The sequence below is a fragment of the Jiangella muralis genome (assembly GCF_001270745.1).
Lineage (GTDB): Bacteria > Actinomycetota > Actinomycetes > Jiangellales > Jiangellaceae > Jiangella > Jiangella muralis.
Genome location: NZ_KQ434751.1, coordinates 455,539 through 654,221 on the forward strand (window position 1 = coordinate 455,539; position 198,683 = coordinate 654,221).

Here is a 198,683-nt window from a genome sequence, read left to right on the forward strand (position 1 = left end):
CGCGACGGCGGCACCATCGCGTTCGTCTCGACGCCCGGCCCGTACGCGTTCGCCGACGCGATGGACGCGCTGCAGCACGGCCTGCACGTCGTCGTGTTCTCCGACAACGTGCCGGTGGAGCAGGAGGTGCTGCTCAAGCGGGCGGCGCGCGAGCTCGGCCTGCTGGTCATGGGCCCGGACTGCGGGACGGCGGTGGTCGGCGGCGTCGGCTTCGGGTTCGCCAACGTGGTGCGGCCGGGGCCGGTCGGCATCGTGGCGGCGTCCGGCACCGGCGCGCAGCAGCTGCTCAGCCTGCTCGACGGCGCCGGCGTCGGCATCAGCCACTGCCTGGGCGTCGGCGGGCGCGACCTGTCCGCCGAGGTCGGCGGCGCGTCGACGCTCGCGGCGCTGGACCTGCTGGCCGGCGACGACGCGACCGAGGTGGTCGTCGTGGTCAGCAAGCCGCCCGCGGCGGAGGTCGCCGACGCCGTCCGCGAGCGGGCCGAGAAGCTCGGCAAACCGGTCGTGCTCGCGCTGCTCGGGCCCGGGCGGCCCGACCTCACCGCCGTCGCCGAGACCGTCGTGACCACGGCCGGGGCGCAGTGGCTGCCGCCGCGCTCGTGGCCGTCCACGGCCACCGCGACCGGGCCGCACATCCGCGGCCTGTACGCCGGCGGCACGCTGTGCGAGGAGGCGCGGCTGCTGGCCGACGCGGCGCTCGCCCCCGGCGGGCACACGTTCGTCGACTTCGGCGACGACACGTTCACGCTCGGCCGGCCGCACCCGATGATCGACAACTCGCTGCGGATCGAGCGGCTGCTGGCCGAGGCGCGCGACCCGTCCTGCGGTGTCGTCCTGCTCGACGTCGTGCTGGGCCACGGCGCGCACCCGGACCCGGCCGCGGAGCTGGCGCCGGCGATCGTCCGGGCCCGCAACCTCGCCGGGGGGCGTGGCCGCGACCTCGCCGTCGTCGTGGCGCTGGTCGGGACCGCCGACGACCCGCAGGGGCTGGAGGAGCAGGCGCGGACGCTGCGCGACGCGGGCGCGTCGGTGCACCTGTCGAATGCGGCAGCGGCCCGGGCGGCGATCACGCTGGTCAGCGGGGGTGCGGAGTGAACGATCTGCTGCGCGACGAGCCGCGCGTCGTCAGCGCCGGCGTCGACCTGTTCGCGGCCGCGCTGGCCGCCCAGGCGGTGCCGGTGACGACGGTCGCCTGGCGGCCGCCGGTCGCCGGGACGGAGCACGACCTCGCCCGCCTGCTGGCCGACCCGCGGCGTCCCGGCGCCAACGCGTCGGCGGTGTCGCGCATGCTGGCCGCGGGCGCCGACCTCGTCGACGTCCGCCCGGCCAGCGAGGTGCTCGGGCTGCGGCCGGGCCAGTTCCTGCACGCCGGGCCGCCGATCACGTGGGAGCGGGCGTCCGGGCCGCTGCGCGGCGCGCTGATCGGCGCGATGCTGGTCGAGGGCCTGGCGGCGACGCCGTCCGCGGCCGAGACCCTGCTGGCCGCGGGCTCCGGCGTCGAGTGGTCGCCGTGTCACGACCACGGCGGCGTCGGCCCGATGGCGGGGGTCGTGTCGCCGTCGATGTGGCTGTTCGAGCTGCGCGACGGCGAGCGGACGGCGTGGTGCTCGCTGAACGAGGGGCTCGGGACGGTGCTGCGCTACGGCGCGTACGGGCCGGAGGTCATCGAGCGGCTGCGGTGGATGTCGTCGGTGCTGGGTCCGTTGCTGCAGGCCGCTGTGCGGCGGGGCGGGCCGGTGGACGTCAAGGCGATCGTCGCGCAGATGGTCCAGATGGGCGACGAGGGGCACAACCGCAACCGCGCCGGCACGCTCATGCTGCTGCGCGACCTGCTGCCCGCGCTGGCCGCCGGCGGGGCGCCGGCGACGGACGTCGCGGACGTGGCGGCGTTCATCGGCGGGAACGACCACTTCTTCCTCAACCTCGTCATGCCGGCCGGGAAGCTGCAGACGGCGGCCGCCGCGGACCTCCCGGGCTGCACCGTCGTCACCACCATGGCCCGCAACGGCACCGACTTCGGCATCCAGGTGTCCGGGACGGGGTCGCGGTGGTTCACCGCGCCGGCCAACACGCCGTCCGGGCTCTACCTCGGCGCGTACGGCCCGGACGACGCGAACCCCGACATCGGCGACTCCGCGATCACCGAGACGATGGGGCTCGGCGGGTTCGCGATGGCCGCCGCGCCGGCGATCGTCCGCTTCGTCGGCGGCTCGGTGCCGGACGCGCTGGCGACCAGCCGGCTGATGTACGAGATCACGCTCGGCGAGAACCCGGCGTACGCGATCCCGATCCTGGAGTTCCGCGGCGCACCCACCGGCATCGACGTCACGCTGGTGACCCGCACGGGGGTGCTGCCGCAGATCAACACCGGCATCGCCGGCCGGGTCGCCGGCACCGGCCAGGTCGGCGCCGGCCTCGTCCAGCCGCCGATGGACTGCTTCACCGCGGCGCTGGCCGCGCTGGCGGCCGCCGCTCCCCCGCTCTGACGCCGCTCGGTAGCATGGTCGGTCGACCGATCGGGAGGCACTGTGGCGGACGCCGCGTCTGGGCAGCTCACCTTCGACCCAGAGGAGGAAGAGTCGCTCGGCGGACTCTTTCTCGGGGTCGGCGCGACCACGACCATGCGCGAGGACCGAACGCGAGACGGCATCCCCATGCCGCCGGCGCCGGCGCCACTGCTGACGACCAGGATCATGCTGCCCGGCCGTCCGGTGAAGCCCTCGCGGTTCGCAGGCGGCGGCACCGTGCTCGGCCAGACGTTCGACCAGATCCTGGAACGCGCCCGCGACAACACCCTGGGGCTCGAGATCGGGTTCGAGCAGCACCGCCGTTTCGCCCGCGGCGTCCAGGTGACGGGGTCGCGACTCTCGGGCCTGCTGGCGGTTCCCGAGGTCTTCGAGCCCCATCGAGCGAAGGTCGACGGCGAACTGCTCGTCTTCGCGCCCACGTCGCGAGACATCGCGCTCGTCGGGTCGGAGGAGCCCGAGCTGTGGGTCGCGTGGAGCTACGCGGTGATCGAGTACGCGGCAGCGCTGCCACCTGGGCTCAGCCCGCTTCTCTACCGGGTCGTGCCGGCCGACGATGCCGGCTCGGCCCGTCTCGAGGCGTGGGTTCCGGCGGCCGACGCGGAGTCGCGCAAGCTCTACGAGCGGGCCAGGCTGACGCAACTGGAGAACACCTACGGTCCGATGATGCAGGACGCGCTCGCCGATCAGTACAGCTATCGCGATGGGCCGGCCACCGTCGCGCGGCCGTTGGCCGCCTACAACGCCGATCTCGATGCCGTGCTCTCGTATGCCGTCTGGAACGTCCAGGATCCGCTGCCGTGCCTCGTCGCGCCCACCGACTCGATCGCGATCGACGTCTCGGGCACCGGCGAGGCGCCGCAGCTCTGGATCTCGCCAGCTGACCTGAGCAGGGTGCCGGGGGTGCGGCTGACCGAGACTCGCGAGTTCGGGCCACCGATCCGGGTGGCCGAGTTCACCGATCGAACCGCGTCCGGCGAGCTCGGCGGCTTGGTCGAAAGGCTCATCGAACACGGTGCCCGCACCGCCGCCGAACTCGGCGGCCTCGGCGAACCGGCGTCGATCCTCGACTGGGTGCCGAGCAAGAACGGCTGGTACGGCAAGCGCGCGAAGACGGCCACCACCTTCCCCACGCTGCAGTGGCCCGCCGCTTGACGTCAGGGGTGGCGGCCGCCCTCCGGGGTCAGGACCGAGCCGGCTGATCGAGGTCGGCGGGGGTGTCGACGTCGGCGGGCGAGCCGGTGCCGGTGCAGTCGACGAGCGTGACGAGGTCGGGGTGCGCCTGCATGAACGGGCGGGCCCCGACGTCGCCGTCGGCGAGCGCCGCGACCTCCGGCCAGACCGGCCGGGCCAGCAGGACGGGGTTGCCGCGGCGGCCGTCGTAGGTCGCCACCGCCACCGGCACGTCACCCGCCGCCCACGCCGTCCGCAGCCGCGTCACCGCCTCGACGCCGACCCACGGCTGGTCGACCAGCGCGACCACCACGGCATCGGTCGGCGCCCAGCTCAGCGCGCGCAGCCCGGCCCGCAGCGACGACCCCATGCCGGTGGCCCAGTCGGGGTTGTGGACGACCACCGCGCCCGGCACCGTCAGCGGCACCGCGCCGGAGACCACGACCACCGGCGCGCACCCGCCGCCCCTGAGCAGCGACACCGCGCGGTCGACCAGCCGCGATCCCTCGTACTCGACCAGCGCCTTCGGCCCGCCGTACCGGGAGCCCGACCCGGCGGCGAGGACCAGCCCGGCGACGTCAGACGGCATCGGCGCCCAGCGGTTCGCGGTGGATCGGCCCGGCGGTGTCACGCAGCCGCCGGCCGGAACCGCCCCAGCGTGCCGCGATGATCTCCGCGGCGATCGACACGGCGGTTTCCTCCGGCGTGCGGGCGCCAATGTCCAGGCCCAGCGGCGACGCCAGCCGGCCCAGCTCGTCCTCGGACAGCCCCTCCGCACGCAGCCGGGCCAGCCGGTCGTCGTGGGTGCGCCGCGACCCCATGACCCCGATGTACGCGGCCGGCGTGCGGACCGCGGCGGCCAGCAGCGGCACGTCGAACTTGGGGTCGTGGGTGAGCACGCAGATGACGGTGCGGGCATCGACGGTCGTCGATGCGAGGTAGTCGTGCGGCCACTTGACCACGACCTCGTCGGCGTCCGGGAAGCGTCGCGGCGTCGCGAACACCGGCCGCGCGTCGCACACCGTGACGTGGTAGCCGAGGAACCGGCCGACCCGGACCAGCGCGGCGGCGAAGTCGATGGCGCCGAACACCAGCATGCGCGGCCGCGGCGCGAACGACTGGACGAACACCTGCAGGTCGTCGAGCCGGCGCTCCCCCGAGGCGCCGTAGCGGCGGATGCCGGTCTGGCCCTGGTCGAGCATGCCGCGGGCGTCGTCGGCGACGGCGTCGTCGAGCCGCTGCCCGCCCAGCGACCCCGCGACGCGGTCCGGCCAGACGACGAGGTGCGCGCCGGTCTCCCCCGGCCCGGCGACGACGGTGGCGACGGCGACCGGCTCGGCGTCGTCGATGCTCGCCGCGACGTCGGCCAGTGCCGGGAACGTCGACCGGTCCACCGCCTCGACGAACACGTCGATGATCCCGCCGCAGGTCAGCCCGACCGCGAACGCGTCGTCGTCGCTGACGCCGTAGCGCTGCAGGACCGGCGGCCGGCCGGCCATGACCTCCTGCGCCAGCTCATACACGGCGCCCTCGATGCAGCCGCCGGAGACACTGCCGACCGCCTCGCCGGCCTGCGTGACGGCCATCGACGCGCCGGGCTGGCGCGGTGCGGACTGGAACGTGCTGACGACGGTCACCAGCCCGGCCCGCTCGCCGTCGCCGGCCGCCGTCACCAGCTCACGCATCACTTCGCGCACGCGCACCACCCCTCCGCGCCGGTTCACGTCCGGCTAGCAGCCCGGCCAACTCCTCCATCGCGCCCAGCGAATGGCCGGCGACGAGCCGGTCGACGTACGGAAGCGCCGCGCGCATCCCGCCGGTACTAGGACTGTATCCTTGATATCCCCGGTGCGGGTTGACCCACACGATGCGCCGGGCCAGCCGCGACAGCCGGGCCATCTGGGCCGCCAGCAGCGCCGGGTCGCCGCGTTCCCAGCCGTCGCTGCCGATGACGACGACGGCGCCGCGAGCGGTGCCACGCTGCCCCCACCGGTCCAGGAACTCCTTCAGCTCGTCGCCCAGCCGGGTGCCGCCGCTCCAGTCGTCGATGGCCACCGACGCCGCCGCCAGCGCCGCGGCCGGGTCGCGTCGCCGCAGCTCACGGGTCACGCGGGTGAGCCGGGTGCCGACGGTGAACACCTCGGTGCCGGGGCGCACGCGGCAGGCGGCGTGGGCGAAGCGCAGCAGCGTCTCGGCGTACGGCGCCATCGACCCGCTGACGTCGACGAGGAAGACCAGCCGCCGCTGCCGCCGTCCGTGCCGGTGCCGCCGCAGGTCGACCGGCTCCCCCCCGTGGCGCAACATGCTCCGCACGGTGCGGCGGGCGTCGACCGGGCCGGACGGCGACGGGCGCAGCCGGCGGGTGGCGCGGTCGGGCGCGGCCGGGAGCAGGGTGCTGACGTAGCGGTCGACCTCGGCGCGGTCGGCCCGGCTCAGCGTGGACACGTCGCGGTGTCGGAGTACCTCGACCCGGCTGGCGGTGGCGATGCGCTGCCGCTCCTGGTCGCGATCGTCGTCGGCACCGTCGCGCGCGCCGTCGCCGGAGTCGTCGGGCAGCGCGATCATCCGAGTGACCGGCGGGACGGTGACCCGCTGCGGCGGGCGGTCCGGGCGGCGGCCGAAGTGCGCCGCGAACACCCGGTCGTACCGTTCGACGTCCTCCGGCGACGCGCACAGGGTCACCCGGCCGGCCCAGTACACCGACCGCAGCGAACCGGCGCCGAGCACGTCCAGCGCCTCGAGCATGGCGTGCACCCGCGTCGGCGCGACGTCGACACCGGCCGCGGCCAGCCGCCGGGCGAACCCGACCACCTCGGCGTCGACGGCGATGCTCATGGCCGGCCGGCCAGTTCCGCGACCTCGCCCATGATGCGCTCGGTGTCCTCCTGGTACTTGAGCACCGCGCCCAGCGTCCGGGCCGCGAGGTCGGCCGACAGCTCGGTGGCGCCGAGCGCCGTCAGCGCCGTCACCCAGTCGATCGACTCGGCCAGCCCGGGCGGTTTCAGCAGGCCGGCGGCGCGCAGCCGCTGCACCGCGCGGGCGACGTCGTCGGCCAGCCGCGCGCTGACGTCCGGGAGGTGCCGGCGGATGACCGCGACCTCGCGCTCGAACGTCGGGTGCGCGAGCCAGTGGTAGAGGCAGCGCCGCTTCAGCGCGTCGTGCACCTCGCGGGTGCGGTTGCTGGTGACGACGACGACCGGCGGCGTCTCGGCGCGGACGGTGCCCAGTTCCGGGATGGAGATGGTGAAGTCGGACAGCACCTCCAGCAGGAACGCCTCGAACTCGTCGTCGGCGCGGTCGATCTCATCGACCAGCAGCACCGACGGCGTCGTCTCCAGCGCCCGCAGCAGCGGCCGGGCCAGCAGGAAGCGGCGGTCGTACAGCTCGTGCTCCAGCCGGTCGACGTCGGTGACGCCGGCCGCCTCGGCGGCGCGCAGGTGCAGCAGCTGGCGCGGGAAGTCCCAGTCGTACAGCGCCTGGGCGGCGTCGACGCCCTCGTAGCACTGCAGCCGGATCAGCGGCGCGTCGAGCACCCCGGCCAGCGCCTGCGCGAGCGACGTCTTGCCGACGCCGGCCTCGCCCTCGAGGAACAACGGCCGGCCCATGCGCAGGGCCAGGAACGCCGCCGTCGCCAGCCCTTCGTCAGCCAGATACCCCGCGGCGTCGAGCCGCCCGGCCAGTTCGCCGGGCGTGGTCGCGGCGCTGTCGATGTCCGCCATGACCCAACGCTACGCCGACGCGGCCACCGCGCGCTGCCGGGCCGGATCGGTCAGGAATCGAGAAGCGGCCGGACCACGCTCGCTTCTAGCGTCTCACCATGGACAACGAGACCTCTGACCAGACCCGCAAGAAGGGCGCCCCCGGCCGGTTGTCGCTGTGGTTCCAGCGACGGATGAACACGAAGACGGTCGGCAAGATCCGCCGGAAGGGCACGGCCCGGATGATGGGCATGGACATGCTCATCCTGCACACCGCCGGGCGCCGGTCCGGGCAGCCGTTCGAGACGCCCATCGCCTGGTACGCCGACGACCACGGCGGGCGGCTGGTCGTCGCGTCCGGCGGCGGCAGCGGCGACCCGAACTGGTACCTCAACCTGACGGCGCACCCGGACCGCGCCGCGGTCGAACTGCCCGGTGCGGAGAAGCTCCCGGTCACCCCGCACACGCTGGACGGGGCCGACCGCGACGAGGCGTGGCAGCAGATCGTCGCCGCCAACCCGCGGACCGCGAAGTACCAGAAGAAGAGCGACCGCCAGTACCCGGTCGTCCGGCTCAGCGAGCGCTGACAGTACGGCCCGGGCGGTGTCAGACTCGGGGCCATGAAATACGTGCTGCTGATCAGCGACGACGAGACGCGGTCGCCGAGCAACGAGGAGATGGACGCCGACCCGGTGCACCAGGCGTGGGAGGCCGACCTGAAGCGCCGTGGCGCCGAACGGCTCGGCGTGCGGCTGCGGCCGGTCGCGTCCGCCACGACGGTGCGGGTCCGCGACGGCGAGACGCTGGTGTCGGACGGACCGTTCGCCGAGACCAAGGACTTCGTCGGCGGCGTCGTGCTCATCGAGTGTGCCGACCTCGACGAGGCCATCGCCATCGCGGCCGGCCACTCGTATGCCCGGTGGGGCGGCGTCGAGATCCGCCCGGTCTGGGAATGACGGCGGACGCCGCCACGGTGCGGGCCGCGGTCGACGCGGCCTACCGGGACGAGTGGGGCCAGGTCGTCGCGGTGCTGATCGGGCTGACCCGCGACTGGGACCTCGCCGAGGACTGCGCGCAGGAGGCGTTCGCGACGGCGCTGACGGCGTGGCGGCGCGACGGCGTCCCGGACCGGCCGGGAGCCTGGCTCACCACGACGGCCCGGCGGCGCGCGACCGACCGGCTGCGCCGCGACGCCGCCGGACGGGCCAAGCTGCGCCAGCTGGCCGTGCTGGCGCGGGAGCCGGACGAGTCGGCCGCCGAGGAGATCCCGGACGAACGGCTGCGGCTGATCTTCACCTGCTGCCACCCGGCGCTGCCGTTCGAGGCCAGGGTCGCGCTGACGCTGCGGACGCTGGCCGGGCTGAGCACCGCCGAGATCGCCCGGGCGTTCCTCACCGCCGAGACCACGATGGCGCAGCGGATCGTCCGGGCCAAGCGCAAGATCGCCGACGCCGGCATCCCGTACCGCGTCCCGCCGGCCGAGCTGCTGCCCGAGCGGCTGGCGTCGGTGCTGGCCGTGCTCTACCTGATCTTCAACGAGGGCTACGGCGAGCACGACGCCAGCCGTGCGCTGACCGCGGAGGCGATCCACCTCGCCCGCGTGCTGGCCCGGCTCTTGCCCGACGAGCCGGAGCCGCGCGGGCTGCTCGCGCTCATGCTGCTGCACGAGGCCCGCCGGGCGACCCGCGTCGACGACGGCGTCCTCGTCCCGCTGGAGCGGCAGGACCGGTCCCGGTGGGACCGCGCGCTGATCGACGAGGGGGTCGCCGTCCTCGACGACGCGCTGGCGCTGCGCCGCGGCGGGCCGTACCAGGTGCAGGCCGCCATCGCCGCCTGCCATGCGACCGCGCCCGGCCCAGAGGGCACCGACTGGCCGCAGATCGCCGCCCTCTACGCCGAGCTGGCCCGGCTGGCGCCGTCGCCGGTGGTGGAGCTGAACCGGGCCGTGGCGGTCGCGATGGCCGACGGCATCCCGGCCGGTCTCGCGCTGGTCGACGAGCTGACGGCGTCCGGCCGGCTGGACGGGTACCACCTGCTGCCCGCGACCCGTGCCGACCTGCTGCGCCGTGACGGCCACACCGCCGAGGCGCGGGCCGCGTACGAGGAGGCGCTGCGGCTGGCGCCGTCGGAGCCCGACCGCCGGTACCTGACCGGCCGGTTGAACGCGCTCTGAAGTTTTTCGGCCCGGATGTCGATCCGCGGCCGGTTCCTTCGTCGGTGGGGCGACCGACTCCCCTGACGAAGGACCGACGATGTCGCACACCACAACGCTCTCCCCGGCCGCCACCCGGCCGCGGCTGGTGCTGACGCTCACCTGCGCCACCACGGCGATGGTGGGCCTGGACACCGCGATCGTGAACGTGGCGCTGCCGTCCATCCAGCGCGACATCGGCGGCGGCTACGCCGCCCTGCAGTGGGTGGTCGTCGCCTATGGCCTGCTACTCGGCGGATTCCTGCTGCTCGGCGGCCGGCTGGCCGACCGGCTGGGACGCCGGCGCGTCCTCGTCGCCGGACTGGCCGTGTTCACCGTCGCGTCGCTGGCCGCCGGCGCCGCCCATGGCCCCGGCCTGCTGATCGCGGCCCGCGGCGCGCAGGGGTTCGGCGCCGCGCTCCTCGTGCCGGCCGCCCTCTCGCTGCTGGCCGTCACGTTCCCCGAGGGCCGCGACCGGCATCGCGCGCTCGCCGTGGTCGGCGCCGTCGACGGTGCGGCCGGGGCGGCCGGCGTGGTGCTGAGCGGCCTGCTGACCGGCGGCCCCGGCTGGCGCTGGGCGTTTCTGATCAACGTCCCGGTCGGTCTGCTGCTCATCGCGCTGGCGACGGTGTTCCTCGTGGCCGATCGGCCCGAGGAGCGCACCGGCCGGTTCGACGTCGCCGGCGCGATCACGGCGACGGCCGCCCTGCTGCTGCTCGCCTACACCCTGCACCACGCCACCGGCCACGGCTGGCTGGCCGGGACGACGCTGGCGCTGTTCGCGGCCGCCGCCGCGCTGCTGGCGGTCTTCGTGCGGATCGAGCGCCGCAGCGCCGACCCGCTGCTGCCGCTCTCGATGCTGCGCAACCGGCCGCTGGTCGCCGCCAACGTCACCGGCTTCCTGGCCTTCGGCGCGCTCATGGCCTTCATCTTCGTCGGCTCGCTGCTGATGCAGCAGGTCCTCGGCTACTCCCCGGTCACGACGGGGCTGGCCTGGCTGGCCACGACGGTGACCATCGTCGTCGTCGCGATGGCCGGCGGACGGCTGGTCACCCGGGCCGGCGTGCGGACGTCGCTGGTCATCGGCCTGACGCTGCTCACCGTCGGGGCGTTGTGGCTGGCCCGGGTCCCCGCGGACGCCGCTTACGCGACGGACCTGCTGCCCGCCTTCCTGCTGGCAGGCGTCGGGTTCGGGTTGTGCGGGCCGGCGGTGCAGATCGGGGCGCTGACCGGGGTGTCGCAGCCGGCCGCAGGGCTGGCGTCCGGGCTGGTCGAGACGGCGCGCGAGCTGGGCGGCGCCGCCGGGGTCGCCGTCGTGGCGGCGGTGCTGGTGTCCGGGTCCGGGCTGGACGGGTTCCGCGCGGCGTTCGGGTTCGTCGCCGTCCTGGCCGTGCTCGGGGTGATCACCGCGGCCGCCGGGTTCGGCCGCAAATCCGGTTGCGCCGCGGCGCCCGATGCCTGACGCTCATCCTCGTGGCCGGCCCGTTACGCCGCGACCCCGCGTTCCGGTCCTTGTTCGCGGCGCGGACCATCTCCTTCCTCGGCGACTCGCTCAGCCTGGTCGCGCTGATGCTGCACGTGGCCGACACCGCCGGCCAGGCGCTCGCGGTCGCGCTGCTGCTGCTCGTCGGCGACCTCGCGCCGGCGCTGTTCAGCCCGCTGGCCGGCGCGGTCGCCGACCGGTGGGACCGGCGCCGGGTGATGATCGGCTGCGAGCTGGCGCAGGCCGGGCTGCTCGTCGCGATCGCGGTGGCGCTGCCGCCGCTGCCGCTGCTGCTGGTCCTGGCCGGAGTCCGGGCGGTGGCCGGGCAGGTGTTCCTGCCGGCGTCGCGGGCCGCGGTGGCCACGCTGGTGCCGCCGCGCGAGCAGGCCGCGGCGAACTCGGCGCTCGGGCTGGCGACCAACGGCGGCGAGGCGGCCGGGCCGCTGGTCGCGGCGGCGCTGTTCCCGCTGGTCGGGGTGCGCGGTGTGCTGCTGGTGGACGCGGCGACGTTCCTGCTGTCGGCGCTGCTGCTGCTCCGGCTGCCCGCGCTGCCGCCGTCGGGGCCGGCCGCGGCGCGGGGCGGACTGCTCGACGACGCCCGCGCGGGACTCGGGTACCTGTGGCGCGAGCCGGCGCTGCGGATCATCGGCCTCGGCTTCTGCGCCGTCGTCGCGTTCAACGGCATCGACGACGTCGCGCTGATCGTGCTGGCCAAGGACACCTTCGACGCCGGCTCCTCCGCCGCCGCCGTGCTGCTGGCCGCCGTCGGGCTCGGGCTGTTCGCCGGGTACGCGCTGCTGGCGCGCTGGTCGTCACGGGCGTCGCTGCCGTGGCTGCTGATCGCCGGGTTCGCCGTCAGCAGCGTCGGGAACCTGTTCACCGGGCTGGCGTGGGCGGTCGGGGCGGCGTTCGCGCTGCAGGCCGTGCGCGGCCTCGGCATCGCCGCCATGGACGTCGCCACGAACACCCTGCTGCCACGGCTGGTGCCGGACGCGCTGCTCGGGCGGGTGTTCGGCAACCTCTACGGGGCGATCGGGCTGGCCGCCGGCCTGTCGTACGTGGCCGGCGGCCTGCTGCTGGACGCGACGTCGGCGCCGGTCACGTTCCTCATCGCGGGCGCGGGCGGCACCCTGGCCACCGTCGCCGTCGCCGTCGCACTCCCCCGCGCGCTGCGCCGTCGCTGAGCTCGTCAGCCCTGGGCCAGCAGCCCGGCCAGGCGCTCGTACTGCTCGACGATGCCCTTGGCCATGCCCGTGAACACGGCGAAGTCGAGTACGTCCGGCGACGGGAACGTGGTCAGCCAGTGCACCCGGGTGCCACCGTCGACCTCCTCGAACGTGATGGTCTCGATGGCGGGCGGGCCGGGTGGCCCCTGCTCCGGCGCGGTCGTGCGGACCAGCCGCTTCGGCGGGTCGACCTCGAGGTACTCCCCGACGAAGGCGACGGCGCCGTTGATCCACTTCCAGCGGCCGCCGGGGCGCAGGTCCAGCTCGGCCACCTCGGTGGTGGTGCCGTGCGGGCCGATCCAGCGGGCCAGGTGCTCCGCCGTCGTCATGGCGGTCCACACCAGCTCGCGTGGCGCGGCGAACACCCGCTCGATGAGCAGGTCCGATCCCTCGGCGACGACGGTGGTGGCCGCGTCGCCCAGCTCGCGTCGGGTCATGGCCGTTCTCCCTTCTGCAGGTCGGTGAGGTACTGGTCCAGCCGGTCGAAGCTGTCGCCCAGGAACTCGCGGTACTGCCCCATCCAGGTGACGATGTCGCGCAGCGGTTCCGCGCGCAGCCGGCAGGACCGCCACTGCGCCCGCCGGGTCTGCTCGATCAGCCCGGCCCTCTGCAGCACCTTCACGTGCTTCGAGATGGCCGGCAGCGAGACGTCGAACGGCTCGGCCAGCTGGCCGACGGTGGCCTCGCCGCGGGTCAGCCGGGCCAGGATGGCGCGCCGCGTCGGGTCGGCCAGAGCGGTGAACGTCGCCGTGAGCGCCTCGGCCTCGACCGTCATTTTCCCCTCCAGTTAATTAACTACACAGGAAAGTATGAAATCGGCCAAGAAAAGTCAAGTGATCGTGTGAACCGGATCGCACCCTCGCACGTCTTACGTGCACGGGCCGGATCGGCGGCGGGTAGTTGATCCATGCGGGGTCCGTGACCGTGACGATGCTCCCGACGTTGGGCGGCTGCGGGCTCAGCGATCGTTGGCAGCACTTTGTGACCGCCTGTGCGGCGCCGGTCACCACGGTCACGCCGCCGCCGATCCGTCCCGTGCCAGGCCCATGGAGGCCGGCACCCCCGGGCGCACGAGAAGGCCGCTCCGCCAGTTGGGGGGCAAGAGGCGGAGCGGCCCCCGTTGAATCCATGGTAGCCCAGCGTGACCGTCTTGTCGCACTAAGTAACGGTCCGTCCGCTGACCTGCGCCGATACTGCGGCCGATTCGGCGAGAAACTCCCCCGACCCATGCAACCCGCGGGCACGCTGAGGAGTGATTGATGGTGAGAGAGCCGATACCCGGTCGCACCGTCCGGGACGGCAGTCAGGAGGTCCATCATGATCATCCGGCAACGGCTCCGGCGCACCGCGATCGCGCTCGCCACGGCCACGATCGTTCCGCTCGGCCTGCTCGCGACCAGCACGGCCGCGGACGCGGCGACGACCACCTACAAGGGCCGCATCACCGAGGGCGTGAACGCGCGCAGCGCCCCGACGTCGGCGTCGACCAAGGTGGGGTCGTACGCGAAGGGCGCGACCATCACCATCCAGTGCAAGGTGTACGGCCCGGCGGTCAGCGGCAACAGCCTCTGGTACAAGGTGGCGAACGGCCGCTGGGTGAGCGCCCGCTACGTCGCCAACATCGGGGCGGCGCCGCGCTTCTGCGGCGACGGCAAGGAGTACACCGGCCGGGTGGCCTCGTCCACGGCCCTGGCGGTGCGCAGCGGGCCCTCGACGGCCAACGCGAAGGTCAGCTCGATCCCGCGCGGCGCGCAGATGTCCATCGTCTGCAAGGTCGACGCGCAGAACGTCGACGGCAACCGGCGCTGGTACCAGCTGACGGGTGACGGCGGCGGCCAGTGGGTGTCGGCCCGCTACGTGACGAACGTCGGCGCGGCCCCGCCGTACTGCTGAGCCCTCCCAAGGAAGTCGACGGCGCCGCCCTCACACAACCGGGGCGGCGCCGTCGACTTTCACCCGCGCGTCGTCCGGTCCCTGGTTGGACAGAGGACCCCGCGAGTTTGGTATGGTTACGCAGCCGCTGGCGCTGCACGAAGGCGCCGCAAAGTCCGGGTGGCGGAATAGGCAGACGCGCTAGCTTGAGGTGCTAGTCCCCGTCAAGGGGGTGGGGGTTCAAGTCCCCCCTCGGACACGCCCACTTAGCCTCACCCCTGGCACCAGCTCCGCTCGGAGCTGATGTGCCAGGGGTTCGTAGGTCAGATCCAGACCCAACTCCTCGTAGAGCTCGCCCTTCTCGTCATCCGTCGCGTCGGCAAGAGCCGACGCCAGGCCGCCCACGTAGTCGATTGCCGCGCGGCGACCTGGTGTTCTCGCTCTTCAGGCGATCCCGTTCGAGCGAGCGGGCGGACAGCTCCGAGATCGGGATCTCTGGCGCGTCACCCGCCCCTCGACTGCCGACACGAGATTGGCGATCTTGCGTTCGAGAGCGGCGTGCTTCCCCCGCAGAGCCTCGATCCGCGCTGCATCTGCCTCGTCTGGCCCGCTCGCTGCCGCGATGGGCAGTGAGCCTCGGCCGAGGACGATCTCGTCCATCGGCCGAGGCCACACGTCTGTACCGGTGAAGCGGGCCGAGTGCTGTCGTCCGCGGAGTTCACGGCGGTCTCGGTGCGCACCGCCCGCGGGGATCGTCAGCGCCTGACGCGGTATTTGAGGTGGGTGACCGCGGGACTCGAGCTCGACTCGACCTGGTCGAAGGTGAGCGCCCCGAGGCCGTCCAGGAGCCGTTCACCGTCGCCGAGGGTGAACGGTGCGAGGTGCAGCACCAGCTCGTCGAGCAGGCCCGCGGCCAGGTACTGCCGCAGGGTGTTCGCGCCGCCGGCGATCTGAACGTCCAGGTCCCCGGCGGCCTCGCGGGCCCGTTCCAGGGCCGACTCGATGCCGGCGGTGACGAAGTGGAAGGTGGTCCCGCCCTTCATCGTCACAGGGTCACGCGGATGGTGGGTGAGCACGTACACCGGCGCGTGGTAGGGCGGCTCGTCGTCCCAACCAGTCCAGGACAGGTCCCACTGGCCGCGAACCGGGCCGAACATGTTGCGGCCCATGACGAACGCGCCGGTCGGTCCCTCCTGGAATCCCGGCGAGTTCGCTTGGTCGTCCTCCCACTCGAAGAGGCGCAAGCCGCCTCGGCCGAACGGGTCCTCCAGGCTCTGGTCGGGTCCGGAGAGGTAGCCGTCGGCAGAGACGGTGATGTCGGCCTTCACGATTCCCACCGTTTACTCCTTTCGTTGGTGCCAGCCGGGTCGTGGCCGGCAGTTGTGGTGGTCACTGCCGATGAGCAGTGAGTCGTGGCGGTGGTTGGGCGGCGACTCGGGGCCGACGTCGTCGAGGTGGATCGTGGGCGGGCGCACTCGGAGGTGGCCCACCGGTGACGCTCGTCGGCACGAGAAGCACGCCGACGGTGACCAGGAGCGTCCCGAGGAGGTGCCATGCCGTGAGGTCTTCCGACAGCAGCAGGAACGCGCTGAGCACGCCGACCACGGGAACGAGGTTCAGGATGGCGCCGGCGAGGCTTGCGGCCACACTCCGGATCGCGTGGTTGTAGAGGACGAAGCTGCCCGCGTAGAAGACGCCGCCGACGATTACCGCGACCGCCCAGTAGCGAAGGGGAACCGCGTCCGGAACCCGTGCGCGACCTGTTGCCCACATGCTCGCCGTGACGGCGAGGGTGAGCATGCCGGCGAAGCTGAACTGGACGGTCGTCATCATCAACGGGTCCTGCACCCTGACCGTCCGCGCCGCCAGGACGACGTACACGGCCGCCGACGCCGACGAGGCGAGGATGAGGACGTCGCCGAGGTTGAAGCCGTCCGCGACGTCGAACCTGCCCAGCGCCAGCACGCCGCAGACCGCGACGGCGACTCCGAGCAGCCCCCTGGCCTGGAGCCGTTCGCCGAGGACGATCCAGGCGAGCGTGAGGACGAAGCACGACTCGGTCACCGAGATGACCGAGGCGTTCGACGCCGACGTGAACAGCAGCCCCACCGTGAGGCCGCCATAGGCCAGCGCCGGCTCGAACAGTCCGAGTGTCGCCGCTCGCCACACGCCGGTGCTCGACAGGCCGCCTCGGACCAGCACCATCGCCCAGAGAACCATGGAGGCCGCGAGCAGCTTGATCGTCAGCATCGTCATCGGGTCGAAGCCGTTGAGTGCATACTTCGTGCCTGTCGTCGCCAGGCCCCAGCCCACCGCGGCGGCGACCAGGATCAAGCGACCGCTCGCGCCGCCGAGACTGCGGCCGGCCGGCTGGTCTCCGGGCACGGCCGCGAGGCGCCTCTGGGCGTCCATGGTGTCTCCTCACACGTTCGCGGGATCGGTCCGACACCTTCAGCCTGCTGGGCCTTCTCGATGGCGTCTACGACGACTCCCCCACGTATCGCGCCATCGCCGGGATTCACCCCGGGCGATGGCGCGATATGTGGGCTGCATGTCGTAGACGACACGCAGGAACCGAGGCATGTTGGATGCCATGACCCCGGCAGGCACGGCTCTCGACGACAGGCCGGTTCCGTCTCGTCAGCGTCTCGTCGCGGTGCTGGCGCATGGCCGGTCAGCCCGGCTCGCCGGTCTCGGGCTCCTGGTGATCGCTAGCTCGCTCGTCCCGCTGGCGGGTCCGCAACTGCTTCGCAGGTTCATCGATCACGCGGTGCTCGGCCGGCCGTTGTCCGTACTGGCGTCCATCGCCGGCGGCTATCTCGCGGTCTCGCTGATCCAACAGGCACTCGCCGTCGCCGTGTCCTACGCCAGCGCTCAGCTGGTCTGGGGTGCCACCAACGACCTTCGCGAACAGGTCGCACGCCACACGCTCGAGCTCGACCTGTCGTTCCACGACGGGCACTCGCCCGGCGAGCTGATCGAGCGGACCGACGGCGACGTCACGGCGTTGTCGTCGTTCGTCTCGTCGTTCGTCATCCAGGTCGTGGGCGGCACGCTGACACTGCTCGGAGTTCTTGTGGTGGTCCTGCTCGAGGACTGGCGGATCGGTCTGGGCATGGTCGGCTTCGCCCTCGTGGGCGCGGTCACGATCTTCCGGTTGCGCAACGTCGCGGTGCCACGCGCGATCGAACGCCGAGCCGCCTCGGCACGCTTGTTCGGCGAGATCGAGGAGCGTCTCAACAGCGCCGACGACCTGCGCGCGAACGGCGGCGGCGCCCACGCGGTGCGGAAGTTCCAGCGGACCCTGGCGTCGTTCATCCATACCTCGGTCCGGGCGTCACGAGCGATGCGCACGACGTGGGCCATCACGGGCGCCGTCTTCGCCGCGGGCGGCGTGCTGAGCCTGTTGGCCGGGGCGGTCCTCTTCGAGACCGGCGTCATCAGCCTGGGCACGGTCTACCTGTTGTTCCGATACACCAGCCTGCTGCGTGAGCCGCTCGACCTGATCGCCGAGCAGCAACAGGTCGCACAGGAGGCGATCGCGGGTTTCGCTCGTGTCCAGGAACTGCTCGACGAACGGCCGACGATTCGCGACACCGGCCGCCGTTCGCTGCCGCCTGGGCCGCTGGGCGTCGAACTCGACGGTGTCAGCTTCGCCTACCCGAACGGCGCGAAGATCCTGCACGGGGTCGACCTCGACCTGCGACCCGGCAGCGTCCTCGGCGTCGTCGGACCCACCGGGAGCGGCAAGACCACGCTGTCCCGGCTGTTGCTGCGGTTGCTCGACCCGACCGACGGCACCGTGCGTATCGGCGGCGCCGACGTACGTGACGTACCGCTGGGCGACCTGCGCCGCCGGGTCGCCATCGTGACACAGAACGTTCAGCTCTTGGAGGCGACCGTGCGGGACAACCTCACCCTGTTCGGGGCCTACGAGCACGACGAGCGCGAGCTGGTCGGCTTGCTGGCGGACCTGGGCCTCGGACCCTGGTACGCGGCGCTGCCGGATGGACTGGACAGCATGCTCGGCCCCGGCGGCGAAGGCCCGTCGGCGGGAGAGGCACAGCTGGTCGCGTTCGCCAGGGTGTTCCTACGCGATCCTGGGCTCGTGGTCCTGGACGAGGCGACGTCGCGGCTGGACCCGCACAGCGAGGAACGGATCGAGCGGGCGGTGGACAGGCTGCTGACCGGTCGGACGGCGATCCTGATCGCGCATCGCCTCGGCACCCTCGACCGGGCGGACGAGATCCTGCTGCTCGACCGCGGCCGCGTCGTGGAGCACGCTGCTCGACAGGCTCTGGTCGACGACACCGAGTCGCGGTTCGCCGGCCTGATCGCGACGGCATCGACGGGTGCGCCGCGATGAGTGACCAGCGGTTGTCGCCGTGGCGTGCGGCCGGGCGGATCTCCCGCTACCGGATCGGCCTGTTCTCGTTGGAGTTCGCGCGGCTGGTCGCCTGGAACGGCTCGATGCTCGTCATCGGCTGGTTGCTGCAGCAGCTGTTCGATGCGCTCGCCGGCTCCGCTCCGGCCGAGTTCGGCGCCTACGAGCTCCTCGCCGTGCTGGCTGCGGCGGAAGCCGCCAGGCTCACCATGATCTGGAGCGGCGTGGTGGGCGACAAGTGCTGGCAGCACATGCGCGGCCTCATGCGGCTCAACCTGCTGCGCGCCCTGCTGCGAAGCGGCGGGCCCGACGCCGGTACGTCGGCGACATCCTCCGGCGAGGCGGTGAGCCGGTTCCGCGACGACGTCGAGGACTTCCTCGCCTTCCTCCAGTCCGTGACCCTTGCGGCCGGGAAGGTCGTCCTGCTGGCCGGGTCGATGGTGATCATGCTGTCCGTGGAGCCGGTCGTCGCGGTGGCGGTCGTCCTGCCACTTGTCGCGGTCGTCGTCGTCACCCGGTTGGCCAGTACGCGGATCCGCACGTACCGGGCCGCCTATCGGCAGTCCTCGGCGGCGGTGACGGGCCTGATCGCGGAGATGTTCGGCTCGGTGCTGGCGGTGAAGTCCGCCAACGCGGGCAACCACCTCGTCCAGCACCTGGCGGGCTTGAACGAGCGCCGCCGCCGCACCGGGCTGAAGGATCACCTGGTCACGCAGCTGCTGTGGAAGTTCAACCGCGCGACCGTGGACCTGAGCGTCGGCGTGGTCCTGCTGCTGGCCGCTCCCGCCTTGCACGGCGGCAGCTTCACCGTCGGCGACCTCGCCCTGTTCGTCAACTACACCAGCATCCTCGTCTGGGTGCCGTACTACATCGGGCAGATGCTGACCCGGCATGGTCAGGCCGGCGTCGCGATCGACCGGATGGCGGCGCTCCTTCCCGCGGGAGAGCCGGAAGCACTCGTCGCCCATCGCCCGCTCGACGCTCCTGAGCAGCCGCCCGGACCGACCGCCTCAGACGGCCACGCCGCGCTGGAGCGGCTCACCGTGTGCGCTCTCACGGCCACGCACGCCGCGTCCGGCCGTGGCGTCTTCACCGTGAGCTTCACCTTGGAGCGCGGCAGGTTCACGGTCGTCACCGGTCCGGCGGGTGCGGGCAAGACGACGCTGCTGCGGGCGGTGCTCGGGCTCCTTCCGGCCGAGGGCGGAGCCGTCTACTGGAACGGCGACGTCGTCCGGGACCGGGCGGCGTTCCTGGTACCGCCGCGATCGGCGTACGTGCCGCAGGTGCCGGGACTGTTCAGTGAGTCGCTTCGGGAGAACCTCCTGCTCGGGCACGAGGATGCGTCAGCCCTGCGATCTGCGGTGCACGCCGCCGTCCTCGATCGGGATGTGGTGACGATGCCGTCCGGGATCGACACGCAGGTCGGCGCGCGGGGCGTCCGGCTGTCCGGCGGGCAGGTGCAGCGCGCCGCGATTGCACGGGCGCTGGTGCGTCGCACCGATCTGCTGGTCCTGGATGACGTGTCGAGCGCGCTCGACGTCGAAACCGAGCGCCGGCTGTGGGACCGGCTGCTCGCCGACGCCGACCGCACGCTGCTGGTCGTCTCGAACCGGCCGGCCACCATCGCGCGGGCCGACCAGGTCATCCGCCTCGACCAGGGCCGGGTCCCCGTCCGGATCGATGCGCCGGACCGTACCGGCCGGTGTCGCCGCACGATGTCGCAATCTGTGGGCAGTATGTCGTAGACGCCATCGGTCGTCAGTGGGCAGACTGATCGTATGAAGCCCGGGACGGTCACCTTCGTCATCTTCGACGGCTACGAGTCACTCGACCTCGCCGGTCCGTTCGAGGTGTTCGGCGAGGCCGGATACGACCTCACGGTCGTCGGGCCGAAGGCCGGTCACGTCCGGTCGAGCAAGGGCCTGTCGGTCAACCCGGACCTCTCGGTGGGAACCGCCGATCCACGCCGAACCGAGACGCTGGTCGCCGTGGGCGGCGACGGCGTGTTCGCGGCGAGGTCCAACCGCCGGATCATCGACTGGATCGCCGCCGCGGCCACCTCGGCCCGGCGGGTGACGTCGGTGTGCAGCGGCACGTTCCTGCTCGCGGAGGCGGGCCTGCTGCGCGATCGCCGGGTGACGACGCACTGGAGAGCCGCGGACCGGTTGGCGCGGGAGTACCCGGAGGTTCACGTCGACGCCGACCCGATCTTCATCCAGGACGGACCGTTCTGGACCTCCGCCGGCATCACGGCTGGCATGGACCTGGCACTCGCGCTCGTCGAGGAAGACCTCGGACCACAGGCCGCCCTCAACGTCGCCCGGGAACTGAACCTCTTCCTCCGTCGCCCCGGTAGCCAGTCGCAGTTCAGCGTCCCGCTGTGGGCCACACCGCCGGAGAGCGACGTGCTGCGCCGGGTCGTCGACGCCATCCACGCCGACCCCGGTGGTCAGCACGGCATCTCCGACCTAGCGGAGGTGGCCGGCCTCAGCCCACGACACCTGCAGCGACGGTTCACCAACGAGATCGGCCAGCCGCCCTCGGCCTACGTCGAGCGGGTCCGCATCGAGGCCGCCCAGCGGGACCTGTCCGAACGCGACGACCCCGTCGAGGCGATCGCCCGCCGCTACGGATTCGGAACCGCGGAGACGCTGCGCCGGACGTTCCACCGGATCGTCGGCATCGCGCCCTCGGACTACCGGGCCCGATTCCGCACCGCGAACGCATGAGCTCTGACGGGAGAACACCATGACCACCTACGGACTACTGATCTTCGACAAGGTAGAAGCACTGGACTTCGTCGGCCCCTGGCAGGTCTTCGCCTCATCCGCGGCGGTGCGGGCCCGCGACGGAGCCGGCGTCGACACGGTGGTGACGATCGCCGAGCGGCCCGATCCCGTCCGCTGCAACAAGGGGCCGCTGCGAGTCGTGCCCGACCACACTCTCGACGACCACCCACCCTTGGACGTCCTCCTCGTCCCCGGCGGCACCGGCACCCGGCACGAGATGACCAACCCAGCCGTGCTCGAATGGATCCAGCGGATGACCGCCCGCGTGGACTGGCTCGCCAGCGTGTGCACAGGCGCCGAGCTCCTCCACGCCGCCGGCCCCGCCCGAGGTCGCCGCGTCGCCACCGACTGGGAACTCGAGGACGAGCTCGAGGCCCGCGGCGACATCACCATCGTCCGCGACGCTCGCTACGTCGTCGACGGCAACCTGGTCACCAGCCAAGGCGTCTCAGCCGGGATCGACATGGCACTCTGGCTCATCGGCCGGCTCCACGGCCGGGCCCACTCCCGATTCGTCCGCCGCAAGATCCAGTACGAACCGGCCCCGCCCTTCATGGCCGACGAACCACTCGTCTCCTGAGAACTCGTTCCAAAGCGCCGGTGGGAGTTGCCGCCGTGATGTCGACCCCAGTGAGTTGGGGTCGTCGTCGTGAGGCGCTTCAGCTACGCGCCGCCGGATGACGACCGCGAGCCGGCCAGGCAATGTGCCTCGTGCACGCTGTGCCCCGGTACCGGAGGTGCGTCGATTTCGTCACGACGCCGCCGTTCCAGGTGGGCATCAGCAGCAACCGGTGTCCCAGCAGTCCTCGCAACAGTCCATGGTGGTCGTCTCCCCTCGCTGTGGACGTCTGCCGATCTCGGAGCGGTTCTCTGACCGTGACCGAAGTCCCCGTACGCGGTCGGACGCTCAGGTGCGAGCGAGGTGAGTGTGCACGAAGCGGATCGCCATCGCGCCGTCGCCGACGGCTGCGGCGATCCTCTTCACCGACCCGCTGCGGACGTCGCCGGCTGCGAACACGCCGGGCAGGCTGGTCTCCAGCGGCAGCGGCGCCCGGTTGACGTAGCGCCATGCGTCGCCGTCGCGGTTCACTGCTCGTTCGCCGACCCTGACGTACCCGTCGTCGTCGCGGTCGACGGCCTCGGCCAGCCAGGTGGTGCAAGGCTCGGCCCCGATGAACACGAACATCGAGGTCGCCTTCACAACTCGCCGCTCTCGCGTTTCGCGGTCGCGGACGACGACCTCCTCGAGAGTCCGGTCGCCGATCAGCTCGATCACCTCACAGCCGAGCAGGACATCGATGTTCGTGTCCGCCAGCACCCGCTCCACCAGGTAACGCGACATGCTCTCGTGCAGTGACGGCTCCCGGACCACCAGGTGCACCTCCGGGACCACCCGGGCGAGGAACGTCGCGGCCTGGCCGGCGGAGTTGCCGCCGCCTACCACGATCACCGGCTCGCCGGCGCACCTGGCCGCCTCGAGCGGCGTGGCCGCATAGTGCACACAGATCGGCTCGAACTCATCGACACGGGGCACGGGCAGCCGTCGGTACTGGACGCCGCTCGCTACGACCACCGCGCGCGCGACGACCGCTGTCCCGTCGTCGAGTCGGACGACGTAGCAGCCGCCGCGCCGCTCCAGCGCGATCGCACTGGCGGACACGCTGATCCGGGCACCGAACCTGTCCGCCTGCAGGCGCGCGCGCTCGGCCAGTTCTGCACCGGAGATGCCCGCCGGGAAGCCCACATAGTTTTCGATGTACGACGACGTCCCCGCTTGGCCACCGGTGGCGGAACTCTCGACGACGTGGGTGTCCAGACCTTCCGACGCCGCATAGACGGCGGCGGCCAGGCCGGCCGGTCCGGCACCGACGATGACCACGTCAGTCGTCATGGTCGACGGGCCGGTCTGACGCAGTCCGATGAGCTCGGCAACCTCCTTGTCGGCTGGCCGGCGCAGCAACGTCTGGCCGCGCCAGATCACGACCGGCGTCTCCTGGGGCGGCACGCCCCGCTCACGCAGCAATGCCTCGGCATCGATGTCTTCCTCGAGGTCGACGAACCGATGTGGCACGCGGTTGCGACAGACGAATTCCAGCAGCCGCATCGTCTCCCTCGAGTATCGCGACCCGATAATCCACAGCACGCTCGCCAGCTCACCGGGTAGTGAACGCCGCAGCAGGTATGCCCGTAGGACGAGGTCGCCGAAGACGGGATCGGCGGCAACCGCATCACGCAGCCGGCCCCGCGACAGCGCCAGCAATTCGCCGTCCTCGACGGCGACCGCCGTGAAGAACGCCACTTGGCCCGCCAGCAGGCTCAGCTCGCCGAGGAACCGGCCGGGGCCGTGCACCCTGACGATGCGCCGCTCGTCGTCGTCGCCATCGAGCACCGCGACCCGGCCACGAACGATGACCAACAAGTCGTTGCCGGGTTGCCCCTCGCGGAACAGCACATCGCCGGTTGTCATCGCCCGCCGCTCGCCGATGCTGGACAGCCGCCGCAACTGCTCCTCTGTGAGCCGCGGGAACGCGCCGTAGAGGTCCGGGGTTTCCGGGTAGGTGCCCACCGCAACGCCCACCGTGATCTCCAGCCCGCTCAGACGAACGCCTCGTGGGCGAAGCACCAGCGCCAGTTCTCCCCGGGCTCCAGCGACCGCACGATCGGATGCCCGCTCTGCTGGGCGTGCTTGCGGGCGTGCTTGTTCGGCGACGTATCGCAGCAGCCGACCTTGCCGCACGTGAGGCAGAGCCGCAGGTGCACCCAGGCCGAACCGGTGCGTAGGCAGTCCTCGCACCCCTTCGTACGCGGCAGTACCGGCCGGATGAACGCCAGATGCGGGTCATACGGGAGCGTGTTCATGTCCGCCCCGCTCGCTGCGCTGATCCGCCGAACTGTCGCCGGTGGCCGGATCTCCGTGTGGCGGCCGGTCGAAGTCGATGACCAAGTCACCGTCGCGCAACTCGACGCGGACGACAGAGTCCGTCGGCACGTCGCCGGCCAGCAGCGCCCGGCCGATGCGGGTCTCGACCTCGTGGGCGAGGTAGCGGCGCAGCGGCCGCGCCCCGTACACCGGGTCGTAGCCCTGCTCGGCGATGAACTCCCGCGCCGCATCAGTGACCTCCAGGTCGAGGCCGCGGTCGGCGAGACGCGCGCGCAGCTCCTGGAATTGCAGCGCGACGATGCGCTGGAGCTGACGTAACGTCAGCGGCTTGAACAGCACGATGTCATCGATGCGGTTGAGGAACTCGGGCCGGAAGTGCCGACGCAGCTCGTCCATGACCAAGTCGCGGGCCTCGGTCTTGAGATCGCCGTCGGGGGTGACGCCGTCGAGCAGGTATTGGCTGCCGATGTTCGACGTCATGATGACGACGGTGTTCCTGAAGTCGACCGTGCGGCCCTGCGCGTCGGTGATGCGGCCGTTGTCGAGTACCTGGAGCAGCGTGTTGAAGACGTCCGGGTGCGCCTTCTCGATCTCGTCGAAAAGCACGACGGAGTACGGCTTGCGGCGTGCAGCCTCAGTGAGCTGGCCGCCCTCCTCGTAGCCCACGTAGCCCGGCGGCGCACCGACCAGCCGGCTCACCGTGTGCCGTTCCTGGTACTCGCTCATGTCCAGACGCGTGATCGCGTCCTCGGTGTCGAACAGCGCCTCTGCCAGTGCCTTGGCCAGTTCGGTCTTGCCGACGCCGGTGGGGCCGAGGAAGATGAACGAGCCGATCGGGCGGCGCGGGTCCTTGATGCCGGACCGCGCCCTGATGATCGCGTCGGAGACCAGCTGGACCGCTTCGTCCTGCCCGATGATCCGCTGGTGCAGGATCTCGTCGAGTTGCAGCAGCTTCGCGCGCTCGCCCTCCTTGAGCCGGGCCACCGGGATGCCGGTCCATGCGGACACGATCTCGGCGATCTCGTCTGGCGTGACGACCTCGTTGAGCAGAGGCCGCGCCCCCTGCTTGGCGGTCAGCCGTTCGTCCTCGTCGGCCAGCTTCCGTTCCAGTTCGGCAAGGCGCCCGTAGCGCAGCTCGGCTGCGCCCTCGAGGTCGTAGCGGCGCTCGGCCTCCTCGGCCTGGCGGCGCACCTGTTCCAGCTCCTGGCGGAGCTCTTGGACCCGGCGGATCGCCTCGCGCTCGGCATTCCACTGCGCGTTCATCGCCATGGCCTCGGCGCGCAGGTCGGACAGCTCGCGGCGCAGCTCCTCGAGCCGGGTCTCGCTGACGGCGTCGGACTCCTTCGCCAGCGCGGCCTCCTCGATCTCCAGCCGCGTGACGCGGCGGGTGAGGTCGTCGAGCTCGGCCGGCATCGAGTCGATCTCCGTCCGCAGACGGGCGCAGGCCTCGTCGACCAGATCGATCGCCTTGTCCGGCAGGAACCGGTCGGTGATGTAGCGGTGGCTCAGCGTCACGGCGGCCACCAGCGCGGCGTCCTGGATGCGCACGCCGTGGAAGACCTCGAACCGCTCCCTCAGCCCGCGCAGGATCGAAATCGCATCCTCGACACTCGGCTCGTCGATGAGGACCGGCTGGAACCGCCGCTCCAGCGCCGCGTCCGGCTCGACATGCTTCCGGTATTCGTCGACGGTGGTGGCGCCGATCATGTGCAGCTCGCCACGGGCCAGCATCGGCTTGAGCATGTTGCCCGCATCCATGGCGCCTTCAGAGGCACCTGCGCCGACGACGGTGTGCATCTCGTCGACGAACAGTAGGATCCGGCCCTCACCGGCCTTGATCTCGGCCAGCACCGCCTGCAGCCGCTCCTCGAACTCGCCGCGGTACTTCGCGCCGGCGATCAGCAGTCCCAGGTCGAGGGCGAAGACGGTCCGGTCGCGTAGCCCGTCGGGCACGTCGCCGTTGACGATCCGCTGCGCCAGACCCTCCACGATCGCGGTCTTGCCGACGCCGGGGTCGCCGATGAGGACAGGGTTGTTCTTCGTCTTGCGAGACAGGATCTGCATGACCCTGCGGATCTCGGCGTCGCGGCCGATGACGGGGTCCATGCGTCCCGCGTGTGCCTCGGCCACCAGGTCGCGGCCGTACTTCTCCAGCGCCTCATAGGTCGCCTCCGGCGTCGCCGACGTCACCCGCTGGCTGCCACGAATACGGGTCAGCGCGTTGAGCACCGCCTCGCGCCTGGCGCCGTGCTCGTTGAGCCGCCGGCCGGCCGCCGTCGAGGAGCCCTCGTCGGCCAGCGCGAGCAGCAGATGCTCGACGGACATGTACTCGTCCTTGAGCCGCTGCGCCTCGCGGCTGGCCGAGTCCAGCAGCCGCGACAGCCTCTGGGTGACGAATACCTGGCCGGGGGGCGCGCCTGGACCGGTCAGCTTCGGTTTGCGGCGCAGGTCCGCCTCGGCCTCGGCGTGCAGGGTCTCGACGTCGACGCCGATCGTGCGCAGTAGCTGCGGAACCAGCCCGTCCTGCTGGTCGAGCAGCGCGAACAGCAGGTGCTCGCCGTCGACCTCGGTATGCCCGTGCGCGGTGGCCACGCTCTGCGCGTGTTGCAGGGTCTCCTGCGACTTCTGAGTCAGCTTGTTCATGTCCACGACCGCACACTCCTTGACCGGACGACGGTGGTGGACGGGGCGAGCCGCGCCGTCGTCTGCGCGGTCGTGAGCGCGGACTCCAGCCGGTCGATGCGGTCGAGCAGGTCCAGCACGAGCCCGATGGCGGCGTAGTTCAGGGACAGTCCGGCCCGCAGCCGTTGGATCCGGCCGACGGTGGTCAGCTGGTCCGGCTGGAACCGCAGGTCGTCGCCCTGCCGGGTGGCGTCGAGCAGGCCCAGGGCCACGAACCGACGCACGAGCTCCGGGTGCAGGCCGGCGTGCCAGGAGAAGTCGGACAGGCCGAGCGTCGTCCCGTGCGCCGGGCCGGCGACAGGGCGCCAGACCGTCATGCGCCGGTGCGGCAGCGGATCGTGAGCGGTCACGGGTCACCTCCGGGGATCGAAGTGGGATTCGCGTGCGAGCGCCTCGAACAGCTCACGCTCGCGCGGGGTCAGGGTGGGCGGGACGACGATCTTCACGTGGGCGTACAGGTCGCCGGCTGGGCCGCCTCCGGATGCGGGCAGGCCCTGACCGCGCAGCCGCAGCCCTCGACCCGATGACGTGCCAGGCGGCACCTTGACCTTGACGTCGCCTCCCGGTGTCTCGAGGACGACGGTCGCGCCCAATGCCGCGTCCCATGGCGCCACCGGCAGGTCCACATGCAGGTCGCGCCCCTCGACCCGGTAGCGCGGATGCGGAGCGATGCGCACCACCAGGTACAGGTCGCCCGAGGGGCCGCCACCGCCACCGCCGCCGCCCTCACCTGCCAGGCGAATGCGGGTGCCGTCGGTGGCACCTGGCGGAACGTCGACGGTGTAGGTGCGGCTGCCGCCGGGCCCGCTCAGCGCGACCTCGTGGCGGCCACCGCGGTAGGCCTCCTCCAGGCTCAGGTCGAGCACGGCCTCCTGGTCCGCGCCCGGGATCGGGCCGGCGGCCCCGCGGGCGCCGAACATGCTGCCGAACAGGTCGTCGAGGTCGATCCCGCCGAAGTCGCCCGGCGCGCCGCTCACGTGCACTCGGGTTCCGCCCCAGCGGCCGCCACCCGGCGGAGGTCGACCGCCGCCGCGTGCCCAGGTTTCCTGCCCGGGTCCCGCGCCCGCGCCGGCCTCGGCGTACTGCCGGAAGTCCGGGCCGAAGCGGTCGTAGCGGCGGCGTTGGTCCGGATCGGAGAGCACCTGGTAGGCCTCGTTGATCTCCTTGAACCTGTCCTCCGCGCCCGGGTCCTTGTTCACGTCCGGGTGGTGCGCGCGCGCCAGCCTCCGGAACGACTGCTGGATCTCCTCGGCGCTCGCGTTCCGCGGCACTCCGAGGGCCGCGTAGTAGTCACGCGCCATCGGGTGACTCCCGCCGCGACACGACGACAGCGGCTGGGCGCAACTGGCGGTCCGCGGTGCCGTAGCCGGGGTGGAGGATTCTCACGACGGTGCCGGGTTCGGCCCGCGCGTCGTCGACGACGCCGACGACCTCGTGGCGGGCCGGGTCGAAAGGCACACCGACCTCGGCGTCGCGGGGGTACCCGAGGCTCGCCAGGACCGCCACGGCCTGATCGTGCACCGCGAACAGCCCTGTGATCAGCGCGTCCTGGCCGCCGTCGGCGTCGGCGTGTGCGAGAGCCCGCTCGAGATTGTCCACGACGGGCACGAAGGCGGCGGCGACTCGAGCGCGTTCCGACTCACGCGCCTGCTCGAGTTCGCGGACGTGCCGCTTGCGCAGGTTGTCCGCGTCGGCCAGTGCGCGGTGCCAGCGGTCCTCCAGCTCTTCGGCCGTGGGGCCGGTCCGGGTATCGGTGGCGGTGTGGCTCTTCGACGGCGGCACCTGCTCGCCGCCCTCCGCGGCCGGCTCGCGGGCGGCGTCCGTCGTGGGCCGCACAGGCTGCTGGGCGGCGCCGCTCGGGTTCTCGGTCACCATGGCCCGCCCTCAGGCCTGGTCGAACTCAGCGTCGACGACGTCGTCGTCGGCTCGAGCACCCGCGCCGCCGGCCGGACCATCGCCCCCGTCGGTGGGACGTGTCTGCATCAGGCTCTGCGTCACCTGCTGGAGGTCGGCCGTCAGCGAGCGGAGTCGCTCCAGGGCGGACTCCTCCTTCACGGCCTGCCGGGCGTCGGTGACGAGCAGGTTCGCCCGCGCCCGCTCGTGCTCAGGCACGGTGTCGCCGAGCTCGGTCAGCCGCCGCTCGACGTTGTACGCCGCCGAGTCCAGCTCGTTGCGGGCGTCGATCAGCTCCCGCAGTTGCTGGTCCGAGGACCGGTTCCGCTCGGCCTCCTCGATCATCCGCTCGACCTCGGAGGGGTCGAGGTTCGAGGTCTCGGTGATCGTGACGCTCTGCTCGGCGCCGGTGTCGCGGTCGCGGGCCGTGACGGACAGAATGCCGTTGGCGTCGACGTCGAACGTGACTTCGATCTGTGGCTCGCCACGCGGTGCCGACCGGATGTTCTCCAGCCGGAAGCGGCCCAGGACGCGGTTGTCGGCCGCCCGCTCGCGCTCACCCTGCAGGACGACGATGTCGACGGCGCTCTGCTGGTCCTCAGCGGTGGAGAACACCTCAGTGCGCCGAGCCGGGATGGTCGTGTTCCGATCGATGATCTTCGTCATGCGGCCGCCCTGCGTCTCCACGCCCAGCGACAACGGCGTCACGTCGAGCAGCAGCACGTCCTGCACATCACCCTTGAGCACGCCGGCCTGGACCGCGGCGCCAAGCGCGACGACCTCGTCCGGGTTGACGCTCATGTTCGGGTCCTTGCCGCCGGTGAGCCGGCGGACCAGGTTCTGCACGGCCGGGATCCGAGTCGAGCCGCCGACCAGGATGACCTCGTCGATGTCGTCGGCGGTCACCTTCGCGTCGGACATCGCCTGCTGCACCGGGCCCAGGCAGCGCTCGACCAGGTCCGCCGTCAGCTGTTCGAACGTCGAGCGCATCAACGTCGTCGTCAGGTGCTTGGGACCGGAGGCGTCCGCCGTCACGAACGGCAAGTTGATCTGCGCCTGGGTGACCGAGCTGAGCTCGGTCTTGGCCTTCTCCGCGGCCTCGAACAGCCGCTGCAGCGCCTGTGCGTCCGTGCGCAGGTCGATCCCGTTGTCCCGCTGGAACTCGTCGGCCAGGTGGTCCACGACGCGGCGGTCGAAGTCGTCGCCGCCCAGGTGCGAGTCTCCTGCTGTCGCCCGCACCTCGACGACGCCGTCACCGACGTCGAGGAGGCTGACGTCGAATGTCCCGCCCCCGAGGTCGAACACAAGGACCGTCTCATGGCCCTTCTTGTCCAGACCATAGGCCAGCGCCGCGGCGGTCGGCTCGTTGATGATCCGCAGGACCTCGAGGCCGGCGATGCGGCCGGCGTCCTTGGTGGCGGTGCGCTGTGCGTCGTTGAAGTACGCCGGGACCGTGATGACGGCTTCGGTGACCCGCTCGCCCAGCGCCTTGCCGGCGTCGTCGGCGAGCTTACGCAGAACGAGTGCGCTGATCTCTTCCGGAGAGTACTGCTTGTCGCGCACCCGGAAGCGGGCGGCGCCGTCGGCTCCCTCGACGACGTCGAAGCCCACCGCCTTCGCCTCCTCGGACACCTCGTCGAACCTGCGGCCGATGAACCGCTTGGCCGAGTAGATGGTGCCCTTGGGATTGAGGATCGCCTGCCGGCGCGCGAGCTGCCCAACGAGCCGCTCGCCGCTGTCGGTGAAGGCCACCACGGACGGGGTGGTGCGGTTGCCCTCTGCATTCGGAATGACAACCGGTTCGCCGCCTTCCCACGCGGAGATGACGGAGTTGGTCGTGCCCAGGTCGATGCCGACTGCCTTGGCCATCGGGCTGTCCTTTCGCTCGTACGTGCGGCGGACTAGTGCGGGCGGCTCTCCGATGGCCGGTTCTGCCGCTCGGCGAGCAACAGCCCCGTGATCAGCGGGTCGATCCAGTCGAACAGCCCGACGACCCAGCCGAACAGGGCTCCGATGACCGCGCCCGACGCCGCTCCGCGTAGTGCCGAACCGGCGTACGTGAGGCGCCCGGTGACCTCCTCGATCATGACCAGGTCGTGGCCGACCACCGCGACTCGCTCGACCGGGAACCGGCGGTCAGACAGGTAGTCGACCGCCCGCTCCGCCTCGGCGTAGGTCTCGAACGCCGCTATGGTGCGGCGTCCCTGCCGAGCGCGCAGCCGCTCCTCGGGTGGGTTGGTCATCGGTCATCCTCAGGCATGGGCCGGCTGAGCGCCGGTCTGTTGCGGCTCAGCAGCGGTCGCCGCGCCACCACCGATCCGGACCCTGCGCGGCTTGGACTCCTCGGCCACGGGAATGGTGAGTGTGAGCACTCCACGGTCGTAGGAGGCAGTCAGTCGCGCAGGGTCGAGGTTCTCGCCCAGGAAGAGCTGGCGGGTGAACTCGCCGTGGGGCCGCTCGTCCACCAGAAGCTCGTCGCCGTCCTGCCGGGGCGATCCCCGGTGCGCTCGGACGCTGACGACGTTGCGCTCGATCGTGAGGTCGACGTCCTCCTCACTCACGCCCGGCAGATCGAGGTGGACGAAGAACTGGTCGCCCCGCCGGTAGGCCTCCATCGGAACCACCCGGGGCATGACGCGGTTACCGGCGAACACCTGCTCGGCGACGCGGTCGAACTCACGGAACGGGTCGAAGCGCATCAGAGTCATGGTCTAGTTCCTCCATCGACAGAGGCACCAGCGATCAGGACGGCACGAGGTTCACGGCCAGCGCCCTGCGACGATCACTCGCCTCCGCGCACGATTCCGACGGAAGGTGCCTCACCTGCCAGGGGTCCAGGGCCCGACCACTGCTCACCCTCGACCACCCTCGGCCGGTGCACATCGCTTGAACACGTGAGATCCCCGATCTGGCGCAGCTGTCGTGATGATCTTGGGTTCGTTAGCCCGCCTGCACAGGCACCGGAATCCATGCCCTCAGATGGCTTGAACCTGCCACGTGCGGTCAGATCAGCGACGATCACGACGGTCCGCGTCAGTTGGCTCCGTCAGGGCCCTTCCGGTCGCTCGTGGAGTGCCGGCCAGCGACGATGACCGCCAGCTCGACCCGCGAGTTGATGGTCAGCTTCCGGAACACCGACCGCAGATGCGAATTGATCGTGTGCGCGCTGAGGAACATCTGCGTGGCGACCTGACGGTCGGTGAGTCCTTGCGAGACCAACTCCACGACGGCCCGTTCGGTGTCGGTCAGGCTGTCCCAGCCCATGACCGGCCGATCGGCTCTCTTCCAATGCCGGCGGTGCACCCCCAGCCGGCGGAGCCGGCGTCGCGTCCGAGCGATGTCTCGCACGGCTCCCGTCTGTTCATAGGCGGCTACCGCGTGTTCGAGACTCTTGATAGCCCCATCGCGGTTGCCCGAGCCGGTGTCCTCCAGGACGCCGAGGTCCTCGGCGGCGGAGGACGCGGCCCACATGTCGGGCTGCTCCGAGACGGCGATCCGTAGCGACCCGAGGTCACGATCGAGCAGCCCTCGTGCGTGTGCGGCCGACGCGACGGCGGTGGGGAAGCCTTCGTTTGCGGTGGCGATCCGCTCAGCCTCGGCGACGACGGCCTCAGCCTTGTCACGGTGCCCCTCGGCCAGTGCCAGCCGCGTCAGCCACGCCGCTGCCGCCGGTTGCTGCACCATGAGCCATACGTAGGCATGCGGCCGCTCATACACGCCGTCCAGCAGCCGCACCGCGCGGGGGCGGTCCCCTCGTGCCGCAGCGAGCTGAGCATCGAGCCAGAGCAACCGACGGGCGTCCGCGACCACCACGCCATGCGCGCGTTCCTGCCTCAACCGGTCCACGAGCTTCTCGACGGCGTTGAGGTTCCCGCGGCGCAGTTCGACGGCCGCCAGTACGCCCAGAGCCTCCGGGATGTACAGGTGCGTGCCGAGTTCGGCAGCGATCGTCTGGCTGTTCTCCGCCTCCAGTAGTGCGTCGTCGAGGTGCCCGGTGGCGAGGTGGATCCGCGCGCCCAAGAGGCTGGGTATGGCGGCATACACCGTGTCGCCCAGCCTCACGATCTCCCCTTGGACCTCGTGTGCGACGGTCTCGGCCTCGTCGAGCCTGGCAAGGGCCTGGAGCATGAGTGCGAGCGTGATCCGCGGGCGCGTCCGGTGGCCGTTCGCAGTCCCCGCGTCCGCGTGCCGCACCGCTTCCCGGATGTGGGTCACGGCATCAGCGAGTCTTGCGTCCTCCCACGCCACCTGAGCGAGCCCTGCCCTAGCCGCGGCCAGGGTGGATCTGTCGCTTCTTCCTTCGGCGACGAGGCGCTCGGACATGAGACGTACCTGGCCGAGATCGCCGATGGTCATCCAAGCAACCAGCCGCTCCGCCTCAGCAGCGCCGAGGATCTCCGGCGGTAGGTCAGTGTCGGTGAGGACCTCGTCCGCCTCCTTGACGGCCTCCTCCGGTCGACCGTCATGGATGAGGATCCAGCACAGAGAGCACCGAAGCTGGGCTCCGGCCGGCGTGCGCGGGTCGCCGGCAAGACTTCCCCGGGCGAGCTCAGCAGCCTGCGGGAGCCGTCGGGCCGCGACCAGAGCATTCACCGCGACCACCGCGCGCTGGAACCGGCCGGGATCGGTCGGTGCGCTCAAATCGAGCGCGCGCAGGGCGAGATCGACAGCGACCTGCGGTGACGCCCGCAGCGTCTCTCGCGCCGCGCGATCCAGTCCGGCCAGGGCGCGATGGTCGCCCGATCGCGCGCCCTTCAAGAGGTGTCCGGCCGCCTCAGTCGCGGAGCCGCCGCGCGCGAGCATCATGTCACCGGCCTGCCGATGGAGTGCGGTGCGCAGGGTGTCCGGAATCGTCTGCCTCACCACTTGCCACACCAGCCCTTGCCGGAATGACAACGTCTCCGGGCCGGAGTCCAGGACACCTGCGGCCAGCGCCTCATCAAGCGCGGACAACAGCCTGCTGGGCGGTTCGCCGAGCAACTCGGCGACGTCATCGACGAGGAACGATTTCCCGAGAACTGCGGCGACACCCAGCAGATCTCGGGTAGGCGGCTTGAGCCGGAGCAGCCGCAGCCGCACCACCGCATGGACCCGTTGCGGCAGTCCACGATGGATCAAAGTCGCTTGCCGGTCTCGGATCTCCAAGGCACCTTCGTCACGCAGGCCGGCGACCAGTTCGGTGATCAACAACGGATTCCCGCCCGCGTCGGCCGCGAGCGATACCAAGGCCGGTTCTGGGGCCGCACCCAGCACATCTGCAATGAGCTCGACCACGGACGCATCAGGCAGTGGACCGAGTGTCATCGTCGTGATCTGGCCTGACACCAGCGGCGGGTGGAAATCCTCCGGCCTCTCGACCTCGTCGCCGGTTCGACGGGCGATGATCCAAGCCAGTGGATGGGAATCCAATTGCGGCGGCAGGGCTCGTAGCGCGAACAGCGTGGTGGGATCCGCCCACTGGACGTCGTCGACGGTCACCAGGACTTGCCCCTTGCCCGCTCGCTGCTCGAGGACGGCACGCACCTCCTCGAGCAGCCACAGCCGCATGTCCAAGGACTGGCCGGGGGCCTTGCGCAGCGTGTCTACGGCGTTCCCGAGCATCGGCAGCAACGCGCCAAGTGGAATCAGCTGGGCCATCTCGTCTCCGCCACCGGACAAGTGCTGAAACCCAGCCGACAGTGCGAACTCAGCCGCCGACGCCAGGATGGCGGTCTTCCCTGACCCTTGCGGACCCTCGACCAGCAGCATGCCACCGCGACCGGACCGTGCCATCTCCAGTAAGGCGACGATCTTCGCCCATTCCCGGTCTCGATCTCTGAGGCCGTTGACAGGCAGGATGAGGTCGGCCGCTCGGCGAGTCCGCCCTCCGCCGCCAGACACCACCCTCGGTCCCATGCACACCCCCGGGCTAGTGCCCAACACCGGGCGTTGACCAGCTCTGGTCACGCTTGACAGGTACCGCCACTCCCGTCACGGTCCCGCCGCTGGCCGATAACGAGACGGTATCAGCTAGCTCACGGCGAAATCTGGGGTTTGATGCGACAAGAGTGAGTTCGCCCGATCAAGGGATGCATCTCGTCAGGCACTCGTAGATGCTGTTGATCAGGTCCCCTTCGCAATTGCGCTCGTGATGAATCCGCATTCCGTCGACGGGACCATCACAAGAGCAGGAGAGTGATCATGCAAGCCGAGATCGGTGACCACATCCTCATTCACGGATGACAGGTCGGCGCCGCCACCCGGTCGGGCACGATCGTCGGCGTTCGAGGTTCCAACGGGACTCCTCCCTATTCCGTTCGCTGGGACGACTCAGACGCCCAGAGCCTCGTCTATCCCGGCGCTGACGCCGAGATCGGGCAACCGGACCTGCCCGGGTCGTACCCGATGTCGTGATGGAGCCGACTCACGGCGAGCCTGACGTCCGACCGGCGCCGACGGCAACGCCGGCCTGCTACCTGCGTCCCACCCGCGCCCAGTCCGGCGAGATCTATCGGTACGTTCCGGTATAGCTAGCTCAAGTACGCAACCGTGGCGCCGTCGACGTGGTGATCGACCTCTCGGAGGCAGATCGATTTGATATTGCCGGCTTCGCAGCGTTCGTGAGGTTGCTCGTTCGCGAGGGCAGGCGGCCGGCGATTCACCACGTTCCGGCGCATATCGCCGTGGGTCTCGAAGAACTGGACCTCTTTGATCGTTCCTTCGCCGTCGAGCCGGCCCGGCCACCGGGCCGACCGATTCGGCCGCCTGAATCGCGGATGGTGTCGCTTCGCGTTCCATGGCTGCTGCACCGGCAATTGCAGATGAAGGCCGCGCGCGAGTCGACGACCGTTGACGACCTGATCCTCGACGCGATTCGCGTTCAACTATCGTCCGCGGCTCCTGAACCCTGCGGGCCTCCGCACGACTGACGCCGGAGGCGCCACCGAAGCAGGGGCTGGGCATGGATGACGGACCACTGTGACGCCAGCTCGGGCTCATCGGGGCCGCTGCCGCGTTCTTCCCCGCAGGTCGACGCGAAGGAGCGTCCCCGATGGCTCGAGACCGTATCTCGGCATTGCCGCTGCTCAGGATGAACGAACGCCATCGCCAATCGTCGGCGGCAACAGTCGGGATCAGCGGTCGTGGTGGTCGGTCGTGGCGGCGATGCGTCGGTTCTGGGCGGCGGTGGTGAGGGTGTCGATGTGGTCGGCGATGTCAGGGTGGCTTTCGCGGACGTGCTCGCTGGCGGTTTCGAGCAGCGGCAGAAGGGTCGCGGGGTCGTCGCCGCCGAGCGCGTCGCCGAGTTCGGCGGCGTGGCTCTGTGCGGCGTCGGTGAGGCCGCTGGTGGTGCTGACCTGGCCGGCGAGGCGGCGTAGTTCGGCGGCGTTGGAGTGCGCCCAGGCGGTCACGGCGCGTTGGCCGGCCCGTCTGCCTCGCACAGCCCGCACGCGACCCTCGGCGGTGGTGCCGCCCGGGGTCGGGTCGAGACGCAGGTAGCGCCGCTCGGCGGCTTGGCGGCTGGTGACGCCGAGCGCGGGCGCCAGTTGCGCCCAGCTGGCACCGGCGTCGCGAGCGGCGGCGATCAAAGGCGCCTCGATGCCGGCGACCCGCTCGCGGATGTCACGGAGGACTTCGAGCGCGCCGACCAGCTGGACGCTGTCGGCACCGGACTCGGCGGCGCGGCTCAGGTCGTCGAGTCGGGCCACGACGCCGGCGATCGCCGCGTCGACGGATGTGTCGTCCACTCCCCACCTTCAGTCGTCATCTCAATGACCATCCTACTTGTCATCGTTGTGACGACATACTATCCTGAGTTCTGCGCGTTGACATCCATAGTCGAGAGCTTCGGGAGGTGTTGACGTATGTTGATGCGCACTGATCCGTTCCGTGAGTTCGACCGGCTGGCCCAGCAGGTGTTCGGCGCCGCCTCACCCGGGACGTGGTCTCGTCCGGCGGTGATGCCGATGGACGCCCACCGCTCGGGCGAGGAGTTCGTGGTCGAGTTCGACCTGCCCGGCGTGTCGCCGGACTCGATCGACCTCGACGTCGAGCGCAACGTCCTCACGGTCAAGGCCGAGCGTCGACCACACAGGGCCGACGAGGTCGAGATGCAGGTCTCCGAACGTCCGCTGGGCGTGTTCTCCCGGCAGCTGTTCCTGGGCGACACCCTCGACTCCGAGCACATCCAGGCCGGCTACGACGCCGGCGTCCTGACGCTGCGCATTCCGATCAGTGAAGCCGCGAAGCCGCGCAAGATCGCGATCGACGCAGCACAGGACCGCAAGGAGATCAACGCCTGACCCCCGGGATCCGGGGTCGGCGGCCAGCCGGGGTGACCAACCATGACGCTGCCGTTGACACGTGACTGGGACAGCGAGTTCGCCGCCATCGTCTACGCCGAGCACGCGTGGCTACGCGCGGAGTTCGACGCGCTTGTCCACGCAAGCCTCGACGACGATGCCGGCGACGGCTCCCCCGGCGGAGTCGGCACCGCCGCGGCGCCCACCCCGCAGGCAGGGATTCGTGCGCCGCGCCCCGGCCGGGCGCCGAACCGTGACGTTCCGCGGCGGCGACATCCCGGCCCGCGGCCACGGCCTCCGCCCGGGAGCCGACCCGTCAGTTCTCGCCCCTGACCAGAGAAGGGAGGGATGAACCAGCCACGCTGCTCACCTAGACAACCCATGACGTCGGGACGGTCGTCGCCGTCGACGAAGCATGCCGATCGGACTGGCGGCCGATCGTCCCCGTGGTCGGCCGCACGCGCCTCGTGGCGTCACGGCCCATCAGGTCGACCGCGACGACCGCACCCGACACCACCTCAAGAACCTCCCGCACGCCAGTCGACCCTGTCGACCATGGCGCAAGAAGTGGCTCGCCACCCAGCCGACCCAACCCACCAAGCGAACTGAACGGACGCTCGATCTGGGGTTCCATCGGATCGCTGCGAATAGCTCGACCTCTGCTTCGGCGCAGACGCCGTGCCCAGTCTGACCGCGCAATCCGTCAGCGCCGCCGCAGCGCCCACCCGAAGGGCGGCGGATATGATCATCTTCCCAGGTCGAGGGTGGTGTAGAGGGTGAGTCCAGGTGGGCAAGTCCCCCTCGGACACATCCCCCCGCTTGGTCAACATCTACTCTGACCAAGCGCGGAGCTGGTTCATAGGTCAGTCTCAGGCCGAGAGCTTCGTAGATCTCGGCACGTTCGTCGGCGGTCGCACGCTTCAGCGCCTTCACGACGCCGCCGAGTTGGTCGATCAGGGCCGTGATGTCGGCCCCCGTGAGTTGGGTCGTCGTGAGGCGTCAGGCGCATGGTCGTACTGCGGAGCAGCACGACCATGTGGCAAAAGCAGTGGACTACTCGGGTGGCTCAGACCGTCCGTCCAAGAACGTGATCGGTCCGGAGTTCTCGGTGCGGATGGTGGCAGTGGCGCCGGACTCGAGCTGGATGGTCGCGGGGAGGTTCGCGGCGACCTCGGGGGCCTCGACGCCGATGGTGACGGAGACGTCCACCGGGTCCGGATAGGCCGAGTAGACGCCACGTGGATCGGTCGCCCAGTCCGCGCGGGTCTGGAACAGCCGCACCGAGACAGCGTCCAGTTCATCAGCGCCCGCCGCAGGTCAACCCCGGCGATCGGCGCGGCGTCGCGCTGCTCCGCCGGGGCCGGCTCGCCGCCGATCAGGACGTCGCGGCGTGCCTTGAAACGCTGGAGACGCCCTCCAAGCGACAGATGACGATTGATGAGGACGCGCCGTGCGTAGCCGTCGCGGTTCTCCATATCGCGGACCCGCCGCCACTTCGCGAACACCCGCACCAGCGCATCCTGCACGAGGTCGTCCGCGTCGTGGATGTTCCCAGTGAGCAGCAACGCGGCCCGCCTCAGTTGCGGGGCGCTCGCACGTGCCCACGCCTCAAAGCTCGGCGGCTCCGCATCGCTCACCAGGCACCTCCTACCCAGGAGAACACTCGGCCCGGCTCCAGCGTGGCATGCGATCTTTGGGATTGGGGCACACCGGATTCGCCTACAAGCCCAGGCATTCGTCGTCGCCGCGCTCCCCTATGCCGGGCCGTCTGACGGCCCGACGTCACGGATCGATGCCCTGCGCCTTCAGCGCACGTGCCTGGTAGTAGTACCAAGCCTGCAGCTCGATGAGGTGCTGGACCTGCGGCTGGGTCAGACGCTCGCGCTGAGTCCTGAGCACGGCGTTGACCACCGCGAGTTTGGTCGCCGGCGACATCTGCGCGGCAGGCTCCGCGACGGGCTCGGATCGCAGCACCCATCGCAGAAACTGCTCCAGGATCTCATCGTCATCCGGAAGGAAGATGTCGCCTTCCGCGCCAGTCGGCCAGCGCCCGACGCCACCCTGGCCGCCTCGACCACCTGCGCCGCCGGTTCCCCCGGTACCGCCCGCGCCGCCGCGGCCACCCTCGATCGGTCGGGCCGGAAGTTGCCGGACCTGCCAAGGGCCTTGCCGCCGCGCTGGGTCGGCGGCGCGCTCGACGATGTCGGCGGCGGCTCGGACTTCGTCGGACGTCAGGGGTGGACGGTTGTCAGCTGTCCACGTTCGGGCCGCGATCACCTCGGCGGCAGTGGGCATAGGAACCGGTGGCGTCAGCGCGATGCTCTCGTTGATCCGCTGGATCCGCTGCTCGTTGAGGTACGCCAATGCGGCGGTGATCTCTGGATCGGCCACCTCGGTCCTCCTTCCACGAGCCCGCCGCAGAGCGAACACCGCGGCTCAGTTCCGTGCCATGGCCTGACTGCGCGTCCACCCGGCTCAGCATCTCAGCAGGGTCGGACAGATGGCGCGCTCATCGCCTGGACCGGCCGCGAGCCCGCAGGACGGTGCGTGACCGGAGCCTCCCGGTCACGCACCGCATGCTCATGCCGTCTCGAGCAGGTTCACAGCTCGGCGCATTGGCCGCTGCGCGCCCCGGCCGCCGAGTTCGGGTGCCCATCGTTGACCGGTGAAGGGGTGTTCCCGGCGCACGCCAGCGGCCCCGTGACCTCATTCGCCGCGACGACCGCCGCGGTGGTCCCGGAGTTGCCGGCGACGTACACCGACCCGTTCACCGTGTTGCCCACGATCCGGATCAGCGCGTTCGAGTCCTGTACGGCAACCGGCCCACGCAGGGTGTTCGGTGCGCACGCGACACCGCCCAGCACCACCGTCTCCGCGACGTCCTGGATGGCCAGCGGCCCGGTGACCTCGGAGGCGCACAGCACGACCTGCCGGGCGCCCGTGACCCGGACCGGGCCGTCGACCCTGGAGTCGGTGACCAGCAGAGCGCCGCCGGTCACCATGACCGGGCCCTTGACGGATGCCCCGTCGAGACAGAGCACGCCGGTGGCAGCGAGTGGCCCATGGTGCGTCCCGGTCACCGTCTCGTCGCACGCGGGCGGTGGTGGCGGCGGGTCGAACCGGGTCAGGCTCACGTAGTCCAGGCCGATGGCGAGGCCGGTGGACTCCGGTCCCTGGCCGGTGACGGAGAGCCGGATGGTGTGGGTGCCGGCGGCGAGCGCGACGTCGTCCAGGCTCGCCTCGGAGTAGATCCGCTTCTCGGTGCTGGCGTCGATCGGGTCGCCGAGGTCATGGCCGTCGACTGAGACCTGGACGCTGGCCCTGTCGGCCTGGTTGAGCAGGCGGAAATTGAGGTCGTAGGTGCCCGCGTCGGGAACCTCGATCTCCAGGTCCAGGTGGTCGCCGATCTCTGCGGCGGCGAACTCCAGCCGCTGCCCGCCACTGGAGTTGCGGTCGTCGACGACGGACGGTGCCGGCGACGCTGCGGCGTCGGCGTTCTCGGCCTCGAACAGGTGCCGGGTCAACCCCGGCCCGGCGACGAGCGAGTCCCGGCTGTCGGTCAGCCATTCCACGTTGAGCCGCGCGACGATGATCTCGGGAACCACCTCGTACAGCACCAGAACGGTGCCGTCGTCGAGGACCGCGATGTCGGAGTACCCCACGCGGCCCGTCTGGACGACCTTCTCCCGCGGGAACGTGTAGCCGTCGTCGTAGGACAGGGCCAGGCTCAGGTCACGGCGCGAGGCCGTGCTGGGCCGGCTGAACACGACCCGGGAGACGTCAGCGCTGCCCGGCCCACCGGACAGGCGGTCCAGCCCGGCGTCGGCACCTGCCGCAGGCGGGAAAGACCCATGCAGGTACGGCTCGGACCAGGTCGCGCCCCGGTCATCGCTGATCGAAACGATCCGGCGGTTCGGCGAGCCGACCGCATACCGGCCGTACAGCGCGAGGGTGCCGTCCGCTCTCTCCAGGAGCCGGGTCTCGCCGTTCGGATAGGCCGGGTCGATCGGGATGGCGCCGCCATTGTGCCAGGTCGCACCCAGGTCGTCGCTGTAGATGACCGACGTGCTGTAGCCGCGCTCCGCTGCCGGCAGCTCGACGCTCTTGCGATGCCAGACCTGGAGTATCAGCCGGCCGTCGGAGAGCTGCAGCCCGTGCCCCGGGCCGGGCGAATGGTTGGTCCAGCCTTGTGGCAGCTCACGGAACATCGACGTGATCTCGGTCCGCTCGGACCAGGTGCGGCCGTCGTCGTCGCTGTAGCGGTAGAAGACGTCGCCCGTGACGCCCTGGTAGTTGAGGTTGTAGAAGAGGAAGATCCGGCCGGTCCGCTGGTCCACGAGGAGCGTCGGATTGACCCAGGACTCGCGGTTCGGGCTGGCCTCGATGGTTCCCGCTGACGGCCAGGTCCGGCCGCCGTCGAGACTGCGCTTGTAGACCAGCTCATGGGTGGCCGTGTCGGTGATTCCGTGTCGCGCCTCGCTGACGGCGAGCACGGTGCCCTCGTTGGTGACGGCGATGCCGGGGATGCGGTGCGCCTCAGTGCCGGATTCTCCGTCTTCCCACACCGTCACCTTCTCGATCAACTCGGAGGTGGCCCAGGTGGGCGTGGCCGGCTCGATGTCGGTTGCCGTGGCCGGTGCCCCTCCCGTGACGGTGCCGGCGACCGCACAAGCCGTCACCGCCACCGCTGCGAGGGCTCGGCGCATCCGGCTTGCTGCCGTGATGCGCGAACGTGGCTCCCCGTCTGGGGAATGGGTGTCCGATCGACGGTTCACTGCCATGACCGTGTCTCCTTGTGATGGGTTCCGCCCGTGCAGGTCACAGCCCGGCGCACTGGCCTTGGCTCGGCCCGGTCACGGAGTTCGGATGACCGTCGTTGCCGGGCGCGGGCGCGTTGCCGGAACAGGCCAGCGGCCCGTGGATCCGGTTGGCGGCGAGCACCGGCGCGGTGCGGGCGGTGCTGCCGGACACCCGTAGCGGCCCCCAGACCTCGTTGTCCACGATGCGGATGAGCGCGGCCGACTCCTGCACCGCGACCGGGCCACGCAGGACGTTCGGCGCGCAGGCGACACCGCCCAGGATCACCGTCTCGGTCGCGCCCGTGATCGACAGCGGCCCGGTGAGGTCGGTGCCGCAGATGCTCACGTGCTCGGTTCCGGTCACGCGGACCGGGCCGTGGACGGCCGAGCCGGTGATGCGGAGGCCGCCGCCGCCCGTCACCGTCACCGGGCCGGTGACCGTGGCCCCGTCGAGGCAGAGCATGCGGCCGGTCGCGGTGAGCGGGCCGGTGTGCGTCCCCGACACCGTCTGCTCGCAGGCCGGACGCGGCGCCGGCGGGTCGAACCTGGTCAGGCTGACGTAGTCGAGGCCCACGCCGAAGCCGGTCGACAGCGGGCCCTGGCCCACGACGGTGAGCCGGACGACGTGCCGGCCGGCGGACAGGCTGACGCCGGGGAGGGTGATCTCCGGGTAGCCGCGGCGATCGGTCGCCGCGTCCACGACGTCGCCGAGGTCGACGCCGTCGAGGGAGACCTGGACGGTGCCACGGTCGGGCTGGGTGGGCATCCGCAGGTTCACGTCGTAGGCGCCGGCGTCGGGGACGTCCAGCGTCAGGTCCAGGTGGTCACCCGCTCCCCCGGCGGCGAGCTCCACGCGCCGGCCGCCATGGGCGTTGGGGTCCTCGACCACGGAGACCGGCGCCGAGCCGGCGACGTCGGCGTCTTCGGCCTCGACCAGGTGACGGGTGAGGCCGGGGCCGGCGTCGAGCGAGTCCTGCCCGCCGGTCAGCCACGCCACGTCGAACCGGGCGACGACGATCTCCGGGACCACTTCATACAGCACCAGGACCGTGCCGTCGCCCAGGACGGTGATGTCGGAGTAGCCGGCGCTGCCGGCCTGGATCACCTTCTCGCGCGGGAAGCTGTAGCCGTCGTCGTACGACAGCGCCACCGTCAGGTCTCGCCGGGCCCGGTTGTCCAGCCGGCTGAACAGGACGCGAGAGATGTCGGCACTGCCGGGACCGCCGGAGAGCCGGGCCATCCCGGCGTCGGCGGCGACGGCGGGACGGAACGAGCCGTGCAGGTAGAACGGCGACCACGTCATGCCCCGGTCATGGCTCACCGACACGATGCGGCTCAACGGCGTCCCGGTGGCGAAGCGGCCGATCACCACGATCGATCCGTCGGAGCGTTCCAGCAGCCGCGACTCGTTGATCGGGTAGGCCGGGTCCGGTGTGATGGCGCCGCCGTTGTGCCAGGTCGCGCCCTGATCGTCGCTGTAGATCGTGGAGATCCCGTAGTCGCGTTCCCCGACCGGCAGTTCGACACTCTTGCGATGCCACACCTGGAGCAGCAGCCGCCCGTCGGCGAGCTGAATCGCGTGGCCGGGTCCGGGCGAGTGGCTGGTCCAGCCGTGCGGCAACTCGTCGAACATCGGCGTGACGTTCACCCGATCCGACCAGCTCACGCCGTCGTCGTCGCTGGAGCGGTAGAACACCTCGGAGGTGACGCCGTCGCTGATGTTGTAGAACAGGAAGATCCGGCCGGTCTCGCGCTCCACCAGGATGGTCGGGTTGAGCCAGGACTCGCCGTTCGGGGCCGGCTCGATCATGCCCGTCGACAGCCAGGTGCGCCCGCCGTCGAGGCTGCGCTTGTAGACCAGCTCGTGGCTGGCACGGTCGCCGATGCCGATGCGGGCCTCGCTGACCGCCAGCACGGTTCCCTGAGTGGTGACGGCGATGCCTGGAATGCGGTGCGCCTCCATGCCGTTCTCGCCGGCCGCCCAGACGGTGACCTTCTCGAAGAGTTCGGGGGCGAGCTCGGCGCCGGCGCGGGCCGGCAACCCGGCCGCGGACACCCCCGCGATGGCCATGAGCAACACGATCGCCGTCGCCAAGGCGCGCCGGCTGTACGCAACGATCACGATGACCTCCTGTAGATGGGTCAGCTGTGCAGATCCAAGGCCGCCCCGAGCAGTTCCCGGGTGTACGGCTGGTCGGGCGCGGCGAAGACGTCGTCCACCGGCCCCTGTTCGACGATCACGCCGTGTTGCATGACGACCACCCGGTCCGCCACCTGGCGCACGACGCCGAGGTCGTGGGTGATGAAGACCATGCACAGGCCGTGTCGTTCACGCAGGTCCACCAGCAGGCGCAGGATCTGGGCCTGCACCGAGACGTCCAGGGCCGAGACCGCCTCGTCGCAGACCAGCATCGACGGCCGGGCCGCGAGCGCCCGCGCGATGCTGACCCGCTGGCATTGGCCGCCGGACAACTGCGCCGGATACCGGCCGGCGACGTCGGGGTCGAGCCCGACGTCGGCCAGCAGGTCCGCCGTCGCCTGCCGCCGGTCCGCCGACCCCGGCACCGGGAACGACGTCCACGCCTCCCCGACGCACTGGGCGACGGTCCGTCGCGGGTTCAGCGACGAGCGCGGATCCTGGAACACCATCTGGATGGCCCGCAGCAGCTGCGGCGGCCGCGCGCTCACCGGCCCGAGCGGCACGTCGTCGAAGCTGATCGTGCCCTCGGCGTACCGCTGCAGCCCGGCCACGCAGCGAGCCACCGTCGTCTTGCCCGAGCCCGACTCGCCGACCACGCCCAGGATCTCCCCGTCGCGGACGTGGAAGCTGACGTCGTCGACGGCGCGCAGCGGGTCCGCCCGGCCCACCAGGCGTCGGCGCGCGCCGAACGCGACGGCGAGGTTCTCCACCCGCAGTCTCGTGCCGGTCACGCGCCGACCTCCTCGGCCCGGTGACAGGCGACCCAGCGCCCCGGCGGCACGGGCCTCCACGCCGGCTGCTCGACGGCGCACCGGTCGATCGCCAGCGGGCAGCGCGGGTGGAAGGCGCACCCGGCCGGCCGGTTCGCCGGGCCGACCGGTGTTCCCGGCAGCGGGCGCGTCAGCGCCGACCTCGAGTGCACGGCCGGGACGCTCTGGATCAGCGCCTGGGTGTACGGATGCCGCGGGTGACGCAGGACGTCGCGGGTCGGCCCGTACTCGGCCAGCCGCCCGGCGTACATCACCGCCACCTCGTCGGTCACGTGCGACACCACGCGCAGGTCGTGACTCACCAGGATCATCGCGAGGCCGGCCTCGGCCCGGATGCTGCCGAGCAGCCCGAGGATGCGCGCTTGCACGGTGACGTCGAGAGCGGTCGTCGGCTCGTCGGCCAGTAGCAGCGACGGTTCGCCCGCCAGCGCCATCGCGATGACGACCCGCTGGCGCAGTCCGCCGGAGAGCTGGTGCGGGTAGGCGCGGCGCCGGCTCGTCGGGTCGGGGATGCCGGCCATGGTCATCAGCTCGACGACGCGCTCGCCGACCTGTGCCCGGCGCATGCCGCCCCGCCGCAGGATCTCGCCGATCTGGCGCCCGACGGGCCGGGTCGGATTGAGCGCCGCGAGGGGGTCCTGAAAGACCATGGCGATCTCCCGGCCGCGGATCCGGCGGCGTCGGGCCGCGGAGGCACGGACGAGGTCCTCGCCGCGCCACCGGATCTCCCCGCCGATGTGGGCGGATTCCGGGAGAAGATCCAGCAGCGCCAGCGCGGTGACGCTCTTGCCGCTGCCGGATTCGCCGATGATGCCGAGGGTGCCGCGCGGCGCGACGGCGAAGGTGATGCCGTCGACGACCCGCCGGAGCCGGCCGTCGACCCGCAGGTCGACGGTCAGCTCACGGACCCGCAGACCGGCGTCCGGGGACGACTCCCCCGGGTCGGCGGACGCGCCGGCGACCCGGGGTGCGGTCGAGTTCGGCGCCATGCTCAGCCGGCGATCTCGATGGTGGAGAAGTTCGGGAAACCGCTCGGATCCGGCGTCACGCCCTCCAGGTCGCTCCGCCACGCGTAGGCGAGCTTGACCTGCATCGGGTACATGCCCACCGCCTCCGACCAGATGATCTCGGTGGCCCGCCGGTAGGCGTCCTGGCGGACCTCGGGGTCGTTGCTGGTGTTGCCCTCGAGCAGCGCGGCGTCCAGGTCCTCGTTGCAGTAGCCGTTGCGGCCGGCCGCGCAGGGGTAGAGACGGCCGAGGTTGGTGGCGGCGTCGTAGGTCGCGGCGCCGACCTGCTGGAAGTTGACGTCCCAGTTCAGCGCCAGCAGATCCTCGGTGAAGACCGCCTGCTCCTTCTCCAGCAGCTCGACCGGCACCCCGATCTCGGTCAGGTCGGAGACCACCGCCTGCAGGAACGGCCGGAACTGGGCGCCGGAGAAGTGCAGCCGCAACGGCGTGCCGGCGAAGTCGAAGCCGGCCGCCTCGAGTTCCGCCCGCGCCGCTTCGGGGTCGTAGGCGACCGGTTCCTGCGGCGCGTAGCCGAACACCACCGGCGCGACCGGCGACTTGGCCGGCTCGCCGGTCTCCGGGTTGAGGGTGGCGATGATCGTCTCGAAGTCCACCGCCTTCCACAGCGCCCGCCGCACGGCGGTATCGGCCAGCGCGGGCGTCGACGAGTTGAACCACATCGTGTAGACGAGCGTGCTCGGCACCGTCTCGACGACGAGGTCGTCCGCCGTCATCAGCGGCTCCAGCTGGTCGTCCGGCACACCCCAGGTGAGATCGACCTCGCCGGTGCGCAGCGCGGTCAGCCGGGCGGCCATCTCGGGGATGTCGCTGATCCGCACCGACGCCACCCGCGCGTGGTCGCCCCAGTAGTTCTCGTTGCGGGCCAGCTCGAGCGCCTCGCCGGGGACGAAGGTCTCGACGGTGAACGGCCCCGAGCCCACCGGGTCGGCGAAGAAGGCCGCCGGGTCGGCGGCGGCGCTCGCCGGCAGCACGAAGAACTGGGTGAGCTTCCCGGCCAGCGCCGGGTCGGGCGCGGCCGCGGTGAGGACGACCGTGGCGTCGCCGTCGGCGGTGGCGACGATGTTCGCGAACGACGGCGCGAGCGGGCTGTCCCCCGCGGCCAGGCGTTCGAACGAGGCGACGACGTCGGCGCTGGTCACGGGCGTACCGTCGGAGAAGACGAGGTCGTCGCGGAGGGTGAACACCCACTCGGTGGCGTCGTCGTTGACGGTCCAGTCGGCGGCCAGGTCGGCCACGATGGTGCCGTCCGGGTCCGGCTGCACCAGCCGGCTGAAGATCGCCTTGCTGGACAATCCGGTGGCCGCCGAGGCGCCCTGGACACCGTGCGGGTCCAGGTCTTCGATCGGGTACTGGCCGGCCACCTCGATGGTGCGCTCGGCCGCCCCGCCGGTGTCGGCGGTGTCGCCCGAGGTGGTGGTCGAGCAGGCGGTCAGGGCAAGCAGCGCGCCGAGCGCCAGCGCCGCCGTTCGGGTTCCTCGTTCGGACATTCTCAACGCTCCTCTTGTGTGGGGACGGGTGGCCGGACCGGGCGTACCGGTCAGCGGCTGAATCCGCGTCCGTATCGCTGGGTGAAGGCGTCGCCGATCAGGCCGACGCTGACGACGAGCCCTGCGAGGGCCACGCCGGCGAACGCGGAGATCCACCACGCCGACGCGAGATACTCCTTGCCGTTCGCGATGGTCTGGCCCCAGGAGACCGTCGAGGCCGGCAGACCCACGCCGAGAAAGCTCAACCCGGCCTCGGCCAGCACCACCAGGGCGAATTCGACGGTGGCCAGTGCCACCACCGGGCCGGCGGCGAACGGGAGGACGTGCCGGACGATCATCCTGGCCGGCCGGACGCCGAGCATCCGCGCCGCATCCGTCCACGGCCGGGACCGCACCGACACCGCCACGCCGCGCGCCACCCGGGCGATGCCGATCCACCCGGACACCGCCAGCGCGGCCACCACGACGACGGCGCCGCCGTCCAGCACGCCGGCGATGACGATGGCCAGCAGAATGCCCGGGAAGGCCAGGGTGATGTCCATGATCCTGGCCAGGACGGTGTCGACCAGGCCGCCGCTGTAGCCGGCGATCACGCCGACGCAGCACCCGACCACGCTCGCCACGACCACCGTCGCCACGCCGATCAGCACCGACGTCCGGGCGCCGTAGACGACCTGCGCGAGTACGTCGCGCCCGAGGTGGTCCGTGCCCAGGACGGCGAGCTCCCCTGCCGACGTCCGGCTGCCCGGCGCCAGGAGCCGATCCACCAGCGGGGTGTCGACCGGGTCGTAGTCGATCAGCAGTGGCCCGACGACGGCGGCGACCAGGTAGCAGCCCAGGATCACGAACGGAACGGCGGCGAACACGCGGGCCAGCAGGTGTCGCGGCCGGCTCGGACGGGCGGGTGGGAGCGTGGCCGCCGCGGTCGCGGCCTCGAGGGTCTCCGGGAGCGGGTTCATGCGCGGTCTCCCGTCCGGATCCGCGGGTCGATGGCGCGGTAGGCGAGGTCGACGAGCAGGTTCAGCGCGACGACGATGGTGGCGATGACGAGGGTGGCCGCCTGCACGACGGCGTAGTCGCGGTTGCCGATCGCGTCGACGATCAGTGACCCGAGACCGGGCCAGGCGAAGACGTTCTCGACCACGACGGCGCCGCCCATGAGCGCCCCCATCTGCAGGGCGACGATCGTGACGACCGGCACCAGCGAGTTGCGCAGCACATGCCCCGTGAGCACCTGACGCTCGGTGAGGCCCTTGGCCCGGGCGGTGAGGATGTACGACTCGGTCAGGGTGTCCGCCATGCTGCTGCGGGTCAGCCGGGCGACGATCGCCGTGAACGGCAGCGCCAGCGTCACCGCGGGCAGCACCAGGTGCGCCGGTGTCCCGGCGCCCGCGCTGGGCAGCACGCCCAGGGTCAGCGCGAAGAGCAGGATGAACATGATGCCCACCCAGAACGTCGGGAAGGACTGCAGGCCGATGGTCGCGGTCGACACCAGGCGGTCCCAGACACTGCCCGCCCGCCGTCCGGCCAGCGCCCCCAGCACCAGCCCGGCGACCACCGCGATCAGCGTCGCGGCGAGGGTCAGCTCGACCGTCGCGGGGAGCCGCTCGGCCACCGCGTCGATCGCCGGCCGGCCCAGCCGGTGCGAACTGCCCAGGTCAAGGGTGACCAGGTCGCCGAGGTAGGCGGCGTACTGGCCCACGAGCGGGCGGTTCAGTCCCATCGACTCACGCAGCGCGGCCACCTGCCCGGCGTCGGCGTCCGGGCCGAGCAGGGCCGTCGCGGGATCGCCGGGGGCGGCGCGGACGATGAAGAAGACGACGGTGGCCACGCCCCACAGCACGACCAGGGCGACGAGGACGCGGCGGACGACGGCGATCACGGCCGGCCTCCGCCGGGCTCGACCGGCTGCGCGTCGCCGCCGAGCCGGTCGCCGTCGATCAGGTGCCGGCGGTGCTCCCACAGGTGGGCGCGGATCGCCGCACGGTCGGCGTCGTCGCAGGGCAGGAACGGGGCGGCGGCATGCGGCGGGATCAGGCCGAGAAGGTCGAGCACCGCCTTGGTGGTCGGCACGCCGGGGCGGATCCGATGGATCCCGGCGAGCTCGGCGGCGAGGCGCTGCAGGCCGGCGGCCTGATCGCTCTGGCTCTGGCGCACCGCCGCCACGGTCGCGACGGCGACGGCCGGCGCGAAGTTGGCGATGCCCGGTGTGACGCCGTGGGCGCCGGCCAGCAGGCCATCGACCATGGCGCGCTCGTTGCCCTGGCTCAGGCCGAAGTCCTCGCGTGCCGCGACCACGCCTACGAACCGCGACAGGGTGGCGAGGTCGCCGGAGGACTCCTTGACGCCGACGACGTGCTCCAGCTCCAACAACCTGGCCAGCATCTCGGGGGTGATGGGATTGCCGGTGTAGCGGGGGTTGTTGTAGGCGATCACCGGGACTCGGAGCACCTTCAGCGCGTCGTAGTGCGCGACGATCTCATCGGGCCGGTGCGCGAAGAACAGGGGCGGGCACGCCACCACCGCGTCCACCCCGGTGCTCGCGAGCACACGTCCGCGGGTGATCGCCTCGTCGGTGCCGACGCCGGAGATCGCGGCCGTGATCCTGCCGTCCGCGCCGGTGAGCTCCCGCCACCGGGCCACCACCGGTGTCGCGAACGCGGCGGCCGCGTCCAGCGGCAGCACCGGGCCCTCGCCGTTGCTGCCGAACAGCATCAGCGCGTCGACCCCGGTGGCGGCGAGCCGCTCGAGCAGCCGGTCCATCAGGCCGGCGTCCGGCCGGCCCGGCGCGGACATTGCCGTCACCAGCGGAACCACGACGCCGTCCAGCAGGTCGCGACCGCTGCGGAACTCTCCCGCGGTGCTCATCAGTACGCACCCACCTGGGGCCAGGCCAGCTCGACACCGTGCCGCTCCAGCTCCGCCTGCAGGTCCGCCGTCAACGCGGCGGACTCGCCGACCGCGTGCGGGCCGACACCACGTGCGACGCACATCGCGGCCAGCGCGCCGGCGGCCTCGCCGATGTTCCACTCCACCGGGTGCAGCCGGTAGCAGCCATTGGTGATGTGGGTCGTCCCGATGTTCTTCGCGGCCGGCAGCAGGTTGGCGACCCGGAGCGGGAGCAGCGCACCCAGCGGGATCTGGAAGGGGCACGAGGCGATGTCGATGAAGTTGTCCCCGCCGGTGCTCGGGTGCAGGTCGATCCGGTAGGCGCCGATGCCGACGGAGTCCTTGTAGGAGACGGCGCCGTGCTCGCCGCGCTCGGCGTGCGACAGGTCCTGTTCGGTGACGGTGCACTGGGCGCGGATCCGGCGCGACTCGCGGATGTAGGCCGCCATCGCGAAGCCGTCGGGCGTGCCGACGACGTCGCCGCGCAGCCGCAGCCCGGGCCAGCCGGTGCCGCCGTCCGGGCGCGGCGCCTCGGTCTGCAGCCAGTACAGCAGGCTCTGGCTCAACTCCCGGGCGGACTGGGCGTGACGGTCGTTCTCCTCGGGCGTGCCGCCGAAGACCGGGCCGTCGATGTAGTCCGTCATCGGCCAGTTGACCAGGACGATGTCACTGGCCGCGGCGCCCGGGCCGAGCTGGTGGCGCCAGAGCGCCCGGCGGTACACCCACAGGTTCGACCCGCTCGTCACCCGGCTCTGGTCGGCGATGATGACGTCGTCCGCGGTGTCGTTGTTCGGGTCCAGGTAGGTCGTCCGTGGCTCCAGGGTCCGCGGCTCGGGGTAGGTGAAGCTCAGGTACCTGTCCGGCCAGAAGTCCGGCCGGAACTCCCGCCACCGCGCGTACCCGGCGGGCCGGTCGATCGTGTGGTCCTCGCCGGCGCGGTGGTCGAGGGCGAAGCACCACGAGACGGCCTGCATGTTCGCGGGGTCGGCGACTGCCGGGGCGTGCGGCTCTCCCGTCTCCGCCTGCGACTCCGCCCCCGTCACGTGCTCGACGCCGGCCAGGGCGAGCAGCTCGCCGGTCTCGGTGGCGTCGAGCACGTACGGCGCGTCGACCGCGAAGGTGCCGCCGTCCACCAGATCGTCGAAGGTCACCGGCCCCACCGCGTCGCCGTCGACCTGGACCGAGCGGACCCGGGCCAGGGTGACCACGGTGATCAGGCCGCGCGCCTGCCAGGGCGACAGCATCGCGCGCAGCACCAGGTGCGACACCGCCGGCTCGTGGCAGATCCGGCTGACGGTCGCGTTGCCGATGTTCAGCGCCGGGTCGCGCAGCGCCCGCTCGGTCAGCGGGTAGAAGGATCGGTAGTGATCCCGGACGGCGGTGCGGAACGCACGGTACGAGGCGGTGCAGCCGAACTGCTCGATCCACGGATGCTCGTCGGGCGGCACCGCCTGGCTGGTGAGCTGCCCACCGACCCACGGGCTCTCCTCGACCAGCGAGACGGTCGCCCCGCGGCGGGCGGCGGCCAGCGCGGCTGCCACGCCGCCGACCCCGCCGCCGACCACCAGGACGTCGCAGCGGTGGTCCGCGATGCGGCTCACCGGCGATCCCGGCCCGGTCGCGGCGCGGGCGCCACCGTGCAGCCGTCGTGCGGGAGGCAGGGCACGACGACGCGTCGCGCCGGTCCGCCGGGGTCCTCCATCAGGCGGACGAGCAGCTTCACTGCCTGCATTCCCATCTCCCATCGGGGCAATCGGTAGCCCGACCAGTCGTCTGGCCGGACGCTGTGTCCGTGAACGTCGCCCAGCAGCGCCACGCTGACGTCAGCGGGCACTCGATAACCGGCGCGTTCGATCACCGCGGTCAGCTCGTCGATGCCCACCGGCGGCTCCACGAGCAGGGCGGTGGCGCCCGCCTCGACCGCTTGCCGGACCGCCGCGTAGTCGCCGTGGCCGGCCGGGACCGGCCGGTCCACCGGCAGACCGGCGTCGCGCAGGGTGTCGACGAACGCGCGGCGGCGATCGATGCTGGCCGACGCGTCGGCACCGGTGCCGACGTAGCAGAGCCGCTCGTGCCCGACGGCGACCAGCCGCTCGACGAGGTCGGCCGTGGCCGCGGCGTAGTCGGCCGACACGTAGGAGATCTCGCCGTTGGGGATCTCGCGGCGGCCGATGTACACGAACGGGAAGCCGTCCTCGTGCAGCCGCGCCAGCTCCATCTTCGGCTCGCCGTTGCCGAGGAGGATCGCGCCGTCGGTGAGCCGGAGCCGGTTCTCGTTGCGCCGGTAGATGTGGTTGTCCGGCTCATCGAGCACCGTGCTGGTGAACAGCAGCAGGTCCTTCCGGGCCGCCTCACCGGCAGCCTCGATGCCGCCGAGGAACTCGGTGTAGAAGCCGCCCGCCTCCGCCGTGAACATCGGTTCGAACGCGAAGACGCCGAACATGCCGGTGCGATGGCCGGCCAATGATTGTGCGATCGGATTGGCCACGTAGCCGGTTTTCTTGATCGCCGAGAGAACTCTCTCCCTGGTGTCTTCGGAGATCCGGGCACTGCCGCCGGTCCGCTCATTCAAGACCATCGATACCGTCGTCTGACTGACCCCGGCCACCCGAGCGACATCGATTTGGCGCACAACGACCATCGCTGAACCCGCCTTTTTGTTTTGGCTTCCGGTCCGCACAGTCTGGGACCGGAAATGCTCGCCCGCAAGGTGCCAATGCGGATTATTAGCGGCTGTACGCCACGCCTGGCCCAGCCCTAGCATCGACGCGACGGCGATGACCCACCGGCGGAAGGAGGCGCGATGCCGACGGCTGGACTGGACCTCGGCGGATCGGGAATCCGCCTTCGCATTTCCAGCCCGGAAGGACGGGTCCTCGACGAGACAACCGGCCCGAGCGTCAATTCGACCGCTGCCGGAGATCCGTTGCGATATGCCACCGCGTTCCTTTTGAATCGATGCCGCGACCTGCGGATCAGCGCATTGTCCACGGTCGCTTTCGGCCTATCCGGCCTGCATGGATCGCTTCCACCGGCCGATTCCGCACTCCGCCTGTTGCACGCCGAGTTGGGCACCCGGCGGCTGGTGCTCGCCGATGACTGCGTGACGTCCTACGTCGGCGCGCTCGGCGAGCGGCCGGGGGTGGTCTGCGCGGCGGGGACCGGCGTCGTCACGCTGGCCAGCGACGGCGTGAACCGGTCCGCGAAGGTCGACGGCTGGGGCGCCATGGCCGGCGACCTCGGCAGCGGTTACTGGATCGGCCGCGCGGGACTGGCGGCGGCGTTGTGCGCCCATGACGGACGGATCGAGCGCGGCTCGGCGGCGCTGCTGGCCGCGATGATCGAACGACACGGCGATCCCGCCCGGTTCGCCCACGAGGTCACGACGTCCGAGGACGCCAAGGCGATCGTGTCGGGCTTCGCCCCGGTCGTGCTCGATGCGGCCACCGCCGGCGACGAGGCCAGCTCGGACATCGTCGGCGCGGCGGCCGCGCACCTCGCGACCGCGATCGCCGCCGCCCTCGACCGAGCCGGCGCTCCCCCGCGGATCGCGGGCACGGGCCGGCTGCTCACCCGGACCGGTGTACTCGCCGGCCGGCTCGTGGACCTGCTGACGCGCCGGATGCCGGACGCGTCATGGGTCGAGCCGGCCGGTTCCAGCCTCGACGGTGCCTGCCGGCTGGCCGCGGCGGCACCGGTGCCGGCGCCGCCGTTCGGAACGCTGGTCACCGTCACGACGATCTCGGAGGTCGAAGAACAGTGAGCGTCATCTCCAGGCTGGCCGGCGGACTGATCGTGTCCTGCCAGGCGCCGGTCGGCAGCCCGCTGCGCCAGCCGGCGGTGATGGCCGCGATGGCGTGCGCCGCCGAGCTGGCCGGCGCCGTCGGCATCCGTGCGGAGGGCGCGGCGGACATCGCGGCCATCAAGAACGCTTGCGCGTTGCCGGTGATCGGCATCCGGAAGCGTCAGGTGCCCGGGACCGACGTCAGGATCACCCCGACGCTCGCGGACGCCCTCCCCCTGCTCGACGCCGGCGCCGACCTCGTCGCGCTCGATGCCTCGGACCGGCCGCGGCCGGGCGACGAACGCGTCGCCGACCTCATCGCCGCCCTCGCCGCGCGCGGTGTGCCGGTGATGGCCGACGTCGGCGACCACCGCTGCGGGGTGGCCGCCGCCGGCGCCGGGGCCGCGCTGGTGGCGACCACTCTCGCGCCGAGCCCCGATCCGTCCGACCCGGACGCGCCGGATGTCGGCCTCGTGCGGCGGCTGGCGGAGGGCGGCATCGACGCCCCGATCGTCGCCGAGGGCCGGTACGCCACGCCCGAGGCGGTGGCGGCGGCCTTCGCCGCAGGCGCCTACGCCATCGTCGTCGGCACCGCGATCACCGACACGCTGGCCCTGGCCCGGCGCCTGTGCGCCGCGACCCCCGCTGTCATCGGTAGCCGAGCGGGTCGGGCGTGATCATCGCCGGAGCGTCCCTCGTCGCGCCGGACGGCGTCGTGAGCGACGGATGGATCGAGGTCGGTGGCGAGCGCATCACCGCGCTCGGCGCCCTCCCGCCGCCGGGCCGCGTCGACCTGGCCGTCGGCGGCGGCTGGATCGTGCCGGGGTTCGTCGATCTGCACGCCCACGGCGGCGGCGGCGCGACCGTGGCCGGTGCCGACCCGGAGCAGGTCGCGGCCTTCGCCGCCACCCACCTCCGGCACGGGACCACGTCGATCCTCGCGAGCCTGTCCAGCGCCGGCGAGGCCGCGCTCGACCACGACCTGCGCGCGCTCGCCGAGCTGGCCGAGGACGGCGTCGTGGCGGGCATCCACCTCGAAGGTCCCTGGCTCTCGCCGCGGCGGAAGGGTGCACACCCGGCCAGTGCCCTGCGCGTCCCCGAACCCGGGATGGTGGCGCGGCTGCTGAGCGCGGGCCGCGGTGCGATCCGCATGGTGACCCTGGCGCCGGAACTCGAGCACGGGCTCGACGCCGTCCGCGCCGTCACCTACGCGGGAGCGCTCGCCGCGGTCGGGCACACCGACGCGGACGCCGGCACCACCCGCGCCGCGATCGAGGCCGGTGCCACCGTCGCGACGCACCTGTTCAACGCCATGGCGCCGATCCACCACCGCGAACCCGGGCCGATCGTCGCGCTGCTCGCCGACGACCGTGTGACGGTGGAACTCGTCCTCGACGGTGTCCACCTCGATCCGGCCATCGCACGGCACGCCTGTGTCAGCGCGGGCCCGGACCGGGTCGTGCTGGTCACCGACGCGATGCAGGCGGCCGGCCGCGGCGACGGCCGCTACCCGCGCGGCGACATCAGCGTCACGGTCCACGACGGCGCCACCCGGCTCCCCGACGGCACGCTCGCGGGCAGCGCTCTGACCATGGACGCCGCGTTCCGGTTCGCGATCACCCGCGCCGGCTTCACCATCCAGGACGCCGTCCGCGCCACCTCGACGACGCCCGCACGGCTCCTCGGCATCTCCAGCCGCACCGGCGCGCTGCGGCCCGGGCTCGCCGCCGACCTCGTCGTCCTCGATGCCGACCACCAGGTGGTGGCGGTCATGCGCGAGGGCGCCTGGGTGAGCACGGGGTGAGCCTGTTCGACGTCGTTGCGATCGTGGCGGCCGGGTTCGCGGCGGGTGCGGTCAACGTCGTCGTCGGGTCCGGGACGATGATCACGTTCCCGACGTTGCTGGCGCTGGGCTACCCGCCGGTGGTGGCCAACGTGTCCAACACCGTCGGGCTGGTCCCGGGCTCGGTCATGGGGGCCTGGGGGTATCGCGAGGAACTGCGCGGCCAGCGCGCCCGGGTGTTCCGGTTCGGGCTGGCCGCGGTCGTCGGGGGCGCCGGTGGTGCGGTGTTGCTGCTGGCGTTGCCGCCCGGCGCGTTCGAGGCGATCGTGCCGGTGCTGATCGTGGCGGCCTGTGTGCTGGTCGCGGCGCAGCCGTGGATCTCGCGGCGGCTGAAGGACCGGCCGTCCGGGCGTGAGCACGGCGGGCCGGTGCTGTGGCTGCTGGTGCTGCTGACCGCGGTGTACGGCGGCTACTTCGGGGCCGCGCAGGGTGTGCTGCTGCTCGCCGTGCTGGGGCTGGGGGTGTCGGACACGCTGCAGCGGTTGAACGCGGTCAAGAACGTGCAGGCCGGGCTGGTGAACCTGGTCGACGGGCTGGTGTTCACGGTGGTGGCCGACGTCGACTGGGCGGTGGCCGGGCTGATCGCGGCCGGCTCCGCGGCCGGCGGGCTGCTCGGCGCCCGGATCGGGCGCCGGTTGTCACCGCTGCTGCTGCGCATCGTGATCGTCCTGGTCGGCGCCGCCGCCATCGTCGTTCTCGGTATCGGTTGACCGCCTCATGGTCGGTCCGCGGCACCCACCGCACGCGCGAGTATCTCCTTCAGGGGACGGCCGGTGGCTGCGGCGACCTCGGCCAGGTCGTCGTACTCCGGTTGGGCGTTGACGACGGCTCCGCCGAGCCACGCGTACTTGACCCGCACTCGATGGCCATCCAGCTCGACGGTGCCCTCGGTACGCGCCAGGGCGTGCTTCGTCGCCGCTGTCTCGCGCACGCCGATCGTCGAGGTCTCGCGGAAGAGGACGTCGCGCACGGCCGTCGCCAGCTCGGGTGCGGCCAGCGCTGACACGGTGTGGGCCGGGCGGCCCTTCTTCATGAGCACCGGAGTCAGCCAGGCATCGTCCGCCCCGACGGCGATCAGCCGGTCGATGACGGCCGGCCACAGCCGTGGGTCCAGGTCGTCGACGTTCGCCTCGAGCAGGACGGAGCCGGCGGACGCCGTGTCGTCGTCGCCCGTGAGGCGATCACCGAGGAGGACGCGCAGCACGTTCGGCGCCTCGGCGAAGTCCGCCGTCCCGGCACCCGTGCCCATCCGCTCGACTCGCATGGCCGGCATCGGGCCCCAGTGGTCGACGAGGGTGGTGAGCAGCGCCGCCCCGGTAGGCGTACACAGTTCCCGGGCGGCGGGTCCTGCGGTGATGGTCACTCCGGTCCCGCTCAGCAGCGCCACGACCGCCGGCGGCGGCACGGCCAGCAGACCGTGCTGCGTGCGGACGGTGCCCGACCCCACGCCCACGGTGTCCGCACCGATGTGGCGCAGGCCGAGGTCCTCGACCGCCGCGCACACGCCGACGATGTCGGCGATGGCGTCGAGCGCACCCACCTCGTGGAAGTGGACGTCCTCGGGCGGGACGCCGTGGACGAGGCCCTCGGCCACCGCCAGCCGTTCGAAGACGGCAACGGCGCGGTCGCGGACCTCGTCGGCCAGCGGCGCGTCCACCAGCAGCCGCCGGATCTGTGCCCACCGCCGGTGATGGTGCGTCTCGGCCACGATGACCTGCGCCTTGATCGCCACCATCCCAGCCCGACGTACCGGCTGGCGAGTGATGTCGACCTTCTCGACCCCGATGGCCGCGACGGACGCCCGCACGGCGGCGAGCGACGCACCCGCGTCCAGGAGCGCGCCGAGGAGCATGTCGCCGCTGGCGCCACTCGCGCACTGCAACCACGCGTCGACCACGGCTCAGGCCCGCCGCAGCGGGGCGTCGGCGAGGACGGCGACCGAGTATCCGGCGGCTCGAACGGCGTCGAGCACCCGCTCGACCAGTCCACGCGCCCGCACGTGGGCGAGGTCGTCGGCGCCGAGCTCCACCCGTGCCGACTCGCGCAGGTGCCGCACGCGCAAGTCGCGAAGGCCGAGATCCCGCAGGGCGGCCTCCGCCCGTTCGACGCGCGCGAGGACGTCCACGGTGACCGGCAGGTTGACGGCGACCCGGCTGGCCAGGCACGGTGCGGCCGGTTTGTCCCAGACCGGCAGCCCGAGCGCCCGGGCCAGCGATCGGACCCGGTGCTTGCCGATGCCCGCGGCCGCCAAGGGCGACCGGACGCCCAGTTCCTCCGCCGCCCGCCGTCCTGGCCGGTCGCCGGCGAGTGCGTCGTCGGCGGTGTCGCCGTTGAGCAGCACCTGGCTGCCCGTCGCCTGCACGGCCTCCGCGAACGCGCGGATGTACAGCTCGTGCTTGCAGAAGTAGCAGCGATCGCCGCTGTTGGCGACGTAGCGGGCATCGTCCAGCTCGTGGGTCTCCACCTCGACCAGCGCCACCCCGATCGCGGCGGAGGTCTCACATGCCTGGCGCCGCTCCGACTCCGCCAGGCTCGCACTCACGCCCAGCACGGCGACGACGGCGTCCGGGCCGAGGTGACGGGCGGCCAGCGCCGTGACGACGGACGAGTCGACTCCCCCCGAGAACGCCACCGCGGCGCTGCGGACGGGGCCCAGCTGCGCCGTGAACGCGGCTGTCGCGTCGCGGTCAGGGCCAGAGAGCACGGCGTGCAGCTCGACCACGGTCATGATGCGGTACTCCGGTGACAGCACCGTAGTATGTGACATTCCTCAGAGCGACGGGAGGTCGCCCGGATGCCAGACGCGCCGGACCATCCGGAGGTGGTCGACCTGGGCTGGGCCCGGCTCGACGTCGACCGGGCTTCGCGCACCGGCGATCCCGAGGTGGTGTACGGCCCGGGGAAGACGCCCGGCCAGGTCGTCGGCGCACTTGCCGCGCTGCACACCCGCCATCCGGACCGCGCCGTCCTGGCCACCCGTCTGACCGACGATGCGCGCGCAGCAGTGCGCACGGAGCTTCCCGCCGCCGCGGTCGACGACATCGCGCGCACCGCCGTCCTCGGTGTCGCCCCGCCGGCTCGCGGGCTGGTCCTCGTGGTCGCCGCGGGCACCTCCGACGGGCCGGTCGCCGCCGAGGCCGCGGTGACGGCACACGTGCACGGCGCCGGCGTCGAGCGCATCGACGACGTCGGCGTGGCCGGTGTGCACCGGCTGCTCGCGGTCCGCGATCGGCTCGCGCAGGCCGACTGCCTGATCGTCGTCGCCGGGATGGAGGGCGCCCTTCCGTCCGTTGTCGCCGGGCTGGTCGGCACCCCGCTGGTGGGGGTGCCGACGAGCACCGGGTACGGGGTGGCCGCCGGCGGGGTGACTGCTCTGCACGCCATGCTCAGCTCCTGTGCTCCGGGTGTCGTGGTGACGAACATCGACAACGGGTACGGCGCGGGCGTGCACGCGGCGCGGGTGGCGCGATCGGTCGCGGGCCGCGGGCCGGCCTGATCATCGGGGCCACCCCCCGGGCGACCTCGTGGGCGAGGTCGGCCGGCAGGAAGTGCGCCGTGACCCGATCGCCAGGCGCGTGACGCCGCCAGTCGGCCGCGATCGCCGCGCTAGAACGGGACCTCCTGCCCGACGGAGAACAGCGTCTGCCCCTTCGTCGTCACGGCCGGGTAGTGCAGCATCAGGACCACGCCGTCGCGCGGCGCGTGGATCGGCAGCGGCGACGACACCTGGCTGGAGAAGTCGTGCAGCCGGCCGACGACCTGGCCGGCGCGCACGTCGTCGCCGGGGTCGATGAGCGGCTCCCACACGCCGTCCCGGGGCGCGGGCAGGTAGCCGTCGAGCGTCGCCGCCTCGATGAACCTGGCCGGCGCCGCCCGTTCCGGATCGATCCTGACCACGGGCTCGGCGAGCAGCCGGTAGTGACGCAGGACGTTTCGTACGCCCTCGTAGCCGTGCTGGACCCCGCGGCGGTCGACGGACTCGCCGTAGCCGAACTCCGTCCCGATGGTGATCTTGCCGGCCGCCTCGGCCTCGTCGGTGAGCAGGCCGGACGCCATGTCGCTGGAGTAGATCATCACGAACGCGGTGTCGAACAGCGTCGCCACCTCGGCCATCTCACGGCGCTGCGGGAGGTCGGCGACCGGATGGAACGAGGCCACGTGCGGGAACCGGGTGTCGCGCCCGCCTGAATGGATGTCGACGACGACGCGCACGACCGGGAAGACGCTCGACGTCACGAAGTGAGCGATCCGGTACGAGACGGACCCCGCCGGCTCGCCGGGGAAGGCCCGGTTCATGTTGACGCCGTCCAGCGGCGACCAGCGCGAGTTGGCCGCACAGGCCGACTCGCTGAGCCGCGGGATCAGCACGACCCGGCCGGCGAGCTGGTCGGGGTCGAGATCCCGGCACAGGCCCGCGACCGCGACCTGGCCCTCCCACTCGTTGCCGTGCGTGCCGCCGACGACGAGGACGTTGTCGGCGCTCCTCCCCCGCCGGCCGTTGATCACGGTGAGCGGGACCAGCGAGTAGCCCCAGCTGCCGTCGAGCGGGAAGGCGACCTGGTAGTGGTGCTTCCCCGGCCGGTCCCAGTCGATCTCGGCCGGCTCATGGACGATGGCCGGCTGCTGCTCAGACGACATCGGCGCCGGCCCCCGGTTCCAGCAGGACCTTGCTCGCCGGGTGGCCGGCGAGCAGCCGCTCGTACCAGGCCTGACCGTCCGCGAGCGGGGCCCGCACGACCTCGCCGCGGAACTCGAGGTCGCCCCGTCCGAGCGCGTCGACGGCCGCGGCGAAGTCCGCCGGCGTGTACGCGAAGCTGCCGACGCAGGTCACCTCCCGGCGGATCAGGTCGCGCCACGGCAGCACTGCGTCCGCGTCGTGCAGGCCGACGAAGCACGCGTCGCCGCCGGGCCGCGTTAGCGTGGCGGCGAGCAGCCGCATCGCGCTCGACCCGACGGCGTCGAAGACCGCGTCGACCCCGAGCCCGTCGGTGCGCTCGTGCACGCGGGCGGCCAGTTCCGTAGACGCGTGGCTGAGCCGGACCGCCCCGGTGGCCTCGGCCGCGGCCGCTCGCGCGTCGTTGCGCTCGGTGAACCAGAGCGACCCGACGCCGCGGGCGCGCAGCACCTCGAGGATCAGCAGCCCGATGGGGCCGGCGCCCAGCACCAGGGCCGAGCAGCCCGGCTCGATCCGGGTCAGCCCGACGGCGTGCAGGGCGCACGCGGTGGGCTCGGCGAACACCGTCGCGGCCGGGTCGGCGAGGTGGTCGGCCACGTGCAGCGCGGCGGCTGGGACGACGACGTACTCGGCGTTGCAGCCGTCGACGTGCCCGCCGAGCAGCCGCCGGGACGGGCACAGCTGCGGCGACCCGAGCCGGCAGAGCCGGCACCTCCCGCACGAGAGCAGCGGGTTGGCCGTCACCGTGGCGCCGACGGCGAGGCCACCGCCGGTGGGGACATCCGCGCCGATCGCGGCGACCGAGCCGAGGAACTCGTGACCGAACACCAGACCCGGCCGCCGCAGGCCGTCGGTCCCGGTGAAGCCGGCCAGCTCGGAGCCGCAGATGCCGGCCGCGGTGACGCGGACCAGCACCTCGTCCGGACCCGGGTCGGGCGTCGGCAGCTCCTTGAGGTCGAACCGGTGCACCCGGTCCAGGACCAGCGCTCTCACCTGCACTCCTGTCGTTCGTAGGTTGGCTAGAAGTACACGCGGGCCTGGACGCCGCCGCCGGCGTCAGGCTCCAGCGTCAGGGTCTCGGTGACCGCGTCGTAGTGGCCGGACGACACCGAGCGTGCGCGGCGGCCCGACGGGTGCGGGACGCGCACCTGGACCTCGCGCGGCGCGCGCCGCGGGTCCAGCCGGACCGAGACGTCGACGACGTCGCCGCCCGGGGCGGCGTGGACCGTCACGTCCAGTGGGCCGAAGTAGCTGCGGACGCCGTCGAGCCTGATCCGCTCGCCCGGCGCGAGCCAGGCTCGCGGCACTCCGGGGAGCAGCCGCAGCCGGTCGCCGTCCTCGAGGTAGAGCATCCACCGCGTCTGCATGAGGAACCACGCCTCCTCGTGAGTCTTGTGCGGGCTGGCGTGGAAGTAGTGCTCCCAGAACGAGTAGGTGTCCGGGTCGGCGAGGGTCGCGAAGGTCGTGTAGTAGGACCGCAGGAACGCGTTGACCTCGCCGCGACGCAGGTGGATCAGCGGATGCGGGCTGTAGTACGGCTGGCTCAACGCGGTGTTGTCCTGGTGCAGGATCTCCGCGGCGTACTCCAGCAGCTCGGTGGTGAGCTGCTCCGACGGGTCGAGAACCTCCTGCGCGACCAGCCAGAGCGGGCCGTTCAGCGAGTCCCGGGCGAAGAAGGTGCCGTGGGTGTACCACTTCGAGGCGTCGCGGCGAAGGGCGACCGGGCCGCCGTCGCCGTGCCAGGGCGGTGCGGTGCGCGCCCAGGTCCCGTCGCCGAGCGGAACCAGTGGGGACCGCGCCACCGCGTCGGCGAACGCCGCTCGCACGTCCGTGCGCAACTCGTCGCTCGCGGCCCGCCACGCGCCGCCGCGGCCCGGGTCGACGGCGTCGGCGAGCTCGGCCGCGCGCGACAGTCCGAGAACGGCGTAGCCGTTCAGCATGAACGACGCGAACGGGTCCTCGGGGTCCGAGGTCTTGCCGACCAGCAGACCGAATGGCACGCCGGTCGAGCGCGACCGCTCCCGGTTGCGCAGGATGTAGCCGACGGCCCGGTCGACCTGCGGCAGGACGGTGGCGGCCCAGCCGGCGTCGCGGGTGTAGCGGAAGTGTTCGCCCAGCGACCACAGGGCGGCCTCGGTCTCCAGCATGTAGCCGCCGAAGTTCTGCATGAAGCCGTCGTCGTGCTGCTTGTCCAGGAAGTAGCGCAGCGACCGCTCCGCCAGGTCGGGGCGGCCGGCGGACTCGAAGTACTGGATGATCGGCGCGCTCTCGGAGCCGATCGGGGCGTAGATCCCGATGGTCGGGGCCAGTGTTCTGTCCGGGTCCTCGCCGTAGGTGACGAGGTCGAGGTGCAGCAGGCCCGCGGCGACCATCTCGGTGATCCGGCGCTCGGGCACCTCGATCGTGGCCGCCGCCGAGAGCTTGTCCAGCCAGAACGCCTCGGCGTCGGCCAGCACGGCGTCGAACCCACGGTCACGCAGTGCCGCCGCCCGGTCGGACGAGATCGGCCGGTGCGGCAGCCGGACGTCGAGCATGGTCGAGGCGCCCGGCTGCAGCAGCTCGGCGACCTCTTCGGCCGGAAGCGGCCGGTCGTCCAGCAGTGCCGTGTAGGCGACCCGGCCCGAGCCGAAGACCAGCCCACCCGCGGGATCCAGCGCGCTGTCCAGTGATGCGTCGATCGGCGTCTCGGCGCCGGCCCGATGCGGCTCGGGCGCCTTCAGGAAGGCGTACCGCGGTGCCGCGGTGACGTTGGTGGCGCTCATCCGGACGAACAGCACGAGCTCCTCGTCCGGCGCGTACTCCGCTTCGAGCCGGTCGAACTCACGTTGCTGGGCGTCGGTGAACATGTGCCCCGCGCTGTGACCGTCAGCCAGCAGGAACGGCGTGCCGAGCCCGGTCTCGCCGGCGAGCGGAGTCCGTTCGGGCGCCACGAACGCCGTGAGGTCGTAGCGGATCCCGCCGTCATGCCGGGTGACCTCGAGGACGGGCAGGGTACCGCGGCGCAGCCGGCGCCTCGTCGAGTCGAGCGGGCCGAGCCCGCGCCCCATCATGTAGAGGTAGCGGACCGGCGCCTCGCCGGACTCCGGCAGCGACACCGGCTCGCCGTGCCACTGTGGGGCGATCCAGTCCCAGATCCGTTCCGACGCGTTGCTCGCCCCGATGCCGTTGTACCCCAGGGCGAACAGGCGCTGATCGCGGCCGAGCCCGAGCCACGTCGGCGAGTACAGGCGGCGGCCACGCGCGGCCGCGGCGTCATAGGAGTCCTCGCCCTCGGCCGCGATGGTCTGGAGGGCCGAGCGGCCGGACCGGGCGGCCACGTCCGCGACGATCGCCGCGTAGTCACGATCGTCCCCTGCGGACGTGATCGCGACGGCGAGGACCGGCAGCAGGACCGGATGCTCGCGAGTGACGTGATCGGCCCACACGGCGACGTCGGTGTCGTCGATCCGGAGCCGGACCAGCTCCGTGGGCCGCTCGGCCCAGGACAGCACGGCCCGCGTGCCGTCGAACGACGTCCCGGCAGGTGCGTCCGGTTCCGGGCCGCGGACGTGCCCGGTGACCGGCCGGCCGCTGACAAGGGTGAGCGAGAACAAGGCAGAGACTCCTCGGTGGTCCGGCAGCTACTTGAGGCTGCCGCTGATGGCCAGGCCGTCGCGGATGTGGCGGTTGAAGACGAGGAAGATGATCGTCGTCGGGACGAGCACGACCAGCGAGCCCGCGAGCATGACCGGGAAGTCGGTCGTGTATTGCCCGCGGAAGTAGGTCAGGCCGACCGTGGGTGTCATCTTCTCCGGGGTGTTGAGGTAGATCAGCGGTCCCAGCAGGTCGTTCCAGGACGCGAGGAAGTTCAGGATGGCGAGGATCGCCAGCGGCCCGCGGACCAGCGGCAGGTAGACCCGGAAGATGGTCCCGGGCACGGAGCAGCCGTCGAGGACGGCCGCCTCGTAGAACTCGTGCGGGACGCTCATCAGATGCTGTCGCAGGAAGAACACCGCGAACGCGCTGCCGGTGCAGAGCGGGAGGATGAGCGCCCACGGCGTGTCGACCAGACCGGCTGCGCGGATGATCGTGTACAGCGGGATCAGCGTGACCGTGCTGGGCACCAGCATCGTGAACAGCACGACACCGAACAGCGGTTCCCGCCCGGCGAACCGGAGCTTGGCGAAGCAGAACGCACCGACGAGGCTGGCCACCAGGCCGCCGAGCGTCCCGAGGACGGCGATGAACAACCCGTTGAGGATCATCCTCGCCATCGGGATCTCGTCGAACACCCGGACGTAGTTCGAGAAGGTGAGCTCGGTCGGCAGCACCGAGGTGGAGCTCAGGTAGTCGGCGTTCGTCCGGAGCGAGGTCAGCGCCGCGACGACGAACGGCCCGAGGATCACCACCACGGCCAGGACGAGGACGGCGTACTCCCAGCCGCGGGCGCGGCCGTGGGTCCGGCGGCCACGGCGCGCGGGCGGGACGGACGTGACGGCGGCGGGCCGCCGGTCGAGTTCAACGCTCATAGGTCACCCACTTGCGCTGGAACCACAGCTGAGCGCCGGTGGCCGTGAGGAGGATGAGGATCAGGAACGCCGACAGCGCCGCCGAGTACCCCATCTCGAAGCCGGTGAACGCGCGCTCGTAGATGTAGCTCATGATCGTCAGGGTCGAGTCCATCGGACCGGCCAGGATGAAGACCTCGCCGAAGGTCTGCAGCGCCGCGATGATCCCCGTGACGACGACGAAGAACGTCGTCGGCGTCAGCAGCGGGAAGGTGATGGACCAGAACTGCCGCCACGCCGAGGCGCCGTCGAGCCGGCTGGCCTCGTAGTACTCGGCCGGGATCGACTGCAGCCCGGCGAGGAAGAGCAGCGCGACGTAGCCCACGCCACCCCAGATGATCATGACGTTGACCGACGTCAGCGCGTGGTCGGGCGACATCCACTTCACCGTGCCGAGCCCCAGTGCGCCGAGCCACGAGTTGAGCAGGCCGTTCGGGTCGTACAGGTAGACCCAGAGGAACGCGACCGCCACGACCGAGCAGCTGGTCGGGAAGAACAGGGCGAGACGGAAGAAGCTGCTCAGCCGGGCGACGCGGGACAGCAGGATGGCCAGGCCCAGGCCGATGGCCACCTTCGCCGGCACCGTCACCGCCACGATCTCGACCGTGTTGCGCAGCGCCGTCCAGAACCGCTCGTCGTCCAGGATCTCGGCGAAGTTCGCGGTGCCGACCCAGGCCGGGTCGGAGATGAGGTTCCAGTCCGTGAAGCCGAGCGCCAGCCCGTACACCGCCGAGAAGTAGACCAGGACGAGGCCGACCGTCACCGGCAGCAGCAGGACCGGCAGCCACTTCGCGGCGCCGGGGGTGACCCGCCGCGGCCGGCGCACCGGGCGGGTCTGCGACAGCGTGGCCATCAGTCAGTGCTGTCCAGCGCGGACTGGACCTTGGCGTTGAGGTCGGCCAGGATGCCGGGGATGTCGGAGCCGGGGTCGGACATGATCGCGTAGTTCGCGTCGGCCTCCAGCCGCTCGAGCTCCGCGAACGCCGGCACGAACGTCCAGCCGGTGCCGTTCTCCGTCGCCTCGTCGATGAAGTACTCGTAGTGCGCCGGCTTCAGCGCCGCCTCGGACGCGATCCGCTCGGCGTCCTTGAGGTAGTCGTTGAGGACCGGCGCGCCGGTGGCCGCGATGAGCGTCTGCGCGTCGCGGTGGAAGACGGCGTACTGGACGAAGGCGGTGGCGGCGGCCAGGTTCCTGCTCTTCGCGTAGACCGCGATGTGGTCCGGGCCGGCGTAGTTCTTCGCGGGCCGCTCGCCGCCCGGGTTCGGCAGGATGTCCCAGTCGAACGCCGTGATGCCCTCGCGGTAGGTCGGGTTGCTCCAGCTGCCGGCGAAGGCCATCCGCACCTGACCGCTGGCGAACGCGTCCTGCTGCGTCGACAGCACGTCCGGCCCGGGCGAGACCTTGTGCACGTGGACGAGGTCACGCAGGAACGACTTGTGCGCGATCATCTCCGCGGCGTCGTAGGTGGCGGTCAGGCCGTCCGCCGACACCGGAGACGCGCCGAAGGTGCTGGCGATGGACGTCTCCCCCGACACCCCGGGCACGTGCAGGCCGAAGGCGTCGTCGGTGGTCAGCTTCTTCGCCGCGGCGACGAGGTCGTCCAGGCTCCAGGTGTCCGGCCGCTCGATCCCGGCCTCGGCCAGGGCGGTCAGATTCCCGTACAACGAGTGCCCGACGAACCGCCAGGGCAGGGCGAACTGCTCCTCGGTGCCGTCGACGGCCGCCCGTCCGTAACCGGTGAGCGACGCCGGCACCTGGCCGATGTCGCCGGAGACCGCCTCGGTCAGCGGCGCGAGCAGGCCGGACGGCCCCCAGATCGACGACTGGAACTGCATGCCGAGGACGTCGGGCGCGTTGCCGCTGGCGAACTGCGTGTTGAGCTTGGTGTAGTACTGGTCGTACTCCAGCGGCTCGAACTTGACGCTGACGTCGGGGTGCACCGCTGCGAAGCCGGCGATGACGTCCTCCCACATCTCGATGTCACCGGACCCGAACCAGATGGAGAACCGGATCTCACCGGCGATCTCGCCGTCGGACGTGTTCGACTCGGCCGACGACCGGTTGCAGCCGCCCAGCACCGCGAGGGCCGAAACGCCGAGCCCGGCCCCGAGCAGGGCGCGTCGCGTGATTGCCATGGTGTACTCCTCGATGGGTGATGAGACGCGCCCTAGACCTGGCCGAGTGGCGGCAGGTCGGGACGCGCCGGCGGATAGGCAGGGACCTCGCGGAACGCCTCGGCGAACGCGACGCCGATCTCGGCGCCGCGAGACGCCGACTGCTCCCTCATGAACTCGATGTAGCTCATGCCGAAGATGTGGCTGAGCCAGTCCTTCTGGCTGACGTGAGCGCTGAGCATCTCGGTCTTCAGGTCGATCACGTCGCTGATGTCGATGCGCACGTCGAGGCCCTGCTCCAGGTGCCCGACCGTGTCCATGGTGTAGAGCTTCGGGATCTCGGTCAGCTCCGGAAGCGAGGTCTCGACGAGCCGGACCGCCGCCGGGATGCGCGCGTCCGCGGCGACCTGACCGGACACCCGGTGGTCGGGGTGGTAGTCGCCGGTCGAGTGGGCGATCACGATGTCCGGCCGCGCCTGCCGGTACACGTCGATGAACCTGGTGCGTGTCTCGCGATCGTCGAACAGCCACTCGTCCTCGAAGCCCATCCAGATGAGCTCGGCGCCGATGACGGCGCACGCGGCCAGCGACTCCTGGTGCCGGATCGCCGCGATCTCCGGACGGCTGAGCGTGGTCGAGCCGACGTCGCCGTTCGTGGCGATCGCGACGGTGACCCCATGGCCGGCCCGCGCGTACTTGGCCAGCGTGCCGCCGCAGAGCAGGTCGACGTCGTCGGGGTGGGCGCCGATGGCGAGGATGTTCATGCCGGGATCCCTTCGTCGGCGGCCACGAGGTCGAGTTCCGGTGTGCGGTAGAGGGTCTGTCCCTGGACGCTGATCTCGACCTGCTGGAGATAGGCCGAGATCGTGCGGGGATCCGGGGTCACACCCAGCCCGGGCGCGTCCGGGATCCGTACCAGTCCGTCGGCGTCGACGGAGAGGTGCGTGGTCGTCAGGTCGTACGAGACCGGCTTGGAGTTCACCGGGTACTCGCACAGCGCTTCGGCGCGGTGCCCCGCGAACGGCTGCAGCGACGCGCTCAGCGCCAGGTGCGACGTGAAGGAGTGGTTGAGGAACCGCCGGCCTTGGGCCTGCACGGCATCCGCGACCTCCTTGGCCTCCGTGATGCCGCCGATGCGCCCGGCGTCGATCTGGACGTAGTCGAGGTCGGCATGGGTCATCATCGTGAGCGCCATGGGGACGTTGTGGCACCCCTCACCGCCCGCGACCGCGACACCGGCTCGCTTCGCCACGGCGCCGAACTCGCGGTACGCGTCGTACTCCTCCGCCACGAACGGCTCCTCGATGAAACGGACCCGGAAGTCCTGCAACGCGGCCACCCTGGCCCGTGCGGCGTCCGGCCGGCCGACCCAGGCCATGGCGGCATCGATCAGCAGGTCGGCATCCGGACCGACGCCCTCGCGGGCAGCGGCGAGCTGGTCGATGTCGGCGGCGACGGAGCCCGTCCCGAAGCCCATCCACCCGAACTTGACCGCCCGGAAACCCGATCCGGCCAGCCGCGCGGCCTCCGCCCGGGTCTCCTCCGGCGTCGACCCGAACAGGGTGGACGCGTACGGGGTCTTGGGCGTCGCCGTGCGGACGCCGAGCAGCTCGTGCACGGGCACCTCGTACCGGCGGCCGAGCAGGTCGCACAGGGCGATGTTGATGCCGGAGAGCGTGTGCGCGGCTTGCAGCTGGTCGAACGAGTTGGCCCGGACCAGGGCGGTGATGCGGCGGACGTCGTCGATGCCGTCGATGCGCTGGCCGAGGACGGAGCTGAGCACCGGCTGACACGCGCTGTGCGACCTGGGTGCGATGAGGCTGGCGATCGAGACCAGCGGTGAGGCTTCGCACTCCCCCCAGCCCTCCCAGCCGCCGGCACGCACCCGGACGAGGAGAACGTCCTGGCTCCCGTCGCCGACGTTCTCGACCGTGGGCATCGACAAGTAGTACAAGTCGACGCTGTCTATTGTGGTCACACCGCTCCTCGATCTATGGCCTCACGTGGCAGTTGGGCGTATGGCCAGCGTTACGCTGGGCAGCAAGCTAGGGCCTGACCCGGAGATCTGTCAATCACTTGTATGCGAAGTAGCCGCCAAGTGCCTTGTCGAGCCCGGTAGCTTCCGGCAGGCTTGTCGTACTAGGGTGACGCCATGGGCGACAGAGAGACCACTGACCCGCGGGTGCCGCTGACCAGCGTCGTGTCCGGGCAGCTGCTCCAGCTGCTGCGCGACGAAGGACTGGCCGAAGGCGACTCCATCCCCCCGACCGGCGAGCTGGCGGAACGGTTCGGCGTCTCGCGCACCGTCATCCGCGAGTCGCTGGCCGAGCTGACCGGCCGCGGGCTGATCAGGCGGCAGCAGGGACGCGAGGGCGTCGTCGCGCTTCCCGGGGGCGACCACCTGTCCTCGCTGTTCGAGACACGGGTCAGCTACGACGGCGTCACGTTCGCACAGCTGCAGGACGTGCGCGAGGTGCTCGAGGTGGGTGCCGCGCGCATCGCGGCGCGACACGCGCAGCTTCCCGACATCGCCCGGCTCAGCGACCTCCTGCACGCGATGCGGACCGCCACCGACGACCAGGAGATGCTCGCCGTCGACCTGGAGTTCCACCGTGCCGTCGCCACCACGGCGAACCCGCTGTTCGGGCTGATCCTCGACGGACTCAGCCCGATGCTGATGCAGTCGCGGCTGGCCGTGTGGCAGTCGTACCTGGCACACGGCGGCGACCTCGAAGGCGCGATCGCCCGGCACGCGGCCCTGCGCGACCGCATCGCCGCCCAGGACGAGGAGGGCGCGGCGGCCGCGATGCGCGACGACCTGCAGGACACGCGTGACGGCCTGACGGGGCTCGGGTGAGCGTCGCGGTCGTCACCGGCGCGGCGGGCGGCATCGGCGCCGCGACGGTGCATGCGCTCGCCGCCATCGGCTGGACCGTTGTCGCCGTGGATCGCGACGCGGCCGGTCTCGAGCGGCTGCCGGCCTCCGTGACGAAGGTCGCCGGCGACGTCTCGGCCCCGGCGACGCACGAGGCGGCGGCCGCCCGCGCGGCCACTCTCGGTGCGCTGCGCGGCTGGGTCAACAACGCGGCCGTCCAGGTCAACGGCTCGGCGGCCGAGGTCCGCGAGGAGGACGTCCGCAAGCAGGTCGACGTCAACCTGCTGGGCACCGTCTGGGGCTGCGCCGCGGCGGCCCGGGCCATGACGATGGGCGGCTCACTGGTGTCCGTGGCGTCCATCCACGCGAGCCGCGGCTTCCCGGCGGCCTTCGCCTACGCCGCCACCAAGGGCGCCATCGTGGCCATGACCCGGCAGTTCGCCGTCGACTACGGCCCGCGGGGGTTGCGGGCCAACTCGGTATCGCCCGGCGCCGTCCGCACCCGCATGTGCACACAGGAGTGGGCCGCCGCCGACGACCCTGCCGCCGCACGGGCCGCCGACGAAGGGCTGCACCTGATGCACCGCATGGGCGAGCCCGCGGAGGTGGCCTCGGTCATCGCCTTCCTGCTCTCCGATGACGCTTCGCTGGTCACCGGGCAGGACGTCGTCGTCGACGGCGGCGCCACCGCGCGTCCGCCGCTGCCGGTCGAACGGCGCGCGCAGTGAGCCGCACCCGGCGCGTCCGTCTCGCCTACGGGCGGCATGGACTGGAGGTCGACCTGCCGGCCGACCGCACGGTGGTGGTGGAGCCGCGGTTCGCCGACGGCGCTGCCGACCAGGCGGCCGAGGTCCGCCGCGCCCTGCGCGGTCCGGTTGCCGGACCCGGCCTGCGCGAGCGCCTGATCGCCAAGGGCGCCGGACCCGGCACCACCGTCGCGATCTCGATCTGCGACGGCACCCGGGCCCAGCCCCGGCGCGTCATGGTGCCGGCGATCCTCGACGAGATCTCCGACCTCGTCGACCTCGCGAACGTGGTGGTCCTCGTCGCGACCGGCACGCATCGCGGCAACACCCACGCGGAGCTGCTGGACATGCTGGGCCCCGAGGTGCTGAGCTCCGTCCAGGTCGTCAACCATGACGCCCGCGACGACGCCGGCCTGGCCTGGTGCGGCGTGGCCGGCGCGGGAGTGCCGGTCTGGCTCAACCGCACGTGGGTCGACGCCGACGTCAGGATCACGACCGGTTTCGTCGAGCCGCACTTCTTCGCCGGGTTCTCCGGTGGACCCAAGATGATCGCGCCGGGCCTGGCCGGCCTCGACACCGTCCTCGTGTTGCATGACGCCCGCCGCATCGGCAGCCCGAAGGCCACCTGGGCGATCACCGAAGGGAACCCGGTCCACGACGACGTCCGCGCCATCGCCCGGCTGACCGGCTGCGACTTCGCCGTCGACGTGGTGATGAACCGCGACCACCAGATCATCCAGGCGTTCGGCGGCGACCTGCTCACCAGCCACGCCGTCGCCTGCCGCCGGGCCCGCGAACTGTCGATGGTGCCCGTGCCCGCGCCGTTCGACGTCGTCGTGACGACCGGCTCCGGCTACCCGCTGGACCAGAACCTGTACCAGGCGGTCAAGGGCATGTCGGCCGGGGCCGCGGTCACGAGGCCGGGCGGGCGACTGATCGTCGCCGCCGAGTGCAGCGACGGCTATCCCGACCACGGGTCGTACGTCGACGTCCTCACCGGCGCGGCATCGCCGCAGGCGCTGCTCGACCAGATCGCCGCCCGCGAACGGACCGTTCCCGACCAGTGGCAGGTCCAGGTCCAGGCGCGCACCTGCACCCACGCCAGCGTCGGGGTGCACTGCGCCGGCCTCGGCGCCGACCAGCTCGCGGCCGCCCACCTCGACGCGGTCCCCGACATCGCCGCGGCGGTCGAGCGCGCCCTCCACGACGCCGGACCGGACGCCCGCTGCTGCGTCCTTCCCGAAGGCCCCCAGACGATCGCCTACGTCCGCTCGTAGCGGCCGGCACGACTCATACAGCCGATCGCGCCGGCACACCGAGTGTTCCCAGCTCCAGCCGACAGCTGTCGTACAGGCTGCGACGCCTGCGGCGCCGATCGATCACCCATCCACCCTGGTGGGCGGGTTGCTGCCGAGGTGACGCTGCATCCTCTTCGCGCCGAACGTCGCGAACCTCTCCGATAAGTGGGGATCGTTCGGAGAGATTGTCTCACCTCTGAATCAGACACTTGACGTATAAGTGGCCCTCCTTGAAGGATGTCCGCACAGCCAGATGGATCCCGGCCCAAGGAGGCGGACACCGTCATGGAACTCTCGCGACGCAATCTCTTGCTCAGCACGCTGGCGGTCGGCGGCGCGGCGGCGCTCGACCTCGGCGCCGATCCGCGCCGGGCGGGCGCCGTCGTCCGGACCGCGTCCACTCCCCTGGCGCCGCTGGCGTGGGACATCCAGCTGCGTCCGGTCGCCTCCCGCCGCACCGGCACGACCAACGCCTCCTACGACACGGTCAACGGCCTGTGCACCTTCACCTACACCGCGGCCGGGCAGACCGTCGTCTACACCGTCGACCTGACGTCACCCCAGGTCCAGGACGGACTCATCCAGGTCGGCGTCCGGGTCGACGGACACGCCGCCATCACCGCGGTCGCCGGCGCCGGCACCTACTACCTGCCGCTGACCGGCAGCGAGCTGACACCGGAGGGCCTCGCGGGCGCCGCCGCCACGTCGATGACGACCGCCTTCGCCGGCCAGGTGCTGACCCTGACGTACACCGACAGCCTCGGGGGCATCGACAGCACGAAGACGTTCAGCTTCCAGCTGCTGAACAAGTCGCTGATGATCCGCGCCACCAGCAGCAGCACCCGCGGCCGAGGCGGCTACACCGGCTTCGGGACCGGCCGGGCCGTCACCTCCGCGAGCCTGTCGCAGCACACGTCGGTCTTCGTCGAGGAGGTCGCGGTAGCCCTGGTCGACCAGGCCTACTTCCTCTCCGCCTACGTCGACAAGGCGAAGACCGGTGGGACGCTCCTCGACAACGCCCCGGCCGTCGCGTCCGGTCAGGCCACGCACGGCATGGTCGCCCACTACGAACTCAACTCCGCAGGCGAGACGAACCAGCTCGACGAGACGATGTACGTCACCGCCTCGACCGAGTTGCTCGACTGCGTGTACCTGACCAACGCCACGAAGTCGGCGTACCGCGACTCGCTGGACGGCCTGGTCATCTACGACACCTGGGAGTACCGGCCGTCGTACCAGGAGCGCAAACGGCACTACCGGATGCTCCGCGAGCGGTTCGGGATCGACGACATGCTGCTGATCGATCACCGGTGGCAACGCGACACGCTCGACATCTCCAACCCCGCCCACTATCCCGCGTCGACGACCTGGGGCTCGGCGAAGAGCTTCGCCGACTACCTCGGCACCGTGCACGGCCTGACCTGGACGGTCGCGCTGCACGAGGATTACTGGTTCATGTACCCCTCGCCGACCAATCAGTACTGGAACGTGCCCGGCGTGGAGGACAAGCTCGCGCAGGACGCCAACGGCATTCTGCGCTACGGCTGGCTGACGACGTCCTACGCCAACAAGTCCGACCAGATGCTCGAGTACGCCGAGATCGAGTCGGCGCTGATCAAGGCCAACTACCTGACCGGCAGCGCCTTCCTCGACGTGAACGGCGGCGTGGACCCGTCGGTGATGAACCAGGTGACGCTGAATGCCGGCAGCTCGACGTCGCGCACGCTCGCGCAGGTCGTCGCCGACAACGTCGCCCTCTTCGAGGGCATGAAGACCATCTATCAGGGCCCGATCATGTCGGAGGGCGCACAGGGCTCGAGAGCATTCGGCTCGGCCTACGCGGGCCACGTCGACGCGACCGAACGAGAGATCACCGGTCTGCGAAACGGCCGGGTCATGCCCGACTACGAGCTGCGGCACATCCGGCCGCTCCAGGCCAACCAGGGCATGGGCTACCCGTGGCGGTTCGACCCGGACGCCGCCCGCGTCAGGTACGAGCTGAGCGGCGCCGGCACGGGCACCGGCGTACCGAACCTCGCGAAGCTCTCCACCGGCGCCGTCGGCGATCACGGGGTCTACTACTTCGCCGCCACCGGCTCCGGCGCCGGCACCACTCTCACCCTGATGTCCCGGGCGACCGATCCGGCGATGGGCGGCGAGTACTGGTATCACGACGACGGCGGCGGACGGCGTTCGCTGGTCGCACCGCTGCTGTACCCGGGCATCGGGGTCGCGGACCCGGGCAGCACCACCTACCCGGTCATCGGGTTCAGGGCGCCCGAGTCCGGGTGGCTGGTCGCCCGGTTCAGCGCGACCGCCTACCCACAGCCGGGGTCGGACGGTTTCACCCTGACCATGTGCCACAACGGGTTCGGACCCGATCATGAGGTGCCGAAGGACGCCGGCGACGAGCACTGGGTCAAGGTCCTCGAAGGGGACCTGATCTACCTCGTCTTCCGGACGAACGGCGCGACCGTGACCGGCGACCGGTGCGGCTACTACGCCTGGGTCGCCTACGCCGACGTCGAGCAGCCCGCGGTGTTCGCCCCGGTGACGAACACCAACTACCAACTGTGCGGCTCCGACCCGGCCACGGCGCCGACCAACCTGGCACAGCTCGGTTCCGGCCTGCAGGACGACAACGGGCTGCGGTACTTCGCCGCCGAGGGATCGGGCGGCGCGACCCGCCTCACCAAGCTCCGGCTCGCCTACGATGCGGATCTCGGCGGCGAGTACTGGGCCGACACCGACGGCGACACCGCCGTGAGCATCGCCCCGCTCATGCACACCAGCGTCGGCGTCGCCCACGCCACCGCGGGACGGTACCCGGTCGCGGCCTTCCGGGCACCCGCGTCGGGAACCCTCTTCCTCGGCTTCACCGCCACCGAGTACGTCGGCGCCGGTTCCGACGGGTTCACGGTCGAGGTGTTCCAGAACGGCTTCGCCGCCGCGAACCGGATGACCGCCGGCCAGCCGGGTCAGTACTGGATCTGTGTGGAGGAGGACGACCTCGTCTACTTCTCCTTCCGGCCCGACGGCGCGCTCGTCGCCGGCGACCACGTCGGCTACTACGCCTACCTCTCCTACACGGAGCAGACGGCATCCCGTCGCTGGCAACCACACACGCACGCCACGCCGCCCGGAACCGTCGTCAACTGCCAGACCACGCTGCCCCAGCCGCTGCCCGCCGGCGCCGTACTGGAGGTCGACCCGGGCTTCTCCTTCGACTTCGACCGCTACAACTCGATGGCCATCGCGTACGGGCACACCGCCTTCATCGGCGAGTTGCACCACGGCATGGTCGAGCAGCAGGTCAACGCCTACTTCATGTTCCGCGCGCTGCAACCGCAATACCTCGATACGGGTGTGACGGTCAGTGCGATCACCTACTTCGCCACGAACGGCTCCTCGTTCGACGTCAACACGGCGATCAAGAACGGCTACGACTTCACCAAGGCGCGGCTGTACATCGAATACTCCAACGGCCTGAAGCTCCACCTCAACTTCTCCGACGCCAACTGGTCGGTCAACGTCAACGGCACGAACTACGTCCTCGACCGCAACGGCTACGTCGCCGTCAACCCGGTCGCGGCCTTCAGGCAGTTCAGCTGCCTCGTCAACGGCGACCGGGCCGACTATGTGGACTGTGCGACCTACACCTACGCGAACCCGCGCGGGAAGACGGTCGACTTCGGCGGCGGGCTGGTCGTCTCCGAGCAGACCATCCAGTACAAGTAGCCTCTGACCGGCTCAGTCCAGCCAGCGGCCGACGCCACGCACCGTGACCTCGAGCAGTTCTGCCGGATTCTCCGGGTCGGGATAGTAGATGATCATGGTCGTGCCGGCCGGCAGCAGCAGTTTGACGGCTTGTATGCACCCGGCCACGAACTGACGCTGCGCATCAGGTCCGGTGCCTTCGATCGGCACCGCGTCGCAGGCGCCGCCGGGGTTGTTCATGACGAGCCGGAGCGTGTTGTCACGGAGCGCCACTTCTCGGGTGGCGACGCGATAGGCGAGTTGGGTCTCGAGGTGCCACGCCGGGGGTGCCATGGGCACACCGAACGTTTGACCGAACAGGAGCCCGATACGATCCTCGAGGGCCGCGAGGTCGTCGTGCAACCCGCTCTCGACCGTGTATCTCGCCCATTCCTCGAGATCGTCGACCGGTGGCAGACTTGCGATCGGCAGGCCACTCGCATCGAGCACCCGTCCGGACTCGTCGACGATGTAGCCCTGGTTGTTCTCGGGCTTGATCGACTCGCTCAGTCGCTCGAGCCGTCGCGCGGCATCCGCGTAGGGGCAGTCCCCACCGTCCAGAACGCACCCGATCGGAAGGATGCGCAGGAGCGAAGCGGCGAGATCGGTCTCGTGGATCGCGGAGAGGATGGTCCGGTCGGACAGATGCTCCTTCAGGTACATCGTGCCCCAGATCGAGTTGTACTCGGCGAAGCGGAGCTCCTCCGGGACGGTCGACTCGACGAAGGTTCCCTTCCACTGGCTCGAGTACTTGTCCCAGTCGGGATCGGTCAGGTTGAGCGACCCGTTGATGCAGCTCGAGAACTTCCTCCCTGCACCGACAACGCCTCCCCCAAGGACGGACCTGCACTTGTTCAACATGAGATATTGGGAGGCGCCGTTGAGCACGTCCAGCCCGAACAGAGACATGTACTCTTCGGCGAGACGGTGGGTCTCCGTCTCTCGGTCGGCGATTCCTCGTGCCGCGAAGCTGAAGAGTGGGCTCAGGACAAGTGACATGCAGGCGTCTTGGGCCTTGCCGACGAACTGATCCCGGCAGTGCTGGATTCGTTCCTGGGCGTAGCCGTCCGGGTCGTGGAGTATCCCATTGGGGTCATTGAGAAGGCCTTCGACGTAAACGTCGCAGTTGTGGTATCCGGGCAGGTCGTCATCGGGGCCCCACTCGCAGTGGTCTTCCCACGTGGCCTTGAGCGCGGTCAGACGTTGCTCGGCCTCTTCTCGGTAGTAGTCGAACACCTCGGCGGCGATGCGAGCCGCCTCGGACGCGCTGTCACCGGCCCGGATCGCCGCTGCGTACGCGGCGTCGTACGCGGCGAACGCGCTGGCCGCGTCCTGTGCCGCCGCAACAGCCGAGGCGCGGGCCCAACGCGCCGAGAGCGACGCCTGCCGGGCCGACTGCTGGGCCTGCTGGGTCGCGGCGGCAGCGGTACGGACGGACTGCGCGGCTCGTTCCGCGGACGCGGCTGCGTTCTGCGCGTGGGCGACCGCCTGGGTGGCGAACGTCCGCGCCCGGTCCGCCGCCGCACCGGCGTCGTTCGCATAACCGACGGCCTCCTCCGCCGCACCGCGGGCTTCCGCCGCCGCGGCCTGCGCGGTGCGCGCGAGCTCGACGGCGCGCTGCGCGATCTGCGCCGTCTCGATCATCAAGGAGGTGGCGATGTAGTCGTGTGTCGCGGTCGCGTAGTCGCGTTCGGCCGCACGGTGGCGGCCCACCTCCAGGAACTCGACCTGCATCGCCGTCGTGCCGGCGAGAGCTACCTGCGCGCCGTTGCGCACCTCGGTGCCGTAGGAGTCGTCGCCGGCGATCGAGCCGACCCGCGCCCGGATGTCGATCGTGTGGGCGGTGTTGTACGTCGACGCCATGAACACCTCGAGGGCGTCCGGATCCTCCGACCGCAGGGCGTTGTTCGCCGCCGCCTCGGTCTCGGTGTTCCCGGCCGTACGGGCGTCAGCGAGGATCCGTCCGACCTGCTCGCGTTGTTCGGCGGCTCGCTCGGGGTAGTCCGGGTCGTCGAGGAACGCGATGACGTCGGCCCACTCGCCGTCGAGGGCGGTCTCCGCGGCGGCCCTCATGGCCTCGGTGCCGGTGACCATGAGACCCGTCAGGGTGGTGCGGTCGTCCTGCTCCTGTGCGGCGGCGAGCCCGCCCCTGACGAACTCGAGGACACGTACGTCGTCGTCCTCGCCGAGAGCGGCCACGGCCGCCGAACTCGTCCACGTACCCGGCACGGTCGCGAAGTATCGAGCCACTTCCCGCGCCTTGCCGACCGCCACGCCCGGATCGGCCTGCTCGTCGGCGGCCTCGGCAATCAGCGCGTCGATCTCCGGCGTGTAGTACTCGCGCATCGGCACGTCGAAGCCGCGAGCGTCATCCAAGTTGGCCTGCGCGGTTTCCGCGCTGAGGTGCTGGGCGAAGGACACCTCGAGCTCGAGTTCATTCTGGAGTCGTTCGGCGTCGGCCGCACGCGCCGCGGTGTAGACCACCTGGGCGGTCTCCGCCGCATCCAAGGCGTCCCCCGCCGCGACGTAGGCGTTGTCCGCGTGCTGCGTCGCCAGCTCCGCCGCGTTGACAGCACTGCCCGCATGCGCGGCCGCGCTCGCTGCCGCCGCCGCGGCCGCCTCGGCATAGGCGACCGCCCGCGTAGCGGCATCTCGCGCCTTGCCGGCCGCGTCCTGGGCGATGTTCGCCTGCCGTACCGTCTCCGCGGTGGCGCGCCTCGCCTGCTCCGCGCTCGCTGCCGCACGCGCGGCGGCGGCGAACGCGGCCCGAGCCTCAGCGCTCGACACTCCTGCGTAGTGGCCGGCGGCCTCGGCCGCGCGTCCGGCGGCCGCGGTGTTCGTCCTCGCCGACTCGGCGGCGGCGACCGCGATCAACGCCTGATCGGTCACAGCGATGATCTGGGTGATGGGTGAGATCCAGGCCGCGATCTCCGGACCGATCTGCTGCATGTTCCGGTTGAGGGCCTCCGCCGTAGCAGCGGCATCCGCGTCCAGCTCGGCCGCTGCCGCGGCCGCCCACGCCTCGTCCGACTTCGTGTGCGCTCGCGCCGCGGCGGTCGCCGCGCGTCCGGCTGCCCCCGCTGCGGCGCGCGCTGCGTCCGCCGCTGCCCGCGCGGCTTGGACGGCGACGCTGCAGGCCGCCGCGGCGCGGTCGGCGGCCTCGGCCGCACGTTGGGCCTGACGTTTCGCCTCCGCCGACTCCGCGCCGGCCAGCCCGGCGAGCCGTTCCGCCTCCAGCGCCTCGTTCTTGGCCGCCAGGGACTCGGCCTTCGCCCGCTCGGCCTGCGCCACCGCGGAGATCGTCTCGAACGCCGCCCGGCGCGTCGCCTCCGTGGCGCTCGTCCGCAGATCGGTCAAGGTCTGGCTCTCGTTGTCCCGGGCCTGCGCCACGCCCCAGTCGATCTGGACGAAGCGTTCCTGCATCTCCAGACTGCCGTCCTGGAGCGCCCGGTTCGCCGCGGCCTGCACCTGCGGCCCGCCGTCGGCCATCGCCCGATTGACGACGACCCGCAGGTCCATCCGGTACGGAACGCGCCAGCCCGACTCGATGAACTGCCCCATTGCTTCCCGGGAGCCGTTGCGCAGCACCGCGTTCGCGGCAGCCCGGACCTCCGGCCCAGCGGCTGCCCTCATCTGGTTCACGCTGGCGCGCAGGTCGATTTCCCGGGCAGTCTCCCAGCCACCGCCGAGGAACGCCGTCACGGCGCCGTCGTCCCCGACCAAGGCCGCGTTGGCCGCGGCAGCGACCTCAGGACCGCCATGGGCCTTGATGCGGCCGACCTGTTCACGATCGTCCTGCGCCAGGAGCCGGGGAAGCCGGTCCAGAAGGGCGCAGATCGCCGTCTCGTCCCCGAGCAGAGCCTCCTCCGCGGCCGGACGGACGTTCAGCCCGCCCGTGGCCCACGCTTCCAGGACCACCTGACGTTCGCATGCCGGGGCCTCGGGTGGATCGGCCTCCGTCGCCGCGGCCCGTGTTTCACCCATCGGGCTGCCCGCCAGAAGCAGCGTGAGCATCACGCCGAGCACACCGGTCGTCTGCCATCGGGCCCTGTCGCGCAAGGCGCGAATCGCATTCATCGCAGTCACTCCGCCCTTCAGTCGATGGTTTCCGGATGATGGACCGGACGGCCGGCCGGATCTCACCTGCGGCCGGCCGTCCCGTCCTCAGCCGACGACCCGCAGTTCCAGCAGGGTCTCGTTGCAGATGTCGGGATAGTCCGGGTGATTCTGATCGCAGGTCGTGTCCGTATGCCCGAACTGCTCGCTCTCGTCCCGCTCGACGAGCTTGGTCCGCTCCTCGCCCGTCGTCAGGTTCACCACGGTGGCGTCCAGGTCATGGCCGGCCCCCGGCGCGCGGCTGTCGCCCTGGACCTCGAAGACGTTCGGGATCCGAAGCTTCACGTACCCCGTCGGCCTGAGGACCTTGAAGCACACCGCCGTCACGCCGAGGTGCGGCTCGCCGACCTCCGTGTCGCCGTTCAACAAGCGCGGGAACACCTTGATCACGCCGACCCCGCCCTGCGGGGTGGTCGTGCACGAGACCCAGATGATCCCGCCGTTCCCGGAGAGCAGCTCGAAGTTCAGGGCCTCGGCCTCGTCCGCGCCCCAATCGTCCCAGCCGGACGTCCCTGCGAACTCGTGCTGGAAGTCCACGGGATAGGCGAAGTTCTCCACGATCGAGTCGCTGCCGGTCGGCCGGGTGACCGTGACGGGAGCGTCACCAGGTTCGGCCTGGCGTCCGATCACCCATGCCATTCGCGAACCCGGGCGGTAGGCGACGAGATCGGTGGGCGAGCCCCGGCGGTTGTTGTCATAGGCGATCAGCCTGTCCCGGGCATCCCTCATGTCGTAGCTGCCGATTCCGTAGCCGGCATACACCGCAGGGCCTACTTCCCCGCGACCGTCGGCGTGACGCAGCCAAGGCCGTATATGCACCCAGCGTCCGCCGGGCGAGTAGAACACCAGGTGGTCCATGAGCCCGGATCCGTCGTAGTCGTAGGCGATCAGCTGGACGGTTCGCCGTCCCGTGATGAGATGGTTGGGCCGGTCCCGGAACACCGAACGGTACGTTCCGTCGGCCGCCCGCTCGATCACCCGATAGGTAGCGCTCTCGCTGTCTGCGGGATCCCACCCCGGCCGGGAAGCCACGAGGCAGTCTCGACGCCCTGAATGGTGGCAGTCGAACGCGATCATCCGGTCCCGCGCCTGACGGAAATCAAGGCCGCCGATCCCCCCGTCCGCACTGGCGTAGACGTCGGGCCCGAGCTCCCACGAGTCGGCGGCGACATCGAAGACCCAGGAGACGATCGCGACCGACCCGGCACCGGGCCGGTAGAACACGAGGTGCTCCCCCACGCCTGATCCGTTGTCGCCCACGGCCATCATCTGGTCGTCCGTCGAGTCCAGCCGACCCACCTTGTGGCGAAAGACCAGTTGGTACCCGCCGCGCGGATCACGCTCGAAGACGCTGTACGAACCGCTCTCACTATCCGTGCTGACCAGACCCGGGCGGTAGACCACGATGCAGTCCTGCCGACCGGACCGATGGCAGTCGAACGCGAACACCTTGTCGCGAGCCTGGCCGAGCAGCACGGTTCCCTGCGCCGGCGTCGCCCCGATGCCGACATCGCGGTTCCGGAACACCGACTCGAACGACCCGTCGGCGCGACGCTTGACCACCCAGTACTTCTTCGCACCGGGGCGGTAGATCAGCAGATGATCCTGCCTCCCGGTGCCCTCGTAGTCGACGGCGATCATCTGATCGTTGCTGTCACCGAGGTCGTAGCCGCCGATGCCGTCGAGGCGTCCGTCGCCGTCCCCGTCCGCCGCGACGTACGACGGCGAGAACGTGGTGGCGTACCAGACCACGTTCCGGTCGATCCAGCCCGCCAAGACGTCGGCGCGGGCCGCCCGCGCCGACCGCTCCCCCGCGCTCGGAGGCACGAGGCAACCATTCCTCGCCGAGCCGACCAGGACACCGACGATCTGCACCACGCCGCCCACCGACCGGGTGACCGGCGCGCCGGCGTCGCCTTCGCATGCCCCCGCCGACGACTCGGCGGGAGCACTCACCACGAGCGACACCTCCGAGACCTCGCTCGCGGTCACACTCGCAACCTGCACACCCGGCGCCCACACGGTGTCGGTCCGGCCGAAGCCGCTGATCGTCAGCGCCTCGCCGGCCGACGCAGGACCGCCGGCGATCGGCCACGGCGTGATGTCCACGCCCAGCGTCAACCGCGCCAGCGCCACGTCCTGGTCCGGATGCGGCACGATCCAGTCCACACCGCGCACCCACCCGTCCGCCGTCGACGGCTCCGGCCGTCCCACTGTGGCCGTCGTGCCCGCAGGCGCCGCACCGGTGCGCACCTCGCCGGAACCACCGCTGAAGCAGGACGCCGCGGTGAGCACCCACTGCGGCGCGACCAGCGCCCCGGAGCAGGCCCGCTCCTCGCCCACCTCGATCCGTACCACCTGCCGGACCCCGTCCGGGTTCACCGCTCCGCCGCCGGTCACCGCCGGCGCCGGGAGGACGACAACAGCCCAGACGAGCGCCGACGCGATGATCGCCGCGCACACGCCTCGCAGCCGCGGGCCCTTGAGATCACTGATGTCCGCCATGCCAGCCTCTTCTCAGCACACCAGAACCGTCACTCTGGAGAGTCCCTCCAGCCGGCCCAAACGATCACAGCCGGCCGCTTCACCGCGGCTCCATGCCAGCGTCACCGCACGTCAGCGGACATTTCCGCGCAAATCGGGCACGCGTGGGCCAGGTCCAGGCGGGTAGTTGACGGCTGTCGGAGCAGCCCCAGAATGGTGGCGCGATACGACACGCCCTAGTCTCACGTCGAGGAGAGTTCAATGAACACCACCGTCACCGACGAGCAGATCCGGGATCTGGCGGCAACGGCGAAGCCCTACAGCCTGGCGGTGCTTCGGTGGGGTCCGCAGCGGCACATGGACGGTGCCGAAGCGATCGAACTGGAGCACCAGCGACGCATGGTGTCGCTGCGCGCCGACGGAGTGATCGCGATCCTGTGCCCGATCGCCTCCGACACCATGGCCGGCGTGGCGATCATGAACGTGCCGGCCGACGAAGCCGAGGACATCATGGCCGCGGACCCCTGCGTCCGGGCCGGGATGATCCACAGCGAGATCTACCCGTGCCACGGCTTCCCCGGAGACACCCTCCCCGCGTAGGGCGAGCCCTGACCAGGACGGACCGCGGCGACCACGGGTGGAGCAAGGCGAGGTGGCGGCCCGGTGGCACGGCACCGGGCCGCCACGTCCGAGGCGGTCAGCGCGTGATCCGGTCCAGCGGGAGGTGGAGCACGGGCTCGGCGCCGGCCGGAGCATCGCCGGCGGCGAGCTCGGCGATCTGGGCGGCGCCGAGCGCGCGGTCGAACAACCACACGTCGTCGACGGCACCGTCGAGGGGGTTGTTGATGCCGTCGACACGGGAGCCGATGCGGATGCCGGTCAGCGCGCCGGCCGACACCGAGCCCGCGACGGGCGCGGACGTCCCGCGAGCCTCGCCGTCGATGTAGAGGGTGACAGCGTCGTCGTCGCGGGTGAGGGCGACGTGATGCCAGGCGCCGTCGGCGTAGTCGCCCGCCGCCGTCACGAACGCGTTCTGGGCGCCGGTGTTGACGTGGCCCCGGATGCGGCCGAGGTCCGGCTCCAGCCGGATCCACCACTTCGGGTCGACGTCCCGGTTGGAGTACGCCCACATGATCGCCTGCTGTCCGGCGCCGTCGCTGCGGAACCAGGCCGCGGCCGTGAACGGGCCGTCGCCGAACTCGAGGGCGGGTTCGGCTGGGGTCTCGACGTAGTCGCCGGCCAGCTCCAGGCCGGAGCCCACCACACCGCCGACGCGCCGGGGCGTGCCGCTGATCACAGCGTCCAGACCATGGCCCGACACGTCGGGCGTCGTCCTGGGCGGCGGCGCCGGAGCGTCCAGCGTCGGGACGATCACCCGGGCAAAGCTGATCCGCTGGTGATAGGTCAGCGTCGGGCCCTCGCCCAGCCGGTCGCCGTTCTCGTAGAGCACGCCGAGCCGGTGCGCGTTCCCGTGGTCGTCGATCTGCACCAGGTCGGAGTAGCCGGCCGGGCCTTCGAAGACGAGCGGGCCGCGCTCCCAGCTGCCGGCGTCGTCGTCGCTGGTCCACAGCGTCAGGTTCTCGCGCGCCGTCGGGTGTCCGGGTGCGGCGAACACGAGCCGCTCGCGCCGGTCGGCGTCACGCGACAGGCCGAGGACCGAGCCCTGCACGACCGGCGCGACGATGTCCGGCACCTCCTGATACGGCGCGTCGAACGACGCACCGCCGTCGCTGCTGGTGGTGCTCGCGCGGGCGCCGACGCTGGTGCCGTTCTGGTCGCGGGCGTTGAAGTACAGCGTGCCGTCGCTGAGTTCCACGACGGTGTTCTCGTTCGGGTTCACCACGCCCTCCGGCGTGGTGTCGACGCCACCGAGGTGCCAGGTCGTGCCGCCGTCGTCGCTGTACAGCGAGTGCGCGCCGAACAGCCGGTCGTCGGTGCACGCGATGTCCGAGCCGGGCGGCGGCGCGGCCGAGTGGTTGCCCGGCACGACCAGCCGGCCGGCGTGCTCGCCCTGGCTGATCTGGATCCCGTGCCCCGGCCCGCCGACGAAGTGCCGCCAGTCGGCCGGCTTGACGTCGGCGGTGATCTCCACCGGCTCGGACCAGGTGGCGCCGTGGTCGTCGCTGTAGAGGACGAACGAGCGGCGGGTCTGCTCGGCGTCGGCCAGGCCGCAGCGGATGTCGTTGCCGGAGACGTCGCCGCCGGTGCGGGTGACGTTGAGGACGATGCGCCCGGTCCGCTCGTCGACGATCGGTACCGGGTTGCCGAACTTGTCCGACCCGGCGTCGGCGACCACCTGCAACGGTCCCCAGGTGCGGCCGCCGTCGGTGGAGCGCTTGAGGACCAGGTCGATGTTCCCGTCGTCACCGGGGTCGTCGACCCGGCCCTCGGCGAAGGCCAGCAGGGTGCCGTCCTGCGCCTGGGCGACGGCCGGGATGCGGAACGTGTGGTATCCGTCCTGGCCCCGGTCGAAGACGGTGCTCTGCTCGATCGCCCGTCCGGGTGGGGCGTCGGCCGCCACCGGCGACCAGCCCGCGCCGGCCGGTCCGGGCACGGCTGCCAGGGCGAGACCGGCCAGGCCGGTCACGGCGAGCAGGCGGGTGGTGCGACGTGTCGTCGTCGACATCGTGCTCCTTCCTCTCGATGGGTGGGGTGTGCGCCGGCCGGCAGTCGCCTCGCCGGGCGTCAGGGATCGGTGCGGTACCTCTCGACGGCGCCGGCGAACAGCTCCTGCCGGGCCACCCGGTCGTCGCCGGTGACCACCCCGCGCTGCGGGGCGGCGTGGTCCAGGTAGGTGGGTGGGGTCGCGTCGTGCAGCGCCCACCGTGCGGCGGCACCGCGTAGGCGCCGCAGCACGTCGTCGTACGCGGGGTCGTCGATGACGTTCGCCAACTCGTACGGGTCGCCGTCCAGATCGAAGAGTGCGTCGCCGGCGACGTCGGACCAGAGCAGCTTGTACCGGGCGGTCCGGATCATGCCCGCGACGCCGTGCCGGCGGTCCTCGGCGAGGACGGTGTCGTGCCCGGCCGCCGGATCGGTCAGGTCCGTGCCCGGCAACGGCGCCGGTGGTTCCAGGCCACAGCTGGCCAGGACCGTCGGGGCGACGTCGATCAGCGAGACCAGCGCGTCGGAGACCTCGCCGCGTCGCCACTCCCCCGGGAACTTGACCAGCAGCGGCACCTTCACCACCGGGTCGTACATCGGCCCGTCCTTCAGCAGCAGGTGGTGGAAGCCGAGATACTCGCCGTGGTCGGCCGTGAAGACGATCAGAGTGTCGTCGTAGAGCCCGCGCCGCCGCAGCAGGTCGAACAGACGCCCGACCTCGTGGTCCAGGTGCGTGATGGTCGCGTAGTAGTGCGCCATCACCTGCCGCAGCCGCGGCAGATCCAGCGGCTCGTAGTCGAAGTACTCCCGCCGGTGCCGCTGATCGGCCGCCGGGATCGTGTCGGTCCAGCCGGGCAGCGGCGTCAGCGCCGCCGGGTCGTAGGCGTCATCCCAGCCGGCGGGCGGGTCGAACGGGTGGTGCGGCTTGACGAACGACACGTGCAGCAGGTGGTCGCCGGACTCGGTCCAGCCGGCCAGCACCCGCCGTGCCCGCTCGCCGATCCAGCTGGTGGAGTGCCACTCCTCCGGCAGGTTGGACCGGCCGGTGCCGTACGTGTCCCAGTAGGACGACGGCGCGGTCGCGCGGAACTCGCGCTCCTGGTCGATCAGGTCGGTCACCGGCGCCAGCCCGGCCGCCGCCAGGTCCCGGTGGTAGTCGTCGTCGTACCGCCCGGGTCCGTCCTGCTCGGCCAGTTCCAGCTGGTCGTAGCCGACGTCGAGGTAGGTCGGCGTGAAGTGCATCTTGCCGACGGCGGCCGTGCGGTACCCGGCGCGCCGCAGTGCCCGCGGGAAGGTGTCGATGCCGGGCGCGAGGGTGCAGCGGTTCGTCCAGCCGCCGTGCTGACGGACGTGCAGCCCGGTCAGCAGCGAGTACCGCGACGGGGTGCAGACCGGGAAGGTGCAGTACGCCTCGCGGTGGCGCACGCCGTCGGCGGCCAGCCGGTCCAGGTGCGGGGTGCGCACGTCGGGGTTCCCGGCCACGCCGAGGCAGTCCGCCCGGAACTGGTCGGCCTGGATGATCAGGACGTTCGGCACCGTCAGCGGTCCTCGCCGAGGAACCCGAGCTCCGTCACCTCGGCGCGCAGCACGGCCAGTTGCTCCGGGCCGGGCGACACCAGCGGCGGGCGGCACCCGCCGCAGTCGACCCCGGTCAGCGCGCCCAGCGCCTTGAAGCCGGCCAGCTCCCCGCCGTACCGCGACGCCGCGTCGATGACCTGCTGCGCCAGCTGCTGGTCCGCGCGCGCCTGCTCCAGCTCGCCGCGGGCGGCGTGATCGAGCAGCCGCCGGAACAGCGGACCGGCGAAGTTGTACACCGACCCGATGGCGGCCCGGGCGCCCCACTGCCACGCGGCGAGCACCAGCTTGGCGACGCCGACGAACACCTCGTGGTCCGCGCCCGCGAGGTGCAGGCACCGTTGCAGGTCGACCATGTCGTTGTGGGCGAACTTGACCCCGGCGAAGGTCGGGATCTTCTCCCGGGCGACCACCAGCACATCGCTGGCCCGCAGGTCGACGCCGGTCATCGAGGGGATGTGGTAGTAGGTGAACGGCAGCGTCGGGGCGGCGTCGGCGATGGCGGCGCAGGCGTCGACCAACGCGGCCACCGTGTCCGGACGGTGGAAGTAGGGCGCGACGGACGAGATCGCCCGGGCGCCCACGGACTCGGCGTGCGCCGCCAGCCGGCGGGCCTCGGCGAGGCTGGCGTGGCCCACGTGGACGATGACGTCGAGCCGTCCGTCCGCGACCTCGCACCACCGCTCGGCCAGCGCCATCCGCTCCGCCGTCGAGAGCGACGCGCCCTCGCCGGCGGTGCCCCCGACGTAGGCCGCCGCCGACCCCCACCCGAGCAGGGCGTCGGCCTGCTTCGGCACGGTGTCGAGGGCGACCTCGCCGGTCTCGGTGAACGGGGTGAACACGGCGGTGAGCAGCGCCATGTCGGGGCCGTCGGTGGAGTAGCGCAACCCGGTCATGTGGTTCCTTTCGGCAGGTCAGCCCTTGGTGTCGGTGAGGTTCACGAAGTCGCGGCGGTCGGTGACCAGCCCGGTGATGCGCTTGTCCAGCGCGAACAGGGACGGCACGGTGGAGATGCCGATCGCCCACGCCTCGTCGGCGAGGGTGCTGTTCAGCGCGGCGTAGGCGGCCTCCTGGTCCTCGGACGTCATGGCCGAGCCGGCCGCGGCCACCGCGGCGACGTAGGCCGGCGGCACGTTGGGGCCGAACGTGGTGTTCGCCTCGGTGGTCAGCATCTGCCGGCCGCGGGCCACCAGCGACGGGCTCTGCAGGTTGTTCGGCTGGAACGCGACGGTGCACTGCAACTCGCTGGCGAACAGCGCCTCGAGGTAGGCCGCCTCCTCCTGCGGGGCGATCTCCAGGTCGAACCCGATCTTCTTGAGGTCCGCCTGGATGATCTCGAGCGACTGGACCGACGGGCTCCCCGACGTCACGCCCGCGACGGCGTTGCGCACGTCGCCGGACTGTTCCAGCAGGGCCGCGGCGGCGTCCAGGTCGAACGCGCCCGAGTCGAGGTAGGACGGGTCGAACGCCGGCGAGGACGGCATGAAGGCCGTGTACACCGGGTCGCCGATGCCGAAGTTGACCTGCTCGAGGATGCGGTCGCGATCGATCGCCCGCGCGATCGCCTGCCGGAGGAGCTTGTTGTCGAACGGCGGGATGAGCGCGTTCATGAAGAACAGCGACATGCGGCCGTTGCCCTCCACCAGCGTGAACCGGTCGCGCAGCCGGTCGGCGTGGCGGAACCCGATGTACGCGGCGCCGTCGACCGAGCCCGACTCCAGCCCGGCGATCAGCGCGTCCTCGTCGGTGAAGAAGCGGTACTCCACCTCGTCCAGGTACGGCTTGCCGGAGTCCCAGAAGTCGGGGTTTTTCTCCAGCACGAGGCGCTGGTCGCGGCGGAAGTCCGCGAGCCGGAACGGGCCGGAGCCGGCCGGCTCGTGCTCCAGTTGCTCCGGGGGGTTGCTGGCCGCAAGCACCAGCGGGAAGGCGAACATCCAGTCGAGCACCAGCGCCTCGGGGGTGGGCTGCTTGAAGTCCAGCCGCACCGTCCGCTCGTCGACCGCGGTCGCCGCCGCGATGAACTCGGTCGGCTGGGCGAGGGTGAACGCGGCGTCCGGGTTCTGGGCCCGCTGGACGCCGGTGACGACGTCGCCGGAGGTCACCGGCTCCCCCGAATGGAACGTCGCCGCACGCAGGGTGATCGTCACCGAGGTGTGGTCGGGCGCGAACTCCCACGTCTCCGCTCCGGCCGGGAGGGGCTCGTAGGTGCCGTCCGGCGGATAGTCCAGCAGGTACGTGTAGAAGGAGTGGATGTGGATGTCGGTGTTGGTGAGGTAGGGATCGAACTGCATGATCTTCGTCGTGCCGAGCGTGATCTTGCCGGTCGCGTCGCCACCCGTGCTCTCGCCGCTCTCGGAACCACAGGCGCTGAGCAGGGGCGCGCCGGCGATCGCGCCGGCCGCGAGGAACCCGGCCCGCAGCAGCGTGCGGCGGGCGATCAGGCGGGACTGATACGGCGAAACGGGCATGGTGATGCCTCCCGGGGTTCAGGACGGGGTGGAGCTCAGGTCAGCCGGATACGGGGATCGAGGACGGCGTAGAACACGTCGACCAGCAGGTTGAGCAGCAGGAAGGTGGCCACGACGAACAGCACGCCGCCCTGCACGAGGGCGTAGTCGCGTTCGCCGATCGCGGTGTAGAGCAGCCGCCCCAGTCCGGGGTAGTTGAAGACGGCTTCGATGACGACGGTGCCTCCGAGGAAGCTGCCGAGCTGGAGCCCGACGATGGTGACGGTGGGCAGCGACGCGTTCCGCAGCGCGTGGCGGCGGATCACGTCGCGTTCGGGCACGCCCTTGGCGCGGGCGGTGCGGATGTAGTCCCTGCCCATCACCTCGCCCAGGGACGTGGCGAGGAAACGCGCGGTGACGCTGGAGGCGTGCACGGCGATGGCGACCGCGGGCAGGATCGTGGCCGTCAGCGCGCCGGCCGGGTCACGCCAGATCGGCACGAAGTCGCTCGACGCGGGCAGCCACTGCAGCTGCACGGCCAGCACGATGATCAGCAGCAGCCCGAGCCAGAAGGTCGGCACCGCGAGGCCCGCGGTGAGGTAACCCTGCAGCACCCGGCCGGCCACCGAGTGCGGCCGCAGCGCCACCACGATGCCCACCGGCACCGCGATGAGCAGGGTCAACGTCATCGCGAACGCGGCCAGCTGGATGGTCGCGGGGATCCGGTCGAGCAGCTCGCGGACCACCGGCTGGCCGGAGTAGTACGACGCGCCCAGGTCGCCGCTCACGGCATGGCCGATCCAGGAGAGGTACTGCTCGACGATGGAGCCGTCCAGGCCGAGCCGGGCCCGGATCGCGGCCAGCTCGGACTCGCTCGCGTCCGGCCCGAGCAGCACCGTCGCGGGATCGCCGGGCAGGGCGAACGTGAAGGCCCACACGGCGATGGAGCCGAGCACCAGCACCACGGCGAACTGCAGCAACCGGCGAATCAGGTGGCCGTACATCTAGACCGCACCTCCGCTCGTGACGCGCGTCCCCAGGTGCGGGCTGCCGCCGCTCACCGCCAGCTGCAGGCCACGCCCGATCCGGTCGAGGCAGAACACGGTGAGGACCAGGCAGAGCCCGGGAAACAGCCCGTAGCTCGGGCTCTGGTACAGGTAGGAGCGCGCGTCCTGGAGCATGCCGCCCCACGACGGCGCCGGCGGCGGGGTGCCCAGGCCGAGGAAGGCCAGGCCCGCCTCGACCACGACCGCCATCGACGCGGTGACGACGACCTGGATGACGATCGGGCCGAGCACGTTCGGCAGCACCGTGCGCAGCATCGTGTCCGGCGTGCTCGCGCCCATGCCGCGTGCCGCCAGGACGAAGTCACGGTCGCGGATGCCGAGCGTGGCCACCCGGGTGAGCCGGGCGAACTCCGGCACCGCGCCGATGCCGATGGCGAGGATCAGGTTGAACCGGCCGGGGCCCAGCACCACGATCATGACCAGGGCGAGCAGGATCCCCGGCACCGCGAGCAACAGGTCGACCAGCCGCATCGCGACCGCGTCGACCCACCTCCCCAGGTAGCCGGCGAGCAGGCCCAGCGGCACCCCGATGCCCGCGCCCACCGCGGCGGCCCCGGCGGCGGCGACGAGCGAGGCGCGGGCGCCGTAGATCAGCCGGGACAGGATGTCGCGGCCGAGCTGGTCGGTGCCGAGCAGGTGCGCGCCGGACGGGCCGAGCAGCGGCTCGCCGTCCTGGGCCGCCGGATCGAACGGAGCGATCACCGGCGCCAGCAGCGCGACGGCGACCAGCAGCAGCAACCCCACCGCCCCGACGACGGCCGACCGGGACCGGGCGAATCGGCGCAGCGCCGCCAGCCGCCGGCGCCGCGGCGGCGCGGAGGAGGGCGGGTTCGGCGCGCTCATCCGGCCACCTCCGGCGTCAGGCCGGCCGTCTCCTCCGCACTGTGTTTCATGTTCGCTCCACAAGTTCCGCGAAGTGACACGCGGTGTGGCCTCCGGCGACGAGCCGCAACGGCGGCTCCTTCTCGGCGCAGACGTCGGCCGCGATGGGGCAGCGGGTCCGGAACCGGCAGCCCGACGGCGGATCGACCGGGCTGGGGACGTCGCCGCCCAGCGGCACCCGGCGCCGGTCGGCCCGGCCGACGGGATCGGGCACCGGCACCGACGCCAGCAGCGCCCGCGTGTAGGGGTGGCGCGGGTCGTCGTACACCCGCCGCACCGACCCGGACTCGACGATCCGGCCCAGGTACATCACCGCGACCTCGTCGGCGACCTGGCGGATCACGGCGAGGTCGTGACTGACGAACAGGTACGCCATCGCGGACTCGCGCTGCAGGTCGGCGAGCAGGTTCAACACCTGCGCCTGCACGGACACGTCCAACGCCGACACCGGCTCGTCGAGGATCAGCAGCCCCGGCCGCGACGCCAGCGCCCGCGCGATGGCGACCCGCTGGCGCTGGCCGCCGGAGAACTCCGACGGCAGCCGGTCAGCGTGCTCGGTGCGCAGTCCCACCCGGGTGAACAGGTCGGCGACCTGGCTCCGGCGCCGGGCGTAGGACACCCCTTGCAGCCGCAGCGGCTCGGCGACGTTGTCGCCGACGCTCAGCCGGGGGTTCAGCGACGCGTACGGGTCCTGGAACACCATCTGCGCGCTGCGCCGGATCTGCCGCAGCTGCGACCGGCCCGCCGCGCCGACGTCGCGGCCATCGACCAGGATCTGGCCGCCGGTCGGCTCGACGAGACGCAGGACCAGCCGCGCGAGCGTGGTCTTGCCGCAGCCGGACTCGCCGACGAGGCCGAGCGTGCGCCCGGCCGGGACCCGCAGCGAGACCCCGTCCACCGCATGCACCCACGCGGACGGGCGGGCGAGCACGCCGGAACGCACCGGGAAGCGCGCCATGGCCTCGTGGACGTCGAGCACGGGCGCCCCCACGTCAGGATCGTCCTGGCGCACGGATGCCACGGTGGCGCCCGCGCCGTCCGTCCGGGTGAGCAGCGCCGCCGCCTCGTCCGGGAAATGGCAGGCGCTCACGCCGGCGCCGTCCGCGCCGGGCAGCGCATCGGGCCGTTGCTCGACGCACACGGAGCGGCCGCGCGAGATCGGGCACCGGGGCGCGAAGGCGCACCCGGGCGGCAGTTCGCTCGGGTCCGGCGGCTGGCCGGGGATCGGGAGCAGGCGGCCGGCCGCGGTGTCGAGCCGCGGCAGCGCGCCGAGCAGGGCGGCCGTGTAGGGGTGCCGCGGCCGGGTGAAGATCTGGGTGACATCGCCGGACTCCACGATCCTGCCGCCATAGGTGACGCTGACGCGGTCGGCGGTCTCGGCGACCACACCGAGGTCGTGGGTGATCAGCACCACCCCGGCGCCGGTCTCCTGCCGCGCCACCCGCAGCAGGTCCAGGATCTGCGCCTGCACGCTGACATCCAGCGCCGTCGTGGGCTCGTCGGCGATCAGGACCTGCGGGCGGTTGGCGATCGCCATCGCGATCATCACCCGCTGGCACATGCCGCCGGAGAACTGGTGGGGGTACTGGTCGTAGCGCGTGTCCGCGTGCGGCACGCCCACCATGTCGAGCAGCTCGACGACCCGGGCCCGCGCCGCCGCCGCGGTCAGCGCCCGGTCGTGCACCCGCAGCGCCTCGGCGATCTGGTGACCGACCCGCTGGACGGGGTTCAGTGCGGAGATCGCGTCCTGGAAGATCATGGCGACGTCGCGGCCGAGGCGCCGCCGCAGCTCCGGCTCGGGCAGCGTGAGCAGGTCGACGTCGCCGAGCATGGCCGTGCCGGACACCCTGAGCAGGTTCGGCGTCCGGAGCAGGCCCAGCGCCGCGAGCACCGACACGCTCTTGCCCGACCCCGTCTCCCCCACGACGCTGAGCGTCTCGCCGCCGAAGACGTCGTAGCTCATCCCGTCGACTGCACGCACCACACCCGCCTGCGTCGCGAACTCCACGACCAGGTCGCGCAGGCTCAGCACCGGCCGGCCGGTGCCGTGACCAGGTACGACGACCCCGCTCCGGGTCGCGCCCTCAAGGGCTCCAGACACCGACGACCTCCCTGTCGCTCATACGTGGACCGTAGATTGCTGCAAGATGTCCTACAGTTTTCGCAACGGTAGAGTCGGCATTTGCTGGTGTCAAGGGTCGCAAGATATCCTACAGATCAGCAACCAGCAGGAGGGTGAGCCAGAGCGTGGCGACTCAGCAGGACGACGTGGAGCCGGACTTCCGGCGACTGGACGACAGAGCCCCGCTGCACCAGATCGTGCAGCACGAGATCAGGAACCACATCCTCAAGGAAGGGCTGCGCCCCGGCGATCCCCTCAAGTCCGAGTCCGAGCTGGCCCGGATGTTCGGGGTCAGCCGCAACTCGGTCCGCGAGGCGGTCAAGGCGCTGGAGTCCACCGGCGTCCTCGAGACGCGCCGCGGCAGCGGCGTCTACATCCGCGACTTCTCCTTCGCGCCGCTGCTCGACCACCTCCCGTACGGCCTCATGCAGGGTCACCGGGCGCTGCGCGAGCTGGCCGCGTTGCGCAAGACGCTCGAGTCCGCCCTCATCACCGACGCCATGCAGGCCATGACGCCGGAAAGCGTCGCGGCCCTGCGCGAGACCCTCGAGACCATGCGCGGGCTCGCCGAACGCGGTGAGCACTTCGCCGAGCAGGACCGCCGGTTCCACCAGCTGCTGTTCCGCGACCTCGACAACACCATGCTGCTGCGGCTGTTCGACCTGTTCTGGCTGGCTTTCCACGCGGCGGCGCCGCCGACGCGCGGCCGCACGCCGATGGATGCCTACCAGGGGCACGCCGCCATCCTCGACGCCATCCTCACCGGCGATCCCGACCAGGCGCGCGAGGCCATCCAGGACCACTACGTCGGCATCGAGTCCAAGCTCACCGAGGACCCGCCGCCGGCCGGGACGACCACGGCGACACGTTGACCCGACGTTCTGGCCCGAACGCTTCGTCGTGACCTGAGAGCCGTCACGGCTCCCATGGCGTCCAGGTCAGCGCGAAGGTCAGCTCCAGAGTCTCGCCCGCCGCCAGGTCGTCGTCCATGCGTCCCGACGGGCTCGTCACCGGCTCGACACAGACGCCTTGCTCGTGCGCCGTGAACACGGTGGCGAACGGGCTGGTCCACGTCAGGCCGAGGGTGCCGTCTCCGGGCCAGACGATGGCGGCCTCGGGCACGGAGCACCTGACGGTCTCGTCCCACGGCTGCGGGCCGAGCCCGATGTAGCGGGTCGTCGGCGTTCCGTCGCCATTGCGCAGCAGCATCCGCGAACCCGCCGGGAGCTCCACCTGCGCCGCGCCCCCGCCCGGGGAGAGGACGCGGGGGAACCACGGATGGAACCCGATGGCGGCCGGCATGTCCTCGTCCGCCCGCAGCCGGAGACCGAGGCGCAGGACGTGCGGCTCGAGCTCGGCCGTGAGCTCGGCGGAGCCGGCGAACGGCCAGTCCTCCCCGAGTGTCGCCACGGCCCGGCCCGGCGCCGGCGACGTCCACCGCGACCGGCGGACGGTGCCGTGCGAGGCGTCGCCGCTCGGGTCGCGCGGCACCCGCCAGCTGCGGTCCCTCCAGTGGAAGGAGCCGTGCCGCAGGTCACCGGTCCACGGCACCATGACGAACGATCCCCACCACAACGGGTCGCGCCCCTCATGCGGCACGAGGAGGTCACGCCCGTCGAACCGCAACGACGTCAGCCGCGCACCGTCGTCGAGGTCGACAGTGGCGGAGCTCCGCTCGGTCTCCCAGCGCAGGACGCGCCCATCGGAGCCGGGCGAGACCGCCGCCGTCATGGACGTCCGTCCGCCGCACACAGCACCGGGCGAGTCTAGGGGACCGCCCCTCTGCCGCTCGATGCACCGGCCGTCGAAAGGACACGCCTCCACGGTCAGCCGAGCTTTGCGACGATGCCCCTCATCTCGTCGGCGCCGAAAGCGCGCAGGGTCGTTGTCCGGATGTTGCCCTGCGCGGCGATGGCCAGCGCGAAGGCGGTTCCGGACTCGTCGTCGGGGAATTCGGCGATCGAGACGATGTCGTACGGGCCGACGGTCCAGTAGACATCCTTGAGATTGCCGCCCATGCGCTCGGCCAGCTCACCGGCGGCCTTGGCTCGGTCGAGCGACTCTTTGGACTGACGGACTCCCTGATCGGTCCAGTTGATCAAGCTGATGAATGTGGGCATCGCTGCTCACCCCCTGAGGTTGACGCACTGACAGAGTCGTCGTTCCGGGGCACGCGACGATTCTCACGCTACGACGGCGGACCGCCCTTGGACATACCCGGCGCTCGATCAACCGTCGGCCGGGATGGGCCGAGGCCGCTCGACCGTTGACTTCAGGCTCACGAATCGGCCGTCGTCGCACGATTCGGCGATCGCCGTCATCAGCTCCAGCACGTGCAACGCCAGATCCCCCGAGGCGCGGTGCGGCCGGCCCGTGCGGATCGAGCGGGCCATGTCCACGACCCCGAGGCCGCGGCCGAGGGCAGTTCCCGTCACCGGGAGGTCGCGCCATCGGTCCGCGCCTGTACTCAGGACCCTGACCGGGCCCTCGAACGTGTTCGGGTCCGGCACGCTCAGCGTTCCCTCGGTGCCGGCGATCTCGATCACGGTGCGCCGGACGCTGGAGTCGAAGCTGAACGTCGACGCCGCGCTCGGACCGTCGGCGAAGTCGATCAGGGCGTTGACGTGGGTGGGCACCTCCACCCGGAAGACCGTGCCGGCGTCAGGTCCGGTGCCGACGACGCGTTCGGCTCGGCCCTGGCGCGCGACGGCGGCCACCCGGCGAGCCGGCCCGAGCAGTGTGACGAGCGTGGTCAGGTAGTAGGGGCCCATGTCGAACAGCGGGCCGGCGCCGGGCCGGTACAGGAACTCCGGCCTGGGGTGGCTGTGCTCAGGACCGGGGGTCTGCATCGCCGTGGTGGCCGCGACCGGCGTCCCGATGACTCCCGCGGCGACGGCTCGCGCCGCCGACTGGATTCCCGCCCCGAGGACGGTGTCCGGAGCGCAGCCGACCCGCAGCCCCCGCCGCCCGGCATCGGCGAGAATGGCCTCGGCATCGGTCATCGTCATGGCGAGCGGCTTCTCGCTGAACACGTGCTTCCCCGCGGCGAGGGCGGCCCGTGACACGTCGCGGTGGGCGGCGGGGATCGTGAGGTTGACGACGATCTCCACGTCGTCGCGCGCCAGGATCGAGTCCAGGTCTCCGGAGAGCGGCACCCGGTGCTCGGCGGCCACCGCCGCGGCCCGTGCGCCGTCGAGGTCGGCGACGGCGACCACCGCCACGTCGGGGCAGCGGGCGAGGTTGGTCAGATACTGCCCGCTGATCACCCCGGCGCCGACGATCGCGACGCCGACCGGCGCCGCGGTCACACCGGCTCCAGGGCGGCGAGGTGACGGTAGCTGTCGTCGATGGCCGCGAGCAGGTCGGTGGCGCAGGTGTCGAACTCGACGATGCGCCACGCGTCCGGAGCGGTCGCCAGGTAGTCCGCTACCGGCAGGGCACCGGCGCCGACCGCGACGTTGGGCTCGCCCAGGACGGCGGGGCCGTCCTTGATGTGCAGCAGACGGACGCGGCCGGCGTGGCGCGAGAGCAACGCCGGGACGTCGGCGCCGCCGACGGCCGCCCAGTAGGTGTCGACCTCGAGGAAGACGTCGGGGTCGAGGAGATCGGCGAGCACGTCGAGCGCGTGCCGGCCGTCGACGCGGTGCCGCAGCTCGTGGTCATGGTTGTGGTAGCCCAGCCTCAGGCCGTGCCCGCGTGCAGCGCCCGCCCACTCGTTGAGCAGGTCGGCCACCCGCGCGATGCCGTCCGCCGTGGCGAAGTTCTCCGTCGGGAGGCCGCCGGGAACGATCACCAGCTCGGTCCCCAGCGTGCGGACGGCGTCGAAGATCTCCGCCGCGTCCCCGCCCCGGACCAGGCCGACGGCATGCGACGCGCACACCTCCAGCCCGAGATCGTCCAGCACCCGCCACAGCCCCTCGGGGTCGTCGCAGGGGTCATAGGGCTCCACCGCGCCGAATCCGATCGCGGCCAGGCGCCGGAGGACGCCGGACCGATCGGCGGACAGGAGGTCGCGCACGGAGTACAGCTGAACAGCCAGCGGTTTCGGCATCGAAAGTCTCTCCTGCGGCTCGGCAACGCGACCCCGGCGGTCGCTGATCGGACGGCACGCGGCTATGCTAATACAACGTTAAATCACCCGACGTCAGGAGTCTCATGTTCCGGCTCGACGGCAAGGTCGCGGTCATCACGGGAGGAGCCCGCGGCATCGGTGCCGGCGTCACCCACGCGCTGGCCGCGGCCGGTGCGCGAACGGCCGTGGTCGATCGCGACCCCGTCCGGGCCGGCTCCCCTCCTGGCCGGACCATGACCGTCCAGGCGGACGTCGCCGACGCCGCTCAGGTCGAGCACGCCTTCGCCGCGGTCCACGACGCCTGGGGCGCGGTGGACATCCTGATCAACAACGCCGGCGTCGCCGCGCGGGAACCGTTCGAGGACATCACGTCCGACAGCTGGGACGCCGTCTTCGCGGTCAACACGCGTGGCGCGTTCCTGTGCGCACAGACGGCGTTGAGGTACATGCGCCACCAGCGCGGCGGCCGCATCGTCCAGATCGCCTCGGTCACGGCCCACCAGGGCGCGCTCCTCGGGCACGCTCACTATGCCGCCAGCAAGAGCGCGCAGCTCGGGCTGACCAAGACGCTCAGCCGCGTGTGCGCACCATTCGGCGTCACCGCCAACGCCATCGCGCCCGGTGTGATCCGTACCGAGCTGTCCAGCGCCACACTGGGCCCCAGCACACTGGCGGAGCTCGGTGCCACCATTCCGCTCGGCCTCGGATCCGTCGACGACGTCGCGCATGCGGCCGTCTACCTGGCCAGCGACGAGGCCCGGTACGTCACCGGCATCACGCTCGACGTCAATGGCGGGCAGTACCTCCGCTGACCTGCCCACTCCCCCGAACCGAGGTGATCTCCGTGCCGATACCCGCGAACGCCCAGTCCGGCCTCGACCTGCTGTTCTCCGAGGCCGAGACGCTCGCCCGCCAGCAGCCGGGCGCCGTCACGGACAAGCCGGCGCCGGCGTCCTCCGGTGACCCGCACGACTTCTCCACGATCGGCCGCTACTGCTGGCCCAACCCGGACACCCCCGACGGCATGCCCTGGATCCGCATCGACTGCGAGGTGAACGACGCCTCCTACGGACCGCGGTACGACCTGACCCGGTACAAGGAGATGGTCGAAGCCGTCGTGCGGTTGTCGCTGGCGTACCGGCACTTCGGCGGCGAGCGGTTCGCCGAGGGTGCCGCCGCCCGGCTGGACCGGTGGTTCCTGGATCCCGGGACCGCGATGAACCCGAACCTGAACCATGCCGCCGCACTGCCGGGCGTCCACGACGGCGTCTACTACGGGGTCATCCAGGGTGCCGTGATGACCCGCGTCCCGTACGCGGCCGGCCTGCTCGCCGGCAGCGCGCACTGGCCCGCCGACGCCGACCGCCGGCTGCGCGACTGGTTCGGCCGCTACACGACGTGGCTGACCACCAGCCCGTTCGGCCGCGAGCAGGCCGAACGGGGCAAGAACAACAACACGATGGTCTGGTACCACGCGCAGCGAGCCGTGTTCGGTCACTACGCCGGGCAACCGTCCGCGGCGGCCGACGGCCTCCGCTCGATCGCGCACTGCCTCGACGGCCAGATCGAGCTGGACGGAAGCCTCCCGCGCGAGCTGTCACGACCGGACAGCCTGATCTACTCCGTCTACTGCCTCACCGGCGTGGCCAACGCCGCCGAGCTGGCGCCGCTGTACGGCATCGACCTGTGGGGCCACCGCACGCCGGACGGCGCGACGTTGCGCGGCTGCTTCGACTATCTCGAGCCGTACCTGGCCGGCCATCGTGAGTGGACCGCGCCGCAGCGCCATCTCGGCACGCCCGACCAGGCCATCTGGCTGTTCCGGATGGCGGCCCGGGCGTACGGGCAGCCGTCGTACCGGCAGGTGGCCGAGCAGCTCGCCGGGAAACCGAGCGAGCCGGGCTCGTACCTGTTCGGGGAGCTCTACGACCCGTTCTTCCGGCCCTTCGACCAAGGATGAACCAGTGAAGATCACCGAGCTGCGCGTGCACGTCGTGGACGTCTACCGCACCAACCTGGTGCTCGTCGAGCTACAGGTGGACGACGGCTCCGTAGGCGTGGGCGAGGCCACGCTGGAGTACAAGGAGCAGGCCGTCGTGGGCGCGTTGAACGACATCCGCGACGCCGTCGTCGGCAGCGACGCCCGCAACGTCACCCGGCTGCTGGAAGAGCTGTACCGGGGGTCCTACTGGCGCACCGGGCCGGTGCTCAACTCCGCGCTCAGCGCCATCGAGATGTGCCTCATGGATCTGAACGCGCGCAGCCTGGACGTTCCGGTGCACCGCCTGCTGGGCGGGACGGTGCGCGACGGCGTTCAGGCCTACGCCAACGGCTGGTTCGCCGGTGCCCGCACGCCCGACGACTTCGCCCGGGCCGCGGTGGCCACCGTCGCGCGCGGCTTCCAGGGACTCAAGCTGGACCCGTTCGGCTCGGCCTACCTCACCATCGACCATGCCGCTCTCGACCGCGCGGTCAGCGTCCTCGGCGCGGTCCGCGACGCCGTCGGCCCGTCGATCGACGTCCTGGTCGAGGCGCACGGCCGCTTCTCGCCGACCACGGCCGTCGCCATCGCGCGCGAGATCGCGCCGCTGCACATCTTCTGGTTCGAGGAACCGTGCCCGCCCGAGAACGTCGACGCGTTGCTCGAGGTGCGCCGGCGGTCCGAGGTCCCCATCGCCGCCGGAGAACGGATCTTCGACCGGCACGCCTTCAGCGAGATCCTGCGCCGTGGCGCCGTCGACTACATCCAGCCCGACGTCAGCCACGTCGGCGGGCTGAGCGAGGTGCGCCGCATCGCGGACCTGGCCGCGATGCACTACGTGGCGATCGCGCCGCACAACCCGAGCGGTCCGGTCGCGACGGCCGCGACGATGCACCTGGCGGCGGCCCTGCCGAACTTCCGCTACCTCGAGATCATGGCCACCGACGTTCCCTGGCGTCGCACGCTCACGGACGAGGAGCTGGTCTTCGATGGTGGGCAGATGCTGATCCCGACGCGGCCCGGGCTGGGTGTGACACTCAGGCCGGACGCCTTCGGCGCCCACCCGTACGTGCCCCACCCGCTGCGTCACTACGACGACACACTGACCGACATCCGTCCGGTGGACGCGGTCCGCTACTTCTGACCGGCCGGTGGCGCGGTGGAGTCGCGGCGGATGAGCGTCGGCGCGATGTCGGCCAGGACGGCGGAGCGCACGTGCTCGCCCTTGACGATCTCGCTCAGCGCCGCGACGCCGCGATGGCCCAGCTCGTACATGGGCATCCGCACCGTGGTCAGCCGTGGCCGGGCCATGCTGGCAGCCGCCGTGTCCAGGTAGCCGACGACGGACAGCTCGCCGGGAACGGAGATTCCGGCGTCGTAGGCCGCGGCCAGAACTCCGGTGGCCGTGGTCACGTTGTTCACCACCAGTGCCGTCGGCGCGTCCTTCCGCCGATCCGCCACCCTGGGCGCCACCAGGGAGCTGAACGCCTCGTAGCCGTCCTCCGGCGCCTGCCCCGACATGATGGGCGGCCGCGGGGCGAGACCCCGCTCCTTCAACGCGGTGACGTAGCCCTCGTAGCGGATCCTGGTGAACTCGGCGGCGGGGATGGGGTCGAGCCCGCCGAGGAAGTCGATCTGCACGTGGCCGAGATCGATCAGGTGGCTGGTGGCCAGCCGGATGCCCGCGGCGTCGTCCAGCGCCAGCCAGGTGAAGTCGTGCAGGGACTCGTCGTCCAGGAACAGCACGGGCAGCCCGCGCTCGGCCATGTCGGCCAGAACCCGGGTGTCGAGCGACGAGGAGCGCCGCACGATGACGCCGTCGACCGTCCCGTGCGCGAGCAGATGCTCGAGCATCTGGCTCCCTGACGTGAGCCGGGCGGCATCGCCGAGCATGACGACGTAGCCGAGCTCCTGTGCCGCGTCGTAGATGCCGCGCAGCATCTCCGCCAACGCGGGGTTGTCGAGCTTGGGCACCACGACCGCGATGACGTTCGTACGCGAGGTCCGCAGGGAGCGCGCCGCGAGGTTGGGGACGTACCCGACCTCGTCGATGGCCGCGGCCACGCGGCGGCGGGTGTCTTCGCTCATCCGGACGGTCTTGCTGCCGCGCAGGTACGCCGACACCACGGGCATGGATACGCCGGCCTTGTCAGCGACCTCTCTCAGCGTGGCCACGAGATCACCTTACCGTGATCACCTTCTCGCAGCTCTGCTGCCATCCGCGACGGCGGCCGACCGTTCGGCCATGGATCGCAGCGACTCCGTGGCCCGCGCGTGGGCGGCGCGGACGCCGTCGAGCCGGCTCGAGGTCCGGCCGGTCCCGGCGAGTTCGTGCATGACCGCGTCGGCCGCGTCCGGGCCGACCTCGACCGTCATGCTCTCCAGGCCGAGGTCGGCGAACATGGTCCCCTTGGCGGTCTCGGTCGGCAGCCGCAGGTACACCGCGGGCGTCCCCTGGCCGATGGCGAGGATCGGTGAGTGACAGTCCATGCTCACGACGGCCCGGGCCCGTGCGTAGACGGCGCTCGCGTGGTGCACCTCCCAGTAGTCGGGCAGCCGCACGACGCGCCGGCGGACATCCGCGGGTAGCCGGGGCATGATCTCGTCGCGGGCCAGGTCGACCGCGTGCCTCATCTCGGGACACACCAGGACCGACATCCCGGTGTCGCGCGCGATGCGCACGATCACGTCCACGACGGCCCGGAGGTCGGCGTCGAGGTGGGCGGCGTTGACGGCGTCCCGCAGGTGGTCCCGGCGCTCCGGCGGGTAGTTCCGCAGCAGGTGGTACGGCGCGTACCTCGTGCGCGGGACCACGCAGACGAACTCGCCGGCGCGCAGGCCGTGCCGCGCGAGGATGGCGTCGGCGGCACGGTCGTCGCGCAGGTCGAACGTGAAGGTGGCGTCGGCGCCCCACTCGAGCACGTCGCTGCCGACACCCTGCCCGCGTGCGTAGGCCAGCGACAGCGAGTCGCGGCAGTACACGAAGGCGGCTCCCGACAGCAGCTCGGCCAGCCGTGGGTCCATGTACCCGGCCGGCAGCGCCCGCACCAGTGTCTCCAGCTCGCTCAGGGTGCCACCGACCCAGGGCCCCACGGCGTCGACCGAGACGCCGAAGTAGCCGTACGGGCGGTCGCTGCGCGCCCACGCGGTGAAGTCGTCGACCACGACGACGTCCGCCGCGGAGCCGTGGACCAGCAGGTCCGCCGCGTCCCACGCCTGCTGCAGTTCCGGCGTCGAGGCGCGACCGTCGCCGTCGATGTCGCCGTCGACGATCGGCAGGCCGGGGAACGCCAGGTCCAGCATGGCCCGCTCGCGTCGCCCGAGCCGGCGCGGCCACAGCGTCACCTCGGCCGACGGGGCGAACCGCTGCCAGGCGCGCACGGCCCCCGGAGAGTGCGCGACGTCGCCGATGTTCGCGGTCTGCCACGACGAGCGCAGCAGAATCCTGGACGCCGGCCCGGGCCGCGCCGGCCGGTCGGGATCGGCGCCCGACGGTGCGGTCACGGTCACGGCTCACTTCCTCTCGTCGGGGTGCCGCGATGCCGGTCGACGACCGCGGTTCCAGCTCCCTCGATGCGCAGGGTCCGGGCGGCGGTTCCGGCCCAGATCCGCCCGTCGTCCGGATCGGCCCCGATGCCGGCCAGGATCTGCCGGGTGCGCCGCATCACCTGCCCGTACGAGGCCTCGGGCGTCGACGCCGGCCAGTCGCTGCCGAACATCAGCCGGTCCGGCCCGAAGCACGTCAGCGCCCACGCGGCCACCGCCTCGGCGTCGCCGGAACCGTCGTCGGCCCGCATCGCCGCACCGGAGAGCTTCGCGGCCGCGCGCGGTGACTGCGCCACGGCGGCGATGCCGCGGCGCCACCCGTCGCGGTCGCCGGCCGGTGGCGGCGACCCGAGGTGGTCGAGGACGACCGAGGCGTGCGGAACGCGGGACATCGCGGTGGCGACGCCGAGCAGCTGGTCGGGCCGCACCAGCAGGTGAGCGCTCAGGCCGTGGTCGGCCAAGGCCGCGAGTCCGGCCTGGACGGCCGGGCGGGTGCAGAAGTCCTCGTCCTGTCCGAGGCCGCTGACGCGGAAGCCGCGCAGGCGATCGCCGTCGTCGGCGGACCGGGCGCCCTCGATGCGCCGCACCAGCTCCGGCCACTCCTCGTCCACGCCGAGCCGGCAGGAGGCGACGACCGCGCCGGCCAGCGGGTCAGCGGCGACCGACCGGAGCAGCCAGGCTGTGCCGTCGGCGCTCGTCCCCGCCTGCACCAGGACCACCCGGTCCGGCAGCGCGTCGCCGGCCTCCGACCGCAGGTCGGCCAGCGTGTACCGCTGGCGCAGCCGGGGGTACCGCCGCAGCCACGCCAACGGGAACAGCCGGGCGTCCCAGACATGGGCGTGGGCGTCGATCACCCGGTGCTCCGGGCCGGCACCAGCTCCGCACGGCTCAGCTCGTCCCACACGGCGTCGGGGACGGCGACGCGGGCAGCCTCGGCCGCCTGCCGGACCTCGGCCGGCTCGCGTGCCCCCACCACCAGCTGGGTCACCCCCGCGTACCGCCACGGGAACCGGACGGCCGCGGCCCGCAGGCCGACGTCGTGACGGCGGCAGATCGCGTCGATCGCCGCGACCCGTTCCAGGACGCTCGCCGTGGCGGGTTCGTAGCGATAGGTACTGGCCGGCCCCGGTGCGGCGAGCACACCGGTCGCGTACACACCGGCGACCCACACGTCGACGCCACGTTCCCTGGCCAAGGGCAGCAACGTGTCCGCCAGCCCTTGATCCAGGAGGTTCAGATGCCCCGCCACCATCACGCAGTCCAGCGGCACCTCGTCGAGGTAGGTGAGGAGCAGATCCCAGCGGTTCATGCCGCACCCGATCGTGCGGGCCAGTCCCTGCTCCCGCATCTCCGTCAGCGCGCGGAACAGCCCACGCAGTGCCCGCGGCGGGTCGATCGGATCGTGCGCGTGCAGCACGTCGACGTGGTCCACGCCGAGCCGGCGCAGGCTGCCCTCCAGCGAACGCCAGGCGCCGTCGTAGCTGTCGTCCAGGACACTGCGCCGGCCATCGGCCGCGGTGAACCGCTCGCCGGGTCCGGGCGGTGGCTCGATCGACCGCCCCACCTTCGTGGAGACCCGGTACCCGTCGCGGGGCACCCCGCGCAGGGCGTCGCCGACCCGCCGCTCCGACACCCCCGCGCCGTAGTGCGGCGCGGTGTCCAGCAGCGTCATCCCCTCGGCCAGGGCGGCGTGGACGGTGCCGACCGCGGTCTGGTCGTCCACCTGCGCGACCCGGGCCAGCGGGGCACAGCCCAGCGCGAGGACGGGGGCATCGCCCGTGGTCATGGCTCGACCAACAGCTGCACGTTCGTCATGACGGCCTCGGTGTAGAGCTCGGGGTGCCGGGCGGACACGGCCAGCCCCACCATCACGTCGTCCGGCAGCTCGATCTCGTTGACGGTGTGCAGCGTCCAGTCACCGCCGTCGCGGCGGTAGTAGCTCGTGACCGACGTGCCTTCCCACACCAACTTGAGCTCGATCGGACGTCCGAGCCCGGCCACCGAGGTGTAGCCGGTGATGTCGCCGGGCGTCGCCCTGATCGTGGTCTGGTTCGATCCGACCGCCACCGTGCGGCTGAAGACGTTCGCCGCCTCCGGCGTGTCCTCGGCCCGGATCATCACCCCCGCGAGCGTGGTGGCGGCGATCTGTTCGAGCGACTCCACCCGGGCCGAGATGGTCACCCGTCCGCCGTCGGGCCGGCTCACCGGCTGGTAGACGAAGCCGAACTCGTCCCGCGTGCCGAAGACGTCCTCGCCGGTCGCCCGGATGGTCCACGTCCCGGCGTCGTGGGCGGCGAGCGCCTCGTGCGGTCCGTACTGCGTCAGCTGCCAGCCCGGCGGCAGCACGCCCCAGCGCGGCGTTTCGACACCGACGTCGTCGAAGTCGACGACGGCTGCGGCTCCGGTGACGCCCACCCCCGTCAGGCCGACCGCGTCGACGCGGTCCAGCTCGAGCGCGGGGCCGCCGTCGGCCAGGCCGATGACCGAGTGGTCGGTGACGACGAGGGTCAGGCGGGCCGCACCGTCCGCGGGGTCGTAGGGGACGGACACCTCGTCCGCGCCGGCTGCCGAGCCGGTGCCCTCCAGCGTGAGGTGCCCGGTGCCGCTCATGCTGAGCAGGTACCCGCCGTCCGGCCCGACGGCGCTCACCCCGGCGTACTGACCTTCCGCCCGCGCGCGGGAGAACGACCCGACCGCGACGTCGGCACTCACGGCGAACGTCTCCGTCGACGGGGCGTCGACCAGCAGTCCCGCGGGTTGTGCCGCGCCGGTCAGCCGCAAGGCCGGATCGTCGCTCCCCACGACCTGCCAATGACCGGTGGCGAGCGTTGGGTCGTCGTACCACGCGGGATCCAGGCCGGCGCTGAAATCGGCCGTGAACGCCGACCGCACGTCGGCCTCGACGGCCACCGCGGCCGAGGGGTCGCTCCGGCCGAGCCGGTTGGCGGCGACCACCGTGTAGGACAGGTCGGCCAGCGGCGTGGCCTCGACGTCGGTGAACGTCGTCGGCACACCCCGGGTCAGCTCCTGGAGCTGCCCGGCGGCGCCCACCCGCCTGAGGACCACGTACTCCGTGGCTTCGGCGACCGGTTCCCAGCTCAGCACCGTCCGATCGGGCGACGTCGCGTCGATGGACACGACCGGCGGCGCTGGCACGGCGGCCACGTCGCGGGTGCGGAAGGCGCGGTTGCCCCCGTCGTTCCAGCGCGCACCGGCACGGGAGTGCGACATCGACTCCGCGCGCACCCGCCAGTGGTAGACGGTGTCGTAGGCAAGGGTCTGCTCGAACGCGAACGTGGGCTCCCTGACCACCTCGTCGACCAGCAGCGAGGAGAAGTCGCTGCTGGTGCTCACCTGCACCCGGTAGGACTCGGCGTTGTCGGACGGCTGCCACGTCAGGTCCGGCGGCGCGAGCGGATCGACGTTCTGGCTGCCGTGTGACGGACTCAGCAGGCCGAACGCGCCGAGTTGCGGATCGGTCGACGCCCGGTACTCGTCGGTGAACAATCCGATCTGGTCGAACGGGATCGGCTCGAAGCCGGGCAGTTCGTCGTACACGACGCTGTCGGGTGACAGCGCGTAGTTCATCGCCTCCGGGTCGGCGAACCCGGGGTCGGCGTCGGTGACGTAGTTGTCGCCGAAGGTCGCCACCGTGCTGCTCGCCAGACTGCCCAGCCGGACGGCCACGTTGTCGGCGATGACGTTGGTGTTCGGTGGCTGGTCCGTGGCACTGCCGTCCGGCCCGATGTAGGTCGCGAGGGTCGGGTACCTGTCGCTGAACGGTGGCTCGCGCACGTCGAGGTCCTCGACCAGCCGCTGCTGGAACAGCGGGCTGTTCAGCTGCTCCTTCCAGTGATCGACCGTCCAGGTCGCCAGGTTCACGCCGGTCGGAGTGTCGACGAAGATGTTGTTCTCGATCTGGTTGTGGCGGCCGCCGTGCAGTTTGACGGCGAAGTTGCTGCCGGCCCGGACGAACACGTTCCCCCGGACGATCTGACCGCTGGTGCCGTCGTCGAGGAAGATGCCCTGGGTGCCGTAGTCGCCGTAATCGCTGCCGTTGTCGTGGATGAAGTTGTGCTCGAAGAGGTTGCCGAACTCGCTGGGATCCCGGTACATCCCGACGGCGCCCACGTCGTCGGCGTCGCGCACGGCGTCGTAGATCTCGTTCAGCCGCACGGTGTGCAGGTTCCCGTTGACGAACAGCGCGCGCTGAGCGGCGTCACGGACCAGGTTGTGCTCGACCAGCAGGCCCGCGCCGTTGATCCAGATGCCCGGCGCGCTCGTGGTGAGCCACCGGTTGAACGACCGCACGTCGTTGTTGGCGATGCGGATGCCGGCCGGCGTCAGCGTCGCCCGGTCACCGGCGCCGGCCAGGATGCCGCCCGAGCCGGTGTCGACGACGTCGTTGCTGAGGATCTGGTGTCCGGTGCCGCCTCGGCGGTTCCACGTGCTGTTCGACGCCAGATGGCCCTGGAGGGCGCCCACGACGTTGCTGGCCGGGGTGCGCGGCGTGGGGTCGCCGAGGAAGGCCGGCGGCGTGGCGCCCTGCCCGATCGACACCGCCACCTCGCCGAGGTTGCGGAAGGTGTTGCCGGCGACGACCACGTCGGAGCCGCCCTCGATGTAGACGGCCATGCCGCGGGAGTTCTCGAACGTCAGGCCCTCGACCCGCAGGTGGGAGGCGTCGACGAACGACAGCATGGGCGTGCCGAGCAGGGAGACCTGGACCGTGGCGCCGGCCAGCGGGCCGGGCGGGTACAGGTAGGCGAGCCGGGTCTCGTGATCGATGAAGTACTCGCCCGGCTGGTCGATCTCCTCCAGCAGGTTGCTCACCCGGAACGAGCTCCACGGCTGGCCGGACCGGACGCTGTACTGGGTGGCCGACGCCAACTGGAGGGTGCGGGCGCCGGTGTCGACGGCGGCCGCGCGGATCGCGTCGTGGGCCCAGCCGTGCCAGAAGAAGCCCGACACGAACATCTGGTCGGCCTGAGCCCACCGGTCCAGCGCCGGGTCGTCGAACTCGAACACCGCGCCGCGGTTGTCCCGCTCCCCCGCGCTCGGGTTCGAGCCCGGGTCGAGGACCGTGCCGATCGGCACGTCGCCGTCGTTGGGCCAGGCCGCCACCGACATCGGCTCGCCGTCGACGAACAGCTCCGCGGGCGCCGGGTTGGTCCCCCGCCCGTACCCGTAGTCGCGGTACTCGCCGAGATCGTCGATCCCCAGCGCGGCCAGGTCCAGCTGCACCACCTCGGGCCGCGCGGCCACGGGCAGCCGGGCCAGCAGCGCCGGGTCGGTGACGGGCACGGCGGCCGAACCGGGCACGGTGGCGCCGCCGTCGATCCGGACCTCCTCGCCCCCGTGGGCCGTGATCGTGACCGGCGCGTCCGCGGTGCCGGAGTCGAGCTCACCGAACGCGACCGTCTCGGCCAGCTCGTACGTGCCCTCCCGCAGCACGATGGTCACCGGACCGGCGGGCAGCTGGCCGGCCTGCCGCAGCTCACGGACCCGGTCGCGGGCGCCACTGAGGCTCGCCAGCGGGTCGGCCTCGTCGCCGGCCCCTTGGTCGTCGCCGCTGGTGGACACCCAGACCTGCAGGCCGGCGTCGTCGCTCTGGTCGGCCGCCGCGGCCGCGATGCCCGTCATCACCAGCGCCATGGCCGTGACCGGGGCCATGGCGCGCGTCAGTCGTCGTCGCATGCACGTTCCTTCCGCAAGTGTCGGTCGGGGGTGTGGCCGGCGGTCAGCCGGCGGCGTCGAGCGCGTCCTCGTACTGCTGCCTGATCTCGTCCCCACCGCGGGAGCGCCATTCGTCGACCACGTCCGCCCACTGCGACACGGGCCGCCGGCCGGCGAGAACGTCGTTGCGGCCGTCTTCGAGGATCTTCTCGAGCTGGGCGCCCTTGGCCGACTGCGCCGGCGCGTAGAGGCCGTCCGTCGGGTCCGGGTCGATCATCGGCAGCACCTGCTCCTGGTAGTCGAAGCGCGCTTGCACGACCGCCTGGTCGCCGGCCTGATAGATCGGGCCCATGCAGTCGGTGAGATACGCGAACGGGACGAGTCGCAGGTTGCTGCCGCGCTCGTTCGACACCGGATCGGAGCCGGCGAGGTCGTAGGTGACGCCCTCGATGCCGAACTTGCGGGTCAGGTAGTCCTGGGTGCCGAAGGGCGACGCGAGCCAGTCGGCGACCCGCAGGATCTGGTCGATCCGCTCCGGGTCGGCCTTGCGCAGGGCGGTGAAGCCGGACGACTCGGCGAGTGCGTGCTTGGCCTCCTCCCCGCCGTCGTGACCGAACGGGATGATCGCTGCGACCTCGTGCCCCGCGACCTCCTTGCCCCAGTTGACGAAGCTGTGCCAGCCACCCCAGCCGGCGATGATCATCGGCGCCGAACCGTTCGTGAACCATTCGTTGCGCTGCGTGTTCTGCGTCGCGATGGAGTCCGGGTGGAAGACACCCTCCTCGACGAGTCCCGTCGTTTCCGCGAGGGCCTGCTCGTACTCATCGGTCTCGACCCAGTAGGTGAACGACCCGCCCTCCTCCGACCAGCCGTTGGACACGTTGAGCGTGTTGGCGAGGAAGCCCACGAGCTCGATGACCGATGCCGACGCATAGGTGTTGCTCCGGGCGTCGGTCAAGGCACGGAACGTGTCGGCCAGTTCGTCGAAGTTCCGCGGCTGCACCGGGAGGCCACGTTGTTCGAGGAGGTCCTTCCGCACGAAGAACGCCGGGCCGATGGGCGGCCGCGGCACGGGCAGTCCCCAGATGCGGCCCTGCACCACGGCCTTGCGCCAAGCCGCCGTGGGTATCGCCGCCAGGCTCGGGTAGTCCAGAATCGCATCGCCGGAGAGATGATCGGTCAGGTCGGCGAAGGCCGCCTCCAGCATCGCCGGCAGTTCCTGGACCGGCGGCCTGATGGCCACGAGGTCCGGGATGTCCCCGCCCGCGATGGTCGTGGCGAAGCGGCTGTCGTAGTCGGCGTCGGGCGTATAGGAGATGTCGATCTTCGCGCCGATGGTCTCGTTGATGTTCTGCCACATCTCGTTCTCGCTCAGGCCCGGCACCACCGGGCTGAACGAGTACGTCAGGGCCGTGATCTCCAGGTCGTCGACGACGGGCCGCTCGTACATGCGGCTCGGGTTCGCCGGATACGCGAAGAAGCCGGGGAGCGAACCCTCGTGTGCTCCCACCAGATCGGCCGCGGCCGCCCCGGCATCCCGGTAGGTGGGCAACACCAGAGTGGTCGAGCCGGAGCCGGAGCCGGTGGGCCCGGCATCGTTGCGCGAACTGCACGCGGTGAATCCGGTGCCCGCGGCGACGGCCAGGGTCGACAGCCCGGCCGCACGCAGGAACGTTCGACGATCCATGACAGATCCCTTCTCGGGGTGGTTGAGAGCGCTGGGCCGTTAACCTCAGCCCTTGACCGCGCCGACCAGCAGGCCCTTCGTGAAATGTCGCTGCAGGAACGGGTAGACCAGCAGGATCGGGATGATCGCCAGGACGAGGATCGCCATCTGGATCGACAGCTGAGGCGGCATCTCGTTGCTGCTCAAGGCCAGGTCGTCCGCGGCCAGCGGAGTCTGGTTGACCACGAAGGTCCGGACGATCAACTGGAGGGGCCACTTCTCGGTGGAGTTGAGGTACAGAAGGGCCGTGAAGAACGCGTTCCAGTACATGACGGCGTAGAACAGCCCGATGACCGCCATCACCGCTTTCGACAGCGGCAGGACGATGGTCATCAGGATCTTCAGCTCGCTCGCGCCGTCGATGCGAGCGCTCTCGAGCAGTTCCTGCGGAATCTCGAGGAAGAACGCCCGCATGACGATGACGTTGAATCCGTTGATCAGCACGGGCAGGATCAGCGCGGCGTAGGTGTCGATCATCCCCAGCTGCCGCACGATCAGGTACATCGGAATGATGCCCGGGTTGAAGAAGAGGGTGAACAAGGTCGCCAGCAGGATCGGCTTGTGCAGCAACGATCCGGGGCGGGACAGCGAGTAGGCGAGGCCGATCGTCGCCGCGAGGCTCCCGAGCGTGCCGACGACGGTGATCCCGATGCTCACGATCATGGCGCGGGTCACCACCCCGCCCGACAGCACGGCCTGGTACGACCCGAGGGACGGATCGTCCGGCCAGAGCACGAAGCCGCCCGCGCTGGTGATCTGGTTCTGCCCGGCCAGGCTGGTCGAGACCACCGCCACGAACGGCAGCAGCACCAGGACGCAGCAGACCGTGAGGACCACGGCGCGCGCGGCCATGCCCATGCGCAGCGGCTCCCCCATCCACGGCGGCCGCTCCTGCCGGCGAGACCCCCGGCGGGTGGATCGCGCGGTACCGATCGGCGACGGCGTCATCGGGAGTACACCCCCCGCTCACCGAACAGATGGGCGACCTTGTTGGCGACGAGGACCAGGGCGACGCTGACGACGCCCTTCACCAGCCCGACCGCGGCCGCGACGCCCCAGTTGCCGCCGACGATGCCGTTGTTGTAGACGTACGTGTCCAGGACTTCCGTGGCGCTGGTGCCGAACGCCTGTTGCTGCAGGATGATCTGCTCGAAGCCGACGGAGAGCGAGTCGCCGAGCTTCAGGATCAGCAGCAGCACGATCACGGGCCGAATGGCCGGCAGCGTGACGTGCCAGGCGCGCCGCGCCCGACCGGCGCCGTCGATCGCCGCCGCCTCGTAGAGATTGACGTCCACGCGCGACAACGCCGCCAGGAACAGGATCATCGACCAGCCGGTGTCCTTCCAGATCACCTGGGCGGTGACCACCAGCTTGAACAGCTCCGGCACCCCGACGATGTCAACGCTCCCGAGGTCGGCCGAGCGCAACCACGTGTTGAGCATGCCGACGCTGCCGAACATCTGCTGGAACAGCGCCACGATGATGACCCAGGACAAGAAGTGCGGCATGTAGAGAATCGACTGGACCAGCCGCTTGAGGCGCTCGGAGATCATCGAGTTGAGCAGCAGCGCCAGGGCGATCGGCAAGGGGAACACGAAGACGACCTGGATCGTCGTGATGATCAACGTGTTCGTCAGGGCGTTGACGAAGTCGGCGTCGCCGTTGACGAGCACGGCGAAGTTGTCGAAGCCGACGAACGGGCTGTCGCGGATGCCGAGGAAGGGCTGGTACTGCTGGAACGCGATGACGTTCCCCAGCAGCGGCACGTAATGGAAGACCAGAATCGCCAGCACGCCCGGCAGGCCGATCAGCAGCAGCAGCCGGTCCCGGCGCCATCGAGTGCGCAGCGGTAGGCTCCGAGCGCCCGCGGCACGTCGGCCACCGGACCCGTTCTGCTGGTCGGCGTCTTCCCGGGTCGCCGCGACGGTGGACGTCACCAGCACACATCCGTTCGTGCCCGGGCCGAACCAGTTCGGCACGACACAGCCGACAGCACAGTGATCACCGGTGATCTCCTCGCCGCTCAGATGAACAGGTCCAGCCGTTCTGATTTAACGCTATATCATCGGCGTCGAACCGTCAATCACGGCGCTGACGTGCAGCGAGAGCAACGCTTGGAAGGATTCCGTCGACTCGAAGGCTCGAAATGATGTGTCCTTGAATCAGCCGCGCACGCCTGGCCGGGCGCCAACCCCTCAGGCTGGTTCGACGAAGCGTGCGTCAGACGCCCTTCAGAACACGATCAAGCGCCGCCCGGCCTGCCGGCCCCCAGTGCGGCTTGCCACCGGACAGACCCCGATCTCCGTTCTGGCCCATGAGCATGAGGAAGAGGCTCTTCATAGCGGCCAGCCCGCGGGCGCGCCGGATCGCCGCTTCGTCCGCATGCGCGTACCCGTCGAAGAACCGTGCGGCCGTGCCCGCGGGTAGCAGCACCCATGCGGCGGCGAGGTCCCACGCTGGATCGCCGGCGAACATGTCACCGAAGTCGACGATGCCCGCGAGCGTGCCGTCCGAGACGACGACGTTCGCGGGATGGAGGTCGCCGTGCACCCACACCGGCGGGCCCTCCCACGCCCCGGCCGCAACGGCGTCGTCCCAGACGGCCCGGACGTCGGCAGCGATGTCGTCGAGGCCGCTGACGGCCTTGAAGAAGTTCTCGAAACCGTCCGTGCAGTCGCGGGGATGGGCACCGCGGTCCGTGGCGATCGGCGCCTCGGCGGGCGCCTGCACGTGCAGCGCCCGGAGGAAACCCGCCAGCGTGTCGGCCGCGTGGGCGCCGCGGCTGATCGAGCCGTGGTCCAGCGGCTCGCCGGGAACCCACGTCATCACGGTCCAGTGCTTGGGGAAGCGCTCGGACGGTTCGCCGAACCGCACCGGGGTCGGCACCGGGAGCGGCAGGAGCGGGGCCAGCACAGGTAGCCACCGCCGCTCCTTGAGCTGGAACTCCGGGGTGGGGTCCATGCGCTGCATGCGCACGACCAACTCGTCCCCGAGACGCCACATCTGGTTGCCCCAGCCGCCCGCGACCTCACAGATGGCCAGCCCCGCAAGGTCTGGATGTTGCTCCTGCAGCAGGTCGCGGACCAGGTCTGCGGTGATCCCGATCTCGGTGCCGGTCATACGACGCCACAGTACCGAAGCGGTCGGTCAGCTCCTCCAGGCGACCTCGTGCCAGTAGGCAGCGTGCGTGCTGGTCTGACGGATGATCCGGTCGGTCGCCGTCGTGCACGCACCCCCACGTCCATGATCATCAACCTTTTGTGTCGCGATAGCAGCACGAAAGGTTGATGATCTCTCCCCCTGGTGGACCAGCCGCATGACCACCTCAGCGGCCGCGTCATCAACGGACTCGCCCATTCCGGACTCAAGTGAGGATTCCATGCCCGAATTCACGGTCGGCCTGGTCGGGGCCGGCGGCATCTCCCGCGTCCACGCCGCCGCCTGGCGCGCACTCGGCGCGAAGCTGCTGGTGACCTCGCTCGCCGGCGCCGAGCGGCTGGCCGCCGAACACGGCGGCACGGTCGCGGCGTCCCTCGACGACCTGCTCGGCCAGGTCGACCTCGTGGACGTCGTCACCCCGACGCCCACCCACCAGGAGATCGTCTGCCGGGCCCTCGACGCCGGTCGCCCGGTGGTCTGCGAGAAGCCGCTGGCCCGCACCGGCGCGGACGCCGCCGGCCTCGTGCGGCAGGCCGCCGCCGCGGGCGTCGCGCTCTTCCCCGGCCATGTCGTGCGCTACTTCCCCGAGTACGCCGCCATGCGGGCCGCCGTCGCCGCCGGGCGCATCGGCCGGCCGGCGGTGCTGCGGTTCAGCCGCGGCGGCATGTTCCCCTCGTGGGCGCCCTGGTTCTCCGACGTGACGGAGTCCGGCGGCCTGCTGATGGACCAGATGATCCACGACCTCGACCTCGCCCGCTGGGTCGCCGGCGAGGTCGTCGAGGTGTTCGCCCGCTCGCACACGGCCGATCGCGACGGCTACCCGATGCAGGCCGCGCACGTCACGCTGACCCACGCCTCCGGCGCGCTCAGCCACGTTCAGGGATTGTGGGGCCCGCCGCACCTCGGGTTCCGCACGTCGTTCCACGTCGCCGGCGACGACGGCGTGCTCAGCTACGACAGCGCCGCCACCCCGGCCGTCCGGCTCGACCTCGCGCCGCTGCCCGCCGGCGGCGAGGACCACCCCGAGACACCGACCGGCGAGAGCCCCTACCTGACGGAGCTGCGCGAGTTCGCCGACGCGGTCGCGGGCGGGCCGGCCCCCCGGGTGAGCGCCGCCGATGGCGCCGTCGCCGTCTGGCTGGCCACCGCCGCGCTCGAGTCGCTGCGGTCCGGCACGCCCGTGCGCCTCGACACCACTGCGCTGCTGGAGGAGATCGCATGAAGGTCGCACTGCTGTCGTTCGCCCACGTGCACGCCACCTCGTACGCGTCGCTGCTGGCGGACTGGCCCGGCGTGGAACTGCTGGCCACCGACCCGGACGGTGCGACGGCGCCACCGGGCGAGCTGCGCGGGCGGGCCCTGGCCGACCGGCTCGGCGTCGCCTACGCCGACAGCTACGACGACGCGCTGGCCTGGCAGCCTGACGCCGTCATCGTCTGTGCGGAGAACAGCCGGCACCGCGACCTGACGGTGCGGGCCGCGGCCGCCGGCGCGCACGTGCTGTGTGAGAAGCCGCTGGCGACGACCGCCGCCGACGCCGAGGGGATGATCGAGGCGTGCGAGCGCGCGGGCCTGTTCCTCATGACCGCGTACCCGGTTCGGTTCAGCACCGAGTTCGCGGCCCTGAAGTCCCTGCACGACGGCGGCCGGCTCGGCACCGTCCTCTCCGCCACCGGAACGAACAACGGCCACATCCCGATCGGCGACCGCGCCTGGTTCACCCAGCCGGAGCTGTCCGGCGGCGGCGCCCTGGTCGATCACGTCGTGCACGTGGCCGACCTGCTCGACGCGCTCCTGGAGCAGCCGGCGGTCGAGGTGCGCGCGGTCACCAACCGCATCCTGCACGCCGAGAAGCCCATCAACGGCGTCGAGACCGGCGGCCTGGTGTCCGTCACCTACGCCGACGGCACCATCGCCACCATCGACTGCTCGTGGAGCCACCCCGACAGCGCGCCGAACTGGGGCGGCCTCACCCTGCAGGTCGTCGGCACCGAGGGCGTCGCCGACATCGACCCGTTCGGCACCCACGTCGGCGGTTACGCCGGCGGCGGACCGGCCTGGCTGTCGCTGGGCACCGACCTCGACCGCGCGATGCTCGGGCACTTCCTCGACGGCGTCCGGTCCGGCCGGGCTCCGCAGCCCGACGGCGCCGTCGGGCTACGGACCCTGCGCATCGTGCTGGCGGCTCAGGAGTCCGCGCGCGCCGGAACGGCGGTGCCGATCCCACAACTCACGTCGTGACGACATGTGGGCGGGCGCGATCTCCACCTCACGGTGGGCTGATCGCGTCCGCGTCGTCGAGGTCCTCCGGGTTGGGCAGACCGGCCAGGAAGCGGAACGATGCGAGCGTGACCAGCGTCGCGGCACCGCCCGCGATCAGGAACGGGGCCCGCAGATCGATCCGGCCCAGGACTCCGCCCAACAACGACCCGAGCGGCATGGTGCCCCACAGCAGCGTGCGCCAGGTGCCGTGCACCCGGCCCAGCAGGCGGCTCGGGATGGCGGCTTGACGCAGCGACATGACCAGGATGTTCCACACCGTCGTGCCGCCGGCGGAGACGAGATAGCCGAACGCGACCACGCCGAGCACCGGGACAGCGCCCATCAGCACCAGCGCCAGCAGCGCCACCGTCTGCGCGACGGCCATCACCGGCCCGGCCCGGTACCGCTCCTTCAGCCGGTTGGTCAGAGCGGCGGCACCGAGTGAGCCCACCGCACCGGCCAGGATGAACGCGCCGTACCACGCCTCCGGCAGCCCGAGCCGGTTCAGCACGTAGAGCACCACCGTCGCCGTGGCGGCCGAGAAGAGCAGGCCGACCACCACGCTGATCAGCCACAGTTTCCGCAGCATCGGGTGGCCCATGAGGTAGCGGAAGCCCACGGTGAACTGCCGATACCAGGCGACGTGCGGCTCCCCCGGGTCGCCGCGGTGGGTGCCGGCCGCCGCCGTGGGGAGGAAGACGGCCAGCACGCCGGCGACCGCGTACGTCAGCGCGTTGATGCCGAGCGGCACCACCACCGACACCGCGAACAGCGCCGAGGTCAGCGGGCCGGACAGGAACCGCTCGACGACGATCTCGCCGCCCTCGATCCGCGAGTTCGCCCGCGGCAGGTCCGGCTTGGCGACGATCGACGGCAGCACCGCCCGCAGTGCGCCGTCGTAGACCGTCTCGAGCGCCCCGTAGACGAACACGACGAGGTAGAGTCACCAGATCGTCAACGCGTCCGTGGCGAACAGCACCAGCAACAGGACGGCGAGGAGCGCCCGCGCCCCGTTGGCGAGGGCCATCGCGCGTCGCCGGTCGACGCGGTCCAGCAGGATCCCGGCCGGGATGGCGAAGATCAGCCACGGCAGCATCGCCACCGCCGCGATACCGGCGACGAGCAGCGGATCGCCGGTCAGCCGCGCGGCCAGCAGGGGTGCCGCGACCTTCGCGATGCCGTCGCCGAGGCTCGAGCTGACGTTCGCCGCCACGACGTTGCTCAACGCCCGCCCCAGCGGCTGCCGCTCACCCACCGCAGGAGCCTACGGCCTGGACCGCGCCCCCACCGGCACCGCTCTGCTGTCAGCAGAGGGACGGTTCCGGCGAGGTGTCCCGCTGCCGTCGTCAGCGCATCGCACTGAGGAACCGGCGGGTGCGTTCGTGTCTGGGCCGGTCCAGAACCTCGTCGGGCGGCCCGCTCTCCACGATGACGCCGTCCGACATGAGCACGATCCGGTCCGCGACACCGCGGGCGAAGCCGACCTCGTGCGTGACCACCACCATCGTCATGCCGGAGGCGGCCAGCTCACGCATCACCGCGAGCACGCCGCCGACGAGCTCGGGATCGAGCGCACTCGTGGGCTCGTCGAACAGCATCACCTTCGGCTCCATCGCCAGCGCCCGGGCAATGGCGACCCGCTGCTTCTGACCGCCCGAGAGCTGAGCCGGATAGGCGTCGGCGCGCTCGTGCATGCCCACCTTGGCGAGCAGGTCCTGAGCCCGCTCGATCGCAGCCGACCTGCGTAGCCCGAGGACACCCACGGGCGCCTCGATCACGTTCTCGAGCACGGTCTTGTGCCCGAAGAGGTTGAAGTGCTGGAACACCATGCCGATCTGCCGGCGTTGATCGGCCACCCTGCTGGGCGACAGCTCGTGCAGGCGACCCTTGTGCAACCGGTAGCCCATGAGATCGCCGCCGACGCGGATCGTGCCGCGGTCGGGCGTCTCCAGATGATTCATCATGCGCAGGAGCGTGGTCTTGCCGGATCCCGACGCTCCCATGAGGCAGACGACCTCGCCCGGCCACACCTCGAGGTCGACGCCGGTCAGGACGGTGACCTGGCCGAACGATTTGTGGATGTCGCGAGCTTCGATGATCGGATCCTGCTGGTTCATCGGGTGTGGCCCTTCCCTGCCCAGCGCTCGAGCACGACCTGCAACGCGCCTGCCAGGCCGACGAGGACCAGGTACCAGAACGTCGCGACCGCGAGCATCTCGATGATCCGGTAACTGGTGGCGGCGATGTTCTGCGTCTGGGTGAGCAGGTCGCCGCCGGCGATCACCGAGACGAGGCTGGTGCCCTTGACCAGGGTGACGAACTGGTTGCCGGTGGGCGGAATCATCACCCGCAGCGCTTGCGGCAGGACGATACGCCGCATGATCCGTCCCGGCCGCATCCCCAGCGCGGCAGCCGCCTCCGACTGGCCGCGATCCACCGACAGGACACCACTGCGAATGATCTCGGCCATGTACGCGGCCTCGTGCAGCGCCAGGCCGATCGTGGCCGCGACGAAGGGGACGATGAGGTCGTTGGCCGGCGACGACCAGAACTCGATCGGGGTGAACGGCACACCGATCTTCACCGTCTGGACGAACAGGCCGATGTTCCCCCAGATCAGCAACTGCACGAGCACCGGCACTCCCCTGATCAGGAGAATGAACGACGCCGCCACCTGCGCCAGCGGCCGGTTGCGCGAGAGCCGGGCGAGCCCGACCAGAATGCCGAGGACGATGCCGAGCAGCATCGAGATCACCGCGAGGCGGACGGTCATCCACACGCCGGTCAGTACCTGGTCATTGAACAGGTACTGCCTGGTGACGCTCCAGTCGATGTACGGGTTGTTCGCGACGGACCTGATGGCGCCGACGATGAGCACCAGCACGACCACGAGGGCCAGCCAGCTCAGGTACGGTCGCCGCCGCGCGATTCTCGGGGCCGCCGAATCGTCGATGCTCATGCCGCCACTTCTCGTCTCCGCGTCGATCGCCGGCACGCAAGCGCTACTCGGCCGGGAAGGCGGAGGTGCCCGCCCCGTTGATCGCGATCTGCGGCTCTGACAGCGTCGCGCTGGCCGGGGCGTCGTACTTCTCCAGGATCTTCTGGTACTCGCCGTTCCTGTGCAGCTCGACCAGGGCACCCTGGATCGCCTCCGCAAGGTCCCCGCGATCCTTCTGCATCGCGATCCCGAACGGGTTGTCGGACTCGCCGGCCTCGGTGATCTCGAAGACGGCACCATCGCCGGCGGTCTGCGCGGTGTGGTTCAGCACCAGCTCGGGCCCACGAAGGGCGTCGATCTGGCCCGAAGCGACCTGTGCCTGAGCGTCACTGTTGGAGGGGTACTCCTTGACGGTGACATCGTCGCCCTCGCAGCTGGCCTTGCTGGCGTCGTTGAGCACCTGGACGTGGTAGGCGCCGGTGAGCGCGCCGACGGTCCGGCCACAGATGGTCGTCAGATCGGAGATTCCGGCCGGGTTGGACTTCTTCAGCAGGAAGACGGCGCGATTGCCGACCATGTCCACGAAGTCGAGGATCTCGTGGCGTTCGGGGGAATCGGCGATGACGCCCATCGACAGGTCGTACTTGCCGGACTGAAGCCCGGGAATGACGCTGGCGAAGGCCAGCTCGTGCCATTCCATCGTGACGCCCAGCTGCGCGCCGATCGCCTGCCCGAGGTCGTAGGCGATGCCGGTGGGGTGACCCTGATCGTCCACGAAGATCGACGGCGGCACGCCGTACGGCGTCGCGACCGTGAGCCTGCCGGCCTCCCTGATGTCCGCGGGCAGCAACGCCCTCAGCTCCTCATCGGCACTCGCGGTGTCGTTCTCCGGCGACCCGTCGGAGACGGTGTCGGAACCGCAGCCGGACAACGTCGCGAACAACGCGACGCAACCCGCCAAGGAACCCAGGGCGCGAACACTCGACTTCACGATGGACCTCCATCCAAACGTCGGTCGGAACACCGTACAAGAGTGTTGTACGGTGTGCAATAGCTCGGGCCGGCGGGTGCCGCCGCCCTCAACGCAAAGGATGGGTTGGCATGCAGACGAACACCGCCGGGTCCGCCGCGATGACGTCCCGCGACCGGCTTCGCCCCCACGACGTCGCGCTCGACGCGTCACCGGACGGTCACCTGCTGATCGACGGCGCCCGCGCGAGTGACCTGGTCGCGCGGTTCGGCGCTCCCCTCTGGGTGCTCTCGGACGCGACGATCCGGACCAACCTGTCGACGATCCACGAGGCGTTCACGCACGCACCGCTGCGGACCCGGGTCGTCTACGCGAGCAAGGCGAACCCGTCTCCGCAGGTGCTTCAGGTGGTGGCCGCCGAGGGCGCCATGGTCGACGTCGCCTCCGAGGGCCACGCACTGCTCGCCGAGCGCGCCGGGGTGCATCCCAGCCGGCTGGTGGTCAACGGCAACTGCAAGACCGACTCCTACCTTCGCTGGGCGGTCGCGTCCGGCGTCGCCGCGATCAACATCGATTCGACCGCCGAGCTGACGAAACTGATCCGCCAGCTCGACGGCAGGACGGTGAACGTCGCTCTCCGGGTGGCCACCGACCTGACCCGCCATCACGACGACGCCGGCATGCTGCGCTCGGAGATGGAGACGAAGTTCGGGATGTCCCAGGACGAGGTGCTGCGGGCCATCGACCGGATCGGCAGCACCGACGGGCTGGAGTTGGCCGGGCTGCACCATCACCTGGGGTTCACCGCGTTCGACCTCGAGTACTCGGCGCGACTCGACCTTCAACGCCGCCGGCGCGTCGTCGAGCAGCTCGTCGACATCGCGGTGCACGCGCGCGAGGTCGCGGGGTCGGAGATCCGCGTGTTCAACCTCGGCGGGGGCTTCCGGATCGCGACCGACACCGGCTACGGCCCGCGGGGCGTGACCGACATGCCCGCGCTGGGCGACTCGGTCGCGGCGACGGCGGGCCATCTGGACGACCTCCTCCGGCGTCACGGACTGGCGACTCCGGAGGTGTGGATCGAGCCCGGCGGGTTCGTGACGTCGAACGCCGGCGTGTTCCTGGCCGAGGTCGGGATCAGGAAGAAGGTCCTCCTCGGCCGCGACGAACGGGACTGGGCCTTCCTCGAACGGACCTCGGGCTATCACTTCGTCCGGCGGCTGATGGTTGACATGCACCATCCCGTCCTGGCCGCGGCGCGGATGAACGAGCCGTGCTCGGTCCTGATCGACGTCGCGGGCTCGACCTGCGCTCCCGACAGCGTCAGCCAGCCGGCCCTGCTGCCCGACCTCCGGCAGGGCGACCTGGTCGCGCTCCTGGACCAGGGCGCCTACTGCGAGTCCGTCTCCACGGAGTACTGCTCGTTCCCCGTGCCGGCATCGGTGATCGTGCGGGACGGGACGGCGCACCAGGTGCGCCGCCGGCGAACGGAGGCGGACCTCGTCGACGACTTCGCGCCGCTCCCCCACTAGCTTCGTTTGGTGTTGAGTCCGATTTGATCGTGTGGACGTCTCATCGGCGATACCGGCTGGTGCGGCAGTTGGCGGGGGCGCTGCGTTGGCCGGGCTGCTCGCCGTGTTGGCCGCTTGGCGGCAGTGGGCCGTCCCCCTGCTGCCCATGTTCTCAGCCGCGGCACCGCGGCCAAGAACGGGCAGCTATCAGGGGGACGGCCAACGTGGCGACCCCCCCAGCGAACGCGGCAGACCCGGGCGCACGGTCGGCCAGCCAACGAGAAGCCCGGCCCGACCGAGTCGACCGGCCCGACCGGCGCGATCCCCAACTCACGGTGTGAGATCGCTGCGCCAGGTGGGGCGGATCACTGCTGCTCTGACAACAGCAACGCCACCCAGCACGCACAGTGATCCCACCCAGTGACGCGCCAGGGGGCACAGTCGTCGCGGCCGAGATCGATGTGAGATCGCTGCGGAAACGACGCGACATCACTGTCGCGGACACGACAGCGTTCTCACATCGATCAAACTCGGTTCGAGTGTCGGAGTTTCGGAGACCGAGCGGAGCTAAGGCCTGTTGATCAGGCGGCGTCCGCGAGCGCCGATCGCCGCGCGTTCTGCGAGGTCCTAGCCCTCGCGCATCGAGGCGAATCCCTTGAGCAGGCTCTCGACCATCAGGTCGAAGCTGTCCGTCATCTCGTTCGTGACTCCGGAGCCCCAGCGCAGCATGAACGCCTTGTTGGCGAGCAGGTCGTAGTTGCCCGAGATCGTGGGCGCCTCGTCCCCGACCGACCGCAGGTGCTCACGGAACTCGTCCTGCCAGGCGTCGTCCGCGTCCAGCGGCTGGGCGGAGAACTCGGTCGAGATCCAGCCGAAGACGGATCCCATGTAGGCGTTGTAGACGGTGAGGAGCTGGTGTCCCGAGAAGCCCGCGGCGCTGAGCGCGCGCAGCGTCAGTTCGGCCAGGCGAAGCGAGGGCGAGCTAACCTGCATCGTGGAGGCGAACACCGGGGCGAGGTGCGGGTGCTCGCCGAGGGCGCGCCGCACCTCGATCGCGGTGGCCTTCAGCCAGCGGTCCCACTCGTGCCCCTCTGGCGACGGGATGTCCGCGCCGTCCAGGACCCGTTGGAACAGCAGGGCGACCAGTTGCGCCTTGTTGCCGAGGTGCCAGTAGAGCGTCTGCGGGTAGACCCCGAGGTCACCGGCGACGCGCCGCATGCCCAGCGCGTCGATCCCCTCGGTGTCGACGATCTCGAGCGCGGCGTCAAGGATCTGGTCGACGGTGATCGGAGGGCGCTCGGCCGCTCCCTTCTTCTTCGCGCGGGTGGGGCGACTCCGGTTGGCCACTGGGTCTCTCAACTCATTTCGTTCGTCGGCCGCCAGCAGGTGAGAGCATCCGCGCGGGATTCGACGTCGTCAGCGCTCGTACCCACGCGGGGTCCTCGAGTTTGCGGTGCATGAGCGGCACCACGTGGTCGAGGATGTGCGCGTAGCCCTCGCCCCCATAGTGTCGCAGGCTCGTCTTGTGGCACACGTCCTGGGCGAGCAGCAGCTGGTCGCCGAATCCGGCGGCACAGGCGGCCGCGATCAGGTCGAGCCGGCCCGCGTCGTTCGGCATGTCGATGTCCGCGAAGGGATAGTAGCTGGCCTCACGTCCGAACATGTCGAACTCCACGTAGCAGCCACGCCGGGCGAGGGCGAGGACGTCGGCGGGGTCGAACAGGGTCCGGTCGACGTGGCACATCACGATCCGGGCCGGGTCGATGCCACGCTCGTCGACGAGGTCCATCAGCTCGAAGGGGGCCATCCGGTCGCGGCCGGGGTGGATGAGGACCGGGCGGCCGGTGACCGCCGCTGCCGTCAGGGCGGCGTCGAGCACCTTGAGTTCCTCGGGGTGCGCCGGCCAGCTCATCCCGATCTCACCGATGATCCCGGGCTTGATCCCGGTGTCGCCGACGCCGTGCGTCAGCTCGGCGACCAGGTCGTCGGCGATCCGCTCCGCGCTCTGCTCGCGCAGCCACGGCGGATGGTAGTAGTGCGTGTAGTAGCCGGACCCCATCACCACCTGCACGCCCGACCGCAGCGAGATCTCGCGGAGGCGAAGCGGATCGCGGCCGATTCCGACGCAGGTCGCGTCGACGATCGTGCCTCCCCCGCTCTCGCGGTAGGCGTTCAGCTCCTGGATCGCGAGGTCGGCGTCGGACTGCACCAGGTCGATGCCCGGGTGGTGCCGCCGGACCCAGTAGCGGTTCTGCAGCGTGATCTCGTCCACGTCGGCGACGGCGGTGAGCTGCGCCCACGGCGTCGTCGGGGTCGCGAGGCTCCACAGGAGGTGCTCGTGCGTCTGCACATGGCTCAGCTCGGCCGGATCGATGGGACCGAGAACGGTGTCGACCGTCATGGTGCTCTCCAACGTCAGAAGGACCAACCCGGTCGCTCGTGGCCGTGCGGCTCGATGTCGCTGAACCGCCCGCTGAAGTACCCGAGCGCCTCGCCGTCTCGTTCCCGGATGCTCAGGGGAGCTCCGAAGACGACGGTGTGATCGCCCGCTTCCACGACGCGGTCGACGGCGCACTCGAGCTGGGCCAGGGCACCCGGCACGACGGGAACGCCCTGTTCGCCGTAGGCGAGGTCGAGGCCCTTGAAGTGGTCCTCACCTCGCCGTGCGAAGCGCATGGCGATCGGCTGCTGGCGCCGGCACAGGATGTTGACGGCGAACCGGCCCGACTCCACGATCGCCTCGCCGGTCCGTGCCCCGCGGTTGAAGCACACCAGGAGCAGCGGCGGTTCCAGCGAGACCGACGTCAGCGAGTTGACGGTCATACCGTGAGCGGCACCGTCCGGCGCCTGGGTGGTGATGACCGCGACGCCCGTGGCGAAACGGCCCATCGCGCTCCTCATCGCCAGCGGCTCGACGTGCGTCGCGGCGTCCATGTCACGCGGTCCGGGTGCGACCGGGACCAGTGCGGTAGCGCACCTCGAAGGTCAGGCAACCGTCGTCGCTGCGCCACGGACCGTGCGGCATACCCGGTGGCCGGCACGCATAGCTCCCGGCGACGAAGGTCTGGTTCAGGCGCAGGTCGGTGAGCGAGCCCTCGACGATGTAGACCTCCTCCCAGAAGTCGTGCACCTGGACACCGTTGGGCGTCGTGTCGGTACCCGGCTCGAAGCGAAGGATTCTGGTGGCGACGCCGTCGGCGGCGTCAGCGGCGAGGATCCGCTCGGTGAGCTGGGGAACGTCTCCGGCGCACCGGGTGAACTCGACCGTCGCGGCCGGGAAGAACTCGTGCTCGGGCTTGCTCACGCCTCGCCGCCTCCGATCGTGGTCGGCTGCTGTGCGTCATAGGTCGCGAGGAACGCGTCGACGTCGGCCACCAGCGCGTCGTACCCGTAGTTCCGGAACGCGTGGCCCTTCGCGACGAAGGGGGCGCCGGCGTAGAACATCTCGTACTGCAGGTGCCGGCCGCCGAACTCGGAGCCGACGACGTCCCAGGCGAGCTTGAACAGCTTGATGCGCTCCTCCGCCGGGACCCCCGGAGACTGGATGTACCTGTCGATGTCGGATCGCGTCCGGGCGCTGCGGAGGTCGAGGACGCTGGACGGCAGCTGGAGCACTCCGCCGCCCGCGAGTTCGCGCAGGATCGCGAGGACCCGCGGATAGAGCTCGGCCTGCAGCCCCATGGCGCCGTACACCGACCGCGCGTCGGGGCGCCACATGCCGGCCTCGTCCGGTGCGGCCCTGAACTCGGCCGCGTCGACGGCGGACTCGACCAGGGAGGCGATGCTCGCGAGCTCGCCGAGCTTCTCCTGGACGCCGGGAATCCGGTCGACCCCGTTGACGGCGGCGATCTTGCGCGCCAGCCCGGCGATGAACCTGAGCTTGACGACGAACCGTATCTGCGCCTGCCAGTTGCCGAGCACGTGCGCGCCGGTCTCGTAGAACATGCGACGGAGAGCGGCGACGTCGCGGTCGACGAACACGCGCTCCCACGGGACGAGCACGTCGTCGAAGACGACCAGGGCGTCGGTTTCGTCGTACCTCGACGACAGCGGGTAGTCGAACGCGCTGCTCGCGGCCGTGGCGTAGGGACGCCGGCAGTACAGCTTGAGGCCGGGGGTCGCGACGGGGACGGCGAACGCGACGGCGAAGTCCCGGTCCTCGGGCGTCAGCGGCTTGATGCACGAGACGAACAACTCGTCGGCCACGGCGGCGCCGGTGGCGAGCATCTGGGCTCCACGGATCACGATCCCCTCCGCGCGCTCCTCGACCACACCCGCCTGGACGAATTCGCCCTCCCACTCGTGGGCGGTGGTCGCGCGCGAGACCTGCGGCGGGATGATCGCGTACGACACGTAGAGGTTCTCCTCCAGGACGCGCCGGTGATAGCGGACGACGTTGTCACCGAAGGCGTGCGGTTCGGTCCCGAACGAGCCCGGATGCGCGGCGAAGGCGGCCAGGAACGCCGCGACGTGGTCGGGGCTGCGCCCTACCCAGCCACGCGTGTGGTGGGCCCAGGTCTCGTGGGCGGCACGACGTGCGCGCAGGTCCTGGCTGCTCCGCGGCACCCCGAAGGCGACATTGGCCGGTCGCCCGGTCTCCGCGTCGCGGTGGGTCATGCCCGAGTCCGGAGCGGCCGCGAGGTCGAAGAGTTCGGCGACGGTGCGGGCGATCGGCGCGAACGCCGGATGCCCGGCCACGTCGGACACCCGCTCGCCGTCGACGTAGATCTCCCGGTCGTCGGCGAGCGCGGCGAGGTAGTCGCCACCGGTGCGCATGGGTCGTCCTTCCTGGACGGCGCGTTCGGCGCCGTCCGTGCTGCTGAGGTAGGTGTGCGTGAGCGCGACGCCGTCGGGCAGGGTGAGCGACACCGTCCACCTCGACCCCACGACGAACGTGCCGTCGCGAAGCGGAACGGTGCCGCAGTACAGAACGAAGTCGCCGTCGATGTCTCCGACGGCGCGTCGAAGGCGCTCGAGCAGGTCCTCGGGTCTGCGGATCGAGGCGAGCGCGCCGTCCTGGTAGTGCCGGCCGTCGACCTCGGACCTGACCGCGATGCGGTCCCACTCCCAGGCGGCCGGATCCGGGCCGAGGGCGACGACCTTCGCACCCAGCGGCTTGGGGCAGGCACGCTTCGCCTCGGCGATGCTGCGGGTCTCGACGGCTCGGTCGGTGTGGTCGGACCCCACACCGAGGTAGTAGCGCCCCTGTGCCCGCACCAGGACCGGCTCGACCTCGCCTGACGTGTCGATCCCGGCGACGCGGATCGAGGCCGCGGTGGTCAGCAGCTCGGTGGGCAGCTGGTAGAACGACGGCACCGAGTCCGGGGGCGGGACACCGATCGCCGCCAGTTCTTCGATGTGCCGCTCGACGGCGGACCGGTCCCTCCCCGTGTAGCCGGCCACCACGACGCGTGGCGCGATCAGACGCACGAGCGACCCGTCCCCGGCCAGCCGCAGGTCGACCTCGGCGGTGCGGTGGCTGGTGGCCGGTTCGCGAGTCGGCGAGCTCGAAGAAGTCATGGGGCGACGTCTCTCCTGGTCGTGGTGATGTCGATGGATGAAACCCGGTCGCCGAGGACGGGGAACTCCGCCCGCGTCGCGGGGACGAGGCCGTCGGCGACCTCGCAGGTGAACACGCCTTCGCCGGTGCCGGCCTCGAGGAGGACGCGGCCCCAGGGATCCACGACGCGGCTGTGGCCGCCGAGTTCGACCCCGCCCTGCCGGCCGACGGCGTTGACCGCGCAGACCAGGACCTGTTGTTCGAGCGCACGGCACTGGGTCAGCACCTGCCAGTGCTGGAGGCGCACCGCGGGCCAGGCTGCCGGGACGACGACGGTCTGGGCGCCCGCGTCCACGAGCGCTCTCCACAGTTCCGGGAAGCGGAGGTCGTAGCAGGTCGTCGCCGCGACCGGGCCAAGACCGGTCCGTGCCACACCCACCGAGTCGCCGGGGACCAGCAGCTCCGCCTCCCGGGACTGATACCCGAACACGTGGATCTTCCGGTAGGTGTGCACGATCTCGCCGCCGGGGTCGATCAGCACGGCCGTGTTGTGCAGGCCCGCCGCGTCGCGCTCGAGAAAACTGCCCAGGTGCAGGTGGCAGGCCAGGCCCCGCGCCCAGTCGCGCGCCGCCGCGACGGTCGGCCCGGTCATCGGCTCGGCGCGCTCCTCGTACTCGTCGAACGCGAAGTACCCGGGACCCCACAACTCGGGCAGGATCACGAGGTCGGCGGACGTGGTGGCGACCATCTCCCCGACGCGCTCGATCCGGTCCGGCACAGGCTCGTCGGCCGGGCTCGCCACCTGCACCAGCGAGATCTTCATGCTGAACAGCGTACATCGCTCTTGTACACTGTGCAACGACGACGACGTTCGAGGGAAGGGGCCGGCGATGACCACCGTGAAGGACGCCGCGGAGTGGGCACAGGTCGCCTACGCCGGGCCGGTGCCGAAGCAGGTGTACGAGAGCACCAGGAAGGTCCTGCTCAACGACCTCACGATGGCTCAGCTCGCGGACGGCGAGCTCTGGCGCCAGGTGCGCTCGGCGGTCACGCGGTCCACGGACGGCGTTCACCTGCGGGCCCTGCTCGGGGGCATGCGGATCCACGCGCTTGCCATGGATTCCAACGACGAGCCCTCGCAGGCGCACCTGGGAGCGGCCGTCATCCCGACCCTCGCCGTTGCACCACCCACCGTCACCGGTGCCGACTTCCTCCGGGCGGTGGCGATCGGCTGGCAGGTCGGCTCGTCGATCGGCGCACGGCACCTTCCGCGGATCCTGGCCAGGGGCGCGAGGCCGTCGGTGCTCTTCGGTGCGATCGGAGCGACGGTGTCGGCGGGCCTGCTCCGGTCGATGCCGTCGCACCAGTTGGCAGAGTCCGTCCGCCTCGTCGCGGACATCGCCGCCGGGGCGAGTGCGACCCTCGTCGAGGGTTCCGACGACTGGCTGGTGCAGCTCGGCCGGGCCAGCCATGCCGGCCTTCTCGCCAGCAACCTCGCCGCGGCCGGGCTACGTGGCGCTCAGGCGCCGCTCGAGGACGACGTCGCCTCCTCGCCGGGCCCGGCCCTCCCGGCGGCCGGACCCGGTGCTTCGTCCGAGCGCTGGGCCATCGACCTGGCGTCCTACAAGCGCTACCCGGCGTGCAACATCCTTCAGACCGCCGTCGCGCTGGCCTGCCGAGCGCGGGCCGACCTGGACACCGCGGCTGAGGACATCGACCACGTGGTCGTCTGGCTCAACGACGCCGACATCGCCTACCCGGGGATCACCAACCCGGCGGCGGACCGGCCGGTCGCAGCGATGATGAGCGGAACCTTCTGCGTCGCCGCGGCTCTCATCCACGGCACCCTGACGCACGACCAGGTCCTCGCGCCGGGCAGCGATCCGCGAGTGGTGGACCTCGCCCGCCGCGTCCGGCTCCACGGCGACCCTGGGGTCGAACCGGCGAGCGCGCGCCTCGACGTCCACGTCCGGGGCGCGGCGCCCGCCCGGGTCCTCACGCCCGACGCCGTCCCCTCGACCGTCAGCCTGACGGCGCTGCGGCTGCAGCTGGACTCCCTGCTGCCCGACGACCCCTCGGCCCGCCGGCGTCACGCCGCCCTGGCCGCCGACATCGCCGGACTCGAGCACGCACCCTCCGTGCCGAACTCACTGCGAGACGCCTTGTGGGGCGATCCCGACAAGGACCCGCTCGTACGTGTCGCGCGCGGACACTAGCCCGGCACCTCGGCATCGCCGAGCTCGAGCGCGTGGTCGAGGATCTCGAGTCCCGCCGCGACGTCGGCGTCCGAGACATTGCAGGGCGGGACGACGTGGATGCGGTTGAAGTTCGCGAACGGAAGCAGGCCCTCGCTCCTGCAGGCCGCCATGATCGCGTCCATCGCCGGGCTGCTCCCCCCGTACGGCGCCAGCGGTGCCTTGGTCGCCTGGTCGCTGACGAGTTCGAGCGCCCAGAACGTGCCGAGTCCGCGTACTTCGCCGACGCAGGGGTGCCGCTCGGCAAGGGCGCGCAGGCCGGGGCCGAGCAGTTCGCCGCCGACCTGCGCCGACCGCTCGACGATGCGCTCATCGCGCATGACCTGGATCGTGGCGACGGCCGCCGCGCAGGCGAGCGGGTGGCCGGAGTAGGTGAGGCCGCCGGGATAGGGACGATGGGCGAAGGTCTGGTAGATCTCGCGGGAGATCACGACGCCACCGAGCGGGACATAGCCGGAGGTGACGCCCTTGGCAAAGGTGATGAGGTCGGGACGCACACCGTCGTGGTCGAGCGCCAGCCAGGTGCCGGTGCGCCCGAAGCCGGTCATCACCTCGTCCAGGATCATCACGATGCCGTGCTCGTCGCAGATCTCGCGCACGCCGGCGAGATAGCCGGGCGGCGGAGGCATGATGCCCGCCGTGCCCGGGATGGTCTCGAGGACGATCGCCGCGACGGTGGCCGGACCTTCGAGCTCGACGGTGCGCCGCAGGTGGCGGAGCGCGCGCCGGCACTCCTCGTCCTCGGTCGTGGCATCGAACTCCGAGCGGTACAGGAACGGCCCGAAGAACTTCGCGGTGCCCCCGGAGCCGTAGTCGCTGGGCCAGCGGCGCGGGTCGCCGGTGACGTTGACCGCGGTCGCGGTACCACCGTGGTAGCTGCGGTAACGCGACAGGACCTTGATCCGGCCGGTGTGCAGCCTGGCCATCCGGACGGCGTGTTCGACGGACTCCGCACCACCGTTGGTGAAGAACACGTGGTCGAGTGCCTCCGGCGCGAGTCCGGCGATGAGGTGGGCCGCCTCCGAGCGGGCGGCGTTGGCGTGCTGTGGCGCGATGGTGCACAGGGTCGCCGCCTGCTCCTGGATCGCCGCGACGACGTGCGGATGCTGATGGCCGATGTTGGTGAACACGAGCTGGGAGGCGAAGTCCAGATAGCGGTTGCCGGCGTCGTCCCAGACGGTCGACCCCAGCGCCTTGGTGATGACGAGCGGATCGAGGCCGGCTTGGGCCGACCACGAGTGGAAGACGTGGGCCCGATCGAGTTCGTAGGAGCGACTGGTCATGGTGCTCACCGGTTCTGCGGGAAGGCCAGCTCCAGCCCACCGCCGGGCTTCGCAGCCGGGTCGTTCCAGCGCGTCGTGACGACCTTGCCGCGGGTGAAGAACTGAACGCCATCGGTGCCGTGCGCGTGCTGGTCGCCGAACAGCGACTGCTTCCAGCCGCCGAAGGAGTAGTAGGCCATCGGCACCGGAACCGGAACGTTGACACCGACCATGCCGACCTCGACGTCGCGCTCGAACGCCCGTGCCGCCGTCCCGCTGCTGGTGAAGAGCGCCACGCCGTTGCCGTACGGGTTGGCGTTGACCAGCCGCACCGCCTCGTCGTACGACCCGGCCCGGACGATGCTGAGGACGGGCCCGAAGATCTCCTCGGTGTAGATCTCCATGTCGGGCGTCACGTGATCGAACAGTGTGGGGCCGAGCCAGAAGCCGCTGGAGTCGCCGTCGACCTGCGGTGCGCGGCCGTCGACGACGAGCTCGGCGCCGGCCGCTTCGCCTGCGTCGACGAAGGACGCCACGCGGTCGCGATGCGCCCGGGTGACCAGCGGTCCCATGTCGGTGCCGCGCGTTCCGTCGCCGGTGCGCAGCGAGCGGGTGCGGTCGGCGATCCTGGCGACCAGCCCGTCGGCGATCGGCCCGACGGCGACGAGCACGCTGATGGCCATGCAGCGTTCGCCCGCGGAGCCGAAGCCCGCGCTGACCGCCTGGTCCGCGGCCACGTCCAGGTCGGCGTCCGGGAGCACCACCATGTGGTTCTTGGCCCCGCCGAGGGCCTGGACCCGCTTGCCGTAGCTGCTGGCCCGCTCGTAGACGTATCGGGCGATCGGCGTCGAGCCGACGAAGCTGATCGCTTTGACGGCCGGATGCTCCAGGAGGGCGTCGACCGCGACCTTGTCCCCCTGGAGGACCGTGAAGACACCGGCCGGGAGCCCGGCCTCCCGCCACAGCTCGGCGAGCCAGATCGACGCCGAGGGGTCCTTCTCGCTGGGCTTGAGCACGACGGCGTTGCCAGCGGCGATCGCGATCGGGAAGAACCACATCGGCACCATCGCCGGGAAGTTGAACGGGCTGATCACGCCCACCACCCCGAGCGGCTGACGCTTGGAGTGGACGTCGATGCCGGTCGAGACGCCTTCGGAATACGCCCCCTTGAGCAGGTGCGGGATCCCGCAGGCGAACTCGACCGCCTCCTGCCCGCGCGAGACCTCGCCCAGCGCGTCGGCCAGTATCTTGCCGTGCTCGCGGGTGATGATCGCCGCGAGCTCCTCCTTACGGGCGTCCAGTAGTTCCCGGAACCGGAACAGCACCCGCGACCGAGCCGTCAGCGAACTTCGGCCCCAGTCACGCGCGGCGAGCTCGGCAGCGGAGACGACGGCGTTCGCGGTCTCGACGTCGGCGTAGCGGACGCGGGCGCTCACCCGCCCGGTGGCGGGGTTGATCACGTCCTCGACGCGATCGGCATGGCCCACGTACGGCGTACCGGTCCAATGGGTGACAGTGGGTGCGGTCATGATCGCCAGCATGACGCTCGGGACGTCGCAGCGGGAGTGACGATCCGTATCGCAGCGCCAGGATCGTGTGACATCTCGTAACCTGGTCGCGTGACCCTCACGCTCCGTCGCGCGCTCGAGTCCCCCAGCCTGAAGGTGGGCTCGCCCGTGGTGCGCGCCGGTGCCGAGCACCTCGATCGACCGGTGCGGTGGGTGCACGTGAGCGAGGTGCGCGACCTCGGCGGGCTCCTGAGCGGTGGCGAGCTGATCCTGACCACCGGTCTCCCCCTGCGCGGGGACGCCGCCACGGCCGTCAGGTACATCCAGGACCTGGCCAGCGCCGGTGCGGTGGGGCTCGTGGTCGAGCTCGCCCCGGAGTTCGCGGCGATCCCCGCCGCCATCGTCGCGACCGCGGAACGAGTCGGCCTGCCGCTGGTCTCCGTCTCGCGGCAGGTGCGCTTCGTGGACATCACCGAGCAGATCCATCGCGCGATCGTGTCCGGCCAACTCGTTCAGCTGGAGTTCGGTCAAGAGGTCCACGAGACGTTCACCCGGCTCAGCCTGGAGGCCGCCAGCACGACCAGATCATCGCCGCCGCCTGCGACCTGTGCGCCACCTCGGTGGTCCTGGAGGATCTGGGGCGCTCGGTGGTCACGTTCCGAGCCCGCGGACGCAAGCCCGCGGCGCTGCTGGCGAACTGGGCGAATCGATCCAGAGCCGCCACGGTGCTCGAGCGCACGAGCCGGTCCGGGCCGGAGGGCTGGCTGACGACACCGGTCGGCACGGCCGGCAGACGGTGGGCGCGGCTCGCCCTCCCGCACGCCGACCCGGCCGACGAGGAGCGCCACGCCATGGTCCTGGAGCGGGCCGCCGCGGCGCTGGAGTTGGCCCGCATGGCAGAGCGGGACCAACTGGCGCTCGAGCTCCAGGCGCAGGGAGGGTTTCTCGCCGAGATCGCGGCCGAACGCCTCACCCGGGCCGACGCCGCCGTCCGCGCGCAATCCCTCGGCCTGCCGAGCGCGCCTGCGTACGTCGCCGCCGTTGCCCAGCCCGGCGATCAGCACGTCAGGGACCTCGTCGAACGGCTGGCGGCACGCGTCCGCTCCGCTCGCCTCGACGCCCTGATCGGGCCGCTCAACGAGCGGCAGGTGGGCCTGATCCTGGCCCAGCCCTCGACGCGGCGACCGGCGCTGATCGATCGCCTGGTCGATGCCCTCGACGGCGCCGACGTCGTCCTGGGCGTCACCGACCCGGAGCCGGACATCGCCGGCGCCGGCGCCCAGCTCCGCCACGCGGCACAGGTCGCCGAGGCGGCGTCGAGCATGTCGTCACTGGTGCGGCTGCCGTACTACCGCAGCTCCGACGTCCGGCTGGCGGGACTGCTCGCCCTCCTGCACGACGATCCCCGGCTGCAGGGATTCGTCGAGTCCGAGCTGGGCGGGTTGCTGGCCCACGACGCCGAGCACGACGACGGACTCGTCGACGTTCTCCGCGAGTACGTCAACCTGGGAGGCAGCAAGACCCGCCTGTCCGAGCGCATCCATCTGAGCCGGCCGGCCGTCTACAAGAAGCTCGCCCGCATCGCCCGGATCACCGGGTTCGACCTGGACCGACCCGAGTCGCTGCTCTCCATCGGCGTCGCCGTCACGGCCTACGATCTGCACCATCGACTGACCCGCGCGAACTGACGCCGCCGGCGCGGGCCGGGTGCCAGGCCGGCAGACGCGCCTCGTCCCGGGGGAACAGCCGGTGGTCCTTGAGCATCAGCGCGTCGTCGGCGTCGCCGCCGGCGCCGGGATCGTCGTCGTCGACCATGCCGCCCAGGGGCGGGTTGTCGTAGTCGTAGGTGGCTCTTACGACCTTGCTGTCGGCGTCGACGGTGAACGTGGCGTTCCACCAGGTGCCCACGCCCGGCGCGTACATCGCCTTGCGCAGCGCCCGGGCGGCGTGGTTGGCGTCGTCCGGGGGTTCGAGATCCACGGTGCCGCCGTCGGGCATCCCGGCCTCGAAGCCGCTCTCGATCAGGTCGCCGGCGGCGGTGACGTCCAGCGTCAGCGTCGTCCAGCCGCCCGGCACCCCTTCGGCAGCGATCATGGCCGCTCCCACCGCCTGCTCCAGCGGCTGATCGGGGATGCTCACGAGGTCTCCTCCGGCGGGTCGTTGTAGAGCGTCACCTTACGGCTCTTCTCGCCCTCGATCGTGTAGTAGACGCTGATCCAGAGCGGCCGCCGGGAGTCCTCCTCGAACGCCAGCTTCAGCGTCAGGTCGACGGGCTTGCCGCGGCGCACGGCGCGGTCCCAGCGGCGTTCCAGCGCCGCGAACTCCTCCCGGTTCAGCGTCCGGGTCATCGGGACGAGATTGAGCTTGTCCCCGATGCCGCCGAGCATCCTGGCGATCAGGTGACCGGCATCGTCACCCTCGAGCTTCCCCGTCAGCGTCCGCTGCGCGTACGTGTTCCGCCTCCCGGGTGCCGAGCCCGTCAGTGTCGCCTCGGCGACGACCACCCGGGCCTGCTCGTCGGTGGTGTACACGACCGACCGGTCGTCGAGGACGATGACGTGGCCGGCCGGCGGGTTCCGCCGGATCGGCGCGTCGGCCCGGCTGGTGCCCGAGATGTGGATGACGGGCCGACGAGGCAGCTGCTCCAGCTCGTCGATCGCCCCCGACAGGACCGAGCCGAGCTCGTCACCGAGGCCGCGGACGTCGGCGAGCATGCCGCGCACGATCGGATCGAGCTCGGCCGCCGTGCCCTGCGCGGGCGTTCGCCGCGCGGCCCGCTCGACCAGGCGGCGCAGGTTCTCCGCGTCGCCGGTCAGGATGTCGATCACGCTGTCGACCTCGCGAGGAACGGCGTCGTCGCGCACCTGCCGCAGCCCGTCCGCGCCGTCCCGGATGGGCCGATCACTCACGCGACCACCACCCCTGCTCGGTCGCCTCAGGATCTCACGACGAGCGCGACGCGGCGTCGAGGCGGCGCTGGCCCCAACCCTTGACAGGCGTTCCAGCGGGCACGATCCTGTTCGAACTCTTGGAACTGTAGGTTCCAGCTGGTGGAACGCACTAGCTTGTGCCGCACGACCGCCAGGACCGTCAGCGATCTTCCGACAAGGAGCGCAGATGATCATGAGAGGCCGCCGACCACGCCGCCACTACCTCCTCCCGATGCTCGCGGCGGGCGCCACCGTCGCCGCCGCCCTCGGCGCGGCGACACCCGCGGGAGCTGAGGACTCCGCCGCTGGAACCGCCGCCGATGACCCCGCGATGCGCGTCGTCGACGCCTGGGACATGACCGGGGAGCACACCTTCCCGGACCTTGGCGGCGGCGTGCTGCCGGCGTTCCGCCCGGCCCTCGCTGAAGCGCCCAACGGCGACCTTCTGGTCGGCTTCAACACCACCACGGACGCCCACCCGGGCGGCCAGCTCCGGCTGATCCGGTCCACCGACGACGGCCGCACCTGGGGTGCGTCGGAAGTGATCGCCGAGCCGACCATGTTCCCGGGTGGCAGCATCCACCTGCAGCGCGGCATGACCACGCTGCGGGACGGGACCATCCTGCTGCCGTACAACGATGGCGTGAACCATGTGCCGTACAACGACCGGGAGGCGGCCCTGTTCGTCGCTCGCTCCACCGACAACGGGCATGCCTGGGCCGGCACCGACGAGCCGGTCGACCTGCCGGTCGAGTTCCGGGAGGCATGGGGCGGTGGCGGGCGCATCCTGGAACTCGACGACGGCACCCTGGTACAGACCATCTGGGGCATCCGCGAGCTGCCGGAGGACTGGGAGACCGACCCGAACCCGTACGAGTCCGGCGTGCTGCTCTCCTTCGACGGCGGCAAGACCTGGCCGGAGTATCACCGCATTCTGCGGGACGAGCACTCGCCGGCCTACCAGTTCGGCGGCGGCGAGCTGTTCCCCGGCGGGGCCAACGAGACGACCCTGGAGGTGCTGCCGGACGGCACCATCGTGGCCTTCGTCCGGTTCGACATCAGCGTCGGCGGGACGTCGGGCCAGTTCTACGTCTCCCGCTCCACTGACGGCGGCCGGACCTGGAGCACACCGCTGGCCAGTGGCCTCGGCGGTTCGACCCTGTCCGCCACGATGGCCCCCTGCAGCGACTACCTCGGCGACGGCCAGTCCAAACTGATGCTGGGCTACCGCGGCCCGGGCAGCCGGGCGGCAGTGAGCGTGTCCTTCGACGGTGGCAGCTCGTTCCAGGGCCAGGTCTTCCTCCGCGATCCCCGCAACCAGGCCAGCTTCACCTCGGCCGAGCCCGACTATCACCGGCTCGACGACGGCCGGGTGCTGACCGTCTTCCAGATCCAGTCCGGCGGCGGGCCGTACCGGCTGGCGGCGAACGTACTGGAGGACGCCCCGGACGCGGCCGCCTGCCAGGCGCAGGCGGATGCTGCGGCGACACGGGCGACGGCGCAGCCGAGCTTCGTGGTGGAGCGATCCGACCGCGACGACTGGTTCCTGCCGATGTCGCACGCCCGAGTCAGCTACGCGGCCACCACCACCGTCGGCAACGTGCTCGCGGCGCAGGCCAGCCGCCTGGTCTGCCACCCGGGTGACTCGCTCACGTTGCGGACACCGGGCGGGCAGCCGCTCGATCCGGCCGCGACGCTGGCCGAGGCGGGCGTGGTCAACGGATCTGTCGTGCAACTGGCCGGCACCTCCAGCTCCAGCGGTTTCTACCGGATCGGCTACACCGAGCTGGACATCGCGCCGGAAGACCGGTCGGTGGCCAACTGGGACCGCGCCTGCGCGCCCGGCCGGATGGCCTTCGACTACCGGCGGCGCAGCCTCGGCCTCGAGGTCACCCCGCCGGCCGGCCAGGCCGTCACCGCCGTCGAGTTGACCGACGAGGACACCGCGACCCGCCTGACCGCGGCCAGCTACCGGGTGCTCAGCAGCCCGGACAACGAGCACTACACCGAGGTCGACGGCTGGTCCTTCTCCTCCCACGTGGAGGGCGGCCGGCTGGTGCACCGGTTCGACGGGTTCGCCGTCACCGACCGGTACCTCAAGATCGCTCAGGACAGGGGTGACGGGTCGTTCAGCTTCGTGCTCGGCGATCCGCGGGCCGACATCGGCGTCGAGTTCGCTCCGGTTCCGTGCACGACGACGGTGACCGGCGAGCACCCAGGGCCGCTCGCCGCCGGAGCCGGCGTGACCTGCATCGACCAGGCGAACGTTGGCGGTCCGGTGACCGTCGGCGACGGCGGCCAGCTGGTGGTCGGCGGGTCGGTGATCGATGGACCGATCCGGGCAGCTGGAGCGGCTGCAGTACTGATCTGCGGCACCGAGGTGGATGGGCCGATAGCCATCTCCGGCACCACCGGAGCCACCGTCGTCGGGGATCCGGGCAACGGGTGTGCGGGCAACGAGGTGCATGGGCCGGTCGAGCTGAACCAGAACGCCGGGCCGGTCCGGATCGGCGCCAACACCGTCGACGGTCCGCTGAGCTGCGCCGGCAACGAGGTGCCGCCGGTCGACGGCGGTGCGGCCAACGAGACAGACGGGCCGAGGGCCGGCCAGTGCGGCAGCCTCTGACCGCCCGGCCCTGACCGCCGGCCCGATCCCCTGGGCTGGATCCAGCCGTTGTCCCGCGCCAGCCGTCAGGCCTCGGCGCGGGACTTCGGCGCCCACCTTGCGGATGATCGTCCGCTGGGAGCTTCCTGCCGGCTCAGCTCCCGTTGCCGGCCGCCGCGGACGTACCGCTGGCATCGTTGATCGTCATGGGACGTCCTCACCGGCCAGCGGCACGCCGCGGCGTTCGAGGTCGTCCAGGAGGTCCAGCCCTCTGCGGGCCCAGTCAATCTCCATCTGGGCCTTCGCCACCTCGCCTTCGAAGGCGAACTTGCGGAACGCGACGATCGCCTCGTGCTCGGCCTCGGGCCGCAGGCTGAGCCGCTGGCGCAGCAGCGAGACGCGGCGGGCGTCGAGGTCGTCGAGCATGTGCTGCCAGCCCTGCAGCGCCCGCGTGTAGTGGCCGACGTGCTCGTGCAGCTGGCGCCGAGCGGCGTCGTAGGTGGACTGCTCGAAGTGGGCGGCCTTGAGGCGGTACGGGTCACGCTCGGACTGGTACGGGATGAGCTCACCGGACCATCGGCGCAGCTCGGCCACACCGGCGTCGGTGATCGAGTAGACCCGCTTCTGCGCCCGGTCACCACGCGGAACGACGTCGCCGGCGACCAGGCCGTCGTTCTCCATGCGCCGCAGCTCCGGATAGATCTGGCTGTGCGGCGCGCTCCAGACGTAGGCGATGCTGCCGTCGAAGTACTTGATCAGCTCATACCCGGTCATGGGCTGGGCGGTCAGGGTGGCGAGCAATGCGTGGCGCAGCGACATGGGGAGTCCCTATATCAGCAAACCGATGAATATCCGCAACAGTACCGAAGGACTCATGTCGCCTCGCGTAGCAGCGCGCGGACCCGGTCGGCGGTGAGTGGCAGGGTGGTCACCTGCGGGCCGGTCGCGCCCAGCGCGTCGGCGACGGCGTTCGCCACCGCGGCCGGCGTCCCGACCATGCCGGACTCCCCCGCGCCCTTGGCACCCAGTGGGTTGCCCGGTGCGGGGTGCTCGAGGACGATCACCTCGATGTCGGGCAGCTCACCGGCCGACGGAAGGCGGTAGTCGCCGAGCGTCGTCGCCATCGGCTGTGCTCGCTCGTCGTAGCTGAGCTCCTCCAGCAGCGCGGCGCCGATACCCTGACTCGCCGCGCCGGCCAGCTGGCCGCGGACCAGGGCCGGGTTCACCGCGCGGCCGACGTCGTGGACGACGACGTGGCGCACGACGCGCACCCTCCCGGTGTCCCGCTCGACCTCCACCACGCTGAGCGCGGCGCCGAACGAGAACGTCGGGTGCGGCTTGTCGAAGCGTCCACGCCCCTCCCCCACGTCCTGGACGGGGCACGACGCGCCGCCCGGGCCGTGGACGTGGCCGTCGCGGAACTCCACGTCGTCCGGCTCGGCCCCCAGCAGCTTCGCGGCCTTGGTTCGCAGGTCGCGGGCGGCCAGCAGCACCGCGTTGCCGGCGACGGGGGTCGACCGGCTGGCGAACGCCCCGAAGCCCATCGGGACCGCGTCGGTGTCGTGGTGGTCGACGCGCAGGCGGTCCATCGGCACACCGAGCTCGTCGCCGGCGATCTGCGCCAGCACCGTCTCGACCCCCTGGCCCAGCGAGGCGACCCCGACGTGGACGACGAAGCTCCCGTCCGCGGCCGGCGCGATCCGCGCGTCCTCGAACGGACCCATCGCGCCCACCTCGACGTAGGTGGCGACGCCGACGCCGACACTGATGGTGTCGCCGGACCTGGTCGCCGCCTCGCGGCGGAGCTCGTCGTAGCCCGCCCGCTCGAGCAGGGTCTCGAAGGACGAGCAGAAGGCGCCGCTCTGGTAGCTGATCGGCGGGACCGGCGCCGAGCCGGCGCCGAGCGACCAGGTGAACGGCAGGTCGTCGTCGCGGATGAGGTTGCGCCGGCGCAGCTCGGCCGGGTCGAGCCCCAGCCGGCCGGCCAGCACGTCCAGCAGCCGCTCACGGACGAACGCCGCCTCCGTCATGCCCGGCCCGCGGTAGGTGCCGACCGGCGTGCGGTTGGTCAGCACGCCAGTGGTCTCCAGCGCGAACGCCTCCCACCGGTACGGCCCGGGAAGGTGCAGCGCCGGCAGCAGCTCCGGCAGGGTGCCCTGCGACCTCGCGTACGCACCCTGGTCGCACCAGGCGCGGTCGCGGAAGGCGAGCAGCCGGCCGTCCGCCGTCGCGGCGATCTCGAGCTCGTGCTCCTGCTCGCGGGCGTGGTTGGTGGCGACGAAGTGCTCGGTGCGGTCCTCGATCCACTTGACCGGACGACGCAGCCGCAGCGCCAGGAACGCCACGAGGTAGTCCTCCGGATAGGCCTCGCCGCGCACGCCGAATCCGCCGCCGACGTTCACCTCCACGATCCTGATGTCGGCCGGTTCCATCGACAGCATCTCGCCGAGCGCCGCGCGAACGGCGTGCTTCACCTTCGCACCGCCCCAGAGGGTGAGCCGGCCGGTCGCCGGGTCGACCTCCGCGATGGCGCCGCGCGTCTCCATCGGGACGGCGGTGTGCCGGTGCATCCGCAGTCGCTCGCGGACGACGACGTCGGCCCGGGCGAAGGCGGCGTCGACGTCGCCGTGGTGCAGCGGATAGCTGCTGACGATGTTGTCGCCGAGGTCGGGGTGCAGGACCGGCATGCCGGGGTCGGCCGCGGTGGCGACCTCCGCGACGACGTCGAGGTCGTCCAGGTCGACGTCGACCAGCTCGGCGGCGTCCTCGGCGACGTAGGCGTCGGTGGCGACGACGACGGCGATCGGCTCGCCCACGTACCGGACGACGCCCCGGGCCAGCGGCGGCTGGAGGACCCGTCTGGCCCGGGGCGTGTCGGCGAGCGGCAGCCGGATGGGGATGCGCACGTCGGGGAGGTCATCGGCGGTGATGACCGCCAGCACGCCGGGCACCGCCTCCGCGTCGGCGGTGTCGATGCCGACGATCCGTGCGTGCGCCACCTGGCTGCGCACGATCCTGGCGTGCACCTCGCCGTCACGGTGAACATCGGCGACATACCGTGCCGCGCCGGTGAGCAGCGGGAGGTCGGCGAGCCGCTCGACGTCGGCGCCGACGAGTCCGCGGACTCGGGTCATGGGTGGTCCTCCCTCAGCCGCCGCAGCGTCCGCCCGACCAGGACGGCGACCAGCTCGCGCCGGAACGTCGCGCTCGCGTGCGGGCCGTCGACGGGGTCGCAGCCCGCGGCCGCCGCGCGAGCGGCGGCGTCGATCGCCTGCTCGGTCAGCGCCGAGCCCATCAGTTCGTCCTCGGCCTCGCCCGCGCGCAGCGGGAGCGCTCCGACACAGCCCAGGACGATGCGTGCGTGCCGCACCCGGCCGCCGTCGTCCAAAGCGACGGCCACGGCAACGGCGACGAACGCGAAGTCGCCCGCCCGCGGGCTGAACTCGGCGAACGCACTGCGCAGGCCCGCCGGCGGTGCCGGGAACCGGCCGTCGACGACGATCTCGGCCGGCTCCAGCACCGTCATGAACGGGCCGACGAAGAACTCCGCGGCCGGTATCACCCGGTCCCCGCCGGTGGAGCGCACCGTGAACGACGCGTCCAGGGCGGTGGCCGCCACCGGCAGCTCGGCGGCGGGATCGGCGTGGGCCAGGCTGCCGGCGAACGTTCCGCGGATGCGGATCGGGTGGTGGCCGATGAGCCCGGCGGCCTCGCGCAGGACCTGCCACGGCCCGGTCAGGACGGCCGACCGCTCCAGCTCGTGGTGGCGGACCAGCCCGCCGACGACGAGCCCGGTGTCGTCGGAGCGCATGGTGTCCAGCCCGGGCAGGCGGCCGATGTCGATCAGGTGGGTCGGCCGCGCGAGGCGGTAGGCCAGCAGCGGGACGAGGCTCTGCCCGCCGGCGAGCACCTTGGCGTCCTCGCCGGCTTCGTCCAGCAGCGTCAGCGCGTGCTCGAGCGACTCCGCCCGGGCGTAGGCGAACGGCGGCGGCTTCACGCCACGTCTCCGGCCAGCTCGCGCTGCGCGGCGAGGACCGCCTGCACGATCGGCCCGCCGCCGGTGCAGCGGCACAGGTTGGACGTCAGGACCTCCCGGACGCGCTCGGGCGGCGCCTCGGGCTCCGCTCGCAGCAGGCCCAGCGCGAGCATGAGGAAACCGGGCGTGCAGAACCCGCACTGCAGGGCACCGTTCTCGTGGAAGGCGCGCTGCAGGACGTGCAGCTCGGGACCCTCGGCCATCCCCTCGACGGTCTCGACGTCGGCGCCCTCGGCCTGCACGGCCAACGTCAGACAGGACCGGACCGGCCGGCCGTCCAGCAGCACCGTGCAAGCGCCGCAGACACCGTGTTCGCACCCCAGATGGGTGCCGGTGAGCCCGTCGTCGCGCAGCGCGTCGGCGAGCGTACGTCGGGCCGGCACCCGCATCGCCGTCGGCCGGCCGTTGACGACGACGTCGACTGCCGCACTGTCGTCCTCCCCGATCCAGGTCATCGCCGCTCCTCTCAAGTATGTATCACCATACGTATCACGATAATCAGCCGTCAACGCAGTCCGACACGGCGAGGTCAGCCGGAGAGCTGATCGAAGGCGCCGGCGATCCGTTCGGTGCGCCACCCGGCGCCCAGCGCGAGCGACAGCAGGATCCGCGCCTTGAACGGGTCGAGCGCTCCGGCGGAGAGCAGCCCGCGGGACAGCAGGTCGCGCTCGGATCCGGGGAAGCCGTACGTCGCGCGATACCCCTCCCCGGCGCCACAGCGCGAGGCCAGCACCACCGGGATGCGCCGGGCCAGCCGGGTGATGTCGTCGACCAGGGCGCCGGGCACGTGACCGGCGCCGAACCCGGCGAGCACGACGCCACCGAACCCGAGGTCGGGCAGTTCCCGCAGAACCCGCCCGTCGTCGCCCAGCGCGACCGTCACGAGCGCGACCGGCGGCGGCTGGGTGCCCAGCGGTGCGCCGATCACGACCCGCGCGGCCGGCCGTAGTGGTATCCGGACCCGATCCTCGGCCACCCAGCCGATGGGCCCGGCACTCGGCGACGCGAACGCCGACGGCCGCGACGTGTGCAGCTTGCGGACGAACCGGGCCGCATGGATCTCGTCGTTCATGGTGACGACGACGCCCAGTCCGCGCGCCTCGTCGCCGGCCGCCACCCGGACGGCGGCGAGCAGGTTGGCCGGTCCGTCCGCGCCGGGCTGACCGGGACCGCGCAGGGCGCCGGTCACGACGACCGGCCGGTCCGCCCCACTCAGGAGGTCGAGCGCGAACGCCACCTCCTCGATCGTGTCGGTGCCCTGGGTGACGACGACGCCGTCACTGCCGGCCGCGACCAACTCGCGTATCCGGCCGGCGAGCGCGATCAGGTCGGTGAGCCGCAGGTGTGCGCCGGGCAGCCGGCGGAACTCCTCGGCCTCGATCGTCGCCACCGCCGCCAGCTCGGGCACCCCCGCCACGAGCGCCGCCGCATCCAGGGCCGGCACGACGCCACGCCCGTCCGCCCTGGTCGTCATGGCGATCGTGCCGCCGAGCGAGAGCACGTGCACCGTCCGAGTCATGCGTTCCTCCTCCGCCACGCCTTGACGATCGTAATCAACTGACGTTAGCGTTTACCTATCGTAATACATACTTCCGAACGAGGAGGGGACAGGACCGTGGTCTGCTGGCCGTTGCCCGTCATTCACGAAACCAGCGAGCGACAGGCGGGTTTCGTACCGCCCAACCTCAGCCCGCGCGGACTCGAGCTGATCCCGCAGGAACTCGCCGACGGCGTCTACGCCCTGATGGCGAACCGCGTGCCCAAGGACAACAACGGGCTCATCGTCGGCGACGACGCCGCGCTGGTGATCGACGCCGGCATCACGCCCGGTGTGGGTCACTACCTGCAGGCGGTAGTCGGCAAGCTCACCGACCGGCCGATCCGGTACCTGGCCAACACCACGTACCACGGCGACCACAGCTTCGGGAACGTCTCCTTCGGCAGCGACGTCACGATCGTGTCGTCGCGGCTGAACAAGGCCGCGATGACCACCATGGGGCTGGAGGAGGAGAAGCAGCTGCGCCTCAGCAGCCTCTACGGTGACCCGGACCTCGACGAGGTCGTGAGCTGGCGCGCGCCGGACCTGGTGTTCGACCGGTTCTGCGAGATCGACCTCGGCGGGCGCGTCGTCCACCTGTGGCACTTCGGGCCCGGCAACGGCTCCGGCGACACGATCGTCCACGTGCCCGACGCCAAGGTCGCCTGGGTCGGGAACTTCCTGCGCCACGCCGGCATCCCGCCCATGCTGCTGGCCGGCGATCCGGTCGGCTACGGGCGGTCCATCCGGTCGCTGAAGGCGACGCTGCGCGTCGACACGCTCGTCCCCGGCCACGGCCCGCTGACCGGGGCCGCTGACGGCATCGGCTGGCACCTCAGCTACCTGGACCGCCTCGCCACCGAGGTCTCGCGGCGCCGCGACGCCGGCGACACCGTCGAGACCCTGCTGGCCGAGTACACCCTGGACGACCCCCTGCACCTGTCCGAGGTCGTGCCGTCGGCCGGCCCCGAGGAGGCCGACCGCTTCGACGCCCTGGTCCGGTCGAACCACGAGCTCAACGTCCTGCTGGCGTACCGGTGGCTGGGGTCGACCTCCAGCACGTGGGCCGCCTGACCGGACGCCGAGAAGCCCGAGAACGAACGGAGCGCTCATGGAGATCGCGAACACGTTCACCGTGCCGGTTCCGGTGGAGGAGGCCTGGCGAGTGTTGCTCGACGTGGAGCGGGTGGCGCCGTGCATGCCGGGCGCCACGCTCGACTCCGTCGACGGCGACGAGTTCACCGGCAGGGTCAAGGCCAAGGTCGGCCCGGTGAGCCTCTCGTACAAGGGGCGGGCCCGCTTCGAGTCCGTCGACGAGCAGTCGCGCACCGCCGTCATCGCCGCTCGCGGCAAGGACTCGCACGGCAACGGCACGGCGGCCGCGACCGTCACCATGCACCTGGTCGACGACGGACCCGCGGCGCGCGTCGAACTGCTCACCGAGCTCGACATCACCGGACGGCCGGCCCAGCTCGGACGCGGCGTCATGACCGACGTCGCGAACGCGATCATCGGCCAGTTCGCGAAGGCGCTGGCGCGGCAGCTGGCGGCCACCCCGCCGGCGTCGCCCGGCGATGGTCGGCCCGCCGGCGGTCACCCCGCCGCCGGCGGGCAGCCGGACGGCGAGCCGGCACCCGCGCGAGCGGCCACCCACGCACCCGCCAGAGTGCGCGACGACGCGGTCCCCGACGCCATCGACGTCCTCGGGATCACCAGCCGCTCGGTGCTGCGGCGCCTGGGCGCGGCCGTGTCCCGCTTCGTCCGCCGGCTGTTCCGGCGCACCTGAACCCACCGTCGTCCGTAAGGAGCTCACACCGTGGCGAGCGGTACCACGATCACCGACGTGACCACCACCTTCCTGTCCATCCCCCTGGAGCGGCCCCTGGTCACGGCGGCCTTCCCGATCCCGGCCATCGACACCGCGCTGGTCCAGGTGCGCACGGCCGACGGCCATGAGGGCGTCGCCTGGAGCTTCGCCTTCGGGCGTGGCCGCGTCGCGAGCCTGGTCCGCCTCATCGAGGACCTCGGCGAGCTGGCCGTCGGCGCGGATGCCGTGGCCACCGAGGCTCTCTGGGCGCGCCTGTCCAAGGCGGTGGAGTTCATCGGCCGGCGCGGTCTCGCCGCGGCGGCGATCTCCACCATCGACACCGCCTGCTGGGACATCACCGGTCAGGCCGCGGGCCTGCCGGCACACCGGCTGCTCGGCGGGTTCCGCGACCGGGTCGAGACGTACGCCAGCCAGGGCCTGTGGCTGGACCGCAGCCGCGACGAGCTCGCCGCCGAGGCGCAGGCGCTGGTCGGCCAGGGCTTCCGCGCGGTCAAGATGCGCGCCGGGCTGCCCGACCCGGCCGAGGACCTCGCCCGGGTGCGGGTGGTCCGGGAGGCGATCGGCCCCGACGTCGCCCTGATGGTCGACGCGAACCAGGCATGGGACCTCAAGCAGACCCTCCGCATGGCCCGCGACCTGGCCGAGTACGACCTCTTCTGGCTGGAGGAACCGATGCCGCACGGCCGGGTGGACGACTACGCGGCCGCGACGCGGGCCATCGAGATGCCGCTGTGCACCGGCGAGTCGAACTACCTGTCCGACGAGCTGCTCGTCCTCGCCCAGCAACGGGCGGCGGACTACGTCATGCCCGACCTCATGCGGATGGGCGGGGTGACGGAGTGGATGAAGGCGGCCCGGGTCTGCGAGGTGTTCGGGCTCCAGGTCACGCCGCACCTGTTCATGGAGCACTCCGCGCACCTGGCCGGCGCGGCGCGCAACGTGGTGTGGCAGGAGTACCAGCCCTGGTGGCAGCCGATCCTCGAGACGCCCACGCGCGTGGTCGACGGGTGCATCCCGCTCGGCGACGAGCCCGGCTTCGGCCTGCGGCTGTCCGCGTCCGCCGTCGCCGAGTACCGGCTCTGACCTCGGCCTCCTCGATGAAGGGAACCCGTTCGTGCCCACCGTCGACCTGCTGATCTCCGGCGGCACCGTCGTCACGTCGTCCGGCCGTCGGCGCGCCGACGTCGCCGTGCGGGACGGGCGCATCGTCGCCGTGGGCCGGCTGGAGGCCGACGCCACCCGGCTCGTCGACGCCGGTGGCCTGCTCGTCCTGCCCGGCGGCGTCGACAGCCACGTGCACCTCATGGACCCCGGGAGCACGGAGCGGGAGGACTTCCCCACCGGCACCCGCGCCGCCGCGGCCGCCGGCGTCACGACGATCGTCGAGCACTCCCACGGCGCGCCGGTGCGCACCGTGGCCGAGCTGGACGCCAAGGTCTCCTATCTGACCGGCCGGTCCAACGTCGACTTCGCCCTGGCCGCGCACGCGTGGCCGGCCGAGCCTGGCAAGGTGGCCGGCGCCGTCGCCGACCTGTGGCGGGCCGGGGTCGGTTTCTTCAAGGTGTTCACCTGCACCACCCACGGCATCCCGGGCCACGGCGGCGCCGCGTTGCGCCGGCATCTGCGGGCCACCGCCGACGTCGGCGCGGTCAGCCTGGTCCACTGCGAGGACGAGTCGCTGACCGAGGACGCCGAGGCGCTGCTGCGTGCCGACGGGCGGGACGACGGCGGCCTGCTCCCGGAGTGGCGCGACCGCGACGCCGAGGTGGTCGCCGCCACCGTGACGGCCGTGCTGGCGCGACGCAGCGGTGCCCGGGTCACCGTCGCGCACGTCAGCCATCCTGAGGTGGCCGAGTACCTCGCCGCCGAGCGCCGCCGCGGGGCGCGGATCTGGGCGGAGACCTGCCCGCAGTACCTCCTGCTGCGGGAGGACGAGGTCGTCGAGCACGGGAACTTCCGCAAGTTCACCCCGCCCGCCCGCGCCCGCAGCGACGCCGACGAGGCCGCGCAGTGGCGGCTCCTGCGCGAGGGCGTCCTGACCCATGTCTCCTCCGACCACGCGCCGGCGACCCGGGAACAGAAGACCGGGAGCATCTGGGACGTCCACTTCGGCCTCCCCGGCATCGACACCACCTTGCCGGCCCTGCTGGACGCGGTCGCCCGCCAGCACCTCGCCTACGAGGACGTGGCCCGGCTCTACGCCGAGGCGCCCGCCCGGGTGTACGGGCTGTGGCCGCGCAAGGGCGGCATCGCGCCCGGCTTCGACGCCGACCTCGCCTTGGTCGACCCGGACGCCGAGTGGCAGCTGCGCGACGAGTCCGTGCTGTCCAAGGCCGGCTGGACGCCGTACCACGGCCGCCGGGTCACCGGCCGGGCGATCCGCACGTACCTGCGCGGACGGCTCGTCGCTCAGGACGGCAGGCCGGCCGATGACCGCGCCGGCCGGTTCGTCCCAGGCCCGGGCCGCGCGTGTCCCTGACCCGATGAGGCGGGGCGACGCCGGCCTTCATGAGCTCGCGATTCCTGTCTAGACCGGTATTCGTCGGGCGAAGCAGCCGGTGGTCGAGATGACCCGGAGCCGGCGGCACGAAGGCGCAGACGCGGTGGTCTCGCCTCCTGACTCCCTCGATCGGGGCTGTGTTCCGGAGCGACAAGGCAGGAGACGAGGCCTTCACAGATACCGGACTAGTCCGGTATCGTCGCGCGGCAGCCGGCAGAAAGGTCCGACATGAGCGTCGTCCACCCGCGTGCGTCCTTGCGATCTCTCGCCACCCTTGCGGTGGTTCCCATCCTCGTCGTCACCGGTGTGACGGCGGCGGCTGTCACCGGGACACCGGCGCCACCAGGAGCGGTCCCCGCGCCGGACGCCGGACCGGCGCCGTTGTCGCTGCTGCAGCCGGCGCCGCGCTCCATCGAGCGCATCGGCGACGACCTGCGGGTGACGACCTTCGCCATCGACGCCGCGGCGGATGTCGCGGCATCGACCGTCGACGCGGTCCGCGAGCTGCTGACCGAGCAGGGACTGCGCGAGAACCCCCGGCCGAGGCCGGGACTGCTCACCGTCCATCTCCTCACGCCCACGGCCGCCGCGGCCGAGCCCGCGGTGGTCGAGCCGTACGGCTGGGAGGCGGCTGATGTCGCCGAGCTCGGCGCCGAGGAGTATCTGCTCGGTTCGCGGGCGCACCGGGGCCGCACGGCCTCGGTGGCGCTCGCCGGTGACGGCGCCGGGCTCTACTACGCGGCGCAGACGCTCGGACAGCTGGCCGGGCTGGAACCCGGCGTGCTGCCGTCCGTGCGCATCGAGGACGGTCCCGGTTTCGAGTTCCGCGGCGGACTGGAGTCGTTCTACGGACCGGACTGGTCGTGGCCGGCCCGCCGCGACCAGATCGACTTCCTGGCCGCGCTGAAGATGAACGTCTACTTCTACGGCCCCGCCAACGACCCGCGCACCACCGGCCGGGCCTGGCGCGAGCTCTACGAGCCGGGCCAGCTCGCCGAACTGGAACGGCTGGCCCAGTACGCCCGCGGACGGCACGTGGAGTTCATCTACCGCATCGGGCCCGCGGCTCCGATGCACGGTGGAACGGCGCCCGGCATCTGCCACTCTCGACAGTCCGACCGCGACGCGCTGCTGGCCCGGCTGGAGCAGCTGCGCGGCATCGGGATCACCCGGTTCGTCATCTCGTGGGACGACGTCACCGAGCAGTTCACCTGCCCGGAGGACACCGCCCGCTACGGCGACCTGGACCAGCCGGTGGCCCGCGCCCAGGCGGACGTGCTCACCGACCTGGACGAACGGTTCTTCTCCCGGCACGAGGAGCTCGGCACCCCGATCACGATCCCGTCCCTGTACTGGACCAACGAATCCACGCCGTATCGCAGCGTCTTCGACGAGAACATCCCGGCCGACTGGCAGATCTACTGGACCGGCCCCGCGGTGATGTCACCGGAGATCGAGCCGATGGACGTGGCCCAGGTGCGGGCGGCCTTCCCCCGGCACGAGCTGATCATCTTCGACAACTACCCGGTCAACGACTACGACCGCGGCCGGCTGCACCTCGGGCCGGTCGTGGGCCGCTCCCCCGACCTGCCGGGAACCGTCCTGGGCATCTCGTGGAACCAGCTGAGCGAGCAGTACGCCTCCCAGGTGGCGCTGGCGACGGCGGCGGACTACGCCTGGAACCCGGCCGGCTATGACCCCGAACGCGCCTGGGACGCCGTGCTGACCCGGTTCGCCGGTGACCGCGCCGGCGACTTCGAGATCTTCGCCGACGCGCACCGCTACGACGGCTTCCACAGCGACCGGATGGGACCCGAACTCGGCCGCATCCTGGACACCTACCTGACGGCGTACCGGTCCGGCGCGGACCTGGCCGGACCGGCGGCCCGGCTGCGCGAGCACGCCGCCGCGCTGGCCCGGTCCGGCTCGCTCACCGAAGCGCTGCCGGCCGACCTCGCCGCCGAGCTCGGGCCGTGGCTGGAGGCGACGTCCCTGGGCGGCCAGGCACTCCTGGACGCACTGGAGGTGCTGACGGCGCTCGCCGAAGGGCGCGACGCCGATGCCGCGGCCGCGCGCGACCGGATGGTCGGCCTGCGCGAACGTATGCAGGCGGTCCGCGCCGTCGACCCCAACGGCGACACCCGCGCCGTCCACGTCGCCATGGGCACGCTGCTGCCCTTCCTCCAGCGGGTGGAGTCGATCGCGGCCACCCCGGCCGGAGCCACCCTGAGTGCCCCCTACGGCGAGCGCGCGATCCGGGGCGGCGGCGTCAGCGAGGTCGCCATCGACGTGACGGCGCGGTCGGCCGGCAGCTACCGGGGCCGGCTCACCGTCATCGCGCCGGCCGGCTGGGTCGTGACACCGGCGAGCCAGGACGTCGAGATCGAGAGCAACGGCCGGCCGGTCACCCGGCGCGTCGAGGTGGAGGTGGCGGCGCCGGCCGGCGCGGACCCGGCGCACCTGCGGTTCGCGATCGACGGGGACGGCGACGACGCCGGCTTCGCCCTCGGCGTGTATCCCGCCGACGTCACGGACTCGGGCGACTACGCCGAGATCATCGCCGGTGACGAGCCGGACAGCTGGTGGCGGCTGGAGGAGGGCGACGGCACCGTGATCGAGGACAGCGTCGACGGCTCCGGCACCGGCAGCACCCGCGGCGAGGTCGCCCGGGGCAGCGCCGGGGCGGTCCCCGGATCGACCGGACTGGAGCTGAGCGGTGGGTACGGCGAGGTGCCGCTGGACCACGTGGGTTCGCCCACGGGTGAGCTGACGGTGGAAGCCTGGGTGCGCACCGACCGCGCTGCCAGCGGCGACGGCATCGGCGTGGTCGAGAAGTACGAAGGGCCGGCCTACAACGGGTTCCTGCTGCGCCTGGACGGTCTGAGCCGCCCGACGTTCGGGCTGCTCGACGCGCGGAGTGCCGCGATCGTCACCGGCCGCACCGCACTCGGCACGGGCGAATGGCACCACCTGGTCGGGACGTTCGATGGCACGACGATGATCGTCTATGCCGACGGCGTCGAGGTCGGGCGGCAGCAGACCAGTATCCGTCCCGGCCAGTCGGCGATCAGCGTCAAGCTCGGCGCCCGCGGCGACGACCGGGCCCGGCGGCTGCACGGAGGGCTGGACGAGGTGGCCCTCTACGACCGCGCGCTCAGCGCGACCGAGGTCGCCGCACACTTCCTCGCCGGCCGCTGATGCCGACCCGACTACGCTGGGGTCTCCGGGCCGCCATCAGCTGAACCAGCACCTTCGAGGAGACGCATGTCCGTTCGGACGTCAGCCGCGGCGAGCATCGCCGATGTCGTACCCGCCGTGGTGTCCGGACGATCAGCGCCCGACGCCGACTTCCAGCTCACGCCGTCGACGACGATCGTCGCGGCGGGCGCGGCGGAAGCGGCGGGGACGTACCTCGCGGAGGTGTTGCGCCCGGCGACCGGCTACCCGCTGCCGGTCGTGCCCCGCGAGTCGCCGGACGGAGGGATCGTGCTGGTGCTCGGTGGCGCCGACCCGCGGGTCGGCGCCGCCGGCTACCAGCTCGTGGTCGACCGGCGACGGGTCGTGTTGCGGGCGGCCACCGCGGCCGGGTTGTTCGCGGGTGTGCAGACGCTGCGTCAGCTGTTGCCGGCCACCGTGGAGTCCCGGCAGCAGCAACCGGGACCGTGGACCGTGTGCGGCGGCGAGATCCTCGACTACCCGAGGTTCGCCCACCGCGGCGCGATGCTCGACGTCGCCCGGCACTTCTTCACCGTCGAGGAGGTGAAGCGGCACATCGACCTGATCGCCCAGTACAAGATCAACGTGCTGCACCTGCACCTGACCGACGACCAGGGCTGGCGGCTCGAGATCACCAGCTGGCCGCGGCTGGCGACCCACGGCGGCGGCACGCAGGTCGGTGGTGGACCGGGCGGCTACTACACCCAGCGGGAGTACCAGGACCTCGTCGCCTACGCCGCCGCCCGGCACGTCACGATCATCCCGGAGATCGACATTCCGGGCCACAGCAACGCCGCGCTGTCCGCCTACGCCGAGCTGACCTGCGACGGCGAGGCGCCGCCGCCGTTCACCACGTCCGGCACCGCGGTCGGGTTCAGCTCACTGTGCGTCGACAACGACAGCACCTACCGCTTCGTCGACGACGTGCTGGAGGAGTTGTCCGCGCTGACCCCGGGAGGCCGGGTCCACATCGGCGCCGACGAGGCGGACGTCACCCCGCCCGAGGGCTACCGGAAGTTCGTCCACCGTGCGCTGGCCATCGCGGCGGGCCACGGCCTCGAGGTCACCGGCTGGCACGAGGTGCTGCGCGCCGACCCGCCGCCGGCCACGGTGGTCCAGTACTGGGGCACCAGCGGTGTCGACAACCTCGTCGCCGCCGCCACCGCCCGCGGCACGGAGATCGTGCTCTCCCCCGCCAGCCGGGCGTACCTGGACATGAAGTACCACCGCGGCATCCCGATCGGCTTCAAGTGGGCGGGGTTCATCGACGTCGACGAGGCGTACAACTGGGACCCGGGCAGCTTCCTGCGCGACGTACCGGAATCCGCCGTGCTCGGCGTCGAAGCTCCGCTGTGGTCGGAGACCCTGACCAGCCGCGACGATCTGGACTTCATGTCCTTCCCCCGGCTCCCGGCCATCGCCGAGCTGGGCTGGTCGCCACGGTCCACCCACGACCGTCAGGACTTCGCCCGCCGGCTCGCCCGCCACGGCGCTCGATGGACGGCACAAGGGGTGGCCTTCTATCCCTCGACCCAGATCCCCTGGCCGGCCTAACTGGTATTGCCAGTAAGGCCACGGCCTGCGAGACTTCGTCACATGGAGAGCCGGCTGGTGGCCCGCGGCGATGCGGGCTTCGAGAACCTCGTGCGCGACCTGGTGTGGAACGGGCGCAAGCCCACGGTGGTGCCGAAGATCATCGCCCGGCCGGCCGACGTGGCCGGCGTGGTCGAGGCGCTGGCCGTCGCCCGGCGCGACCAGCTGCCCGTCGGGGTGCGCTCCGGTGGGCACAACTGGCTCGGAGTCTGTCTACGGCAGGACGGCATGGTGATCGACCTGTCCGCCCTCCGGCAGGTCGAGATCGCCCCCGACCTGTCGACCGCCAGGCTCGGCCCCGGTGTCACCAACGACGTCCTGCATACGGCGGTCGAGGAGGCCGGCCGCGCGTTCCCCGTCGGCCACTGCCCGAGCGTCGGCGTCGGCGGCTACCTGCTCTCGGGCGGGTTCGGGTGGAACAGCGGCGAGTGGGGCATGGCCGGCGAACGCGTGCGGCGGGTCGAGGTCGTGACCGCGGCCGGGGAGGTTCTCGTCGTCGACGAGGACCACCATCCGGACCTGCTGTGGGCGGCCTGTGGGGCGGGCATGCTGTTCCCGGCGGTCGCCACCTCGTTCGAGGTCGAGCTGGCCACCCGGCCGCGGCACATCGAGTGGGCGACGCTGGTCTTCGGCCGCGACCAGACCCGCGCGGTGGCGGACTGGTTCTCGACGCGGCAGCGGCAGGCGCCGGCGAACGTCGAAGCGGCGTTGCGGGTCCACCGGGACGGACGCGACGGGGCGACGCGGCTCGAGGTGACGGCGGTGTCGTTCGCCGGGGACCGGGACCAGGCGAACCACGACCTGAGGCCGTGGACGGAGCCGGTCGGCCAGGTGTCGCCCCTCTCCGTCACGAGGACGGCGGGCGGCGTGCGCGACCTGTTCGCCGTCGAGGACGCGCTGCATCCCGTCGGCGCCCGCTACGCGACGGACAACGTCCAGTGCGACGAGCCGCTGCCGTCGCTGCTCGACCAGCTGGTCGTGGCGATGGACCGCGCCCCCAGCCACCTGTCGTTCATCGGCACCGGCGTGAATCCGGCCGGCTCGTCCACCGCCGAGGGCGCCTTCTCGGTGGCGATGTCCACGTTCGCCTACCCGGTCGCCATCTGGGAGAGCGCGGCCGGCGACGGGGCGAACGACGGATGGCTGCGGGAGACGATGCGACGCGTCCCGTCGGCGCGCACCAGCTACATCGCCGAGACCACGCCCGAACTGCACCCGGGCGGCGTCCGGGACTGCTTCTCGGCCGAGTCGTGGGAACGGCTGACGAGAGTCCGCCGGCAGTACGACCCGGCCGGGCTGCTGAACGTCGCCTACGTCGAGTAGGTCTGCATCGTGCGCCCGTGGCCCCGTTGCCGCAGCCGCTCGGCCCGCCCGCCCACCTCCCGCATGATCTCGGTCTCGTCGAGCGTGAGCAGGCGGCGCCGGCGCATCAGCACGCGCCCGTCGACGATGGTGGTGTCGACGTCGCCGGCGCGCGCGGCGTACACCAGGGCGGCGGAGACGTCGTGCACCGGCTGGACGTGGGTGCGGTCGAGCCGCAGCAGAATCACGTCGGCCAGGTAGCCGGGGAGCAGCCGGCCCAGTTCGTGCCCCTGGCCGAGGGCCTGCGCGCCCGCGCTCGTGGCCATCGCCAGCGCACTGTGCAGGGGCAGCGCACGGGCATCGTGCAGCTCGTGCTTCTGCAGCATGGCCGCCAGCCGCAGCTGTTCCAGGATGTCCAGCGTGTTGTTGCTGGCCGCCCCGTCGCTGCCCAGCCCCACCGGCACGCCCGCGGCGCGCATCGCCGTGACCGGGGCGATCCCCGAGGCCAGCTTCAGGAAGGTCTTCGGGCAGTGCGCCACGCCCGCGCCGCTCGCGGCCAGGAGCGCGATGTCGTCGGGGGTGGCGTGAGTGGCATGCGCGCAAAGCAACCGGCCGTCGGTCAGGCCGAGCCGCTGGAGCAGGCCGATGGGCGTGACGCCGTGAGCGGCCAGGCTCGCGTCCACCTGTGCCGCCGACTCCGAGACGTGGATGTGGCAGCCCAGGCCGAGCCGGTTCGCCTCGCGCGCGACCTCGCGCAGGAAGTCGGGCGGGCAGGTATACGGTGCGTGCGGACCGAGCCAGGCCTGAATGCGTCCGCCCGCCGCCCGGTGCCACCGTCCGGCGAAGGCTTCGGCGGCCGCCAGTTCGGCACGTGGATCGGCGCCGAACATGGTGGGCGCGAGGTGAGCGCGGATGCCGCCGGCCTCGGCCGCCTCGGCGATCACGTCCATCTCGATGTAGTGGTCGGCGACGGTGGTGACGCCGCCCGCGATCATCTCGGCGATGCCCAGGCGCGCACCCCAGGCGACGTCGTCGGGCGTGAGGTTCGTTTCCATCGACCAGACGTAGTCGTTGAACCACTCGTCGATCGGCACGTCCTCGGCGGACCCGCGGAACAGGGTCATCGCCGTGTGCGCGTGGGCGTTGATCAGCCCCGGCAGCGCGGCCATGCCGGTGCCGTCGATGATCTCGTCCGCCTCGTCCGACTGGACCCGGCCCGCGGGCTGGATGGCGGCGATGCGACCGCCCGTGATGGCGATGTCGTGCTCCGGCAGCACGCGCGTCGCGTCGTCGCCCGGATCGACCGCCGTGACGTTGCGGATGAGCAGGGTGTACATGGGCGGCCTCAGCTCTCTGCCAGGCGCAGCCGGGCCTGGACGGCGGCCCGCGCCTGATCGAACGGCTTCACCAGGAACGCGCGGTGATCGCCACCATGGTGGTGCATGGCCGCCTCGGCCGCGGCCGCGGCCGCACGGTGTTCGACGTAGGACCGGCCGCGTTCGATCAACGTCAGGATGTCCTCCAGGGCCCGGCGGTCCGTGACGGTGCGTTCTCCGCAGGCGACGTACACCGGCGACGTGTGCGCCATGATCGACCGCCGCCACACGTCTCGATGCAGCGTGAGGTGCTCCGGCCCGCTTCCGCCGACCCGCACGGCCAGCCACCCCGGCCGGTCGCAGCGCACGTTCTCGTCGAGCGACAGGTCGTGCACCCCGGCGTCGTTCTCCGAGGACGCGATGACCCGCCCGTTGTGCACCAGTTCCAGCCGGCACATGGGGAAGATGCCTCGCGCCGTGGCCCGGACGGACACCGTCCCGCCCTTCTCCGGGAGGCCGACGGTGTCGCCGATGCCCCGACCGTCGACGGACAGGCTCAGCAGCGGCCCGCTGCTCATGTAGCTGCGGCCGGCTCGCAGAGCCCGGTGCCAGGCGTCGTAGCCGAAGTCGTCGTCGTTCCCGAGGCGCACGTAGGTGCGCGACATCCCGATCGGGACCTCGTTCGTCATCTTGTCCGTGCCGCCGTTGACCGGCAGGCGGTAACCGGCATTGAGATAGCGGTAATAGTGCAGGAACATGAGCTCGGACCACAGGCCCAGCGACTCCACCGAGTCGACCCGATCGGTGGCGATCATCGCCGCCTGCTCCCCCAGCGGCAGCGGGAAGTGGGGAACGACGACGGTGCCGCCCTGGGCATGACAGCGGTCGGCCCAGTCCGACAACGTCGTGTCGAGCCCGCCACCGAGCTCGGCCTCCTCGGGGCCGTCGGTGGACCACGGCAGCACCGGCTCGGTCAGGCCCAGCAGGCTCAGGTGTCCGAGGAAGTGCTGACGGTTCTCCTGCGACGTGTAGAGGACGGTCTGCCCGTCGTCGCTCGTCACCGGGCGGCCGATGAAGTCCTCGGTGTTGGTGAACAGGTTGCCCCACTGGGACTGCAGCAGGTGCACCACCGAGACGCCCTCGGCGGCGGCCTCCTTCAGCCCGCCGAAGCTGGACACGAAGTGGACGTGCGTGTCGCCGCTGTACCAGCGGTCCTTGCCGAGGTCGTGGACGCGCTCGACCCGCAGGGTCAGCTCCCGGGTGTCGTCGCCGACCCGGACGAGCCGGTCCACGGGCTCGTACTCGAAGCCCTTCGCCACCCGCACGCGCACGTCGCCCCGCGGCAGCCAGCCTTCGCACCGGCCGTCGGTGTAGGCGTAGGTGGTGCGGCCCAGGCGCACGTCGGCGCCGACGTCGAGGTGCCAGCTCGATCGATCGCCGTTCACGTGGTGGTGATGGCCGTGCGGCTGATACGGGACGCCGTCGGGCGAGGTGAAGTTCACCCGGCAGGCGACCGGCTCTCCGGTGGCATCGTCCACGATCGTGGTGCGGACCCAGTTGCGGCCCAGCTCGGTCACCCGCAGCGAGCCCGGCCGTCCGGACGCGCGCCCGGCCAGCTCCGCCCAGCGGGCCTGCTCGATCGTCTCGCCGTTCGCCTCCAGCCGCAGCGTGCCCGACCCGGTCGAGGACACCCGCGCGTAGACGGCGGTCACCTCGGCGTCCGGGGCATCGCCCCAGGCGGCGAGCGGGTCGCCGGCGGCCGGCTGGCGCAGCAGCGGGGTCGTGTACGTGACGGTGCCGCGGTCCACCGTGATCTCCAGATCCGAGCCGTCGCCGGTGTAGCCGGGTGGCACCTCGGCCGTCACCGCCCGGGCCGGCTCCGGCAGCAGCGGATGCTCGTCGACGAACCCGAGACAGATCCCGCCGACCTCGACGACCGCCTCGGCCGGTTCGAGGTCGATGCGGACGACGTCGTGCTCGGGCCGAGGGTTGGTCCACGACCACAGGAACCAGCGCGGCCGCGTCTCGACGCCCTGCAGCCGGAAGCTCGGTCCGCCCGGCCGATCCGACCAGCGGCCGCCCGCCACCACCCCGGTCAGCTGGGCGCCGGCGTCGGCGAAGTGGCCGACGTCGCGATCGGGCCGGCCGTCCTGCTCGTCGGGCACCGCCAGGCTCGGCTGCATCCCCCACCCCAGCGACGGGAGGTCGGTCTCGAAGCCGTCCCTGATCGGCACCCGCACCGACTCGCCGTCGGAGAAGCCGAAGCGGTAGACGGCGCTGACCCGGTTCAGTGCGGTGAAGCCGGGGCTCGCGTCGCCACGGGTCCGGTGCGCGAACGTGACGGTCCTGACCCTGGCCGCCGTCTCCAGCGCGACGGTCCGCGTCTCCCCCGGCTCCAGGCGTACGACGCGCGGGCGGCCGCCGTCCTCCGGGGCCCGGAACGGCAACCCACGGGCCAGGACCTCGCCCCGCCAGGCGGCGGCGTACGGCAGCTCGACGTCGTCATCGGCGTTGGCCTGCGACGTGAGGTCGACTGGCTGGTAGTCCATCCGATCACCGTTCTCGAGTCACTTCAGGTGTGAAGACCTCGCCCCGCGCCCGGGTCGCCGGAACGATCAGGTGACGTTCCGCCGTCGCACGTGCCGTCTTGGTCACCTGATCGCCCTCCGTCCGCATCGTGGCGCCGATCAGGTGACGCAGCGGCGATCGGCCGGCGAGCGCAACGGGCGACAGGGCCCACGGTTGATCATCAACCATGTGGGCTGCTATCACGACACAGAAGGTTGATGATCATGGAACCGGCGCCACCTTCCGGCGAGCTCGACGTACGCCAATTGGTATTACCGGTATAGCCTATCGTTCCGAGGATGGCACGCCAAGACGACGATCGGAGTGAGTGTGGGCTACGACATCATCGGCTACGCGCCGAAGTGGCACGCGAGGCCCGGTGACAAGGTCCCGATCCACGTCTCGAGCCGGCACCCGGAGTTCTGGGTCCACCTGCTGCGCGTCACCGACTTCGTCGACGGCCCGGAGGCGTGGGCGAACTGCGCCGTCGAAGAGCCCGCGGCCGGTCCGTTCACCGGCGTCGACGTCCCTCTGGTGACCGGTTCCTACCTGCACGCCCGCGACTGCCGGGCCGACGTGACGGACGTCAGCGTCGAGGTGACGTTGTGGACCCGCGCCGCGCAGGCCGAGCCGTCGACGGTCATCCAGTACGCCGGGGACCGGGGCCCGCTGTCGCTCGACCTCCACCCGGACGGCGCCCTCGTGCTGCGCCGGGGCGACGAGTACCCGACCGGCCTGGAGCTGCGGCCGCGCCGGTGGACGCGGGTCGCGCTCGCCGTCGGAGCGGACGGAGTCACCGTGACGGCGGACGGCCACCAGACGTTCGTGCGCCTGGACGGGCCCGGCCGCCTGCGGGACCTGCTGATCGGCGGGGAGCTGGACGCGACGTCGCCGAGCGGGGCCCGCGGGCGCCTCGACGCCAAGATCGAGGCTCCCACGCTGCGGGCGCCGGACGGCGCCGTCCTCACCTCGTGGGATCTCGGCCGGCTCCCCTACCGCAACGACGTGCCCGACAGCCACGGGATCTTCGCCGGCTCCGGCCTGGTCAACGAGCCCACGCGCGCGGTGACGGGCTCTACCTGGCGGGGCCGGCAGCTCGCCTTCGAGGACGCCCCGGCCGAGTACGCCGCCGCCTACCTGCACCGCGACGACCTCGGCGACGCCGGGTGGCCGGTCGGTGTCGAGCTGGAGCTCCCCGCCGGCGCCCGGTCCGGTGTCCTCTGCGCGGTGCTCTCCGTCGACGAGGTGCCACGCTTCGACGACCCGAGCCGCTTCTTCCCCGTCTCGCTGTTCGTCGCCCCGCCCCGCGACGCGACGCCGCCCGACGTCACCCTGGTGTTGCCGACGTTCAGCTACCGCTCGTACGCCAACAACGCGTACTGGGAGGACGCCCCGGCCGGCATCTACACCACGAAGGGCGAGACGTCGTCGAAGCACGTCTACGACTACCTCGCCGAGACCGGCATGAAGTCGCTGTACGGCAGCCACCCGGACGGGTCCGGCGTGCACCTCGCCTCGCTGCGACGGCCGCAGGCGACCATGCGGCCCGATTGGCTCTACCAGCTGGTCGGTCGCCCCCACCAGCTGTCGGCCGACCTGTCCATCGTCGGCTGGCTGTCGCGCTCGGGGCTCGACTGGGCGATCACGACCGACGAGTTCCTCGACGCCGACGGTGTCGCCGCCCTGGCCGGCTCGCCGACGGTGCTGACCGGAAGTCATCCGGAGTACTCCACGGAGAACCTGCTCAACGCCTACGACGACCACCTTGCCGCCGGTGGGAACCTCATGTATCTCGGCGGGAACGGGTTCATCCTGCGCGTCGACGTGCCCGCCGACCGGCCGTGGATCCAGGAGCTCCGGCGCGGCAACCACGACTGCACCATGTGGACCGACGAGCCCGGCGAGACGCGGCATCAGGTCTCGGGTCGTCAAGGCGGGATGTGGCGGTACGCCGGACGCCCGCCGAACCTGCTCACCGGGCTCGGCTACAGCGCGGTCGGGTTCTCCCGCGACACCGCCTACGTCGCCCCGGCCGACCTGGACCTCGACGCGCTCCCCCGGCAACTGGCCAAGGTCATGGGCGAGATCGGCGGCGACCCGTTCGGCGTCTGCGGCTTCGAGATCGACTGCCACGACGTGACCCTCGGGTCCGACGCGAGCTGCGTCGTCCTCGGGCGCGCGGTCGACATCCCGCCCGAGTACCGGCCAGTCACCGACTACCTGAGCCTCGACGACGACCCGGTGCGGGCGGTCGCCGACGCGGTCCGCGGCGACGTGGTGTGGCGCCGCACGGGCGCCGGTGGCCAGGTCTTCGCCGTCGGCTCGATCTCGTGGACGCGACACCTCTCGGCCGAGGGCGACCCGGGGCGGTGCCGGGAGATCCTGGACGCGGCGCTGGCCGGCATGACGAGTCCGTGACGCGCTACTGGAGCAGGTCGCGCAGGAACTGCCGGTTGTCCTCGTAGAGCAGCCGCGACGCGTCGACGGCCGCGTCCAGGTCGCCGTCGATGACCGAGTCCGCCAGCCGCTGATGCAGGTCGAGGATGTCCTGGCTCATGGTCCGCCCGTGCGGCGAGATCCGGATGGTCTCCACCACCTGCTGGTCGATGCTCTGCCAGATGGACGCGAGCAGGCTGCTGCCGGACGCCTGCACGATCGCGGCGTGCAGGGCGCGATCGGGCTCGACGGTGTCCTCCCGCCCGCGCACCGCCTCCCGCAGCCGTTCGGCGGCCGCACGTATCCCGTCGAAGGCGGGCGCCTCCCCCTTCAGCGCCAGCTCGATGGCGCCCACCTCGAGGACCTCGCGCACGTTGACGACGTCCTGGAGCTTGAGACCGCCGCTGGCGATGTGCTCGGCCGGCGCGGCGGTGACGAAGGCGCCGCGGCCCATCTGGATGTCCAGGATGTCCATCGCGCTGACCGTCGAGAGCGCCTCCCGGATCACCGGACGGGAGACGCCGAACTCGGTGGCGAGCTGGCGTTCGCTGGGGATCTTCTTCCCGATGGGGTAACTGCCGTCCTTGATGCGATCGACCAGGGCCCGCGCGATCCGGCTGGCCTGTGAGTCGCGTCGCTGACCAACGCTGGGATCGATCATGGCGCCTCCGGATGCGCGAACTGGGTGTCGGCTGGTTGGCCAGTCTGACCACTGGAGTCACCAGTATGCCGTCCATAGCCGTGCCGAATGGCGGCCTCGAGCTCGGCGCGTTCGTCCGGGTTCACGAACGCGCCGGCCAACGCGTTGAGCTGAAAGCGTTCGAGATCCGCCGGTCCGTACCCGAACGCGGCGCACAGCAGGGCGATCTCGCGACTCAAGGTGGTCTGGCTGATCAGGCGATTGTCGGTGTTGACGGTGACGGCGAAGCCGAGACGGTACAGCAGGTCGAACGGATGGTCGGTCATGCTCGCGCCGGCCGCGGTCACGGCGCCGGTCTGCAGGTTCGACGTCGGGCTCAGCTCGAGGACCACGCCGCGGTCGCGGACCCACCGCGCCACCGGTCCCAGCCGCGTCCCCGCGTCCGTCGTGGCGATGTCCTCGGCGATGCGCACGCCGTGTCCGAGCCGGTGCGCGCGGCCGTCCACGATCGCCGAGCGGATGCTGCCGACCCCGTCGGCCTCGCCGGCGTGGACCGTCACCGGGAACAGCTCGCCGGCCAGCAGGTCGAACGCCTCGCGATGATCGCTCGGCGGGAAGCCCGCCTCGGGCCCGGCGATGTCGAACCCGACGACGCCACGGTCGCGCCAGCGCAGCGCGAGCCGGGCGACTTCGGCCGAGTTCGGGCCGTTGCGCATCGCCGTGATGAGCTGGCGGACGACGATCCGGTGACCACGCGCCGCGGCCATCGCCCGTCCGGTCTCGAGCCCCGCCTGAACCGCCTCGACCGCGTCGTCGAGCGTCAGCCCCTTCGTGAGCTTGTTCTCCGGCGCCCACCGGACCTCGCCGTAGATCACCCCGTCGGCCGCGAGGTCCAGCACGTACTCACCGGCGACCCTCGACAGCACGTCGGCGGTCTGCATGATGGCGTCGGACATCCAGAACGACTCCAGGAACGTCACCAGGGAGCCGCTGTGCGCGACGCCCTGGAACCAGTCGCTCAGCGACTCGACGTCGCCGGCCGGGAGGTCCAGTCCGAGCGTCTGGCCGACCTCCAGGATGGTGGACGCCCGGAGCCCGCCCTCCAGGTGGTCGTGCAGCGAGACCTTGGGCAGGTCGGGCCTCAGCATGACGTCTCCTCGTAGGACGTGATCGCGTCGATCTTCGCGGCGGACGGCGAGTTCGGGTCGAAGTCGTGCCGCAGCCACTCCTGCACGAGCGCACGCGCGACCTCGATCCCGATCACCCTCTCACCCAGCGTGAGCACCTGTGCGTTGTTGCTGAGAACGGCGCGCTGGACCGAGTAGACGTCGTGGGCGGTGACCGCGCGGATGCCCGGGACCTTGTTCGCCGCGATGGCCACGCCCAGCCCCGTCCCGCACACCAGCAGGCCGCGGTCGGCCGCGCCCGAGGCGATCAGGCGGGCGGCGGCGACGGCCACGTGCGGGTAGGCGGTGTGCCCGTCCTCGCCCACGCCCACGTCGATGACGGACTCGACGCGCGGATGGCGCTCCAGGTCCGCCGCGAGCGCGGTCTTGTGGCCGAGCCCCGCGTCGTCCGAACCGACGACGATACGAAGTCTGCTGGTCATCGTGCCGGCCTCTCCGTGAGGTGCTGAGTGATCGCCGCGGCGAGGAGCGCGAACGAGGTGGCGCCAGGGTCGGGATGGCCGAGACTCTTCTCGGCCAGCGGCCGGGCCCGGCCCAGCCGGGGCCGCAGGCCGGCGGTCGCCGCCGCGGCCTCCCGGGCGGCGGCCGCGGCTTGTCGCCAGGCGCCGGTGCCGGTCAGCACCGCGACGAACGGCTCCATCGCGTCCACCATCGTCTTGTCGCCGGCCCGCGCGCCGCCCAGCTCCGAGATGGCGGCGAGGGCGGCGGTGACGGCGTCCGTCCCGGTGCCGGTGTCCAGGGTTCCGGCCGCGTTGACGACGAGGCCGGCCGCCTCCAGCCCCGCACCCCACAGCGCGCCGGAGGTGCCGGCGCCGTGCTCGGCCCAGGCCCGGCCGGCCGCGACCAGCACGGCGTCCGCCGCCTGGTCTCCTCCGGCCGCCGCCGTCGCGGCGGCGAGCGCGGCTCGCGCGCCCCGGACCATGCCGGACCCGTGGTCACCGTCCCCGGCGACCGCGTCGAGGCGGGCCAGGGCGGACTCGTGCTCCTCCAGGGTCGAGCAGACCACCGCGAGCGCGGCCACCACGTCGTCGGCGGCGGCCATCAGTTCGGGGGTCGGCGGCCGCGGGAGGCGGACGGTGGCATCGCTCCACCGCCCGACGTCCGGGACGGCGTCGCCGGCCGCGGCCCGCTCCGTCTTCACGAACGCCGGGCTCGCCGCGGGAGCCCGCCACAGCCGCTCCAGCTCGTCGTCCAGCCAGCACACCGTGAGCGAGACGCCGCCCATGTCGAGGCTGGTGACCAGCTCGCCGACCTCGGGCTCGACGACCTCGATCCCGCGCTCGGACAGCAGCCCGGCCACGTCCTTGAACAGCACGAACAGCTCCTCGTACGTCACCGTGCCGAGCCCGTTGACGACCACGGCGAGCCGCGCGCCGTCGCCGGCCCGCTCGGCGAGCAGGGCGTCGACCAGCAGCGCGGCGATCTCGCGCGACGAGGCCAGCGGCCGGTCCTCGATCCCGGGCTCACCATGGATCCCGAGGCCGACGGACATGACGCCGGCGGGCACCTCGAACAGCGGCTGGCCGGCGCCGGGCAGCGTGCACCCGGAGATCGCGACCCCGAGCGTCCGGGTGCGCTCGTTGGCCTTCCGCGCGACCCGCTCGACGGAGTCGAGATCGGCGCCGGTCTCCGCGGCGGCGCCCGCGATCTTGACCACGACGAAGTCACCGGCGATGCCGCGGCGGCGCTCCCGCTCCGCGGCCGGTGCGCTGGCGACGTCGTCGGTCACCAGGACGGTGCGGACGTCGTGGCCCTCCGCGCGCAGCCGCCGCTGGGCGATGCCGAAGTGGAGGACGTCACCCGCGTAGTTCCCGTACACGAGCAGGACGCCCGCTCCGGCGTCGACGGCGTGGCAGACCCGGTAGGCCTGCGCGGCGGACGGCGAGGTGAAGACCTGGCCGCACACCGCCCCGGCGGCGAGGCCGGGGCCGACCAGTCCGGCGAACGCCGGGTAGTGGCCCGAGCCGCCGCCCAGGACGACGCCCACGTGGCCGGCCGGCCGCGCCGCCACCCGGACCACGCCGCCGTCGACCCGGCGCACGTCGCGGCCGTAGGCGAGCGTCAGCCCTTCGAGCGCCTCGTCGACGAACGTCCCGGCGCCGTTGTGGATGGCGGTCATCGAGGTGCCTCCTCGCTCAGCGACGTCAGCAGGTCGCGAAGGTAGCGCCGGTTGGTGGCGCTCACCGAGAGGCCGTCCCCGCCGTAGTGCTCGCAGGTGATGACCCCGGCGTAGCCACAGTCGAGCGCGGTGCGCAGGGCGTCGCGGTAGTCGATGACGCCCAGTTCCATCGAGGTGGGCGCGGTGAGGACGGCGCCGCTGCCCGGGTCCTCCAGGCGGAGGTAGTTCTTGACGTGCCAGTAGTTCGACCACGGCAGGACCGCGGCCAGCACGTCCCCCGGCGGCTCCGCCGGCCGGTGCAGCCGGATCAGGTTGCCGGTGTCGGGGTTGAGGCCGACGTCGTCCCGGCCGATCTCCTCGACCAGGCGGATGGCGCTCTCGGCGGTGCCCAGGAAGGTGTCCTCGTACATCTCGAGGGTCAGCAGCAGTCCGAGCGACGCCGCGTGCTCACCGAGCTCGCGCAGCCGGGTGACCGCGAGCGCCCGCAGCTCGCGGTCGTCCGGGTCGTTCGCCAGGTGGTCGCGGGTCCAGAACCACCACGCGGCCGCCTGCTCACTCGTCAGCGGCTCGTGCAGTCCCACTGAGACGACCCGGGCGCCGAGCGCTGCGGCCGCGTCGATGGCGCGGTGGCTGTAGGCGAGGTTCTCGTCGCCGTGCCGGGGATCGATGACGCTGGCCCGGATCAACGCGACCGCCGCGACCGTGAGGTCGTTCTCCCGGCACGCCGCGGCCAGGTCGGCCAGCTCCGCGTCGTCCAGGTCGCCGGCCCGCAGCCACGTGTCGGTGATCTCGACGTGGTCGAAGCCGGCGGCCGCCAGCTCGCCGAGCCGGGCCGCCCATTCGGCGCGGCCGCCGGACCGCGCCGGCCTCCCCCGGCGATCGACCGCGGGGAAGGGCAGCGTGCCGGCCGCGATCGGCCAGGTCCCGGAGTCGAGATCGGCCGCTCGGTGGGTCTGTCGCACTCGCGAGATGGTGGTCAACGTGCGATCACCTGCTTCGGTCAGGCCGCCGCGAGCGACCGGCGGCGCAGCGACCGCAGTCCTGCGACGCCCAGCGCGATCACGGTGACGACGTACGGGAAGGCGGCCAGGGGGTCGGTCGGGATGGTGGTGCGGACCTGCAGCAGCGTGCTCAGCGCCTGGCACGCGCCGAACGCGGTCGCCGCGATGATCGTGCCGACCGGATGCCGCAGGCCCAGGTAGACCGCGGCCAGCGCGATGAAGCCGCGGCCCTGCGTCATGTCGCGGACGAACGTGTGCGTGGTGGCCAGCGAGAGCTGCGCGCCGGCGATGCCCGCGAAGACCCCGGAGAGGCTCATGGCCAGCCACTTCACCCGCGTCGGGGAGATGCCCGCCTCGACGACGGCCGGTGCGTTGCCGCCCACCGCCCTGATCCAGATCCCCGGCTTGGAGTGGAAGTAGAGGTAGACGAAGACCGGGGCGAGCAGGATCGTGGCCCACGTGATCGGCGACTGGTCCGCCAGCGCATTGAGGACCGGAACGTCGTCGAGGAACGACAGGTTCACCGTGGGCAGCGGATCGGACGCGAGATCGTCGGCGCCCTGGCCCTTGCTCTTGTTGATGGCGAAGAGCAACGTCACCGTGCCGCCGGCGGCGAGCAGGTTGACGGCGATGCCCGCCAGCACGAAATCGGCGCCCAGCGACAGGTGCGACCACGCCAGCACCAGCGCGAGCGCGAGCCCCGCCGCGGCCGCCACCGCGAGCCCTCCCCACGGCCCGAATACGGTGGTGGACACCGCCGCGCCGGCGAAGGCGCCACCGAGCATCATGCCCTCGATGCCGATGTTGTCCACTCCGGCCCGGACGGTCAGGAGACAGCCGAGCGCGGCCAGGACCAGGGGCGTCGCCAACTCGAGAACGCTTGCCAGGTACATCAGCGGGTCACCTCCATGACGTCGCCCTGCGCTGTCCCGGGTTGCTCCGTGGCGGGCGCGGCCACCGCCGGGGTGCGGCTGCGTGCGTCCCGCCGCCGGAGGAGGGCGGCCAGGCCGATGATGAGCACGCCCTGGAGGACCACGACGACGTCCCGGGGAACGTTGCCGGTGATCTGGATGATCTCTCCGCCCGTGCGCAGGTACCCGTACGCCAGCGCGGTCAGGGGCACCAGGCCGGGGCGGTTGACCGCCAGCAGGGCGACGAGGATGCCTTCGAAGCCGATGCCGGCGCCCATGCCGACGATGAGGCGATGCGTGCCGCCGAAGGCGATGGCGGCGCCGGTCAGGCCGGCGACCGCACCGGACACCACGAAGGCGACGCAGATGAGGCGGCGCACGGGATAGCCGTTGGCGCGGGCGAACGGCCGGCTGTCGCCCACCATCCGCAGCCGGAAGCCGAGGCGGGACCGGTTGAGCAGGAGGCTCACGCCAACGCAGCTCAGGATCGCGAACACCAGCGAACTGGGGATGGTGCCCCAGCTGGGTAGCCAGGTCCCCTGGTCGAAGTAGTCCGAGACCGGGAAGCCGGCCCCGTCCGGGAGCAGCGCCTCCTTGATCACGAAGGCGAACGCGAAGGTCGCCACGAAGTTGAGCATCAGGGTGGTGACGATCTCGTCGGCGTTCAGGTAGGCCTTCATCAGCCCGGGCAGGAGCGCCCAGGCAGCACCGCCGGCCACGGCCGCGAGCACCGCGAGCGGCAGCGCGAAGCCGCTGGGCCCCAGCGCCAGGGCCACGCCACCGGCCGCCAGCGCGGCGACGAAGACCTGGCCCTCGGCGCCGATGGAGAACATGCCGACGCGGAAGACCAGGCAGACGCTCGCACCGACGAACATGAGGTAGCTGGAGTACGACAGCCATTGCGCCATGCGCCCGTCGCTGGACACCGCGCCGGTGAGCAGGCCGTCCACGGACGCCGGCACGTTGTCGCTGGTCAAGGCCAGCAGGGCCAGAACCAGTAGGCCGGCGCCGACGACGCCGGCCGCGAGGCGCGCGGCGAACCGCCAGTCGAGGACCGTGCTCATCAGGCCGCCTCGGCGAGTCTCGCACCGAGCATGAGCGCGCCGAGGACCTTGGCGTCGACGTCGTCACCGTTGGGCACGTCGGCGACGACCTCGCCCTCCCGGAAGACCACGATGCGGTTGACCACCGCCAGCACCTCGTCCAGATCGCTGGACTGGAGGACCACCGCCGCTCCGGCGTCGGCCGCCGCGGCGAGACGGGAGTGAACGCTCGCGATGGCGGCGACGTCCAGGCCGCGGGTCGGCTCGCACACGACCACGACCCGAGGGGAGGTCGACAGCTCGCGCGCCAGCACCACCTTCTGGACGTTGCCGCCGGAGAGGCTGCCGACCGGTTGCAGCTCGTCCCGGCAGCGCACGTCGAACTGCTCGATCAGCTCCCGCGCGTGCCGGCGCACCGCCTGTCGCCGCATGAACCGGAACCTGGTGAAGCGCGGGTCGCCGAGCCGGTTGGCCACCAGGTTCTCGGCGATGCTGAGGTGCTTAGCGACCCCCGCACTGAGCCGGTCCTCGGGCACGAACGCCACGTCGGATGCCATGGCCCTGGCCCGCCCCCAGCGACGCTGGCGCGCACCGAAGAGACTGAGCTCGCCGCCGGCCGGCGGGCGGACCCCGGCCAGCACCTCGCACAGGAGCTGATGCCCGTGCCCGTCGATGCCGACCACGCCGGTGATCTCGCCGGACCGGAGCTCGAGACTGACGCCACGCAACGAGGACGACGTCGGGTGGACGGCGGACAGGTCCCGCACCGCCATCGCGACCCCGAGCGGGACGCGCTCGGTGCGGCTCAGCGCGACGGTGGAGGAGCCGACCATGTCGGCGACCAGCTCGGCCTGGGTGACGGTTCCGACCCGGTGCTCGGCCACGACGGCCCCGTGCCGGATGACCGTCACGTCGTCGGCCAGCAGTTCGACCTCGTCCAGTTTGTGGGTGATGAACAGCACCGACACACCGGTGCGCTGCAGCCGCTTGACGGCGTCGAACAGGCCCTCGCGCTCCTGCGGCGCCAGCAGCGCGGTCGGCTCGTCGAGGATCAGGATCTGCGCGCCCCGGTAGAGCGCCTTGAGGATCTCGACCCGCTGCTGCTGCGACACCGTCAGGGCCGACACCCGCCGCTCGAGCGGGATCTCCACCTGGAGCTCGCGGCACAGGTCCTCGACCTTCGCTCGCGCGACGTCCCGGTCCACGACCCCCCAGGAGGTCTGCTCGGCGCCCAGCGAGATGTTGTCGAGCGCGGAGAGCTCGGGAACCAGGCCGAAGTGCTGGAACACCATGCCGATGCCCGCGGCGATCGCGTCCTTCGGCGCCGCGAACGTCCTGGGCTCGCCGTGGATGCGGATCTCACCGGAGTCCGGCGTGAGCACCCCGAAGAGGATGTTCATCAGCGTCGACTTGCCCGCGCCGTTCTCGCCGAGGATGGCGTGCACGCTGCCCCGGCGCAGCGACAGCGACACCGATCGGTTGGCGTGCACCGGCCCGAAATGCTTGTCGACGTCCCGGAGCTCCAGCACGACCGGGGCCTGCGCGCGCATATCGTCCGGCCGGGTCACGACGGGGTCAGCTCCTCGTCGTACACGCCTGCCTCGAGCTCCGCGACGAGCTCCCTGATCCGCTCCTGGATCTCCGGCGGGACCACGGCGGTGTACAACGGGGTCTCCACCAGGGAGACGGTCCCGTCCTCGACCCCGTAGACGCCGGCGGTGCCGCCCTCGAGGGTGTCCTCGTGCCAGGCGATGACGGCCCGCTCGAGTGAGGTGCCGACCTCGACCACCGCGGCGGTCAGGACGGTGTCGACGCCGCCGACCTTCGGGTCGACGACCTGTTGCTTGTCGTCCCCGATGGCCCAGAGGTCGTGTGCGGCGGCGGCCTCGAAGATGCCCTTGTCGCTGCCTCCGGCCGCGGCCACGAGCACGTCGGCACCCTGACTGATCATGTCCTCGGCCACCGCCTTGCCCTTGACCGGGTCGGTGAACGAGGCGACATAGGCCGTCAGCACCTCGACGTCGGGCGCCACCGTCGCGGCACCGACCTCGAAACCCTGGAAGTACTCGGCGATCACCGGGATCTCCTGCCCGCCGACCATGCCGATCGTCGGGGCGCCCGACGGGTCGACCTTGTCGATCCCGGGCGTCGAGGCCATCAGGGCGGCCAGCGCCCCGCCGAGGAATCCCACCTGCGTCGAGTGGTAGGTGATCGAGTAGACGTTCTCGCAGGCGCACGCGTCGTAGTCGACGGACGCGTCGAAGATGACGAACGTCTTGTCCGGGTTGGCCTCGGCGGCCGCCTGGACCATGTCGGCCATCGCGAAGCTGCCGGTGACGATGAGACCCGCGTCTCCCGCGACGAGGTCGTCGAGCGCGGGCTGCCACTTCGTCGGGTCCGTGCCCGCCTCGACCACCTGCGCTTCGATGCCCGCCTCGTCGGCCGCCGACTCGATGCCGGCCTTCGCGCTGTCGAGGAAGCCCCCGTCACCGGTGGTTCCCGGCAGCAGCAGGGCGACGTCGGCGCCGCCGCCGGAACCGGCGGACGTCTCACTGCCACACCCCGCGGCGGTAAGCAGACAGGCAGTAGCGACCAGACCGGCCACCACTTTGTGAATGGGTCTCATCGAACCTCTCCTCGTGCCACTCGTGACAGGCGGCGGCCCTACTGAGAGCTGCCTTGTGACCTTGTGACCAGCCAGAAGAAGCTGGTATAACCAGTATTACCGCACGAACCGGGGATGAACGTCAAGGAATCCGCCGGATGATCACAGGAGGCAGAATTTCGTGACGACGATGTCTCACCAGTCCGCGATCGAGCGCTACCAGACGCTGACGCCCGGCTCACAGCAGCTCTTCGAAGCTGCGCGCACGATCGTGAGCGGTGGCGTGTCCCGCGGGACCCTGGCCTTTGCGCCGTACCCCTTCTACGCAGCCGAAGCCGGCGGCGCGACCGTCACCGACGTCGACGGCAACGAGTACCTGGACCTGGTCAACAACTTCACCTCGCTGCCGCATGGACACGGGCACCGGCCCACCAGCAAGGCGTTCAATCAGGAGCTGACCGCGTCGAGTGCGATCGGCACGGCGCACCCGCTCGAGGCCGAGTACGCACGCGACCTCTCGGTCCGCTACCCGTCGCTGGAGCGGCTGCACTTCACCACGACCGGGTCCGAAGCCGCGGCCTTCGCGCTGCGCGTCGCCCGTGCCAACACCGGTCGTGACCGAGTCCTCAAGTTCGAGGGCGGCTTCCACGGCTGCCACAACGAGCTCTACCAGGACATCAACGTCCTGCCCGCGCTGGCCCCGGGCGCCGCCATCCCGTCCCGGCCCGCGTCCGCCGGGCTCGAGCCGACCTCGACGATCACCGCCGTCTACAACGATCCCGCCGCTGTCGCCGAAGCGTTCGGCCTGTGGGGCGGTGAGATCGCCGCGGTGATCGTCGAGCCCTTCCTCGGCAACGGGTCCCTCGTCACGGCGCGGCGCGAGTTCCTCGAGGCGATCTTCGAGCAGGCGCACCGGGCCGGCGCGCTGGTGGTCTTCGACGAGATCCAGTCGCTGCGGGCCGGCTACTCCGGCGCCGCGGGCGAATGGGGCTACCGGCCCGACCTCATGGCCATCGGCAAGATCATGGGCGGCGGCTTCGCCCTCGCTGCCTTCGGTGGCCGCGCGGACCTGTTCGAGGTGTTCCACCGTGGTCCGGACCCGGTCCTGCAGACGGGGACGTTCACCGCGGCTCCTCCGGTCCTCGCCGCGGGACGGGCCGCCATGGCCGCGCTCAGCCCGTCGGTGTTCGAGGACGTGTCCGGCCGCGCCGGCCGGCTGCGGGACGGACTGCGCCGGGAGGCCCGCGACCGTGGCGTCGCCGTCCACGTCAACGGCGTCGGCTCCATGTTCAACGTCGCCTTCACCGACGAGCCGGTCGACAGCTACCGGGCCCATCGCGCCGCGGACGCCGGGATGCTCGACGAGGTCCGCCTGCACATGGTGAACCATGGGATCGTGATCATGCCTCGAGGCACGGGCTGCCTCTCCACGCCGGTGACCGACGACGACGTCGAGCGCGTCGTCGAAGCGTTCGGACTCGCGATCTCGCACGTTCGGGAGGGCTGAGCATGCTCGCCATCGACCTCTCCGGCGTCGCCGCTCTCGTGACCGGCGGCGGCAACGGCATCGGCGCCGCGTGCGTCCGCCTGCTCAGCTCCGCCGGCGCGAAGGTCACCGCGCTCGACCTCTCCGGCGGCGACGTCACCGGCGACGTGACGGACGGCGCCGTCCGCGCCGAGGCATTGCGGACGCTCGATCCGGACCGGCGCTGGTTGCTCGTCAACAACGCCGCGCTCCAGCTGGAGAAACGACTGCCCGAGACGAGCGCCGACGAGCGGCGCCGGCTGTGGGAGGTGAACGTCGAGGCCGTCATCGCCATGACCTCGGAATTCGCCGCGGCGGCCCCGCCGGCGTCGTCGGTGGTCAACCTGTGCTCCGTCCTCGGCGTGACCGGCGATCCCGCGCTGGCGGGCTACACGGTCACCAAGGGGGCGGTCGCGAACTTCACCAGGACCGCCGCGCTCGAGTACGCCGGCCGGCTCCGGGTGAACGCCGTCCTCCCCGGAGCGATCCGGACGCCACTCACGACCCGCGCATGGGCCGCCGCGCCGGACCCGGCGGAGGCCGAGCGACGGATGACGGCGCTCTACCCGGCTGGTCGCATCGGAGAACCGGAGGACGTCGCCGGTCTCGTCGCGTTCCTGGCCAGCCCGCTCGCCACCTTCATCACGGGTGCTCTCCTGGCTGTCGACGGAGGTCTGCTGGCCGCCAACCCGGAATGGGGGCTGGAGCGGCTGTGACCCGGATCGTCGATCTGACCATTCCCCTCCGGGACGGCATGGACGCCTTCCCCGGCGAGCCGACCGCCCGGTTCACGCCGTTCTCCACCCTGGACGACGGTGGCATCGAGATGTGGGACGTCGCGCTCTTCAGCCAGCTCGGGACGCACGTCGACGCTCCCCGTCACTTCGTCGCGGGCGGCGACACCGTCGAGCGGATCGACCTCGCCGCGTGTGTGGGGCCGGCCGTCGTCGTCGACGCCGACGGCCCCGCGATCGACCGCCACCACCTGATCCCGCACGAGCAGGCCATCCGCACGAGCACCCGCGTGCTCGTCCGCACCGGCTGGTCCCGCCGCTACGGCACGCCCGCGTTCTGGACCGGCTTTCCCGAGCTGACGCTGCCGGCGATCGAGCTGCTGATGGCCTGGGGCGTGCGGTTCGTCGGTCTCGACACGCCGACGCCCAGCGCGACGGCCCTGCACGAGACCCATCACCGTCTGCTCGGAGCGGGCATCGTCCTGGTCGAGTGCCTCACCAACCTCGACCAGCTCTCGAGCTCGCCGTACCTGGTCTGCCTGCCGCTGCCCCTGGTGGGGCTGGACGGCGCACCGGTACGCGCCATCGCCATCGAATCCCCGTCCGAAGTGGAGAACGCGCCATGACCAAGGTCATCATCGACACGGACACCGGGGTCGACGACGGGATGGGCCTCATCTACGGCATCCTGTCCCCCGAGCTCGAGATCGTCGCCGTGACGACCAGTTTCGGCAACGTCGACGTCGACAAGGTCACCAGGAACACCGCCGTGATCATGGAGCGGCTGGGCTGCGACGTGCCGCTGGCCAAGGGCGCGGGGCAGGGTCTCGCCGGAGGCACGGCCGACTACGTGCCGCAGATCCACGGCGAGGACGGCTTCGGCAACGCGAATCTCCCCGACCCGGCCTACGCGACGCTCGTCGACACCACCGCCGCCCAGCTCACCGTCGACCTGGCCCGGCAGCATCCCGGCCAGCTGACCTACATCGGGCTGGGGCCGCTGACCAACCTGGCCATCGCCCTGCTGCTCGACCCCGAGCTTCCGTCCCGCCTGACCAAGGTCGTCTGGATGGGCGGCGCCGTCCGGGTGCCCGGCAACCAGACTCCCGTCGCCGAAGCCGACGCCCTGCACGACCCGGAGGCCGCCGCCCTCTGCGTCGCCGCGGGCTGGGACTTCCTCCAGATCGGCCTCGACGTCACCAACGACACCATCTTCGAGGCCGAGCACCTCGACGAGGTGTCCGCCGCCGCGACGCCGGCAGCCGAGCTCGTCGCGGCCGGCGCGCCGTTGTACATGTCGTTCTACGAGCAGATCTTCGGTCGCTACTCGTGCGCCATGCACTCGCCGCTGACGGTGGGCGTGGTCGCGCATCCGGAGCTGATCACGGCCGAAGAGACCCTCCCCATGGTGGTGGAGACGCAGGGGCTCTACACGCGCGGCATGACGATCGCCGACTGGCGTCCCGGCCAGGACTCCGACGCCCGCGACTGGGGCGACAGCCCTCGGGTCCGCATCGCGTTCGACGTCGACCGGGCCACCTTCGTCAGGCGGTTCGTGGACCGCGTCACAGGGAAAGGCGCGTGACGTTCCTCATCGTCGGCGAGACCCCCGCCGCACGCAAGGTCTGCGCCACGCTCGAGGCCCAGTGCTCCATCGTGCATCTCATGGCGCCCACCGACGCCGAACTGGCGCGCACCCTCGCGTCGCCCTTGACGGCCGCGGCGATCCTCGTGCGCGAGGACGTCCACGCCCTGCGCTACGCGCTGGCGATCGCGCACCTCGCGCCGGCGCTCCAACAGGTCGTGACGGTGTTCGACCGCACCATGGCCGGCCAGCTGCGGTCGTTCCTGCCGCAGTGCACGGTGTTCTCCCCCGCGTCGATCGCGGCCCCCAGCATCGCCGGACCGAGTCTCGACCCGGAGACTCTCTGGGTCAGGGCGCAGGACGACCACATCCGGCAGATCGTCAGCGCGGCGGCCGGGCGGTTCGACGTGCGCCGGACACCGGCGTCGCCGGTCAGTCGCCGGCGTCGCATCAGCAGAGCCGTCAGCTGGAACCGTCCGCGCCACCACGACACGGGGACCCGCCTGATGTTCGCGGGGCTCTTCGGGCTGCTCGCCGTTCTCCTGATCGACTGGGCCTGGCTGGCACTCGCGGGACACCACGACATCGGCAGCGCGTTCCTCGACGCGGCCCGGGTCGTCGCCACCGTGGGTCCGGGTCCGACCGGGCCGAGCGGGGTCTACGGGATCTGGTCCGGGCTGGCGATGCTCGCGACGATCGGCTTCACCGCCGTCTTCACCGCGGGCCTCATCGACCGGCTGTTCGAGCCTCGGCTGCTGAGCATGGTCGGCGCGCGGGCGGTGCCCCGGCGGGACCACGTCATCGTGGTGGGGATGGGGCAGCTCGGCGTCCGCCTGTGCGAGCTGCTGGTCAACCTCGGCATTCCGGTGGTCGGCCTCGAACGTAGCCGGTCGGCCCGGTGGCTTCCGGTCGCGCGCAGCCTCGGGGTGCCGGTCCTGATCGGTGACGGCACCGAGCGCTCGGTCCTCCAGCGCCTGCACCTGGACCGGTGCAGGTCGCTGGCGGCCGTCGGCTCGGACGACCTCGACAACATCTCCGTCGCCGTCGCCGCCACCGCCGTCTCCCCTGGCACGCGAGTCGTGCTCCGAGCCGGCGAGCAGGAGGCGATCGCCGAGACCCGGTCCCTCCTCCCCCTCGGCGTCATCCGCGACGTCACCGAGCTGGCCGCCGCGTTCGTCATCGCCGAATTCACCGGCGACGCGGCGGCGGCCGTCCTGACCGCGCCCGACGGCACCTACGCGCACTACGAGTCCGGAGCCGTCCAGAAGATCGACGTGTCCAGTCGCGATGACTGCCCGCACCCCCTGCCGGCGGCCACCGGTCAGCGCTGCTCGTGCGGCCGGGCAGCCACGGCGACACTCCATACCCGGTCCTAGCGGTTGTGCACCTGGCCCGGCCGGCCTGCCGCCCACCTGTCCTAGACTGGATCGTGCTGGTCGATCACAGGAGGGACGATGGCGACGCGCAGGGTCGACGCGACTGCGATCCAGCGGTGGGCTCTCAGGGCCGCCGCGGCCTCTGCGCGTCTCGAGCGTCGCGAAGTGCCCGAAGGTCACGTCCGCTCCCGCAAGGTCGAGGAGTTCTTGGAGTCGACCCAGCCGACAGCGCCCAAGGCCTGATGTCCTTCGACCCTGAGTACGGCGAGACGCTCGTCGCCGCGGACGACCTGGAGTCCCTGACCGAGCGGGCCCGTGCGGTAGTCGGTAGTCCGGTCCGCAAGGCCGACGTCTACGACCTGGAGCAGGCGATCTGGGCGCAGGTCGCCGCCGATCGGCTGACTGCGGTGTTGGAAGGGTCACTCACGGCCGAGGAGATCCTCACCGACCACTTCGTCCGCCACGTACACACCGACCTGTACGTCCGAATCTGGACGTGGGCCGGTCGTCATCGACGTTTGGAGACCAACGTCGGCGTCGCGCCCGAGCAGATCGCGGTCCGCTTGCGCACCGATGTCGACGACCTACGTTGGCGATGGCGACACACGGCGATCTGACCCCACGCGTCCTGGGCATCGCCTTCCACGCAATCGTGGTGCACATCCATCCGTTCATCGACGGCAACGGCCGTACCACCAGGCTGCTGGCCGACCTGGCGTTCGCGGCTACCCAGGAAAGCGATGAGCTTCTCGAGTACGACTGGGACGTCGATCGACGCGAGTACATCCGCCTGCTCGGCCACTTCGACCTGACCCGGGACACCCAGCCGCTCGTCGACCTCGTCGGGGTGCGTCCCGTCGGCGACTAGAGCGACCCGCGGCGGCCGTGGTTGCCACGGCCGCCGCGGGTGTCCGTCAGAGGATGGATCGCGTCCTACTTCGTGACCACGAACAGCCGGCCCTCACCGGGGGCGAGCGTCACCGCGAGCGTGTGGTTCACGGCGTCGAAACCGGCGCCCACCGGCAGGCCGGTCGACTTCGAGATCTCCTCGACGTTCACGATCGTGGCGTCGATGTCGAAGGTCACCGTGCGCCCGGTGGTGTTGTCGCGGTTCACCACGAACACGTACTCCTTGCCCGTCGCGTCGGCGAGGTGGCTGATCACGGCCGGCTTCGTCGCGTCCGTGGGTTGCCAGTCGAAGCTCGCCGGCAGCGCCGTCGTCCCGGCCGGGAGGCTGGTGCCGGTGTGGTAGACGGCATCGGCGTCGAGCCGCTGGAGCACGCCGCCCAGCGCGAGCACTTCGGCGTTGAGCTGCTGCGCCCAGCCGTACGAGGGGTTGGGCGTGCCGTCGGTGTTGACGAGCGACTGGAAGAACTCCGCGAACGGCGGCTTCCAGTAGGTGAAGTAGATGAGTCCCTTGGCCCTGTAGGCGAGGTTCGTATACACCTGGTACCGCATGTCGTTCTGGCTGGGCGCCCGCAGCATTCCGGTGATCCCCACCGACTGGAGGTACGACCAGAAGTCGACGGCGGCGGCGCGCGACTGGTCCCGAATCACCTCGAGGTTGCTGAAGTACCCGGCGTTCACCGTCGTGCCGGAGGGCGGGAACGGGTAGTGGTCGAACACGAGGACGTCCGGCTCGGTCGACGCCCAGCGGTAGACGTAGTCGTCGTAACTGAACGGCTCGATCGACTGGTTCACGGTGAACCAGAAGTCCGCGCCGACGGGGGCGCCGTTCACGTACGCCCCGGTCTCCACGCCGTACCACTTCTTGCCGGCGAGCGAACGCGTCACCCAGCCCACCGAGTCGTTCCCGCCGCCGTTGTGGGTCAGCTCCAGGTAGTACGAGGTGCCGGGCGTCACCGTGGCATTGAGCGCGAAGCCGGGCCAGTTGGTGGCGGGCTGGGAGGACAGAGTGGCGCTCGCCACCGCCGTGGTCCTGGCCGGGGAGTCCCAGAGCGTCAGCGTCAGCGCCTCACCCGCACCCCACGTGGCGCGGTCGATCCACCACTGGATCGTGTCGATGTGGCTGGTCGCCCGCCCGGTCGTGAAGACCTGGCCGAGCCGGTTGGTCGAACGGACGAACTCGCCCGTGTTGTGGGCGAACTCCATGCCGAGCAGCGCGTTGTTCGCGTAGTTGGGGTTGAGGTTGACGTAGACGGGCTTGGCGGGGTCGTTGGCGCGGATCGCCTCCGTGGCCACGTCGACCTGGGAGAACTGCTGTGCGCTGGGCTCGTCCACCAGGTGGTACCCGCGGACGGCGTTGCGGCCCGCGTAGTGCTGGACGACGTTCTGGATGACGGTGTCGCTCGGCCGCCCGCCGTCGTTCCACGACCGGCGTTCGGCTCCGACGGTGAAGCCGAGGTCGGCGGACTGCACGACGCCGTTGAGGTAGGCCGTGCCGGCCGGGTAGGCGGTGCCGGGGCCGGCGGCCGTGCTGACGGGGGACGCGCTGGTGCTCGTGACCTCGAAGTAGAAGGTCGTGCCCGAGGCGATGAACAGGTCGAAGTCGAACCGGGTGCCGCCGGACGCGGCCGGGGCGCTGAGCGACGACGTGGCCACCTGCTGGGCCTTGTCGGGCCCGCTGTACACGGTGAGCGTGAGGGTCTGCCCGGACGTCCAGGTCGCCGGGTTGATCGGCAGCTCGATGTAGTCGAGGATCATCGCGCCCTCGCTCGCCGGGGTGGCGAACGTCTGGCCCGGCGCCGACGTCGTGGAGATGGCGTACGACGAGCCGGTCGCCGCGGAGCCGAACTGGCTGGGCGTGAAGTCGATCGACCGGTCGCTGACGAACATGCTCAGCCCGGTCTGCTCGGCCAGGCTCAGGGCCGCGTCGACGGTCGCGAACGACGCGACGAGGTTCCCCGTGATGACGAAGTTCGCGTTCATGTCGCGGATGCGCTGGTAGTTGGCCAGTGTTGTGGCCGCTGGATTGGGCGGGGAGAAGATCCCGATCGGGAAGGCGTCTGCGGCGCCTTCGACCGATGGGCTGGCGGGCTGCGCCGCCGGGCCGGCCGTCGCCGGGAGCAGCCCGGCGGCCAGCCCGATGACGGCGACACCGGCCGCGAGCGTACGTGCACGGAATCTCGTGATCACGATCGCCTCCGTTCATGTAGCTGAACCATTGTGTTCAACCGTGAACCGAGGCTAGGGGGCGGTCATCGCCGGTGTCAACGATCGGACGGCGGGGACGTCGATCTCCACGAGCACGGGCGGGGCCGCGCGGTGGCGGGCCCAGTCGGTGACCATGCCGTGCCGGAAGACGGCGACCAGGCGGCCGCCCGGCGGATAGCGGCGCACGTTCCCCCGCGCGTCCTCGGCGGTGAAGCCGTCCGGTCCCGCCGTCGCGGGCAGGGCGAAGCCGTACGCCTGGTCGTCCGCGGTGCGCCGTAGCCATCGCAGGAGGTGGGTGAGGTCCGGTGAGTCGTGCTCGACGATGTCGGCGGAGCCGTCCCGGTGCACCTGCGCGGTCCGGATCGGCGCCCCGCGCGTGCTCCCCGGCAGGATCCGGACCAGCTCCGGCTCCACGCGGACGTCCGGGTCCAGGACGTCCACGACGGACGCGGGGCCGGCCTCCGCCGGCGGCGTCGCCGGGTGGTCGTCGATTCGCCCGCCGATCGCGGGCCGGAAGTTCAGGTGGGCCAGGTACATCAGCGGCCTCGGCTCACCACTGAGGTTCGTGATCTCCACGCGGCTGTCGAGCAGTGCCGAGCCCGCTGTCATCGTCACGCTCGTGCGCACGCCGAAGTACGGCCCGAATCCCGTCGCGGAGACGAACCCGCCCTCGATCCGGAGTGTCAACGGGTCGCCGGGGGTGACGACGAGGACGACGTCGCGATGCCGGGCGTTGGGCAGCTCCCCGTGCGGCGCGTGCACGTCGGCCGGGCCCGGCCGGCCCATGGCGCTACCGCCGCAGTGGATGAGGTACGCCCCGTTGTTGCGCATGTACTCGGTGGTGCGCACGGGCTCGGTGAAGGTCGACCGCATGGTGAGGCGCCGCCCGTGGAACCGGGCGTCCCAGATCTGCTGGCCCTGGAACGGCAGGACGACGATGTCCCCGACGTCGTGCGCGATCCGCAACGCCGCCACTCCGGAGGCGTAGCGGAAGGCGGTGACCAGGAACGGCCCGGTCGAGAGGACCTCCGCCGGAGTCTTCCGGAACAACCGGGGCGCCAGCGGCAGCCGGACCGGATCAGCCGAGCGGGACATGACGACCGCCCTCCTGCAGCGACCGTTCGACCGCGTCGGCGAGCGCCACTGCCGTGACGGCGTCGTGGACCCGGAGCCGCGCTGACGGCGTCCCGCGCTCGACGCAGTCCAGGAAGTGCGCCAGCTCGTCGGCGAGCGCCTCGGCGTAGACCTCTGCGGCGCCGGGGAGGCGCTCGGTCTGCCCGCCGGACCGGATCTCGCCGTCCCGCGCGCCCAGGCGCATCGTGGCGGTGGTCGTCGCACCTCGGATCACGAGCACGTCCTCCTCATCATGGGCGCCGCCGGCCCAGTCGCCGCTCACCATTACTGCCGGTCCGTCCGCGACGTCGATCTCCGCCCGGCAGGAGGTGATCCGCCCGTCCGGCCGCCACGTCGCCGTCGCACGCACGCCGGTGATCGCCCCGTCGTCGACGAACCAGGAGACGAGATCGAGGTCGTGGATCATCGTCAGCCGCACGAGGCTCTCGCCGGGGAAGTCGTCGAGATGACGGCTCGCCCGGGTCCGCGAGGCGCGGAGCTCACCGAGCGCCCCCTGCTCGGCGAGGCGACGCATGCGCAGGTACGGAGCGGCGAAGCGCAGCAGGTGGCCGACCAGGACCGGACGACCCGGCGTGGCGCGCTCCAGCGCCTCGGCGTCCCGCCGTCCCGTGGCGATCGGCTTCTCGACGAGCACCCCGACACCGGCCGCGACGAGGTCCGGCACGATGGTCCCGCGGTGCGCAGCCGGCACCGCCACGGACGCGGCGGCCGGCGGGCCGGTGGCGAGCAGCGACGCGACGTCCGGGAAGGGCACGGCGCCGAACTCCCGGGCCGCGGCCGTCGCGCGCGAGAGATCCGGGTCGACGACCGCCGTGACGCGCGCCCGCGGCAGCCGCGCGAAGGCCCGCAGATGTTCCGTGCCGAAGCGGCCGGCGCCGATGACCGCGACCGGGACGCTCATCCGGCCGCCCCGGCCGCGTCGTCGAGGTGCCGGAGCGCGGCGTGCAGCGCCCGGCTCGCCCGCACGACGTCCCCCAGTTCGACCCACTCGTCGTCCGCGTGCGCCTGGTCGATGGACCCGGGCCCGAAGACGACGGCCGGCACCCCGGCACGGCCGAGCTTGCTCGCGTCGGTGCCGAACCGCACGCCGGCCGGACGCGGGTCCAGGCCCTGTTCACGCAGCGCCGCCCCCAGCGCTCGCGGCAGCGGCCCGTCCGGGGCCGACAGCAGCCCGCCGTCGGCGAGCAGCTCCCGCACGACGATCTCTCCTGGCAGCAGCGCCCGGATCTCGGCGAGCACCGCCGCCGGATCGTCGGCCGGAGCGGTCCGCACCTCGACGCCCACCGTGCAGGAATCGGGGACGACGTTCATCGCCGAGCCGCCACGGATCGTCGCGACGGTGAGGACGGAGCCCGCGGCGGCCCGCGCCGCGTGCCACCGTTCGAGGTCGTCGATCATCCGCAGCGCGCCGACGATGGCGTTGCGGCCGCCGTCGCCGCGGGACGTATGGGCGGACACTCCGGGCACGTCGGCCTCGAACCGGATCACCCCGTGGTGCCGGGTCACGATCCGCAGCTCGGTGGGCTCGAGCACGATGGCGAGATCGGGGGCCGCCCCTGTGGCGAGGCGATGCGTGATGCCGCGGAACGCGTGCTCCTCGTCGACGGCCAGTAGCAGGCTGAGGTCCACGTGGCGCAGCGCCCCCTCTCTCGCCAGTCGCTCGACGGCCGTGTACGCCGCGGCGATACCGCCCTTCACGTCGCAGGCCCCGCGCCCGTGGATCCGTCCGCCCTCGACCCGTGCGACGGGGCGTTGCCGCCCCGCGGGGAGGCCGACCGTGTCGAGATGCCCTTCGATCAGCACGGAGATCCGCGGCTGCGGGGCGGGCAGCCGCAGGGTGACGTTGCGCCGCCCATCGATGACGTCGGACCGCTCCACCAGGAGCCCCGCGGCGGCCCCTCGCCGGGCCAGCTCGTCGCCGACGGCGTTCTCCCCCGCCGACGCCGGGTCGTACGCCGGGTTCACGGACGGGATGCCGATGAGCGTCGCGAGCAGCTCCTGGATCGCCCGGTGCTCGTCGTCGGCGGTCACGACCGGTCCGCCCCGAACGCGGCGAGCGCACGGTCGATGTCGGACTCCGTGCTGAAGCCGTGCACCGAGAACCGCACCCGCCCGTCCCCGCCCCACGCGCGCACCCCGCGGTCGAGGAGGCGAACGGCCGCCGCCCTGCCGTCCGGGTGCCGGACGCTGACGTTCCCGGCCCGCCGCGACGGGTCCGACGGGGTCAGCATGGTGCGGCCCTGCGCCCGCAGGCCGTCGAGGAGCGGGGCGGTCAGCGCCGCGACCCGGCCGGCGATCGCGTCGATACCGACGGCGCCGAGCAGGTCGAGCGAGTCGTTGAGCAGGTACACGCCGAGGAGGTTCGGATACCCGAGTTCGAACGCCCGCGCGTCGCGGTGCCGGTGGATCGCGTCGAACCGGTCGGGCGCGAACAGGTCCTCGACGGAGCGCCAGCCGACCGCCGACCGCGCGAGGTCGAACTTCTCCGGTGCGGACACCTGCAGGACGCCCAGGCCGTGCGGCGAGAGCAGCCACTTGTACGTGCTCGACACCAAGGCGTCGGCGTCGGCGGCGCGCACGGGCACGACGCCGAGGGACTGGGTGGCGTCGAGCACGAAGACCGCGCCGACGGCGTGTGCGCGGTCCCGGAGCCGCGCGGGGTCGAGACGCGCCCCGCTGAGATAGCTCACGTGACTGGAGAGGACCAGCCGCGTGCGCTCGTCGATGACCGGGGCGAAGTCGTCGGCGGTGAGGCTGCCGCCGGACGTGCGCAGGACCCGCACGTCCACGTCGCGCTCCCGGAGCGCGACCAGCGGGAGGACGCCTGCGGGGAACTCGAGGTCGCTGGTGACGACGTTGTCCCCGGCCGCGAGCGGCACCGCGGCGACGAGCCGGTTGATCGCGTCCGAGGCGTTCTCCAGCACCGCCACCGACGAGGGATCGGCGCCGAGGAGGCCGCCGAGCGACGCGCGGGCGCGGTTCAGCTCGCGTTCGAAGCGGGCCCGGCCCTCCTCGCCGAGCGCCTTGTCGCGCAGGTAGCGCAGCGCCGCCTCGGCATGGCTGCGCAGAGGGGGACCTTCCGCCCCCGTGTACAGGTGCACGACGTCCTCGACGCCGACGAGCGCCGCGCGCATCGCGGCCGGATCGGCCCCGCTCATCGCTCGCCTCCGCCGGCCGGGATCGCGAAGTACTCACCCACCCGGGCCGTGATCTCCGCGACGATTCCGGCCAGCGCCGTCCGGCCGAACTCGGCGGTGGCCGCGCCGGCTCCGTCCGTGACGCCGTCGCTGGAGCGCCAGTCCCGCGTGCGGTCCGCGCGCAGCCCGGGGATCTCGTGGGCGAGGGGCCGCGGTCCCGTGTCGGCGTCGCCCCCGGGATCGCGGACCAGGTCCGGCCGGAGGGCCTTGAGCAGGCTGGTCTCGAACCTCCCGGCATGCCCCGGCACCGGCGCCGGCAGCGCGGCGGCGGTCTCGGCGGGCACCGCGTCCCAGTAGGAGAGGCCAGCGGTCGTCCCGCCCGGCTCCTCGACGAGGGCGAGCCGCTCGACCGCCGTCCGCATCGCGGCGTCGTTGCCCCCGTGGCCGTTGAGCAGCAGCGTGCGACGCAGGGCCTGTCGGCGCAGACCGATCACGAGGTCATGGAGCATCCCGGCGTACACCTCGGCCGAGAACGTGAGGGTGCCGCCGAACGGCAGGTGGTGCCCGGAGATCCCGATCGGGATCGTCGGCGTCACGACGACCTCCGCGCTCGTCCCCAGCCGGTCCGCCACGGCGCCGGCGATCGCGGTGACGATCACGGCGTCGGCTCCGACGGCGAGCTGATCGCCGTGCTGCTCGGTCGCGCCGAGGGGCACGATGACCAGCGGGTCGTCGAGTGCCTGCAGCTCCCGCCGGGTCAGCCGGCCGAACTCGTGATGCACAGCCCACCTCGATCCCGTCGTCGTGTTGAGTTCCGTGGCACCGGGCTCATCCCGCCGGCGTCCACCCCGCGGGCCGCGGCAGCCCGATCCCCGTCCCCGCCGTCCGCTCACCGGCGGCGTAGGACACCTCCAGTTCGGGCGTGGCGATGCGCTCCCCCGCGGCGATCGACCGCATCGCGGCATCGACGACGCCGGTGCTCAGCAGGGTCCGCTCGACCGGCTGCAGGGCACGGCCGGTCCGGACGAGCGCACCGATCTGCGCGGCGAGGAAGGCGAAGTGTCCGTTCGCGGGAGACCCCTGCAGCCACAGCTGGCAGGAGAACTCCGTGGCCGCGCCCGCGCAGGCGACCGCGAACTGCTGGACCGCCGACCCCAGCATCACCACCTGCGCCTGCAGGCCATCCCGGTACTCGACCTCGATGACGGCGGAGACGCCGTGCCACGCCGCCGCCCGCGCCTCGTCGTCGAGGTCGAGGGTCACGAGCGCCCGGCCGAACAGGGCGACGTCGAGGCCGTCGATCGTGCGCGCGTCGGCGCCGTCGAACTCCGCCGCGCGCACGCTCGCGACGCCCGTCTCGCCTCCAGCACGGCGCTCGACCTGCGCCTGGAGCCCTTCGGCCGCGTGGTACCCGTAGCGCTCGGTCGGGCCGAACCCCACCATGAGCGCGCGTTCCATCCCGGCGCCCAGCGGCCACTGCGCCGCGGCCGGCACCCGCCAGGTGAGCGGAATCGTCGACCCCGCACCCAGGCCGAAGCCGAGCCGGCGCGCCGTCTCGACCATGCCGGCGGCGTCGGCTCCCGAGTAGGAGAGCCCTTTGTCGTTGAAGACGGGCACGACCCGGCCGCCGGCCACCATGGCGGCCACCGCGGCGTCGAAGAACCGCCGCCGCGGATAGAGCTGCTGGCCGTACTCGTTGTGCTCGTACTCACCGTGCTCGCCGATGATCACGACGCCGTCCACGTCGATGCCCCCGGTTCCGGACGACATCGCCTCGCCGATCGTCTCGGCCCGCCGGATGCCGTGCGCGCGGAGGTAGTCCAGGCCGAGGTCGTCCGGACCGGCCTGCTCCAGATAGACGGCGGCGACGGTCACGTCCGGACCGTGCCGCGTGCCGTCGAGGTCGTATCCCTCGACGAGACGCGGGATGAGCACGTGCGCGTGCGAGTTGTCGAACCAGGTGGTGCAGAGGATCGCGATCCGGCCCGGCATGCGCGTCAGGACCCGGCGTCCGGGGTGAACGTCAGCCGTCCGTCCGCACCCCTGGTGAGGGTGACGGTGCGCCCAGACCGGGCCGACTCCCGGGCGGCCAGCGCGACCGCCACCGTCCGGATCCCGCCCTCGACGTCGGGCTCGCCCTGCACGCCGGTGCGCGCCGCCCGGAGGAACTCGCCGATGAGGTCGCCGTCGGTGCCCGGAGCGTACGGCAGCTCGATCGCCCGGCCGTCGTCGGCCGCGATGCCCTGGACGCTGCGGCCGAAGAAGTCGACGTCGACGGACCCGCCGGTGCCGGCCACGCTGATCCGCAGGCCGCCCCAGGTGGGCGCCGACGCCGGTCGGCTCCAGGAGCAGTCGATCGCCGCGACCAGGCCGTCCGCATAGGCGACCGTGACGAGGCCGGCGGTCTCGAGGCCGGCCGGCACGTCGTGCAGGGTGCTGTTGACGACCGCCGTGACGGCCACGGGATCGGCCCCGGCCAGGCCGTCCACGAGGTCGGCGACGTGGACGACGTGATCCATGAGGGCGCCGCCGCCGGACAGCTCCTCGTCCGTGAACCACGCACGGTCGCCGGGAAGCTTCCCGTTGTTGCTGCCGCGCACGGCGAGCAGCTGGCCGAGCCGCCCGCTCGCGTGGAGCTCCCGGAGCTCGCCGAAGGCCCGGGCGAACCGCACGGGATAGGCGACGGTGAGGGTCACGCCCGCCGCCCGCACCGCGTCGCGGATGGCATGGGCGTCGTCGAGGGTCGTGGCGAGCGGCTTCTCGCAGAGGATGTGGGCGCCGGCGGCCGCGGCCCGTTCGACGTCGGCGCGATGCCGCGCGTTCTCGCTGGCGATCACCACCGCGTCGGGACCCCAGGCGAGCAGGTCGTCGAGGTCGTCCGCGTAGTCGACGCCGAGCCGTGCGGCCAGCGCGCGCCCGCGGTCGTCCCCGTCGCGCCAGGGCCCGGGGTCGGTGACCCGCACGGCGACGCCGGCGAGCTGCCGCAGCTCCGCGACGTAGGACAGCGCGTGTGGGTGGGCGAACGACACGATGCCCACCCGGAGCGGTTCAGCCACGCGTCCCCGCCCCCACCGCGTCGAGCAGCACCGGCTGCCCCGTCGTCGTGGACTCGATGGCCGCGAGCGCGATCTCCGCCGCTCGCGCTCCGTCCTCGAAGGTGACGCGCGCGTCCTCGCCGGCCTCCCGCGCACGGAGGAAGTCCGCCACCTCCAGCGCGAACGGACTCGTCGCGGAGGCCGACGCGGGGACGGACGGCGGGGGCCCGCCGCCGGGCCGCACGTCCGCGACCAGACCCTTGGTCGCCGACGACGAGTGCGACAGGACGCCGCCGGTCCCGGCCACGCTGTACTCCGTGGTGAAGTCGATGTGCGGCGGGCCCCAGACGCCGGCGACGTGGGTGATGGCCCCCGAGTCGTGTTCGAGCAGCACGTGCGCGGCCTCGCACACGTCTCCTTCGCTGTCGATCCGGCGGGCGACGGCGGACACCCGCCGCACCTCCCCGGCGATCCAGCGGGCGATGTCGATGTCGTGGATCATCAGATCGAGGATGATCCCGCCGGAGCGCGCGGGGTCGGCGAACCAGGCGGAGCGGGCGGGGAATGCTCCGGAGCGGACGAACCGCAGCACGGCGAGCTCGCCGGCCACCTTGTCCCGCACGGCCGCGTGCAGGGTCGCGTACTCGGGGAAGTAGCGGACGACGTGGCCGGGAAAGACCCTCCGGCCGGTCTCGGCGCTCAGCCGCCGCAGGTCCGACACCTGCTCCGCGGTCCGCGCGACGGGCTTCTCCAGGATGACGTCCTTGCCCGCCAGCAGCGCCGCCGACGCGAGGGCGTGATGGGTGTCGGTCGGGGTCGCCACGTCGACGACGTCGGCGACACCCAGCGCCTCCTCGAAGCTGCCGGCGATCTCTCCGCCGAAGCGCCGCACCAGCTCCGGCGCGCCCTCCTGCGACCACACCACGACCCGCGCCCCGGTCGTGAGCAGCGCCGGAAGGTGGAACTCGGCGATCCCCCCGGCCCCGATCAACGCGACGACGGTCTCCTTCGACACGTTCCCTCTCCTCCGCTCGGCGACGGCCCGGCGACCCGGACGCGGATCATCGTAGGCCAGCAGTTCACACTTGTGCAATCAGGTTCATGTTGGTGTACCTTCGCCGTACGCCACTCGGGAAGGACCGCCACCTATGTCGAACGGGTCGATGAGAGCCCTCGTTCTGCACGATTTCCACGATCTGCGGGTCGAGACGCTCGACCTGCCCGTCCCCGGGCCGGGCGACGTGCTCGTGCGGGTGGCCGAGGTCGGCATCTGCGGCTCCGACATCCACGGCTACACCGGCGAGAACGGACGCCGCGCGCCCGGTCAGGTCATGGGGCACGAGGCGTCCGGGACCGTCGAACACGACCCGTCCGGCCGCTACGCGCCGGGCGACCGGGTCACGTTCAACCCGCTCGTCTCCTGCGGCGAGTGCGGGGCCTGTGCGGCCCACGAGGAGCAGCACTGCCGGAACCGGTTCGTCATCGGCGTGCGCGCCGACCGCCGGGCCGCGTTCGCCGACTTCGTCGTCGTGCCGGAGCGCAACGTCCATCGGCTCCCCGACACGGTCGGGACGAGGGAGGGCGCGCTCATCGAGCCGCTGGCCGTCGCCGTGCACGCGGTGCGGCGCGCCCGCGTGCGCGACGGGGACCGCGTGCTGATCATCGGCGGCGGGCCGGTCGGCCAGTCGCTCGTGCTGGCGCTGCACGACGCCGGCATCGCCACCGTCGTCGTGAGCGAGCTGGACGCGGGCCGCCGGGCGCTGTGCGCGGAGCTCGGCGCGATCGTCGTCGATCCCGGCTCGCAGGACCTCGCCGACGCGGTCGCCGCCGCGGCGGGAGCCCCCGCCGACGTCACGTTCGACGCCGTCGGCATCAGCTCGACGGTGACCGCCGCCCTCGGCGCCACAGCCGACGGCGGGCGCATCCTGCTCGTGGGCATGGGCAGCCCGGCGCTGGAGATCGCCGCGTTCGAGGTCAGCACGCGCGAGCGCGAGGTGATCGGCTCGTTCTGCTACTCGGCCGGCGACTTCCGCGCGGCGATCGCGCTGGCGGGACGGGTGGCGGACGGGCTGGCCAAGATGGTCTCGTCGGTGATCACCCCCGACGAGACCCCGGCAGAGCTGGCGCGGCTCGGCGCCGGCGACCTGCCCGCGGGGAAGGTCCTCGTGCGCTTCGGAGCGCCGGAAGGCTGAGGGGACCCCTCAGCGGTCGTCGCGGCCGATCTCCCCGGGGGTCTCCAGTGCGCGGGCGATCTCCCGCGCGCACACCCTGATCGTCTCGAGCAGGTGCGGCACCTCGGCCTCGCCGCTCTCGATCCGGGCGTTCGGGACCGAACAGCTGATCGCCGCGACGACGCCGCCGTCCGTCCGCACCGGGACGGCGACGCAGTAGACGCCAGACGTGTGCTCGCCGTCGTCGGTGGCGTAACCGCGCTCACGGACCTGGTCGATCACGGTGATCAGCTCGTCGCCGGACGTGATCGTCCGGGGGGTGTACCGGGTCAGCTCCCGTCCGGCGTAGTGCGCGCGCAGTTCCGACTCCGGCAGGCCGCTGAGCAGCGCCTTGCCGATGCCCGTCACGTACGCGGGCAGCCGGCTGCCGACGTGCGACACCAGGCGCAGCATGCGGGCGCCCTCGACCTTGTCGATGTAGACGACGTCGAGGTCGTCCAGCACGCCCAGTTGCACGGTCTCGTCGAGCTGACGGCTGGCCTCGCGCAGCGCCCGGCGCGCGTGGACGGTGAGGTCGCGGTAGCGGCGGAAGGACTGCCCGACCTCCCAGGGCCGGACGCCGATCAGGTACGTGCGCTCGCGCGGGTCGAACGTGAGCCAGCGCATCGCCACGATCGTCTGCAGCAACCCGTGCAGGCTGCTCTTCGGATACGGCAGCTTCTCGACGAGGTCGACGAAGGTCAGCCCGTCGGGGTGCCGGGCGACGAGCTCCAGCACTTCCAGCGTCCGCTGGGCGGACTTGACGTTCTGCGTCTGTTCGGTCATGCGGCCCTATCACTCTCCGGTGCCGGTGGCGGTGGCAATTCTCGCATCGATCCCCGCGCGGATGAACGAGATCGACTGCTCCGCCGCCGTCACGGCAGCGCAGCCCTCGGCCCAGCCGGGGACGCTCGCCGGGTCCAGGTCCCCGCGGACCAGGCCGACGAAGGCGGCGACCTCGCGCGGCATCCAGTCGTCCTCGACGGCGGTGACGACGCGTGTCGCCCCGCCGGTGCTCAGCGTGGCCGACCGCGCCATGGAGTCGATCACGAGGTGGCCACGGTCGCCTTGGATCAGGAAGGAGGCCAGGCCCGGAGCGGTGTACGTGCGCGCGAAGCCCAGGGCGATGGTGAGGAGCGCACCGCGTCCGCTCCGCCCCAGGATCGTCGCCCGGTCCTCGCCGCCGTCTCCGGGCTCGGCCGTCGCGGCCGTCACCCGGACCGCGTCGTCGAGCAGCCAGGCGGCCCGGTCGAAGCAGTGATGGGCCTGCAACTGGACGACGCCGCCGCCCTGCGACGCCTCCCAGTACCAGCGCGGCGTGCTCGCGGCCGCCTCGAAGATCGTGTCGACGAGCAGCAGCGGCGCACCGATCTCGCCTTCCTCCAGCCACCGCTTCGCCTCGGTCCACTCGCGGCGGTAGCGGTAGCTGAACCCCACCATGAGTCGGATGCCCGGCCCCAGCGCCGCACGGATCGCGTCGGCCTCTGCGCCGTCGAGGCACAGCGGCTTGTCGACGAGGACGTGCAACCCGGCGGCCGCCGCCTCGACGCACAGCGCGGCATGCAGGTGGCTCGGCGCTCCGACGTAGACGGCGTCCGCGACGTCGGCGATGGCCGCGATCGTCTGCCCCGCCCGCGCCCCGTGCTCCGCGGCGAGCGCGTGCGCCCGGCCGGCGTCCGCGTCGACCACCGCGGTCACGGCCACGCCCGGCAGCGTCGCCGCGGCGTCCGCCACCTGCTTCCCCATCAGCCCGGCTCCGGCGATCGCCAGCCTGACCCTGCGTTCGTTCACCGCGACACGCTCCTCGGTAGCGTCGGCCATTCCTCGCGGGGGCGTCCCGCGGCGTGCACGACGACGGAGTCCACGTGCGCGAACACCGTGCAGATGTGGTTGGGCACGATGGAGACCCGCGTCCCCACGTCGAGCGGATCGGGGTCGCCGGCACCGTTCCAGCGCAGCCAGCCGTGCTCCTCCGAGAGCGCGTCGATGGTCCAGCCGCGGACGCCGAGGAGGAGGCCGAAGCCCGGGAACCGGCCGGCTCCCGCCGGCGGCACGCCGTCCCGGCTGAGCAGCTTCGACCCCGCGTCGATGCAGGCGCGGCCGGGCTCCGGATGACTGACCACGGTGGCCAGGACGGTGGCCGCGCAGTCCTCGACCCGCGCCTGTCCGAGCGCGACCTGCCCCAGGTCGTTGAAGGCGTAGATGCCGGGCCGGACCTGATCGACTCCGGCCGCGCCGACGACGCTGCGCACGGACGCGCTCGCACCCAGCGAGATCGCCGGCACCTCGACGCCGGCCGCGGCACACGCCCGCGCGGTCGCGGCCATGACCGCGACCACGTCCCGGGAGGCGGCGGCGACCTGCTCCGGCCGCACCTGGTAGACGCTGCCCTCGTGGGTGAGCAGCCCACGCAGCCGGAGGCCGGGCTGCCGGGAGACCGCCGCGGCGAGCGCCGGGACCTCGTCCGGCCGGGCGCCGTCGCGGTGCATGCCGGAGTCGACGATGACGAACACGCCGGCCTCGGCGCCGTGTGCGTGGAAGTGGCGCCCGATGGCCTCGGCCGGTGCGATGCCGTCGACGGCGAGGTCCAGCCGCACCCGGCGGCTCAGCTCGTGGGCGCGGCGGAGCTTCTCCTCGCCGGCCAGCGGATAGGCGAGCAGGATCCGGGTGACCCCGGCGGCCGCGAACGCCTCGGCCTCGCCGAGCGTGGCGACGGTGAGTCCCGCCGCTCCCGCGGCGAGCTGGCGGAGCCCGACCGCGGCGATCCGGTGCGTCTTGGCGTGCGGAAGCAACTCGACGCCCGCGTCGTCGCACCGTCGCTGCATGTCGGCGAGGTTGGCGTCGAGCACTTCGGCGTCGACGACGAGGACCGGCGTCCGCAGGTCGTCGGTCATGCGCGGGCTCCGCTCCGGTCGGCGACGCGGGACGTGAGGACACGGCCGGACGCCGCACCGGTCAGCCGCCCGTCCCGCACCGCCGGCACACCGTTCACGAAGACGTGGTCGATGCCGATCGGGGTCAGGCGCGGCTCGGCGTACGTGGACGTGTCGCTGATCGTCGCCGGGTCGAAGACGACGACGTCGGCGAACGCCCCGGCCGCGATGACCCCGCGGTCCGGGAGACGCAGGATCGACGCGCTCGCGCCGGTCATGTGCCGGATCGCCTCGGCGAGCGGCAGCACGCCGCCGCGGACGTACTCGCCGAGGACGCGCGGGAAGGTGCCCCAGCCGCGGGGGTGCGAGCCGGCGCCGACGAGGATGCCGTCGGTGCCGACGGTGTGGCGTGGATCGGCCATGAGGCGGCGCACGTGCTCCTCGATGCCGATGTGCAGCGTGCAGGTGGCCGAGAAGCGCGTGGCGATGACGATGTCGAGGTATTGCGCGCTCGGTGAGATACCCGCCGCGGCGGCGATGTCGGCGACGGACCGGCCGATCAGCTCCGGCGGCAGCCCGTCCGCGCTGGCGATGCGCACGGTGGTCCAGTCGACCGGGAGGCCCTGGCTGCCGTCGGTGCCCTCCTCGTCGAGGGCGATCTCGAGTTCGGCCCGCACCCGTGGATCCGCGAGGGTGGCGAGCTGCTGCGCCATCGTCCCGGTCAGGACGCGGCCGGGAAGGAGCGCGTGCAGCGACGTCATTCCCGCCAGGTAGGGGTAGCTGTCGAAGGTCAGCTCGACCCCGGCGTCCGCGGCGCCGTCGAACAGCGCGATGAGCTCGTCGATGCGGCCCCGGTTCTCCGGGAAGCTCAGGTGGGCGTGGGCCAGGTGCAGCCGCACCCCGGAGGCCGCCGCGATCTCGATGCACTCCGCGTAGCCGGCCAGGGCCTGCGAACCGTAGTTGCGGTGATGCGGGCAGAAGTACCCGCCGGCCGCGGCGACGACCTCGCACAGCGAGATGAGCTCGGCGGTGTCCGCGAAGGATCCCGGCGAGTACGTCAGCCCGGCGGACAGCCCGACGGCGCCCTCGTCCAGCGCGGTGGCGAGCAGCGACCGCATCAGCTCGAGCTCCTCGGGTGCCGGAGGCCCCGGCCGGTTCCCCATCGCGAGCAGCCGCAGGTTGGCGTGCGGGACGAGGAAGGCGGCGTTCACCGGGATCCCCTGGCGCAGCCAGGCCAGGTACTCGGCGACGCTGCTCCAGTCCCAGGCGATCTCCGGACTCCCGTTCCAGCCGGACAGCTGCATGCGCAGGTGTTCGCGCGTCGTGTCGTCGATCGGCGCGACGCTCAGGCCGTCCTGCCCGAGCACCTCGGTGGTGATCCCCTGCAGCAGCCGCGACCCGTGATCGGCTGCCCGGATCTGGATGTCGGAGTGCGCGTGCATGTCGATGAAGCCCGGCGCCACCGCACGGCCGCTGACGTCGAGGCGCTCGGTGCCGCCGCGGGCCGGGAGGTCGCTGCCGACCGCCGCGATGCGGTCGTCCTCGATGAGCACGTCGGCGCGGACCGGTTCGTCACCGCTCCCGTCGACGACCGTCCCTCCCACGAGAACGTGGCTTCCCATCCGGCGGCGCCTCTCCCTGTTTCACATTCGTGACGCTGATTCTTGGACATGAACTTGCCCGTAGACTACCAACGGCGGACGAGAGGACAAGGGTGACGACGTGATCAACGAGGACGACCGGCTGATGCAGCTCTTCGCGGCCTGCTCCAACGCGGGCCGCTGGGGCGACGACGACGAACTCGGCACGCTGAACTTCATCACCCCGGCCGTCCGGCGCGCCGCCCTGGACGAGGTCCGGCTCGGCGAGTCCGTGTCGATCGGGCTCGACCTGGACGTGCACGCGTCGTCGAAGAACACCGACCCCCTCGTGCACGTCGTCGACCCGTACGAGCGCGATCCCCTCGCGGCCAGGGACCGGATCGAGATCGCGGCGCACGGCTTCACCGTGACCCACCTCGATGCCGTGGCGCACGTCTTCTGGGAGGGCGCGGCGTACAACGGCCGCAGCGCCAGGGAGATCCTCGGCGAGCGCGGCCTGCGGTACGGGTCTGTCCACGCCGCCCGGGACGGCATCGTGACCCGGGGCGTCCTGCTGGACGTCGCCGCGGCCCGCGGAGTGCCCTGGCTGCAGCCGGGAGACTGGGTGAGCGTGGCCGACCTCGAGGCGGCCGAGTCGCTCGCCGGAGCACGGGTGACCTCCGGCGACGCGGTGTTCGCCCACGTCGGCCTGGGACGCCGCGAACGCGAACAGGGCCCGGAGGACCCGTCGCTGCGAGCGGGCCTGGACGCGGACTGCCTCGCGTGGCTGCACGAGCGCGAAGTCGCCGTGTGGAGCGGCGACTGCGTCGAGCGGCTGCCCTACCCGAGCACGGTCATGCCGCTCCCCCTGCATCAGATCGGGCTGGCGGCCATGGGCCTGTGCCTGCTGGACTGCCCGGACATGGACGCCCTCGTCGCGGCCTGCGAAGCCCACCGGAGGGCGACGTTCGCGCTGGTCATCGCCCCCTTGCGGATCCCGGGCGGCACCGGCTCCCCGGTGAACCCGCTCGCCCTGTTCTAACCGGCCGCTCTAACCGGTCGCCAGCTCGACCCGAAGCTCCACGACGCCTCGCGGCGGCACCCGTGCGACCACCACCGGCCCGTCGACCCGGGGCGGACGCGGCGTCACCCCGGTGAGCCTGGTCGCCCGCCGGACCGGCCGCGGCAGCGTGACGACCCCGTCGCGGTACGTCGCCGCCGGGTTCGAGAACACGACCCGGGAGACGTGCTCGGACTCGGTCAGGACGAGGCACACCACGCGGTCGGCCTCGGCCGGCCGCCGCTGGCCGATCGCCGTCGCCGCGACGTCAGCCAGGCGGTCGATCAGCGACCGTGGCGGCATCGCCATGCGCAGCTCGTGCACCCAGGAGTCGTGGTCCTCACCGCCGTCGACCGCGACGTCGTCGGGTCCGTCCGCGACGATCTCGTCCCGCACGGCACCGCCGTCGAGCTCCCGCAGCCGCCAGCCGCGCCCACCCGACGAGCCGAGCGTGAGCGCCGCGGGGTGCCGGGCCAGGACGGCGTCGACGACCTCGGGCGGGTACAACTCGGGCCGCAGCAGGAGGACGGGTCCGGCGACGGCCTCGTGCGCCGCCATCGGGCTGACGGCGGTGATCGGGGCGCCCGCGCGGATCAGCTCCGCCAGCAGCGCGTGCGTGTGCGCGGCGCGGGTGGAGACGAACGACGCGAGTTCACCCTCGATGATCTCCGGGTCGTAGAGGACGGTGATCCCGTCGCTGCCGGGGCGCGGCCCGGTCGCACAGGACTCGCGAACGCCGTCCATCCAGCGCCACTGCTGCTCCGCGACACCGTCCGAGAGGCAGTACAGCCCGGCGCCGACGCAGGCGATCGTCTCGTCGCCCGCACCGGTGAACCGGCGCAGTGCGCTCAGCAGCCGGACGTCGCGCTCGTGCATGCCCGGAGCGACGTTGATGACGTCCCAGCCCTCCAGGGTGTCGTGCACCGAGACCAGCGCCGCCAGCGGGACGTCCGGAATCGTCGCGCCGGTGAGCAGCGCGGCGCCGAGCTGGCCCGGCAGCGGCGGGAGCGCCGGCGGCCGCTCCAGCAACTCGACGGCGGCCGCGACGGTCTCCAGGACGAGCCCATCGATCCCGGCGGCGGCGAGGCCCCGGTAGTCGACGCCGTAGCGGTAGAGCGCCTCGAACGGGTCCCGCGTCCACGCGTTGTTCAGCACGACCCGTCCGCCCGCACCGTGCACGGACGCGCACACCGTGGTCCAGAAGCGGGTCCACCGGTGCGCATGGAACCGGATCCACGGCGACCTCGCGTGCCGCCAGATCCAGTCCGCCTGTGCCGAGACCGCCGCGTCCGGAACGACGACGCCCGACCACTGGGAGAACTGCTCCAGCAGGTCCGCCGAGAAGTCGGCCTCCCACAGCGGCAGCCGGCCGCTGGAGTACCCGTCGGCGCCGTGCAGGCCGTCGAAGCCGTAGTAGGCGAACACCTCCTCCAGCCGGGTCGCGAAGAAGTCCTCGTAGAAGGAGCCGTCCGCGAAGCGCCCCAGCGGGTTGAGCAGCCCGGTCCGCTCCGCGCCGGCCCGGTCGACCACCGTCAACTCCGGATGCGCCTCGTTCCACGCGCTCACCCTCGTCGTCGCGCCGTCCTCGAAGGCGTGCATGTCGAAGAGCGCGAAGAACACCGCGATCCCGCGGTCGCGGAGCGCGGACACGAGCGCGCGCAGCTGCGCCCGCGTCCAGTCCTGCCGCGGTCCCCGCACGCTCCACGAGCGGGCGTAGTAGGCCGTGCACTCGACCGGGAGCAACTCGTCGTCGACGGCGTCGTGCGTGTGCACGAACTCCGCGCTGTACAGCAGGAGGGACAGCACGGACGGCCGCTCCCCCAGCGGGTCGAGCACCGCCGCGACGCCGAGGTCGGGCGCCGTGGTGTCGAAGGCGATCAGCTCGATCCAGATCCACTTGCCGGTCGTCGGCGACATCCCGCGCTATCCCTTCACACCCGTGACGACGATCCCCTGGATGAACTGCTTCTGCGCGACCGCGAAGAGCAGGACGCACGGGATCATCGCGAACATCGCCGCCGCCATCATCATCGGGAAGTCCTGGCTCTGCGAGCTGACGAAGTTGCTGATGCCCAGCGAGAGCGGGAACTTGTCCTGCGACTGCAGGAAGATGAGCGGACCCATGTACTCGTTCCAGTAGAGGAGGAACGAGAACAGGCCGACGATGAGCAGGGCCGGCTTGGCGAGCGGCAGGATGATCGTGAAGAAGATCCGGACCGATCCGGCGCCGTCGAGCTTCGCGGCCTCGTCGAGTTCGAGCGGGATGCCCAGGAAGAACTGCCGCAGCAGGAAGGTGTTGAACGGCGCGGCGAAGAAGGCCGGCACGAGGATCGGAAGATACGTGTCGATCCAGCCGATCTCGCTGAACACGACGTACGACGGGACGATCGTCACCCAGATCGGCACCATCATCGTGCTGAGCATCACCAGGAAGAGCGCGTTCCTCCCGCGGAACCGGAAGCGGGCGAACCCGTAGGCGGCCGCGGCAGAGCTCACCACGCTGCCGAACACTCCGAACACCGTGATGATGATCGTGTTGACCGTGTAGGTGAGGAAGGGCGCCACGGTGAAGAGCTCGACGAAGTTCGCCCAGTCGATCGGCTGCGGAATCCAGCGGATCGGGAACTCGTAGACCTGGTCCTGGGTCTTGAGGCTCGTGCTGAGCATCCAGAGGAACGGGACCAGGTACAGGATCGACCCGAACCCGAGCACGAGATAGGTCGAGGTCGCGGTGAGGCCGCGGCCGGCGGACCGGGTCATGACGACCTCTTCTCTGCCGCGTAGTAGACCCAGCGGTTCGAGGTCCGGAGGAAGACCGCGGTCAGCAAGAGGATGGTGACGAAGAGGATCATCGACAGGGCGCAGGCGTAGCCGAGCCGCAGTTCCTTGAAGGCCACGTCGTAGATGTACAGGGAGAAGAAGTACGAACCGTAGTCCGGTCCGCCCTTGGTCATGATGAACGCCTGCGTGAAGATCTGGAAGGTCCCGATCAGCCCGAGGATGAGCTGCAGCAGGATGACCGGCGACATCATCGGGAGCGTCACGGCGCGCAGTGTCTGCCACCACCCCGCGCCGTCCAGCGACGCCGCCTCGTAGAGCTCGGTCGGCACGCTCTGCAGACCGCCCAGATAGATCACCACGGAGCTGCCGACCGCCCAGAGCTGCATGATCACGATCGCCGGGATGACCCAGCCCTGACTGTTGAGCCACGGGATCGGCTCGACGCCGACGAGCGCCAGGACGCCGTTGATGACGCCGAAGTCACGATGGAAGACGAACCCCCACAGCACGGTCACGGCCACGCCGGAGAGCACTGACGGCAGGTAGTAGATCGTGCGGAACACCGTCATGCCGACGAACCGCTGGTTCATCAGCATCGCGAGGCCGAAACCGACCAGCAGGGAGAGCGGGAGATACAGCACGACGAAGATGAACGTCACCTTCAGCGACTGCCAGAAGATCGGGTCGTTCGTGAAGATCGTGACGTAGTTCTCGAGCCCGATCCACTCCAGGTCACCGCCGGACCAGTTCGTGAACGAGAGGAACAGCGCCATCCCGCTCGGCACGATCGAGAACAGCAGGAACCCCACCAGCCAGGGCTGGATCCAGAGGAACCCCGCTCTGGCCTCCCGGCGCGCGTGCCCGCTCGGCGGCCGCTCCCGCACGACCCGGGGCCGTGCGGGAGGGGCGGGCTGCAGACGGTCCGTCGTCGCCATCCGCTACCTGTTCGTCTCTTCCTGGATCTGCGCGAGAACGGACGACGGGTTCTCCCCGGAGAGCAGCGTGCCCATCCTGTTGTACAGACTCAGTTCGTACTTCGTCCACAGCGGCGGGTAGGAGAACGCGCCTGCATCGTCGCCGAACTCCGGGAAGAGGATGTCGCGGGCCGGATCGGACTGGCGCGCGGTGAGGGCGCCGCCCTGCACCCACGGGAAGTCGGCCTGCACGTCGGCCGAGGTCAGATACTCGAGGAACGCCCACGTGCCGTCGGGGTCCTTCGCGTCCTTGCTCATGCCCCAGCCGCCGCCGGCCGTCGCGATCTCGCGCTTGCCCGTGGTCCCCTTGGGCATGCTCACGATCGCCCACTCGAAGCGGTCACCGATCGCCGCCTCCGCGCCGCCCGCGTACCAGGAGCCGTTCATGAACATCGCGACCAGCCCGCCGGCGAACGCGTCGACCCCGGTGGGCAGGCCCTCGAAGGCGGGAATGGCACCCGCCTTGGCGGCATCGCCGATCTGGCTGAACGTCTCGGCGTTCTCGGCGTTGTCGACGATGGCCTCCGAGCCGTCCTCGTTGAACACCTCGCCGCCGTTGGCGCGCATGATGCCGCGAAGACCCCACGAGCTGGGGTTGATGTAGCCGCCCCAGCGCGTCTGCCGCGAGCCCTCCCGGACCGCGAACTCCTCGGCGAGCTCGTAGAACTCCGTCCAGGTCCAGTCGCCGGTCGGCACCGGGATGCCGAGCTCGTCGAACATGGTCGTGTTCACGTAGATCCCGTAGGCGGAGAGGTCCTCGGGCAGCGCGTAGTACTCGCCCTGATACCTGAACTGCTCCTGGACCGCCGGGTAGAAGTCCGCCGGGTCGACGTCACTGGAGCCGAGGTGGCTGCCGAGCGGGGTGAGCCAGCCGTCCTTCGCATTGGCGGCGAGTTCGAGCGTCCGCACGTAGAAGACGTCCGACAGGGAGTCCGCCAGGGCCTGGGTCTTCACCTTGGTGTTGAACTGCGCGCCGTCGGCGATGTTCAGCACCGTGATCTTCGTGCCGGGGTTCGCGTCCTCGTACGCTGTGATCGCACTCTGGACGATCGGCTCGCGGTCGGCGCCGTTGTTGGACAGCAGCGTGATCGTCTTCGTGCCGCCGCCGCCGCTGCTGCTGTTCCCGCCTCCCCCGCACCCGGCGAGCGCGAGCATCGCCGCGGACGCGGTACCGGCGAGGAGGCTACGCCGCGAAACCTGTGCGTCGAACAGGTGTGGTGCCATCTGCTGCTCCTTAACTCAGGGAGGAGTGAAGATCAGGTCGGCGTAGATCTGAGTGTTCCCGAGTTTCACACTTTTGAACTTCAGATCACCTATGCGACCCCATGGTGACGTCCACCTGGAGGGCTGTCAACGAATCGGCGCCAGCCTACCGAAGAAAGTTCTATACTGCGAACTAGAGTTCATGTGTGCGACCGCGCGAAGGCGGAGGTACGGGATGGCCGCGGAAAGGGTCGTGATCGTCACCGGAGCGGGCGGCTACGGCGTCGGCGGAGGGGTCTGCGATGCGCTGGCCGAACACGGGACACGGCTGGTGCTCAACGACGTCGACGCCACGGGGCTGGCGCGTGCCGCCGCCCGCCACCCCGAGGCGTTGATCCACCACGGCGACCTCACCGCACCCGATGCGGGCCAGCGGCTGATCGACAGCGCCGTCGAACGGTTCGGATCAGCGCCACGGTGACCCTGACGATCCTCACGATGACCAGCCTGCCGCGAGCGGACGCGGGTCTCGCGGCCGGAATGATCAACACGTCCTCGCAGCTGGGCATCGCGTTCCGGCTCACCGTCTTCACCGGCGCCGCCGCGGCGCACACCGGCGGCCTCGTCGACGGCTTCCGGACGGCCTTCCCGTGGGTGGCGATGCTGGTCGTCGCGACGATCGTGCCGATCCCGCGTGGGCCCGGGCTCCGGCGAAATCGGCGGTGACACCGCTGACTCCATAGCGCCAAACCGTCCTGGTGGCGGCCACTCCGGCGCCCGTGATTCAATAGGCGAAACGGTTGTTTCGCGTGAATCGGCGGGGAGGTCGGCATGTTCATGGTGCCCGAGACTGCGGAGATCCAGCGGGTTGCCCGGTCGCTGGGCTTCGAGGTGGCCGGCCACGAGGTCGCGACCTACCAGCGGTTCCTGGCCGACTGGCTGAAGGGCGTCGACGAGTTCATGAACGCGCGGCTGCAGGAGCCGCCGCCGCCGGTGGCGGCGGTGCGGCGCGATGTGCCGTACAAGCCCTCCGCGGCGGAGGACCCGCTGAACGCGTGGCTGCGCAAATGCTCGTTCGGCGGCGGCGATGGGGCGGGGCGGCTGGCCGGGCGGACGGTCTCGGTGAAGGACACCATCGCGGTCGCGGGCATCGCGTCGACGCTGGGATCGTTCGGCGGTGACCGCCTGACGCCCGACTTCGACTCGACCGTGGCGCGGCGTGCGCTGGAGGCCGGCGCGACCCTCATCGGCACGAACACGGTCGTCGGCGGGTTCGGCGAGGTCGGCGATGACCGGCGGCCGAAGAACCCGCACGACCCGTCCCGGCTGGCCGGCGGGACCTCGTCGGGCAGCGCGGTCGCGGTCGCGGCCGGCCAGGTCGACATCGCCTACGGCGGCGACCAGGGCGGCTCCGTGCGCATCCCGGCCGCCTGGTCCG

Annotated in this window: 166 protein-coding genes, 1 tRNA gene and 4 pseudogenes; 58 read left to right on the forward strand and 113 right to left on the reverse strand. The window is 71.7% G+C overall.

Going from position 1 to position 198,683, the window contains the following annotated elements:
- The 3 genes from ACW62_RS02090 to ACW62_RS02100 all read left to right on the forward strand — a co-directional run.
- On the forward strand, window positions 1-1,095 hold a 1,095-nt coding region (locus tag ACW62_RS02090), incomplete at its 5' end, for a hypothetical protein (protein ID WP_205629080.1).
- On the forward strand, window positions 1,092-2,486 hold the full coding sequence (locus tag ACW62_RS02095; protein WP_053202402.1) for a YlbE family protein: 1,395 nt from the start codon (window positions 1,092-1,094) through the stop codon (window positions 2,484-2,486). The genes ACW62_RS02090 and ACW62_RS02095, both read left to right, overlap by 4 nt.
- Before the next feature lie 42 nt (window positions 2,487-2,528).
- Window positions 2,529-3,680 carry a hypothetical protein gene (locus ACW62_RS02100; RefSeq protein WP_053202403.1) on the forward strand — a complete coding sequence of 384 codons (1,152 nt, stop codon included), beginning with the start codon at window positions 2,529-2,531 and terminating at the stop codon, window positions 3,678-3,680.
- A gap of 28 nt (window positions 3,681-3,708) precedes the next feature.
- On the opposite strand, the gene ACW62_RS02105 is transcribed toward ACW62_RS02100, so the two are convergent.
- The 4 genes from ACW62_RS02105 to ACW62_RS02120 are packed head-to-tail and all read right to left on the reverse strand — an operon-like array spanning window position 3,709 to window position 7,417.
- A complete protein-coding gene (locus ACW62_RS02105; RefSeq protein ID WP_053202404.1) occupies window positions 3,709-4,287 on the reverse strand; it encodes a nucleotidyltransferase family protein in 579 nt (192 codons plus the stop codon).
- The gene (locus ACW62_RS02110) at window positions 4,277-5,395 is read right to left on the reverse strand and encodes an XdhC family protein (RefSeq protein WP_053202588.1); all 1,119 of its coding nucleotides are present in this window, start codon (window positions 5,393-5,395) and stop codon (window positions 4,277-4,279) included. Before ACW62_RS02110 ends, ACW62_RS02105 begins: the two co-directional genes overlap by 11 nt.
- The gene (locus tag ACW62_RS02115; protein WP_053202405.1) at window positions 5,376-6,533 is read right to left on the reverse strand and encodes a vWA domain-containing protein; all 1,158 of its coding nucleotides are present in this window, start codon (window positions 6,531-6,533) and stop codon (window positions 5,376-5,378) included. Before ACW62_RS02115 ends, ACW62_RS02110 begins: the two co-directional genes overlap by 20 nt.
- A complete protein-coding gene (locus ACW62_RS02120; RefSeq protein WP_053202406.1) occupies window positions 6,530-7,417 on the reverse strand; it encodes an AAA family ATPase in 888 nt (295 codons plus the stop codon). Before ACW62_RS02120 ends, ACW62_RS02115 begins: the two co-directional genes overlap by 4 nt.
- Before the next feature lie 98 nt (window positions 7,418-7,515).
- Between ACW62_RS02120 and ACW62_RS02125 the strand changes: the two genes are divergently transcribed.
- From ACW62_RS02125 to ACW62_RS02145, 5 genes are all read left to right on the forward strand, one after another.
- Complete coding sequence (locus ACW62_RS02125) at window positions 7,516-7,983, forward strand: nitroreductase family deazaflavin-dependent oxidoreductase (protein WP_053202407.1); 468 nt, start codon at window positions 7,516-7,518, stop codon at window positions 7,981-7,983.
- 33 nt (window positions 7,984-8,016) lie between these two features.
- Window positions 8,017-8,352: a YciI family protein gene (locus ACW62_RS02130; protein ID WP_053202408.1), complete on the forward strand. Its 336-nt coding sequence runs from the start codon at window positions 8,017-8,019 to the stop codon at window positions 8,350-8,352.
- Window positions 8,349-9,569 carry an RNA polymerase sigma factor gene (locus ACW62_RS02135; protein ID WP_053202409.1) on the forward strand — a complete coding sequence of 407 codons (1,221 nt, stop codon included), beginning with the start codon at window positions 8,349-8,351 and terminating at the stop codon, window positions 9,567-9,569. Before ACW62_RS02130 ends, ACW62_RS02135 begins: the two co-directional genes overlap by 4 nt.
- Window positions 9,570-9,648: 79 nt before the next feature.
- On the forward strand, window positions 9,649-11,049 hold the full coding sequence (locus ACW62_RS02140) for an MFS transporter (RefSeq protein WP_083459034.1): 1,401 nt from the start codon (window positions 9,649-9,651) through the stop codon (window positions 11,047-11,049).
- 11 nt (window positions 11,050-11,060) lie between these two features.
- Window positions 11,061-12,254: an MFS transporter gene (locus ACW62_RS02145; protein ID WP_083459117.1), complete on the forward strand. Its 1,194-nt coding sequence runs from the start codon at window positions 11,061-11,063 to the stop codon at window positions 12,252-12,254.
- A gap of 5 nt (window positions 12,255-12,259) precedes the next feature.
- Here the strand turns inward: ACW62_RS02145 and ACW62_RS02150 are convergent, their stop codons facing one another.
- Both ACW62_RS02150 and ACW62_RS02155 read right to left on the reverse strand, forming a co-directional pair.
- A complete protein-coding gene (locus tag ACW62_RS02150) occupies window positions 12,260-12,733 on the reverse strand; it encodes an SRPBCC domain-containing protein (protein WP_053202410.1) in 474 nt (157 codons plus the stop codon).
- On the reverse strand, window positions 12,730-13,071 hold the full coding sequence (locus tag ACW62_RS02155) for an ArsR/SmtB family transcription factor (protein ID WP_053202411.1): 342 nt from the start codon (window positions 13,069-13,071) through the stop codon (window positions 12,730-12,732). The genes ACW62_RS02150 and ACW62_RS02155 overlap by 4 nt, the downstream gene beginning before the upstream one ends.
- A 542-nt stretch (window positions 13,072-13,613) precedes the next feature.
- On the opposite strand from ACW62_RS02155, the gene ACW62_RS02160 reads away from it, so the two are divergent.
- Together ACW62_RS02160 and ACW62_RS02165 are read left to right on the forward strand one after the other, a co-directional pair.
- Window positions 13,614-14,189 carry an SH3 domain-containing protein gene (locus ACW62_RS02160; RefSeq protein WP_053202412.1) on the forward strand — a complete coding sequence of 192 codons (576 nt, stop codon included), beginning with the start codon at window positions 13,614-13,616 and terminating at the stop codon, window positions 14,187-14,189.
- 153 nt (window positions 14,190-14,342) lie between these two features.
- Window positions 14,343-14,427: transfer RNA gene (locus ACW62_RS02165), tRNA-Leu, on the forward strand.
- A 496-nt stretch (window positions 14,428-14,923) separates the two neighbouring features.
- Here the strand turns inward: ACW62_RS02165 and ACW62_RS02170 are convergent.
- Window positions 14,924-15,505 carry a dihydrofolate reductase family protein gene (locus ACW62_RS02170; protein ID WP_053202413.1) on the reverse strand — a complete coding sequence of 194 codons (582 nt, stop codon included), beginning with the start codon at window positions 15,503-15,505 and terminating at the stop codon, window positions 14,924-14,926.
- A 52-nt stretch (window positions 15,506-15,557) separates the two neighbouring features.
- Window positions 15,558-16,580, reverse strand: a complete 1,023-nt coding sequence (locus ACW62_RS02175; RefSeq protein WP_053202414.1) for a DMT family transporter — start codon at window positions 16,578-16,580, stop codon at window positions 15,558-15,560.
- Between the two features lie 292 nt (window positions 16,581-16,872).
- On the opposite strand from ACW62_RS02175, the gene ACW62_RS02180 reads away from it, so the two are divergent.
- Genes ACW62_RS02180 through ACW62_RS02195 form a run of 4 tightly spaced genes read left to right on the forward strand, consistent with a single transcriptional unit; the run spans window position 16,873 to window position 21,921 of the window.
- Window positions 16,873-18,534 carry an ABC transporter ATP-binding protein gene (locus ACW62_RS02180; RefSeq protein WP_169791965.1) on the forward strand — a complete coding sequence of 554 codons (1,662 nt, stop codon included), beginning with the start codon at window positions 16,873-16,875 and terminating at the stop codon, window positions 18,532-18,534.
- Window positions 18,531-20,297, forward strand: a complete 1,767-nt coding sequence (locus ACW62_RS02185) for an ATP-binding cassette domain-containing protein (RefSeq protein WP_053202416.1) — start codon at window positions 18,531-18,533, stop codon at window positions 20,295-20,297. The genes ACW62_RS02180 and ACW62_RS02185 overlap by 4 nt, the downstream gene beginning before the upstream one ends.
- A 33-nt stretch (window positions 20,298-20,330) precedes the next feature.
- Window positions 20,331-21,281 carry a GlxA family transcriptional regulator gene (locus ACW62_RS02190; protein ID WP_053202417.1) on the forward strand — a complete coding sequence of 317 codons (951 nt, stop codon included), beginning with the start codon at window positions 20,331-20,333 and terminating at the stop codon, window positions 21,279-21,281.
- Window positions 21,282-21,300: 19 nt separating this feature from the next.
- Window positions 21,301-21,921, forward strand: coding sequence for a DJ-1/PfpI family protein (locus tag ACW62_RS02195; RefSeq protein ID WP_053202418.1), 621 nt, complete (start codon window positions 21,301-21,303; stop codon window positions 21,919-21,921).
- 327 nt (window positions 21,922-22,248) lie between these two features.
- Here the strand turns inward: ACW62_RS02195 and ACW62_RS02200 are convergent, their stop codons facing one another.
- From ACW62_RS02200 to ACW62_RS02245, 10 genes are all read right to left on the reverse strand, one after another.
- On the reverse strand, window positions 22,249-23,919 hold the full coding sequence (locus ACW62_RS02200) for an FAD-dependent oxidoreductase (RefSeq protein WP_205629081.1): 1,671 nt from the start codon (window positions 23,917-23,919) through the stop codon (window positions 22,249-22,251).
- A gap of 17 nt (window positions 23,920-23,936) precedes the next feature.
- Window positions 23,937-24,200 carry a UBP-type zinc finger domain-containing protein gene (locus ACW62_RS02205; protein ID WP_053202419.1) on the reverse strand — a complete coding sequence of 88 codons (264 nt, stop codon included), beginning with the start codon at window positions 24,198-24,200 and terminating at the stop codon, window positions 23,937-23,939.
- Entirely contained in the window at window positions 24,181-26,871 is a 2,691-nt protein-coding gene (clpB, locus tag ACW62_RS02210) for an ATP-dependent chaperone ClpB (RefSeq protein WP_083459038.1), read from the reverse strand. The genes ACW62_RS02205 and clpB overlap by 20 nt, the downstream gene beginning before the upstream one ends.
- Window positions 26,862-27,254, reverse strand: coding sequence for a chaperone modulator CbpM (locus ACW62_RS02215; RefSeq protein ID WP_240477204.1), 393 nt, complete (start codon window positions 27,252-27,254; stop codon window positions 26,862-26,864). The genes clpB and ACW62_RS02215 overlap by 10 nt, the downstream gene beginning before the upstream one ends.
- A 3-nt stretch (window positions 27,255-27,257) precedes the next feature.
- A complete protein-coding gene (locus tag ACW62_RS02220) occupies window positions 27,258-28,205 on the reverse strand; it encodes a DnaJ C-terminal domain-containing protein (protein ID WP_053202420.1) in 948 nt (315 codons plus the stop codon).
- Window positions 28,195-28,779 (reverse strand): nucleotide exchange factor GrpE, encoded by a 585-nt coding sequence (locus tag ACW62_RS02225; protein WP_083459040.1) that lies wholly within the window; start codon window positions 28,777-28,779, stop codon window positions 28,195-28,197. The genes ACW62_RS02220 and ACW62_RS02225 overlap by 11 nt, the downstream gene beginning before the upstream one ends.
- A 9-nt stretch (window positions 28,780-28,788) precedes the next feature.
- Window positions 28,789-30,666 (reverse strand): molecular chaperone DnaK, encoded by a 1,878-nt coding sequence (gene dnaK, locus ACW62_RS02230; RefSeq protein ID WP_053202421.1) that lies wholly within the window; start codon window positions 30,664-30,666, stop codon window positions 28,789-28,791.
- Between the two features lie 32 nt (window positions 30,667-30,698).
- Complete coding sequence (locus tag ACW62_RS02235) at window positions 30,699-31,040, reverse strand: YflT domain-containing protein (protein WP_053202422.1); 342 nt, start codon at window positions 31,038-31,040, stop codon at window positions 30,699-30,701.
- Between the two features lie 9 nt (window positions 31,041-31,049).
- On the reverse strand, window positions 31,050-31,505 hold the full coding sequence (locus ACW62_RS02240; protein WP_053202423.1) for an Hsp20/alpha crystallin family protein: 456 nt from the start codon (window positions 31,503-31,505) through the stop codon (window positions 31,050-31,052).
- A gap of 325 nt (window positions 31,506-31,830) precedes the next feature.
- Window positions 31,831-34,692 (reverse strand): LuxR family transcriptional regulator, encoded by a 2,862-nt coding sequence (locus ACW62_RS02245; RefSeq protein ID WP_157574293.1) that lies wholly within the window; start codon window positions 34,690-34,692, stop codon window positions 31,831-31,833.
- Window positions 34,693-35,034: 342 nt separating this feature from the next.
- Between ACW62_RS02245 and ACW62_RS36425 the strand changes: the two are divergent.
- Window positions 35,035-35,190: pseudogene (locus tag ACW62_RS36425) on the forward strand (DUF1918 domain-containing protein); the annotation flags it as partial.
- Window positions 35,191-35,339: 149 nt separating this feature from the next.
- A complete protein-coding gene (locus tag ACW62_RS02250; protein ID WP_053202425.1) occupies window positions 35,340-35,705 on the forward strand; it encodes a hypothetical protein in 366 nt (121 codons plus the stop codon).
- A 204-nt stretch (window positions 35,706-35,909) separates the two neighbouring features.
- On the opposite strand, the gene ACW62_RS02255 is transcribed toward ACW62_RS02250, so the two are convergent.
- Entirely contained in the window at window positions 35,910-36,521 is a 612-nt protein-coding gene (locus ACW62_RS02255; protein ID WP_205629082.1) for a type III effector protein, read from the reverse strand.
- A gap of 117 nt (window positions 36,522-36,638) precedes the next feature.
- Here ACW62_RS02255 and ACW62_RS02260 point away from each other — a divergent pair, with 117 nt between their 5' ends.
- Window positions 36,639-37,076: an Hsp20/alpha crystallin family protein gene (locus ACW62_RS02260; protein WP_053202426.1), complete on the forward strand. Its 438-nt coding sequence runs from the start codon at window positions 36,639-36,641 to the stop codon at window positions 37,074-37,076.
- A 1,053-nt stretch (window positions 37,077-38,129) separates the two neighbouring features.
- On the opposite strand, the gene ACW62_RS35635 is transcribed toward ACW62_RS02260, so the two are convergent.
- The 13 genes and pseudogenes from ACW62_RS35635 to ACW62_RS02320 form a co-directional block, all read right to left on the reverse strand.
- On the reverse strand, window positions 38,130-38,357 hold the full coding sequence (locus ACW62_RS35635) for a hypothetical protein (protein WP_053202427.1): 228 nt from the start codon (window positions 38,355-38,357) through the stop codon (window positions 38,130-38,132).
- A gap of 161 nt (window positions 38,358-38,518) precedes the next feature.
- Window positions 38,519-38,713, reverse strand: a pseudogene (locus ACW62_RS36430) (sigma factor); the annotation flags it as partial.
- 145 nt (window positions 38,714-38,858) lie between these two features.
- Complete coding sequence (locus ACW62_RS33720; RefSeq protein WP_053202428.1) at window positions 38,859-39,467, reverse strand: hypothetical protein; 609 nt, start codon at window positions 39,465-39,467, stop codon at window positions 38,859-38,861.
- A 209-nt stretch (window positions 39,468-39,676) separates the two neighbouring features.
- The gene (locus tag ACW62_RS02275) at window positions 39,677-41,782 is read right to left on the reverse strand and encodes an exo-alpha-sialidase (protein ID WP_169791967.1); all 2,106 of its coding nucleotides are present in this window, start codon (window positions 41,780-41,782) and stop codon (window positions 39,677-39,679) included.
- A 112-nt stretch (window positions 41,783-41,894) separates the two neighbouring features.
- Window positions 41,895-43,997, reverse strand: coding sequence for an exo-alpha-sialidase (locus ACW62_RS02280; RefSeq protein ID WP_053202430.1), 2,103 nt, complete (start codon window positions 43,995-43,997; stop codon window positions 41,895-41,897).
- A 20-nt stretch (window positions 43,998-44,017) separates the two neighbouring features.
- On the reverse strand, window positions 44,018-44,806 hold the full coding sequence (locus ACW62_RS02285; RefSeq protein ID WP_053202431.1) for an ABC transporter ATP-binding protein: 789 nt from the start codon (window positions 44,804-44,806) through the stop codon (window positions 44,018-44,020).
- Window positions 44,803-45,834 (reverse strand): ABC transporter ATP-binding protein, encoded by a 1,032-nt coding sequence (locus tag ACW62_RS02290; RefSeq protein ID WP_083459050.1) that lies wholly within the window; start codon window positions 45,832-45,834, stop codon window positions 44,803-44,805. Before ACW62_RS02290 ends, ACW62_RS02285 begins: the two co-directional genes overlap by 4 nt.
- Window positions 45,835-45,836: 2 nt before the next feature.
- A complete protein-coding gene (locus tag ACW62_RS02295; RefSeq protein WP_053202432.1) occupies window positions 45,837-47,360 on the reverse strand; it encodes an ABC transporter substrate-binding protein in 1,524 nt (507 codons plus the stop codon).
- A 50-nt stretch (window positions 47,361-47,410) separates the two neighbouring features.
- A complete protein-coding gene (locus ACW62_RS02300; protein WP_053202433.1) occupies window positions 47,411-48,319 on the reverse strand; it encodes an ABC transporter permease in 909 nt (302 codons plus the stop codon).
- Entirely contained in the window at window positions 48,316-49,242 is a 927-nt protein-coding gene (locus ACW62_RS02305; protein ID WP_053202434.1) for an ABC transporter permease, read from the reverse strand. The genes ACW62_RS02300 and ACW62_RS02305 overlap by 4 nt, the downstream gene beginning before the upstream one ends.
- A complete protein-coding gene (locus ACW62_RS02310; protein ID WP_053202435.1) occupies window positions 49,239-50,228 on the reverse strand; it encodes a dihydrodipicolinate synthase family protein in 990 nt (329 codons plus the stop codon). Before ACW62_RS02310 ends, ACW62_RS02305 begins: the two co-directional genes overlap by 4 nt.
- Complete coding sequence (locus tag ACW62_RS02315) at window positions 50,228-51,850, reverse strand: FAD-dependent oxidoreductase (protein WP_169791959.1); 1,623 nt, start codon at window positions 51,848-51,850, stop codon at window positions 50,228-50,230. Before ACW62_RS02315 ends, ACW62_RS02310 begins: the two co-directional genes overlap by 1 nt.
- Entirely contained in the window at window positions 51,847-52,929 is a 1,083-nt protein-coding gene (locus ACW62_RS02320) for a LacI family DNA-binding transcriptional regulator (protein WP_169791968.1), read from the reverse strand. The genes ACW62_RS02315 and ACW62_RS02320 overlap by 4 nt, the downstream gene beginning before the upstream one ends.
- Window positions 52,930-53,052: 123 nt before the next feature.
- Here ACW62_RS02320 and ACW62_RS35005 point away from each other — a divergent pair, with 123 nt between their 5' ends.
- Genes ACW62_RS35005 through ACW62_RS02340 form a run of 4 tightly spaced genes read left to right on the forward strand, consistent with a single transcriptional unit; the run spans window position 53,053 to window position 56,586 of the window.
- Complete coding sequence (locus ACW62_RS35005) at window positions 53,053-54,012, forward strand: N-acetylglucosamine kinase (RefSeq protein ID WP_083459054.1); 960 nt, start codon at window positions 53,053-53,055, stop codon at window positions 54,010-54,012.
- Window positions 54,009-54,710 (forward strand): putative N-acetylmannosamine-6-phosphate 2-epimerase, encoded by a 702-nt coding sequence (locus ACW62_RS02330; RefSeq protein ID WP_053202438.1) that lies wholly within the window; start codon window positions 54,009-54,011, stop codon window positions 54,708-54,710. Before ACW62_RS35005 ends, ACW62_RS02330 begins: the two co-directional genes overlap by 4 nt.
- 38 nt (window positions 54,711-54,748) lie before the next feature.
- Entirely contained in the window at window positions 54,749-55,837 is a 1,089-nt protein-coding gene (gene nagA, locus ACW62_RS02335) for an N-acetylglucosamine-6-phosphate deacetylase (protein ID WP_240477206.1), read from the forward strand.
- Window positions 55,834-56,586 (forward strand): sulfite exporter TauE/SafE family protein, encoded by a 753-nt coding sequence (locus ACW62_RS02340; protein ID WP_053202440.1) that lies wholly within the window; start codon window positions 55,834-55,836, stop codon window positions 56,584-56,586. The genes nagA and ACW62_RS02340 overlap by 4 nt, the downstream gene beginning before the upstream one ends.
- Window positions 56,587-56,591: 5 nt before the next feature.
- Here the strand turns inward: ACW62_RS02340 and larC are convergent, their stop codons facing one another.
- Window positions 56,592-57,758 (reverse strand): nickel pincer cofactor biosynthesis protein LarC, encoded by a 1,167-nt coding sequence (larC, locus tag ACW62_RS02345; protein WP_205629084.1) that lies wholly within the window; start codon window positions 57,756-57,758, stop codon window positions 56,592-56,594.
- An 18-nt stretch (window positions 57,759-57,776) separates the two neighbouring features.
- Window positions 57,777-58,604, reverse strand: a complete 828-nt coding sequence (larE, locus tag ACW62_RS02350) for an ATP-dependent sacrificial sulfur transferase LarE (RefSeq protein ID WP_169791969.1) — start codon at window positions 58,602-58,604, stop codon at window positions 57,777-57,779.
- 66 nt (window positions 58,605-58,670) lie between these two features.
- Here larE and larB point away from each other — a divergent pair, with 66 nt between their 5' ends.
- A complete protein-coding gene (gene larB, locus ACW62_RS02355; protein WP_053202442.1) occupies window positions 58,671-59,372 on the forward strand; it encodes a nickel pincer cofactor biosynthesis protein LarB in 702 nt (233 codons plus the stop codon).
- A 110-nt stretch (window positions 59,373-59,482) separates the two neighbouring features.
- On the opposite strand, the gene ACW62_RS02360 is transcribed toward larB, so the two are convergent.
- Genes ACW62_RS02360 through ACW62_RS02395 form a run of 8 tightly spaced genes read right to left on the reverse strand, consistent with a single transcriptional unit; the run spans window position 59,483 to window position 69,152 of the window.
- The gene (locus ACW62_RS02360; protein ID WP_053202443.1) at window positions 59,483-60,514 is read right to left on the reverse strand and encodes a succinylglutamate desuccinylase/aspartoacylase domain-containing protein; all 1,032 of its coding nucleotides are present in this window, start codon (window positions 60,512-60,514) and stop codon (window positions 59,483-59,485) included.
- Window positions 60,504-61,544: an alcohol dehydrogenase catalytic domain-containing protein gene (locus ACW62_RS02365; protein ID WP_169791970.1), complete on the reverse strand. Its 1,041-nt coding sequence runs from the start codon at window positions 61,542-61,544 to the stop codon at window positions 60,504-60,506. Before ACW62_RS02365 ends, ACW62_RS02360 begins: the two co-directional genes overlap by 11 nt.
- A 26-nt stretch (window positions 61,545-61,570) precedes the next feature.
- Window positions 61,571-64,144 carry a hypothetical protein gene (locus ACW62_RS02370; RefSeq protein ID WP_053202445.1) on the reverse strand — a complete coding sequence of 858 codons (2,574 nt, stop codon included), beginning with the start codon at window positions 64,142-64,144 and terminating at the stop codon, window positions 61,571-61,573.
- A gap of 27 nt (window positions 64,145-64,171) precedes the next feature.
- Entirely contained in the window at window positions 64,172-65,059 is an 888-nt protein-coding gene (locus tag ACW62_RS02375; protein ID WP_053202446.1) for a carbohydrate ABC transporter permease, read from the reverse strand.
- Window positions 65,049-65,951 carry a carbohydrate ABC transporter permease gene (locus ACW62_RS02380; RefSeq protein ID WP_053202447.1) on the reverse strand — a complete coding sequence of 301 codons (903 nt, stop codon included), beginning with the start codon at window positions 65,949-65,951 and terminating at the stop codon, window positions 65,049-65,051. Before ACW62_RS02380 ends, ACW62_RS02375 begins: the two co-directional genes overlap by 11 nt.
- Window positions 65,951-67,234 (reverse strand): ABC transporter substrate-binding protein, encoded by a 1,284-nt coding sequence (locus tag ACW62_RS02385; protein WP_053202448.1) that lies wholly within the window; start codon window positions 67,232-67,234, stop codon window positions 65,951-65,953. Before ACW62_RS02385 ends, ACW62_RS02380 begins: the two co-directional genes overlap by 1 nt.
- A gap of 32 nt (window positions 67,235-67,266) precedes the next feature.
- Window positions 67,267-67,977 carry a PIG-L deacetylase family protein gene (locus ACW62_RS02390; RefSeq protein ID WP_053202449.1) on the reverse strand — a complete coding sequence of 237 codons (711 nt, stop codon included), beginning with the start codon at window positions 67,975-67,977 and terminating at the stop codon, window positions 67,267-67,269.
- On the reverse strand, window positions 67,974-69,152 hold the full coding sequence (locus ACW62_RS02395) for a mandelate racemase/muconate lactonizing enzyme family protein (RefSeq protein ID WP_053202450.1): 1,179 nt from the start codon (window positions 69,150-69,152) through the stop codon (window positions 67,974-67,976). The genes ACW62_RS02390 and ACW62_RS02395 overlap by 4 nt, the downstream gene beginning before the upstream one ends.
- Window positions 69,153-69,365: 213 nt before the next feature.
- Here ACW62_RS02395 and ACW62_RS02400 point away from each other — a divergent pair, with 213 nt between their 5' ends.
- The 4 genes from ACW62_RS02400 (at window position 69,366) to ACW62_RS02415 (ending at window position 75,870) form a co-directional block, all read left to right on the forward strand.
- Entirely contained in the window at window positions 69,366-70,070 is a 705-nt protein-coding gene (locus ACW62_RS02400) for a FadR/GntR family transcriptional regulator (protein WP_083459058.1), read from the forward strand.
- A complete protein-coding gene (locus ACW62_RS02405) occupies window positions 70,067-70,816 on the forward strand; it encodes an SDR family NAD(P)-dependent oxidoreductase (protein ID WP_053202452.1) in 750 nt (249 codons plus the stop codon). Before ACW62_RS02400 ends, ACW62_RS02405 begins: the two co-directional genes overlap by 4 nt.
- Window positions 70,813-72,111 (forward strand): nickel-dependent lactate racemase, encoded by a 1,299-nt coding sequence (gene larA / locus ACW62_RS02410; protein ID WP_053202453.1) that lies wholly within the window; start codon window positions 70,813-70,815, stop codon window positions 72,109-72,111. Before ACW62_RS02405 ends, larA begins: the two co-directional genes overlap by 4 nt.
- 306 nt (window positions 72,112-72,417) lie before the next feature.
- Window positions 72,418-75,870: a hypothetical protein gene (locus ACW62_RS02415; protein ID WP_053202454.1), complete on the forward strand. Its 3,453-nt coding sequence runs from the start codon at window positions 72,418-72,420 to the stop codon at window positions 75,868-75,870.
- Between the two features lie 12 nt (window positions 75,871-75,882).
- Here the strand turns inward: ACW62_RS02415 and ACW62_RS02420 are convergent, their stop codons facing one another.
- Together ACW62_RS02420 and ACW62_RS02425 are read right to left on the reverse strand one after the other, a co-directional pair.
- Window positions 75,883-79,965: a DddA-like double-stranded DNA deaminase toxin gene (locus tag ACW62_RS02420; RefSeq protein WP_157574297.1), complete on the reverse strand. Its 4,083-nt coding sequence runs from the start codon at window positions 79,963-79,965 to the stop codon at window positions 75,883-75,885.
- A gap of 87 nt (window positions 79,966-80,052) precedes the next feature.
- The gene (locus tag ACW62_RS02425) at window positions 80,053-82,509 is read right to left on the reverse strand and encodes a trypsin-like serine protease (protein WP_053202456.1); all 2,457 of its coding nucleotides are present in this window, start codon (window positions 82,507-82,509) and stop codon (window positions 80,053-80,055) included.
- A 240-nt stretch (window positions 82,510-82,749) separates the two neighbouring features.
- On the opposite strand from ACW62_RS02425, the gene ACW62_RS02430 reads away from it, so the two are divergent.
- The gene (locus ACW62_RS02430) at window positions 82,750-83,088 is read left to right on the forward strand and encodes a YciI family protein (RefSeq protein WP_053202457.1); all 339 of its coding nucleotides are present in this window, start codon (window positions 82,750-82,752) and stop codon (window positions 83,086-83,088) included.
- Between the two features lie 97 nt (window positions 83,089-83,185).
- Here ACW62_RS02430 and ACW62_RS02435 read toward each other — a convergent pair whose 3' ends face one another.
- The 7 genes from ACW62_RS02435 to ACW62_RS35640 are packed head-to-tail and all read right to left on the reverse strand — an operon-like array spanning window position 83,186 to window position 93,164.
- Window positions 83,186-85,114 carry a sialidase family protein gene (locus ACW62_RS02435; RefSeq protein ID WP_053202458.1) on the reverse strand — a complete coding sequence of 643 codons (1,929 nt, stop codon included), beginning with the start codon at window positions 85,112-85,114 and terminating at the stop codon, window positions 83,186-83,188.
- Between the two features lie 59 nt (window positions 85,115-85,173).
- Window positions 85,174-86,628 carry a sulfatase-like hydrolase/transferase gene (locus ACW62_RS02440; protein ID WP_053202459.1) on the reverse strand — a complete coding sequence of 485 codons (1,455 nt, stop codon included), beginning with the start codon at window positions 86,626-86,628 and terminating at the stop codon, window positions 85,174-85,176.
- A 2-nt stretch (window positions 86,629-86,630) separates the two neighbouring features.
- Window positions 86,631-87,563: a dihydrodipicolinate synthase family protein gene (locus ACW62_RS02445; RefSeq protein WP_053202460.1), complete on the reverse strand. Its 933-nt coding sequence runs from the start codon at window positions 87,561-87,563 to the stop codon at window positions 86,631-86,633.
- An 18-nt stretch (window positions 87,564-87,581) separates the two neighbouring features.
- Window positions 87,582-89,135, reverse strand: a complete 1,554-nt coding sequence (locus ACW62_RS02450; RefSeq protein ID WP_053202461.1) for an ABC transporter substrate-binding protein — start codon at window positions 89,133-89,135, stop codon at window positions 87,582-87,584.
- A 35-nt stretch (window positions 89,136-89,170) separates the two neighbouring features.
- Complete coding sequence (locus ACW62_RS02455; RefSeq protein ID WP_053202462.1) at window positions 89,171-90,118, reverse strand: ABC transporter permease; 948 nt, start codon at window positions 90,116-90,118, stop codon at window positions 89,171-89,173.
- Window positions 90,119-91,024, reverse strand: a complete 906-nt coding sequence (locus ACW62_RS02460; protein WP_053202463.1) for an ABC transporter permease — start codon at window positions 91,022-91,024, stop codon at window positions 90,119-90,121.
- Between the two features lie 46 nt (window positions 91,025-91,070).
- Entirely contained in the window at window positions 91,071-93,164 is a 2,094-nt protein-coding gene (locus tag ACW62_RS35640) for a dipeptide ABC transporter ATP-binding protein (RefSeq protein WP_240477207.1), read from the reverse strand.
- Between the two features lie 146 nt (window positions 93,165-93,310).
- On the opposite strand from ACW62_RS35640, the gene ACW62_RS02470 reads away from it, so the two are divergent.
- Window positions 93,311-94,057, forward strand: a complete 747-nt coding sequence (locus ACW62_RS02470; protein WP_205629085.1) for a FadR/GntR family transcriptional regulator — start codon at window positions 93,311-93,313, stop codon at window positions 94,055-94,057.
- Window positions 94,058-94,100: 43 nt separating this feature from the next.
- Here the strand turns inward: ACW62_RS02470 and ACW62_RS02475 are convergent, their stop codons facing one another.
- From ACW62_RS02475 to ACW62_RS02490, 4 genes are all read right to left on the reverse strand, one after another.
- Window positions 94,101-94,916, reverse strand: a complete 816-nt coding sequence (locus tag ACW62_RS02475) for an aldose epimerase family protein (protein ID WP_053202464.1) — start codon at window positions 94,914-94,916, stop codon at window positions 94,101-94,103.
- A gap of 95 nt (window positions 94,917-95,011) precedes the next feature.
- Window positions 95,012-95,305 carry a GYD domain-containing protein gene (locus ACW62_RS02480; RefSeq protein ID WP_053202465.1) on the reverse strand — a complete coding sequence of 98 codons (294 nt, stop codon included), beginning with the start codon at window positions 95,303-95,305 and terminating at the stop codon, window positions 95,012-95,014.
- A 108-nt stretch (window positions 95,306-95,413) separates the two neighbouring features.
- Window positions 95,414-96,493: a Gfo/Idh/MocA family protein gene (locus ACW62_RS02485; RefSeq protein WP_053202466.1), complete on the reverse strand. Its 1,080-nt coding sequence runs from the start codon at window positions 96,491-96,493 to the stop codon at window positions 95,414-95,416.
- Entirely contained in the window at window positions 96,490-97,236 is a 747-nt protein-coding gene (locus ACW62_RS02490; protein WP_053202467.1) for a sugar phosphate isomerase/epimerase family protein, read from the reverse strand. Before ACW62_RS02490 ends, ACW62_RS02485 begins: the two co-directional genes overlap by 4 nt.
- A 104-nt stretch (window positions 97,237-97,340) precedes the next feature.
- Here ACW62_RS02490 and ACW62_RS02495 point away from each other — a divergent pair, with 104 nt between their 5' ends.
- Genes ACW62_RS02495 through ACW62_RS02505 form a run of 3 tightly spaced genes read left to right on the forward strand, consistent with a single transcriptional unit; the run spans window position 97,341 to window position 100,382 of the window.
- Window positions 97,341-98,069 carry an SDR family NAD(P)-dependent oxidoreductase gene (locus ACW62_RS02495; protein ID WP_053202468.1) on the forward strand — a complete coding sequence of 243 codons (729 nt, stop codon included), beginning with the start codon at window positions 97,341-97,343 and terminating at the stop codon, window positions 98,067-98,069.
- A gap of 32 nt (window positions 98,070-98,101) precedes the next feature.
- Complete coding sequence (locus ACW62_RS02500; RefSeq protein WP_169791971.1) at window positions 98,102-99,217, forward strand: alginate lyase family protein; 1,116 nt, start codon at window positions 98,102-98,104, stop codon at window positions 99,215-99,217.
- Between the two features lie 4 nt (window positions 99,218-99,221).
- Entirely contained in the window at window positions 99,222-100,382 is a 1,161-nt protein-coding gene (locus ACW62_RS02505; protein ID WP_053202470.1) for a mandelate racemase/muconate lactonizing enzyme family protein, read from the forward strand.
- On the opposite strand, the gene ACW62_RS02510 is transcribed toward ACW62_RS02505, so the two are convergent.
- The 9 genes from ACW62_RS02510 to ACW62_RS02550 all read right to left on the reverse strand — a co-directional run bounded on the left by ACW62_RS02510 (window position 100,373) and on the right by ACW62_RS02550 (window position 113,306).
- Entirely contained in the window at window positions 100,373-101,413 is a 1,041-nt protein-coding gene (locus ACW62_RS02510; RefSeq protein WP_157574299.1) for a LacI family DNA-binding transcriptional regulator, read from the reverse strand. The genes ACW62_RS02505 and ACW62_RS02510 overlap by 10 nt on opposite strands.
- Window positions 101,414-101,431: 18 nt before the next feature.
- On the reverse strand, window positions 101,432-102,748 hold the full coding sequence (locus tag ACW62_RS02515) for a polysaccharide pyruvyl transferase family protein (RefSeq protein ID WP_053202472.1): 1,317 nt from the start codon (window positions 102,746-102,748) through the stop codon (window positions 101,432-101,434).
- On the reverse strand, window positions 102,745-103,638 hold the full coding sequence (locus tag ACW62_RS02520; RefSeq protein ID WP_053202473.1) for an amidohydrolase family protein: 894 nt from the start codon (window positions 103,636-103,638) through the stop codon (window positions 102,745-102,747). Before ACW62_RS02520 ends, ACW62_RS02515 begins: the two co-directional genes overlap by 4 nt.
- On the reverse strand, window positions 103,635-104,570 hold the full coding sequence (locus ACW62_RS02525) for an aldo/keto reductase (RefSeq protein WP_053202474.1): 936 nt from the start codon (window positions 104,568-104,570) through the stop codon (window positions 103,635-103,637). Before ACW62_RS02525 ends, ACW62_RS02520 begins: the two co-directional genes overlap by 4 nt.
- Window positions 104,567-108,481, reverse strand: a complete 3,915-nt coding sequence (locus tag ACW62_RS02530; RefSeq protein WP_083459062.1) for a right-handed parallel beta-helix repeat-containing protein — start codon at window positions 108,479-108,481, stop codon at window positions 104,567-104,569. Before ACW62_RS02530 ends, ACW62_RS02525 begins: the two co-directional genes overlap by 4 nt.
- Window positions 108,482-108,524: 43 nt before the next feature.
- Entirely contained in the window at window positions 108,525-110,147 is a 1,623-nt protein-coding gene (locus ACW62_RS02535) for an extracellular solute-binding protein (protein WP_053202476.1), read from the reverse strand.
- A 45-nt stretch (window positions 110,148-110,192) separates the two neighbouring features.
- On the reverse strand, window positions 110,193-111,062 hold the full coding sequence (locus ACW62_RS02540) for a carbohydrate ABC transporter permease (protein ID WP_205629086.1): 870 nt from the start codon (window positions 111,060-111,062) through the stop codon (window positions 110,193-110,195).
- A 68-nt stretch (window positions 111,063-111,130) separates the two neighbouring features.
- Window positions 111,131-112,126, reverse strand: coding sequence for an ABC transporter permease (locus ACW62_RS02545; RefSeq protein WP_420843537.1), 996 nt, complete (start codon window positions 112,124-112,126; stop codon window positions 111,131-111,133).
- A gap of 280 nt (window positions 112,127-112,406) precedes the next feature.
- Window positions 112,407-113,306: a phosphotransferase gene (locus ACW62_RS02550; RefSeq protein ID WP_053202477.1), complete on the reverse strand. Its 900-nt coding sequence runs from the start codon at window positions 113,304-113,306 to the stop codon at window positions 112,407-112,409.
- Between the two features lie 259 nt (window positions 113,307-113,565).
- Here ACW62_RS02550 and ACW62_RS02555 point away from each other — a divergent pair, with 259 nt between their 5' ends.
- Complete coding sequence (locus tag ACW62_RS02555) at window positions 113,566-114,567, forward strand: Gfo/Idh/MocA family protein (protein ID WP_053202478.1); 1,002 nt, start codon at window positions 113,566-113,568, stop codon at window positions 114,565-114,567.
- On the forward strand, window positions 114,564-115,586 hold the full coding sequence (locus ACW62_RS02560) for a Gfo/Idh/MocA family protein (RefSeq protein WP_053202479.1): 1,023 nt from the start codon (window positions 114,564-114,566) through the stop codon (window positions 115,584-115,586). The genes ACW62_RS02555 and ACW62_RS02560 overlap by 4 nt, the downstream gene beginning before the upstream one ends.
- Window positions 115,587-115,614: 28 nt before the next feature.
- Here the strand turns inward: ACW62_RS02560 and ACW62_RS02565 are convergent.
- The 4 genes and pseudogenes from ACW62_RS02565 to ACW62_RS02585 form a co-directional block, all read right to left on the reverse strand.
- Window positions 115,615-116,862: pseudogene (locus tag ACW62_RS02565) on the reverse strand (MFS transporter).
- Between the two features lie 91 nt (window positions 116,863-116,953).
- On the reverse strand, window positions 116,954-117,724 hold the full coding sequence (locus ACW62_RS02575) for an amino acid ABC transporter ATP-binding protein (RefSeq protein WP_205629087.1): 771 nt from the start codon (window positions 117,722-117,724) through the stop codon (window positions 116,954-116,956).
- On the reverse strand, window positions 117,721-118,566 hold the full coding sequence (locus ACW62_RS02580) for an amino acid ABC transporter permease (protein ID WP_083459065.1): 846 nt from the start codon (window positions 118,564-118,566) through the stop codon (window positions 117,721-117,723). The genes ACW62_RS02575 and ACW62_RS02580 overlap by 4 nt, the downstream gene beginning before the upstream one ends.
- 43 nt (window positions 118,567-118,609) lie before the next feature.
- Entirely contained in the window at window positions 118,610-119,728 is a 1,119-nt protein-coding gene (locus tag ACW62_RS02585; RefSeq protein WP_083459123.1) for a transporter substrate-binding domain-containing protein, read from the reverse strand.
- Between ACW62_RS02585 and ACW62_RS02590 the strand changes: the two genes are divergently transcribed.
- A complete protein-coding gene (locus ACW62_RS02590) occupies window positions 119,647-121,047 on the forward strand; it encodes a diaminopimelate decarboxylase family protein (RefSeq protein ID WP_053202483.1) in 1,401 nt (466 codons plus the stop codon). The two genes, ACW62_RS02585 and ACW62_RS02590, sit on opposite strands and share 82 nt — an antisense overlap.
- Before the next feature lie 606 nt (window positions 121,048-121,653).
- Here the strand turns inward: ACW62_RS02590 and ACW62_RS02595 are convergent.
- From ACW62_RS02595 to ACW62_RS02620, 7 genes and pseudogenes are all read right to left on the reverse strand, one after another.
- Window positions 121,654-122,373, reverse strand: a complete 720-nt coding sequence (locus ACW62_RS02595; protein WP_053202484.1) for a TetR family transcriptional regulator — start codon at window positions 122,371-122,373, stop codon at window positions 121,654-121,656.
- Between the two features lie 13 nt (window positions 122,374-122,386).
- Complete coding sequence (locus ACW62_RS02600; RefSeq protein WP_157574301.1) at window positions 122,387-123,427, reverse strand: phosphotriesterase family protein; 1,041 nt, start codon at window positions 123,425-123,427, stop codon at window positions 122,387-122,389.
- 14 nt (window positions 123,428-123,441) lie between these two features.
- Window positions 123,442-123,960, reverse strand: a complete 519-nt coding sequence (locus ACW62_RS02605) for a flavin reductase family protein (protein ID WP_053202486.1) — start codon at window positions 123,958-123,960, stop codon at window positions 123,442-123,444.
- A gap of 1 nt (window position 123,961) precedes the next feature.
- Window positions 123,962-124,330: a cupin domain-containing protein gene (locus ACW62_RS02610; protein ID WP_053202487.1), complete on the reverse strand. Its 369-nt coding sequence runs from the start codon at window positions 124,328-124,330 to the stop codon at window positions 123,962-123,964.
- Window positions 124,327-125,802: a 4-hydroxyphenylacetate 3-hydroxylase family protein gene (locus ACW62_RS02615; RefSeq protein WP_053202603.1), complete on the reverse strand. Its 1,476-nt coding sequence runs from the start codon at window positions 125,800-125,802 to the stop codon at window positions 124,327-124,329. Before ACW62_RS02615 ends, ACW62_RS02610 begins: the two co-directional genes overlap by 4 nt.
- A 60-nt stretch (window positions 125,803-125,862) precedes the next feature.
- Window positions 125,863-126,546, reverse strand: a pseudogene (locus tag ACW62_RS36435) (DUF2848 family protein); the annotation flags it as partial.
- Window positions 126,543-127,349 carry a carbon-nitrogen family hydrolase gene (locus ACW62_RS02620; RefSeq protein ID WP_053202488.1) on the reverse strand — a complete coding sequence of 269 codons (807 nt, stop codon included), beginning with the start codon at window positions 127,347-127,349 and terminating at the stop codon, window positions 126,543-126,545. The gene ACW62_RS02620 and the pseudogene ACW62_RS36435, both read right to left, overlap by 4 nt.
- A gap of 67 nt (window positions 127,350-127,416) precedes the next feature.
- Between ACW62_RS02620 and ACW62_RS02625 the strand changes: the two genes are divergently transcribed.
- Complete coding sequence (locus ACW62_RS02625) at window positions 127,417-128,742, forward strand: MmgE/PrpD family protein (RefSeq protein WP_053202489.1); 1,326 nt, start codon at window positions 127,417-127,419, stop codon at window positions 128,740-128,742.
- Here ACW62_RS02625 and ACW62_RS02630 read toward each other — a convergent pair.
- On the reverse strand, window positions 128,739-130,064 hold the full coding sequence (locus ACW62_RS02630) for an aspartate aminotransferase family protein (protein ID WP_083459124.1): 1,326 nt from the start codon (window positions 130,062-130,064) through the stop codon (window positions 128,739-128,741). The genes ACW62_RS02625 and ACW62_RS02630 overlap by 4 nt on opposite strands.
- Window positions 130,065-130,069: 5 nt before the next feature.
- Window positions 130,070-131,572 carry a CoA-acylating methylmalonate-semialdehyde dehydrogenase gene (locus ACW62_RS02635; protein WP_157574304.1) on the reverse strand — a complete coding sequence of 501 codons (1,503 nt, stop codon included), beginning with the start codon at window positions 131,570-131,572 and terminating at the stop codon, window positions 130,070-130,072.
- A gap of 90 nt (window positions 131,573-131,662) precedes the next feature.
- Here ACW62_RS02635 and ACW62_RS02640 point away from each other — a divergent pair, with 90 nt between their 5' ends.
- The gene (locus ACW62_RS02640) at window positions 131,663-132,319 is read left to right on the forward strand and encodes a PucR family transcriptional regulator ligand-binding domain-containing protein (protein WP_053202492.1); all 657 of its coding nucleotides are present in this window, start codon (window positions 131,663-131,665) and stop codon (window positions 132,317-132,319) included.
- Entirely contained in the window at window positions 132,277-133,239 is a 963-nt protein-coding gene (locus ACW62_RS02645; protein WP_053202493.1) for a PucR family transcriptional regulator, read from the forward strand. The genes ACW62_RS02640 and ACW62_RS02645 overlap by 43 nt, the downstream gene beginning before the upstream one ends.
- On the opposite strand, the gene ACW62_RS02650 is transcribed toward ACW62_RS02645, so the two are convergent.
- Together ACW62_RS02650 and ACW62_RS02655 are read right to left on the reverse strand one after the other, a co-directional pair.
- Window positions 133,196-133,690: a hypothetical protein gene (locus tag ACW62_RS02650; RefSeq protein ID WP_053202494.1), complete on the reverse strand. Its 495-nt coding sequence runs from the start codon at window positions 133,688-133,690 to the stop codon at window positions 133,196-133,198. The two genes, ACW62_RS02645 and ACW62_RS02650, sit on opposite strands and share 44 nt — an antisense overlap.
- The gene (locus tag ACW62_RS02655) at window positions 133,687-134,460 is read right to left on the reverse strand and encodes a DNA/RNA non-specific endonuclease (RefSeq protein WP_053202495.1); all 774 of its coding nucleotides are present in this window, start codon (window positions 134,458-134,460) and stop codon (window positions 133,687-133,689) included. The genes ACW62_RS02650 and ACW62_RS02655 overlap by 4 nt, the downstream gene beginning before the upstream one ends.
- 214 nt (window positions 134,461-134,674) lie before the next feature.
- On the opposite strand from ACW62_RS02655, the gene ACW62_RS02660 reads away from it, so the two are divergent.
- A complete protein-coding gene (locus tag ACW62_RS02660) occupies window positions 134,675-137,107 on the forward strand; it encodes a hypothetical protein (RefSeq protein WP_157574306.1) in 2,433 nt (810 codons plus the stop codon).
- A 183-nt stretch (window positions 137,108-137,290) separates the two neighbouring features.
- On the opposite strand, the gene ACW62_RS02665 is transcribed toward ACW62_RS02660, so the two are convergent.
- The 5 genes from ACW62_RS02665 to ACW62_RS02685 form a co-directional block, all read right to left on the reverse strand.
- Window positions 137,291-137,905, reverse strand: coding sequence for a PadR family transcriptional regulator (locus ACW62_RS02665; protein WP_053202497.1), 615 nt, complete (start codon window positions 137,903-137,905; stop codon window positions 137,291-137,293).
- Window positions 137,906-137,958: 53 nt separating this feature from the next.
- A complete protein-coding gene (locus ACW62_RS02670) occupies window positions 137,959-140,220 on the reverse strand; it encodes a xanthine dehydrogenase family protein molybdopterin-binding subunit (RefSeq protein ID WP_053202498.1) in 2,262 nt (753 codons plus the stop codon).
- Complete coding sequence (locus ACW62_RS02675) at window positions 140,217-141,083, reverse strand: FAD binding domain-containing protein (RefSeq protein WP_053202499.1); 867 nt, start codon at window positions 141,081-141,083, stop codon at window positions 140,217-140,219. The genes ACW62_RS02670 and ACW62_RS02675 overlap by 4 nt, the downstream gene beginning before the upstream one ends.
- Entirely contained in the window at window positions 141,080-141,577 is a 498-nt protein-coding gene (locus tag ACW62_RS02680) for a (2Fe-2S)-binding protein (RefSeq protein ID WP_053202500.1), read from the reverse strand. Before ACW62_RS02680 ends, ACW62_RS02675 begins: the two co-directional genes overlap by 4 nt.
- A 74-nt stretch (window positions 141,578-141,651) precedes the next feature.
- The gene (locus ACW62_RS02685) at window positions 141,652-142,641 is read right to left on the reverse strand and encodes an asparaginase (protein ID WP_053202604.1); all 990 of its coding nucleotides are present in this window, start codon (window positions 142,639-142,641) and stop codon (window positions 141,652-141,654) included.
- Between the two features lie 111 nt (window positions 142,642-142,752).
- Here ACW62_RS02685 and ACW62_RS02690 point away from each other — a divergent pair, with 111 nt between their 5' ends.
- The 7 genes from ACW62_RS02690 to ACW62_RS02720 all read left to right on the forward strand — a co-directional run bounded on the left by ACW62_RS02690 (window position 142,753) and on the right by ACW62_RS02720 (window position 153,119).
- Window positions 142,753-143,733, forward strand: a complete 981-nt coding sequence (locus tag ACW62_RS02690) for an MBL fold metallo-hydrolase (protein WP_205629088.1) — start codon at window positions 142,753-142,755, stop codon at window positions 143,731-143,733.
- A 37-nt stretch (window positions 143,734-143,770) separates the two neighbouring features.
- A complete protein-coding gene (locus ACW62_RS02695) occupies window positions 143,771-144,445 on the forward strand; it encodes an SRPBCC family protein (RefSeq protein WP_053202502.1) in 675 nt (224 codons plus the stop codon).
- Window positions 144,446-144,502: 57 nt separating this feature from the next.
- A complete protein-coding gene (locus ACW62_RS02700; protein ID WP_205629089.1) occupies window positions 144,503-145,570 on the forward strand; it encodes a mandelate racemase/muconate lactonizing enzyme family protein in 1,068 nt (355 codons plus the stop codon).
- Between the two features lie 31 nt (window positions 145,571-145,601).
- Window positions 145,602-146,966: a dihydroorotase gene (locus tag ACW62_RS02705; RefSeq protein ID WP_053202504.1), complete on the forward strand. Its 1,365-nt coding sequence runs from the start codon at window positions 145,602-145,604 to the stop codon at window positions 146,964-146,966.
- 300 nt (window positions 146,967-147,266) lie between these two features.
- The gene (locus tag ACW62_RS02710; RefSeq protein WP_205629090.1) at window positions 147,267-150,185 is read left to right on the forward strand and encodes a beta-N-acetylglucosaminidase domain-containing protein; all 2,919 of its coding nucleotides are present in this window, start codon (window positions 147,267-147,269) and stop codon (window positions 150,183-150,185) included.
- Between the two features lie 66 nt (window positions 150,186-150,251).
- Entirely contained in the window at window positions 150,252-151,757 is a 1,506-nt protein-coding gene (locus tag ACW62_RS02715; protein ID WP_083459074.1) for a family 20 glycosylhydrolase, read from the forward strand.
- A gap of 42 nt (window positions 151,758-151,799) precedes the next feature.
- Window positions 151,800-153,119 carry an FAD-binding oxidoreductase gene (locus ACW62_RS02720; protein WP_053202506.1) on the forward strand — a complete coding sequence of 440 codons (1,320 nt, stop codon included), beginning with the start codon at window positions 151,800-151,802 and terminating at the stop codon, window positions 153,117-153,119.
- Here ACW62_RS02720 and ACW62_RS02725 read toward each other — a convergent pair.
- From ACW62_RS02725 to ACW62_RS33725, 3 genes are read right to left on the reverse strand one after another with little or no spacing between them, the layout of a single operon-like run.
- Window positions 153,107-154,435 (reverse strand): amidohydrolase family protein, encoded by a 1,329-nt coding sequence (locus tag ACW62_RS02725; protein WP_053202507.1) that lies wholly within the window; start codon window positions 154,433-154,435, stop codon window positions 153,107-153,109. The two genes, ACW62_RS02720 and ACW62_RS02725, sit on opposite strands and share 13 nt — an antisense overlap.
- Window positions 154,436-154,443: 8 nt before the next feature.
- Window positions 154,444-156,963, reverse strand: coding sequence for a CehA/McbA family metallohydrolase (locus ACW62_RS02730; RefSeq protein ID WP_053202508.1), 2,520 nt, complete (start codon window positions 156,961-156,963; stop codon window positions 154,444-154,446).
- A gap of 4 nt (window positions 156,964-156,967) precedes the next feature.
- Window positions 156,968-157,171 carry a hypothetical protein gene (locus ACW62_RS33725; protein ID WP_157574308.1) on the reverse strand — a complete coding sequence of 68 codons (204 nt, stop codon included), beginning with the start codon at window positions 157,169-157,171 and terminating at the stop codon, window positions 156,968-156,970.
- Between the two features lie 141 nt (window positions 157,172-157,312).
- Between ACW62_RS33725 and ACW62_RS02735 the strand changes: the two genes are divergently transcribed.
- Window positions 157,313-159,400, forward strand: a complete 2,088-nt coding sequence (locus ACW62_RS02735; protein WP_053202509.1) for a N,N-dimethylformamidase beta subunit family domain-containing protein — start codon at window positions 157,313-157,315, stop codon at window positions 159,398-159,400.
- 4 nt (window positions 159,401-159,404) lie between these two features.
- On the opposite strand, the gene ACW62_RS02740 is transcribed toward ACW62_RS02735, so the two are convergent.
- From ACW62_RS02740 to ACW62_RS02780, 9 genes are read right to left on the reverse strand one after another with little or no spacing between them, the layout of a single operon-like run.
- Window positions 159,405-160,079, reverse strand: coding sequence for a FadR/GntR family transcriptional regulator (locus ACW62_RS02740; protein WP_053202510.1), 675 nt, complete (start codon window positions 160,077-160,079; stop codon window positions 159,405-159,407).
- Window positions 160,076-161,206, reverse strand: coding sequence for an adenosine deaminase (locus tag ACW62_RS02745; protein ID WP_083459076.1), 1,131 nt, complete (start codon window positions 161,204-161,206; stop codon window positions 160,076-160,078). Before ACW62_RS02745 ends, ACW62_RS02740 begins: the two co-directional genes overlap by 4 nt.
- Entirely contained in the window at window positions 161,200-161,667 is a 468-nt protein-coding gene (locus ACW62_RS02750) for a ribose-5-phosphate isomerase (RefSeq protein ID WP_053202511.1), read from the reverse strand. The genes ACW62_RS02745 and ACW62_RS02750 overlap by 7 nt, the downstream gene beginning before the upstream one ends.
- Window positions 161,664-163,364 (reverse strand): dihydroxyacetone kinase family protein, encoded by a 1,701-nt coding sequence (locus tag ACW62_RS02755; RefSeq protein WP_053202512.1) that lies wholly within the window; start codon window positions 163,362-163,364, stop codon window positions 161,664-161,666. Before ACW62_RS02755 ends, ACW62_RS02750 begins: the two co-directional genes overlap by 4 nt.
- Window positions 163,361-164,326 (reverse strand): sugar phosphate isomerase/epimerase family protein, encoded by a 966-nt coding sequence (locus ACW62_RS02760; protein WP_053202513.1) that lies wholly within the window; start codon window positions 164,324-164,326, stop codon window positions 163,361-163,363. Before ACW62_RS02760 ends, ACW62_RS02755 begins: the two co-directional genes overlap by 4 nt.
- Before the next feature lie 38 nt (window positions 164,327-164,364).
- Window positions 164,365-165,258, reverse strand: coding sequence for an ABC transporter permease (locus tag ACW62_RS02765; protein WP_053202514.1), 894 nt, complete (start codon window positions 165,256-165,258; stop codon window positions 164,365-164,367).
- Window positions 165,258-166,340, reverse strand: a complete 1,083-nt coding sequence (locus tag ACW62_RS02770; protein ID WP_053202515.1) for an ABC transporter permease — start codon at window positions 166,338-166,340, stop codon at window positions 165,258-165,260. Before ACW62_RS02770 ends, ACW62_RS02765 begins: the two co-directional genes overlap by 1 nt.
- Window positions 166,340-167,887, reverse strand: coding sequence for an ABC transporter ATP-binding protein (locus ACW62_RS02775; RefSeq protein WP_157574310.1), 1,548 nt, complete (start codon window positions 167,885-167,887; stop codon window positions 166,340-166,342). The genes ACW62_RS02770 and ACW62_RS02775 overlap by 1 nt, the downstream gene beginning before the upstream one ends.
- Complete coding sequence (locus tag ACW62_RS02780) at window positions 167,884-168,945, reverse strand: BMP family lipoprotein (protein ID WP_083459077.1); 1,062 nt, start codon at window positions 168,943-168,945, stop codon at window positions 167,884-167,886. Before ACW62_RS02780 ends, ACW62_RS02775 begins: the two co-directional genes overlap by 4 nt.
- Window positions 168,946-169,114: 169 nt before the next feature.
- Between ACW62_RS02780 and ACW62_RS02785 the strand changes: the two genes are divergently transcribed.
- The 7 genes from ACW62_RS02785 to ACW62_RS35020 all read left to right on the forward strand — a co-directional run bounded on the left by ACW62_RS02785 (window position 169,115) and on the right by ACW62_RS35020 (window position 175,012).
- Window positions 169,115-170,431, forward strand: a complete 1,317-nt coding sequence (locus ACW62_RS02785; protein WP_240477220.1) for an aspartate aminotransferase family protein — start codon at window positions 169,115-169,117, stop codon at window positions 170,429-170,431.
- Window positions 170,432-170,433: 2 nt separating this feature from the next.
- A complete protein-coding gene (locus ACW62_RS02790) occupies window positions 170,434-171,165 on the forward strand; it encodes an SDR family NAD(P)-dependent oxidoreductase (protein WP_053202519.1) in 732 nt (243 codons plus the stop codon).
- Window positions 171,162-171,809: a cyclase family protein gene (locus tag ACW62_RS02795; RefSeq protein ID WP_053202520.1), complete on the forward strand. Its 648-nt coding sequence runs from the start codon at window positions 171,162-171,164 to the stop codon at window positions 171,807-171,809. Before ACW62_RS02790 ends, ACW62_RS02795 begins: the two co-directional genes overlap by 4 nt.
- On the forward strand, window positions 171,806-172,768 hold the full coding sequence (locus tag ACW62_RS02800; protein ID WP_053202521.1) for a nucleoside hydrolase: 963 nt from the start codon (window positions 171,806-171,808) through the stop codon (window positions 172,766-172,768). The genes ACW62_RS02795 and ACW62_RS02800 overlap by 4 nt, the downstream gene beginning before the upstream one ends.
- Window positions 172,765-174,144 carry a potassium channel family protein gene (locus tag ACW62_RS02805; RefSeq protein WP_053202522.1) on the forward strand — a complete coding sequence of 460 codons (1,380 nt, stop codon included), beginning with the start codon at window positions 172,765-172,767 and terminating at the stop codon, window positions 174,142-174,144. Before ACW62_RS02800 ends, ACW62_RS02805 begins: the two co-directional genes overlap by 4 nt.
- A gap of 242 nt (window positions 174,145-174,386) precedes the next feature.
- Window positions 174,387-174,761 (forward strand): hypothetical protein, encoded by a 375-nt coding sequence (locus tag ACW62_RS02810; RefSeq protein WP_053202523.1) that lies wholly within the window; start codon window positions 174,387-174,389, stop codon window positions 174,759-174,761.
- Window positions 174,740-175,012 carry a Fic family protein gene (locus tag ACW62_RS35020; RefSeq protein WP_205629091.1) on the forward strand — a complete coding sequence of 91 codons (273 nt, stop codon included), beginning with the start codon at window positions 174,740-174,742 and terminating at the stop codon, window positions 175,010-175,012. Before ACW62_RS02810 ends, ACW62_RS35020 begins: the two co-directional genes overlap by 22 nt.
- A 65-nt stretch (window positions 175,013-175,077) precedes the next feature.
- Here the strand turns inward: ACW62_RS35020 and ACW62_RS35025 are convergent, their stop codons facing one another.
- The 9 genes from ACW62_RS35025 to ACW62_RS02860 are packed head-to-tail and all read right to left on the reverse strand — an operon-like array spanning window position 175,078 to window position 185,579.
- On the reverse strand, window positions 175,078-177,240 hold the full coding sequence (locus ACW62_RS35025) for a hypothetical protein (protein ID WP_053202524.1): 2,163 nt from the start codon (window positions 177,238-177,240) through the stop codon (window positions 175,078-175,080).
- Window positions 177,241-177,291: 51 nt separating this feature from the next.
- Window positions 177,292-178,353 carry a DUF4432 family protein gene (locus ACW62_RS02825; RefSeq protein ID WP_053202525.1) on the reverse strand — a complete coding sequence of 354 codons (1,062 nt, stop codon included), beginning with the start codon at window positions 178,351-178,353 and terminating at the stop codon, window positions 177,292-177,294.
- Entirely contained in the window at window positions 178,337-179,293 is a 957-nt protein-coding gene (locus ACW62_RS02830; protein ID WP_053202526.1) for a Gfo/Idh/MocA family protein, read from the reverse strand. The genes ACW62_RS02825 and ACW62_RS02830 overlap by 17 nt, the downstream gene beginning before the upstream one ends.
- Window positions 179,290-180,423, reverse strand: coding sequence for a M20 family metallopeptidase (locus tag ACW62_RS02835; protein WP_053202527.1), 1,134 nt, complete (start codon window positions 180,421-180,423; stop codon window positions 179,290-179,292). The genes ACW62_RS02830 and ACW62_RS02835 overlap by 4 nt, the downstream gene beginning before the upstream one ends.
- Window positions 180,420-181,550, reverse strand: a complete 1,131-nt coding sequence (locus ACW62_RS02840) for an aminotransferase class V-fold PLP-dependent enzyme (RefSeq protein WP_053202528.1) — start codon at window positions 181,548-181,550, stop codon at window positions 180,420-180,422. Before ACW62_RS02840 ends, ACW62_RS02835 begins: the two co-directional genes overlap by 4 nt.
- A complete protein-coding gene (locus ACW62_RS02845) occupies window positions 181,547-182,311 on the reverse strand; it encodes a creatininase family protein (protein WP_053202529.1) in 765 nt (254 codons plus the stop codon). The genes ACW62_RS02840 and ACW62_RS02845 overlap by 4 nt, the downstream gene beginning before the upstream one ends.
- 46 nt (window positions 182,312-182,357) lie before the next feature.
- The gene (locus ACW62_RS34635) at window positions 182,358-183,521 is read right to left on the reverse strand and encodes a hypothetical protein (protein ID WP_053202530.1); all 1,164 of its coding nucleotides are present in this window, start codon (window positions 183,519-183,521) and stop codon (window positions 182,358-182,360) included.
- Window positions 183,522-183,526: 5 nt separating this feature from the next.
- On the reverse strand, window positions 183,527-184,585 hold the full coding sequence (locus ACW62_RS02855; RefSeq protein ID WP_053202531.1) for a Gfo/Idh/MocA family protein: 1,059 nt from the start codon (window positions 184,583-184,585) through the stop codon (window positions 183,527-183,529).
- Window positions 184,578-185,579, reverse strand: coding sequence for a Gfo/Idh/MocA family protein (locus ACW62_RS02860; RefSeq protein ID WP_053202532.1), 1,002 nt, complete (start codon window positions 185,577-185,579; stop codon window positions 184,578-184,580). The genes ACW62_RS02855 and ACW62_RS02860 overlap by 8 nt, the downstream gene beginning before the upstream one ends.
- A 148-nt stretch (window positions 185,580-185,727) precedes the next feature.
- On the opposite strand from ACW62_RS02860, the gene ACW62_RS02865 reads away from it, so the two are divergent.
- Window positions 185,728-186,756, forward strand: coding sequence for a zinc-dependent alcohol dehydrogenase (locus ACW62_RS02865; protein ID WP_053202605.1), 1,029 nt, complete (start codon window positions 185,728-185,730; stop codon window positions 186,754-186,756).
- A gap of 9 nt (window positions 186,757-186,765) precedes the next feature.
- Here the strand turns inward: ACW62_RS02865 and ACW62_RS02870 are convergent, their stop codons facing one another.
- Genes ACW62_RS02870 through ACW62_RS02885 form a run of 4 tightly spaced genes read right to left on the reverse strand, consistent with a single transcriptional unit; the run spans window position 186,766 to window position 191,269 of the window.
- A complete protein-coding gene (locus ACW62_RS02870) occupies window positions 186,766-187,560 on the reverse strand; it encodes an IclR family transcriptional regulator (protein ID WP_053202533.1) in 795 nt (264 codons plus the stop codon).
- Window positions 187,561-187,569: 9 nt separating this feature from the next.
- A complete protein-coding gene (locus ACW62_RS02875) occupies window positions 187,570-188,565 on the reverse strand; it encodes a Gfo/Idh/MocA family protein (RefSeq protein ID WP_169791973.1) in 996 nt (331 codons plus the stop codon).
- Window positions 188,562-189,668 (reverse strand): alanine racemase, encoded by a 1,107-nt coding sequence (locus tag ACW62_RS02880; protein WP_053202535.1) that lies wholly within the window; start codon window positions 189,666-189,668, stop codon window positions 188,562-188,564. The genes ACW62_RS02875 and ACW62_RS02880 overlap by 4 nt, the downstream gene beginning before the upstream one ends.
- Window positions 189,665-191,269, reverse strand: a complete 1,605-nt coding sequence (locus ACW62_RS02885) for an N-acyl-D-amino-acid deacylase family protein (protein WP_053202536.1) — start codon at window positions 191,267-191,269, stop codon at window positions 189,665-189,667. Before ACW62_RS02885 ends, ACW62_RS02880 begins: the two co-directional genes overlap by 4 nt.
- 100 nt (window positions 191,270-191,369) lie before the next feature.
- On the opposite strand from ACW62_RS02885, the gene ACW62_RS02890 reads away from it, so the two are divergent.
- On the forward strand, window positions 191,370-192,269 hold the full coding sequence (locus tag ACW62_RS02890; RefSeq protein ID WP_053202537.1) for a cyclase family protein: 900 nt from the start codon (window positions 191,370-191,372) through the stop codon (window positions 192,267-192,269).
- A gap of 9 nt (window positions 192,270-192,278) precedes the next feature.
- Here the strand turns inward: ACW62_RS02890 and ACW62_RS02895 are convergent, their stop codons facing one another.
- From ACW62_RS02895 to ACW62_RS02910, 4 genes are read right to left on the reverse strand one after another with little or no spacing between them, the layout of a single operon-like run.
- Complete coding sequence (locus tag ACW62_RS02895) at window positions 192,279-194,204, reverse strand: hypothetical protein (RefSeq protein WP_053202538.1); 1,926 nt, start codon at window positions 194,202-194,204, stop codon at window positions 192,279-192,281.
- 6 nt (window positions 194,205-194,210) lie between these two features.
- Window positions 194,211-195,047: a carbohydrate ABC transporter permease gene (locus ACW62_RS02900; RefSeq protein ID WP_053202539.1), complete on the reverse strand. Its 837-nt coding sequence runs from the start codon at window positions 195,045-195,047 to the stop codon at window positions 194,211-194,213.
- The gene (locus ACW62_RS02905; RefSeq protein WP_205629092.1) at window positions 195,044-195,952 is read right to left on the reverse strand and encodes a carbohydrate ABC transporter permease; all 909 of its coding nucleotides are present in this window, start codon (window positions 195,950-195,952) and stop codon (window positions 195,044-195,046) included. Before ACW62_RS02905 ends, ACW62_RS02900 begins: the two co-directional genes overlap by 4 nt.
- A gap of 54 nt (window positions 195,953-196,006) precedes the next feature.
- The gene (locus tag ACW62_RS02910; RefSeq protein WP_053202541.1) at window positions 196,007-197,266 is read right to left on the reverse strand and encodes an ABC transporter substrate-binding protein; all 1,260 of its coding nucleotides are present in this window, start codon (window positions 197,264-197,266) and stop codon (window positions 196,007-196,009) included.
- A 214-nt stretch (window positions 197,267-197,480) separates the two neighbouring features.
- On the opposite strand from ACW62_RS02910, the gene ACW62_RS34640 reads away from it, so the two are divergent.
- From ACW62_RS34640 to ACW62_RS02925, 3 genes are all read left to right on the forward strand, one after another.
- Window positions 197,481-197,726: an SDR family NAD(P)-dependent oxidoreductase gene (locus tag ACW62_RS34640; RefSeq protein WP_169791974.1), complete on the forward strand. Its 246-nt coding sequence runs from the start codon at window positions 197,481-197,483 to the stop codon at window positions 197,724-197,726.
- Window positions 197,727-197,743: 17 nt separating this feature from the next.
- Window positions 197,744-197,971 (forward strand): hypothetical protein, encoded by a 228-nt coding sequence (locus tag ACW62_RS02920; protein ID WP_157574314.1) that lies wholly within the window; start codon window positions 197,744-197,746, stop codon window positions 197,969-197,971.
- 105 nt (window positions 197,972-198,076) lie between these two features.
- A partial coding sequence (locus tag ACW62_RS02925) for an amidase family protein (RefSeq protein ID WP_240477208.1) occupies window positions 198,077-198,683 on the forward strand: 607 nt, incomplete at its 3' end.

Bases quoted from the DNA above. Each gene is read 5' to 3' on its own strand.
- ACW62_RS02205 (WP_053202419.1), bottom strand. From the start codon at position 24,200: ATGAACACGCTCCCGTATGACCCGCATCTGGCGTTCATCCGGCCGGTA.
- ACW62_RS02540 (WP_205629086.1), bottom strand. From the start codon at position 111,062: ATGGGGGAGCCGCTGCGCATGGGCATGGCCGCGCGCGCCGTGGTCCTC.
- ACW62_RS02670 (WP_053202498.1), bottom strand. From the start codon at position 140,220: ATGACCCGAGTCCGCGGACTCGTCGGCGCCGACGTCGAGCGGCTCGCC.
- ACW62_RS02390 (WP_053202449.1), bottom strand. From the start codon at position 67,977: ATGAACATCCTCGCCATCGGCGCCCACCCCGACGACGTCGACCTGCTC.
- ACW62_RS02430 (WP_053202457.1), top strand. From the start codon at position 82,750: ATGAACACCACCGTCACCGACGAGCAGATCCGGGATCTGGCGGCAACG.
- ACW62_RS02220 (WP_053202420.1), bottom strand. From the start codon at position 28,205: ATGGCGCGTGACTACTACGCGGCCCTCGGAGTGCCGCGGAACGCGAGC.
- ACW62_RS02870 (WP_053202533.1), bottom strand. From the start codon at position 187,560: ATGACCGAACAGACGCAGAACGTCAAGTCCGCCCAGCGGACGCTGGAA.
- ACW62_RS02790 (WP_053202519.1), top strand. From the start codon at position 170,434: ATGCTCGCCATCGACCTCTCCGGCGTCGCCGCTCTCGTGACCGGCGGC.
- ACW62_RS02150 (WP_053202410.1), bottom strand. From the start codon at position 12,733: ATGACCCGACGCGAGCTGGGCGACGCGGCCACCACCGTCGTCGCCGAG.
- ACW62_RS02635 (WP_157574304.1), bottom strand. From the start codon at position 131,572: ATGACCGCACCCACTGTCACCCATTGGACCGGTACGCCGTACGTGGGC.
- ACW62_RS02685 (WP_053202604.1), bottom strand. From the start codon at position 142,641: ATGACTCGGACGGTGCACGTGCTCTCGCTCGGCGGCACGATCGCCATG.
- ACW62_RS02160 (WP_053202412.1), top strand. From the start codon at position 13,614: ATGATCATCCGGCAACGGCTCCGGCGCACCGCGATCGCGCTCGCCACG.
- ACW62_RS02385 (WP_053202448.1), bottom strand. From the start codon at position 67,234: ATGGCAATCACGCGACGCGCCCTGCTCGGGGCCGGGCTCGGCGTTTCG.
- ACW62_RS02880 (WP_053202535.1), bottom strand. From the start codon at position 189,668: ATGACCGACGACCTGCGGACGCCGGTCCTCGTCGTCGACGCCGAAGTG.
- ACW62_RS02730 (WP_053202508.1), bottom strand. From the start codon at position 156,963: ATGGACTACCAGCCAGTCGACCTCACGTCGCAGGCCAACGCCGATGAC.
- ACW62_RS02695 (WP_053202502.1), top strand. From the start codon at position 143,771: ATGGAGATCGCGAACACGTTCACCGTGCCGGTTCCGGTGGAGGAGGCC.
- ACW62_RS02555 (WP_053202478.1), top strand. From the start codon at position 113,566: ATGCCCGAATTCACGGTCGGCCTGGTCGGGGCCGGCGGCATCTCCCGC.
- ACW62_RS02115 (WP_053202405.1), bottom strand. From the start codon at position 6,533: ATGAGCATCGCCGTCGACGCCGAGGTGGTCGGGTTCGCCCGGCGGCTG.
- ACW62_RS02840 (WP_053202528.1), bottom strand. From the start codon at position 181,550: ATGAGCGGGGCCGATCCGGCCGCGATGCGCGCGGCGCTCGTCGGCGTC.
- ACW62_RS02105 (WP_053202404.1), bottom strand. From the start codon at position 4,287: ATGCCGTCTGACGTCGCCGGGCTGGTCCTCGCCGCCGGGTCGGGCTCC.
- ACW62_RS02155 (WP_053202411.1), bottom strand. From the start codon at position 13,071: ATGACGGTCGAGGCCGAGGCGCTCACGGCGACGTTCACCGCTCTGGCC.
- ACW62_RS02660 (WP_157574306.1), top strand. From the start codon at position 134,675: ATGAGAGGCCGCCGACCACGCCGCCACTACCTCCTCCCGATGCTCGCG.
- ACW62_RS02235 (WP_053202422.1), bottom strand. From the start codon at position 31,040: ATGACCAACCCACCCGAGGAGCGGCTGCGCGCTCGGCAGGGACGCCGC.
- ACW62_RS02400 (WP_083459058.1), top strand. From the start codon at position 69,366: ATGGGCGACAGAGAGACCACTGACCCGCGGGTGCCGCTGACCAGCGTC.
- ACW62_RS02865 (WP_053202605.1), top strand. From the start codon at position 185,728: ATGAGAGCCCTCGTTCTGCACGATTTCCACGATCTGCGGGTCGAGACG.
- ACW62_RS02120 (WP_053202406.1), bottom strand. From the start codon at position 7,417: ATGGCGGACATCGACAGCGCCGCGACCACGCCCGGCGAACTGGCCGGG.
- ACW62_RS02260 (WP_053202426.1), top strand. From the start codon at position 36,639: ATGTTGATGCGCACTGATCCGTTCCGTGAGTTCGACCGGCTGGCCCAG.
- ACW62_RS02135 (WP_053202409.1), top strand. From the start codon at position 8,349: ATGACGGCGGACGCCGCCACGGTGCGGGCCGCGGTCGACGCGGCCTAC.
- ACW62_RS02490 (WP_053202467.1), bottom strand. From the start codon at position 97,236: ATGCCGAAACCGCTGGCTGTTCAGCTGTACTCCGTGCGCGACCTCCTG.
- ACW62_RS02550 (WP_053202477.1), bottom strand. From the start codon at position 113,306: ATGACCGGCACCGAGATCGGGATCACCGCAGACCTGGTCCGCGACCTG.
- ACW62_RS02765 (WP_053202514.1), bottom strand. From the start codon at position 165,258: ATGTACCTGGCAAGCGTTCTCGAGTTGGCGACGCCCCTGGTCCTGGCC.
- ACW62_RS02195 (WP_053202418.1), top strand. From the start codon at position 21,301: ATGACCACCTACGGACTACTGATCTTCGACAAGGTAGAAGCACTGGAC.
- ACW62_RS02380 (WP_053202447.1), bottom strand. From the start codon at position 65,951: ATGGCCACGCTGTCGCAGACCCGCCCGGTGCGCCGGCCGCGGCGGGTC.
- ACW62_RS33725 (WP_157574308.1), bottom strand. From the start codon at position 157,171: ATGGTTGATGATCAACCGTGGGCCCTGTCGCCCGTTGCGCTCGCCGGC.
- ACW62_RS02770 (WP_053202515.1), bottom strand. From the start codon at position 166,340: ATGAGCACGGTCCTCGACTGGCGGTTCGCCGCGCGCCTCGCGGCCGGC.
- ACW62_RS02590 (WP_053202483.1), top strand. From the start codon at position 119,647: ATGCAGACGAACACCGCCGGGTCCGCCGCGATGACGTCCCGCGACCGG.
- ACW62_RS02140 (WP_083459034.1), top strand. From the start codon at position 9,649: ATGTCGCACACCACAACGCTCTCCCCGGCCGCCACCCGGCCGCGGCTG.
- ACW62_RS02825 (WP_053202525.1), bottom strand. From the start codon at position 178,353: ATGTCCCGCTCGGCTGATCCGGTCCGGCTGCCGCTGGCGCCCCGGTTG.
- ACW62_RS02725 (WP_053202507.1), bottom strand. From the start codon at position 154,435: ATGTACACCCTGCTCATCCGCAACGTCACGGCGGTCGATCCGGGCGAC.
- ACW62_RS35005 (WP_083459054.1), top strand. From the start codon at position 53,053: ATGCCGACGGCTGGACTGGACCTCGGCGGATCGGGAATCCGCCTTCGC.
- ACW62_RS02745 (WP_083459076.1), bottom strand. From the start codon at position 161,206: ATGCTGAGGCCCGACCTGCCCAAGGTCTCGCTGCACGACCACCTGGAG.
- ACW62_RS02445 (WP_053202460.1), bottom strand. From the start codon at position 87,563: ATGACCGGGTTGCGCTACTCCACCGACGGCCCCGACATGGCGCTGCTC.
- ACW62_RS02755 (WP_053202512.1), bottom strand. From the start codon at position 163,364: ATGACCGCCATCCACAACGGCGCCGGGACGTTCGTCGACGAGGCGCTC.
- ACW62_RS02900 (WP_053202539.1), bottom strand. From the start codon at position 195,047: ATGACCCGGTCCGCCGGCCGCGGCCTCACCGCGACCTCGACCTATCTC.
- ACW62_RS02310 (WP_053202435.1), bottom strand. From the start codon at position 50,228: ATGAGCACCGCGGGAGAGTTCCGCAGCGGTCGCGACCTGCTGGACGGC.
- ACW62_RS02245 (WP_157574293.1), bottom strand. From the start codon at position 34,692: ATGGGACCGAGGGTGGTGTCTGGCGGCGGAGGGCGGACTCGCCGAGCG.
- ACW62_RS02600 (WP_157574301.1), bottom strand. From the start codon at position 123,427: ATGACGGTCGACACCGTTCTCGGTCCCATCGATCCGGCCGAGCTGAGC.
- ACW62_RS02625 (WP_053202489.1), top strand. From the start codon at position 127,417: ATGACCACCGTGAAGGACGCCGCGGAGTGGGCACAGGTCGCCTACGCC.
- ACW62_RS02375 (WP_053202446.1), bottom strand. From the start codon at position 65,059: ATGAGCGTTGAACTCGACCGGCGGCCCGCCGCCGTCACGTCCGTCCCG.
- ACW62_RS02360 (WP_053202443.1), bottom strand. From the start codon at position 60,514: ATGTCGTCTGAGCAGCAGCCGGCCATCGTCCATGAGCCGGCCGAGATC.
- ACW62_RS02480 (WP_053202465.1), bottom strand. From the start codon at position 95,305: ATGCCCACATTCATCAGCTTGATCAACTGGACCGATCAGGGAGTCCGT.
- ACW62_RS02425 (WP_053202456.1), bottom strand. From the start codon at position 82,509: ATGGCGGACATCAGTGATCTCAAGGGCCCGCGGCTGCGAGGCGTGTGC.
- ACW62_RS02125 (WP_053202407.1), top strand. From the start codon at position 7,516: ATGGACAACGAGACCTCTGACCAGACCCGCAAGAAGGGCGCCCCCGGC.
- ACW62_RS02185 (WP_053202416.1), top strand. From the start codon at position 18,531: ATGAGTGACCAGCGGTTGTCGCCGTGGCGTGCGGCCGGGCGGATCTCC.
- ACW62_RS02615 (WP_053202603.1), bottom strand. From the start codon at position 125,802: ATGCGCACCGGTGGCGACTACCTCGCCGCGCTCGCCGACGACCGGGAG.
- ACW62_RS02450 (WP_053202461.1), bottom strand. From the start codon at position 89,135: ATGCCCGTTTCGCCGTATCAGTCCCGCCTGATCGCCCGCCGCACGCTG.
- ACW62_RS02630 (WP_083459124.1), bottom strand. From the start codon at position 130,064: ATGACCAGTCGCTCCTACGAACTCGATCGGGCCCACGTCTTCCACTCG.
- larB (WP_053202442.1), top strand. From the start codon at position 58,671: ATGCCAGACGCGCCGGACCATCCGGAGGTGGTCGACCTGGGCTGGGCC.
- ACW62_RS02910 (WP_053202541.1), bottom strand. From the start codon at position 197,266: ATGGCACCACACCTGTTCGACGCACAGGTTTCGCGGCGTAGCCTCCTC.
- ACW62_RS02605 (WP_053202486.1), bottom strand. From the start codon at position 123,960: ATGGACGCCGCGACGCACGTCGAGCCGCTGGCGATGAGGAGCGCGATG.
- ACW62_RS02750 (WP_053202511.1), bottom strand. From the start codon at position 161,667: ATGACCAGCAGACTTCGTATCGTCGTCGGTTCGGACGACGCGGGGCTC.
- ACW62_RS02620 (WP_053202488.1), bottom strand. From the start codon at position 127,349: ATGAAGATCTCGCTGGTGCAGGTGGCGAGCCCGGCCGACGAGCCTGTG.
- ACW62_RS02290 (WP_083459050.1), bottom strand. From the start codon at position 45,834: ATGGCGCCGAACTCGACCGCACCCCGGGTCGCCGGCGCGTCCGCCGAC.
- ACW62_RS02560 (WP_053202479.1), top strand. From the start codon at position 114,564: ATGAAGGTCGCACTGCTGTCGTTCGCCCACGTGCACGCCACCTCGTAC.
- ACW62_RS02530 (WP_083459062.1), bottom strand. From the start codon at position 108,481: ATGCGACGACGACTGACGCGCGCCATGGCCCCGGTCACGGCCATGGCG.
- ACW62_RS34635 (WP_053202530.1), bottom strand. From the start codon at position 183,521: ATGCCGGGCCGGATCGCGATCCTCTGCACCACCTGGTTCGACAACTCG.
- ACW62_RS02785 (WP_240477220.1), top strand. From the start codon at position 169,115: ATGTCTCACCAGTCCGCGATCGAGCGCTACCAGACGCTGACGCCCGGC.
- ACW62_RS02240 (WP_053202423.1), bottom strand. From the start codon at position 31,505: ATGACTCTGATGCGCTTCGACCCGTTCCGTGAGTTCGACCGCGTCGCC.
- ACW62_RS02830 (WP_053202526.1), bottom strand. From the start codon at position 179,293: ATGAGCGTCCCGGTCGCGGTCATCGGCGCCGGCCGCTTCGGCACGGAA.
- ACW62_RS02885 (WP_053202536.1), bottom strand. From the start codon at position 191,269: ATGGGAAGCCACGTTCTCGTGGGAGGGACGGTCGTCGACGGGAGCGGT.
- ACW62_RS02420 (WP_157574297.1), bottom strand. From the start codon at position 79,965: ATGAATGCGATTCGCGCCTTGCGCGACAGGGCCCGATGGCAGACGACC.
- ACW62_RS02190 (WP_053202417.1), top strand. From the start codon at position 20,331: ATGAAGCCCGGGACGGTCACCTTCGTCATCTTCGACGGCTACGAGTCA.
- ACW62_RS02460 (WP_053202463.1), bottom strand. From the start codon at position 91,024: ATGAGCGCGCCGAACCCGCCCTCCTCCGCGCCGCCGCGGCGCCGGCGG.
- ACW62_RS02575 (WP_205629087.1), bottom strand. From the start codon at position 117,724: ATGAACCAGCAGGATCCGATCATCGAAGCTCGCGACATCCACAAATCG.
- ACW62_RS02665 (WP_053202497.1), bottom strand. From the start codon at position 137,905: ATGTCGCTGCGCCACGCATTGCTCGCCACCCTGACCGCCCAGCCCATG.
- ACW62_RS02920 (WP_157574314.1), top strand. From the start codon at position 197,744: ATGACCAGCCTGCCGCGAGCGGACGCGGGTCTCGCGGCCGGAATGATC.
- ACW62_RS02395 (WP_053202450.1), bottom strand. From the start codon at position 69,152: ATGCCCACGGTCGAGAACGTCGGCGACGGGAGCCAGGACGTTCTCCTC.
- ACW62_RS02415 (WP_053202454.1), top strand. From the start codon at position 72,418: ATGGAACTCTCGCGACGCAATCTCTTGCTCAGCACGCTGGCGGTCGGC.
- ACW62_RS02810 (WP_053202523.1), top strand. From the start codon at position 174,387: ATGTCCTTCGACCCTGAGTACGGCGAGACGCTCGTCGCCGCGGACGAC.
- ACW62_RS02580 (WP_083459065.1), bottom strand. From the start codon at position 118,566: ATGAGCATCGACGATTCGGCGGCCCCGAGAATCGCGCGGCGGCGACCG.
- ACW62_RS02300 (WP_053202433.1), bottom strand. From the start codon at position 48,319: ATGAACCCGCTCCCGGAGACCCTCGAGGCCGCGACCGCGGCGGCCACG.
- ACW62_RS02475 (WP_053202464.1), bottom strand. From the start codon at position 94,916: ATGACGGCGGCGGTCTCGCCCGGCTCCGATGGGCGCGTCCTGCGCTGG.
- ACW62_RS02495 (WP_053202468.1), top strand. From the start codon at position 97,341: ATGTTCCGGCTCGACGGCAAGGTCGCGGTCATCACGGGAGGAGCCCGC.
- dnaK (WP_053202421.1), bottom strand. From the start codon at position 30,666: ATGGCCAAGGCAGTCGGCATCGACCTGGGCACGACCAACTCCGTCATC.
- ACW62_RS02535 (WP_053202476.1), bottom strand. From the start codon at position 110,147: ATGGATCGTCGAACGTTCCTGCGTGCGGCCGGGCTGTCGACCCTGGCC.
- ACW62_RS02720 (WP_053202506.1), top strand. From the start codon at position 151,800: ATGGAGAGCCGGCTGGTGGCCCGCGGCGATGCGGGCTTCGAGAACCTC.
- ACW62_RS02225 (WP_083459040.1), bottom strand. From the start codon at position 28,779: ATGGTGACCGAGAACCCGAGCGGCGCCGCCCAGCAGCCTGTGCGGCCC.
- ACW62_RS02435 (WP_053202458.1), bottom strand. From the start codon at position 85,114: ATGTCGACGACGACACGTCGCACCACCCGCCTGCTCGCCGTGACCGGC.
- ACW62_RS02175 (WP_053202414.1), bottom strand. From the start codon at position 16,580: ATGGACGCCCAGAGGCGCCTCGCGGCCGTGCCCGGAGACCAGCCGGCC.
- ACW62_RS02895 (WP_053202538.1), bottom strand. From the start codon at position 194,204: ATGTCGCCGACGACCGGCAAGTGGATCTGGATCGAGCTGATCGCCTTC.
- ACW62_RS02295 (WP_053202432.1), bottom strand. From the start codon at position 47,360: ATGTCCGAACGAGGAACCCGAACGGCGGCGCTGGCGCTCGGCGCGCTG.
- ACW62_RS02800 (WP_053202521.1), top strand. From the start codon at position 171,806: ATGACCAAGGTCATCATCGACACGGACACCGGGGTCGACGACGGGATG.
- larE (WP_169791969.1), bottom strand. From the start codon at position 58,604: ATGACCGTGGTCGAGCTGCACGCCGTGCTCTCTGGCCCTGACCGCGAC.
- ACW62_RS34640 (WP_169791974.1), top strand. From the start codon at position 197,481: ATGGCCGCGGAAAGGGTCGTGATCGTCACCGGAGCGGGCGGCTACGGC.
- ACW62_RS02680 (WP_053202500.1), bottom strand. From the start codon at position 141,577: ATGACCTGGATCGGGGAGGACGACAGTGCGGCAGTCGACGTCGTCGTC.
- ACW62_RS02130 (WP_053202408.1), top strand. From the start codon at position 8,017: ATGAAATACGTGCTGCTGATCAGCGACGACGAGACGCGGTCGCCGAGC.
- ACW62_RS02525 (WP_053202474.1), bottom strand. From the start codon at position 104,570: ATGACCACGGGCGATGCCCCCGTCCTCGCGCTGGGCTGTGCCCCGCTG.
- ACW62_RS02275 (WP_169791967.1), bottom strand. From the start codon at position 41,782: ATGCGCCGAGCCCTCGCAGCGGTGGCGGTGACGGCTTGTGCGGTCGCC.
- ACW62_RS02780 (WP_083459077.1), bottom strand. From the start codon at position 168,945: ATGAGACCCATTCACAAAGTGGTGGCCGGTCTGGTCGCTACTGCCTGT.
- ACW62_RS02715 (WP_083459074.1), top strand. From the start codon at position 150,252: ATGTCCGTTCGGACGTCAGCCGCGGCGAGCATCGCCGATGTCGTACCC.
- ACW62_RS02740 (WP_053202510.1), bottom strand. From the start codon at position 160,079: ATGATCGATCCCAGCGTTGGTCAGCGACGCGACTCACAGGCCAGCCGG.
- ACW62_RS35020 (WP_205629091.1), top strand. From the start codon at position 174,740: ATGGCGACACACGGCGATCTGACCCCACGCGTCCTGGGCATCGCCTTC.
- ACW62_RS02455 (WP_053202462.1), bottom strand. From the start codon at position 90,118: ATGTACGGCCACCTGATTCGCCGGTTGCTGCAGTTCGCCGTGGTGCTG.